Annotated in this window: 200 protein-coding genes, 3 pseudogenes and 1 riboswitch (2 of these 204 only partly in view); of the genes and pseudogenes, 77 read left to right on the top strand and 126 right to left on the bottom strand. The window is 35.9% G+C overall.

Annotated elements, in window-relative coordinates; translation table 11 throughout:
- The 3 genes in view from MG290_RS10745 to MG290_RS10735 are tightly spaced (at most 11 nt apart) and all read left to right on the top strand, a layout consistent with a single transcriptional unit that may run on beyond the window.
- Positions 1-35, top strand: partial view of a metal-dependent transcriptional regulator gene (locus tag MG290_RS10745; RefSeq protein WP_264561302.1) — the 3' end only. 622 nt of this gene lie to the left of the window's left edge; 35 of the gene's 657 nt are visible here — the last part of the coding sequence; its start codon lies beyond the left edge, outside the window; its stop codon occupies positions 33-35.
- A gap of 1 nt (position 36) precedes the next feature.
- Positions 37-867, top strand: coding sequence for a ZIP family metal transporter (locus MG290_RS10740; RefSeq protein WP_264561301.1), 831 nt, complete (start codon positions 37-39; stop codon positions 865-867).
- 11 nt (positions 868-878) lie between these two features.
- Entirely contained in the window at positions 879-1,601 is a 723-nt protein-coding gene (locus MG290_RS10735) for a phytanoyl-CoA dioxygenase family protein (RefSeq protein WP_264561300.1), read from the top strand.
- Positions 1,602-1,763: 162 nt separating this feature from the next.
- Here the strand turns inward: MG290_RS10735 and MG290_RS10730 are convergent, their stop codons facing one another.
- From MG290_RS10730 to MG290_RS10705, 5 genes are all read right to left on the bottom strand, one after another.
- Entirely contained in the window at positions 1,764-2,222 is a 459-nt protein-coding gene (locus MG290_RS10730) for a hypothetical protein (RefSeq protein ID WP_264561299.1), read from the bottom strand.
- On the bottom strand, positions 2,207-4,072 hold the full coding sequence (locus MG290_RS10725) for a type VI secretion system amidase effector protein Tae4 (RefSeq protein ID WP_264561298.1): 1,866 nt from the start codon (positions 4,070-4,072) through the stop codon (positions 2,207-2,209). The genes MG290_RS10730 and MG290_RS10725 overlap by 16 nt, the downstream gene beginning before the upstream one ends.
- A 235-nt stretch (positions 4,073-4,307) precedes the next feature.
- Positions 4,308-6,407, bottom strand: a complete 2,100-nt coding sequence (gene feoB / locus MG290_RS10715) for a ferrous iron transport protein B (RefSeq protein ID WP_264561297.1) — start codon at positions 6,405-6,407, stop codon at positions 4,308-4,310.
- A 6-nt stretch (positions 6,408-6,413) separates the two neighbouring features.
- The gene (locus MG290_RS10710; protein WP_257500069.1) at positions 6,414-6,638 is read right to left on the bottom strand and encodes a FeoA family protein; all 225 of its coding nucleotides are present in this window, start codon (positions 6,636-6,638) and stop codon (positions 6,414-6,416) included.
- A 171-nt stretch (positions 6,639-6,809) separates the two neighbouring features.
- On the bottom strand, positions 6,810-7,508 hold the full coding sequence (locus tag MG290_RS10705) for an SCO family protein (RefSeq protein WP_264561296.1): 699 nt from the start codon (positions 7,506-7,508) through the stop codon (positions 6,810-6,812).
- Positions 7,509-7,632: 124 nt separating this feature from the next.
- Here MG290_RS10705 and MG290_RS10700 point away from each other — a divergent pair, with 124 nt between their 5' ends.
- The 3 genes from MG290_RS10700 to MG290_RS10690 all read left to right on the top strand — a co-directional run bounded on the left by MG290_RS10700 (position 7,633) and on the right by MG290_RS10690 (position 11,208).
- Complete coding sequence (locus MG290_RS10700) at positions 7,633-9,687, top strand: M13 family metallopeptidase (RefSeq protein ID WP_413614607.1); 2,055 nt, start codon at positions 7,633-7,635, stop codon at positions 9,685-9,687.
- A gap of 163 nt (positions 9,688-9,850) precedes the next feature.
- Positions 9,851-10,447 (top strand): lipoprotein signal peptidase, encoded by a 597-nt coding sequence (locus tag MG290_RS10695; RefSeq protein ID WP_264561295.1) that lies wholly within the window; start codon positions 9,851-9,853, stop codon positions 10,445-10,447.
- 71 nt (positions 10,448-10,518) lie between these two features.
- The gene (locus tag MG290_RS10690) at positions 10,519-11,208 is read left to right on the top strand and encodes a Bax inhibitor-1/YccA family protein (protein ID WP_264561294.1); all 690 of its coding nucleotides are present in this window, start codon (positions 10,519-10,521) and stop codon (positions 11,206-11,208) included.
- A gap of 253 nt (positions 11,209-11,461) precedes the next feature.
- Here MG290_RS10690 and MG290_RS10685 read toward each other — a convergent pair whose 3' ends face one another.
- From MG290_RS10685 to MG290_RS10665, 5 genes are all read right to left on the bottom strand, one after another.
- Positions 11,462-12,868, bottom strand: coding sequence for a TolC family protein (locus tag MG290_RS10685; protein ID WP_264561293.1), 1,407 nt, complete (start codon positions 12,866-12,868; stop codon positions 11,462-11,464).
- Positions 12,852-14,168: an HlyD family secretion protein gene (locus MG290_RS10680; RefSeq protein ID WP_264561292.1), complete on the bottom strand. Its 1,317-nt coding sequence runs from the start codon at positions 14,166-14,168 to the stop codon at positions 12,852-12,854. The genes MG290_RS10685 and MG290_RS10680 overlap by 17 nt, the downstream gene beginning before the upstream one ends.
- A gap of 33 nt (positions 14,169-14,201) precedes the next feature.
- A complete protein-coding gene (locus MG290_RS10675; RefSeq protein WP_264561291.1) occupies positions 14,202-15,872 on the bottom strand; it encodes a peptidase domain-containing ABC transporter in 1,671 nt (556 codons plus the stop codon).
- Between the two features lie 202 nt (positions 15,873-16,074).
- Positions 16,075-16,476: a hypothetical protein gene (locus MG290_RS10670; protein WP_264561290.1), complete on the bottom strand. Its 402-nt coding sequence runs from the start codon at positions 16,474-16,476 to the stop codon at positions 16,075-16,077.
- 90 nt (positions 16,477-16,566) lie between these two features.
- On the bottom strand, positions 16,567-17,511 hold the full coding sequence (locus MG290_RS10665) for an NAD-dependent epimerase/dehydratase family protein (RefSeq protein ID WP_264561289.1): 945 nt from the start codon (positions 17,509-17,511) through the stop codon (positions 16,567-16,569).
- A gap of 152 nt (positions 17,512-17,663) precedes the next feature.
- Here MG290_RS10665 and MG290_RS10660 point away from each other — a divergent pair, with 152 nt between their 5' ends.
- The 4 genes from MG290_RS10660 (at position 17,664) to MG290_RS10645 (ending at position 23,229) form a co-directional block, all read left to right on the top strand.
- On the top strand, positions 17,664-18,242 hold the full coding sequence (locus tag MG290_RS10660; RefSeq protein ID WP_272585376.1) for a hypothetical protein: 579 nt from the start codon (positions 17,664-17,666) through the stop codon (positions 18,240-18,242).
- Complete coding sequence (gene mfd, locus MG290_RS10655; RefSeq protein ID WP_264561286.1) at positions 18,242-21,592, top strand: transcription-repair coupling factor; 3,351 nt, start codon at positions 18,242-18,244, stop codon at positions 21,590-21,592. Before MG290_RS10660 ends, mfd begins: the two co-directional genes overlap by 1 nt.
- Positions 21,589-22,005: a hypothetical protein gene (locus MG290_RS10650; RefSeq protein ID WP_264561285.1), complete on the top strand. Its 417-nt coding sequence runs from the start codon at positions 21,589-21,591 to the stop codon at positions 22,003-22,005. Before mfd ends, MG290_RS10650 begins: the two co-directional genes overlap by 4 nt.
- 75 nt (positions 22,006-22,080) lie before the next feature.
- The gene (locus MG290_RS10645) at positions 22,081-23,229 is read left to right on the top strand and encodes a DNA polymerase III subunit (protein WP_264561284.1); all 1,149 of its coding nucleotides are present in this window, start codon (positions 22,081-22,083) and stop codon (positions 23,227-23,229) included.
- A 13-nt stretch (positions 23,230-23,242) separates the two neighbouring features.
- Here MG290_RS10645 and MG290_RS10640 read toward each other — a convergent pair whose 3' ends face one another.
- The 8 genes from MG290_RS10640 to MG290_RS10605 form a co-directional block, all read right to left on the bottom strand.
- Complete coding sequence (locus MG290_RS10640; RefSeq protein WP_264561283.1) at positions 23,243-26,038, bottom strand: COG1470 family protein; 2,796 nt, start codon at positions 26,036-26,038, stop codon at positions 23,243-23,245.
- Positions 26,039-26,050: 12 nt separating this feature from the next.
- Positions 26,051-27,004, bottom strand: coding sequence for a hypothetical protein (locus MG290_RS10635; protein WP_264561282.1), 954 nt, complete (start codon positions 27,002-27,004; stop codon positions 26,051-26,053).
- Positions 27,005-27,065: 61 nt separating this feature from the next.
- Positions 27,066-27,863 carry a fimbrial biogenesis chaperone gene (locus MG290_RS10630; protein WP_264561281.1) on the bottom strand — a complete coding sequence of 266 codons (798 nt, stop codon included), beginning with the start codon at positions 27,861-27,863 and terminating at the stop codon, positions 27,066-27,068.
- 77 nt (positions 27,864-27,940) lie between these two features.
- Positions 27,941-28,504, bottom strand: coding sequence for a hypothetical protein (locus tag MG290_RS10625; protein ID WP_264561280.1), 564 nt, complete (start codon positions 28,502-28,504; stop codon positions 27,941-27,943).
- Positions 28,505-28,716: 212 nt separating this feature from the next.
- Positions 28,717-29,235 carry a hypothetical protein gene (locus tag MG290_RS10620; RefSeq protein WP_264561279.1) on the bottom strand — a complete coding sequence of 173 codons (519 nt, stop codon included), beginning with the start codon at positions 29,233-29,235 and terminating at the stop codon, positions 28,717-28,719.
- A 128-nt stretch (positions 29,236-29,363) separates the two neighbouring features.
- The gene (locus MG290_RS10615) at positions 29,364-30,239 is read right to left on the bottom strand and encodes a helix-turn-helix domain-containing protein (protein WP_264561278.1); all 876 of its coding nucleotides are present in this window, start codon (positions 30,237-30,239) and stop codon (positions 29,364-29,366) included.
- A 160-nt stretch (positions 30,240-30,399) separates the two neighbouring features.
- Positions 30,400-30,903, bottom strand: a complete 504-nt coding sequence (locus MG290_RS10610; RefSeq protein ID WP_264561277.1) for a GNAT family N-acetyltransferase — start codon at positions 30,901-30,903, stop codon at positions 30,400-30,402.
- The gene (locus tag MG290_RS10605; protein WP_264561276.1) at positions 30,904-31,449 is read right to left on the bottom strand and encodes a CvpA family protein; all 546 of its coding nucleotides are present in this window, start codon (positions 31,447-31,449) and stop codon (positions 30,904-30,906) included. It abuts the gene before it with no gap.
- A gap of 73 nt (positions 31,450-31,522) precedes the next feature.
- Here MG290_RS10605 and MG290_RS10600 point away from each other — a divergent pair, with 73 nt between their 5' ends.
- From MG290_RS10600 to MG290_RS10590, 3 genes are all read left to right on the top strand, one after another.
- A complete protein-coding gene (locus MG290_RS10600; protein WP_257500089.1) occupies positions 31,523-31,879 on the top strand; it encodes a hypothetical protein in 357 nt (118 codons plus the stop codon).
- A 72-nt stretch (positions 31,880-31,951) separates the two neighbouring features.
- On the top strand, positions 31,952-32,971 hold the full coding sequence (pheS, locus tag MG290_RS10595) for a phenylalanine--tRNA ligase subunit alpha (RefSeq protein WP_264561275.1): 1,020 nt from the start codon (positions 31,952-31,954) through the stop codon (positions 32,969-32,971).
- Between the two features lie 74 nt (positions 32,972-33,045).
- The gene (locus MG290_RS10590; RefSeq protein ID WP_264561274.1) at positions 33,046-33,528 is read left to right on the top strand and encodes an RDD family protein; all 483 of its coding nucleotides are present in this window, start codon (positions 33,046-33,048) and stop codon (positions 33,526-33,528) included.
- 8 nt (positions 33,529-33,536) lie between these two features.
- On the opposite strand, the gene MG290_RS10585 is transcribed toward MG290_RS10590, so the two are convergent.
- The 4 genes from MG290_RS10585 to MG290_RS10570 are packed head-to-tail and all read right to left on the bottom strand — an operon-like array spanning position 33,537 to position 35,596.
- Positions 33,537-33,872: a hypothetical protein gene (locus MG290_RS10585; protein ID WP_264561273.1), complete on the bottom strand. Its 336-nt coding sequence runs from the start codon at positions 33,870-33,872 to the stop codon at positions 33,537-33,539.
- A 19-nt stretch (positions 33,873-33,891) separates the two neighbouring features.
- Positions 33,892-34,575, bottom strand: a complete 684-nt coding sequence (locus MG290_RS10580; protein ID WP_264561272.1) for a hypothetical protein — start codon at positions 34,573-34,575, stop codon at positions 33,892-33,894.
- Positions 34,560-35,252 carry a hypothetical protein gene (locus MG290_RS10575; protein WP_264561271.1) on the bottom strand — a complete coding sequence of 231 codons (693 nt, stop codon included), beginning with the start codon at positions 35,250-35,252 and terminating at the stop codon, positions 34,560-34,562. Before MG290_RS10575 ends, MG290_RS10580 begins: the two co-directional genes overlap by 16 nt.
- Complete coding sequence (locus tag MG290_RS10570) at positions 35,252-35,596, bottom strand: PadR family transcriptional regulator (protein ID WP_264561270.1); 345 nt, start codon at positions 35,594-35,596, stop codon at positions 35,252-35,254. Before MG290_RS10570 ends, MG290_RS10575 begins: the two co-directional genes overlap by 1 nt.
- A 138-nt stretch (positions 35,597-35,734) precedes the next feature.
- On the opposite strand from MG290_RS10570, the gene MG290_RS10565 reads away from it, so the two are divergent.
- Positions 35,735-36,781, top strand: a complete 1,047-nt coding sequence (locus MG290_RS10565) for a ferredoxin--NADP reductase (RefSeq protein WP_264561269.1) — start codon at positions 35,735-35,737, stop codon at positions 36,779-36,781.
- A gap of 81 nt (positions 36,782-36,862) precedes the next feature.
- On the top strand, positions 36,863-37,600 hold the full coding sequence (locus tag MG290_RS10560; RefSeq protein WP_264561268.1) for a hypothetical protein: 738 nt from the start codon (positions 36,863-36,865) through the stop codon (positions 37,598-37,600).
- 99 nt (positions 37,601-37,699) lie between these two features.
- On the opposite strand, the gene purD is transcribed toward MG290_RS10560, so the two are convergent.
- From purD to MG290_RS10525, 7 genes are all read right to left on the bottom strand, one after another.
- Entirely contained in the window at positions 37,700-38,971 is a 1,272-nt protein-coding gene (gene purD / locus MG290_RS10555; protein WP_264561267.1) for a phosphoribosylamine--glycine ligase, read from the bottom strand.
- Between the two features lie 53 nt (positions 38,972-39,024).
- On the bottom strand, positions 39,025-40,368 hold the full coding sequence (locus tag MG290_RS10550) for an exopolysaccharide biosynthesis polyprenyl glycosylphosphotransferase (protein WP_264561266.1): 1,344 nt from the start codon (positions 40,366-40,368) through the stop codon (positions 39,025-39,027).
- Positions 40,368-41,351 (bottom strand): UDP-glucuronic acid decarboxylase family protein, encoded by a 984-nt coding sequence (locus tag MG290_RS10545; protein WP_264561265.1) that lies wholly within the window; start codon positions 41,349-41,351, stop codon positions 40,368-40,370. Before MG290_RS10545 ends, MG290_RS10550 begins: the two co-directional genes overlap by 1 nt.
- 409 nt (positions 41,352-41,760) lie before the next feature.
- Positions 41,761-44,103 carry a penicillin-binding protein 1A gene (locus MG290_RS10540; protein WP_264561264.1) on the bottom strand — a complete coding sequence of 781 codons (2,343 nt, stop codon included), beginning with the start codon at positions 44,101-44,103 and terminating at the stop codon, positions 41,761-41,763.
- 15 nt (positions 44,104-44,118) lie between these two features.
- Positions 44,119-44,610 carry a gliding motility lipoprotein GldH gene (locus MG290_RS10535; protein WP_264561263.1) on the bottom strand — a complete coding sequence of 164 codons (492 nt, stop codon included), beginning with the start codon at positions 44,608-44,610 and terminating at the stop codon, positions 44,119-44,121.
- Entirely contained in the window at positions 44,594-46,072 is a 1,479-nt protein-coding gene (locus MG290_RS10530) for a PSP1 domain-containing protein (protein WP_264561262.1), read from the bottom strand. Before MG290_RS10530 ends, MG290_RS10535 begins: the two co-directional genes overlap by 17 nt.
- A gap of 189 nt (positions 46,073-46,261) precedes the next feature.
- A complete protein-coding gene (locus MG290_RS10525) occupies positions 46,262-47,335 on the bottom strand; it encodes an endonuclease/exonuclease/phosphatase family protein (RefSeq protein ID WP_264561261.1) in 1,074 nt (357 codons plus the stop codon).
- A 133-nt stretch (positions 47,336-47,468) separates the two neighbouring features.
- Between MG290_RS10525 and MG290_RS10520 the strand changes: the two genes are divergently transcribed.
- The 5 genes from MG290_RS10520 (at position 47,469) to MG290_RS10500 (ending at position 53,608) form a co-directional block, all read left to right on the top strand.
- Positions 47,469-50,255 carry a TonB-dependent receptor gene (locus MG290_RS10520; RefSeq protein ID WP_264561260.1) on the top strand — a complete coding sequence of 929 codons (2,787 nt, stop codon included), beginning with the start codon at positions 47,469-47,471 and terminating at the stop codon, positions 50,253-50,255.
- Positions 50,256-50,266: 11 nt separating this feature from the next.
- On the top strand, positions 50,267-50,872 hold the full coding sequence (locus MG290_RS10515; protein ID WP_264561259.1) for a DUF5017 domain-containing protein: 606 nt from the start codon (positions 50,267-50,269) through the stop codon (positions 50,870-50,872).
- Positions 50,873-50,881: 9 nt separating this feature from the next.
- Positions 50,882-52,237: a DUF5689 domain-containing protein gene (locus MG290_RS10510; protein WP_264561258.1), complete on the top strand. Its 1,356-nt coding sequence runs from the start codon at positions 50,882-50,884 to the stop codon at positions 52,235-52,237.
- A gap of 103 nt (positions 52,238-52,340) precedes the next feature.
- Complete coding sequence (locus MG290_RS10505; protein WP_264561257.1) at positions 52,341-52,832, top strand: GNAT family N-acetyltransferase; 492 nt, start codon at positions 52,341-52,343, stop codon at positions 52,830-52,832.
- 74 nt (positions 52,833-52,906) lie between these two features.
- On the top strand, positions 52,907-53,608 hold the full coding sequence (locus tag MG290_RS10500) for a hypothetical protein (protein ID WP_264561256.1): 702 nt from the start codon (positions 52,907-52,909) through the stop codon (positions 53,606-53,608).
- Between the two features lie 97 nt (positions 53,609-53,705).
- Here MG290_RS10500 and MG290_RS10495 read toward each other — a convergent pair whose 3' ends face one another.
- The 16 genes from MG290_RS10495 to porW form a co-directional block, all read right to left on the bottom strand.
- Positions 53,706-54,554: a mechanosensitive ion channel family protein gene (locus MG290_RS10495; RefSeq protein WP_264561255.1), complete on the bottom strand. Its 849-nt coding sequence runs from the start codon at positions 54,552-54,554 to the stop codon at positions 53,706-53,708.
- Between the two features lie 164 nt (positions 54,555-54,718).
- The gene (locus MG290_RS10490; protein ID WP_264561254.1) at positions 54,719-55,216 is read right to left on the bottom strand and encodes a hypothetical protein; all 498 of its coding nucleotides are present in this window, start codon (positions 55,214-55,216) and stop codon (positions 54,719-54,721) included.
- Between the two features lie 183 nt (positions 55,217-55,399).
- A complete protein-coding gene (locus MG290_RS10485; protein ID WP_264560924.1) occupies positions 55,400-56,281 on the bottom strand; it encodes an IS982 family transposase in 882 nt (293 codons plus the stop codon).
- A gap of 168 nt (positions 56,282-56,449) precedes the next feature.
- Entirely contained in the window at positions 56,450-57,133 is a 684-nt protein-coding gene (locus tag MG290_RS10480; RefSeq protein ID WP_264561253.1) for a carboxypeptidase-like regulatory domain-containing protein, read from the bottom strand.
- Positions 57,134-57,145: 12 nt separating this feature from the next.
- Positions 57,146-57,616: a hypothetical protein gene (locus MG290_RS10475; protein ID WP_264561252.1), complete on the bottom strand. Its 471-nt coding sequence runs from the start codon at positions 57,614-57,616 to the stop codon at positions 57,146-57,148.
- A gap of 58 nt (positions 57,617-57,674) precedes the next feature.
- The gene (gene atpG / locus MG290_RS10470; protein ID WP_264561251.1) at positions 57,675-58,535 is read right to left on the bottom strand and encodes an ATP synthase F1 subunit gamma; all 861 of its coding nucleotides are present in this window, start codon (positions 58,533-58,535) and stop codon (positions 57,675-57,677) included.
- Positions 58,536-58,623: 88 nt separating this feature from the next.
- Positions 58,624-60,198, bottom strand: a complete 1,575-nt coding sequence (gene atpA / locus MG290_RS10465; protein WP_264561250.1) for a F0F1 ATP synthase subunit alpha — start codon at positions 60,196-60,198, stop codon at positions 58,624-58,626.
- Between the two features lie 37 nt (positions 60,199-60,235).
- Positions 60,236-60,769 (bottom strand): ATP synthase F1 subunit delta, encoded by a 534-nt coding sequence (atpH, locus tag MG290_RS10460; protein WP_257500426.1) that lies wholly within the window; start codon positions 60,767-60,769, stop codon positions 60,236-60,238.
- 9 nt (positions 60,770-60,778) lie between these two features.
- Positions 60,779-61,279, bottom strand: coding sequence for a F0F1 ATP synthase subunit B (locus MG290_RS10455; RefSeq protein ID WP_257500425.1), 501 nt, complete (start codon positions 61,277-61,279; stop codon positions 60,779-60,781).
- 92 nt (positions 61,280-61,371) lie between these two features.
- Positions 61,372-61,566 (bottom strand): ATP synthase F0 subunit C, encoded by a 195-nt coding sequence (locus MG290_RS10450; protein ID WP_091520805.1) that lies wholly within the window; start codon positions 61,564-61,566, stop codon positions 61,372-61,374.
- Between the two features lie 55 nt (positions 61,567-61,621).
- On the bottom strand, positions 61,622-62,788 hold the full coding sequence (atpB, locus tag MG290_RS10445) for a F0F1 ATP synthase subunit A (RefSeq protein ID WP_264561249.1): 1,167 nt from the start codon (positions 62,786-62,788) through the stop codon (positions 61,622-61,624).
- An 86-nt stretch (positions 62,789-62,874) separates the two neighbouring features.
- On the bottom strand, positions 62,875-63,285 hold the full coding sequence (locus tag MG290_RS10440) for a hypothetical protein (protein ID WP_257500422.1): 411 nt from the start codon (positions 63,283-63,285) through the stop codon (positions 62,875-62,877).
- Positions 63,278-63,496: an AtpZ/AtpI family protein gene (locus MG290_RS10435; protein ID WP_264561248.1), complete on the bottom strand. Its 219-nt coding sequence runs from the start codon at positions 63,494-63,496 to the stop codon at positions 63,278-63,280. Before MG290_RS10435 ends, MG290_RS10440 begins: the two co-directional genes overlap by 8 nt.
- Before the next feature lie 112 nt (positions 63,497-63,608).
- Positions 63,609-64,250: an HNH endonuclease gene (locus MG290_RS10430; protein WP_264561247.1), complete on the bottom strand. Its 642-nt coding sequence runs from the start codon at positions 64,248-64,250 to the stop codon at positions 63,609-63,611.
- 27 nt (positions 64,251-64,277) lie between these two features.
- Positions 64,278-64,535, bottom strand: coding sequence for a hypothetical protein (locus MG290_RS10425; protein WP_264561246.1), 258 nt, complete (start codon positions 64,533-64,535; stop codon positions 64,278-64,280).
- Positions 64,536-64,585: 50 nt separating this feature from the next.
- On the bottom strand, positions 64,586-67,147 hold the full coding sequence (gene porW, locus MG290_RS10420; RefSeq protein ID WP_264561245.1) for a type IX secretion system periplasmic lipoprotein PorW/SprE: 2,562 nt from the start codon (positions 67,145-67,147) through the stop codon (positions 64,586-64,588).
- A gap of 382 nt (positions 67,148-67,529) precedes the next feature.
- Here porW and MG290_RS10415 point away from each other — a divergent pair, with 382 nt between their 5' ends.
- The gene (locus MG290_RS10415; protein WP_264561244.1) at positions 67,530-67,937 is read left to right on the top strand and encodes a hypothetical protein; all 408 of its coding nucleotides are present in this window, start codon (positions 67,530-67,532) and stop codon (positions 67,935-67,937) included.
- A 139-nt stretch (positions 67,938-68,076) separates the two neighbouring features.
- Here the strand turns inward: MG290_RS10415 and MG290_RS10410 are convergent, their stop codons facing one another.
- From MG290_RS10410 to MG290_RS10370, 9 genes are all read right to left on the bottom strand, one after another.
- On the bottom strand, positions 68,077-68,484 hold the full coding sequence (locus MG290_RS10410; protein ID WP_264561243.1) for a DUF2059 domain-containing protein: 408 nt from the start codon (positions 68,482-68,484) through the stop codon (positions 68,077-68,079).
- Positions 68,485-68,495: 11 nt separating this feature from the next.
- The gene (gene amaB, locus MG290_RS10405; RefSeq protein ID WP_264561242.1) at positions 68,496-70,016 is read right to left on the bottom strand and encodes an L-piperidine-6-carboxylate dehydrogenase; all 1,521 of its coding nucleotides are present in this window, start codon (positions 70,014-70,016) and stop codon (positions 68,496-68,498) included.
- 58 nt (positions 70,017-70,074) lie between these two features.
- Positions 70,075-70,602, bottom strand: a complete 528-nt coding sequence (locus tag MG290_RS10400) for a 3-hydroxyanthranilate 3,4-dioxygenase (RefSeq protein ID WP_264561241.1) — start codon at positions 70,600-70,602, stop codon at positions 70,075-70,077.
- Positions 70,603-70,610: 8 nt separating this feature from the next.
- Positions 70,611-71,906 (bottom strand): murein hydrolase activator EnvC family protein, encoded by a 1,296-nt coding sequence (locus MG290_RS10395; protein WP_264561240.1) that lies wholly within the window; start codon positions 71,904-71,906, stop codon positions 70,611-70,613.
- 25 nt (positions 71,907-71,931) lie between these two features.
- Positions 71,932-72,747: a DUF4292 domain-containing protein gene (locus MG290_RS10390; RefSeq protein WP_264561239.1), complete on the bottom strand. Its 816-nt coding sequence runs from the start codon at positions 72,745-72,747 to the stop codon at positions 71,932-71,934.
- Between the two features lie 58 nt (positions 72,748-72,805).
- Positions 72,806-73,816, bottom strand: coding sequence for a sugar nucleotidyltransferase (locus tag MG290_RS10385; protein WP_264561238.1), 1,011 nt, complete (start codon positions 73,814-73,816; stop codon positions 72,806-72,808).
- 114 nt (positions 73,817-73,930) lie between these two features.
- Entirely contained in the window at positions 73,931-74,365 is a 435-nt protein-coding gene (gene dut, locus MG290_RS10380) for a dUTP diphosphatase (protein ID WP_264561237.1), read from the bottom strand.
- The gene (locus tag MG290_RS10375; protein ID WP_264561236.1) at positions 74,362-75,831 is read right to left on the bottom strand and encodes an oligosaccharide flippase family protein; all 1,470 of its coding nucleotides are present in this window, start codon (positions 75,829-75,831) and stop codon (positions 74,362-74,364) included. The genes dut and MG290_RS10375 overlap by 4 nt, the downstream gene beginning before the upstream one ends.
- A gap of 5 nt (positions 75,832-75,836) precedes the next feature.
- On the bottom strand, positions 75,837-76,592 hold the full coding sequence (locus tag MG290_RS10370) for an RsiV family protein (RefSeq protein ID WP_264561235.1): 756 nt from the start codon (positions 76,590-76,592) through the stop codon (positions 75,837-75,839).
- Between the two features lie 91 nt (positions 76,593-76,683).
- Between MG290_RS10370 and MG290_RS10365 the strand changes: the two genes are divergently transcribed.
- Positions 76,684-77,826 (top strand): cystathionine gamma-synthase, encoded by a 1,143-nt coding sequence (locus MG290_RS10365; RefSeq protein ID WP_264561234.1) that lies wholly within the window; start codon positions 76,684-76,686, stop codon positions 77,824-77,826.
- A gap of 39 nt (positions 77,827-77,865) precedes the next feature.
- Here MG290_RS10365 and MG290_RS10360 read toward each other — a convergent pair whose 3' ends face one another.
- Positions 77,866-78,291: a hypothetical protein gene (locus tag MG290_RS10360; RefSeq protein ID WP_264561233.1), complete on the bottom strand. Its 426-nt coding sequence runs from the start codon at positions 78,289-78,291 to the stop codon at positions 77,866-77,868.
- Between the two features lie 249 nt (positions 78,292-78,540).
- On the opposite strand from MG290_RS10360, the gene porZ reads away from it, so the two are divergent.
- The 3 genes from porZ (at position 78,541) to MG290_RS10345 (ending at position 83,145) form a co-directional block, all read left to right on the top strand.
- Positions 78,541-80,814, top strand: a complete 2,274-nt coding sequence (gene porZ / locus MG290_RS10355; RefSeq protein ID WP_264561232.1) for a type IX secretion system anionic LPS delivery protein PorZ — start codon at positions 78,541-78,543, stop codon at positions 80,812-80,814.
- Positions 80,814-81,524, top strand: a complete 711-nt coding sequence (gene recO, locus MG290_RS10350) for a DNA repair protein RecO (RefSeq protein WP_264561231.1) — start codon at positions 80,814-80,816, stop codon at positions 81,522-81,524. Before porZ ends, recO begins: the two co-directional genes overlap by 1 nt.
- A 218-nt stretch (positions 81,525-81,742) precedes the next feature.
- Positions 81,743-81,809: riboswitch (Fluoride riboswitch) on the top strand.
- Positions 81,810-81,837: 28 nt separating this feature from the next.
- Positions 81,838-83,145, top strand: a complete 1,308-nt coding sequence (locus MG290_RS10345; protein ID WP_264561230.1) for a voltage-gated chloride channel family protein — start codon at positions 81,838-81,840, stop codon at positions 83,143-83,145.
- 250 nt (positions 83,146-83,395) lie between these two features.
- Here MG290_RS10345 and MG290_RS10340 read toward each other — a convergent pair whose 3' ends face one another.
- The 9 genes from MG290_RS10340 to MG290_RS10300 form a co-directional block, all read right to left on the bottom strand.
- Complete coding sequence (locus MG290_RS10340) at positions 83,396-84,694, bottom strand: NAD-dependent succinate-semialdehyde dehydrogenase (RefSeq protein WP_264561229.1); 1,299 nt, start codon at positions 84,692-84,694, stop codon at positions 83,396-83,398.
- Between the two features lie 177 nt (positions 84,695-84,871).
- Positions 84,872-85,630: a tetratricopeptide repeat protein gene (locus tag MG290_RS10335; RefSeq protein WP_264561228.1), complete on the bottom strand. Its 759-nt coding sequence runs from the start codon at positions 85,628-85,630 to the stop codon at positions 84,872-84,874.
- Position 85,631: 1 nt separating this feature from the next.
- On the bottom strand, positions 85,632-87,467 hold the full coding sequence (locus tag MG290_RS10330; RefSeq protein ID WP_264561227.1) for a BatD family protein: 1,836 nt from the start codon (positions 87,465-87,467) through the stop codon (positions 85,632-85,634).
- Between the two features lie 5 nt (positions 87,468-87,472).
- Entirely contained in the window at positions 87,473-88,255 is a 783-nt protein-coding gene (locus tag MG290_RS10325; protein ID WP_264561226.1) for a tetratricopeptide repeat protein, read from the bottom strand.
- Position 88,256: 1 nt separating this feature from the next.
- A complete protein-coding gene (locus MG290_RS10320; protein WP_264561225.1) occupies positions 88,257-89,291 on the bottom strand; it encodes a vWA domain-containing protein in 1,035 nt (344 codons plus the stop codon).
- 1 nt (position 89,292) lies between these two features.
- A complete protein-coding gene (locus MG290_RS10315; RefSeq protein ID WP_264561224.1) occupies positions 89,293-90,294 on the bottom strand; it encodes a vWA domain-containing protein in 1,002 nt (333 codons plus the stop codon).
- A complete protein-coding gene (locus MG290_RS10310; RefSeq protein WP_264561223.1) occupies positions 90,287-91,888 on the bottom strand; it encodes a BatD family protein in 1,602 nt (533 codons plus the stop codon). Before MG290_RS10310 ends, MG290_RS10315 begins: the two co-directional genes overlap by 8 nt.
- A gap of 1 nt (position 91,889) precedes the next feature.
- Positions 91,890-92,753, bottom strand: a complete 864-nt coding sequence (locus MG290_RS10305) for a DUF58 domain-containing protein (RefSeq protein WP_264561222.1) — start codon at positions 92,751-92,753, stop codon at positions 91,890-91,892.
- 74 nt (positions 92,754-92,827) lie between these two features.
- Positions 92,828-93,832: an AAA family ATPase gene (locus MG290_RS10300; protein ID WP_264561221.1), complete on the bottom strand. Its 1,005-nt coding sequence runs from the start codon at positions 93,830-93,832 to the stop codon at positions 92,828-92,830.
- A 154-nt stretch (positions 93,833-93,986) separates the two neighbouring features.
- Between MG290_RS10300 and MG290_RS10295 the strand changes: the two genes are divergently transcribed.
- Genes MG290_RS10295 through MG290_RS10285 form a run of 3 tightly spaced genes read left to right on the top strand, consistent with a single transcriptional unit; the run spans position 93,987 to position 96,451 of the window.
- Positions 93,987-95,132 (top strand): DUF5929 domain-containing protein, encoded by a 1,146-nt coding sequence (locus tag MG290_RS10295; RefSeq protein WP_264561220.1) that lies wholly within the window; start codon positions 93,987-93,989, stop codon positions 95,130-95,132.
- The gene (locus MG290_RS10290) at positions 95,125-95,853 is read left to right on the top strand and encodes a metallophosphoesterase family protein (protein ID WP_264561219.1); all 729 of its coding nucleotides are present in this window, start codon (positions 95,125-95,127) and stop codon (positions 95,851-95,853) included. The genes MG290_RS10295 and MG290_RS10290 overlap by 8 nt, the downstream gene beginning before the upstream one ends.
- Before the next feature lie 37 nt (positions 95,854-95,890).
- Complete coding sequence (locus MG290_RS10285; RefSeq protein WP_257500400.1) at positions 95,891-96,451, top strand: autotransporter outer membrane beta-barrel domain-containing protein; 561 nt, start codon at positions 95,891-95,893, stop codon at positions 96,449-96,451.
- Between the two features lie 120 nt (positions 96,452-96,571).
- Here the strand turns inward: MG290_RS10285 and MG290_RS10280 are convergent, their stop codons facing one another.
- The 3 genes from MG290_RS10280 to MG290_RS10270 all read right to left on the bottom strand — a co-directional run bounded on the left by MG290_RS10280 (position 96,572) and on the right by MG290_RS10270 (position 101,574).
- A complete protein-coding gene (locus MG290_RS10280) occupies positions 96,572-96,958 on the bottom strand; it encodes a TraR/DksA family transcriptional regulator (protein WP_257500401.1) in 387 nt (128 codons plus the stop codon).
- Positions 96,959-96,969: 11 nt separating this feature from the next.
- Positions 96,970-100,386 carry an isoleucine--tRNA ligase gene (ileS, locus tag MG290_RS10275; RefSeq protein ID WP_264561218.1) on the bottom strand — a complete coding sequence of 1,139 codons (3,417 nt, stop codon included), beginning with the start codon at positions 100,384-100,386 and terminating at the stop codon, positions 96,970-96,972.
- A 225-nt stretch (positions 100,387-100,611) separates the two neighbouring features.
- On the bottom strand, positions 100,612-101,574 hold the full coding sequence (locus MG290_RS10270; RefSeq protein ID WP_264561217.1) for a T9SS type A sorting domain-containing protein: 963 nt from the start codon (positions 101,572-101,574) through the stop codon (positions 100,612-100,614).
- A 324-nt stretch (positions 101,575-101,898) separates the two neighbouring features.
- Here MG290_RS10270 and MG290_RS10265 point away from each other — a divergent pair, with 324 nt between their 5' ends.
- From MG290_RS10265 to MG290_RS10255, 3 genes are all read left to right on the top strand, one after another.
- Positions 101,899-102,084, top strand: a complete 186-nt coding sequence (locus tag MG290_RS10265; RefSeq protein ID WP_264561216.1) for a hypothetical protein — start codon at positions 101,899-101,901, stop codon at positions 102,082-102,084.
- 68 nt (positions 102,085-102,152) lie between these two features.
- Positions 102,153-102,632 (top strand): hypothetical protein, encoded by a 480-nt coding sequence (locus tag MG290_RS10260; RefSeq protein ID WP_264561215.1) that lies wholly within the window; start codon positions 102,153-102,155, stop codon positions 102,630-102,632.
- A 173-nt stretch (positions 102,633-102,805) separates the two neighbouring features.
- A complete protein-coding gene (locus MG290_RS10255; RefSeq protein ID WP_264561214.1) occupies positions 102,806-103,357 on the top strand; it encodes a hypothetical protein in 552 nt (183 codons plus the stop codon).
- 106 nt (positions 103,358-103,463) lie between these two features.
- Here MG290_RS10255 and MG290_RS10250 read toward each other — a convergent pair whose 3' ends face one another.
- The 4 genes from MG290_RS10250 to MG290_RS10235 form a co-directional block, all read right to left on the bottom strand.
- Positions 103,464-104,213 (bottom strand): DUF3575 domain-containing protein, encoded by a 750-nt coding sequence (locus MG290_RS10250; RefSeq protein ID WP_264561213.1) that lies wholly within the window; start codon positions 104,211-104,213, stop codon positions 103,464-103,466.
- Positions 104,214-104,377: 164 nt separating this feature from the next.
- On the bottom strand, positions 104,378-105,412 hold the full coding sequence (locus MG290_RS10245; RefSeq protein WP_264561212.1) for an asparaginase: 1,035 nt from the start codon (positions 105,410-105,412) through the stop codon (positions 104,378-104,380).
- Positions 105,405-106,538, bottom strand: coding sequence for a 1-acyl-sn-glycerol-3-phosphate acyltransferase (locus tag MG290_RS10240; RefSeq protein WP_264561211.1), 1,134 nt, complete (start codon positions 106,536-106,538; stop codon positions 105,405-105,407). Before MG290_RS10240 ends, MG290_RS10245 begins: the two co-directional genes overlap by 8 nt.
- Positions 106,539-106,581: 43 nt before the next feature.
- Positions 106,582-107,352, bottom strand: coding sequence for a TatD family hydrolase (locus MG290_RS10235; RefSeq protein ID WP_264561210.1), 771 nt, complete (start codon positions 107,350-107,352; stop codon positions 106,582-106,584).
- A 134-nt stretch (positions 107,353-107,486) separates the two neighbouring features.
- Here MG290_RS10235 and MG290_RS10230 point away from each other — a divergent pair, with 134 nt between their 5' ends.
- Positions 107,487-107,924: a retropepsin-like aspartic protease gene (locus MG290_RS10230; protein WP_264561209.1), complete on the top strand. Its 438-nt coding sequence runs from the start codon at positions 107,487-107,489 to the stop codon at positions 107,922-107,924.
- Here MG290_RS10230 and MG290_RS10225 read toward each other — a convergent pair.
- A complete protein-coding gene (locus tag MG290_RS10225; RefSeq protein WP_264561208.1) occupies positions 107,907-108,491 on the bottom strand; it encodes a DUF3109 family protein in 585 nt (194 codons plus the stop codon). The two genes, MG290_RS10230 and MG290_RS10225, sit on opposite strands and share 18 nt — an antisense overlap.
- Before the next feature lie 137 nt (positions 108,492-108,628).
- Here MG290_RS10225 and MG290_RS10220 point away from each other — a divergent pair, with 137 nt between their 5' ends.
- From MG290_RS10220 to MG290_RS10185, 8 genes are all read left to right on the top strand, one after another.
- Positions 108,629-109,204 carry a MarC family protein gene (locus tag MG290_RS10220; protein WP_264561207.1) on the top strand — a complete coding sequence of 192 codons (576 nt, stop codon included), beginning with the start codon at positions 108,629-108,631 and terminating at the stop codon, positions 109,202-109,204.
- 47 nt (positions 109,205-109,251) lie between these two features.
- Entirely contained in the window at positions 109,252-109,446 is a 195-nt protein-coding gene (locus MG290_RS10215) for a hypothetical protein (RefSeq protein ID WP_091520752.1), read from the top strand.
- 1 nt (position 109,447) lies between these two features.
- Positions 109,448-110,062, top strand: a complete 615-nt coding sequence (locus MG290_RS10210) for an NAD(P)/FAD-dependent oxidoreductase (RefSeq protein ID WP_264561206.1) — start codon at positions 109,448-109,450, stop codon at positions 110,060-110,062.
- A 119-nt stretch (positions 110,063-110,181) separates the two neighbouring features.
- A complete protein-coding gene (locus MG290_RS10205; protein WP_264563199.1) occupies positions 110,182-111,030 on the top strand; it encodes a YicC/YloC family endoribonuclease in 849 nt (282 codons plus the stop codon).
- A 10-nt stretch (positions 111,031-111,040) separates the two neighbouring features.
- Positions 111,041-111,619, top strand: a complete 579-nt coding sequence (gene gmk, locus MG290_RS10200) for a guanylate kinase (protein ID WP_257500415.1) — start codon at positions 111,041-111,043, stop codon at positions 111,617-111,619.
- A 3-nt stretch (positions 111,620-111,622) separates the two neighbouring features.
- A complete protein-coding gene (gene nadD, locus MG290_RS10195; protein WP_257500416.1) occupies positions 111,623-112,204 on the top strand; it encodes a nicotinate (nicotinamide) nucleotide adenylyltransferase in 582 nt (193 codons plus the stop codon).
- 202 nt (positions 112,205-112,406) lie between these two features.
- Entirely contained in the window at positions 112,407-113,402 is a 996-nt protein-coding gene (locus MG290_RS10190) for an NAD(P)H-dependent glycerol-3-phosphate dehydrogenase (protein WP_264561205.1), read from the top strand.
- 6 nt (positions 113,403-113,408) lie between these two features.
- Positions 113,409-114,446 (top strand): TerC family protein, encoded by a 1,038-nt coding sequence (locus MG290_RS10185; RefSeq protein ID WP_264561204.1) that lies wholly within the window; start codon positions 113,409-113,411, stop codon positions 114,444-114,446.
- Between the two features lie 108 nt (positions 114,447-114,554).
- On the opposite strand, the gene MG290_RS10180 is transcribed toward MG290_RS10185, so the two are convergent.
- The 4 genes from MG290_RS10180 to MG290_RS10165 all read right to left on the bottom strand — a co-directional run bounded on the left by MG290_RS10180 (position 114,555) and on the right by MG290_RS10165 (position 117,091).
- A complete protein-coding gene (locus MG290_RS10180; protein WP_264561203.1) occupies positions 114,555-114,977 on the bottom strand; it encodes an OsmC family protein in 423 nt (140 codons plus the stop codon).
- Complete coding sequence (gene rsmI / locus MG290_RS10175; protein ID WP_264561202.1) at positions 114,970-115,665, bottom strand: 16S rRNA (cytidine(1402)-2'-O)-methyltransferase; 696 nt, start codon at positions 115,663-115,665, stop codon at positions 114,970-114,972. Before rsmI ends, MG290_RS10180 begins: the two co-directional genes overlap by 8 nt.
- A 101-nt stretch (positions 115,666-115,766) precedes the next feature.
- A complete protein-coding gene (locus MG290_RS10170) occupies positions 115,767-116,099 on the bottom strand; it encodes a hypothetical protein (RefSeq protein ID WP_264561201.1) in 333 nt (110 codons plus the stop codon).
- 59 nt (positions 116,100-116,158) lie between these two features.
- Positions 116,159-117,091, bottom strand: a complete 933-nt coding sequence (locus MG290_RS10165) for a hypothetical protein (RefSeq protein ID WP_264561200.1) — start codon at positions 117,089-117,091, stop codon at positions 116,159-116,161.
- Between the two features lie 91 nt (positions 117,092-117,182).
- Here MG290_RS10165 and MG290_RS10160 point away from each other — a divergent pair, with 91 nt between their 5' ends.
- Positions 117,183-117,767 carry a thymidine kinase gene (locus tag MG290_RS10160; protein WP_264561199.1) on the top strand — a complete coding sequence of 195 codons (585 nt, stop codon included), beginning with the start codon at positions 117,183-117,185 and terminating at the stop codon, positions 117,765-117,767.
- 129 nt (positions 117,768-117,896) lie between these two features.
- Here the strand turns inward: MG290_RS10160 and MG290_RS10155 are convergent, their stop codons facing one another.
- From MG290_RS10155 to MG290_RS10110, 10 genes and pseudogenes are all read right to left on the bottom strand, one after another.
- Positions 117,897-119,087, bottom strand: a complete 1,191-nt coding sequence (locus tag MG290_RS10155) for a phosphoglycerate kinase (protein WP_264561198.1) — start codon at positions 119,085-119,087, stop codon at positions 117,897-117,899.
- A gap of 169 nt (positions 119,088-119,256) precedes the next feature.
- A complete protein-coding gene (locus MG290_RS10150; RefSeq protein WP_264561117.1) occupies positions 119,257-121,218 on the bottom strand; it encodes an OmpA family protein in 1,962 nt (653 codons plus the stop codon).
- Positions 121,219-121,230: 12 nt separating this feature from the next.
- Complete coding sequence (locus tag MG290_RS10145) at positions 121,231-122,151, bottom strand: PorP/SprF family type IX secretion system membrane protein (protein ID WP_264561195.1); 921 nt, start codon at positions 122,149-122,151, stop codon at positions 121,231-121,233.
- Between the two features lie 12 nt (positions 122,152-122,163).
- On the bottom strand, positions 122,164-123,411 hold the full coding sequence (locus tag MG290_RS10140; RefSeq protein WP_264561194.1) for a gliding motility-associated C-terminal domain-containing protein: 1,248 nt from the start codon (positions 123,409-123,411) through the stop codon (positions 122,164-122,166).
- A gap of 2 nt (positions 123,412-123,413) precedes the next feature.
- Complete coding sequence (locus MG290_RS10135; protein WP_264561193.1) at positions 123,414-125,480, bottom strand: choice-of-anchor L domain-containing protein; 2,067 nt, start codon at positions 125,478-125,480, stop codon at positions 123,414-123,416.
- 7 nt (positions 125,481-125,487) lie between these two features.
- Positions 125,488-125,895 carry a hypothetical protein gene (locus MG290_RS10130; protein ID WP_264561192.1) on the bottom strand — a complete coding sequence of 136 codons (408 nt, stop codon included), beginning with the start codon at positions 125,893-125,895 and terminating at the stop codon, positions 125,488-125,490.
- A 226-nt stretch (positions 125,896-126,121) separates the two neighbouring features.
- Positions 126,122-132,958: a hypothetical protein gene (locus tag MG290_RS10125; RefSeq protein WP_264561191.1), complete on the bottom strand. Its 6,837-nt coding sequence runs from the start codon at positions 132,956-132,958 to the stop codon at positions 126,122-126,124.
- A gap of 157 nt (positions 132,959-133,115) precedes the next feature.
- On the bottom strand, positions 133,116-133,859 hold the full coding sequence (locus MG290_RS10120; RefSeq protein ID WP_264561190.1) for a sensor histidine kinase: 744 nt from the start codon (positions 133,857-133,859) through the stop codon (positions 133,116-133,118).
- Between the two features lie 24 nt (positions 133,860-133,883).
- On the bottom strand, positions 133,884-134,522 hold the full coding sequence (locus tag MG290_RS10115) for a helix-turn-helix transcriptional regulator (protein WP_264561189.1): 639 nt from the start codon (positions 134,520-134,522) through the stop codon (positions 133,884-133,886).
- A 510-nt stretch (positions 134,523-135,032) separates the two neighbouring features.
- Positions 135,033-135,464: pseudogene (locus MG290_RS10110) on the bottom strand (RNA polymerase sigma factor); the annotation flags it as partial.
- A 711-nt stretch (positions 135,465-136,175) separates the two neighbouring features.
- Between MG290_RS10110 and MG290_RS10105 the strand changes: the two are divergent.
- The 4 genes from MG290_RS10105 (at position 136,176) to MG290_RS10090 (ending at position 139,198) form a co-directional block, all read left to right on the top strand.
- A complete protein-coding gene (locus tag MG290_RS10105; protein ID WP_264561188.1) occupies positions 136,176-136,493 on the top strand; it encodes a hypothetical protein in 318 nt (105 codons plus the stop codon).
- Positions 136,494-137,114: 621 nt separating this feature from the next.
- Positions 137,115-137,903, top strand: coding sequence for a sensor histidine kinase (locus MG290_RS10100; RefSeq protein WP_264561186.1), 789 nt, complete (start codon positions 137,115-137,117; stop codon positions 137,901-137,903).
- A complete protein-coding gene (locus MG290_RS10095; protein ID WP_264561185.1) occupies positions 137,881-138,534 on the top strand; it encodes a response regulator transcription factor in 654 nt (217 codons plus the stop codon). The genes MG290_RS10100 and MG290_RS10095 overlap by 23 nt, the downstream gene beginning before the upstream one ends.
- Positions 138,535-138,751: 217 nt before the next feature.
- Positions 138,752-139,198: a hypothetical protein gene (locus tag MG290_RS10090; protein ID WP_264561184.1), complete on the top strand. Its 447-nt coding sequence runs from the start codon at positions 138,752-138,754 to the stop codon at positions 139,196-139,198.
- Between the two features lie 147 nt (positions 139,199-139,345).
- On the opposite strand, the gene MG290_RS10085 is transcribed toward MG290_RS10090, so the two are convergent.
- The 5 genes from MG290_RS10085 to MG290_RS10065 form a co-directional block, all read right to left on the bottom strand.
- On the bottom strand, positions 139,346-141,313 hold the full coding sequence (locus MG290_RS10085) for an OmpA family protein (protein ID WP_264561183.1): 1,968 nt from the start codon (positions 141,311-141,313) through the stop codon (positions 139,346-139,348).
- Positions 141,314-141,324: 11 nt separating this feature from the next.
- Positions 141,325-142,245, bottom strand: coding sequence for a PorP/SprF family type IX secretion system membrane protein (locus MG290_RS10080; protein WP_264561182.1), 921 nt, complete (start codon positions 142,243-142,245; stop codon positions 141,325-141,327).
- Between the two features lie 11 nt (positions 142,246-142,256).
- Positions 142,257-143,519 (bottom strand): gliding motility-associated C-terminal domain-containing protein, encoded by a 1,263-nt coding sequence (locus MG290_RS10075; RefSeq protein WP_264561181.1) that lies wholly within the window; start codon positions 143,517-143,519, stop codon positions 142,257-142,259.
- Positions 143,520-143,600: 81 nt separating this feature from the next.
- On the bottom strand, positions 143,601-144,599 hold the full coding sequence (locus tag MG290_RS10070) for a hypothetical protein (protein ID WP_264561180.1): 999 nt from the start codon (positions 144,597-144,599) through the stop codon (positions 143,601-143,603).
- Positions 144,600-144,664: 65 nt separating this feature from the next.
- Positions 144,665-146,110 carry a hypothetical protein gene (locus tag MG290_RS10065; protein WP_264561179.1) on the bottom strand — a complete coding sequence of 482 codons (1,446 nt, stop codon included), beginning with the start codon at positions 146,108-146,110 and terminating at the stop codon, positions 144,665-144,667.
- An 86-nt stretch (positions 146,111-146,196) separates the two neighbouring features.
- On the opposite strand from MG290_RS10065, the gene MG290_RS10060 reads away from it, so the two are divergent.
- The gene (locus MG290_RS10060; RefSeq protein WP_264560924.1) at positions 146,197-147,078 is read left to right on the top strand and encodes an IS982 family transposase; all 882 of its coding nucleotides are present in this window, start codon (positions 146,197-146,199) and stop codon (positions 147,076-147,078) included.
- On the opposite strand, the gene MG290_RS10055 is transcribed toward MG290_RS10060, so the two are convergent.
- Positions 147,075-147,647 (bottom strand): hypothetical protein, encoded by a 573-nt coding sequence (locus MG290_RS10055; protein ID WP_264561178.1) that lies wholly within the window; start codon positions 147,645-147,647, stop codon positions 147,075-147,077. The two genes, MG290_RS10060 and MG290_RS10055, sit on opposite strands and share 4 nt — an antisense overlap.
- A 252-nt stretch (positions 147,648-147,899) precedes the next feature.
- Here MG290_RS10055 and MG290_RS10050 point away from each other — a divergent pair, with 252 nt between their 5' ends.
- Positions 147,900-148,229 (top strand): helix-turn-helix domain-containing protein, encoded by a 330-nt coding sequence (locus MG290_RS10050; protein WP_264561177.1) that lies wholly within the window; start codon positions 147,900-147,902, stop codon positions 148,227-148,229.
- Between the two features lie 51 nt (positions 148,230-148,280).
- Here the strand turns inward: MG290_RS10050 and MG290_RS10045 are convergent, their stop codons facing one another.
- Positions 148,281-148,724 (bottom strand): GNAT family N-acetyltransferase, encoded by a 444-nt coding sequence (locus MG290_RS10045; RefSeq protein ID WP_264561176.1) that lies wholly within the window; start codon positions 148,722-148,724, stop codon positions 148,281-148,283.
- Positions 148,708-149,706, bottom strand: coding sequence for a DUF4837 family protein (locus MG290_RS10040; RefSeq protein WP_264561175.1), 999 nt, complete (start codon positions 149,704-149,706; stop codon positions 148,708-148,710). Before MG290_RS10040 ends, MG290_RS10045 begins: the two co-directional genes overlap by 17 nt.
- 152 nt (positions 149,707-149,858) lie before the next feature.
- Here MG290_RS10040 and MG290_RS10035 point away from each other — a divergent pair, with 152 nt between their 5' ends.
- The 7 genes from MG290_RS10035 (at position 149,859) to MG290_RS10005 (ending at position 159,782) form a co-directional block, all read left to right on the top strand.
- Positions 149,859-150,536 carry a response regulator transcription factor gene (locus tag MG290_RS10035; RefSeq protein ID WP_264561174.1) on the top strand — a complete coding sequence of 226 codons (678 nt, stop codon included), beginning with the start codon at positions 149,859-149,861 and terminating at the stop codon, positions 150,534-150,536.
- A 3-nt stretch (positions 150,537-150,539) separates the two neighbouring features.
- Positions 150,540-151,877, top strand: coding sequence for a sensor histidine kinase (locus tag MG290_RS10030; protein WP_264561173.1), 1,338 nt, complete (start codon positions 150,540-150,542; stop codon positions 151,875-151,877).
- A gap of 85 nt (positions 151,878-151,962) precedes the next feature.
- On the top strand, positions 151,963-153,213 hold the full coding sequence (locus MG290_RS10025) for a TolC family protein (protein ID WP_264561172.1): 1,251 nt from the start codon (positions 151,963-151,965) through the stop codon (positions 153,211-153,213).
- A gap of 4 nt (positions 153,214-153,217) precedes the next feature.
- On the top strand, positions 153,218-154,312 hold the full coding sequence (locus MG290_RS10020; protein WP_264561171.1) for an efflux RND transporter periplasmic adaptor subunit: 1,095 nt from the start codon (positions 153,218-153,220) through the stop codon (positions 154,310-154,312).
- A gap of 3 nt (positions 154,313-154,315) precedes the next feature.
- Positions 154,316-157,408, top strand: coding sequence for an efflux RND transporter permease subunit (locus MG290_RS10015; RefSeq protein ID WP_264561170.1), 3,093 nt, complete (start codon positions 154,316-154,318; stop codon positions 157,406-157,408).
- A gap of 220 nt (positions 157,409-157,628) precedes the next feature.
- Positions 157,629-159,113 carry a hypothetical protein gene (locus tag MG290_RS10010; protein WP_264561169.1) on the top strand — a complete coding sequence of 495 codons (1,485 nt, stop codon included), beginning with the start codon at positions 157,629-157,631 and terminating at the stop codon, positions 159,111-159,113.
- 57 nt (positions 159,114-159,170) lie between these two features.
- Positions 159,171-159,782 (top strand): porin family protein, encoded by a 612-nt coding sequence (locus MG290_RS10005; protein ID WP_264561168.1) that lies wholly within the window; start codon positions 159,171-159,173, stop codon positions 159,780-159,782.
- A gap of 40 nt (positions 159,783-159,822) precedes the next feature.
- On the opposite strand, the gene MG290_RS10000 is transcribed toward MG290_RS10005, so the two are convergent.
- Positions 159,823-160,056: a DUF6341 family protein gene (locus tag MG290_RS10000; RefSeq protein WP_264561167.1), complete on the bottom strand. Its 234-nt coding sequence runs from the start codon at positions 160,054-160,056 to the stop codon at positions 159,823-159,825.
- 108 nt (positions 160,057-160,164) lie between these two features.
- Here MG290_RS10000 and MG290_RS09995 point away from each other — a divergent pair, with 108 nt between their 5' ends.
- Positions 160,165-161,094 carry a DUF6427 family protein gene (locus tag MG290_RS09995; RefSeq protein WP_264561166.1) on the top strand — a complete coding sequence of 310 codons (930 nt, stop codon included), beginning with the start codon at positions 160,165-160,167 and terminating at the stop codon, positions 161,092-161,094.
- Positions 161,095-161,189: 95 nt separating this feature from the next.
- Here the strand turns inward: MG290_RS09995 and upp are convergent, their stop codons facing one another.
- Complete coding sequence (upp, locus tag MG290_RS09990; protein WP_264561165.1) at positions 161,190-161,831, bottom strand: uracil phosphoribosyltransferase; 642 nt, start codon at positions 161,829-161,831, stop codon at positions 161,190-161,192.
- Between the two features lie 67 nt (positions 161,832-161,898).
- Between upp and MG290_RS09985 the strand changes: the two genes are divergently transcribed.
- The 4 genes from MG290_RS09985 to MG290_RS09970 are packed head-to-tail and all read left to right on the top strand — an operon-like array spanning position 161,899 to position 164,937.
- On the top strand, positions 161,899-162,504 hold the full coding sequence (locus MG290_RS09985; RefSeq protein ID WP_264561164.1) for a DUF4254 domain-containing protein: 606 nt from the start codon (positions 161,899-161,901) through the stop codon (positions 162,502-162,504).
- A 45-nt stretch (positions 162,505-162,549) separates the two neighbouring features.
- Positions 162,550-162,849, top strand: coding sequence for a hypothetical protein (locus MG290_RS09980; RefSeq protein ID WP_264561163.1), 300 nt, complete (start codon positions 162,550-162,552; stop codon positions 162,847-162,849).
- A gap of 1 nt (position 162,850) precedes the next feature.
- Positions 162,851-163,882 (top strand): glycosyltransferase family 9 protein, encoded by a 1,032-nt coding sequence (locus MG290_RS09975; protein WP_264561162.1) that lies wholly within the window; start codon positions 162,851-162,853, stop codon positions 163,880-163,882.
- Positions 163,879-164,937: a M20 family metallo-hydrolase gene (locus MG290_RS09970; RefSeq protein ID WP_264561161.1), complete on the top strand. Its 1,059-nt coding sequence runs from the start codon at positions 163,879-163,881 to the stop codon at positions 164,935-164,937. The genes MG290_RS09975 and MG290_RS09970 overlap by 4 nt, the downstream gene beginning before the upstream one ends.
- Positions 164,938-164,939: 2 nt before the next feature.
- Here the strand turns inward: MG290_RS09970 and MG290_RS09965 are convergent, their stop codons facing one another.
- Positions 164,940-166,517 carry a hypothetical protein gene (locus MG290_RS09965; protein WP_264561160.1) on the bottom strand — a complete coding sequence of 526 codons (1,578 nt, stop codon included), beginning with the start codon at positions 166,515-166,517 and terminating at the stop codon, positions 164,940-164,942.
- A gap of 99 nt (positions 166,518-166,616) precedes the next feature.
- On the opposite strand from MG290_RS09965, the gene MG290_RS09960 reads away from it, so the two are divergent.
- From MG290_RS09960 to MG290_RS09945, 4 genes and pseudogenes are all read left to right on the top strand, one after another.
- On the top strand, positions 166,617-167,378 hold the full coding sequence (locus tag MG290_RS09960; RefSeq protein WP_264561159.1) for an enoyl-CoA hydratase/isomerase family protein: 762 nt from the start codon (positions 166,617-166,619) through the stop codon (positions 167,376-167,378).
- A gap of 88 nt (positions 167,379-167,466) precedes the next feature.
- A pseudogene (locus MG290_RS09955) lies at positions 167,467-168,978 on the top strand (IS1182 family transposase); the annotation flags it as partial.
- 733 nt (positions 168,979-169,711) lie between these two features.
- Positions 169,712-170,164: a 6-pyruvoyl trahydropterin synthase family protein gene (locus MG290_RS09950; RefSeq protein ID WP_264561158.1), complete on the top strand. Its 453-nt coding sequence runs from the start codon at positions 169,712-169,714 to the stop codon at positions 170,162-170,164.
- A gap of 2 nt (positions 170,165-170,166) precedes the next feature.
- A complete protein-coding gene (locus MG290_RS09945; RefSeq protein ID WP_264561157.1) occupies positions 170,167-170,985 on the top strand; it encodes a UDP-2,3-diacylglucosamine diphosphatase in 819 nt (272 codons plus the stop codon).
- Here MG290_RS09945 and MG290_RS09940 read toward each other — a convergent pair.
- Both MG290_RS09940 and MG290_RS09935 read right to left on the bottom strand, forming a co-directional pair.
- Positions 170,885-172,261 carry an HTTM domain-containing protein gene (locus tag MG290_RS09940; RefSeq protein ID WP_264561156.1) on the bottom strand — a complete coding sequence of 459 codons (1,377 nt, stop codon included), beginning with the start codon at positions 172,259-172,261 and terminating at the stop codon, positions 170,885-170,887. The genes MG290_RS09945 and MG290_RS09940 overlap by 101 nt on opposite strands.
- Before the next feature lie 2 nt (positions 172,262-172,263).
- The gene (locus tag MG290_RS09935; RefSeq protein ID WP_319800341.1) at positions 172,264-173,235 is read right to left on the bottom strand and encodes a bifunctional riboflavin kinase/FAD synthetase; all 972 of its coding nucleotides are present in this window, start codon (positions 173,233-173,235) and stop codon (positions 172,264-172,266) included.
- Positions 173,236-173,325: 90 nt separating this feature from the next.
- Here MG290_RS09935 and MG290_RS09930 point away from each other — a divergent pair, with 90 nt between their 5' ends.
- Complete coding sequence (locus tag MG290_RS09930) at positions 173,326-175,623, top strand: zinc-dependent metalloprotease (protein ID WP_264561155.1); 2,298 nt, start codon at positions 173,326-173,328, stop codon at positions 175,621-175,623.
- 117 nt (positions 175,624-175,740) lie between these two features.
- On the opposite strand, the gene MG290_RS09925 is transcribed toward MG290_RS09930, so the two are convergent.
- Positions 175,741-176,295, bottom strand: a complete 555-nt coding sequence (locus MG290_RS09925) for a hypothetical protein (protein WP_264561154.1) — start codon at positions 176,293-176,295, stop codon at positions 175,741-175,743.
- A 415-nt stretch (positions 176,296-176,710) separates the two neighbouring features.
- Here MG290_RS09925 and lepA point away from each other — a divergent pair, with 415 nt between their 5' ends.
- Positions 176,711-178,507 carry a translation elongation factor 4 gene (lepA, locus tag MG290_RS09920; protein WP_264561153.1) on the top strand — a complete coding sequence of 599 codons (1,797 nt, stop codon included), beginning with the start codon at positions 176,711-176,713 and terminating at the stop codon, positions 178,505-178,507.
- 136 nt (positions 178,508-178,643) lie between these two features.
- On the opposite strand, the gene MG290_RS09915 is transcribed toward lepA, so the two are convergent.
- The 13 genes from MG290_RS09915 to MG290_RS09855 form a co-directional block, all read right to left on the bottom strand.
- Positions 178,644-178,949 carry a hypothetical protein gene (locus tag MG290_RS09915; RefSeq protein ID WP_264561152.1) on the bottom strand — a complete coding sequence of 102 codons (306 nt, stop codon included), beginning with the start codon at positions 178,947-178,949 and terminating at the stop codon, positions 178,644-178,646.
- Between the two features lie 89 nt (positions 178,950-179,038).
- Positions 179,039-179,953, bottom strand: a complete 915-nt coding sequence (locus MG290_RS09910; RefSeq protein WP_264561151.1) for a hypothetical protein — start codon at positions 179,951-179,953, stop codon at positions 179,039-179,041.
- Between the two features lie 5 nt (positions 179,954-179,958).
- Positions 179,959-180,843, bottom strand: a complete 885-nt coding sequence (locus tag MG290_RS09905; protein ID WP_264561150.1) for a hypothetical protein — start codon at positions 180,841-180,843, stop codon at positions 179,959-179,961.
- 48 nt (positions 180,844-180,891) lie between these two features.
- Entirely contained in the window at positions 180,892-182,229 is a 1,338-nt protein-coding gene (locus MG290_RS09900; protein WP_264561149.1) for an ankyrin repeat domain-containing protein, read from the bottom strand.
- A gap of 247 nt (positions 182,230-182,476) precedes the next feature.
- A complete protein-coding gene (locus tag MG290_RS09895; protein WP_264561148.1) occupies positions 182,477-182,833 on the bottom strand; it encodes a four helix bundle protein in 357 nt (118 codons plus the stop codon).
- A gap of 57 nt (positions 182,834-182,890) precedes the next feature.
- Entirely contained in the window at positions 182,891-184,096 is a 1,206-nt protein-coding gene (locus MG290_RS09890) for an ankyrin repeat domain-containing protein (RefSeq protein ID WP_264561147.1), read from the bottom strand.
- 6 nt (positions 184,097-184,102) lie between these two features.
- Positions 184,103-184,474 (bottom strand): hypothetical protein, encoded by a 372-nt coding sequence (locus MG290_RS09885; protein ID WP_264561146.1) that lies wholly within the window; start codon positions 184,472-184,474, stop codon positions 184,103-184,105.
- Between the two features lie 101 nt (positions 184,475-184,575).
- Positions 184,576-184,881, bottom strand: a complete 306-nt coding sequence (locus MG290_RS09880) for a hypothetical protein (RefSeq protein WP_264561145.1) — start codon at positions 184,879-184,881, stop codon at positions 184,576-184,578.
- Positions 184,882-184,944: 63 nt separating this feature from the next.
- A complete protein-coding gene (locus MG290_RS09875; RefSeq protein ID WP_264561144.1) occupies positions 184,945-185,937 on the bottom strand; it encodes an SPFH domain-containing protein in 993 nt (330 codons plus the stop codon).
- A gap of 11 nt (positions 185,938-185,948) precedes the next feature.
- Entirely contained in the window at positions 185,949-186,773 is an 825-nt protein-coding gene (locus tag MG290_RS09870) for a DUF6620 family protein (protein ID WP_264561143.1), read from the bottom strand.
- On the bottom strand, positions 186,760-187,581 hold the full coding sequence (locus tag MG290_RS09865) for a hypothetical protein (protein WP_264561142.1): 822 nt from the start codon (positions 187,579-187,581) through the stop codon (positions 186,760-186,762). Before MG290_RS09865 ends, MG290_RS09870 begins: the two co-directional genes overlap by 14 nt.
- Positions 187,574-187,777 (bottom strand): hypothetical protein, encoded by a 204-nt coding sequence (locus MG290_RS09860; RefSeq protein ID WP_264561141.1) that lies wholly within the window; start codon positions 187,775-187,777, stop codon positions 187,574-187,576. Before MG290_RS09860 ends, MG290_RS09865 begins: the two co-directional genes overlap by 8 nt.
- 132 nt (positions 187,778-187,909) lie before the next feature.
- The gene (locus MG290_RS09855; RefSeq protein ID WP_264561140.1) at positions 187,910-188,305 is read right to left on the bottom strand and encodes a hypothetical protein; all 396 of its coding nucleotides are present in this window, start codon (positions 188,303-188,305) and stop codon (positions 187,910-187,912) included.
- A gap of 171 nt (positions 188,306-188,476) precedes the next feature.
- Here MG290_RS09855 and MG290_RS09850 point away from each other — a divergent pair, with 171 nt between their 5' ends.
- The 3 genes from MG290_RS09850 to MG290_RS09840 all read left to right on the top strand — a co-directional run bounded on the left by MG290_RS09850 (position 188,477) and on the right by MG290_RS09840 (position 191,981).
- On the top strand, positions 188,477-189,256 hold the full coding sequence (locus MG290_RS09850; RefSeq protein WP_264561139.1) for a hypothetical protein: 780 nt from the start codon (positions 188,477-188,479) through the stop codon (positions 189,254-189,256).
- 170 nt (positions 189,257-189,426) lie between these two features.
- Positions 189,427-191,262, top strand: a complete 1,836-nt coding sequence (locus MG290_RS09845) for a tetratricopeptide repeat-containing sensor histidine kinase (protein ID WP_264561138.1) — start codon at positions 189,427-189,429, stop codon at positions 191,260-191,262.
- A 5-nt stretch (positions 191,263-191,267) separates the two neighbouring features.
- Positions 191,268-191,981: a LytR/AlgR family response regulator transcription factor gene (locus tag MG290_RS09840; RefSeq protein ID WP_264561137.1), complete on the top strand. Its 714-nt coding sequence runs from the start codon at positions 191,268-191,270 to the stop codon at positions 191,979-191,981.
- Positions 191,982-192,059: 78 nt separating this feature from the next.
- On the opposite strand, the gene MG290_RS09835 is transcribed toward MG290_RS09840, so the two are convergent.
- The 6 genes from MG290_RS09835 to MG290_RS09810 all read right to left on the bottom strand — a co-directional run bounded on the left by MG290_RS09835 (position 192,060) and on the right by MG290_RS09810 (position 209,301).
- Positions 192,060-194,021 carry an OmpA family protein gene (locus MG290_RS09835; RefSeq protein WP_264561136.1) on the bottom strand — a complete coding sequence of 654 codons (1,962 nt, stop codon included), beginning with the start codon at positions 194,019-194,021 and terminating at the stop codon, positions 192,060-192,062.
- A 12-nt stretch (positions 194,022-194,033) separates the two neighbouring features.
- Complete coding sequence (locus tag MG290_RS09830) at positions 194,034-194,966, bottom strand: PorP/SprF family type IX secretion system membrane protein (protein ID WP_257500267.1); 933 nt, start codon at positions 194,964-194,966, stop codon at positions 194,034-194,036.
- A 9-nt stretch (positions 194,967-194,975) separates the two neighbouring features.
- Positions 194,976-203,747: a gliding motility-associated C-terminal domain-containing protein gene (locus tag MG290_RS09825; protein ID WP_264561135.1), complete on the bottom strand. Its 8,772-nt coding sequence runs from the start codon at positions 203,745-203,747 to the stop codon at positions 194,976-194,978.
- A gap of 215 nt (positions 203,748-203,962) precedes the next feature.
- Positions 203,963-204,610: a response regulator transcription factor gene (locus MG290_RS09820; protein ID WP_264561134.1), complete on the bottom strand. Its 648-nt coding sequence runs from the start codon at positions 204,608-204,610 to the stop codon at positions 203,963-203,965.
- 29 nt (positions 204,611-204,639) lie between these two features.
- Positions 204,640-206,415, bottom strand: a complete 1,776-nt coding sequence (locus tag MG290_RS09815) for a sensor histidine kinase (protein ID WP_264561133.1) — start codon at positions 206,413-206,415, stop codon at positions 204,640-204,642.
- Positions 206,416-207,048: 633 nt separating this feature from the next.
- On the bottom strand, positions 207,049-209,301 hold the full coding sequence (locus MG290_RS09810; protein WP_264561132.1) for a helix-turn-helix domain-containing protein: 2,253 nt from the start codon (positions 209,299-209,301) through the stop codon (positions 207,049-207,051).
- Between the two features lie 79 nt (positions 209,302-209,380).
- Between MG290_RS09810 and MG290_RS09805 the strand changes: the two genes are divergently transcribed.
- On the top strand, positions 209,381-209,593 hold the full coding sequence (locus MG290_RS09805) for a DUF2683 family protein (RefSeq protein WP_264561131.1): 213 nt from the start codon (positions 209,381-209,383) through the stop codon (positions 209,591-209,593).
- A gap of 62 nt (positions 209,594-209,655) precedes the next feature.
- Positions 209,656-209,784, top strand: a pseudogene (locus MG290_RS14870) (type II toxin-antitoxin system YoeB family toxin); the annotation flags it as partial.
- Positions 209,785-209,902: 118 nt separating this feature from the next.
- Here the strand turns inward: MG290_RS14870 and MG290_RS09800 are convergent.
- The 7 genes from MG290_RS09800 to MG290_RS09770 all read right to left on the bottom strand — a co-directional run bounded on the left by MG290_RS09800 (position 209,903) and on the right by MG290_RS09770 (position 219,451).
- Positions 209,903-210,616: a hypothetical protein gene (locus MG290_RS09800; RefSeq protein WP_264561130.1), complete on the bottom strand. Its 714-nt coding sequence runs from the start codon at positions 210,614-210,616 to the stop codon at positions 209,903-209,905.
- Between the two features lie 58 nt (positions 210,617-210,674).
- On the bottom strand, positions 210,675-211,715 hold the full coding sequence (locus MG290_RS09795; protein WP_264561129.1) for a hypothetical protein: 1,041 nt from the start codon (positions 211,713-211,715) through the stop codon (positions 210,675-210,677).
- Between the two features lie 64 nt (positions 211,716-211,779).
- The gene (locus MG290_RS09790; protein ID WP_264561128.1) at positions 211,780-212,427 is read right to left on the bottom strand and encodes an OmpH family outer membrane protein; all 648 of its coding nucleotides are present in this window, start codon (positions 212,425-212,427) and stop codon (positions 211,780-211,782) included.
- 223 nt (positions 212,428-212,650) lie between these two features.
- The gene (locus MG290_RS09785; protein WP_264561127.1) at positions 212,651-213,481 is read right to left on the bottom strand and encodes a class I SAM-dependent methyltransferase; all 831 of its coding nucleotides are present in this window, start codon (positions 213,479-213,481) and stop codon (positions 212,651-212,653) included.
- A 64-nt stretch (positions 213,482-213,545) separates the two neighbouring features.
- The gene (mnmG, locus tag MG290_RS09780; RefSeq protein WP_264561126.1) at positions 213,546-215,423 is read right to left on the bottom strand and encodes a tRNA uridine-5-carboxymethylaminomethyl(34) synthesis enzyme MnmG; all 1,878 of its coding nucleotides are present in this window, start codon (positions 215,421-215,423) and stop codon (positions 213,546-213,548) included.
- Between the two features lie 37 nt (positions 215,424-215,460).
- A complete protein-coding gene (gene ybeY / locus MG290_RS09775; protein ID WP_264561125.1) occupies positions 215,461-215,880 on the bottom strand; it encodes an rRNA maturation RNase YbeY in 420 nt (139 codons plus the stop codon).
- Positions 215,881-216,499: 619 nt separating this feature from the next.
- Positions 216,500-219,451, bottom strand: a complete 2,952-nt coding sequence (locus MG290_RS09770; protein ID WP_264561124.1) for a sensor histidine kinase — start codon at positions 219,449-219,451, stop codon at positions 216,500-216,502.
- A gap of 26 nt (positions 219,452-219,477) precedes the next feature.
- On the opposite strand from MG290_RS09770, the gene MG290_RS09765 reads away from it, so the two are divergent.
- From MG290_RS09765 to MG290_RS09735, 7 genes are all read left to right on the top strand, one after another.
- Entirely contained in the window at positions 219,478-220,236 is a 759-nt protein-coding gene (locus MG290_RS09765) for a LytR/AlgR family response regulator transcription factor (RefSeq protein ID WP_264561123.1), read from the top strand.
- Between the two features lie 510 nt (positions 220,237-220,746).
- Positions 220,747-221,088, top strand: coding sequence for a helix-turn-helix domain-containing protein (locus MG290_RS09760; RefSeq protein WP_336297984.1), 342 nt, complete (start codon positions 220,747-220,749; stop codon positions 221,086-221,088).
- Positions 221,058-221,411 (top strand): helix-turn-helix domain-containing protein, encoded by a 354-nt coding sequence (locus tag MG290_RS09755; protein WP_264561121.1) that lies wholly within the window; start codon positions 221,058-221,060, stop codon positions 221,409-221,411. The genes MG290_RS09760 and MG290_RS09755 overlap by 31 nt, the downstream gene beginning before the upstream one ends.
- 119 nt (positions 221,412-221,530) lie before the next feature.
- Positions 221,531-221,812, top strand: coding sequence for a hypothetical protein (locus tag MG290_RS09750; protein WP_264561120.1), 282 nt, complete (start codon positions 221,531-221,533; stop codon positions 221,810-221,812).
- On the top strand, positions 221,809-228,303 hold the full coding sequence (locus MG290_RS09745; protein WP_272585301.1) for a gliding motility-associated C-terminal domain-containing protein: 6,495 nt from the start codon (positions 221,809-221,811) through the stop codon (positions 228,301-228,303). The genes MG290_RS09750 and MG290_RS09745 overlap by 4 nt, the downstream gene beginning before the upstream one ends.
- Before the next feature lie 9 nt (positions 228,304-228,312).
- Complete coding sequence (locus tag MG290_RS09740) at positions 228,313-229,245, top strand: PorP/SprF family type IX secretion system membrane protein (protein ID WP_272585299.1); 933 nt, start codon at positions 228,313-228,315, stop codon at positions 229,243-229,245.
- 12 nt (positions 229,246-229,257) lie between these two features.
- On the top strand, positions 229,258-230,686 hold the 5' portion of the coding sequence (locus MG290_RS09735; RefSeq protein ID WP_264561117.1) for an OmpA family protein. The gene runs 533 nt beyond the window's last position; only the first 1,429 of its 1,962 coding nucleotides appear in the window; its start codon is at positions 229,258-229,260; the stop codon falls past the right edge of the window.

Genomic DNA, 230,686 nt, shown 5'->3' with positions numbered 1-230,686 from the left:
TTGTGGCTCAAAACTTATTTGTAAAGAAAATTTAATATGTTCGATCAACTCATCGCTTTTTTTGAATCGGTAGATCCGGTTTGGGCAGCACTTTTCGCCGGATTATTCACTTGGTCGTTAACCGCAATTGGCGCGGCATTGGTTTTTGTTTTTCGCAATCCGAACAAAAAATTATTAGACGGCATGCTTGGTTTCACAGGCGGCGTGATGATTGCAGCCAGCTTTTGGAGTTTGTTGGCACCTGCCATAAACATGAGTCAGGGCGAAGGTTTTACCAAAGTAATACCTGCTGCCATTGGCTTTGCGTTAGGCGCATTGTTCTTGTTTGGCTTGGATAAAGTGTTGCCGCATTTGCATTTGAATCATCCCGAATCCAAAACCGAAGGCGTTAAAACCAAAACGCCTTGGCAAAAAACAACTTTATTAGTTTTAGCAATTACGCTGCACAACATTCCAGAAGGTTTGGCGGTTGGCGTTTTGTTTGGTGGTGTGGCTGCTGGAATTCCCGAAGCTACCATTGCCGGGGCATTAACTTTGGCGATTGGCATTGGTTTGCAAAATTTACCCGAAGGTTTGGCGGTTTCGTTTCCGTTGCGCCGGGCGGGAATGAGCAAAGGCAAAAGTTTTATGTACGGACAAAGCTCCGCATTGGTGGAACCCGTTGCGGCTGTGATTGGGGCATTGGCTGTTGGCTTTTTTACGCCGATTTTGCCTTACGCATTAGCCTTTGCAGCCGGAGCCATGATTTTTGTGGTGATTGAAGAAGTTGTTCCAGAAACCCAGCAAGGCGATAACGGCGATATTGCCACCCTTGGCTTTATTGGCGGTTTTATTGTAATGATGATGCTGGATGTGGCTTTGGGGTAATTAAGAGAAATATGGTGAACCTTTTTAATACTGCGAAAGATAGCTTAAACAACAAAGGATTTTCTATTGTTGAGGGAATTTATACTGATACCGAAATAGAATCTATCATATCTTGTATTGACAAAGCCGATCAAACCAATACTACTTTTAGAAAATCGGCTGATTTATTTGCGATAAGACAAGTTGTGAAAGAAATCCCAGAGATAATTCCATTTGTTTTTAATGATAACCTTCGCAAATTGATTGCAGATATTGCAGGAAATGATTATTTCATTGTGAAAAGCATCTATTTTGATAAACCGGAAAAATCTAATTGGTATGTTGCTTATCATCAAGATTTAACCATTTCGGTAGATAAAAAAGCGACTCTTGAAAACTTTATGAATTGGACAAAAAAACAAAATCAGTTTGCTGTTCAACCTCCAATTTCGATTTTAGAGAATATTACAACCTTACGAATTCACCTCGATGAAACAAATTCTGAAAATGGTGCATTGAAAGTAATTGAAAATTCTCATTCAAAAGGAATCTTCAGACCCGAAAACATTGATTGGAAAAATGAAAAAGAAACTACTTGCGATGTTCCTAAAGGCGGCGTAATGCTTATGAAACCATTGTTGCTACACAGTTCGAACAAAACAACAAACAATGAGAAACGAAGAGTGCTTCATATAGAATTATCCAATATCAATCTCCCAAAAGAATTAAATTGGGCTGAAAAGCAAGAATTTTAGTGTTGAAAACAATTTATACAGCAATACCATTTACAATAACAAAAAAATCACCCACAACCGCAATTGCCGTCGCCACAGTTGCCTTTCTTCTTTTTCTTGAAAATAAACTTTTTTAAAAATAAAGCCCTGAAAATTTCAGGGCTTTTGTATTGGGATTAATTTTTAATAACTTAAGAATTTACCTAATCCTTTTTCATTTTTATAAAAATGTTTATGTGATTCAAAGTATGCTTCATTTAAATATTCTAAATTATTACATTGTCTATAGTTATTTATTTCTTTGTGAAAATTTTCAATTATTTGTATATCCTTGTTGGTTAGATTATCAGAATTTAAATTTTCAATTCCTAATAAGTAAACGTCTGTAAATCCTTGCTTTTTTTCGTACTCTATTTTTATTTGAGGATAAATATTAAGAAAATCATCTGTATTTAAAATTATTAATGTGTAAGGACGAGATGAACTATAACTTGATTGAACAAAATGATATGTTGCATATTTTGCTTGACTGAAATATTTAGGATATTCTAAAACTTCCATTTTTACATGTTGTGAATAACTTGAAAAAGTTATTAAAGAAAATAATATATAAAAACTTTTCATTTCTAATCCAACTGCCATATATCTATAAATTGAATATCACCGTCATAAAAATGACAGTTATTAACACAGGTTTGATCTGGTTTTAGACAATCAGCATGTCCTGTAGCCCAGTTACTTCCAGCAGGTGATACTATTGAAAATATACCTTTCTTATTTTCAGTTTGAAACAAATTTGGAAACAATATACCATTTAAACCACCTTGTGCTTTTGTATAACGTTTGTGTTTAGGATTATGAGGGGTGGTAGGATCTCCATCATTAGTCCCAAATGTTTTACGCATCCACTGATTTATGTCGTTTGCAAATGTAAAATAATAATCATAAGTACCATCAGATTTAATTGCACCTTTTCTTGTTTTACCAGGTATATTAGGTATTTTAATTCCACATTCATTCAAAGCATATGACATTCTAATTGCGCAAGTATTCATTTCTCTTCCTATAGCTATTATACCATTATAAAGTGTTGCAATTTCACCTCCAGTGAGCAAATGACATAAGTCATAAGCACTTACAGTCTGATCTGGATAGTTGCTAAAAAAATCATCATAGGTAGGTAGACTTTTCTGCTGAAAATTTAAATTAGGATTAGTCCAATAAGAGCCATCATAAACATCTAAACTTTCTACTCCTTCAACTTTCCCCATAAACCAGTTTTCAAATTGCTCAACAGTTACCGTTGGGTTATCTATTAAATAGTTAAAAGCCCAACTTAAAAAAGCTTCTGCTTCAGGTTTTAATCTTATAGTTCCATTTAAATATTGCTTATTTGTATTTGCATACTGCTGAAAGATATTTTTTTGTGATGCCGCTAAATTACTCCAAAAATTAATAAATTCTGTGGTATTAAACTTATTTCCATTTAAGGCTTCTTTTATAACAAATTCGGTTAAAGGGTTAAAATTTGTTTTTAAATAATCATCATTAGCTAAAAATTCGATAAGATTCTCGGCAATATTCTCATGATAAGTTGAATTTCTGTGACGCAACAGATACGCTAATAAATGATTCTTTGCATTAGGTTGCGTTTTTAACCAATTTTGAAAAGTAGGAGAAAGTTGCTGATAAAACTGTTCGTAAACTATATTACTACCATCACCTCCACCTCCACTCCCTGGGTTCGGTTCTAATATTTTAGTAGAAAAAACAGGAGCTTGCTTTCCACTATCAAATGTAAAGTTACATAAAATAGTACTTGTTACATACAAATAAGCATCATTTACTGCTCCGGGGCCTGTACAAGCTACGCCATATGGATGAAGCCCACCATTACTACATCTTGACGACTTTATGCTAATTACTGAATAACAATCTATACTTGAACTAGTTGTTTGATAATTGTTAGATTGTTGTGTAATTGTAATACCATTTTCAATATACGATTCTCCAACATATGATCTGTCTAACGTTGAAACTTCAATTTTCCCAGAAAAAAGCGGAGCAGAAAAATCAGTTGTAGGATAATACCTTAACAAAGCTACCTTTTCTTCTCCTTCTTCAACGGTTAATACAAATTTTTCCAAATAATCTCCTTCCCCAGTAAATTCATGCGTTATAAAAGAATACGTTTCGTTATCATGAATAGGGTCAAAGAAATAATCAATTAAAATTTCACTATCTTCTTCATCAGTATTAGTAATTTTAATCAAATTTTTTGTTGAAGAAATATAATTTTCTTGGAAAGAATGTTTTAAACTTTTATCAAAATCAAGTTTTTCATCCATCCTTTTAGAAACCTGTTTGTAGGTTAACTTCTCGTGGATAATTTCATTTGCAGTAGATTCTGCCTGTGGTTCAATTAAATTGTCATTGGTACATGAGCTAATAGTAAAAATGCCCATAAACAAATAAATAAAGTAGTTTTTCATAATAATTAATTCTAAATTTTGTTAAATATAATTATTTTTTAAATAAATCAGAAAATATATATAAAAATCTACATAATTTTAGTTTACTACAATTTACAATCAACAAAAAATCACCCACAACCGCAATTGCCGTCGCCACAGTTGCCTTTCTTCTTTTTCTTGAAAACAAACTTTTTTAAAAGAAAGGCAACTGCCATACACAGGGCGATATAAACAATTACATTTTGCATGGATGTTATTTTAAAAGTTGATAAGCTATAAATGCGGCTATGTATGCAACTGTGGTCATAAAGGCCATTTGAACAAAGGTCCATTTCCACGAATTGGTTTCTTTTTTGGTAACCGCTACGGTTGATAAACACTGCATGGCAAACGCATAAAACAAAAGCAGCGAAAAACCGGTTGCAAGGGTGTAAACAGCTGTTCCGTCAGGGCGTTTTTCATTGGCCATTCGGTTGATGATTTTGGCTTCGTCTTCTGTGGCATCTTCCCCTAAATTGTATAACGTAGCTAAGTTTCCTACAAAAACTTCACGGGCTGCAAACGATGTTAAAACCGCAATGCTTATTTTCCAATCGTATCCCAACGGACGAAAAACGGGTTCGATTGTTCTGCCTATAATTCCAATATACGAATGTTCTAATTGATAGCCCGAAATTTCGCTTTGCAATTCTTCTTCCGACAAATTTTCATTGATATGTTTTCCGCTTACTATTTGTGAGGCTTTTCCAAAAGTATCGCTTGGTCCGTGTGAACCTAAAAACCACAAAATTACCGATAATGCTAAAATGATTTTTCCGGCACCAACGATATACGAAATAACTTTTTCATACATATTTAAAAACACATTCTTTAAAATAGGTACTTTATAGGTGGGCATTTCAATCAAAAAAAAGGAATCTTTATATCTTTTGATGATTTTGCTTAGCACCCAACCTGCTACTAATGCTGCTAAAAATCCTATTACATACATCATGGTCATTACAAAAGCTTGCAAGGGAATGATACCAAAAATGTAACTGCGCGGAATGATGAGTGATATAATAATGATATATACCGGAATGCGTGCCGAACAAGTGGTAAATGGTGTAACCAACATAGTGATTAACCGTTCTTTGGGGTTTTCAATGGTTCGGGCGCTCATAATTGCGGGAATGGCACAAGCAGTTCCCGACACTAATGGAACGACCGATTTACCGCTTAATCCAAAGGGTTTCATGATGCGATCCATTAAAAAAACCACCCGACTCATGTAGCCGGTTTCTTCTAAAATAGATATTAAGAAAAACAAAATCGCAATTTGCGGCACGAACATCAACACACCGCCCAATCCGGGAATAATTCCGTTGGCAATTAAATCAGTAAGTTTTCCTTCGGGAAATGTAGCGGCAGCCCAAGTAGATAAATCGGCAAACAAACCATCTACAAAATCCATTGGAAAAGCTGCCAATTCAAATATAGAACCATAGATTAACAACAATACAAAGAAAAAAATCACATATCCGCCGATTTTATGGGTTAAAACCCGATCAAAACGCATACGAATATCGGTTGCTTTGGTGGTATCAATGGTATAAGTATCCTTTAAAATAGTATTGATGAACTGATAGCGTTTAATGGTTTCGCGCTGTTGCAGTTTTTTAATTTCAACTGCAGATTTGGTAAAATCGGTGGTGCTTGAAACAAGCGGACTTATATTTTCAAAAGAATACACGCCTGTTTGCGTAAGCCACACTTTATAAGGATTTTCATTGGGATACAACTGTTCTAAAGTCGAAAAATAGACTTCGTCTATGGTTTTTAAGTCAAAAACAGAATCGGTTGTATATGTTTCATAGTCTAAAACAGCTTCTTTTAACGCGTTTACTCCTTCTTTTTTTCTTGCCGAAAGGAGCACAATTTTGGTATCCAACGCTTTTTCCAACGCAGGTATATCAATAGAAATACCTTTTTTTTCCATTTGATCTGCCATGTTCAAAGCTAAAATCACCGGAAAACCTAAATCCTTCATTTGTGTAAAAAGCAACAAATTGCGTTTTAGGTTTTCAACTTCGGCAACCACCACCACCACATCCGGAAAATCTTTGTTCGATGCATCGAAAATAGCATTCAAAGCAATTTCTTCATCTTTTGAGGTGGGATTAATGGAATAAACACCCGGCAAATCAACAATACTCGCCTTTGTATCTTTTGATAAATGAAACGATCCTGATTTGCGTTCCACAGTAACGCCCGGATAGTTGCCCACATGCTGGTTTAAACCTGTTAACGCATTAAAAACCGAGGTTTTTCCTACATTTGGGTTTCCAATTAAAGCTATTTTTAGTTGTTTCATGCGTTGTTAGATCATTTTCACTTCAATTTCTTTTGCCAAATCTTTGCGAATGCTTAAAAAAGAATCGTTTACTTTTATATATATAGGGTCAGACAATGGTGCAATTTGCAACACTTCTACAATATTACCCGGCAAACAACCCATTTCAATTAGTTTCAAGGGCACCTTAAAAGTGTTTATTGAAAGGATTTCTGCTTTTTGACCCTTTTTCACAAAATCCAGCGTCATCATCTTATTTAGATTTATTTTAGATTGCAAATCTACTTATTAAAAAAGGGAAATCCCAATGTTTGGAAAATTCCCCTTTACAATTACTTAACATTTATAAATATTTTAACTTTTGAAATATGCTTTTCAGCGTTTTAAAAATGTTTTAAACATCTATTAAAAGCACATCAAAAATCAGTTTTTATTTCGAAGCCATTTAATATCCTCTAGAAGTTGCATCATATTTTTGGTGCCATCGCCTTTGTCTTGATCTAAGTTCGTTCCGTCATAAAAACCACGAATGCGTTTGTTTTTATCTACCAAAATAAAATTTTCGGTGTGTACCATATCATACAACTCTCCGGTAGTTTCGGTCTTCACCGCCAAAAATGATTGTCGTGCCAAATAATAAATCGCTTTTTTATCGCCGGTGAGCAAGTTCCATTTGGCATCGTTCACCCCTTTTTCATCGGCATAATTTCTCAATACTTCAGGCGTATCAATATCAGGAGTAACCGAAAAAGAAAGCAGTTTCACATCGGGCATATCTTTGATTTGATTTTGCAACCACACCATATTATCGGTCATTTTAGGACAAATTGTGGGGCAAGTTGTAAAAAAGAAATCGGCAACATAAATTACGTTTTCATACTCTTTTTGCGTAATGGTTTCATTGTTTTGGTTTTGAAACGAAAAATCGGCAATTTGATGCTTTAGTTTATTGTTTTCGTGCTGCACCAAACTATCCACCAACTCCGGATTTACCATTGCAGGTGTATAAATAGGTAAATGTTTCTCGGGTTTCAAGGCATTGTAAAACAAAAACAGAATCACAACCGACAATACGCCAATGGTTAGAAACAAATATCTGTATCGATAAAAAATATCCTTCATTACTTCAATTTTGTGCGAAATTACAAAACGTTTCCACTAAAAACGGTTAAATAAGTTATAAAACCGTCTTTTAATTCGGCAATATTTTTATTTTTGTAAGGATATATACCTAATCAATTGTAAAATGAATAAAAAATTTATGTTCTTGCCTGCAACCTTATTAATGATTGCAACTGCAACAGTTCAGGCGCAAGATCAATCAAACGAAAACCACGGAATCAACTTGGAATACATGGATAAAAACGTGAAACCGGGCGATGATTTCTTTAGATATGTAAACGGGGAATGGTTTGACAAAACCGAAATTCCTGCCGATAGAACGCGTTGGGGAAGTTTTGATGAATTGCGTCAGAATACCGATATCGATGCGTTGACTATTTTGAAAGAAGCGGTTAACAATAAAAAATTAGATCCAAAATCGGATCAAATGAAAGCGGTGAATGTTTTTAAAACCTATTTAGATTTAGAAACCCGCAACAAATTAGGCATTCAACCTATTCAATCTACATTAGATCAAATCAATAAAGTACAAAACGCAAAAGATGTGGTGGCGTTGCTTACCGATAAAATGCCCGAAGGCGGCTTAGGATTTTTTGGTATGTATGTGTATGCCGATGCCATGGATTCTAACAAAAATGTAGTAAATATTTCACCAGGAAGCATCGGTTTGCCCGACCGTGATTATTATGTTTCAAAAGATGCCGATTCGCAAGACAAAAAACAAAAATACGAAGTACACGTTGCCCGTATGTTGCAGTTTTTAGGAATTGATGAAGCATCGGCTAAAAAACAAGCGGCACAAGTTGTGGCTTTAGAAACCAAAATGGCTGAAGCACGTTTAGACCGTGTGGAGCGTCGCGATCGTAGAAAAACCTACAATCCAATGTCGGTTGCCGAATTGCAAAAACTAACACCTTCTGTAAATTGGAATAATTATTTCAATGCAGCCGGATTAAAAAATGTGGATCAAGTAGTGGTTTCTATGCCAAAATACATGGAAACATTAGAAAATATCTTTAAAACAGCTAGTGCCGATGAATTGAAAGCGTATTTGCGTTGGACGCTGATCAACAAAAACACAGGAGTTTTAACCACAGCGATTGATGAAGCGAACTTTGATTTTTACAGCAAAACCTTAACCGGAGCCATTGCGCAACGCCCGATTGAAGAACGAGCATTGCAGGTTGTGAACGGAACGGTTGGCGAAGCTTTAGGTAAACTATATGTGGAGAAGAAATTTCCGCCAGAAGCAAAAGCAAAGGCTAAAGAGATGATCGATTATGTGTTTTTGGCGTTTGAAAACCGTATCAACAACTTACCATGGATGACTCCAGCAACTCGTCAGGGAGCTATTGAAAAATTGCGTAAATCAACCGTGAAAATTGGATATCCAGATAAATGGGAAGATTATTCTAAACTAGAGATAAAAGCACCAGAAAATGGCGGAACCTATTACGAAAACATGAAAAACGTAGCGCGTTGGCGTTTTGCAAAAAACATGGCAGAATACGGCAAACCGGTAGATAAAACCAAATGGGGCATGTCGCCACAAACGGTAAACGCATATTTTAACCCAACCAACAACGAAATTGTGTTTCCGGCCGCTATTTTACAACCGCCATTTTACGATTACAAGGCCGATATGGCTGTGAATTTTGGTGGAATTGGAGCGGTAATTGGTCACGAAATTTCGCATGGTTTTGATGACTCTGGTTCTCGATACAATGCCGATGGTAACTTGGTGAACTGGTGGACAGAAGATGATTTAAAGCAGTTCACAGGATTAGGCGGAGCTTTGGCAGATCAATACTCGGCTTTAGAACCACTTCCAAATACATTTGTAGATGGTAAATTTACTTTAGGAGAAAATATTGGCGATTTAGGTGGAGTAAATGCTGCGTATGATGGATTACAGTTATATTTACAAGATAAAGGCCGTCCGGGATTGATTGATGGATACACGCCTGAACAACGTTTCTTTATTTCGTGGGGAACCATCTGGAGAACAAAAATGCGCGATGAAGCCATTAAAAATCAGGTAAAAACCGATCCACACGCTCCGGGAATGTATCGTTCGTATGTGCCGCTACAAAACGTAGATTCTTGGTACAAGGCATTCGACATTCAACCAGGAGATAAATTATACGTTTCGCCCAAAAATCGAGTGAAGATTTGGTAGGTTTTAACTTGGCAGGGTTGTGTTTTATATACAAGAACAAGCATCTTTACCGATTAGAATAAACAATACCTATCAAACAATATTTAAAAAATGATAAAACGCTCTTAATTAAGAGCGTTTTTTGTTTTAAATAACTTACATTTGTGCAAAATTTTTGCATATTATGTCGTTTAACAAGGCTTTATTCTTAGCGATTGTAGTAATTATCATTGATCAAATTTCAAAAATATATATCAAAACTACTTATGCCATTGATGGTGGATTTGAGGTGTTGGGCTTAGACTGGTTCCGTATTCATTTTATAGAAAACGAGGGAATGGCTTGGGGTGTAGAACTGCCCGGAAATTACGGAAAACTGTTGCTTACCGTTTTTAGAATCATCGCAGTAGCTGGTATTATATATTGGTTGAATGATTCCGTGAAAAAGAAAGGATCAAAAATTTTGATTGTTGCCATTTCCTTGATTTTGGCAGGCGCAGTTGGTAATATTATCGATTCGGTTTTTTACGGAGTGCTTTTTAACGACAGTCATGGGCAAATTGCCACTTTATTTAGTGATGCCCCTTATGGAACTTGGTTTCACGGAAAAGTGGTAGATATGTTTTATTTCCCCATTTGGAGAGGAAATTTACCTAATTGGTTGCCTTTTTGGGGCGGCGAACAATTTACGTTCTTTAACGCTATTTTCAACGTTGCCGACGTAGCCATATCTGTTGGAGTAGGTCTTTTAATTCTTTTCAATAAAAAAGTTTTTAAATAAGATTTTTCTTTTCAACAAAAAACTTGTTTATATTTATACATTAAAATAGTAAAAACTAAAATACATTTCTTATGAATACTTATCAATTAGCCGCAGAAGCAACCAAACAAGAACAAGCAACTTTTTACAAAAAAACCTACTTAAACTTAGCGTTGGGCATTGTAGCGTTTGTGATTTTAGAAACCGCTTTTTTGCGCATAGAGCCTTTAGTAACATTTATGCTTAGTCTAACTCAAGGATATTTGTGGTTGTTGCTTTTAGGAGGCTTTATGGGAGTGACGTATATTGCTCAAAACATAACATACAAAAGCGCTAGCTTACCTCAACAATATTTAGGGTATTTTTTGTATATTATTGCTGAAGCATTAATATTTGTGCCGATACTTTATATTGCCATCTTTCATACAGGTAGTACTGATTTATTAACCCAAGCAGCCATTATTACAGGGAGTTTGTTTTTAGGATTAACCTTTGTTGTATTTAGTACAAAAGCTGATTTTTCATTTCTACGAAGCATTTTAGCCATCGGATTTTTTGTGGCAATAGGTGCAATCATTGCCGGTATGCTTTTTAATTTCGATTTAGGTTTATGGTTTTCAGTAGGAATGATTGTTTTAGCATCAGGATCTATTTTATACAACACCCACCAAATTAAAAACAACTTTGGAACCAACCAATATATTGCAGCGGCTTTATCATTGTTTGCTTCGTTAATGTTATTGTTCTGGTACGTTTTGCGTTTGTTAATGAGTAGAAACTAAGTCTTTTAAAGCATATAACATATCAACATTTAACCGATTAAAAAAAGTTGCAATTGCAACTTTTTTTAATGCTTCATTTTAGCAAGTTTTGTTCAGATTAAACTAATTACTTTCGTATTTACCACTTAAAAAGCTTACTTCTTTTTATCTGTGAGACACGAATAGTTGTATGAAAATCAGCAAACATGTTTTCGTGTTTTTTTAACCTACAATAGAATAAATAAAGCTTTTTAATTATCAACTATCTGACAAATTATCCGTCAAAATTTTCATTAAACCATTTTAATTGATTGTAGCTGTTGATGAACTTTAAACGCAAATCCAAAAGTTTTTGTTCGGCTTCTAGCAATTTATTTTCACGCGAATTGATTAAAAAAAGTGAACTTTCTCCATTGCTGAAACGTATTTCTTCGGCATATAACAAACGTTTGTAGTTTTCAATATTGTTTTCCATTACCTTTATTTGTGATTGGTAACTTAGAACTTCGTTCTTATAAGCCGTAATTTTCGCTTGTAATTCTTGCTGTTTATAATCAACATCTAATTGGTTTTGTTCTATTTTATACTTTGCAATTTTATAATCTGCTCGGGCTTGTCTTAAAAAAAGCGGTATTTCTAACTTTAAACCATATTGATAATTATTTTGAAAAAAAGGAATCAACTCTGTTCGGTAATTCTCTTTATTAAAAAAGTTATAGGTAAAATCTAATTTGGGTAATAAACTTTGTCTTTTCAATCGGCGCTCGCTTTCTAAAATGTTGTTCTTTTGCTGATAATACTGCAAAGCGGCATGTTGGTTCATGCTTCTTTGATCAATCAAAGCCAACAAAACTCCATAATTATCATACGATTCTGCTTGTGTAATACGTTGTGAAGGAACGATTAACTGCTCTATATGATAAGGTTGCTGGTTTTCGGTCCATAAAAACAATGAAAGTTCTTGAGTAGCTTTTAAAAAGCTAAGATATGCGTTTTCTTTTTCCACCACGAAACTTTGTAATTGCGAAGCCACTTCGGTGGTATCAATCGCAGCTCTTTCGCCGTATTCGTATGTTTTTTTGGTAAGAATAAACCGCTGTTCATTTACAGCAACCGTTTGGCTTTGCAGTAAATAGTTTTCATACAACCGCACCCAGTTCCAATACGCATTATCGGCATTCAACAACAATTCGTTGGTAAGCAGTCTTTGTTCTGCCTGAGTCATTTCTAAAGCAAATTTTGCTTGGTCTAACATTGCGCGGCGTTTATCGTACAAAAGATTTTTAGCCAATGGCAAAGTCACTCCAAATTGATACAAACCTCCTTTTGTATCGCTGTTGTTCAATTTTTCTCCATTGATGTAATTGTAACTTCCGTTTAATTCGATACCATACCAAGTTGGAATATCAAGTCCCACATTGGTTTCTTTGTAATATTGTGTGCCATCAATTGTTTTTGAACCATTTTTTCCATCGAGCATCGGATCAAAATTGCCTCGAGCCTTTTGGATTTCTGCTTCGGCTATTTGGTTTTGCAAACGATACGAATAGGCCAGCGGATGATAGCTTTTTACAATGGAAATAAATTCTTTATGACTCATGCGCAACGTATCTTGCCCAAAAACAAAAAAGGTGCAGAAAAACATGAAGAAGGTAACAACCGATTTATTTCTTTTTTTCATCTTTCTTTTCAGATTTATCAGGTTGTACGGTATAGTAATCGGCTGGGAATCCATTAATATTTCGCCACAATTCATACCACACAGGTACATCGTTTAAAATAGCAATTCCTTGAACACCGGCACCAATTTTTATTTGCGGAGGCCAAGGTTTTTTGCCTTTTTCTTCAACTACCAAAGCCTTAAAAAGTCCGTTTGCATTAATGTTGCTTTCTACGGCGATTACTTTTCCGGCAAAGGTTCCGTAGCTTGTATTAGGCCAACCTGAGAAAACAATGGCAGGAAAACCATCGAAAATACACATGACCCGCTGTCCGGGTTTTACCAAAGGCAAATCGACAGGTTTTATATAGATTTCAACTGCATAATCCACGTTTAAAGGCACAATGGAACCGATGCTTTCGCCGTCTTTTAAAATTTCCCCGATTCCCGATTTGTGAAGTTGCACAATTTGACCATCTTGTGATGCCAACACATGATACAACCCTTGACGGATTTTGTAATTCGACATTTGATTTTCAAGCTTTGCAATTTCGCCAGAGCTGCTTTCAATTTGTCCCATACTTTGAAAACGATCTCCCTGAATTTTACTTAGCTTTTCAGTATAATCTTGTATAGTGGCGTTTTGCTCAATGGTTGTTGCAATAACTTCTTGATGGGTTTGTGCCAGTTTGTTTTCGGCTGCTGTTTTTTTCGCGAGCGCATTTTGGTAGGATACGCTTCGTTGTTGAAACTGTGTAAGCGAAACCAAACCTTCGTTATACATTTTTTGCTGGCGTTCGTATTGATCGGCCGATAAAGTTAGTGCATTTTCCGCCGCTTTTAATTCGGCTTCTTCTGCAGCTAATTTATTATTTAACTGCTGAATTTTTACCTTTAATTGTTGTAATTTCAATTCACGTGAACTGTTCAGTGCTTCAAGTTGGGCGTTTGTTGTACCTACTTTTGCTTCATAAAAATCACGAACCCCTTTTTTGGCCGCTACTTGTTCTTCAGTTCTATCGATAAGCATGGGATCCATATAATCTTCTTTCACCTCAGAAAGCTTCAGAATTGTATCTCCTTTTTTTACAAAATCACCATTTTTAACATACCATTTAACGATACGTCCGGGAATGGGAGAATTGAGCTGCTGTGGCCGTTGCTCTTGGTAAAGCGTTGTAACGGTTCCAGCGGTTTTAATATTTTGGGTCCAAGGCAAAAAAAGAGTAATGATAGCCAATGCCATAAAAATGTAGAACCACCTTTTTACTCTTGAATTTCGATGTACGTGGTATATATTTTCAAAAGATTTTGGTTTCATTGGTGCTGTTGCTTTTTAATTTTTAAAATAGGTTTATTTTACTTGGAATACGCTGCCATTTTGAACAGAAAAAATATGATCAGCAATGCTTTCTAATTCTTTGCTTTCGGATACAATAACGATTGTTGTTTCTGATTTTATCTTTATTAGATAGTTCCTCATTTTTTCTATGAACTCTTGGTTCATTCCATCCACAGGATCTTCTAACAACAATAAACGTTTATTGCCTAACATGGCACGCAAGAGCAGTATTTTTTTTCGTGAACTAAATGATAATTCGGTATCGGTTTCGCTTAAGGGTGTTAACAAACCTTGTGTAAATTGACTTGAAAAATCTTCCACGCCCCATTCTTCCGCTAGATTTAGCACATCTTGCGTTTGAAATTCTTCTTTATTTAGAGTGATATTTTCTAAAAGAGAGGCTTTAATAATGTGCATATCTTCCATATAAATACCGGTTTGTTCTCTAAAAGCGGCTTTGTCTATATTATTAAATGGTACTTTGTCAAACATAATGGTTCCGTTGGTTGGGTCATAAAAACCTGCCATCATATTTAGCAATAAAGATTTCCCCGATCCTAAGTATCCTTTGATAACATTTATGGTATTTTTTTGTATTTCAAAATTTAAGTTGGAAATAATTGGCTTTTGGTCGTAAAAATGGATACTTACATCTTTAAACGCCATTTCAATACCTTTCTTTTTGTTTTTAATTTCAATGTCTGAATTATGCTCTTCGGGCAGTTCGGTTATTTTGCTTAATTTGGTTAACGAAGTTATCACGTCGTAATAACTTTCTAGACTTTTAATAAGCTTTTCAACCGCTGTAAGTATGGTTAAAACAACTATTTCAGCCGCAACGAATGCCCCAATGTTTAACTCTTGATTGATCAATAAGTAGGTTCCTATGGAAAGCATTAACAGGGTAATTATAACTTTAAAAAGAACAATGGTCCAATATTGAAAAAGCAATACTTTAAAATGACTTGTTCTATGATTTAGATAAGAAACAATGCGATTGTCTGTACCCCGCAAATGAGTGTGGCTTTTTGAATTGATTTTAAAAGTCTTAACCGATCCGGCAATGTCTTCTAGCCATGATGCTACCTCGTATTTTTTATCACTTTCTTTTAAACTTGATTCAATACCAGAGCTTGATGTAAATCTAAAGATTAAAAGTACCAAAATACAAACCAAAGCTCCAAATACTAGAAACCATGGATGGTAGAACGATAAAAGTAAAATTCCAAAAACAATTTGTATTAAAGCTGTTGGAATTTCGAGCAAAATTTTCGATATCCCTTTTTGCAGATTAGGTACATCAAAAAAACGGTTCACCAATTCAGGTAAATAATATTTTTTGGTAGATGCTAAATTGATTTTAGGCAATTTATCTGCGATGGCTAATGAATACTCTACAAATAATTTTTGTTGAATTTTTTCGATAATTTGCATCACCCTTATACGGAAAAATCCGGCTAAAAAAGTTCCAAAAACCACGAAGCCTATTAAAATATAAAGCGAAGTGACCATGGTTGCACCCATCACAAAACTCACAATTGCTTGTATGCCCAAAGGTATGCTTAGTTGCACCAAACCACTAAGAATGGCATATATGTATATACTTGCCACATCTTTTTTTTCTTTTGTTACATAAGTAAACAGCTTTTTACTGTTGAATTCTGTTTGTATATTTTTTGCCATAAAAACGCTCCTAACAATATTTTACTAAATTGGTCTATTTTTATACTATTTAAGTCGTATTTAGTTTGTAAAAATATAAATACTTCTCTAAAAAACGAATGCCCTTCGATGTTAATTACATCTTAAAAAAAGAGTAGTGTTTAAAAGAAAAAGGTGATGTAAACATAAATTTACATCACCTTTTTTATTTTATTTCATTTGATTATTTTCCTGCAACCCATGTGCCGGTTATATTTCCTGCTGAAGTATTTATCCAAGTTCCAGATCCTGATGTTTCAGTTATCGTTCCTACGAACCCACCCCAATCAATTTCATTTAAATAAAGGATTCTTATATTAATTTCGCCCTCAATCGTCACTTTACCTTTTAAACTCATATCAGATTCAGGAAAATTATCAGATTCTATTGTTCCAATAATTGATCCATCATCTTTCACGCTAAATTCTATAATCCCTGAGTCTCCCCCTGAATAAGTTCCAGACCAAGGACCTTTATACTTTGAATATGGCGTAGTTTTAACAATCGGATCTTCTTCTTCGTGACATGAAACCGCTAAGAATGTTAATGGTAAACATATTAATAAAAGTGAAAATACTTTTTTCATAGTTAATTATTTATAGTTTAGGTATTTTTATGCTAATGTACTATTTTTTTGTAATTTACAATGATAAAAAAATTTTTTTTTTAAACCAAACTATTCCGATAAATTTTCTAACATCTCTTTGGTCATGCGTTCTAAATCGTAGTGGTGTTGCCAGTTCCAATCTTTTCGGGCTTCGGCATCGTTAATACTGCTTGGCCAAGAATCGGCAATTTCCTGACGGAAATCGGGTGCATAAGAAATCTCGAAACCAGTTTTTTCTTTTGCAATAGCTGCTGCAATTTGTTTAGGGGTAAAGCTTATCGCAGATAGATTATACGACGATCGAATCTTTATTTGTTCCTTATCAGCTTGCATAATTCCAATGGTTGCACGAATGGCATCATCCATATACATCATTGGCAATTCGGTGTTTTCACTTAAAAAACAAGTGTATTTATTTTCTGCTACTGCTTTGTAATAAATATCCACCGCATAATCTGTTGTGCCACCACCCGGAGGCGTTTTCCACGAAATTAATCCCGGATAACGGATAGAGCGTACATCAACACCATATTTGTTAAAGTAATATTCACACCAGCGTTCGCCTGCCTGTTTGGAAATTCCGTAAACGGTCGATGGTTCCATAACGGTGTATTGTGGTGTATCTTGTTTTGGAGTTGTTGGACCAAAAACGGCAATACTCGATGGCCAAAAAATCTTTTTTATCTTGCCTTCTTTGGCTAAATTCAATACGTGAAAAAGCGAATTCATATTCAAATCCCAAGCAAAAGCCGGATTTTTCTCAGCAGTCGCAGAAAGCAATGCCGCCATTAAATAAACCTCATCAACCTTATATTTGTCTATCAAAGATTCAACTTGTTCGTAATTCATAGCATCTACTAGTTCAAAAGGTCCTGTTTTAAAAACATCTTGTTCGCCTTTCCGAATGTCTGATGCTATAACGTTGTCTGTTCCGTATATTTCGCGTAATTTTAAGGTAAGTTCAGAGCCAATTTGGCCGCAGGCTCCAATGATTAGTATTTTGGTATCGTTCATGTTGTTTAATTTCTTTTACAAAGATAGCCTTTGTAACTATTTTTTTTTAATCTTTTGCAAAAATTCCTCAAAAGCACCCTAATATTTGTTTTTTAAACGAATTCGTTCCGCCAATATTAGTAATTTTGTAGTTTGATTTACAGAACATTTTTATGAAATATATATTTGTTTTAATACTGCTTGCAACGGCTACCATTAGTTGTAAAAAAGAGGTTGTTGTAGCACCAAATACAACCAGCAAGATTTCGCAAGATTCTATGGTTAAAAATATACACCAAAAATGGAAATTTACCGTCGCGGCTACAAACCCTGCGGTTAATTCTAAATTAAATAGTTGGGAAGATTGGCGTAACTATGTGAATGAACTCACCATTACGCCCAATGCCAGTTTGGCAAATTTAACACGAAAAGCCAACGCTTTGGTTGAAAAATCGGCTGTTTTGAAAAAAAACATACCCGAAATTTACAACAGACCGGAAACGAAAGCACGTATGGCATTGCTTGAAACCAATATTCAAAATTTGGATATGTTACTAGAATTGGAACCTTTAAACAGTAAAGAAATCATTCATTTACTTGCTAATATTCAAAAAAACACCAATTCTATTTTGTATCAATTCAATGAATTTGAAATAAAAGCAAAAATTCCAAAAGAATCGGGCGAAGAGCAACTTATTCAACCATTAGACACTATTAAACGTGCCACTTTAAATGCCTTACCACAAGAATAATGAGTATTAAAAAAGTATTTGAACAAGCAACCAAAACGCAACAACTGCAACAGCAGTTTAACAAATTAGGTAATAAAATTCATGCAAAAGGGTTTATTGGCTCGGCATTGTCGTTTCAAATTCAGGCATTGTTTAAAGAATCTGATCAGCACTTTTTATTGATTTTTAATGATAAAGAAGAAGCGGCTTATTATTTGAATGATTTGGAAAATTTAATTTCAAAAGATTATGTGCTGTTTTATCCGGGATCGTACCGCAGACCATATCAAATCGAAGAAACTGATAATGCCAATGTGTTGTTGCGTGCCGAGGTTTTAAACCGATTAAATGCACGAAAAAAACCGGTTGTAATTGTTTCTTACACCGATGCTTTGTTTGAAAAAGTGGTTACGCGCAAACAATTGGATAAAAACACTTTGAAAATCGCTGTTAACGATAAAATGACGATCGATTTTGTGAACGAGGTTTTGTTTGAATACAATTTTAAACGTGTTGATTTTGTTTCGGAACCGGGCGAATTTTCAGTTCGTGGCGGAATCATCGATGTATTTTCTTTTTCGAACGAAAACCCTTATCGAATTGAATTTTTCGGAAATGAAATTGACAGTATCCGTACTTTTGATGTGGAAACGCAGCTTTCCATCGAAACCAATAAAAAAATTACGATTATCCCGAATGTAGAAAATAAATTTTTACAGGAAAACCGGGAAAGCTTCTTGAATTACATCAGTCCTAATACGGTTTTGTTTCTTCAAAACACCATTTTGGTAAAAGAACAACTTACCAAAATGTTTCAGAAAGCAACCGAAGCTTTTGATAAATTAAGTAAAGATGTTCAACATCTTTCGCCTGAACAAATGTTTTTGCCAGCGACAGAATTCCTTCAAAAGGCCGATGATTTTTCAGTAGTTGAACTGGCGCAGCAAACCTTTTTTACACCCAATTTTTCGGTCGATTTTCATTTCAATCCGCAACCTTCGTTCAATAAACAGTTCGATTTATTGATTGAAAACCTAAATCAAAACACTGAAAACGGATACACCAATTACCTGTATTGTTCCAGTGAATCGCAAAGCAAACGTTTCGAGGAGATTTTTTCGAGCTTAAAAGATCAAAACAAAAGCATTCAGCAATACAAAACTGTTGTAATGCCGTTGTTCCAAGGTTTTATCGATAAAGAAAACCAGATTGCGTGTTATACCGATCATCAAATTTTTGAACGCTACCATAAATTCAGCATAAAAAACGGTTACACCAAAAAGCAAACCATTACGCTGAAAGAGCTTACCACGCTTTCTGTGGGCGATTATGTAACGCATATTGACCACGGAATTGGAAAGTTTGGCGGTTTGCAGAAAATTGATGTGGAAGGCAAGAAACAGGAAGCCATAAAATTGGTTTATGCCGATAACGATATTGTGTATGTTTCGATACACTCGTTGCATAAAATATCAAAATACAACGGCAAAGAAGGCGCGCCGCCAAAGATCTACAAAATTGGATCGGGTGCTTGGAAAGCCTTAAAACAAAAAACAAAAGCGCGTGTAAAACACATTGCGTTTAACCTTATAAAACTGTACGCAAAACGCCGATTAGAGAAAGGATTTGCGTGTGCACCCGACAGTTATTTGCAGGCAGAATTAGAAAGTTCGTTTATTTACGAAGACACGCCCGATCAGTTAAAATCAACCATTGAAGTGAAGGCGGATATGGAGAACAGCCGCCCAATGGATCGTTTGGTTTGTGGCGATGTGGGCTTTGGTAAAACCGAAGTTGCCATTCGCGCTGCCTTTAAAATGGTCGATAATGGCAAGCAGGTCGCAGTTTTGGTGCCGACAACCATATTGGCATTTCAGCATTATAAAACGTTTACCGAGCGTTTAAAGGATATGCCGGTTAAAGTTGCGTATTTAAATCGATTTAAAACGGCTAAGCAAAAAGCCGAAACCTTGAAAGAATTGGCAGAAGGCAAAATTGATATTTTAATAGGAACGCATCAGTTAGTCAATAAAAACGTGGTTTTTAAAGATTTGGGATTATTGGTGATTGATGAAGAACAAAAATTCGGAGTTGCCGTAAAAGACAAGCTAAAGACCATAGGTGAGAATATCGATACTTTAACGCTTACCGCAACACCTATCCCGAGAACCTTACAGTTTTCGTTAATGGCAGCGCGCGATTTATCGGTAATTACCACGCCGCCTCCAAACCGTTATCCAATCGAAACAAATGTGATTGGGTTCAACGAGGAGGTTATTCGTGATGCCATTGCGTACGAAATTGAACGAGGCGGGCAGGTTTATTTTATCAATAATAGAATTGAAAATATTAAGGAAGTCGCAGGAATGATTCAACGTTTGGTTCCAAATGCAAAAGTGGGAATCGGTCACGGACAAATGGAAGGGAAAAAGTTAGAAGATCTGCTTTTATCGTTCATGGAAGGCGAATTTGATGTTTTGGTTGCAACAACGATTATTGAAAGTGGATTGGATGTTCCTAATGCAAACACCATTTTCATTAACAACGCCAACAATTTCGGATTGAGCGATTTACACCAAATGCGCGGTAGAGTTGGGCGAAGCAATAAAAAGGCGTTTTGCTATTTTATCACGCCGCCTTACAGTGTAATGACCGAAGAAGCACGTAAACGAATTTCGGCATTGGAACAATTCAGCGATTTAGGCAGCGGATTTAATATCGCCATGAAAGATTTAGAAATTCGTGGTGCAGGTGATATTTTGGGTGGCGAACAAAGCGGTTTTATTAATGAAATTGGTTTTGAAACCTATCAGAAAATCATGAACGAAGCCATTGATGAGCTGAAAGAAAACGAGTTTAAAGATTTATATGAAGAAGAACAAAATATCGATACTAAAGAATTTGTAAAAGATATTGTGATAGAATCTGATTTCGAGATTTTGTTTCCCGATGAATACATCAACAATGTTTCCGAACGATTAACGTTGTATAATGAATTGGCAACGTTGAAAACCGAAGACGAATTAATCGCTTTTCAAAACAAATTGATCGACCGTTTTGGGGCGTTGCCCAAACAAGTAGTAAACTTGTTAGATTCGGTTCGTATCAAATGGATCGCATCAAAAGCCGGAATTGAGAAATTGGTATTAAAACAAGGCAAAATGATTGGTTATTTTGTAAGCGACCAACAGTCCATGTATTATCAATCGGCACAATTCCGCAAAGTGTTACAGTTTATTCAGTTGTATCCAAAATTGGCAACGTTAAAAGAAAAACAAACCAAAAACGGCTTGCGATTGCTATTAACGTTCGATCATATAAAATCAATCAGTAAAGCGTTAGAGAACCTTCAAAAACTACAGCAGTTATGAGAAATTTAAGCATTTTATTATTTTTAGTTTTTAGTAATTTATCGGCATTTGCTCAAGACACCTTGGTTTTTCCTATCAAACCGGTTGTTAAAGATGCCAATTATGCCGGCGGAAATACCGAAGATCTGTACTATTACGTAAACAATAATTTTAACTACAACAACGTAAAAAAGGAAGATATACCCAATGCGGCAAAAAAGAAGCCTTACTTTGTGTTTTATGTTGTTTTTGCAGTGAGCGAAGACGGAAAAGCATTTGAATTTTCATCTAAAGAAATTTCGGCAGAAAACAGTTTTTATAAAGAAGCGGTTCGTGTAATTGCATCAACCCGTTGGAATGTTGCCACAGAAGACAATGCGTATAAAAAGCAGTTTTTAGTGATTCCGATAAAAGCAAATATTGGGGATTTTTAGTAGCACTTGATTGAAGAAAACAATGAAAAAATAAAATTATTCCTCCAATATATTTAATAATCCTATTTTTGCGGTATGAAATTTTCTGAAATCGTTGGTCAAAACCATTTAAAAAACCATTTAACGAATAGTGTACAAAAAGGCAGAATTCCTCATGCCCAACTTTTTATTGGTCCCGAAGGAAGCGGCACTTTGGCAATGGCAATTGCTTATGCCCAATACATTATTTGCAATAATCAAGGAAATGAAAACGAAGGAGGAGCAACTGCTTGCAATTTAAAGTTTGACCATTTGCAACATCCCGATTTGCACTTTGTGTATCCTGTTGCAACAACCGATAGCGTAAAATCTACACCTGTGAGTAGCGATTTTTTAACTGTGTGGAATGATTTTATCAAACAAAACCTATATGGTTCGGTAAATGATTGGTATGAAGCTATTGGTATTCAGAAAAAACAAGGAAACATTTCGGTACACGAAGCGGCAAGTATTCTAAAAAAATTAGCTTTAAAACCTTTTGAAGGTGGTTATAAAGTAATGATTGTGTGGATGGCAGAAAAAATGAATACTGAAACCGCAAACAAACTGCTAAAAATATTAGAAGAGCCAACCGAAAAAACTATTTTTCTATTAATCGCAGAAGATGAAAAAGCGTTGTTGCAAACCATTGTGTCTCGTTGCCAGGTTCTGCATTTTACTGCTTTGAACGAACAAGAAATTTTTCAAGCACTTATTGATAGAGAAAATTGCGATGAAGCAGATGCTTACGGAATTGCTAAAGAAGCACAAGGCAATTATAACAAAGCACTAAAATTGCGGTACAATATCACTAGCGAATATCCTTTTGATGAATGGTTTGTCACTTGGGTACGAGCAGCTTTTAGAGCAAACAAAAACGCACGTGTTGTAAACGATTTAATAAAATGGAGCGATGAAATTTCGGCTATTGGCAGAGAAAAACAAAAACAGTTTTTAAACCATTGTATGGAACTTTTTCGTCAGGCGTTATTACTGAATTACAGCACACCGAAACTAGTGTATATGCAGCCCAAGGTGGAGGGATTTAACTTGCAGAATTTTGCCCCTTTTGTAAACGAAAATAATATTTTAGACATCTACAAAGAAATCGAAGATGCTATTTACCATATTGAACGCAACGGAAACGCTAAAATTATTCTTACTGATTTATCCATTAAATTAACCCGATTGATTCATAAAAAGTAAAATTACAAAGTATTTACCCGCCAAACTTTTTCACTTTTACTTGTTTTTGTTGTACTTGTATCACAAAATCGGGTATGGTTGTTATCGCACCAGACTGAATTTGAACACTTTGAGTTACTTCCTTGCAAAAAGTATGTTCCGGTAAAGTGTGGGTATCTATGGTAACTTCATAATTTCCTGTAGGCAAAAATGCTACAAAATCTGCTTCGTCATTGGTAACAACTCTTTGTATAAACTGACCATTTTTGGTGATGATGCATATAATTCCTCCGTTTTTTAAATCGAAATTTTTAACCAATTTTTCATCGTATTGATACTTGATTTTTCCTTTTAAGGTGCCGTTTTGTTGCAAGGGTATAGCCACTTCATTGCTGTAATTATTGATGACACAATTGGTGCTTTCGGCAAACCATCCGTTCTGAAAAACAGCTTGCAAATTATAGGTTCCAAAAGGAATACTTTTGTATTGAATGATTCCATTGGCATTGGTTTTAAAAGTTGTTTTGTTAATAGTAACTAAAAAATCAGGTGCCGACTCATCATCTTCATCAAATATATTATTACTGTTTTTATCGTAAAAAACATGTGCGGTAAGTGTTCCTTTTCTACCTGCCGAAGCTGCTTTTCCACCTAAATTCATACTAAACCCAGCTTCTACAATAAATTGGGTGTTGGTTTGAAAAAAAGTGTTTTTGCTGTAACGGAACCATGACGAATTTAAAAAGAACCGATACAAATCCGTTGGAGCATAATTCATGTTTAGGAAAGCTGAAGGTGTTTCGCCCGAAACGAAATCATTCAAATAAGCCATGCCACTTCTCAGCAGCAATTTGTTGGAAAAGAATTTATGATCGGTTGCAACCGCAATGGACAATCGTTTGAAATCGTTTTGATTTTTGTTTAATGCTAGTAATGAGGTGTATTCAGACAGAAAAAAGCTGCCTTGCTGATAAGTTGCGCTGGCATTAAAACCTTTGAAACTGTAAATACTATTCAGCTTAAACTGCGGATACATCTTTGCTTTCTCAGACATTTTTAGCAAACCTTCTTCAATCCCCAAAATAATGGAGTGTTTTTGATTGGGACTCAACCAATTAAAATGCTGCGTAAGGCGAAAAGCATCCATCGCCAAAAAACCATTAGGCACAAGCCAGGCAAACGCATCGCTTGTTTCTTTATAATATTGAAAACCAAAGCTTTTCCCGATTGATTTTGCGCGCGGAAGGGTAAGGCCCGTATCCAAACGAAAAGTGGTTGTTTGCATATTGAATTGATACGTGAAAGATTCCGGAGCAAAATTGGCATAAAAAATATTGGCAAAAACAGTGCGTTCGCGCTTTAGGTTTTTCATGAAATTTTGTTGTACTTGCACCACTCCTCTCCTATTTCCCGGAAAATAATCACTACTAACATAGTAATTTCCAGACAAGCGGATATTGTTTATGGAACCACTATACTGCGTTTCAAACGCAAACGAAGGTTGCTTTTTATTGATGCGGTTGTAACTACTAAAACCTCCGTGGGCTTTCAACCGAAGACTCCAATTATTGTTGATAAACTGCGCTTTTTCCACACCAAACACCTGATGGGTTGCAGCCTCTATTTTATCTTCCTTAAAAACATAATTAAAACTTTTTTGATTGGATGGATTGTTGGCTCCAAACGTTCCCAAGGCAAACACACCAAAACCTCGCTTTAAAAAGGCATCTTGCTCGATTAAATTAAAATTTTCATCGATAAATCCTGCCACAAAACGGTTGTTTAAATTTTTATTGGCTGTTTCTAATTGAATTCCTCGTCCAAACAAAGGCATCTCTATGGGCTGACTTAAATTGCCTATTTTTAATTGATGCTGCTCTAAATGATACGCCAAATAAGTGTTGCTTATTAATGGTTGGTTTTGACTATCGGTTTTGTAAATATTTCCGTTTACCGATAAATAACCCGCAGGCAGATCCACATCGCCTGAACCCATTAATTGATACACATTGCTGTTCGATCCACTGGTTCGATAGCTGGTTGTAAGTGTGTTTTTTTGATAATAACGCGAATAGGCTGCACTTTGAGTGTCTTCATAGCGTTTTACCGACGACACATTTTGCACATTTATAGCTAGGTTTCCAAACAATATTTTTTCTGAACTGCGCATCGCTGCAACGTTTACCGTAAATTGTGATTTTTCTAAAAGTGATTTTTCTACCCAAAATTTAAAATCAAATACCGAATCTTTTCGAACATCTATCACAGCAGTTTGCTCGAAAAAATTATTTTCACTTGTTAATTGCGGAATACTAAAAACCACAAAAACCTGTTGGGGTTTGTTGCCCAAATTGCTTACCTGAACTTTTACCGATAGTGAATCGTTGGCATTGGTTAGAAAAATAGTGGGCGAAACAGCTTGCAAACTCATTGTGTTATTCTCTTCCACGTGTTCTTCCACGCTGTTCGTTGCAATTAATTGGTTGTTATTATCTAAAAGTGTTACTACAATTTCTGCTGTTCCGGCTGTTGCAGCTTTTCCTTTGATTATTTTTAAGGGGATATAAACTTGTTCATTGGGTTGCAGTTGCACCGCTATTTCTGATCCTGAAATGCTTTTAAAACCTTGCGGCGTGGTAATTTGTATAAATCCGCTAAACGGATTTTCAGAACTGTTTTTTAAAGCAATGGTACTGTCAATTATATTGGCTCTTCCCTTTGCAGCTGTTGTTTCAACATGCATTTCCACAATTTGCTGTGCTTGCAATTCGCAGCAAGCAGCAACCATGCACAGCAAAAGCCAAAGCCTTTTTAGGAAGAAATGAAACATGAATTTTGTTTTTTACTGAGGAACAATCTCGTATTGCAAAGTAGTGGTATATTGTTCTGGTTTTGCGTTGATTAAATTGATATCGTTTGGTTTGGTGGCATACATCATATCAAAATATACTTGAGCCCCTTGAGTTGATGCTCCTGTCGCAATTTTTTGCGAAGTTGCACTTAACGAAACTGGAAAAACCAAGGCTTGATTGCCTAAAGTGGGAACCAATGACAAGTTTATCGTATTTAAAGGCAATGTATTATTTGATACCGACAAAAAATGCGGCTGCAAAGAAGCTACTTTTAATTGATAGTTGGTATTTGTAGTCACCATTAGTCCATTTGCATAAATAGCATTTGCGCCTTGCAAATAATCTTGCTTTGTTTTTAATTCTACCAAACCATTTACCGCATTCGAAGCTATTTTGATAGCCAATTGATTGGTTGGTGTTGGTGGTGTGCCGCTCAAAGTAGCGATTTGCAATCGGTAATACCGCTCTTGTATGCCCTTAACTTGATTTTTATGATCGTAAAATCTAAATTCTAAAACCATTACAAACTCAGACCAAGTAGTGAATTGCGAAAGATAAGCCCCGCCTTCTACCTTTAAATCAAAAGGAATGTGCAAATTATAATACGGATTTCCGCCTGCCGCCACATTGTACAAACCTGCTTGTGATTGAGGTACTAAGAAAACTTCCTGACCTTGTTGCAAAAAAGTTTGCAAAGGCATGCCAATTTGTGTAATTGTAGGCACAGTTCCTCCGTTGAATTGTCCGTAGGTGGTGGTGGGCAACAAACTGATTTTATCTGCAGGAAAAATCTGGCTTCCGTTGCTAATTGGTTGTTTCACGCGCACAGAAACCCTCCATGTGGGTAAGTTTAAATTGCCGTTACCATCGAGCCAAACTTTATAGGCATTTGTTTTTACAATACCATTGTAAGAGTTAATACTGGCATAGTTGTTACTATCCACATTCAAATTTTGTGCATGGATTAATGAACTAAAGCATACTAAAACAATAAAAAAATTCTTGCTATTCATTGGTAAAAGTTAATTCGCCCATTTCTATGGTGTTTTCATCGCCGTAATCAATAAGTATAGTCGCTGTATATTTTCCTTTTTCAATAGCTTCGGGCAATGCAATAATCATTTTGCGATTGTCTGCCGGCATGGTGTAAAAGATTATATGATCAATAATTGTTTTCTTACCCGTTTGCGTGTTTAACAGTTCCGGATACACAATTCCATCTGCCCAAATGTTTCCTGTATTTTTAAAGTACAATTCTATTTGATTGCTTTTTTTATCGAACAGAATATTCTCTATTTCTAATTTTCGATTTTTAATTGCTTGGGTTCTATGGAACAATTTAATGCCCGAACGAACACTTACTTTTATATTGGCGCCACGGCTGTCCACATCATCAATAGGATTCATTTGGGTTACATACAACATAGCCGTATGCACGGGAATATCGTCTTTAAAAGTGTTTGGCACCGTAATGTTTACTTCGATTTCTTTTTGCTCGCCAGGTTTTAGTGAAAAATAACTATCTTTTTTACTAATGCTTACCCAACCCGCACAAGATGTTGCCAAACTATCTGCCGCATACATCATATTTTCGCCCAAGTCATTGTATTGCCAATCGCCTAAACTCACTGCAAGATCCATTACATGCGCGGCACTTACATTGGTAACAACTACTTTTTGCCGACTGCTTTGCCCGGCATCTGATTCATAATATAGGCGGGGAGGCGAAACCGAAACACCGGTTTGGGCAAAAACGCCAAAACACCAGCAAAAGGTTACTAAAAGAAAGGCTATTATTTTCATAAAAAAAACGAAAAAAAATTATTTAAAAAAAGTGCTACAAATCATGCAGCACTTTTATATGTAATTTGTTTAGGCTATTATTTAGCGTAAATGGTATAAGTTACTGTAGTTGTAAACGTTGTTGGGGTTTGGTTTGCCACATATTTGTCAAGATATGCATCGTTCCCAGCTGATTTGTATTCAATGTCGATATTTTTATCTCTTGCTCCTTTTGTAGATGATGCAATAACACCTTCTGTAGCAGACAATTCAATGTTTTGGCTGTATTGTGCATCTGCCAACGCATCCTGTGTACCCGCTAAAGCAGTAAGTTTAATTGTTGCTGCAGCAATACTTCCATTAGGACCTGCTGTTCCGGTATTTGTTAATTCAGAGCCACTTGCTTTCACTTTCACTTCAAAACCACCTGTACTGAAAATATTCAAATGGTTTTCTTGTCTTGAAGATACCCCATCGTTGTAGTGTTGCTTCGTTGTGTAATCTAAATTAACTGTTTTCTGTTGTGGATTCACTACTAATGTTTGAATAGGATTTAGTCGCACATTTAAAGTTACGTTGTCAGAATTTCCAACAGATCCAGGTTGTGCTTGAGTTGTGATTCCACATAAAACTACTAAAGATGTAATTACTAATTTTTTCATTTTTTTCTTATTTTTTATTTTGTTGCTTAATTCTTTTTATTATATTTGATAGTTATAAATACTTACTTCTAAATTCGGATACAAAAGTACCGCATAGCATGTTTATGCTACTTATTAAAATATGCATAAAACTTGTAGTTTTTTACTTGTTTGAATTCCCTACATAAATTTTGAAGAAAAAAATGATACACAGCTGACTGATAAACAGTAGTTTATTGGGAAATAATCGTGTAAACAATTGTGTAGCTTTTGTTGGTAATCGAGTTACTGTTCGCAAAATCAGCAAAAGTGTCATTGGCAGCACCTTTATAGCTAATGTTTACATTTTTATTGATGGCTCCTTTGGTTGCAGATATAATGGGCTGTGCTGTTTCGGAAATGTTTTTTTGAGTGTACACCACATGCGAGCTGCTTAAAGGTTGAGAACCTGATGTGGGCAAAACAGCGATGTTTTCAAAAGTTTTATCGGTTGCAGATGCAGCAATTGCATTTACTTTTACCTGAAAGCCACCTGTGCTGTATATGGTTAAATGGTCTTTTTGTTCAGAAACCACACCGTTTTTGTAGTCTTCGCGGGTGTAGTATGATAAATCTACACTTTTTTGTTCTGCGTTAACAACTAATGTTTGTATCGGATATAAGTTCACGTTCAGCGTTACACTACTTTGTGCCTGAACCGCAAAACTAAAAAAATGTAGTGCAATGACCGCTATTCCGTTTTTTATAAACATACGTCCGATAATTGATCGGTTTAACAATTAATATGTTAAATATAACGAAATAATTCTGATCAAAAACAGACAATTATCATTTATTTACAAAAAAATAATCATTAAAAAACCTTACATATTGATACTCTTTAGGTTCGTAACACAGTGTTTACTTCCTCCCGAATCATGCGCGGATTTTTGTGGGTGTATTTTTTTATGAATGTACTAAAGTTTGCTTCGTCATTAAACCCTAACTGGTAAGCTATTTCTGAAACGGTATAGTTGGAGTGTTTTAACATTCGAATGCCTTGACCCACTATTTTATCAATAATCACTTGTTTGGCACTTTTCCCTAAAACAGATTCTGTCATTTCGCTTAATCGGCGCGGCGTGATATGCAGCAAATCGGCATAAAAACTCACCTGCTTTTCTGTTTGATAATTTCGTTGCAACAACACCCGAAAACGGTTTACGATGTCTAGAAAAGTGAACTTACGCGTATCGTTGATTTCGCATACTTTTTCATCTACATAAAACAACCCGTCTAGCAGCAGCGCTTCTACGCAATTGTGTGCAACAGAAATATACAAGCCATTGTTCTGTTTGGTTTTATAGAGCGCCAAACGGTTTATAATCAATTTCAAAACTTCATCAATAGGGATAGAAGCTTGCGTGGTAATAAAAGGCAAAGCGGTATTAAAAAACAAATCAGAATGCAGCAACATGGTGTCTTTTGCAGATCGTTCGAAAAAAGAAGAAGAAAATGTTAAGGCATATACATTCCCTTCTGCATTACAATTGGGACAAAACACAATATCTTTTGCCGGACCTAAAAAAGTAAGGCTACCCTTTTTCACCTTGTAATCAATTCCTTGTATGGTAAATATAGCTTCGCTAACAGCAATTAAGATTACAAAATAATCTAAGGTATTAAAGGCACGACTGCCATTATTCCTTTTAATTAAAACATCTACCGAATTTACGCTGAAACCGTTTTCATTGAGTTCATCTGTAATTTTATACATAATACTTTTATTGGGTCTGTTGAAACAACACTTTAAAATCACTAAAATTTTCTGTTGAAATGTACTGATTTTCTACTTTACTACCAATAACATATAGCATTTTTATGCTATATTTACAATAAAATCACATAAGTTTCGGAAAAACGAACAGATGAAGGGCTTAAGCGATGCGTTTTCCTAGAATTTTCAACCCAAACTCTTGCCCATCAAGCATTGCAATATTTGGCAAAGTTGCCCAATCGTTAAATCCTAAATCTTTGAAAAGTTTTAAACTGGGGTGATTGTGCGCAAAAATAAATCCCAATAAGGTTTTTATGCCCAACTCGGGAGCCGTTTCCATACAATGTTGTAAAATTTGCTTGCCATACCCCTTTTTTCGTTGTGCTTCCTGCAAATAAATACTTATTTCGGCAGTGGCGTTGTATGCCGGCCGACCATAAAACGATTGAAAACTCACCCACCCCACTAATTCGTTGCGGTTGTTTTCCACCATCCACAAGGGCCGTGTGGAAGCATTGTGTTCGTAAAACCATTTTTGTTTGCTCTCCACAGAAACCATTTCTGTATCGGCAGTAACCATTCGTGAAGCGATGGTAGAATTGTATATGGCAACAATTTCAGAAAGATCTTCTATGTTTGCATTTCGGTAGGATAATGAGCTCATTTAGTTTTTTTGTTGTATGTCGATATTCTTTATTTGATCCATTGTTTCGGTTAACGCCAATTGATACCACTGTTCCATTAAAGGAAAAATGTATTGCGCCACTTTTTCGATAGGTTTGTAAAAAACCGATGTATCTAATTTTTCTTCTGGCACAATAAGGTTGTTATAATTGATCTTTTGGAATACATTCAAAAAAACCGATATAATCAACAGCATTTTCAATCCTTCAAAAACAGCACCGAACAACTTATTCACAAAACCCAATGCCAAACTTTCAGCTATCTTGGTTAATGCTCTTCCCAAGAAAAAAAGCGATACCAACACAATAACAAAAGTGAGCATAAAAGCCACCACTGTTAACGTTTCAGGGTTCCATTGTGTGTGTATTGTTAAAAAACCACGAACATAAAACGAAAAACGCAACGAAAGATAAATTCCGGCGATTAGTGCCACAAACGAAACTACCGAAACCACTAAACCGTTTTTCACGCCTTTAAACAAAGCATAGCCCAATAAAACGGCAATTATTAAATCTACAACAATCATAACTATAAAATAAAATACAAATATAAAGCAGTTTCGGTATTAAGAAATATCTTTGTAGCTCAATAAAAAATTTATGACACGAGACGAACAACTAAAAGAGCGATGGAGCGTTTTGGTAGAAAAACTATCCAAACAATTTGCAGACGGCGATGCTTTAGACGTTGATGGAATCACCTATTTAATTGGCATACAAGAACTTGGTAAGTTCAATAAAAAATTTAAGAAAGACGAGAAAGTAAACATTATGCACATAGCCATTTGCCGTTTGCTGGAACCTTTTGGCTACTATGAATTTTCGCACTACGATGCAGACGGTTGGCCACACTATACCGTAAAAGATCAGTTGCCCCACCTAAAAGCAGGCGAACAAACTATATTAATGAAAGATGCCATTGTGCAGTATTTTTTAGAGAATGGCTATATTGACTAATTTTTAACCTTTCTAATTTTCAGCATCGCCCAAAAAGCGTAAATTTGCAACAATTACCTGTTTTATAAAACAATGATAGATAAAATTAAAGAACTGATTGGCGAAGCAGAAGCTTTTACCACTACTGATAAAGATGCTTTAGAAGCTTTTAGAATTAAGTTTATTTCTAAAAAAGGCTTGATTAATGAGATTTTTGCCGAGTTTAAAAATGTTCCAAACGAGCAAAAGAAAGCATTTGGGCAGGCAATAAACACCTTAAAAAATGCCGTAGAAAACAAAATTAAAACCATACAAGATGCATTGGAATCAAAAGAAGATGCAATTGGGATTTATGGCGATTTAACTCGTCCGGGAACACCCGTGCAAATTGGTGCGCGCCACCCTATATCGTTAGTAAAAAATCAGGTGATTGATGTGTTTTCGAACATTGGTTTTAACGTTTCCGAAGGTCCAGAAATAGAAGACGATTGGCACAACTTTGAAGCCTTGAATTTTCCTGAACACCACCCTGCCCGCGACATGCAAGATACCTTTTTCGTGCAAATGAATCCTGATTATTTGTTGCGCACGCACACTTCATCGGTTCAAGTGCGCTATATGGAAAACAACCAACCGCCTATTAGAACCATTTCGCCTGGGCGCGTTTTTCGTAACGAAGCCATTTCGTCGCGTTCGCACTGTATTTTTCATCAGGTAGAAGGTTTGTATATTGATAAAGATGTATCGTTTGCCGATTTAAAGCAGACTTTATTATATTTCACAAAAGAAATGTTTGGCAAATCGAAAATTCGTTTGCGCCCTTCGTATTTTCCATTTACAGAACCAAGCGCCGAAGTAGATGTTTATTGGGGCTTGAAAACCGAAACCGATTACCGCATTACCAAAGGAACAGGTTGGTTGGAAATTATGGGTTGCGGAATGGTTGATCCTAACGTTTTAAAGGCATCCAACATTAACCCTGACGAATATTCTGGTTTTGCTTTTGGTATGGGATTAGAGCGTATGGCTATGCTTTTGTATCAAATTGGCGATATCCGTATGTATTTTGAAAACGATGTGCGCTTTTTAGAACAGTTTAAATCGAATTTCTAAAATACTTACATAATTATATTAAAGCTCTTGTTTATTCAAGTGCTTTTTTTATTTTTGAAAAAAAAAACATTTTTATGGATTTAACAGATATCGTTCAGAAAAACAAGGCAAGCAAAGGGTTGCGATTTGCCAATTATTTAATTGATTTTATTGCAGTAATTATTGTAAGTTTTATTGTAGGCGCCCTCATTGGGATATTGTCAGTATTATTTAATTTTGACATCTCCTTTTTGGACAATGAACTAATAAGTAGGCTGTTTGGTATAATTATTTTTCTGTTTTATTATGCTTGTATTGAAACATTAACCAAAGGCAGATCCATAGGAAAATATATTACAGGAACCAAAGTAGTTACCGTAGAAGGAGAACAACCCGCAAACAGTGTTTTTTTAAAAAGAAGTTTTTGCAGACTTATTCCTTTTGAAGCATTTAGTTTTTTGGGCGAAAATGGTTGGCACGATAGCATTCCTAAGAGTGCTGTTGTTGTAAAAAAAGATTTTGAACAAGATTTGTACCTGCATCAATCGGTGAATGCTATTGGAACACCTGTTGATTAACTGTTATCCTAGATATTGCCTTTATTGCTGAAAAACAAACGTTTGGGACCAACAAAAAAGAATACCAAAGCAGTTGCAAACGATATAAAACCAACGTTTACAATAAACCCTAAAGCGAAGCAAATTACCCAGATTAATTTTTCGCCAGCAGGCATTTTTTGGGATTTAAAAATCATAAAATACGCCAACGCAATATAAAAAACAGATGAAAGTAAACCAGCGGTAATTAAATTGTTTCCGTTTAAAAAGCCAAGCTCCATGTGGGTTACTTTAAATACCGACCCCGCCATTAAGATGATAAAACTCAACACAAACGCTATTCTGTAATAGGTAAAAAGATTCATACTTTACATTTTTACAAATTTACGCAAATTGAAATCTTTTTTCGGTTTGTATAATTTCGTTTTTCACCATCGGAATAATTTTAGAATAAAGCACTATTAAAAATAAAATATAAAGCGTTGAAATTGTTGTACTAAATAAAACTTTAAACAACGAAGGGGTTAGTGTTGATGTTGTAAAACCAAACCTAAAATAAATTAATAACGATATAGGTAAAGTGTATAAATAATTAGCCGTATTTTGAATTAGCCATTTTTTGGGTGTTTTAAAACTTACTCTCTGATAAACAAAAACCGCAACTGTTATTGCAACAATACCTATTAAAATAACATAATCGTTTGCCACCATCCATTCATTTGGATTTGAAAAAATTTGAAAAAGAATATAAAACAATGCTGCTGAAAAGATAATTTTAGGAACGGAGAAAAAAGCAATTAGTTCCTTTTTAATTAATCGCGAGTAATGATTTTGCAACGCAGCCTGTTTCTGTTCAACCAAACTTGTAAAGCCAAAAATGCTAAATTTTTTAAACTCGGTTTGCAAAGCGTCTTCAAACAAAATGTTTGGGTTTTCTTTCCATTGATCTTCAATTGCATTTGCTAAATGATCAACTAATTCTACCTGTACATCGTAATGCTCTACAAAGTGTTTTTTAGTAAAAGTGAATAATTGTTCTATTTGCTGATTGTTTAAACGTTTTTCCATTTTTTGATATTTTTAATCATTTTTAAATGGCGAAAATAGTTGCAGTATTTTATAATAAACATAAAGTAAAATGCATTAAAAAATACCAAAACACCCAACCACAATTCGATATTGTCAATATATTTTATTCCTTGCTGCATAAAAATCATTGAAATTGCCATTAAGCACATTGCTGCTAAAGTTTTCTTATTTGCAAAAGCCGCAATTTGTCCGTAAACAGTTGTATAATTTCCTTCTTTGTATTTTTTTAAAACATATTGGTTCAATAGAATTGCAATTGCAAAGACAATTATTTTATAAATAAAAACAATAGAATTAATCGTTTCTATTTCCATTGAATCTTTAAAAAGATAAATTAATACCGGAGCTAAAAGAGAAATAAAAATCAAGATAATTAAATCATTTTTAAAAGTTGCCATTAATTGTTCTTTATAAAACAAGGGCATTTTAATTTTTCCATACAAATGCATTCCGCTCCATTCAACCTCTCGCAAGCGGTTGTGCCAGTTTTCAAAAACTCTATCAAACGATGCTTCAAAAGAATCGGTTTTCATCTTTTCTTCAATTTCCGAAGCTATATGATCTATTACTTCGTGCTTGACATCGTCATAGTAAAAATCATAATCAACATAAAGTTTTTCCTCTATTTGCTGAATTTGTTCTGTTGATAGCTTCATTAGTAACCTAATTTCAAGTTCGGTTTTACAATATTTTGCATATTACGCACAAAATTTTCCAACTCCTCTATACGCGAAACCGTTTCTTTCACGCCACTTTCTGTCAGCTTGTAATATTTGCGAACACGTCCATCCACACGATCCATTTCCACATCTAAAAAGCCATCTGCCTCCATCTTGTGCAATGCTGGATATAAAGCACCTTCTGTAATATTCATTTCGCCTTGCGTAATTTCTTTCACCTTTTGGGTGATTTCGTAACCATACATCTTTCCATTTTGCTCTAGAAGTTTCATAATAATGGTGTTTAAACTTCCTTTGTACAATTGTTGTTGCTTTTTCATATACTTATGAATTTTAGGTATGACAAATATACATCATTTTTTTATGCATCCAAATATTAGGTATAATTTTATTTTGAAAATGATAAATATCATTAGTAAGCCATTGTAATTTTGTATTTTTGCAGAAATTCAATCAAAATGTCAAAATTCAATCCTTTAAAGGTTAAAGAAATACGAAGAGAAACACCATTGGCTGTTTCGATTGTTTTTGATGTTCCCGATCATTTAAAAGCTGATTACACATTCAAATCGGGGCAATATGTAAACATCAAAACCCTTATAAACGGTGAAGAAGTTCGCAGGTCATACTCTATTAGTTCATCGCCAAAAAGCAACGAATTGCGAGTAGTGGTGAAAGCGGTAGCAAACGGTGTTTTTTCTACCTATGTTACCACCCAATTGCAAGTGGGCGCTGTTTTAGAGGTGGCACAACCAGAAGGCAAGTTTGTATTAGAAAACCCAAATGCTAAAATAATTGCAGGAATTGCTGCCGGAAGCGGTATCACACCTATTATTTCGCTGGCCAAAGATGTATTAGAAAATGCTGCCGATACTACTTTTATATTGGTTTATGGCAACAAAACAGTAGAAGACACCATCTATTACAACGAAATCGAGGCTTTAAAGAATCACTATTTAGGGCGTTTTTTTGTACATTACACCTTTACAAAAACGCATCCAGAAGGTGCTTTATATGGAAGAATTGAACGATCTACCATTAATTTTGTCTTTAAAAATAAGCACAATGAAAAGCATATAGATGAATATTTTTTGTGCGGTCCTGAAGATATGATCCAAAAGGTAACAAATGTGCTAACCGAAAACGGCGCGCGCGATGAGCAAATTCACTACGAATTATTTACAACCAGTTCTACAAATGGCGAAATACCTGTTTCGGGCGAAGGTATGGTAAAAGTCACTGTTATGGTTGACGATGTTGAAACAACATTCAACATGCCGCGTACCGAAAATATTTTAAACGCTGCTCTCAAACACGGAATCGACGCTCCTTATTCGTGCCAAGGCGGAATTTGCAGTTCATGTATGTGTCGCACAGTGAAAGGATCGGCAGAGATGAAAACCAATCATATTTTAATGGATGATGAAGTGGAAGAAGGTTTGCTTTTAGCGTGCCAAGCTTATGTAACGTCAGACGAAATTTATGTTGATTTTGACGATGTTTAAAACATATTTCAATTAGACAAACCAAAAGCAGGATTAAAAAATCCTGCTTTTTTTGTAAATTTATGTTATCTTTATAATAAAATGCTTAAAAAAATCATTCTTTATACGCTTGGACTAATCGCATTTATAGTTCTTGGAATTTTTATCTATCAGAATCTTCCGATTGAAATCACTCGTAAAAGTGAGATGACGCTGGGCAATAAAATCATTAAGAATATTGAAGCATACCAATCAATCCATAATGAATTACCAAAAGAAAATGATTGGGAAACACTTGGGAAATTGGGCTTTCAGATTCACGAAATGGGCACACAGCCCAATTATACCTATAACAATCAAGATGCGTATGAAATTGTTTTTTTAGAAGGATTTAACGGTCCTTATTTGCTTTGGAATTCTATTGAAAGAAAGTGGAAGATTGGGTTTCCTACTGTTTTTATTACAGCTAAAGAAGACTCTATCACCTTTTTTAGAGGAAATCAGGTATTATTTATTAGACCAAGTGATGAAAAATTTAAATCTTTAGAAGGGGAACAAGGTATTTATGAAGTGGATTCCGATTTTGGATTTGGCATTCAAAGAACAATTGATAGTTTGCGTTTGCAATCTAAATATAAAGATCTAAAGTTTGAAGTTGTTACTGAGAGATTTATCGAAATCAAAGATTGTAAAAATTGTCCTATCAAAATAGACACTGACACACTATTGTACACAACACTATTGATTTCACCCGGAAAAGAAATTAAAATTATAGAAATCATTCATTCTATGGGATATTTGTCTGCAATTGATGATTTTTTTGATGTGAAATCATTTTAAAAGATGTTTCTGCAAATAATAACCCCGACAGAGTTTAAAACTCTGTCGGGGTTAAAATTTACTAAGAAATCTTTTTTTAAACCTGTGAGGTCTGTTTTCTTACAAATCAAAACCTAAATCGGTGCGATAGTATTTTTTATCAAAGTTTATTTTTTCAACATTTTGGTATGATTGTGCCAAAGCTTCTTTAAAACTATTTCCGTAAGAAGTGATAGCAAGCACACGCCCGCCGTTTGTAACGATATTTCCGTCTTTTTCAGCTGTACCGGCATGAAATACAATTGAATTTTCTACCTGATCCAAACCTGTAATTAGTTTACCTTTTTCATAATCTTCAGGATATCCGCCCGAAACCATCATCACGGTTGTTGCCGTGCGCTCATCGATTTCCAAAACAGCTTGGTCTAAAGTTTGAGAGGCTACAGCCTGAAATAATTCCACCAAATCAGATTTTATTCGGGGTATCACCACTTCCGTTTCCGGATCGCCCATACGTACATTGTATTCAATTACAAAAGGATCGTTGCCTACTTTTATCAAACCAATAAAAATAAATCCTTTGTATTCTATATTATCATTTTTTAAACCGTTAATTGTTGGTTTTACAATGCGTTCTTCTACCTTCTGCATAAAAGCATCATCGGCAAATGGAACCGGAGAAATAGCACCCATTCCACCTGTGTTTAAGCCGGTATCACCTTCGCCTATTCGTTTATAATCTTTTGCTGTGGGTAATATTTTATACGACTTTCCATCGGTTAATACAAAACAAGAGAGTTCTATTCCGTCTAAAAATTCTTCAATAACCACTTTCGATGATGCGTCGCCAAACTTGGCATCTACCAACATATTGCTTAATTCCTGTTGAGCTTCGGTTAAATCGTTTATAATCAAAACACCTTTTCCGGCAGCTAAACCATCAGCCTTCAAGACGTAAGGAGGTTTTAATGTAGTTAAAAAATCATGTCCCGCATTAACCGTATCTTTAGTAAAAGACCGGTATCTAGCTGTGGGAATATTGTTTTTTACCAAAAACTGTTTGGCAAACTCTTTACTTCCTTCTAATTGTGCGCCGTGTTGAGATGGACCAATTACAGGAATAGTTGTTAAATCTGAATCGTTTTTAAAGAAGTCATAAATACCCTTTACCAACGGGTCTTCAGGCCCAACAACTACCATTTCTATAGTATTTGACAACACAAATTGCTTAACCGCATTAAAATCTGTGAGGTTTATTGCTGCGTTTGTTGCAATTTTACCAATTCCAGCGTTTCCAGGTGTCACAAATAGTTTGCTACATTTTGCACTTTGAGTTATTTTCCAAGCCAAAGCGTGCTCTCTTCCGCCCGACCCTAATAGTAAGATATTCATAATAATAAGGATGTTTTGTTTTTTGAATTACAAAAATAAGATTTAAAATAGAACTAATACGCCTTTTTCTCGCCTTTCAACGCATTTTTAATGGTGAGATAAATTATTTTAAGGTCCAAAAGCAACGACCAACTTTCCATATAAAAAATATCATATTTTATACGGTTGATGATATCGGTATCGTTTTCAATTTCACCTCGATAACCATGAGTTTGTGCCATGCCTGTTATTCCAGGCTTTATAAAATGGCGCGCTTTGAATTTATTTACTTTTACAGCATATTTTTCGGTAAAGTTTAACATGTGCGGACGAGGTCCTACTACCGACATATTCCCAATAAATACATTAAAAAACTGAGGCATTTCGTCTAAACTGGTACGGCGAAGAAATGCTCCAACTTTTGTAATTCTGGGGTCATTTTTTATAGCTTCTGCAATATCTGCATGGTCATTAACAAACATCGACCTAAATTTATAGCAGTTAAATTCTTCATAATCTAAACCGTGTCTTTTTTGCTTGAAGAAAATAGGTCCTTTGGATTCTAATCGTATTAAAATAGCGATTAAAGGTGTTAACCACGACATGATTCCTATAATTACTAATGAAGAAAAAACAATATCAAAACCACGTTTTATAAAATAATTCAACGGATCATTTAGCGGAGTGGTTCGTGAGGGCATCACCGGAATTACTCCGTAATAATCTACTTTTAGATTGGCTGATAGCAAGTCCTTTTTTGAAGGCAAGAACTTTAAAAGTTTTAAATTATTATCCACATAATCAATAAAATAGCCTACTTGTTTGGTTGTTGTTTTTTCTAAACTTAAATAAATTTCGTCTATTTTATTTTCTTCGCAATAATTTATTATTTCTGACGGATGCGACTGAATCAGTGAAAATTGGCTGATTAAGGCATATCCGTAATCGGGATTTGTGGTAACAAATTTCACAAAATTTCTTGTTAAATCATCATGACCAACAATTACAATTTTACGGAGATTTCCTTTATAATATTTTCGAAATAATTTCAACAACCAAAAAACCAAGTACTTAGCCGCAACAATAATAAAGCCCGAAAAAAGCAAATAGTATCCTAAAACGCTGTAAGTTTCTGTTAAAGTAAACAAACCGTTGAGTGCGAATACGTTGAGCGCAAATAAAAAATATTGTTTAATTATCTTCTGTGCGATTTGTATAAGTTTTGTAAAGCGATAAACTTGATAGAATTTAGTGATAACAGCCGTTACAATCCAAGAAAAAGAAAGGTATAGATAGAAAAATACCGTTTGGAAAGAGATTGGCAACAGTAGCAATGCCAATGCAACCAAAACAAACAAATCGAATGTGATGGTAATGGGTCTTAAATACTTAGAATATCTACCTATTTTTCGTTGCACTAATAAATGTATTTAGAAAAATCTTTATGTTCTTCTTTTTTTAATTCTTCTGCCGAAAGCGTTCTAAAATAATCAAAAGTTCTTTGTAATCCTGTTTTTCGGTCTATTTTTGGTTGCCAATTTAATATTTTTTTGGCTAATGAGATATCGGGCTGGCGCTGTAACGGATCATTTTCCGGCAGCGGCTTATAAGAAATTTGCTGCTTTGTACCAGTTAATTGTATGATTTCCTGCGCAAATTCATTGATAGTTATTTCATGGGGATTTCCAATATTAACGGGCAAATGGTAATCGCTGAGCAACAAGCGATAAATTCCTTCAATTTGATCATCTACATAACAAAAAGAACGGGTTTGGTTGCCATCACCAAAAATAGTTAAATCTTCTCCGCGCAACGCTTGCCCCATAAAAGCAGGTATCACTCTACCATCGTTCAAACGCATTCGGGGTCCATAGGTGTTAAAAATACGCACGATTCGGGTTTCTAAACCATGAAAATTATGGTATGCCATGGTGAGCGATTCTTGAAACCTCTTCGCTTCGTCATACACGCCACGCGGGCCAATTGTATTCACATTTCCATAATAATCTTCGGTTTGCGGATGAATCAATGGGTCGCCATAAACTTCAGAAGTAGATGCGATTAATATACGGGCGTTTTTGGCTTTTGCAAGGCCTAATAAGTTGTGTGTGCCTAACGAACCTACTTTTAGGGTTTGAATTGGAATTTTTAAATAATCAATTGGACTGGCAGGCGATGCAAAATGCAGAATATAGTCTAAATTTCCGGGTATATGCACAAATTTTGTTACATCGTGATGATAAAACTCAAAATGTTCCTCTTTGAACAAATGCGCAATGTTTTTTAAATCGCCGGTAATTAAGTTATCCATCGCAATAACATGCATGCCTTCATTTAAAAAACGATCGCACAAATGCGAACCCAAAAAACCAGCGGCTCCTGTAATTAATACCCTTTTCATAGTTCAACTATTTTGTGTAAAATTAAACTATTATGTATGAAAAAAAAATGGTTACTCTTTATATATTAAATAGAGCACGAAATCCTTCAACAATTTGTATTCCAAAAAGAAACCGGTTTCGATTAATATTCTAAAAAGCAAATAGTTATCCTAAAAGAACTTGTTTTTAGAACATTTTGAATACATTATTATTATTTTTTTTACTATAAAAATCAATATCTGTTTCTAACTAAATACATTGATTTAAAAACCATGATTAATCTACAAATACGTTAAAAATATTCAATAATGAAAAAGAAAATAAGGCAGATAAACTGCTACTGATAAAGGGATACTATTAAAAAAATGTATAAGTATGGTATAAAATTTAAAAAAAAACGACTTCAAAATAAGGAAGTCGTTTTAATTATTAAAAGTCAAATTCTTCAGGTACACTTTGCGTTGGTGGTGCAAGGCTGTCTCGTTTACTGCTTCCGCCAATAACAGAGTCGGTAGCAGCGCGTTTCCAGCAATCAACCAATACACTTATGTTTGATGGTCGTTCAAACTCTTCATCTGAAACATAAAGCTCTTTATCGGCATAACATTTCTTCATAAAAATACCCCAAATAGGCAGCGCCATAGTGGCACCTTGCCCGTAAACTGTAGATTTAAAATGTGCGGCACGGTCTTCATTGCCCACCCATACACCTGTAACTAAGTTGGGCACCATACCAATAAACCATCCGTCAGAATTGTTTTGTGTGGTACCGGTTTTTCCAGCAATTGGATTTTTAAATGCATACGGATATCCGGTCATGGTGTGGTATCCGGCACCTCCTGATCCTGTATAACGCAATCTACCTCCTGATCCACCTTCCGTAACGCCTTCTAATAATTTTATGATGGCATAAGCGATGTCTTTGTTCATTACATCGCGGGTTTCTGCTCTTGATTCGAACAGAACAACGCCGTTTTTATCGGTAATTTTATTCACAAATCGCGGTTTCACATACACGCCTTGGTTGGCAAATGTGCTGTATGCAGCTACCATATCGCTCACGGTAATTTCTACCGCACCCAAAGCAATTGCCGGAGAGGCAGGAATATCTGATTTTACACCTAAATCTCGGCATAAATCAATGACCGCTTTTGGACCCACGCGATCCATTAAGCGAGCTGTTACTGTATTGAGCGATTGTGCTAAAGCATATTTCATAGTCACTGAACCGTAGTATTTACCACCTGAATTTTTAGGCGACCACGGACGCTGAATTCCATAACGACCTTTTGCCATTGTGAAAGGACCGTCGTAAATGTAATCACAAGGGCTCATTCCCAGCTGGTCAATAGCTGTTGCATATACAAACGGCTTAAAGGTGGAACCTACTTGGCGGGCTCCTTGTGCCACGTGGTCATATTGAAAATGCTTATAATCAATTCCGCCCACCCATGCTTTTACGTTTCCGGTTATTGGATCCATTGACATCATTCCCGATTGTAGAAAATGTTTATAATAAACAATTGAATCACGAGGTGTCATGAGTGTGTCTTTTTCACCTTTCCAAGTAAAGATGGCCATTTTGGTTTTCACATCAAACGATTTAATGATATCGGCTTCATCTTTGCCTTGTGCGCTCATTTGTCTCCATCGCTCAGAATTGCGCATGGCACGGTCTATAATTCTTTTGGTTTCTGATTGATTAATTTGAATAAACGGAGCGTTTTTGTTACCCTTTTGTTGTTTAAAGAATTCTTTTTGAAGATTTGAAAGATGCATTTCCACCGCCTCTTCAGCATATTCTTGCATACGGGAATCGATAGTTGTATAGATTCGCAAACCATCACGGTAAATATCGTAGGTGGAACCGTCTTTTTTAGGGTTTTCTTTCACCCATTTTCGCATATAATCGCGCAAATATTCTCTGAAATAGGTAGCATAACCTTTTGTATGGGTTTCAGGTGTGTACTTAATTTTTAAAGGTTTTGCTTGATATTTTTGCTTTTCGGCTTCGGTTAATTTACCATTTTTTGCCATTTGTGCCAATACAATATTTCTACGTTTTTCTGCACGTTCGGGATTAAAACGAGGGTTGTATCGAGAAGGCGCTTGAAGCATGCCTACTAAAACCGCAGCTTCTTCAACTGTTAGGTTTTTAGGTTCTTTGTTGAAATAAATGTTTGCAGCAGACCGAATTCCATAAGCATTACTTACAAAATCTACGGTATTTAGATAATAGGCGATGATTTCGTTTTTGGTGTATTGACGTTCTAATTTCACGGCAATTATCCATTCTTTCACTTTTTGAATGACACGAAAAAGTTTATTGCTTGATCCAGAGCTGCCATGAAACAAGTTTTTTGCAAGCTGTTGAGTAATAGTACTTGCTCCACCGCTTGATCCTGCAGTGAAAACAGCACGCATGGTTCCCTTGGCATCTATACCCGAATGTGACCGAAAACGCTCATCTTCGGTAGAAATTAATGCATCTACCAAATGTTCGGGTAATTCTTCGTATTTTACAGGCACACGGTTTTCTAAATAGAACTTACCTAAGGTTTTTCCATCTGCAGAAATGATTTCGGTTGCAACGCTTGATTCCGGATTTTCTAACTCATCGAAACTAGGCATTGCCCCAAAAATCCCCCAATTTGCAAAAGCAAAAATTAGCACAATAAAGGCAATTCCTGCTCCAAATAATTTCCAAAATAATCGAAAGTATCTTTTATTGGTTGATACTTCTTTCTTTTTAGGGTCATCTATTTTTTCCATAATATCTTATGCAAATTATTGTAATTGTAAACCAATATCGGTGATTCCGTTTAACACAGCATCTCCTTTCACTTCATTTACTTTTCTAATTGCGTGTTGAATTTCCACTTTATACACGCCTTGTTTTTTAAACGATGTTTTTTCGCGCCAAATTAATCGATGTTCTTTCACATCGGTAAAACCTCTTCCTAGCATGCTGCCATCTGCATTTGCCATTTGGTATTGCAAGGTATCAACAATTGCATTGCCTTCGGGAGGTGTGGTTTTTATAATCACATACAAATTGCTGTATGGATATTCGCTGGTGGTGCGAACATTAATATACGCATTTCTCTTGGCCACTGTATCTAATGATTCAAAACTAAATACCACCGGCTCACTTTTTTCCCAACCATTTGGCAACGACCTGTATTCGTTGAAAAAATCTGCATTATTGCAACTGGTTACCACCAAAAAAGCTGATAAAGCAACAAATTTAAAGAGGTTTCTTTTATTGTTTATTATCATTGGAATTTCGGTTTTGTTTAGGCGCGTTGTTTTTATTGGGTTTTCTATAATTCTTTTTCCGCGGCTGATTTTGATTATTTTTTACGCTTGTTTGATGAGCTGGTTGCTGATCGTTTTTAGGTTTTTCAGCCTGATTGTTTTGTGACGATCGATTAGGCGCTTTAGAACCACTCGCGTTGTTATTGCTATTTCTATTGCTTTTGTTATTGTTATTGCTATTGTTATTGCTATTGTTATTGTTATTGCTATTGCTATTGCTATTGCTATTGTTATTGTTATTGTTATTGCTACGAGTTGGTCTTTTTTGAGGTGCGTTTGAAGCAACTTTGTTATCTGTTTTCTTCTTGTTTCGCTGCGGTCTTTTTTTGCGTTTTGGCTCGTCGAAACGTGATAAACTATCTTCTGCAACAACGCTTTGTAAAGATGCTGTAACAGCTTCTTCAAACACGTACTCTTCGATACTTTCAACCGTTTTTCCTTGCTTGTTTAAGGCTATGATTTCTTTTACTTGCTCTACTTCAATTTTGTACCAATTGGCACTGTTTGATGGGTATGCAAACCACATGACTTCCTTAAAAATATCAATTTTCTGACAAATAAGTTCACCGGTTTTAGTTTGAAGACGTGTTTCAGCATCGGGCATCCCTTTTAAAGCATCTAAATATGTGTCTAATTCATAATTTAAACAACATTTTAGTTTACCACATTGTCCTGCCAACTTTTGCGGGTTAAGCGAAAGTTGTTGGTAACGTGCTGCTGCTGTGTTTACACTTCTAAAATCGGTTAGCCATGTAGAACAACACAATTCGCGCCCACAAGAACCAATTCCTCCTAAACGAGCAGCTTCTTGGCGGAAACCAACTTGCTTCATTTCGATTCGAATACTGAATTCGCGCGCAAATTCTTTGATGAGTTGACGAAAATCAACCCGATCGTTTGCTGTGTAGTAAAAAGTAGCTTTTGAAGCATCGCCTTGAAATTCGATATCAGAAATTTTCATTTCTAATTTTAATTCAATCGCTATTTCGCGTGCACGAACTTTCATAGGTTCTTCGCGTTTGCGGGCATCGCTCCAAATATCAATGTCTTTTTGACTGGCTTTGCGGTATATTTTTAAAGTATCTCCATAGGGATCTACTTTTTTCTTTTTCATTTGCACCTTAACTAGTTCACCTGTTAAAGTTACCACACCGATATCGTGTCCTGGGCTGGCTTCTGTTGCTACAATATCGCCAATTTGTAAGGGTAATTTATCCGTGTTTTTATAAAAATCTTTTCTACCATTTTTAAAACGGACTTCTACTACATCAAAAGGTTCAAAACCTGACGGGTAATGCATATTCGACAACCAATCGAACACGCTTAGTTTATTACAACTATCGGTTCCACAAGAACCATTACTACCACAACCTTTTGGAATGCCTGAATCGTTTGTTTTAGTAGAACAATTTGTACATGCCATATATATTGAGCAACTTTTGTTGCTGATTTTAATTAATAAAAATTTGTGTAAAGATACTAATTTTCGCTGTGTATTATATACTCTTAACGTTTTATAAACGAAACAGCAATCTAAGATATAAAAAAAATGTGATGACGAATGCATACAGAATAAAAAAAAGCTGCCTTAAAAAGACAGCCTATTTGTTTGCTACATTTCTTTTATAATATAAACATATACCGGAAAGTGATCGCTAAAACCTGGTTCTCCACTTAGTTGGTTTCGCAATGGATAACCTTTATACTGCCCCGACTTTTGTACGAGAAAAGGTTTGTTAAAAATTCCTGCTTTCCAATATTGATAGGTTGTATAATCTTTTCTTAGTAATGGTTCGGTAAATATAATTTGGTCAAAAATATCCCATGCATCGCGATAAGCAATCGTTCCCTGCCCATCTTTATACATTTGATACATAGGGTTAAAAACCTCGCCTTTTTTCACATCTTCTTTCTTTCCTTTGGCATTTAAAACCTCTTTTACCGATTTGTTATAAGGTCCGTCGTTTAAATCGCCCATTGTAAACACTTTTGCATTTGGATTGATTTTGTATAACGAGTCGATGATTTTTTTGTTCAATGCAGCCGCAGCTTCGCGATTAGGGCTGCTTTTCTTTTCACCTCCTGAACGCGATGGCCAGTGGTTTACGATAAAGTGCATTTCTTCGCCATCAAACAAGCCCGAAACCAACAATTGATCGCGCGTGTAAATACGCTTACCTTTGCCATTGTTGCTGTCTTTGTATTTAGAATCGGTGCTGTCATAAATATATAATGGTATATTCTTTGAGCTTGTGGGTTTAAAATGTTTGGTTTGATACAGAAGTGCTACATCAATACCTCGGCGATCTGGTGAATCGTAATGAATAATACCATAAGAAGCACTCTTTAGTTTTGGCATATTTACCAAATCTTCTAAAACCTTGCGGTTTTCTAACTCACTTACGCCCAAAATAGTAGGCATATTTGGGTTTTCATCAGTCCCGATTTCAGAAATAGCTCTGCTTAGGTTTTCCAGTTTTTCTTGGTATTTTTTAGAACCCCAATTGCGTGTACCGGTTGGTGTCCATTCTTCGTCGTAAATTTTTTCATCGCGTATGGTATCAAACAAGTTTTCTAAATTGTAGAAAGCTACCGTATGTACCATGTATGATTTTTGCTGAGCATTCATAAACCCTGAAGTTCCCAGCAATGTTAATAAAAGTAAAAATCTAAATGTAGTGCCCATATTAAGTTTATATAAAGTTTTCAACAAACGTGCATGCAAAATTAGTTAATATTTATAAAATAACTACATTTGCAGCGTGTTAAGTTTAGTTTAAACTTACAATTTTTTTAAATAGTTTATTTTTAGTTTTTTTATGAAAAAATTACTCTTTAGCACTTTTTTAGTGCTAATTACCCTTACAACTTGGGCACAAAGTACAGCGTTACGCGGGGTGGTGGTTGATGCAAAAACACAGCAACCTTTATTCAAAGTAACAGCAAGTTTATTCAACACCAATTTATCTGCCACAACCAATGAGCAAGGTGAATTTGTAATTGCCAACCCAATTCAGGGCAATCAGGTGCTCTACATTGAGTTTACTGGTTATGTTCAAAAACGATTTATTTTGGATATAACAAACGAATCAGACATTGATTTAGGCACCATTTATTTAGAAGAGGATGTAACTTCTGAACAACAACTAAGTTTAATTACCCTAACAGAAAATGATTTGGGCGATGACAACTCGGGTTCAGAAACCACATCGGGTCTTTTGCAAGCTTCGCGCGATCCATTTCAACAAGCAGCCGCTTTCAACTGGGGGCAAGCACGTTTCAGAATCAGAGGTTTAGACAATGAATACGGTAATATCTTTATCAATGGTATTACCATGAACAAGCTTTTTGATGGCCGTCCGCAATTCTCTAACTGGGGCGGATTAAATGATGCTACTCGTAACCAAGAGTTTATCAATGGATCAATGCCAAATGATTACACTTTCGGAGGAATTTTGGGTGTACAAGCAATCAATACCCGTGCGTCGTTTATGCGTCCAGGAACACGTGTGTCTCTTTCTGGTGCTAATACCAACTATAGCGGCCGCGGAATGATTACCTATGGTTCAGGAATGAATAGAAATGGCTGGGCTTATGCAGCATCGGCATCTTACCGTATGGCTAAAGAAGGCTTTTTTGAAGGAACAGATTATGATGCAAAATCATTTTTCTTAGCCATTGAAAAGAAAATTAACAGCAACCATAGTTTAAATTTATCGGCTATTTATGCACAAAACAGCCGTGGTAAAAACGGGCCTAACACACAAGAGGTGGTTGATTTAAAAGGATTCCAATACAATTCTTATTGGGGATGGCAAAACGGAAAAAAACGCAACTCACGCGATAAAGATGTGGAAGAGCCCATTTTTATTTTAAGCCATTACTGGGACATCAACGAAAAAACAAGTTTAAACACCAATGTGTCGTATCAATTTGGAAAGATTTCAAACAGCCGATTAGAAAATAATGGGGCAAACAATCCAGATCCTACCTACTACAAAAACTTACCAAGTTATTATTTAAACTTTCACAATACCGACGGAAGCAGTCCAATTTGGACACCCGATTTTGCAAATGCAGAACGCAACAGAGTTGATTTCTTAAACAATTCACAAATAAACTGGGATCGTTTATACCTTCAAAATGCTTCAAAAGGATACGCAGTAAATGCTTTGTATGCCGATGTGATGCAAGACAACCAATTTACAGCAAACACCTTGTTCAACACACAAATTTCAAATGCAATAGGGTTCAACGCTGGTTTAACATACCGTAACTTGCGTTCAGAAGGATACCAAGAAATGCTTGATTTGCTAGGTGGTGCTTATTTAATTGATAACGATTTGTTTTTAAAAGAAGAATTTTCGGCTTCTGATTTAAACAATCCAAACCGTAAAGTTTACGAAGGCGATAAATACGGTTACAACTTTATCATGCATGCAAATGTGGTTGATTTATTCACACAATTTAGATTCAACTATGGTAAATTAGGTTTTTATCTAAGTCAAAACGCATCATACACAGAATACCAACGTGAAGGATTGTACAGAAACGGTTTATATGCAGATTCATCATTTGGAAAAGGTCAAAAAATTTCATTTGAAAACTATGGTTTCAAAGGGGGAGCAACGTATAAATTAACCGGTCAGCATATTTTTAATATCAACGCTAGTTATTACACACAAGCTCCGTCAATTCGCAACAGCTATTCAAATATTCGTATCAGCGATGCAACTGTAAATGGATTAACCAATGAAAAAGTATTTGGATCGGATATTAACTATATTATCCGTACACCAAAATTAAAAGGACGTGTTGGAGCATATTTCAACGAAATTAAAGATGCAACAAGAACGTCTTTCTTCTATGCAGATGGTATCGATTTAGAACTAGACGATGAAACAAGTAGCGATTTCGTTGCAGAAATCACGCGTGGCATCAGCAGACAAAGTATGGGTATGGAATTGGGAGCAGAATACCAAGCTACAAAAACCATTAAAGTATTAGCAGCTGCAAACTTTAGCCAATCGATCTATTCAGACAATGCGAACGTTTACTTAAATGTAGATGGTCGTCGTGAAAATGGTTTAAGTCCAATTGTGAACTACGGTACAAGTTATATTAAAAACTACCGCGTTGCAGGTACGCCACAGCAAGCTTATTCATTGGGAATTGAGTACCGCGATCCAAAATATTGGTGGATTGGTGCAAACGCAAACTTCCTAACAGATATTTATTTAGATATTTCGCCTTTGCTACGCACAAACAACTTTTTTAACGAACCCGGTCAAGGAGGTGCTGCCTTTAATGATGTAGATACCAACGTAGCAAAACGTTTGTTAAAACAAGAAAAATTAGACGATGTTTTCTTGGTAAACCTTCAAGGAGGAAAATCATGGAGAATCGGTGGTAAAACAATTGGTTTCTTTGCAACCATCAACAACGTGTTAGGTTTAGAATACAAAACAGGTGGTTTTGAACAAGCACGTAATGCCAACTACCGCGAATTATTAATGGACCACGCAAGCGGAACACGCACATTTGGACCTAAATATTTTTATGGTTTCGGCAGAACTTATTTCTTAAATTTATACATGAACTTTTAATGAAAAGTGATATGAAAAAAATAAAATTTTTATTCCCAGTAGCTGTAATTGCCTTGGTAAGTGTTTTTGCAGCTTGTTCCCCAGAAGACGAACAGGAATTACCAACATACAGCCCAACAATTTATATGGAAGATTTTCAAAAAGTAATCGATGGTACTTTTGATGAATCTAAATTTACAAATATTGCAGAAACTGGCACAAAAAAATGGTTTTCAACCTCGTACCAAGGCAATGCGTATTACGAATTTTCACCTTTTAACAGTAACGAAACATTAAACGTTGCATGGTTTGTAACACCCGCAATTAATGTAGATACAGCAGTTAAAAAGCGTTTAACCTTTCAATCTGCTCAACACCACGTAGTAAATGTAGAAAACAACTTTTTAGAAGTACTAATTTCTACAGATTTTACAGGCGATGTAACTACAGCAACTTGGAAAAGTGTTACTTTTAACGGACCAAAAATAGGCAGCGGTTTTAATTACGATTTTTTTAATTCAGGTGTCATAAATCTACAAGAATACACCGGAAATATTTATATTGCTTTTAAAGCAACAGGCGGAACAGCAAGTGCAAATGCAGGAGCTTATATGATAGATAATATTAAAGTATTTTAATTTTTAGATATGAAAGCATTAAAATATACGTTTGCAGCCTTGACATTGGTTGCAACATTAGGAATAACAAGCTGTGCAAACAGCGACGATGTTTCTTCACCAGAAATAGAATACCACAAAGCCACAGCTACAATTACTTTAGAAGAGTTGTATGCCAAAGCCAACACAACTGTGCAACAATACACCGAAGAAGATATTTTAGAAGCCTACGTATCATCTAGCGATGAAGGCGGAACATTCTACAAATCGGTATCATTGCAAAATTTAGAAGGCACAAAAGGTTTTTCTATTTCGGTGGATATGTACAACATTAGCAACGATATCGCTCCGGGTAGAAAAGTGTATATCTATTTAAAGGATTTATACTTTTCAATAGTACACGGATCATTAGTTTTAGGCGATTTGTATGAAGAAACAAGCGTAGGCAGAATGCGCCCACAAGATTTCTACAAAAAAGTTTTTCCTTCGGCAGATGTTGTTTCAGAAACAACATTAATGAAAACCATTACGTTGGCTGACCTTAAAAATGACAACTACATTAACACGTTGGTTGAAATTGATCAAGTACAGTTCGACGATAGTGCCGTTGGCAAAACCTTTTACGATCCTAATAATGTTTTAGGTGGGGCAACAAACCACAATATTGTTGATGCTACCGGTACAATGATTTTTAGAACCAGTGAGTTCGCAAAATTTGCAAGCAAAGTGGTTCCAGAAAACAATGGAAAAATTCGTGGAGTGCTTACAAAATTCAATAGCGATTACCAATTTATGGCGCGTACATTTAATGATATTCAGTTAAACAATCCACGTGTAAGACCTGTAACAGCAATTGGAGGTACCAGCATGGTATTTACACCAACGGTTAACGAAACCTTTGAAAGTTTTGAAGTAGCTGCAACTGCCAGCACATTCCCACAATATGGTAATGATTATGCTTTAGGCGGAAGATATTGGGCGGTAAAATCGTTCCAAAATAATAAATACATTCAGTTAACCGCTTTTGGAAACAGCGCTTCCACAACAAAAAGTTATTTTATTGTGCCTGTACAATTCAATGGCAACAATAGTTTATCGTTTGATACCAAAGACGGTTACTACAATGGCGATGTTTTAAATGTATATTATGTACCGGCATCAAACTATACGTATGGCGACTATATAAACACAACAAACTTCACAAACATTACCACGCAGTTCACCTATTCAAGTGGAACAACAAACGGCTATGCAGCGAATTTCACACCAAGTGGCAGCTACCAATTCCCAAGTTCTGTAACAGGTAATGGTTTCATAGTGTTTGAATATTCAGGTAACACATCAGTAACATCTACTATTCAAATAGATAATATTTTGTTTCAATAAGAAATCTATTCAATTTTTTTAAAACGCCTTCTTTATTGGAAGGTGTTTTTTTTTATATCATCCACAATTTTTCATAGCTTTACAACAACACATACATATAGAAATGACCATACAACTTGCACAACCCAAAGATTTAAGCAGCATTATGCAAGTGATTGATGATGCCCGGAACAATATGCGCGCAAACGGAAACCATACCCAATGGATCAATGGATATCCGTCAGCAGCAGTTATTCTGAATGATATCAATCAAAACACAGGATACATTTGTTTGAATGACACCGAAATTGTGGGTTATTTCTCGTTTTTAATGGGCAATCATCCGGAACCGACTTACAACGTCATCGACAACGGAAAATGGCTGAATAATGCACCTTACGGCGTAATTCACAGACTGGCATCAAACGGAATGGCTAAAGGTGTTGCCAAAGCTTGTTTTGATTATTGTTTTAAGCAGATTAACAACATTCGGGTTGACACGAACAATAATAACCTACCGATGCAAAATTTCTTAAAAAAATATGGTTTTGTGTATTGTGGCGTTATTTATGTGGCAGATGGTTCGCCAAGAGATGCTTTTCAGATGAAGGTTTAATTTGTTGCAGTAAAGTTTATAAATACTGGCAAACGATTACTATGGCTTTTCAAATGGTTTTAAAATAAAACAAAATGTATAAATATATTCTTTTCATACTGTTTGCGTACAATGCTTATTCTCAAGAAAAAGCAAGCATTCGCTTTTTTCCAAGCGATTGTAGAGACAAATCTTCTCCTGAAGCAAAATATTACAGATATGCATGGTGGACAAAAGAAGTAAAAATTAAAAATAGTTCAGGGCATAGCGAAACAATAGGGAAGAAACCTGGAGAAAATCTTGAAGTAAAAAATCTTGAAAAAGGAACTTACACGATAATCTTCGAAAATATGTTTTCTCAACTTATTGAAATTCCCTTTAAAGTTGAAGAATATAAAAAATATGAAGTTGATTTATGTACAAATATAATCGACTATTCCAAAGAACAATTTCAAACAAGAATAAATCAGTTAAAAAAAGGCGAGCATTTTACAATCAATTTTACATCTCAAGGATGTTTTCATTCCGATAAAAAAGAACTTATCATTTCGCGAAAACGCAAAAAATATTTTCTTGAATATGAAGGAAAATCAAAACGCCTTTCAAAAAAAGAAATAAAATTAATAGAACATTTTGAAATTGAATTATTGTTTGTAAAAGATGATTTTTGCACAACAAGCGAAAGTTATAATATTCAATTTAAAGATAAAAATGATTTTTTTAACGATGGTTCATGTAAATGGAAGGGATTATACTATTTACTGAAGAATTTGGGGATTTCTGAAAATTTAGATTAATAACAAAAGTGCTGGCGCGAGCATCTTGCTCGTGTCTTTTTTGGTACGAGCGTGACGCTCGCACCAGCATAAGATGCTTTTCAGATGATGGTTTAAATCACTTACTATTCCGCACTTCAAGCGACCTAATTGGGAATGGAATATTGATGTGATGTTCTTTGAATTTTTTATGAATCAATTTAATGGCCAAACCTTTGAATTGTGCAATTTCGATAGCTCGTCCTGATTTTGATTGAAACCGCACTTCAAAATTTATAGACGAATCGGCAAATTCATAATAAAAAAAGGGCACTTTTGTTCCCGGTACATAACAAGGTAATTCGCTTTTAATAGTGTTTACCACCAAATCTTCCACAAATTGTAAATCTGAGTTGTAATCAATACCACACTGTAAACTAATAATACTGTTTTCGGTAAGCGAATAGTTTTTCAATGTGTTTTCTATTAAAAGTTTATTGGGAATTGTTAATATATTGCCATCGGCCAGCAACAAAGTTGTTACGCGAAGGTTAATTTCTTGTACCTCACCGGCATATCCGTTTGTTTCAATCCAGTCGCCTATTTTAATAGTTTTGATAAAGGATAAAACAATGCCTGCAAATGTATTGCTTAAAGTGCTTTGTAAAGCCAAACTGACTGCCAAACCTATTAAACCTGCGGCTCCTAATAACGCTTTAATGAAATCGCTTAAATTCATTATAGACAGCATAAGATACAAACCGCCTAAAATAGTTACAAACGAGGTCATGTTTGCAATCACGTTTCGGGCAGAATGCTTAATATTGCGCTTTAGCAAGATTTTTTCTGTAGCTTTTTTTACTCGGTTTGAAAGATAAAACGACAGCAAACAAACCAATAATGCCAGAATAATATTTGGAGTATATTCAATAATATCCTTTACTAAATCTTCTATGGCAACAGTTGCTCTATTCAAATATTCGTTCACTTCTAAAATTGGTTTTTATAGTTTTATATAGTTTTTGCAAGTTGCTTTTTCTGATTGTGCACAGCCATTTGATATGCCACAATGACTTTATGCTCTTTTAATAATTCAAATATAAAATATCTTAGGGTAATTTTCCTAACTTTTTGTTTATTGGTTTTTTAAAATTATTTATCCACTTCATAGTAGCCAACAAAGATTAATTCCATTGGCTCAATTGGTAACACTTTATTAACAGGTAATTCTGATTTCAGGACTTCAATCTCTTCAAAATATTCTTTAGTGTAATTACCATTTATTGAAATTTGTAATGTGTCTTTTACAAAATATTCTGGAATATTAAGTTTAAACCTACCAAACTCATCACTCCAAACTCCATATCCGTTAAAATTTAACTTAACAAAGCACTGAGTGGCAGGCATTTTGGTTTCACTATCAATGATAATACCGCGAATCACATACTGCAAGGTATCACTAAAAAAAGGATCGGTTTGAAACAATTGTTCATATTCAGCAATTGATTTTTGAGTTGGTTTTTGTACCGAACACGAAACCACTAAGCCAGCAACCAACAATCCGTAAAAAGCATTTGAAATCTGTTTGTAATTATACTGATTTGAAGAAGCTACTAAAGGTCGGTTTAATTGTGACTGCTTGAATTTCATACATTTGGGTCGCTCTTTTTGATTCACCAAATTATATAATTCATTGTCTGAAAGATTTGTTGCATCAAAAACCTTTTCACTGCAAAGCAAACACAATTGTTCTCTGTTCGAAATAAATTCTGAACTCCAATCCTGCTTCTCACAAGGTTTAGGAACGGTTACTTTAATACCCCTGGTGCATTATTAAACGAGATTAATTTTTAGGTTGTTAATATTTCTATTAAACACAAATTTATTCAAATATTGAATAGTTGTCAGTGTTGTAATTTTAGCCAGAATTCTTGTTTTAAATCCTTCAAAGGTCTTTGCGTAATTTCTTCTAATCATAAATTGGTCACACAATTGTGAGAACAGAGTTTCAATTCTTTTTCTATATTTTTTGAAATGATAAAATTGAGGTTTATAACCTTTTTGATTTTTTCTTTTCGGAGTTTCTAATTGGATATTGACCTGGTTAAATAAATCAAGTTGAATGGTTTGTGAAAGATAACCTTTATCTCCAAATAAAACACAATCAGACATTTGCTTTCTTATATCCTGCAAATAATGAATATCGTGGACAGAGGCAGGAGATAAATCAAAACTTTGAAAAACACCAGAAATTGAGCAAACAGCGTGTAATTTATAGCCATAAAAATGTAAATTTTGTGAAGCACAAAATCCCTTGTTGGGAATGGCATAATCGACCTCCTTACATATTTTACTTCTGGAAGAACGTGCTATTTTACACACTTCCAAGGGCATACTATCGACCACAAAATAGTTTTCAAACTCATTAAATTTTTTTACCATTTTCATTCTGATTTCTTCGATAAATGGAAATAATTTTCTTTTTCTTCTGTTGTAAACACTTCGCTCAATTTTAGATTCAATTTCAAAACCCTTAATTTCTCTAAATAGCTGATGTTCAGAATCAATCGATTTAAATTCTGACAAGATTATTAAACTAATTAATTCAATATCAGATAGTTTAGGCTTTATTGGTTTAAAATATAAATTCTCTTTTTCCGAAATTTTCCGCAATTCCTTCAAAATTAATTTGTAACTTGCTTCTAAGTTGCTCATGATTGTATTTGATTGTCAGTCAATACAATATACTACTTTTTTGTATCTTGAGCAACTTTTTATATAATGCACTACGGGTTACTTTAATTGATTTTTTCATATAAAACATCTTTCTAGATTATGATAAAAATAACGATTAATTCTATTGGCTCAATTAACAACACTTCATTAATATGTTATATAACTTCCAATAATGACTTGTTCTGTTTGTTGCACAAAAATTAATTGATTGAAAGGTAATTGCGATTTAAGAACAGTTATTTCCTCATAATAATCCGTTTCATAATCTCTACCAATTATAGAAATAGTAATAGTGTCTTTGATTGAATATTTTGGAATATTAAGCTTGAATCGTCCTTCACCATCACTTAAAACACCATAACCGCCATCAAAAATTAAACTTACTGAATAATTCTTCACAGGCTTCATGCTGGTTTTATCAACCACAATACCGCGAATCACATACTGCAAGGTATCACTAAAAAAAGGATCGGTTTGAAACAATTGTTCATATTCAGCAATTGATTTTTGAGTTGGTTTTTGTACTGAACACGAAACCACTAAGCCAGCAACCAATAATCCGTAAAAAGCATTTGAAATCTGTTTGTAATTAAAATGATTAGTGGTAGCCACCAATAAAGGTCGGTTTAATTGTGATTGTTTGAATTTCATGCATTTTGGTCGCTCTTTTTGATTCACCAAATTATATAATTCGTTGTCTGAAAGATTTGTTGCATCAAAAACCTTTTCACTGCAAAGCAAACACAATTGTTCTCTGTTTGAAATAAATTCTGAACTCCACTCCTGCTTTTCACAAGGTTTAGGAACGGTTACTTTAATTGATTTTTTCATAAGCAAATTATTTTAATCTCCAATTCCAAAATACGCGTAATGAATAGCGTAAAGTATTAAATATAGCTCTATTTCTTCATCCGTTATAAAATTCAGAAAAGAAAAACTGATTTCATCTAAATACGATTTCCAGAAAGAGTTTTTTAAAGATCTTCCGATTAACTCATTATCTCTATAAAACTCGATTTTGTAAGAAAATGAAAAAGGCTGCTTTATATAATATTTATGTTCATTATACATCCAATAAAAACTGTTCTTATTTTGAACAAATTCTTGACAACTTGAAAGGTTGTTTTCTATAAAGACAATTTTACTAAATCCAAAACCATGCTTTAGATAGAAAATCAGTTGAGTTTTTCCTAATGCATCAATCAAATGGTAGCTTTCTTTACCCAAAATCCATTTACGAGTTATATGGATTTTAAAAACTAATTGATTGGCAATATAAAACTTGTTGCTCTTGTTTACAGCGATTTTTTCCATAAAAAAAACCTTTATCAACTAAGATAAAGGTTTTTAAAATATGTTTTAAAAAAACGTATTAATTGTTCAATGCTTCGGCACCACCAACGATTTCCAAGATTTCGTTTGTAATAGCAGCCTGACGTGCTTTGTTATACGTTAATTTTAACTGATCGCGTAAATCTTTCGCATTATCGGTTGCTTTGTGCATAGCTGTCATACGTGCGCCGTGTTCCGCTGCGTTTGAATCTAAAACTGCTTTGTACAATTGCGTTTTTAACGATGTAGGAATTAAATTTAAAATGATTTCTTCCTTAGAAGGCTCATAAATATAATCTACAGTAGCGTTTGATTCTGCTTCAATTGGTTTTAAAGGCAAAAATTGTTCGGTTTGTACAATTTGTGTTGCTGCATTTTTAAATTGGTTATACACCAATTCTACTTTATCATAAGATCCTTCAATAAAGGCATCCATAATTTGTTGGGCAACTGCTTCTACATTTACAAACGTTAACGCATCGAACAAATCACTGCGGTTTGCAAAAACGGTTTCGGTTTTTCCAACCAAATCATAACCTTTTTTACCAATTGTTAATACATCTACTTTTTTACCTGCATAGGTGGTATCAATTAACGTGCGCGTAGCTTTAATCACATTGGCATTAAATGCACCACACAATCCGCGGTTTGATGTAATTACAACTAATAACACATTATTCACCTCGCGCTGCTCTGCATAAACGCCCGCAGCATCGCCTTCTAATGTAGAACTGATGTTTTGAATTAACTCGGTTAACTTTTCTGCATACGGACGCATAGCGGTAATCGCATCTTGCGCCTTTTTTAATTTTGCTGCAGAAACCATCTTCATCGCAGAGGTAATCTGCATGGTTGATGACACCGAATTGATTCTGTTACGTATTTCTTTTAAGTTTGCCATTTTTTAAAATGTATATTGTAAAATTGTATATTGTAAAGGCATCTAAATTAGCTTGATACATTTTACAATATACAATATACTTTTAAAATTAGTATTTAGACGATACTTCTTTTGCTACTTTTTCTAATGTAGCTGTAGCTTCGTCAGACAAGTTACCTGCTTTTAACGCATTCAACGTATCGCGGTGCGATAAGTTTAATACTTGTAAGAATTCTTTTTCGAACTCTTTTACTTTTTCTACAGGAACATTGCGTAATAAGTTTTTAGAACCTGCATAGATGATCGCAATTTGATCTTCTACTGTATAAGGATCGTTAACTGTTTGTTTTAAGATTTCAACGTTGCGTTTACCTTTCTCGATTACGTTCATGGTAGCAGCATCTAAATCTGAACCAAATTTCGCGAAAGCTTCTAATTCACGGAATTGTGCTTGGTCTAATTTTAATGTACCAGCTACTTTTTTCATTGATTTAATTTGTGCATTACCACCCACACGCGATACCGAAATACCTACGTTAATTGCCGGACGTACACCCGAGTTGAATAAATCAGACTCTAAGAAGATTTGTCCGTCTGTAATCGAAATTACGTTGGTTGGGATGTATGCAGAAACGTCACCAGCTTGTGTTTCGATAATTGGTAAAGCAGTTAATGACCCACCACCTTTAACGATTGGTTTTAACGATTCTGGTAAATCGTTCATGTTTTTAGCGATTTCATCGTCACCGATTACTTTTGCAGCACGCTCTAATAAACGAGAGTGAAGATAGAAAACGTCTCCAGGATATGCCTCACGACCTGGTGGACGACGCAAGATTAATGACATTTCACGGTAAGCTACCGCTTGTTTAGATAAATCATCATAAACAATTAATGCCGGACGACCTGTATCACGGAAATACTCACCAATTGCCGCACCTGCCATTGGAGCATATACCTGCATTGGAGCAGGATCTGATGCGTTTGCAGCTACAATGATTGAATAAGCCATTGCGCCTTTTTCTTCTAATGTTTTTGCAATGTTTGCTACTGTAGAAGCTTTTTGTCCAACAGCAACATATATACAGAATACTGGTTTACCAGCATCGTAAAATTCTTTTTGATTTAAAATGGTATCGATACAAACAGTAGTTTTACCTGTTTGACGGTCACCAATAACCAACTCACGTTGCCCACGACCTACTGGAATCATTGCATCGATAGCTTTGATACCTGTTTGCATTGGTTCGGTTACCGGCTGACGGAAAACTACACCAGGAGCTTTACGCTCGATTGGCATTTCGTATAAATCACCTGAAATAGGTCCTTTACCATCAATTGGATTTCCTAAAGTGTCCACCACACGTCCTAACATACCTTCACCTACTTTGATAGATGCGATACGACCTGTTCTTTTTACAGTAGATCCTTCGCTTACACCAGTAGATGGACCAAATAAAACAACCCCAACGTTATCTTCTTCTAAGTTTTGAACCATTGCTTCTAAACCGTTCTCAAACTGAACCAACTCACCATATTGTGCGTTTGCCAATCCGTGAACACGTGCAATACCATCACCTATTGTTAAAACGGTACCAACTTCTTCTACAGATCCTTCTGCTGTAAAACCAGATAATTGTTTCTTTAATATTGCTGAAATCTCAGCAGGATTAATTGCTGCCATGCGTTTGATTATTTTATCACGTTAAACGTGTGTGATTTTAATTATTAAATTCTCTTTTTAATTGACTTAATTTGTTGGCAATAGATGCGTTGTATTGCATATCGCCCAAACGAATGATAAAGCCGCCAATAATATCTTTATTTACTTCGTTTACAATGCTTACTTCTTTGGTAGAAAGCTCTTTTACTTTTGCCAATACTTGTGCTTCTAATGCTGGTGTTAAAGGGGTAGCTGTTGTTACATAAGCCACTTCGGTTCCTTTTAACTCATCAAATAATGTAGCATATTGTGCTGTAATTGCTTCTAAAATATCTAAACGCTTGTTTTGTGATAAAACCGAAAATAAGTTTTTAGTATCTGCGTTAGTCGAAGCAAAAATTTCGTTTAAGGCAGCTAATTTAGATGCTCCTTTAATTACCGGATTCTCTAAAAATAACTTTAACTCACTGCTTTGTGCAATAGCATCGGCTATGGTTTTCATATCGGCGCTAACCACTTCGGCATTTCCTTTTGCGTTAGACACGTCAAGAATTGCTTTAGCGTATCTTAAGGCTGCTCTTGTTCCCGTCATAACGTGTTATTAATTTAATTTAATATCGTTTAATAATGATCCAACCAATTGCTCTTGCGCTTGCTTGTCTGCTAATTGCCCTTTTAATAACTTTTCTGCGATATCGATTGATAAAGATGAAACCTGATTTTTAATATCAGCCATCGCAGCATTTTTCTCGCTTTGGATAGATGCCTGTGCTTGTGCAATCATTTGTGCACCTGCAGTTTGAGCTTCTTCTTTAGCTTCAGCAATCATTTTGTCTTTCATTTCACGTGCTTCTTTTAACATTGCATCGCGCTCTAAACGTGCTTCAGCCAATAATTTTTCGTTATCTGCTTTCAAGTTTGTTAACTCTCTTTTTGCGTTTTCTGCTGCTGCCAAAGCATCTGCAATTCCTTCTTCGCGAGCTTCTAAAGCATTAACGATGGGTTTCCAAGCAAATTTCCCTAATAAGAAAATTATTACTAACAATATAATTGCTTGCCAAAAGAATAAACCTAAACTAAAATCGTTGATTAACTTTTCCATTATATCTTAAATGTAACTTTTAATTTTTACTGTAATTTTTGTTTAATTAAACAATATCTGCAACCAACCGTTACAGATATTGTTTATTGTAATTAAGCTCCTAAGATTAAAGCACCGAATGCTAAACCTTCTAATAATGCACCAATGATGATCATTGCAGTTTGGATTTTCCCAGCAGCTTCTGGCTGACGAGCGATAGCGTCCATTGCAGAACCACCAATTTTACCTAAACCGATACCTGCTCCGATAACGATTAAACCAGCACCTACTAAATTTGGAATTGTCATGATAAATGATTTATATATAATTAAACAAAATTTTAATACTACTCTTTATTTTCTATTAATGATGATCGTGTTCTTCAACAGCCGAACCTATAAACAATGACGATAACATTGTAAAGATAAATGCCTGTAAAAATGCTACCAACAATTCTAACACTGTTAAAAATGTAGTTAACAAGAACGATACACCTACTGCACCCGGCGTTGTTAAAGTTTGTTTCATTACAAACGCCACTGCAATTAATCCCATTACCACCGAGTGACCTGCTGTGATATTTGCAAACAAACGAATCAATAACGAGAAAGGTTTTGTGAACATACCTAACACCTCAATTGGTGCTAAAATAATTTTCATTGGCAACGGCACACCCGGCATCCAGAAAATGTGTTTCCAATAATCTGCATTTCCACTAAGGTTTACATATAAAAAGGTAAACAATGCCAAACATACGGTGATAGAAATGTTTCCTGTAACGTTTAAACCTAGCGGCGTTAATCCCAATAAGTTCAACAAGAAGATTAAAAAGAAAACCGATAATAAATACGGCATGTATTTTTTGTATTTTTTGTCGCCAATATTAGGGCGAGCCATTTCATCGCGTACATAAATTACCAATGGTTCTAGCACGCGTGCAAATCCTTTTGGCAAATTGTTTGGCGATGATTTGTATGTTTTTGCTAATGCGGTAAATCCTAAAAACAATAATACGGTAGCTAACAATAAACCTACAACGTTTTTAGTGATAGAAATATCGAAAGGTTTTTCTACTGTTGGATGGTCGTGTGCATCTAATTTTAAATCACCTGAAGCATCTGTTTTATAAATTTTACCGTGGTAGTATTTGTAATATTGCCCCCCGTTTTCTACAACTGCACCTTTGTAAACAAAATCTTCGGTTGACATAAAAACTTTCAAACCATTATCAATTAAGATAACAGGCAACCCAAAACCATAATGTTTGTGCGCTTCTGCATTTCCAAAAAACGAATAATAATGATCATCCATTAAGTGATGCGCTGTGTATGCATCTATAAATTCTTTTGAACTTGGATCCACCGCAGCATGTGTATCATGAGCATCATGCGTTGCATGCGACGTTTCTGTAGCAGCAGCGTGCAAAGAATCGTTTGTAGTAAACACTGGTTTTTCGGCATTTGAAACCAATGGCATCAAAGCAAATAAAGCAGCTGTTAGTAAATGAAGTGATTTTTTAAGAGTCACCATACCGGAATTAAATTTTTTATGTTTCAAAAATTTTGTGCAAAAATACAATAATTATCTTTTCGGCACAGAAGTATTTCAACTTTTTTTTATTTATTATTTTTCGACGGATAAATTTGATTTAAAACGCGATATGTTACATATACATCAAAGAATACAAAGAGAAAAAATACAGCTAAATAATTGTATTTAAAAAAGTTAGAAGTGTCGCCCGATTGCAACGCCGGATTCAACACTAAATAGTTCACTAAAATTTTCAGGGTTAAAAATCCTAAAAAAACAAAGCCCAAATTGTTTGGCATTGCGTTCCCTATACCAACTACACCCAAAACAATGATTGCCGAAAGCAAAAATTGCAACGCGTATATTTGCCAAAGGTGCATGTGGGCGGTATCCCAAAAAGGTAAATCTTTTGAAATGGAATTTATTAAAAAATGAAGACCCAACGCGATTAATGCCAAAACTAAAAGCTGGCCAAGATACGGAAATGCTTTACCCATTTTTATTTAATTTGTTAACCTGACGAATCACTTGATACATTGCCAGAAAAATTCCAAGCAAAGTTACACTTTTTGTTCCCCAATCGTTATATATTAAGTACTTTTTATCTAACCAATCCCCAATTCTGTAAAACACATAAATGGTTGCACCCATTTGAAAGGGTATCGTTGTAAAAATCATCCATTTACTTGCTACACTTGGTTTTTCCATTTGGGCGTTACTTACCTGTATCCTTAATATATTCTTCCCAATTTTTTTTGATAAGCACCACGCCATAATCATCGGTACTTATTAAAACAGGGTTTTGTTTGATTTTTTGCGATTACTCTTTTAATGAAACAAAAATATTTTCTCTATGAAATTCTAAATAATTAATTCTGTTTTCAATTGGTAATTTAAAATATTTTTTACCAGGAATAATACCAATACTTCCAATATTAACTTCAGATAAAGTTGGCGAAATAATTAGTTCTTTATTATTTTCAAATGTTATGAGTCCTTTGTCAAAAAGTTTATCTATAGTTGGACTAAAAATAAATCCATTGTAAATATCTAATCGTTCTTCATTTGTTGAAACAGACCAAGGTTTAATATGACTTGCTAATAAAATTCTTTTTTCATCAATACCGGTAATTGGGCATTCTTTTAGATGTTTTATTAAATTTTTTCGAAATTTTTCTTGTCCAATTCTTATTTTTGCTTGAATTGATTTTGAAGTATCTCCAATATCTTCTATTAAAACTAAATTATTTTCATCGTATTTGATTAATGCAACAACTCCCTCTTCAAGCATTTTAAAACTCTTTCCTAAATCTCTATACAAAACACCTCTTATACCTGCTTTCCAATCTTTTTGTCGTTTAATTTCTGGATAGTATTTTTCTATTTGATTATAAATAATACTCCAAATAGCAACTCCTCCGTTATCTTCAAGAACTTTCTTTATTGCCTCAACTTTAGTCATTCACAAATAATATTTCAAAATAGTTAATTAAGGGGAAGTTATCTCGGTCTTAAAAAAGTCTAAATGTAATTTAAACTTTTTATCTTTCAGTTTAAATAATTTCGTAGCAATTTCATCATAGCTTTCATCTTCATTATGTAAACATAAATCAGAATTATTTCCAACTAATGTTAAGACGAAATCCTCTGTCATACTACAATATGCAAGGATAATAATTTCATCAAAGATAAGCTCCCCTTCAGAAGTATCAATAAATAAGTCTTTTTTTAAATTATATACCAGCATAGTCTGTATTAATTTGTTTTTAGATAATTATAATGATATTCGATCAGATATTATTTTCCTGCATCCTTAATATATTCTTCCCAATTTTTCTTGATAAGCACCACGCCGTAATCATCGGTACTTATTAAAACAGGGTTTTGTTTGATGCCATAATCCGATTCTAATTCCAAATACATTTGTGCCGATTTGGCAATATTTCCAGATTTCACCCCATGCAATACAAAGAAAATAGTGTTGTCGTTATACATATCGGCACTAAAAACCAAACCGGTATGGCGGCGGTCATTGGCATATTTTTCCAATTTATCTTTTAACATTTTCCCTTCTTCGGTGAGCGGATAGGTGGCGGTATAAATCATTTTTATGTTTTTAGACAAATCGCGTTTAAACTGCAATCCTTGTAATTTTGGAAGATCTTTTGCAATAATGCGTTCTGCTTCTTTTCCTTCTTTTGTGGTTGGATATGTTAAATCCACAAATTCTAATGCATCGCGGTAGTTGTTTAATCCGCGCAGTTTACCAATGGTCATCGCTTTTAGCAATTCATATTTACTAACGATGTTATCGCCAATCACTGCTGGAATTTTTGCATCTAATTCTTGCAAGGTTTCATAATAAGCACCATTGGCATATAGTCGGTAAATCTTATTATATTCTTCTACCGGCGATCCATCGGCAGTAATTACTGCATTAGGATTCAATGCCACTTGGGTGTAACGGGAATTTGGATGATTGTTTTTTAAATCTTCCAGCATTGCCTGTGCTTTTGCAGGATCAATTTTCAAATAAATTTTATATAAATGGTATTTTGCTGGCTCAATTAAACCTACTTCCGGATTTATAGAAAGCAAATGTTCTAATTTACCGGCTGCCACTTCATATTCTTCTAATCGGTCGCTGTACAAGAGTCCTAATTGATAATAGGCATTGTCGCGTTCGGTTTTAAGGCTGCTTAATTCCTTTTGATCGGTTGGGATTTGTTTTAGATAGAAATCAACGTTGTATCGAGCCACCGTAGGATCAAACACACTTTCCTCATCGGGTGTTGCTCCGTTTTGGTTGGGTTGCTGTGTTTGCTGATTGTTTGATACCACACTAGGTCCACTACTCGATGCCACAGACGACCAGCGCCAATTATCGGTCAAAGCACGGTTGCCCCATTTTTGGGTAAAATTGCTTTTTCCTTGTTGCACAGTATTGGTATTATAAAAATAAAAATTTGATGCAGTTCCGGTGCTTGGAGCCATTCCAGGTGTTTGCGGAGTATTTTGCGAAGCCACTTGCTGGGCTTTGGCATCATCGGCTTTTAGTTTTTCGATTAATTTTTCGATTTCTTGGCGGCGTTGTGCATCGTCTTTTCCAACTAAATTCAAGATACTATCGTTTGTTCTTGCGATTTTTTCATATCGAACAATATCAACCAAATTGTTTCGTTTGCGTTTTACTTGTACATATTCGCGCGACATGGGATTCATATAAACCATTGTGGAATCATAATACATACCGGCGGTTTCGAACTGCTTTTTTTGATAGTAGATATTTGCCAGTTTATTGTAGTTGGCCACTTTGACGTATTCATTGTTTTTGTTTACTTTCAAAGACATGTTATAGTCTTTTATTGCACGGTCGCTTTTGTCAAAGGCTTCATGCATCACTCCTAATTGATGAAAAATAATATCGGCATACGCCCTATTTTCCCGATCGTTCAATAAAGATAAATATTGACGAACAAAAGCAGTGGTATCAATAGTAGCAATATCTTGGTTGGCAAACTTCTCTGCATGAGCGTTTATTACCAATGCACGCGAAATTCTTCGGTTGTAATCAATTACATCCTGAAAATTTTTAACAGCATCTGTTTTTTGACCGGTTTTGCTGTTCAATTGTCCTAATATATAAGTATATCGTGCTTTTTCATCGGTGTCATTGGTTAGTTCAATGGCTTTTTGCAAAGGAATTTTAGCAGAATCTAAGTGTTCTAAATGCATGTAACCTTGGGCTAAGGTGGCATAGGCATCTGCTTTGGTTTGCTTACTGAGTGCCTCTTCGCTGTCGCGGAAAATCTTTTTTAAATTTTCGATTGCCAAACCGTAGTATTCCAATTTTAAATTGGTTTTTTCTTTCCAAACCAATGCATCATAAAACAAATCACTATCCGGATATTTTAAGATGATGTAATTAAAAGCTTCCACTGCAGGCACAAAGCGCAAATCTTGGTATCGTGCTTTTCCCAAAAGCATATAAACCTCATCCATCTGTGGATTGTGTTCTTTGCCCGCCACATTTATAGCGTGTTTTTGTGCTGCTTTTACGGCTTTGTCTTCTGCGCGTTGAAAATGCGGATTTTTTTCTGCCGCACCTGTAATAATTAATGCTTTTTCGTCTTTCTGAGCAGGTTCTACGGTTATGATATTTGAAAAATCATCTACATATTTCTTTTTCAGCTCCATAACTCCACGGTCATATGCAACCGTTCCGTTATACAATACATTATATTTGGTGGTGGTGGCATGAAAGCGCTTGTTTGCAAAACCTGCTTTTTCGGTAGAACACGCAATGGCTACCAAAATAAGCAACAAAACAGGTACATATTTAAAGAAAATACTTTTCAATGGATCGATTTTTTTACAATAACTATAAAAACACAGCTTTTCGTATAAACAAACTGAATTTTGTGGTTATTTATATAGAAATTAAACTTAATGTTCTGTAATTTAATGTGTAAAAATACTAAAAACAGAATATATTTTTCGCAATAATGAAAATTTAAAAAAAATCGCCCCATTTGAAGGGGCGATTCTTCTTCATAGCAAATTTTTTGCTAATGACTTTAATCTAACCAAAAACCAATTTATTGCTAAATTTTATGAAAAAATTCTATCAAATATATTAATTAAAAATACATTCAACAAATTTTGACAGATCTTTTTAAAATAATATCCCTTATTCGGTTTCAAAAGATTTCGTTTACCTTTGTCCTTTTAATTTTACAAAATGAAAAAAGATATTGATTTTCCTAAATCCGAAAATGTTTTTTTGGCTGCTATACCTGAATGGAACGAAGATTTTCAAGAAAAAAGTTGGTATGTTTATCTGGTAAACAACACCAACAAAGCGTTAGAAATGGTTTTAGCTGTGTCGCGTGCGTATGGCACTATAAACAATGAGCTGCGAAAAACCGGAACGTTTCGTCATGCTTTTAAAGAAGTTGCCCCCCACACTTTAGTTAAAATTGAATTACTGGAAAACAATGTGCTACAGTTAAACAACGAGTTTGCCGTTACCTATTTCTTAGACGATAAAATGTTTGATAAAACGTTTGTTTTTAAAACCAACACCATAAACGAGAAAGCTTTAAGCGACATTCCCGGAACGGATTTACGAGGGGTTTTGTTGAAGTAAAGAGCCCGATTTTAAAAATCGGGCTTTTATATTTAACATACTTAATCAGCTTTTTGCAAGTATTTTAATGAGATATTTATACTCTGCATTCATAGTAGTTAACCTACAATTCTCTCTTGAGTTACCTCCTTAGTACTTTCTATTGCATGTACTTCATTATAATTGGCTGTAATTCAGACATTCCCCATGATTGACCAACCTGCATTAATTCTCGGGTGATTTTAGGAGTAGTTTCTTGAATTTTCTTTCCAACAGGTGAATTGTAAAATTCATTTATCTTTTTGATATCTTCATGCGTGTAGAATTTCATCAATGATTCTGCCATCTTATCATATAAACTTGGCAATTTTTCTTGAAGTTCTTTGTTAAATGCCGTACGATCTTCAGCAGACATTTGATCTAAAAGAGGTTCTAAAACAGCCGTCATTTGTGATGCCGAACCTGATAATTTAATATAATCAATTACATCTTTCTTAAAATCTGCTGATTGAGCCGATACAAACTGTACCGATAACAACATTGTTGCACCTATAAATAAATTTTTCATGTGCTGTATTTTTATAAATTAAAGTTAATTCCTTGTGCCAATGGCAATTCTGTACCGTAATTAATGGTGTTTGTTTGTCGGCGCATATACACTTTCCAAGCATCAGAACCCGATTCGCGTCCGCCGCCTGTTTCTTTTTCGCCACCGAAAGCGCCACCAATTTCTGCACCCGATGTTCCAATATTTACGTTTGCAATTCCACAATCTGATCCTGCGTGTGACAAGAATAATTCTGCTTCGCGTAAGTTGTTGGTGAAAATTGCTGATGACAATCCTTGAGGAACATTGTTTTGCATTGCAATCGCTTCTTCAATAGTGCTGTATTTCATTACATATAAAATTGGCGCAAACGTTTCTTCCTGAACAATTTCAAAATCATTCTTCGCTTCAATGATACATGGTTTTACATAGCAACCGCTTTCATAACCACTGCCTTCTAACACACCACCATCTACAACTATTTTACCGCCTTCTGTTTTTGCTTTTTCAATCGCTTTTAAATAATCCTCAACAGCTTTTGTATCGATAAGCGGTCCCACGTGATTGGCAGCATCTAACGGATCGCCAATTCTCAATTGTCCATACGCATTTTTCAATGTTTCAATGGTTTTATCGTACACACTTTCATGAACGATTAATCTGCGAGTTGATGTACAACGTTGACCGGCAGTTCCAACTGCTCCGAAAACAGCTCCTACCAATACCATGTTTAAATCGGAATGTTCTGATACAATAATGGCATTGTTTCCACCCAATTCTAAAATAGTTTTACCAAAACGTTCTGCAACTGTTTTTGATACGTGACGACCAATGCGTGTTGATCCTGTAAAAGATACCAACGGTACGCGTTTGTCGTTATTCATTAAATCGCCCGAAGCATTTCCTGTAACTAAACAGCTAACGCCTTCTGGTACGTTATTTTTTTCGAATACTTTAGTAATGATATTTTGACATGCAATAGCACATAATGGTGTTTTTGAACTTGGTTTCCAAACACAAACATCGCCACAAACCCAAGCCAAAGCAGCATTCCAAGCCCAAACGGCTACCGGAAAGTTGAATGCAGAAATAATCCCTACAATTCCTAGCGGGTGATATTGTTCATACATGCGGTGCATTGGTCGTTCTGAATGCATGGTTAAACCGTATAACTGACGAGATAAACCTACCGCAAAATCGCAAATATCAATCATTTCTTGAACTTCACCTAAACCTTCTTGTAAGCTTTTACCCATTTCATAAGATACCAATTTGCCCAAAGCGTCTTTGTTTTCGCGCAAAGCATCTCCCACTTGGCGTACAATTTCGCCACGCTTTGGTGCAGGTACTAATCGCCATTCTTTAAAAGCTTTTTCGGCAGTGCTCAGTACTTTTTCGTAATCGTCTGCAGAAGATGTTTTCACTTCCCCAATCAATGAGCCATTTACGGGGGTATGTGAAGCAATTATAGCGCCATTTGCAAACCATTGAGAACCTGTTGACGACCCTAAGTTGGTGTTGTTTAAACCTAATTGTGATAAAATTGTATTCATTGTTTTTTATGATGATATTCTATTTATAAACTTTTGTAAGATACTAAAATTATGCGGATTAACCAATAAAACGCTGGTCTGTTTCCATTACCGTTCCACATTTTTTGCAGGTACGCAGATCTTCCGAAGAATAGAAATGTTTAAAATGCGGCAGAAAATCGGTTTCGATATTTTCTAGCGGAAAATAAACTTCGTATAGCTTTTGGTTGCAATTGTCGCAAAACCAAAGCAATCCGTCTTTCGCATCTGGATCAACCCGCTTCATTTCAACTACTAACCCAACCGATCCTTCTGTTCTAATAGGCGAATGAGGTGTTTTAGCAGGAAGCAGAAACACATCGCCGGCATTCAATTGCATTACTTCTTTTCCGTTTTCGGTTTGAACTGCAATGGATATACTTCCTTCTAACTGAAAAAAGAATTCGTCGGATTCGTTGTAATGATAATCTTTACGGGCATTTGGTCCGCCCACCACCATCACAATGAAATCACCCGATTCTGTATAAATATTCTTATTGCCAACCGGTGGTTTCAGTAAGCCACGGTTTTCATTGATCCAATTTTGCAGATTAAAAGGTTTTTTCATTTTATTCACTATTTTCCACTTAACCACGATTGTGGATTGTTATAATCGCTGTTTTTTGTAACTAAGAATTTTAATACCGCAACACCTTCAAAATTTGTTCCAACGGTTCCAATTTTTTGTTTGGTGGATACTTTTTGTCCTTTAGAAACACTTACAGATGCTAAATTTTGATATACTGTTATGTATTCCCCATGACGGATAAATACGGTGCGAGAATTACCAATTACTTGAACCTGTGACACTTCTCCTTCAAAAACACTACGAACAGCTGCACCTTTTTCGGTTGTGATTTCAATTCCGTGGTTTTCATATTCAATATCGTATTCCGGATGTTTAACTGTTCCGTAGCGCGATGAAATGTATCCTTTTTCAACCGGCCAAGGCAAACGTCCGCGGTTATTGCTAAAACTTGTTGCCAATGCTTTTTCTTCCGGCGTCATATCAAACTTACCGGCAGCACTTGTTGTGGTAACCGTTGGTTTTGAGGTGGTCTTAGTGCCCGATTTTGCGTTTCGTGCTTCCTCTTCGCGTTTTCTTCGTGCTTCTTCTTCTCGGCGTTTACGGTTTTCTTCCTCAATAATCTTTTTAACAGTCGCTTGAATCTCTCTATCGATTTTCTTGGTTTCCTGTTGTTTTTTGCGAATTTGATCAGAGTATTTTTTACTGTCTTTCTTCACCAAATTCATTAATTCGGTTTGTTTGCCTTTTTCAACCTCTAATTCTTTGCGTTGCCCTTCTTGTTCAGCGACCACCTTTTGCTGTTTGTTTTTTTGTAATTCTAAATGAGCAGAAATACGCTCTAATTCTTCAAATTTTTCACGAATTTCATCGCCTTGTGATTTGCGGTATTTCGCATATTGTTTAATGTATTGCATGCGTTTGTATGCCTGCAAAAAGTTATTGCTCGATAAAATAAACATGATGCGGTTTTGCTCGGAACGTGCTTTGTATGATTTTACGATGGTTTTTGCGTAATCTTTCTTTAAAACAGCTAATTCTCGTTTTAATTTGTTTGCTGCCAGCGTGTTTACGTAAATATCATTCGCTAAAGTTTTAATTTGTCTTTGCGAATTGTTAATTAATTCGGTTTGAAGTTTTATTTTCTTATTTTGCTCGTTCAATTCTGCCAAAATATTGCGCTCTTGCTTTTTATTGGTGTTAAGCAAGGTTTGAAATTCTTTAATTTCCTTTAAAATTGCAGCTTTCTTTTCTTCCAGCTGGCGTTGTTGCGCTTCGTAGTCTTGTTGCGCGAATGAATTAAACGATAAAAACAGTAATAGTATGATAGATAAAATGCGACGCATTAGCTTGAATTTTGTTCAAAAATAATTAAATTTTTATAGCTTTTGAATTACTTGGTATTTTATATTTAAAATCAATCGATGGATTTACCGATACTTTCTTGTAATCAATTGTTATCTGCACATCGTCTTTGCGCATGGCATGAATTTTTATTTCCTTTGGAAGATAGATGTTTTCGCTTGATTGATACGATGGATATTGAATTACCAATTTATCGGCACTTTTGTTTTGTTGCACCTCGGTTGATGCAATTTGGTTTTTTGAACCCAACACCAATCGCATTAAAAATTGATTCAACTTTAATTCTAACTCATTGCTCTTCGTTTGGGAATAATCATAGGTATTTAAATTGTAAAAAGCTTTGCCCAATAACATATTTTCTACATTTTCGTAGGTTACATCGGTTCCTAAAAACTTTGAAATAAACTGAAAATCGCCATCGTAATGTGTGCCGTTTACAATTTCGTAAAAACTGGCACGCTCTGGTGTTAAATATACTTTCGCACCTGTGATTCCAAACATTTTAATAGCAATAAGAATTTGTTTGTTTTTTTCAATTCTGATATCCGCTCTTGGCGACTGATCCATGTTTTTATCCTTATAATCTACATCGGCAGTAATGCTTAACGTATTAAAATCGTTAAACAGCGCATAATGTTCGGTAGCAATTTCAGAAATCGCTTTTTTGTTTGCTTTTTTTGATGTGTTTTCGGGTACCGGAGTAACAATGATGTTTTCCGAGGTATTTTCGGTTTGATTTTCCGGTGCATGCGTATTTTTCTTTGACGATTTACAAGAAACCGCAAAAAAGGCAATACTTAATATGATAAAAATTTGTTTCATTCTTGAAATTAAAACTATAAAGAAACAAAAAAATCCGCGAACACGGATTTTTTTATGATTATTCTAACACACTGTAATCGCCTATACTTATGTTGGTAAACTTACCGTTAAAGCTTGCAAAATTACCAATCATTGCGTTGTCTAAATCGGCATTTTTTATGGTGGCGTTGGTTTGTATCAAACTGTTTTTAATAGTAGCATTTTCCACTTTTGAATTGTCGCCCAAAGAAACATTCGGACCTACTGTTGCGTTTTTAAGCACTACGTTTTCGCCAATATAACACGGTGGAATAATGGTTGAATTTTCTATAACGGCTGTTGATGCTACTAAATTTTCATTATCGGTATGCAAAAAGTTCAACATACGGTTGTTGGTATCAACCGTTACGTTTTTGTTGCCGCAATCCATCCATTCATCAACTTTACCCGGAACAAAACGCAAACCTTTTTGTTTCATGTTTTCCAACGCATCGGTTAACTGATATTCGCCGCCTTTTTCAATGTTATTATCTAAAAGATATTCCAATTCGCTTCGTAAATTTTCTGCAGATTTAAAGAAGTATATTCCGATAATCGCTAAATCAGAAACAAATTCTTTAGGTTTTTCAACAAAATCTACAATTTCATTTTTATCATTTAATTGAACTACTCCGAACGCTGATGGATCTTCCACAGCCTTTACCCAAATAACAGAATCGGCAGAAGCATCTAATGTAAAATCGGCACGGAACAAGGTATCAGCATAAGCAACCACGATCGGCCCTTGCATACTTTCTTTGGCACACAAAATGGCATGAGCCGTTCCCAATGCTTCGTTTTGATAATAAATGGTTCCTTTTGACCCTAATTTTTCTGCAATGGCAACTAAATCCTTTTCTACGTTTTTACCAAAACTTTCGTGAATAATGAACGCAATTTCTTCGATTGGTTGATTGATTACTTTGGCAATATCTTCTACCAAACGGTGAACGATTGGTTTGCCCGCAATTGGAATTAATGGTTTTGGCGTTGTTAAGGTATGTGGGCGCAAGCGTGAACCACGACCTGCCATTGGTACGATTATTTTCATTTCTAATATTTATTTTTTTAACTCCGTCAGAGTTTTAAACTCTAACGGAGTTTTGTATGTATATAAGTTCTTAAAAATTCTACAAGGTTTAAAAACCTTGCAGGATAAATGTTTTTATTTTACACCAGTGCTGCCAAATCCGCCTGCACCGCGTGCTGTTGTTGATAATTCTTCTACTGCTACCCATTCGGCACGTTCGTGCTTTGCAATCACCATTTGTGCGATGCGTTCGCCGTTTTCAACCACAAAATTTTCATTTGATAAATTGGCTAAAATAACACCTACTTCGCCTCGGTAATCAGCATCGATTGTTCCTGGTGTATTTAAACAGGTAATTCCTTTTTTTAATGCCAAACCACTGCGCGGGCGAACCTGTGCTTCGTAACCAATTGGCAATTCCATAAACAAACCGGTTGGTATTAATGCACGTTCCATTGGTTCGATAACGATAGGCTTTGTAAGGTTTGCACGCAGATCCATACCTGCCGAAGCAATGGTTTCATAGCTTGGCAAAGCGTGTTGCGATTTGTTGATAATATTTATTTTCATTTTTTTAAAACAGATTTTAATATACGTTGAATCATCACTTTTTCGTTGTAATAAATCAATCCTACGAATATAAGAATGAATGTGATTCCTATAAAATAATTTTCTCTGAAATTGTAAAAATATCCAAAAGAAAACAAAATTGCGGTTCCTAAATAAAGTGCGATTGCTTTTTTATCATAAGGAATGGGATATGATTTTTGCCCTAACACAAACGAAATAATCATCATGATAGCGTAAGCGGCTAAAGTTGTGATGGCAGATCCAATTAAGCCGATTTTTGGGATTAAAATAAAATTAAAAAGAATAGTTACAATTGCGCCAAAAACCGAAATGTATGCTCCAATTTTAGTTTTATCCTGAATTTTGTACCAAACAGATAAATTGGTGTAAATACCCAACAGCAGGTTTGCCAGAATAATATATGGAACAATTTCCATTGCAAACCAATATTCTTTTTTGGGTATATAAAACAGCTTGATTAAATCGGCAAAAACAACAATAACAAGCATAGCGAAGCTTCCAAAAATAATGAAATATTTGGTGATGGTTGCATATTTTACAGGTGCATCATCGTTTTTGGCATAACTGAAAAAGAACGGTTCAATACCCAACGAATAAGCCATACGAAACAACACCATGAAAACACCAATTTTATAGATGGCACCGTAACTCGCCAATCCTAAATCCACAAAACTTTCGGGCAGTAATTCTTCTAAAAAAACTTTGTCAAATGTTTCATTTACAACAAAAGCCAAACCGCCAATCATCACAGGAAAACTGTACATAACCATTTCTTTCCAAAGCTGTTTGTTGAATTTTAACTGCAACTTAAAATAATAATTAGAAAGCAACAAAAGGGTAACCAAACTAGCAATGATATTGGCTAAAAATAAATACCCAACCTGAAAATCTGTTTGGTAATAATCTTTGATCCACAGTGCTTGATTATTTTCTAATGATTTGGGAATGATGTATAAAAATAGTACGGTTAAGGCAGTATTCACTAAAACGTTGACGATTTTTATAAAGCTGTATTTTATAGGGCGTTGCTGTGCGCGTAAAATTGCAAACGGAATTACCGCCAAGCTGTCTAAAACCAAAATCCAGATTAAATAGCTGACCACAATTGGAGAAATTCCAAAATAAGTATCGATATAACTTTTAAAGCTATAAACACCCATTAAGAATACAGCGCAAACCGCCATTAGAAAAAGTATGGTGTTGTTGATAACCTCTTGTTTGTTCTCTTGCTTGTTGTAAAATCGGAAAAAAGCTGTTTCCATTCCAAAAGAAAGCACCACATTAAAAAACATCATCCACGAAAAAATCAAAGTATAATCGGCATAGGCATCTTTAGGCAACCAATCAATATGCAGTGGTGCCATAAAAAAACCAATCATTTTAGGAACAACCGTTGCTATTCCGTAGATTAAAGTGGTTTTAAAAAGGTTTTTATAAACACTCAAAATAATTAATTTTTAAAGTAAATAGGGTTTAAAAAGCGCTTCACTTTTTCTTTCGGGAGTTTTATCACAGTTGCTCCTTGCACATACGGTGCAATTTCATAAGGATTGTAGTGTAAAATCCATTCTTTTTGGGTTTGATAAAAATTATTGGGTAAATGAAATTGATTGTTTTCAAACGTGAAACCCGCATCGTTCAAATTTCCAGTAATATTCATTTGCTTTTTAAACTCGGTTTCGGCAAATTTTTTAAATCCTGCCAAATTAACAAATAATTCTTTTTGAGGCACTATTTTTCCGGTGTTGGTATCAAACACAAATACTTTAGTTTGTTGCAATCCGTGTGCACCACCTTTAAACATATAATAATCATAGACCACTTGGTACAGTTTATGAGAAACGGCTTGGTGGCTTGCTTTAAAACTTGCTTCCCATGCCAAGGCATTTTCGGGATAGGTTCTAAAAATTTCATTGTAATGATTGATAAAATTAAGAACCAAAGTGTCATAAGACGCGGTTGTTTTATCGTCTTGAAAACGTATTTCTTCTTGAACAAATTTAAAAATACTATCGTTTATTGGTTTTGCCACCACATTGTTTCCCCAAAAAAAAGGCACTTCTATATGGGCATAGGTGCAATTGTTGGGCACACAATTCAAAGCCGATTGTAAACTATATGTTTTTTGGGTTACTTTTAAAGAGTTTGCCTTTTTGCAAGCCACAAAAGCTATTGATAAACAAATGAATAGTATAATTTTTTTCATTCTGAACAATTCTTCTTTTTTTAAGACAAATCTATAAATTTTAGTCGGTTTTAAATGGTATCTTTACGCTTATTTTTAAAAGTACAAAATTATGAAGTTTAACACAAAAGTTATACACGGCGGGCAGCACCACGATCCAAGTACAGGAGCCGTAATGCCGCCTGTTTATCACACATCAACCTTTGCTCAAACTAGTCCGGGTGTTCACACTGGTTACGAATACAGCCGTGCCGATAACCCAACGCGTACTGCTTTGGAACATGCCCTAGAAAGAATTGAAAATGGCGCGCGTGGTTTGGCATTTTCATCGGGCTTGGCGGCGATAGACTGTGTAATGCGTTTGTTGAAACCCAATGATGAGGTAATTGCGATGGACGATTTATACGGCGGAACGTATCGTTTGTTTACGCGATTTTATCAAGATTTAGGCATAAAGTTCCATTTTATAAATATGAATGATTTAGAGTTGTTTCAATCAAAAATCAACGATAAAACCAAATTAGTTTGGATTGAAACACCTACAAATCCGTTAATGAAGTTGGCTGATATCGAAGCAATTGCCAAAATCACCAAGCAACATCAATTGCTTTTTGCGGTTGACAATACATTTGCAACACCTTATTTGCAAAAACCTTTGAATTTGGGTGCTGATATTGTGATGCACTCTGCTACGAAATATTTAGGCGGACATTCCGATGTGATTGCCGGTGCTTTGGTTATCAAAGATGAAGAATTAGGAAAACAATTGCATTTTACGCAGTTTGCAACCGGAGCCACTTTAGGGCCGCAAGAATGTTTTTTGGTTTTGCGTGGAATTAAAACCTTGCATTTGCGCGTGGAACGTCATTGTTTTAACGGACAAAAAGTAGCCGAGTTTTTAGAGCAACATCCATTAATTGATAAAGTGTTGTATCCTGGTTTGGCATCGCATCCGCAACATGATTTAGCTAAAAAACAAATGCAGAAAGGCTTTGGCGGAATGGTTTCGTTTACGTTTAAATCGGGCGCAAAAGCCGATGCTATTTCGTTTTTAGAGAAGCTAAAAGTGTTTACTTTGGCAGAATCTTTGGGTGGCGTAGAATCATTAGCCAATCATCCGGCGTTAATGACACATGCTTCGATCCCAGCAGAAAAACGTGTAGAAATAGGCGTTACCGATGATATGGTGCGTTTAAGCGTTGGCGTGGAAGATATAGATGATTTACTTGCCGATATAGAACAGGCATTGAAGTAATAGAAAAACTCCTGATTCATTGAATCGGGAGTTTTTTTATTATTGTATTTTTTCAAACCTTATTACTTTACCATCGTATTCATACAAACGTAAAGTATTTTCTTCTTTACAAAAACCATAAGTTCCTAATTGATAGCCATTAGACTGATTTCCCAATCTTACTACTTTTTCCATTAAAAATTCATTATCTTGATGAAAAGAATAAGGAATGGTTGTGGGACTTGTAAATTGGAAAGATAAATCTTCTACTGGTAGATTAACATTACTTTCTATAATTAAATTATTAGTATTTGTAAAAGTATAATGAACATATTCATCATTTTTTGGCATATATTCATTGCTATCAAAATAACCGATTTTTGAAAGTTTCCATTTTCCAACAAGTACATTATCTTCTTTTGTATCATCATCAGAACAACTGATTGTTAATGATGATAAGAATAGAAATAAAATTAGTTTTTTCATGTGTTTATTATTTTTTTACATGTAAATATAACTAATTAAATACATAATATTTTGATTTTAAAGATTTTTTCAAAACGTATTTTCATTTATTCTATATAAAATCTATCAATAATAAGTAGTTTTTAATAGAATACTAATTAAATTACAACATCTTTAACAAAACAAGCTTTTTCTATTTCGTTGCAATACATATACTAAATTATACTATTTTTATAAAAAAAACGTTTCAATCTTTGAAATCACATGTATATGAAATTTTATTATCAACTTTTTTTCTTTTTAGTGTCGTTTGTTTCAGTTGCACAAACCAATCAATTGTGGAAAGGTTATTACTCTTATCAAGAAACCACAGCTGTTGAAAAAGACAACCAAAATATATACATTGCTACAGACAATGCGGTCTTTGCATATAATGAAAGCACAAAGGAAACCGATATTTATAATACCATTAATGGATTAAAAATCGATGGCATTAACACCTTGGGATACGCAAAAGATTACAAAAAACTTATCGTGGGTAGCAAAAACGGTAAAGTAGCCATTATTGATTTGGCTGCCGACAAAATTTATCAATTAAACGATATCTTTTCTAAAACCAATATTCCCGACAATCAAAAAATCATCAATAAAATTATATTCCACGGCGGTTTTGCATATTTGGCAACAGGTTATGGCATCACTGCGGTGCGGTTAAGCGACAATCATTTTGGCGACACTTATTATGTGGCAGTTGGTGGTGAAATGGCAAACGTGAAAGGCATTGCTATTTTCAACAATCAAATGTATGCAACTGTTGAAAACGAAGGATTAAAAAAGGCATCGATGAATACCAATTTAATCGATTATAATAATTGGCAAGTAATCGATTTTGATAATTGGGTGGAACTTACTACTTACGGCAATCAGCTGATAGGTGTGAAAGAAGATTTGTCGTTAAACACCATTTCTGCGGCAAATGTCATAACAAGCGTTGATGAGGTTTGGGGCGGATTTAAAAAGTTTTCTGTTTCGGGCGATGTTTTAATTGAAGTTACACAAGAAGCAGCACGTTTAAGAACCACCAATTTGGCTGTTTATAATGAATTTACCTATTCGTTGTCTGAAAAAGGCGGTGTGGCAGATGCTACCTTTTCAAACGGCGATTATTTTGTGGCAACTAACCAAAACGGATGTTTAAAAGTAGCATCAGATACAAAAGAAAGCGAAAATATTTCACCAAGTGGTCCGTTGAGCAACAATGTATCGTCGGCTGTGGTGAATAACAAAGATTTGTGGATTACTTTTGGCGGATATGGGGTTGATATGGATCCATACAGACCCAATGGTTTAACGAAATATGGCATCAGTACCTTTAAAAATATGCAAACATGGCAGCATATTACCAACGAACAATTAAACGGTTTAAGAGCAACAATCAATATAAGTTTTAATCCCCAAAAACCTAATTTAGCATACATTAGTACGTTTCACGATGGTTTGGGTGTTTGGAACATAAACCAAGAACAATTAACGGTTTACAACAATCAAAACACCGATGCTTTGCAATCATTAATCGACAATGATGTGCGGGTGTTTGGTGTGGCTTTTGACAGAAATGGCACAGGATGGATGACCAATACCATACCCGATTTTGCAACATTGGTTACTATTGATAAAAACAATCAATTAGATGTATATGCATCCAATGTGTTAAGAGGAAGCCCCATTGGAAGTAGCTTCTTAATGCCTGTTATTGATAATAACAACACCAAATGGTTTGGAAGTAGGCTAGGAGGTTTATACGCTTTTAACGAAACCCGAAACAACAAAGCCATGCAAATCACCACCACGCACAATTTGCCTGATAGCAACGTGCAAGCAGTGGCATTAGATTATAAAAATGAATTGTGGATAGGTACTTTAAGAGGACTCAGAGTTATTAAAAACGTGGACCAATTTTTAACCAGTCCACAACTTTCGCCCACTAATATTGTAATTGAACAAGAAGGACAAGCAGAAGAATTGTTTTATGAGCAAAACATTTTGCATATCACCGTAGATGGCTCTAATAACAAATGGGTTTCGATTGCAGAATCGGGGGTGTTTTTAATTTCAGATACCTACGAAACCATTTATAATTTCACGCCGGAAAATTCTCCTTTACCAAGCAATGATATCACAAGCATTAGTATTGATGGGGCAACCGGTGAAGTGTTTTTTGTTTCGCGCAAAGGTATTGTGTCTTTAAAGAATTTTGCCACCACACCAGCCGATGATTTAGACGATATTAAAGTGTATCCAAACCCCGTGAAACCGGGCTTTACAGGCGATGTAAAAATAAGTGGATTGGTAAGCGACGCAAATGTAAAAATTACCGACGTTGCAGGAAATTTAGTCTATGAAACCAAATCGTTAGGAGGAACCGTTACTTGGAACACACTTAGTTTTTCAGGTGCCAAAGTGCCTTCGGGTGTGTATATGATTTTTATTTCATCGCAAGACGGAAGTTTAGACGCTGTTAAAAAAGTAATGATTATTCGTTAATGCTTGTAAAAACCGAAGCTATTGTTTTAAATGCGTTGCGGTATCAAGAAAAAAGCTTGGTGGTAAAATGTTTTACCCAGTTTTTTGGACTTAAAACCTACTTTATCCGCAATGCTTTTTCTGCAAAAAGTAAAAATTTAAACAGTGCCTATTTTCAGCCACTCAATCAGTTGCATATTGATGCGGTGCACAAAAACAAGGCTTCGTTGGAATACATTAAAGAATTAAAATTAATGTATCCCTACCAAACCATCTCGGTAGAGTTTTATAAAAACAGCGTTAGTATTTTTTTGGCAGAAGTTTTAAGCCATAGCATAAAAGACGATCAGCCCAATAACGAACTTTTTCTATTTTTAAAAACCGCTTTAATTTGGTTTGATGAACATCCGTTTACTGCTGATTTTCATCTGTGGTTTCTGTTGAATATCACCAAATATTTAGGTTTTTTTCCTGATGATTCAGACAAACGTTCCATTTACTTTAACCCCCATGAAGGCAGTTTCACAATGCATTATACCCCCAATTGTTTCAATGAAACCGAAACGGCTTTGTTTAGAAATTTGTTGCAAATGACGCTTTCTCATAATAAAAGTAGTTTTACAAATGACCAACGAAGAACGGCTTTGAAACTGTTAATTACCTATTACGAAATTCATATTGCAGGTTTTAAACAAGTAAAATCGGTTGAGATTCTCTCGGAACTTTTTTAGTCCTTTAGGTATTATTAATATAAAGAAAAGCTACAAAATTCAACACCTTGCAGCATTCCAATCAATATATTAAAATAAAGTAATTAAATAGAAATAAAACTAATAATCCCCTGCAAGCTACTATTTTTATCAGAATATCCAATGTGATTTTGATCGAACTCGGGTAGTTTACAAAACCGAAATTGCATAATTAAAAAGGAAAGTATATATTTGCTACATAAAAAAAAGGAAATGGTGCTCTTCCTTACCCAACCGCTTTCAGAAGCTGATGACGCCTGATTAATTAAATACAAAACATTTAATCAGGAAAAATATGTCTAGAAATAAGCAAAAGTCAATTGGCCAAAAGTGGGTTTTTCAATCCAAAATTTTTTTCAGAAAAAAGCCATCCGTTTTTTATATTTTAAAATGGATGTTGATTTGTGCGGTAATTGGTGTTTTTATAGGCTCGGCTTCGGCAGGATTTTTGCAATCGCTGCATTGGGCCACCCATTTTCGGGAAACCCATATATGGCTTATTGCTTTATTGCCTTTGGGCGGTTTGCTCATTGGCATGCTCTATCATTATTATGGCAAAAATGTAGAAGCAGGAAACAATTTATTGATTGACACCATACATCAACCCCAAGAAAAAATACCGTTTAAAACGGCCGTTTTTGTGTATTTGGGAACCATTGCTACACACTTTTTTGGAGGTTCGGCCGGGCGTGAAGGCACTGCTTTGCAAATGGCTGGTGCCATCGCCGACCAGTTCAGCAAACCTTTTCAATTAACCCCATCTGACCGAAAAATACTGATTATAGCAGCAGTTGCTGGCGGATTTGGTTCGGTATTCGGCACGCCGCTTGCCGGTGCTTTATTTGCCATGGAGTTTTATTTGATTGGCCGTATTCGATACCATGCACTTTTTCCAGCTTTCCTCACGGCTATTTTGGCTGATTTAGTTACAAAACTATGGCAAACACCACACACACATTACCACATTTCTTCTATTCCCGCAATTTCTTTTTTAAATGTGTGCTATGCCATTCTTGCCGGAATTGCCTTTGGTATATGTGCTTGGATATTTAGCAAATCCATTCATAAAGTAAGTGGGGTTTTTAAGCAACAAATTGCCTACCCACCTTTACGACCGTTTGTGGGCGGTATCGTTGTGGCGCTATTAGTAGCCGCATTGGGAACCACAAAATACATTGGTTTAGGTATTCCCACCATTGTGGAGGCTTTCGAAACACAAGTACCTGCTTATGATTTTGTCTTAAAAATGCTATTAACCGTCATCACGCTTTCAGCCGGATTTAAAGGCGGAGAAGTTACACCGCTTTTTTTCATAGGAGCTACGCTGGGAAATGCATTAAGCCTTTTTATTCCCATGCCCTCAGAGCTTTTAACCGGAATGGGATTTGTGGCTGTTTTTGCCGGTGCCACAAACACCCCCATTGCATGCAGTATCATGGCGATGGAGCTTTTTGGTGCCGAATGCGGTGTATATGTTGCGATAGCTTGCGTGGTTTCGTATCTGCTTTCAGGACACAACAGCATTTATAGCCGACAAATTATTGGCGAAGCCAAACATCCACGCTATGCACAGGATGAGGGAAAACGATTGAATGAACTTTAGCCCAAAAAAAATTAATTAACGCGTAATGCATTATAGAATTCCCACCGATGCACAGATTATTAACTATTACTTCAAGCAAATTAAAAAGTTATACCTCTTTTTTGAATGCAAAGCATTCAAAATCTGTGAAAATAAATGGAATTAGTAGCATTAATTTGTAAAATTATATCTGTCCATCTGTGGTAATAAAAAAATCTTTGAATGGTTAGGTTTTGAAATTTATTTAGATAATGCAGTACAGATTAAATTATTATTTTACAACCACTGTTTGAATATTTGCAAATTCATACAAAGCAAAATGCGATAATTCACGTCCGTAACCTGAATTTTTAATGCCTCCAAACGGCAAATGCGGATCAGAAATTACCATTTCATTGATAAACAAAGCCCCTTCATCAAACAAATGCAAATAATGATTTAATTGCTCCGGATTATCTGTGAAAATACTTGCTCCTAATCCAAAGTTTGAATTATTGCTTAGCTCAATAGCTTCGTCAATGGTTTTAAAAGGCATGAGCGCTGCCACCGGACCAAAGGTTTCTTCTGCAAATATGGGCATATCAACCGTTACATTGGTAACTAAAGTAGGTTCAAAAAACGCACCTTTTCGGTTGCCGCCTGCAATGATTGTTGCACCTTTTGCTACACTTTTTTGCAACTGCTTCTCCAATTCTGCTGCCAAATCTTCTCGGGCCATTGCTCCGAATGTTACCATTTCATCGTATTTATCACCTGTGATTAAAGTGCTTAATTTCTTTTGAAATAAATCAACAAACTGTTCGTAAACGGTTTCTTGCACTAAAAAGCGTTTGGATGCAATACAACTTTGTCCGGCATTTTGCATACGTGCGTTTACTGCCTTTTCAGCAGCATATTCCAAATCGGCATCGTTCAAAACAATAAAAGCATTGCTTCCGCCTAATTCCAACACACATTTTTTAAGGTGTTTACCGGCTGTTTCTGCAACCGATCTTCCTGCATGTTCGCTACCGGTTAACGAAACCGCTTTTACAATTGGATGTGAAATTACAGCGGCGACTTCACTGCTTTTAATAGGAAGATTTTTATAAACAGGGATATCAATCGCATCCACATTAAAAACATCTTCCAAAGCTTTGGCACTTAAAGGCACATTGCTGGCGTGTTTTACAACGAATACATTTCCGATAAGCAAACTAGGAACCACAAACCGAAAAACTTGCCAAAAAGGAAAATTCCACGGCATTACACCCAACAACACGCCCAACGGACGAAACGTGATATAACTTTTGCTCCAATTGGTTTTTACTTCTTGGTCTTTTAGAAAAGCAGCTGCGTTTTCTATGTAATAATCGCATAAATACGCACATTTTTCCACTTCAGCAAGCGCCAATTTTATGGGTTTGTTCATATCGGTGGTAATGGCATGTGCATATTCGTGTTTGTTTTGCAGCAACTTTTCTTTGATGCTTTTTAAAACCGAAATACGATCGTTTAAAGAAAATTCGCGCCATTTTAAAAAGCTAGATTGTAAAGTATGTAGAAGTGCGGTGGTGGTGTTTGCTGTCATAGGAATTTGTTTTTTATAAAGTTATAAAATAAAAATGGTAAGCCGAAGCTTACCACATTTTAATATTCAAGGACTTGTTTTTTTTGCCACAGATACACAGATATAATTTTACAGATTAGCGTTACAAATAATAGATAAAATCTGTGCATCTTTAGGAATTCTATAGTGCAGTGCAGGTTAATACTGCAACACTTTATTTTTATCAACCCAGCCAATGGTATCGTTTGGTAGCTGAATTTTAATCCATTGATTGGTGGCTTCTTGTATAAATCCTTTTTCGCCTTCGATTAATGTAGCTGATACCTTGGCAACTGTTCGGGGTTCATTCATCAATACGGCATCGGCATCTTTTACAATCACGTAATGGTGCATCAACAAATAATCCGATTGGTTTTTGGATATAAAATAACTTCCGATACTAATTGCTAAAGTAAAAATACTCAATGTAAAAAGTGCTTTTTTAGCGGTTGCATTAGCGTTTAATCGATAAACAACAAGCAGAATAACCGTTAAAAACATACTGGCAATTGCCAGGTAAGCCCACGCATTGGGTTTTAAAAAATTAAAAACGCTGTACAGCATTTGTTGCTGCGGTATGGGCAAATTGCCTTTTGTGACTTTGGTTTTAAGCTTTTCGGCAAAGTTCAAATTAATGCGTGCGGCTTCGTAATCGGGTTGCAATTTCAACGCTTTTTCTAAATGATAAATGCTTAATGCAGTATTTTGCATCCGCAGATAAGATGTTCCTAAATTGTAATGCAACGCAGCATTTAAAGAATCTATTTTTACCAGTTTCTCAAAAATTTGTGCCGAAGCAGCATACTCTTTTTCATTAAAAGCATTGAGTGCTTGTTTCAAAAGCGCATCGTTGTTTTCTTGAGCGTGAATACCCAATGAAAAGCAAAAACTAAAAAAAAGCATCATTAACTGTTTCATATCACTTTTTTATTTGTTTATCGATTGAATTGATCAATTGCACTGCCACTTCGTAATCGTTCTGCATGGTTTGAATGTCCATTTGTGCGTATCGAGCCATTTCGCAAGTGGTTTTTATCGATAAAAAGGTCGATATATCTTGCGCATTGATTTGATGATTTTGCAACAATTCAGTAATGGTGTCGTTGCTCATTTCGGTGGTTTCAATTTTCAATCTGGCTTTTAAATAATTGTGCAGGCATCGTTCCAAAGCTTCATAAAATGCTTCTTTATTTCCGATTTGGGTTTTAGCTTCCGACAGGTATTTTTTAGCCAATTTATTATTTGCTTTTAGTTTGTTTCCACTCACATCACCTGCTTTTTTGTCGGATACATTTTTAGCTAAAAACACAATGGGCAAAAGCAATAAAGGCGCTAACCACCAGGCATAAAACGATTTGTTTTGAGTAATAAAATGCCCGTTAAACCATTCAATATTTTTGTTCAAAGGTTGTATTTCTGTTTTGTTGCTCACCACTTCTGCTTTGTTGTTCAATGAAGCGTTTGTAGGCAGTTCGGGTCCTTCTGTTACTTCAATGGTGATGGGTTGCGATGTGCTGGTTTTATAGGTTTTTGAAGCGGTATCAAAATACGAAAAAGTAATTGGTTCAATGGTGTATGTACCTTTATATTGCGGTACAATTACATATTTTTCAGCTTTTGAACCTTCCATTCCTGCCGATATACTTTTGTTTACACGGTTGATTTGTTCAGGATCATATAATTCCAACGCATTGGGCGCCATCGGTTTTGGCAAGGTTAATAAATCTAAATTTCCTTTTCCTTGCACGCTTACTGTAAGCTCTAAAGGTTCATTTGCTTTTACAGCCGTTTTATTGGCTGTCACCGAAAAGTTATAAGCGCCTACTGCACCTGTAAAGCCTGCTGGTTGGCTGTCTAAAGGCAAAGGTTTCACTTGGATGGTTTTTGTGCCAGAAGAATAGGTTTTTTTTCTTAGACCAATTTCGGGCGTGCCAAACACATCAACGCGTCCGGTTAAATATTGTTCGTCTAGTTCCACAACTAATGGATCGATTTTTAAGGTGCCGTCTTTTTGGGGCAGTAAAACCGCTTTTTGCAAAGGCATATAGCGATAGCTTTTTCCGTTTAATTCTGCACGAGTTATTGCCTGCTGTTTTTGCTCAATCATGTGGTTCCAGAAATTTTGATACATTGGCATTTCTTTTACCAACATGGTATTAAATCCGGCTTGATCGCTTACATATAAACCGTATTCCACCGTGATAGGTTCGTTTACATAGGCACTATTTTTAGACAGTTTTGCAACTAAATGAATACCTTGCCCCATGTTTTTAGGAAGCTGGGGTTGTCTTTGTCGTTGTCTGCCAAAAAGTTCTTCTTCCATTTCATCGAACATGGCAAACGGATCGCGACGGCGTTGTTGTTGGCGTGGCTGTTCTTGCACGGCATCGCCCACTTTTATAGTTACAGGCTGCGATTTATATAATTTTCCCTCAAATACAATCGAGGCAGCACCAATTGTTAAGGTTCCTTTTTTTTGAGGTTGCACGTAAAACGAAAAGCTTTTCTCCATACTGCTTTTTCCGTTTACCCACGTATGGCTTACAGACTGCATGGGACCGCCCACCACATCGAAATTTTCAAACGATGGGCGTTTAAAATCATCTGCATCACCGTTCATCACAAAACGCACCTCGATCACTTGATTAATACCAATAGACTGACTGCTCACTTGGGTTTTCAACTGAAATTGTGCCCAAGTAGCGATGCTTGTGAATAAAGCTAAAAACGTATATAAGAAGTGTTTTGCGTACATAGTTTTTACCAATCTTTTTGAGTGGATGTTGTAACCGGTTTGCCTTTTTGTTCACGACCTTGAATGCGTTCGCGAACGCCTTTTTCATGTTCGTCTAAAGCCTTTAAAATGTTTTCCATTTGCTGTTTAGACTGGTTTTGCTTTTGTTGTTGTGGATTTGGTTTAGGTTGCTCTTTGTCTTGATCGCCTTTTTCATCTTTATTCTGTTCGTCTTTTTTATCTTGATCGTCTTTATCGTCTTTTTTATCCTTGTTTTGATCGTCGTTTTTATCCTGCTTGTTTTTATCCTGATCTTTTTTGTCTTTATTTTGATCCTGATTTTGTTTGTTGTCTTTATTGTTCTTGTTCTGATTAGGATTTTCTTTCTGCATTTTCTTCGCTAACGCATAATTGTAACGTGTTTTTTCATCATTCGGATTGTTCCGCAAGGCATTTTTATAAGCTTCAACCGCACTTCCGTAATCTTTCAACTTCATAAAAGCATTGCCCATGTTATGAAAAATCTGATGTTTTTCTTCTTTGGTTTTTGCCGATTTCAATGCGGTTTGATACGATGCCACTGCTTCGTTCATTGATTGCATGCGGTAAATGCTATTTGCTTTATTGTACAAAGCTGCGGTGTTTTGTTTTTCTTTTGCCGATGCTTTACGGTAGGTTTGCTCTGCTTTGGTATAATTTTTCACACCAAAACTTTGATTGCCTGCTGCCAATTGCGACTTATAGGATTGTGCTTGAACAACATTCAGCATAACAAGCTGTATCATGATGATATACCAAAAGTGTTTCATATTATTTTTCATTGAATAAATTAATTTTCTTTGCCCATGCAGTTCGGCGTTCCAACACCAAACTATCTATAATCAACAGCAATAAAGCCAAACCAACAAACCATTGAAACTGAGATTGAAAATCGGCAATTTGCTGTGATTCAAAATCGGTTTTTTCTATTTTTTGCAAGGTTTGATCTACCAAATCCACCACCTCATCTGTTTTGGTTCCATAAATAAAAACGCCGCCAGTGCTTTGAGCAATTTCTTTTAAAGTGGCATCGTTTAATTTTGTAACCACGGTAGATCCATCCACATCTTTTTTATAGTCAATGATTTTTCCGTTTTGTTTAATCGGAATTTGTCCGCCATCGGGTGTTCCAACTCCGATTGTAATAATCTTAATACCTCTATCTTTTGCCATTGCAACAGCATCACTGATTCCTTCGCCGTGGTCTTCCCCATCAGAAATCAAAATCATTACCTTGCTGGTTTTTGGGTCGTCAAAATAATTGCTTCCCACTTCAATAGCTTCGCGCAAGGCAGTTCCCATACTTGAAACCATTTCGGTGTTCATATCTTGTATGTACATTTTTGCCATGCTGTAATCGGTAGTGATGGGTAACATTGGAAAAGCCGATCCGGCATAACCTACAATTCCGATACGGTCTGATGCTAAATTGTTTATTATTTGCGATGCCAATTGTTTCGATTTCCCTAGACGCGATGGTGCAAGATCTTCTGCCAACATGCTTTTTGAAACATCCATTGCAAAAACAATATCAACACCTTGGCGTTTCACGGTTTCTATTTTTGTTCCAAATTTTGGGTTTACCAAAGCAATAATCAATGCAAATACCGTCACGGCAAGCAAGACCATTTTTATCAGCGGTTTGCTGGTGGTTGATGCTTCGGGTACCAAACGTTTTAAATAGTTACCAGAACCAAATTCGGCAATCTTCTTTTTCTTCCAAATGGTATTCCATACATATACGGCTATCAATACGGGTATTAATAGCAGTAAATAGAAATAAAAAGGTGTATCTAATCCCCACATTTTACACGAATCCTTTAAATATTGTTTTTCTTGATAAATATTCTATTACTAATAATCCCAACGCTAAAAGCACCAACGAACGAAACAATTCGGTGCGCTGTACAAACTTTTGCTCATCGATTTTTGTTTTTTCTAATTGATTAATTTCGTCGTAAATATTTTCTAATCGTTTGGTATCTGTTGCCCGGAAATATTTTCCACCGGTTTTTTGAGCGATGCTTTTCATTAAAGCTTCATCAATTTCCACCTTTACACGGTCGTATTTTAAATCGCCATTTGGCAATATTGCCACGGGTGTTTCTGCCATACCGTTGGTTCCAATACCAATTGTATAAACTTTAATTTTGTATTCTTTGGCAATATCGGCAGCCATTTGCGGATCAATCAAGCCCGAATTGTTCACACCATCGGTCATTAAAATAACTACTTTGCTCTTTGCTTTGCTTTCTTTTAACCTGTTTACGGCTGTTGCCAAACCAACGCCAATACCTGTTCCGTCTTGAATAATGCGGTCGTACTTAATATCAGCCAATTGATTCAACAACCTATTTTTATCGCTGGTGACAGGCGCTTTGGTGTATGCTTCGGCGGCGTAAACCACAATTCCCAAACGGTCGTCTATACGGTCTTTAATAAAATCGGCAGCTACTGTTTTTAGGGCTTCTAAACGATTGGGTTTTAAATCGCGCGAAAGCATCGACCCTGAAACATCGGTTGCCAACACAATATCCACACCGTTTGTAATTTTAGATTTGGTGCTTTTGTCAATGGTTTGCGGTCGGGCCAAAGCCACTATAAGCGCTGCAAAAGCCACTGCCCGCAATACAAAAAGCAACGGATAAAGCTTGGTGAGCAGTGTTTTTTGGTTTTTAAAACCTTGAATACTGCTGATTTTTACAGGAACTTTCTCGTTTTTTCTGTTGATGAACCAATACCAGCCCAATGGCAGTAAAAGTAATAACAACCAGAAAAAGTGCGGATTTAAAAAGGTTATATTACTCATTTGGATTTGCTACATTTAGTTGAATGGATTCAATAACTCGTTGATCTATTTTTGCACCGTATTCATCACCTTCTCTATATAAAATACCCACTTCTTGAATGCCATTTGGTTGTACAAAAACATACATATCGTATTGCATTTTAATGGCTTCGCCCGACACAAAGTTTTGAGCAACTAATGTTCCCGTACCTCTAATTCCACGAACCCCTTTTTCTGTAAATTCCTCGGCATTGTACGTGATATCTTTTGCGCCGTATTGTTTGCCAACAATTTCTAATTTGTATTTTAACAATTGTTCCAAACTTAATGAATCATTGGTTTGAACAGCTGTTGTTCCTACAGCAATTATGAGTTGCGTGTTTAGGTTTGAATACGAAAATACGCTGCTTTGTGATTGCTGTTTTTCTTTATCGGACTGCGGCATTTGTACGCGGGTCAATGCTTCGGGCGTACTTATGATAACTGTTGGAAAACCATAGTCTGAGGTGACCCATTCGCGGTTGTACAAACTTTTGTTGGATGCCAAAACACTCCATTCTACACCTGAACGAATTGCTTGCACCACATACACAATTCCCGTAACTAAAAGCAACAACACAGTAACACCAATTGGAATTAGCGTACGCATTTGTTTGCGTTTTTTGAAACGGCGTTCGCGCAGTTTTACACGCTGTGATTGCTCTTCAGAAAAGCGTGGAATGGCTTTATCAATAGAAACAGAAATCACTTCGGAAGTTTTGCGGTCTTGTTCAATTTCGCTCATCATAGGTTCCGATTTTGCAAATTTCACCAAATCGGCAGTTTGCAACACGCGTTTTAAATCGTGAACCGTTTCTTTGCTCAATTGTATTTTTTTGGAATTAATGATTTGAAAAAGCATTTGAATAACTTCGGATGTGGTTGATTCTTTTGCAGGAATTTCAAAAACTTCCTCGATATAATCCCTAATCACATCGGTCATTTCTGAATAATACGATTTCACATCACCATTTAGCACCAAGCGTTTCGAATCTAACAATTGCAATTTTTTGCTTACTTTTTCAAGCGGTGTTCGGTACAGATCTTCTTCGGTTAAATTTTTGTTTTGTAAATATTTAATCAGAAAATAGGTGGCAACGCCGGCAAGCACACACGCCAGCAACGCAATAAGGTATTTCCACAATTTATCGGTATCGGTTTCGCCACCAACTTGGGCTTTAATGTCGTACATTGGTTGCTTTAAGGTGTCAACCTGCACATTGTTCACTTTAATGTTGAACAAATCGGTTTGATGGTTCTTTTCATCAATATAAACCGATAAACGAGGCACCACATATTCGCCAGCATCAAATTGTGTTAAGGTGTATTTTTTAGTAAGTTCGATGGTATTTCCGTTGGATACCGTGTCGGTTTTCGATTGTTCCAACACTTCAAACGGACCAATATTTTGCTGGTTTGGAAAAACCACTTTGCTGCTTTCGCTGGCAGTTGCCTTAATGGTTAGATGAAACGCCGAACCTATCTTTATTTGGGTAGAATCTACGTTAGCCGTTACTTGTGCAAATCCTGCAAAAGCAAAAAAACCAAACAATAACGTAACTACTATTTTGTTCATACTAGCGTGCTTTAAAATAAGCCAATAATTTTTTAACATAACTTTCGTGTGTACCTGTTTTAATGATCCCGGCACCACTGCGTGTGAATGTTTTTGTGAAATAATCTTCTAAATCTTGGTAATGGTCGCGGTATGCTTTGCGCACCTGGGCATCGCCGGTGTTTACATATAAACTTTCGCCTGTTTCGGCATCTTGCATTAAAACATATCCCACATTGTTTAAATCGTTTTCGCGCTGGTCTGCTACTTTAATACCTGTAATATCGTGGCGTTTTGCAGCAATGCGTAAAATTTTTTCGTAATCTTTCGTCATAAAGTCAGACAAAACAAATACAATTGCTTTTTTCTTTAATACTTTAGAAAGATATTCAAACGCTTGTGAAATATTGGTTTTGTTGCTTTTGGGTTGGAATTGAATCAGCTCGCGAATGATTCTTAAAATGTGCGATTTTCCTTTTTTTGGTGGAATGAATAGTTCAATTTGATCCGAAAACAAAATCAAACCAATTTTATCGTTGTTTGTAGTTGCCGAAAAAGCCAATGTTGCTGCAATTTCGGTAACGATATCGCGTTTAAAATCATCGGTTGAACCAAAGTCTTGCGAACCGCTGATATCCACCATCAACATTAGTGTTAACTCGCGTTCTTCTTCAAAAACCTTCACAAAAGGTTCATTGTAGCGTGCAGTAACATTCCAATCAATCGCACGGATATCGTCGCCATATTGGTATTGGCGCACTTCTGCAAACGACATTCCTTTGCCTTTGAAAGACGTGTGGTATTCGCCCGAAAAAATATGGTCGCTTAACCTTCGGGTTTTTATTTCAATGCGTCGAACCTTTTTTAATATTTCTTTTGTTTCCATTTCTTTGTTTAAGATTTAAAGTCTTCATTGTTTCAGGTTGCTTTAACTTGAAACATTAAACTTGGAACAAAATATTAAGGCACTTCGATTTCGTTTACAATTTTGTTGATGATGTCCACACTTGTAATGTTGTCTGCTTCGGCTTCGTAAGTAATTCCAATTCTGTGGCGCAGTACATCTAAAACAACCGCACGAACATCTTCTGGGATTACATAACCGCGGCGGCGGATAAATGCATAACATTTTGCTGCGGTTGCCAAATTGATAGATCCGCGAGGCGATGCACCGTAGCTTATATAAGGTTTTAAACTTTCTAATTTGAATTGTTCTGGATAGCGGGTTGCAAATATGATGTCTAGAATATACTTTTCTATTTTTTCATCCATATAAACCTCTTTCACCGTTTCTTGTGCACGAATGATTTGTTCTAAACCAACCACCGGATTAATCGTTGGAACGGTTCCTGCTAAATTTTGACGGATTACCAAACGTTCTTCTTCTAATTTTGGATAATCAATCACGGTTTTCAACATAAAACGGTCCATTTGCGCTTCTGGCAACGGATAGGTTCCTTCTTGTTCCACTGGGTTTTGCGTAGCCATTACCAAAAATGGTTTTTGCAGTTTATGGGTGGTATCGCCAATGGTAACTTGTTTTTCTTGCATGGCTTCTAACAAAGCAGATTGCACTTTTGCAGGCGCACGGTTGATTTCATCGGCCAAAATAAAATTAGCGAAAACCGGTCCTTTTTTTATACTAAAGTCATTAACTTTTACGTTGTAAATCATAGTACCTACCACATCGGCAGGCAACAAATCTGGGGTAAACTGTATGCGGCTAAACGATCCGTGAACCGCTTTGGCAAGCGTGTTAATTGCTAATGTTTTAGCTAATCCGGGAACACCTTCCAATAAAATATGTCCTTGCCCTAATAAACCAATTAGTAAGCGATCAATCATGTGTTTTTGCCCCACAATTGTTTTGTTCATTTCGGCAATAAGCAAGTCAATAAACGCACTTTCACGTTCTATTTTGTCGTTTATCGAGCGAATGTCAGTAGTGGCTGTTGTTGCTTCCATTATTTAGTTTTGTGTATATTATTTTTTCAGTTACAAATTGATTAAAATTTATTTGCTTAACTTGTTAACAAATGGTTAAAATACATTATGTGGTATTTGTTTTAAGTATCAATTACCATTTTCTTTTTATAATTTTAAGATAAAACTACCAATTGTGATAAATAAACGGCTTTTAATTAAAAACTTGTTAGCGCATCATGCCGAGAATAGCTTCTTTGATAAGAAGCAACAGCTAAACTTACACACTTTAGAAGGAAAAGCCAAATTTTTGAAGCATGTTTGTTCACTTTCTAATTCAAATCCGTTCAATTTATCATTTATTTTGGTTGGAATTGAAGATGAAAAAAGCCTTATTGTGGGAACCGACTTTTACGATGACAGCCATATTCAGAATTTAATTAATGCTTATTTAGAAAATCCGCCGCAAATTCAATATGAAAATGTAATTTTTCCACATTTAGAAAACGGTATGGTGGTGGGCTTGGTGACAATCTATCCAAAAAAAGGAAAATGTTTTTTTAAAAAGCGCATTTATACGATCTACGAAGGAGCGTCTTTTTCACGCATTGGCAGTATATCGCATCCGGAATATCTTCCGCCTAAAATAAACAACAGTGAAATTGTTGATAGTATCTTGAAAGTTTCGGTCACCAATTTAAAAAATACTATTGATAGCGTGTTGTATTTTATGACTCAAACACATCCGGATATGAAACCAAAGTACCAAGTTTTTAAAGAATATTTCACGGTGTGCTGGGCGGGAATTGAAAAAGTTAAGAAAGGCGAAACCTATTTGTCTAGAGTTGATATTGAATTGATTAATGAACAGGTTAAGATTTTTTATTCGGCATTGGATGAAGTTTCCATTAGCTATACTGAAAATGAATTTGTGATAACAGAATATGTGAAAATTGGATTCCGTAAAAACAACCGCTACATTCCTTTTAGCGTGCAGAAAATTATTTTTAGCGATTCAATGACATATCAAATTACATCGGAAATCATCTTTAAAACGCCCGAAATTGATAAACGCCATTTGTATCATCTATACAATTATTACACATCCATCTTAAATAAATTAAAAAACAACAAACGCTTACATACAATTGAGCAAAACGATTTGCAAAATCTTTGTTATTCGTTTATGTTGTGTTATCTTCACGGTTTTAATAATGCCAAAGAGGTGCTTATCACTCACAAAAGCGTATTTAAAAACAGTAAATACTCTTTTTTGTATGCCTCTTTTAAAGAAGTAATGCGCATTTTGCGTAAGCTAAAATACGAAACCCAAAATGAGTAACACATTTGTAATTGGCGATATACACGGTGGCTTAAAAGCATTGCAACAGGTTTTAAACCGTTCAAATGTTACTACCAATGATCAATTGATTTTTTTAGGCGATTATGTGGATGGATGGAGCGAAACACCCGCTGTTTTAGATTTTTTGATGGAGTTATCGGCAACGTATTCGTGTGTTTTTATGCAAGGAAATCACGAGGAAATGCTGCTGAAATGGTTAAAAAAAGAAGACGACAACGAATTGTGGCGTTTTCATGGGGGCGAAGCTACCGTACAGGCCTATCAAAATATTTCGTTGCGGGTTATTGAAAAACACATCGCTTTTTTGCAACAATTAAAGGAATATTATATCGATGACCAAAACAGGCTGTTTGTACACGCCGGTTTTACCCATTTGAAAGGCGTTACATTTGAATACTTTAGAGGAATGTTTTGGTGGGATCGCACGCTTTGGGAAACAGCCATGGCAGTTGATGGCAATTTAAGTCCGAACAATCTGCGCTATCCACAACGTTTAAGGTTATACAAAGAAATATTTGTGGGGCACACACCCGTGATTCGCTTTGGGGCATCGGCTCCCATGAATTTTGCAAATGTGTGGAACGTGGATACAGGCGCAGCATTTACCGGAAAACTGTCTATTTTGAATGTGGATACCAAAGCATATTGGCAAAGCGATGCCCTGCCCGATTTATATCCCAATGAAAAAGGAAGAAATTAATGCCGAATTTGTTATATTTGCCAGAAATATTATGATTATGAAAAGATTAGCATTAGCAGTTTGTGCTTTGGGTAGTACGCTAGGCGTGCAAGCACAAGCTTTAAACGAAGTAGAATTAAACATTTTTAATACCATTGTAAATCAATCGGTTGAAATTGGATACGAACATTTTATTGACCAAGATCAGTCAATCGGTGCCGATTTATTGATTAACGATCGTTTTTCGTACTACGGACAAAACAAAAAAGAAGGAAAGTTTAAACAGTTCAACACCAATGCGATTGCAGTAAATTATAGTTTTTATTTTGGTGGAAAAGAAGGCGAGCACGCATCGGGCTTTTATGCACAACCGTTTTTAAAATACCGTTTTGGTGATTACGAACACGATGTGGAAATTGCACAAGGAGTTTATCAAAGACAAACCGTTGACATGAATTCGTTGATTATTGGTGTAGGTGGCGGATACAAATTGGTTAAAAACGATGCCTTTACAGTAGCACCATTTGTAAACATTGGTAGAAACTTTAAGCAAGAAGTTGCCGATGAGTTTATGGGCGTTGAATTGAACGCTGGTATTAATATTGGTTACAGATTTTAGTAGTTAAAATAGATAACAAAAAAGCTGTTTTTCATTGGAAAAACAGCTTTTTGTTTTTTGATTTGTAAAGCTTAAAAAATAGAAACGTTGCAAAAGTTTAAAACTTTTGCAACGTTTTTTCTATCGCTGCTGCAACTTAGCTTCCATGCTCATTGTGGCATGTGGAACCAATTTAAGACGCTCTTTTTCGATTAATTTACCAGTTACACGGCAAATTCCGTAAGTTTTGTTTTCAATGCGCACCAAAGCATTTCGCAAATCGCGTAAAAACTTTTCTTGGCGGGTAGCCAATTGCGAATTTGCTTCTTTAGACAAGGTTTCGCTGCCTTCTTCAAACGCTTTAAATGTAGGCGATGTATCATCGGTACCATTGTTTAAATCGTTCATATAAGCACTTTTAATTAAATCTAAATCGGCTTGTGCTTTTTCTATCTTTTTAAGGATGATTTCTTTGAACTCTGCTAATTCAGCATCTGAGTATCGAACTTGTACGTTTTCCTTTTCCATAACTAATTCATTTATTTTGAAACACTAATTTTGGTTACTATATCATCAAACTCAATTTCTATACCATTTATCAAATCATCAGTAAATTCAAGCGTTTCGGTTAAGGTTTCTGCTTTAATATACGCTATATTTGCATGAACGGCTTCTTGTACTGCTGCGTTGGGCAGCATTTTTATTGTTACTTTATCGGTTACTTCAAACCCAGAATCTTTACGGATATTCTGAATTCTGTTTACCAATTCGCGGGCAATTCCTTCTTTCTTTAAATCGTCTGTTAGTGTAATATCCAGCGCAACGGTGATTCCGTTTGCATTTGCTACCAACCAACCTTCGATATCTTGTGAAGAAATCTCTACGTCTTCGTTTGTTAATTTAACAACATTTCCTGATATTTCCAAAGAAATTTCGTTGTTTTTCTCTATGTCATTAATTTGCTCTTGCGTAAAATTCTGAATCGCTTTTGCTACATTTCCCATTTCTTTTCCAAATCGTGGTCCCAATGCCTTGAAGTTTGGTTTGATTTGTTTCACCAAAATCCCTGATGCATCGTTGAGCAATTCTATCTCTTTTACGTTTACTTCTGCCATGATTAAATCGGCAACTGCTTCTATTTCTGCCTTTTGATTTTCATCTAAAACAGGAATCATTACTTTTTGCAACGGCTGGCGCACTTTTATCATTTCTTTCTTTCGCAATGATAATACTAAAGATGATACAATTTGTGCCTTTTCCATTTTACTTTCTAACGATTTATCAACAACTTTTTCATCGTAAATTGGGAAATCGGCCAAATGTACAGATTCAAATGGTTCTTTTGCAGTTGCTTGTATTAAATCTTTGTAAAGCTTGTCCATAAAAAATGGTGCAATGGGTGCTGATAGTTTTGCAACTGTGGTTAAACACGTATATAATGTTTGATAAGCGGCAATTTTATCTTGTGCATATTCGCCTTTCCAGAAACGGCGGCGGCATAAACGCACGTACCAGTTGCTCAAGTTTTCTTGAACAAAATCGGATATGGCGCGTGCTGCTTTGGTTGGTTCGTAATCTGCATAAGCTTCGTCAACGGTTTTTATCAAGCTGTTTAGTTCCGATAAAATCCAACGGTCAATTTCCGGGCGATCTTCCATAGGAACTTCATCTTCGCTGTAGGTAAATCCATCGATATTTGCATACAAAGCAAAGAACGAATAGGTGTTGTACAACGTTCCGAAGAATTTACGGCGCACTTCGGTAATTCCGTCTAAATCAAATTTTAAATTATCCCAAGGATTGGCATTCATGATCATGTACCAACGCGTAGCATCTGGTCCGTGGTCTTCAATAGTTTGGAAAGGATCAATAGTGTTGCCTTTACTTTTAGACATTTTTATACCATTTTTATCTAAAACCAAACCGTTCGACACGACATTTTTATACGCTTTTTCGCCAAAAACCAAGGTACCAATTGCGTGTAAGGTGTAAAACCAACCGCGCGTTTGATCAACCCCTTCTGCGATAAAATCGGCAGGGAAATTTTGGTGATTGTCGATGTATTCTTTATTTTCAAACGGATAATGCCATTGTGCATACGGCATAGAACCAGAATCGAACCAAACGTCAATTAAATCGGTTTCGCGTTTCATTGGTTTACCTGATGGAGAAATTAGTGTGATGCCATCGACCACATTTTTATGTAAGTCGATTTTATCATAGTTTTCCTCACTCATATCGCCCACCACAAAACCATCGAACGGATTTTCTGTTTGAACGCCCGCTGCGACTGCCTTTTCTATCTCGGCAATCAATTCTTCTACCGAACCTATGATTAACTCTTCCACTTGCCCTGAGCCTGTCGAAGGGTCGGTTCTCCAAATTGGCAACGGAATGCCCCAATAACGTGAGCGCGATAAATTCCAGTCGTTGGCATTTTTCAGCCAGTTTCCAAAACGACCTTCGCCTGTTGCTTTAGGTTTCCAGTTGATTTCTTCGTTTAAATCGAACATTTTATCTTTCACTTCGGTTACCTTAATAAACCAAGAATCTAATGGATAATATAATATTGGTTTATCGGTTCGCCAACAATGTGGATAACTGTGTACGTATTTTTCTACCTTAAAGGCCTTGTTTTCTTCTTTTAAACGGATTGCAATTTCAACATCGACCGATTTCTCAGGTGCTTCGCCGTCGTTGTAATATTCGTTTTTCACATATTTACCCGCCATTTCGCCCATTTGTGGAACAAAACGTCCTTGCAAATCTACCAACGGCACCGGGTTTCCAGCATCGTCTAAAACCAGCATTGGCGGTACTTCTGGTGTTGCTTCTTTGGCAACCTTGGCATCGTCTGCTCCAAAAGTAGGCGCGGTGTGCACAATCCCCGTTCCGTCTTCAGTGGTTACGAAATCGCCTGCAATAACTCGGAAGGCATTTTCAGGATTTTGATACGGCAACGTGTATGGCAACAACTGCTCATAACGAATACCCACCAAATCAATTCCTTTAAATTCTTTTACAATGAAATACGGAATTTTTTTATCGTTTTCTTTGTAATCTGCAAGTTCAGCTTCGGTTTCAACAGCCACATATTTCCCTGCAAACTGCTTTGCAACTAAAAGTTTTCCTAAAATTACATTTATGGGCTGGTTGGTGTATTGGTTGAATGTTTTTACCAACACATAATCGATTTTTGGCCCCACAGTTAATGCGGTATTACTTGGCAATGTCCACGGAGTTGTGGTCCAAGCCATGATATCAATTGGTCCGAAACCTTTTAAGAAATCGGGCAATGAATTTTCGATGGTTTTGAATTGCGCAACAATGGTAGTATCGGTCACATCGCGGTATGATCCCGGCTGATTCACTTCATGCGACGACAAGCCTGTACCTGCTTTTGGCGAATAGGGCTGAATGGTGTAACCTTTGTACAGCAAATCTTTGTTGTAAATTTGCTTCAACAACCACCAAACGCTTTCCATATATTTGGGTTTGTAGGTAATGTACGGATCGTTCATATCTACCCAGTAACCCATTTTTTCGGTAAGATCGTTCCATAAATCGGTGTAGCGCATCACGGTACGTTTACACGCCTCGTTATACTCTTCTACCGTTATTTTTGTTCCGATATCTTCTTTGGTAATACCCAGTTCTTTTTCGGTACCTAATTCAACAGGCAAACCATGTGTATCCCAACCGGCTTTACGCTTTACCTGAAAACCTTTCTGGGTTTTGTATCGGCAAAAAATATCTTTAATAGCACGAGCCATCACGTGGTGAATACCAGGTTTTCCGTTTGCAGAAGGCGGACCTTCGAAAAACACAAAAGGCTGGTTGCCTTCGCGAGAAGTAACCGATTTATCAAAGATGGATTGATCTTTCCAATACTGCAACATTTCGCTTGCTACGGTAGGTAAATCTAATCCTTTATACTCTGTGAATTTGGTGCTCATGATACTGTTTTTAAATTCAATGTGCGAATTTAAGGAATTTAGGTTAAATAGTAGTATTTAATTTAGTTACGATTTATTTTACTGTAGTAACTTACAGATTTCCCACGGATTCAAAGATTACTATGCTTTAAACTTTGGCAAAGGTTTGTTGAAAACTTAGCTAAAAAAACAAATAAAAAAGCAATCCAGTTATTGAATTGCTTTTAAAAGATATGTTTTGTTTGTTTAGTTTTTTACGAATTTCTTTGTACTGCCCGCAATGCGTAAAATGTATGAACCTTTTTGCAATGTACCCACATTAATTTGTGCTTGTGTGGTGTTGTTTAAAGATCCTTTTAAAACTTCGCGCCCCATTAAATCGTAAACAGAATAAGGTTTGTTCACTGTTTCTGGAAACGTTAGGTTTAACACATCGTTTGTTGGGTTTGGAAACATTGAAAACTCAATTTTTTCTTGGTCTTTCAGTGCTAAAGGATTTAATGCAAAACGATATACTGTGTTTGGTGCTGGCACAGCATCTAACCCAACAGGTTCATCATCTGGATTATTTGATTCTGTGTAAGTTGGATTTGCAATAGTACCGTCTATGTAACCACCTTGAAAATTAGTATCAGACATATGTGCCAAAATTACTGTTGAATAAGCCTCATCATTTAACATACTTAAGTCGGTAATATTATGATTTCCGTAATGGTATTCAATACTATTATCTACTTCGTAAAACCAAATTTGGTAATTCAGATATAACGTAGATATTGTGCTAGACATTTCTTCCATTTCCATTCCTGCATTCTTGATTTCCAACTTTAAAATACGGTTTCCAGCAGTTCCTTCTACTTTATAAGAAATTGGAGATTGAGAGGCACCTGAAAAAGAGAAATTTCTATCCATTATAAAAGTGGTTACTGGATAAAGAAAAATACCATCAAAATTATTCCACACATCACCTAAATAGAAATAATCATCATCAAATCCAAAATCATTATACGTATTTCCAAATACAGATATTGGGAAGGGTGATGTTACCGGTCCAAAATCGTCCCAATCCCAAACTATTCCATTGTTCATACTAGTAGCTCCTATAAGGTCTGTATAAGTAGCCGTACTTTTTGTGAAATTGTAATAGTTTTGTGCACTTACTGTTACTGTAGCTAACAATAAGCCTGCTAATAAAGTAATTTTTTTCATTTCTATAAATATTTTTATTAATTATTGGGTACAAATATATACAATGTTTTCACAATTAAAACAACTTGTTAATACTTAAAAAATTGTAAGCGAGTGTGATAAGTTGATTTATTCTCGCCCTATTATGAATAAACAGCAATACAATATGCGTTACAAATTCAAAAAATATAAATCAATAAAAAAAATGTAACAGAGACATTGTTGATTTTATAGCGTTTTACTATAGTATATAAGATATTTTTATATTTTTAAAATAAAAAAGCCAGTATATTGTTTTTTTTTGTTTATTTGTACGAAAATTTATAAAAAAATAGTTGGAATTTTATGTTATTAGTGCTAACAACAGCATTTCCTAACAGAGCTGTTGATAATGTTTCTGGGTATATTCCAAAGCAGTTAGAGCAATGTTTATCTGGCGTAACGACTTGGAGTGCTTGGAAAGACAAGATTAGAACTGTACATGTTAATTCTACAGAAAATTCTTTAGATGAATTATTTAATAACTGGTAGATATTATGAAAAAAAGTTTATTATTTATACTTTTCTATATCGTAGGGTGTGGTTGTAATAATGAAGAATTGAGCAAATTAATTATAGATAATAATGATAAAGATTACTTAAAAGGTAGTTCTGAAGACATATCTTTTGTTAATCAAGATGAAAATAATAGTATTGCTAAATTCGACGCGGTTAATTATTACACTAAACAACATAACGTGGGACGAGATACTTGTGAGTATAATACCTACGAATTTGGCAAGAGAATATTTATGATAGGAAATTATTCTGGAAAAATTTCAATTGACTATAATTCAAATTTATCAATACAATTTAATAATAATGTTGATTATAACAATTTGGTACTAAAGAACCCTCAAGAAGTGAATTTTGACACTTTATTAAGTGATATTGAAATTTCGGGTTTTTCGTTTAGCGATGTTTTAGTATTAGAAAAAGTTTCGGAAGGTGGTACTATCAATAAAGTTATCTACAGCAAAACCAATGGTATTGAATTTATATTGTTTGAAGACGGTACTTGGTACAAACGGGTAGAGTAAAAGCTTAAACAACTCTGTCAAAGTTTAAAACTTTGACAGAGTTTAAAAATACAATTAGAATCATCGTTATATGTTGCAAGCAATTGGAATGCTTGGCGTGATAATATTAAAAACCAACACACTAACGCTACATCTGGTAATTTAGATGAATTATTTAATAACTGGTAAATATTATGAGAAAGGGATTATTTTTACTATTACTAACCGTGATTGCAGTTGGTTGCAAATGCGAAGAAACATTAACTGTTTATTCTTTAACTGAAGACGAAAAAGCTTTAGTACCTTACCAATTAAACCAAACTGTAAAGTGGATAGATCATAACAATAATATCCACAATGGATTATTATCAAAAATTACTGAAAATTTCGATGAAGGAGGCGGCAGAGGCGAGGATTGTAGCAGAGTCCAGTATAACCGATTAATTTCTTATATACAGTTTAATAATTTTAAGTATGAAATTTTATTTGAAAAGAGAAACCCAACAGATATTAACTTAGTTATACAAGAATATATTGATAATACAATAACAAGGTCTTTTATACGTGGTATAAAATTAGATAGTTTTACTACCATAGAATTTAATGGAGTAACATATGAAAATGCTGCATTGCTAAGGCAAAGTGTTTTAGATGGTGAAGCTTTCGGTCATTTAGTTTACTCCAAAACCAACGGTATCGAATTTATATTGTTTGAAGACGGCACCTGGTACAAACGGGTAGAGTAAAAGCTTAAACAACTCTAATAGAGTTCCAAACTCTGTTAGAGTTAAATTACAAACCAAAATCCCGAGCATTGCCCGGGATTTTTGGTTTTATATAGTATTTATTCGGTTAAAAACGATAACCTATACCGATTGATGCGCGGATGCCAGCCCAAGGACCGTCTAGTTTTGCTTTAGCACCAGAATCGTTTACTTCGTAATCAAAATCAACCACCGGAATATCTAAATCGCTTAACGATTTGCGAATAGCATCTTGCTCACTTTGATTTAACGGCCTTTTACCCTCTAATGTTCCTTTTGCCGAACCAAAGTGTGGTCCCATGATCATCCAATCTAAATAAAAATCTTTGTACACGCGCCATTGTGCGCCAATAGCAAATCCGCCCGAAAAAGCTTTTACTGTTCCATCAACCATAATATTTTCTTCTTTTCCTTCGTAATCATAGTTTACGGGTAAATCTACATTATATTTTCCGTAGCGTACAAAAGGTGCAATGTAAAAACCTTTGTAACCTTCTTTGCCTAAATAAAAACGAATTTCCGGAGTAACAGAAAAACTAGAGATGCTTATTTGTTTTAATTGCGCACTTGTTGTTTGGTCATCTACAAACGATTCCACAGAGCTTGAAAAAGGCAATCCTTTAGAAGGCATCATGTTTACTGTTGCACCTACTGTGGTTTTTGGAGTAATTAAACGTTCGTATTGTAAGGAAATATTTCCGGCAGTAAGTGCTAAAAGATTCAGCTTTACCATGTTTTTGTTTTCAATTTCTGGCTTTTGCTCTTCTACAGGCTGTTCTTGTGCCATGCCCAACTGCGCTGCAAAAAGAAACACAGCTGCTAAGATTGTTTTTTTCATGTTTTCTAAAATTTTGGCAAAAGTACTTTTATTTTTTAAATATAGAAATATTTTTATTCCTATACCTATTGATTTAAAGCGATTTACTATGTTTGTGCTATAAAAAAGATTCTTGTTTACAGAAAAAACACAGCTGCTTTTGTTGCATAATTTGTTTGCGAAAGTTATTCTTCTAAGCTTAATTCGCCACAGATCGGTGTTTGAAAAGCTTTTGAAAATGCTGATGCTGATAAATTTTGTGGCAGTAACACCATGAGTTTGGTAATAGCAGCTTCGGTAGTGATATCGTATCCCGAAATGACACCAATTTGTTTTAAAGCCGTTCCTGTTTCGTATTTGCCCATATCTACGCTACCGCCCCAACATTGCGTTACATTTACAATTTTAATGCCGCGCTGAATGGCTTTTTGCAAGCAATTAATAAACCAAAACGGTGTGGGTGCATTTCCAGAACCAAAGGTTTCTAACACAATTGCTTTTAAATGGGGAATGTTTAAAACAGCTTCTAACACACTTTGGGTGATGCCCGGAAAAATTTTAAGGATAAAAACATCGTCATTTAATTCTTTTTGAATCGTTAATTGGCTCGATTCGTAAAAATCGTCTAACAAATGTTCATTGACTTTTAAATGAACCCCACTTTCTGCCAAATGCGGTAAATTGGGCGATGTAAAGGCATTGAAATGTTCGGCTGAAATTTTGGTGGTTCTGTTTCCGCGATACAATTTGTATTCAAAATACAAGCCCACTTCTTTTATAACAGGAATTTTATCTTGATGAAGCGAAGCAATTTGTATGGCGGTAATTAAATTTTCTTTGGCATCGGTACGCAAATCGCCAATGGGCAGTTGCGAACCAGTTAAGATTACAGGTTTTGAAAGATTCTGCAACATAAAACTCAATGCCGATGCAGTGTACGACATAGTATCTGATCCATGCAAAACCACAAAACCATCAAAATCTTGGTAGTTTTTTTCAATCACCTCAGCAATGGTGATCCAATGCTCGGGGTTCATGTCTGAAGAATCAATCGGATCTTCAAACGAATAGGTATCAATGGTGCAATCTAATAACTGTAATTCGGGAATGCGTTCTAAAAGCTGATTAAAATTAAAAGCTTTTAAAGCACCGGTTTCAAAATCTTTTACCATACCAATGGTTCCGCCCGTATAAATTAAAAGAATGGCTTGTTTATGCATGGCTTAGTTTTAATTTGTTTACAACAGGATTGGCATACATTTCTAAAAAAGTATCTACCATTGGTTCGTTGCATTTATCAACTTTAAGCTCTAGGCGACGCAAAAAAAGTTGCTTTTCTTTTTCGGTATATTCGTTTGCAAAACGGTTGGTATCGTTCAATAAATCATAAGCAATATAATTAGTGGGCCACAATTTATAGTTGGCAATAATTTGCTCGTCGATTACTTTCGATAACATTTGGATTTGCTTGTTCACGTTGGTTGTTTCGTTTTTAATAACATCTAAATCCGTATCTAACACATCGCCAATATGCAGATGGATACGTTTTTTTTGCCCCACAACGCCACTCATTAAATTTAAAAAATCTTCGTTTTTGTCTTTAATATACAATTCGTCTGCCATTTTTGCCATTAGTTGCGGCATTTTTAGCTTATCGGTGGGGTCGTATTCATAGGAAATAGAAACGGGAACAATGCGTAAATTCTTGAAATAATCCATCATCGATTCTTCGTTACACGCCATTCCAATCATTTTTAAAACGCCTTGGTGGGTGGCATCGTTGCCGTCTTTGGTGCGGCCTTCGCGCTGTGCAATCCAAACCGAGCGGTTGTCTTCTTTGAGCAAATGATACATATATTCCGACAACAACTTGCTGCTTTCTAACAGTTCTCGAGGCGAAAGTCCGCGTTTTACGATAAAATTGCGGTTTAGTTTTGCTAAATCCATAAACAACTGCTTCTGAACCAAATTATCGCCAACTGCCGAACCTGTCATGATTTTTCCGTGTTCCATTAACAAAATATTTAAGAAACTGGTATCAAGCAAAATGTCGCGGTGGTTGGATATAAAAAGATACGATGTGTGGTCGTCTAGCTTATCAAACCCCGAACTTGAAAGTCCTTCAGAGGTGTTTTTTAAAACTTGCTGTAAGGTATGATAAATGATTTTCGACTGAAAATCGCGAATGCTGTGTATGTTGTTTAACAGGTTTTGAACCTGTTCTTCTGAATATTCTGGAAATGTATAATCTATCAACGATTTTAGCATCGGATGATGGGCGATATTTTGAAGCACTTTTTGCACTTCCTCATCGTGATAAAAACGTATCGAATCGAATTTAGACATAGTTTGAATTTATTTTCGTAACTGAAACAAATATACTTCCAATTTACAATTTAAAAATGTTTAATGCGTTTTTTGTTGTTTGATTTGCAATTTCTTCTACTGATAGATTGTAAATAGCTGCTAATTTTTGGGCAACCAATGCCACATAGCTGCTTTCGTTGCGCTTGCCGCGATAGGGTGCCGGTGCTAAATAGGGTGAATCGGTTTCTAAAACGATATGTTCTAGCGGAATTTGATTTAAATATTGATCTATTTTTCCGTTTTTAAAAGTTGCAACGCCACCAATTCCCAATTTCATGTTTAAATTTAAGGCGCGTTCTGCTTGTTTAAAATCGCCCGTAAAGCAATGGAAAATTCCAAATAAATCGTTGCTTTTTTCTTGATCTAATACTTCAAAAACCGCATCAAACGCATCACGACAATGAATATTTATTGGCAAACCTAATTTTTTCGCCCATTGAATTTGGGTTTGAAAAGCCTGTTGCTGAATTTTTAGGGTAGATTGATCCCAATATAAATCCACACCAATTTCGCCCACGGCTACATAGGTTCCTTTTGCTAATTCTTGTTCAACAAAAGCCAATTCTTCTTCAAAAGTTTCAGGTTTTACATAGCACGGATGCAAGCCCATCATTAAATGAACGTTTTGCGGATATTGCTGTTGTATTTGCTGCATACCATTAAAATAAGAAGCATCGATCGCCGGAACAAAAAAATGTTTTACACCAGCTGCAAGTGCGCGTTCCATCATTTCGGTGCGGTCGTTTTCAAATTCTTCACTATACAAATGGGTATGTGTATCAATTAAAATCATTTTGTATTTTTTAATTTTCTTTCTTACCACAAAGAATGCCTAGATTTTTCTAACTAAACTATCACTGTTTTAGATAAATTTTATGTGGTTAAATTATATCTACCTATTTTTGCTTTTCAACAGATATTAAATTAATGAACGATCTTGTAACTGTATTAGAACAGCAAAATTATTTTAGCATTCCGTTTCGCATTCGCAAATCCAATCACTTGTATGTTCAAGCAAAAATAAACCGCATTAAAGGCTTGTTTTTGATTGATACGGGTGCATCGAACACATGTATCGATTCCAACGAAAAAGATTTTTTTAAGTTGTTGTCAAAAGCACATAAAGCCAAGGCATCGGGCGCGGGTTCAAACGATATGCATGCCGAAATTTCTACCAAAAACGCCATACAATTAGGCAAATGGAAAAAAACCGGCATCGACTTAATTTTGCTGGATCTTACGCACGTAAATTTTGCTTTAACCCAATACAAATTGCCCAAAGTGCACGGAATTATTGGCAGCGATTTGCTTAAAAGCAACGGAGCCATTATTCATTATCCCGAACAATTACTTTTTATTAAGTGATTGTTTTTGCCATTCGGTAGCAACGGTTTCTAATTCAGCATACCAGCTTTCGCCATATTTACGGATTAGGGGTTCTTTTAAAAATTTATAAACAGGCACCTCTAATTCTTTACCCAATGTACAAGCATCGTCGCAAATATGCCAGCGGTTGTAATTTACGGCCGAAAACTGTGAATATTCTTTAATACGAATAGGGTATAAATGACACGAAATGGGTTTTTTCCATGTAATCAATCCTTCGTTATAAGCCTGTTCAATACCACACAAAGCGGTTTTTCCATCAAAAATCACATAAGCACACTCTTTATTGTCAATGAGCGGGGTTTCCAAATCGCTATCCTCGCCTACAACCCATGCACCTTTTTCCTCTATTACTGCAATACCTTTTGCACGCAGATAAGGTTTAATAACAGGGTATATTTCCTCTAAAATAGCTGTTTCGTCTTTATCTAAAGGGGCACCTGCATCGCCATCCACACAACATTGTCCTTTACAAGCTGTTAGGTTACAAACAAATTCTTTTTCAAGAACATCGTCTGATACTATTGTTTTTCCAATCTGAAACATAAATCAATTCATTTGCAAGTGCAAAGTTACAATTATTTAATAGTTTCTAGATGTTACCAAAAAGGTAAAAATTATCATTTGAAACATTCGTTGTTTTTGGTTGATAATAAATACCTTTGCAAAAAATTGAAAAGGCTATGGAAATTAATTTTAAAGAGATTTTTACTGCAGGTATGATTATTTTTGCAGTGATTGATATTTTGGGGTCTATCCCGATTATTGTGGATCTGCGTTCGCGTGTGGGAAAAATTCAATCCGAAAAAGCATCTATTGTGGCTGCTTGTATCATGATTGCCTTTTTGTTTGTGGGAGAAAGCATTTTAACATTAATAGGAATTGATGTAAATTCGTTTGCTGTTGCCGGTGCTTTTGTTTTGTTTTTTCTTGCTTTAGAAATGATTTTGGGTATACGATTATACCGCGATGAAGAGCCTAAAACGGCATCTATCGTTCCATTGGCATTTCCATTAATTGCCGGCCCAGGAATCATGACCACTATTTTGGCGTTGCGTGCTGAATATCAAACAATAAACATTGTATTTGCGGTGGTTTTAAACATCATTGTGGTCTATGTTGTTTTGAAGCTTTCCGGACAAATAGAGCGGTTGATTGGCGCAAATGGTTTAGGAGTAATTCGCAAAGTATTTGGGGTGGTTTTATTGGCAATTGCTGTTAAATTATTCGCTACTAATGTTAAAGGCTTGTTTATCTAATTAATTATTTTGTACTTTCGTTTTCTATTCAACAAAATAAATCAATAATGAAATACGTTACATACATAGTTATAGCTATTGCTATTGCTTTGATTGTATTAAACATTACAAAATTAGATTTTAACAACTTGTTTCAAGGCGAAAGTGTTGTTGCATTAATTTGTATTATTGCCATTTTGTGTGCGGTGATTTTGCTGCTTATTTTTAATACTTCGAAGGCAATCGACAACAAAAACAAATAAAATGTTTGACTGTTTAATAATTGGCGGCGGCGTTTCGGGGGTTTCGTGTGCCTTGGTTTTAGGCTCTGCCCGCAAGAAAACGTTTGTGGCCGATAAAAAAATAGGCATTATTGCACATCAAAAATCATCAATGTTGCAAGATGCTTTGTTCAACAATGCCTATGGACTTGCCCCAGGAACTTTAGGGAGTGATTTACTACACCAAACTTTAAACAACTTAAGCTTTTTGTACCCCGAAATTGTGCAAATTGGCAATGAAAAAGTGGTTTCAATTATAAAACAAGGTGCTCATTTTTTGGTTACTACCAATGAAAATATCTATGAAACCAAACTTATAGTGGTAGCAATTAACTCTAGCAATCCTTTCACAATTGATGGATTTCTGCAAAGTTATGTGATTTCTCATCAAAAATCCTTACCACATAAAAACCGTTTACAATTGCAAAATACCGACCATTTAGTAGTGGAAAATGTATATGTTGCTGGCACCTTGGCAGGTCACCGCAGTCAACTAGCAATTGCTGCCGGAAGTGGTGCCGCAGTTGCAACCGATATTCTAACCCTCTGGAACAACGGCGTTGAAACACATGCGCATGATAGTGTGAAAAAAGCATAACTGATACAAAGCAAAAGCTGTCTTTTTAAAGGCAGCTTTTTGTTTTACAATAAATTAACCAATGTATGATACAATTTACTAAATTTGCACCTTTATTATAATTCGGTATGATTTATTCAATGACAGGTTTTGGTAAAGCATCGGTGCAATTGCCATTAAAGAAAATTACGGTGGAAATTAAATCATTAAATTCCAAGAATTTAGATTTAAACGTGCGTTTGCCTCAACTTTATAGAGAAAAAGAGTTAGAAATTCGCAATCAAATAGCACAACAATTAGAACGTGGCAAGGTAGAATGTTCGGTTTATATCGAAGTTACCGGTGAAGAAACATCGTCCACTATAAATGCGCCTATTGTAAAAGCATATATTGCCCAAATGAAAAGCATTATTCCTGATGCAGATGCAACCGAATTAATGAAAATGGCCGTTCGTATGCCCGATGCCTTAAAAGTAGAACGCTGCGAATTGGATGAACAAGAGTGGAAAGAAATTGAAAAAGTGTTGCACCAAGCCATTAAAAACATCAATGAATTTCGCCAACAAGAAGGAGAAAAGTTAGGAAACGATTTTGTGCAACGAATAGAAAATATTAGAACTGCGATGCATGAGGTGGCATCGTATGAAGAAGAGCGCATCACCAACGTAAAAGAACGTTTGCAACAAAATTTAAAAGAGTTAGAAGTAGCTGTTGATGAAAGCCGTTACGCACAAGAAATCATCTATTATATTGAAAAGTTAGATATTAACGAAGAAAAAGTGCGTTTAACCAATCATTTAGATTATTTTGTAGAAACCATGAATACCAAAGAGCATGCCGGACGAAAATTAGGTTTTATTGCTCAAGAAATGGGGCGCGAAATCAATACCATGGGATCCAAATCAAATCATGCCGAAATGCAAAAATTGGTAGTGAAAATGAAAGACGAATTAGAAAAAATCAAAGAACAGGTTTTAAACATTCTTTAAAAACGTATAAATGACTGCACAACAAGGAAAATTGATTGTTTTTTCGGCACCATCTGGTTCTGGTAAAACAACCATTGTAAAACATTTGCTTACACAACCTCAATTGCATTTAGATTTTTCTATATCGGCAACTTCTCGTTATATGCGCAATGGCGAGATAAACGGTAAAGATTATTACTTTATTTCGGCCGAAGATTTTCAACAAAAAATCAAAGAGAATGCTTTTGTTGAATTTGAAGAAGTATATAAAGATAACTATTACGGCACGCTAAAAACCGAAATTGAACGTATTTGGGCAGAAGGCAAACACGTTATTTTTGATATTGATGTGGTGGGTGGTTTAAACATTAAACAGCAATATCCAAACCAAACATTAGCAGTTTTTGTAAGTCCGCCATCAGTCGAAGAGTTGGAACGCCGTTTGCGTTTTCGCCAAACCGAAACCGATGAAAAAATTGCCATGCGATTAGAAAAAGCCGAAAGAGAAATTTCTCGTGCGCCCGAATTCGACGTTATTTTAAAAAATCACGACCTAGAAACAGCAAAAAAAGAAGCTTGCCAGTTGGTTTTAAACTTCATAAATAAGTAAAAAATGAAAGTAGGTTTGTATTTCGGCACATTCAACCCTATCCATGTGGGGCATTTAATCATTGCCAATCATCTGGCCGAAAACAGCGATTTAGATCAGGTGTGGATGGTTGTAACGCCGCACAATCCATTAAAGAAAAAAGCCGGATTATTGCCTGATTACCATCGACTGCAAATGGTGCATTTGGCTACGGAAGGATACGATAAAATAGTTCCAAGCGATATAGAATTTAAGCTGCCACAGCCTAATTACACCGTAAACACGCTGGCACATTTGCATGAAAAATTTCCCAACCATGTTTTTTCATTGATAATGGGTGAGGATAATTTGAAGTCGCTTAAAAAATGGAAAAATTTTGAATTGATTTTAAACGATTATGAGTTGTATGTATATCCAAGGATTTCAGCTGATAAGGTGCCCGATGAATGGATGAATTTGGAGAATATCCACAAGATAGATGCTCCTATAATCGAGTTGTCGTCCACATTTATTCGTCAAAGCATCAAAGAACAAAAAAATATCAAACCAATGATTGATCATAAAGTTTGGGAATATATTGACCATAATTTATTTTACAAGAAATAATTAAAAAGTGTATCTTTAAAAAGATAAAAAAGCGACTATCAAACCCGACGTCGCTTTTTAAGTTATTAAAATCAAATTAAAAATCAATAGTAAAACGCAGAAAAACGTTCTATTATTGTATCCAACCAAAAAAATACTTAACAAAATATTAAATCAACAAAAAGGGCAAAAAAGGTTATTTTTGCAAATCAAACAAATAAAAATGATTAACGATCCTAAGTTTGCAGTAATTGGTGGCGGAAGCTGGGCAACAGCCATTGCTAAAATGTTGTGTCATAACCTAAGCGAAATCGCTTGGTATATGCGCAATGAAGCTGCAATTGAAGAACTAAAAGTTAATAAGCACAATCCTAATTATCTAAGTTCGGTTGAATTTGATACCGACCAATTAATTTTAACAACCGATATCAACAAAGCAATCAGTTATGCAGATTATATAGTTTTCGCAATTCCGTCGGCTTTTTTGGGTAGCGAGTTGGAAAAATTAACCGTTTCTTTAGAAGGTAAAATCATTGTATCTGCCATTAAAGGAATCATTCCCGAAACCGGTTTAATTGTTGGTCAGCATTTTATGGAAACCTACAATATTCCTATCGAAAACATTGCGGTTTTGGCAGGTCCATGTCATGCAGAAGAAGTGGCTTTAGAGCGTTTATCTTACCTTACCATTGCTGGAGGCGATTTGCAAAAAGCCGAAGTGATAGCCAAAAGTTTGCGCAGCCACTACATTAAAGCCAAAACCACAGACGATGTAATGGGAACCGAATATGCAGCTATGCTTAAAAACATTTACGCAATTGCGGCAGGTATGGCACATGGCTTGGGTTATGGCGATAATTTTCAAGCATTGTTGATGAGCAACGCCATTCGCGAAATGAAAAAATTCATTAAAAAAGTTCATAAATTAAAACGCAATATTAACGATTCTGCTTATTTGGGTGATTTATTGGTTACTGGTTATTCGCTTTTTTCACGAAACCGTATGTTTGGGAATATGATTGGAAAAGGATATACCGTAATTTCCACAAAAATGGAAATGAATATGGTTGCCGAAGGGTATTATGCTACAAAAAGTGCCTATTTGATGAATGCAGTACTAAAGGCAAAAACACCAATTATTGATGCCGTTTATGAAGTGTTATACAACAATAAAGAACCCAAAAAAGTGTTTAAAAAACTGACTGATAAATTAGATTAATCCTCTATGAAAAATATTCCCGAAGATCATTTAATCAACCATCCGTGGTTAATAGGCGGTTTTGCAATTGCTGTGGTAATTATGCTTTTGCTAGACTTAGGTGTTTTTAACAAAAAAAGTCATACCATTTCCAACAAAGAAGCCCTTTCATGGACCATTGTTTGGATAGCTCTTTCCATGGTTTTTAGCGGCGTTGTTTATTGGGTGTTAGACAAACCTTATGGCATCACCGATAATTTTGCCAAATACCAAGCAGCATATTGGATTGAAAAAGCACTTTCGGTAGATAACTTATTCGTGTTTATTTTAGTATTCAAATTCTTTAAAATACCTAAAGATTATCAACATAAAGTATTATTTTGGGGCATTTTAGGCGCTTTGTTTTTTAGAGCTATATTTATCTTTGCAGGAGTTGAATTGATAAAATTAACCTATGTAACCTTACCATTTTTAGGAATAGATTCCGAAACGGGTGAACCGCGCCAGTTAAACGTGATCTTATTTGTTTTTGGTATTTTCTTGATTATTGCAGGTATTAAATCGTGGGCTTCAGATAATCATGATGGCGAGGAAGAAGGAGCAGATATGTCAAGAAACATCGGTGTGCGTATTGTGCACAAGTTTTTTAAAGTAACGAAAGATTTTCACGGCGATAAATTTTTTACGGTAGAAAATGGCGTAAAAATGGTTACGCCACTGTTTGTAGCTTTAGCTGTAATAGAAATCACCGATTTGGTATTTGCAGTAGATAGCATTCCTGCTATATTTGCCATCGCACCAGACGATCCATTTATACTTTATACATCGAACATTTTTGCAATTTTAGGATTGCGTTCTATGTATTTCCTATTAGCCAATTCCATGGATATGTTTTCTAAACTGCATTATGGTTTGGCAATTATTTTGGCATTCATCGGAGTAAAAATGATTATAATGCCTTATTATCATTTCGATTCTTCTGTATCATTAACCATCATTGGTTCGGTATTGGCTATCTCGGTTATATGGTCTTTAATATCAAACAGAAAACAGAAAGAAGCATAGAGGAACGTCCGATTTTTATTGAATTCATAATATTCACAGACGAAGGATGATGGCGGATGTTTTTTATATTGATCAGGCTGTCCAAAAATTGATGAAACCTTTGTATTTTTAAATTTTATGAAAAACCGTTTCAATTTTTACATCGGCAAAACTGCGAAACATGTGCATCACACCGCAATATTTTTCCACTGAAAGCTGAACAGCGCGGTTTAATTTTTCTTCGTTTAAATTACTTCCGTAAAAATGGTAGCTAACCGTAACTTTGTCGTAAACCTGTGGTTCGGTATCGGTTAAGAAACCTTGTGTTTCAATGTTGAAATCGGTTACTTCCAAGCGCATTTTTTTAATCAGCGACGCAACATCCAAGCCCGAACAGCCTGCTAAAGCCGATAACATTAGCGCTTTTGGACGCAATCCGTTGTTTGTTCCGCCCACTTCTTCGGCAGCATCAATAATTAACGAACCGCCCGGATTGGTCGATTCAAATTGCATATTTCCCTTCCAAGTGGTGGTGATTTTGTGACTACTCATTTTTATTCTTTTTTTCTTTTTGTTTTCCTGCTACAATCACAACTATTTCGCCTTTTGGTGGCTTGGCTTCAAAATGTTGCAACACTTCTTCTACCGATCCGCGTATGGTTTCTTCGTGCAGTTTTGATAATTCGCGCGATACCGAAACTTGTCGTTCTTTACCAAAATAGGTTTCGAATTCTGTTAATGTTTTTACCAGTTTATGTGGCGATACATACAAAATTATGGTTCGGGTTTCTTCTGCCAATGCCAAAAAACGTGTTTGTCGTCCTTTTTTATCAGGCAAAAAACCTTCAAAAACAAATTTATCGTTTGGCAAGCCGCTGTTTACCAATGCCGGAACGAAAGCTGTTGCGCCCGGTAAACATTCCACAGGTATATCGTTTTCTACACAAGCACGCGTTAATAAAAATCCGGGGTCTGAAATAGCAGGTGTTCCCGCATCTGAAATCAACGCAATGGTATGTCCGTTTTTTAATTTTTGCACCGTATGTTCCACCGTTTGGTGTTCGTTGTGCATGTGGTGGCTGTGCATTTGGGTACCAATTTCAAAATGCTTTAACAATTTGCTGCTGGTGCGCGTGTCTTCTGCCAAAATTAAATCGACTTCCTTTAAAACCTTAATGGCTCTAAAAGTCATGTCTTCTAAATTGCCAATGGGCGTTGGCACAATGTATAATTTACTCATTTGTTGAGTTTTTTTTTTATGTTTTTACACTGATGCACAGATATTTATTATTTTTTTTAGGATATATCCGCAGTTTTGTAAAGATTTGAAATTTTACAAAATTAGTTTTCTTCTTCTAACTTGTCAAGTCGCTTATTTTCTTTATCTGTTTTATCTTTAATAATGTAAAGTAAAAATATTAAAAATAAAGGGGTATATGTTAAATAATCAATATTAGAATCTATATCTTCTTGAATAGGGTAGATTTTATATTTAATTTTGAAATCATCTATTTCATTATTATTTTCTTCTTGAGTTTTTATTTTTATAATATCGTCTATCTTTTCGTCTATTTCACTTCGAAAATAATAATTAGAAAATCCAAAAGCTATAATTAACAATATCTTAATTATAAATAACAAACTAAGTTTTGGATATTTTTGAAAACTATTCATCTATAATTTTATTTATTTAAATTTCAAAAAATCTGTGCATCTGTGGTATATCAAACTTGTTACAAAAATCTTTTTTCAACCAACTGCATGAAACGGTTTTCGTAATCTTCTTTTCCGTTCCAGTTGTTAAATTCGGGCTTTACTAGATCGTCAATAAAATCTTTGGCTTCCTCGTAACTTTCAATGGTGTTTAATTGCGAAATCACTCGGTTTAAATCGTCGCTGCTTCCGTTAAACAAGTTTTTTTCAAAGGCGATCCTGTCATTCAAACCAATCGAAATTTTATTGGCAAACGCATCGTTTATCGACTTATTTAAAGGAATTTGACGGTAATTTTCTGTAGATTTATCTGTTGCCTGATTGGTGACAAAATGTTGTGATCCTTTAAACGTATCTTCCTCTTTTTCGCTGGAATCATTCGTATTAAAAAGTTCGTTGTGCGGAATAGAAAAAACAGGATCGATCTCTAACGTAGCACGTTCAACCGCTTCTTTTGCATCTTCCAAAGGATCTAATTGTTCCACGTTTTTTATTTCTTCCTCGATAGCATCAATAGTTTTTATAGTTTCATGAAGCGATGGCGTAAACTCCACCACATCATCTTCTTGAATTTCTGGATCTTCTTCGCTTTCCAATTCGTGTATCTTCAAAACCGAATCTTCAACTGGAGGTGCGGCATCAATAGCAGCTGCGTTTGTAACGCTTAATTCAATCGGCGTAATTAATTCTTCTTCAAAAGAAACCACATCATCTTTCCTATCTTCGCTCAAAAAAATACTGCTTGATGGTTCTTCAGTGACCTCTTCTAACAATTTTTCAGGAGTGATCGATGGATCCAATCGAAACTTATTATCTTCATAAAACTGCAACAAAATCAATTTATTATGCAACAATTCCGTTTCTTTCAATAGCGAAGAAATTTCGGATTTATCTTTTAACTTTAAGATTCTGTGTGCAATACTGATTAAATCTGATTCAATGATTTTCTTCATAACTTTTAAATTTTTACCAATTATTTTTTGATAAATTTGCAGGATACAAAGTAACAGAAAAAACTGTTTTAAACAACTTATATTTGCTAAAATGTTTCTTGAAAATCCTGTAAATCATAAAGAACAATTTGGATGGATCGAAGTGATCTGTGGGTCGATGTTTTCGGGAAAAACCGAAGAATTGATTCGTAGATTACGCCGAGCACAGTTTGCCAAACAGCGTGTAGAAATCTTTAAACCTGCTGTTGACACGCGCTATGACGACGAATTGGTGGTTTCGCACCAAGGAAACGAAATTAGATCTACTCCCGTTCCTGCTGCTGCAAACATCCGTATTTTGGCCGATGGTTGTGATGTGGTTGGAATTGATGAAGCGCAGTTTTTCGACGATGAAATCGTAACGGTTTGCAATGATTTAGCAAATGCGGGAATTCGAGTGATTGTTGCCGGATTGGATATGGATTTTAAAGGGCAACCTTTTGGCCCCATGCCTGCTTTAATGGCAACTGCCGAGTATGTGACTAAGGTTCACGCAGTTTGCACACGCACCGGAAATTTAGCAAATTATAGTTTTAGAAAAGCAGCCAACGATAATTTGGTTATGCTGGGCGAAACCAATGAATACGAGCCCTTAAGTCGTGCCGCTTATTATAAGGCGATGCGAGAAAATCAGTAGGTGTTAGTTTTTAAATTAAAGAAGATATTTTACATAATTAATAGAAACCAAATACGATTTTTTGTAAAACTATTAAATAAAATAAAAAAATCAGGTGTAAAAAACCTGATTTTTTTGTTAAAACATAACTTATCCTTGTATAGCTGCAATTCCGGGAAGTGTTTGTCCTTCAAGCATTTCCAACATAGCACCACCGCCGGTTGACACATAACTCATTTTTTCTTCTAAACCAAATTGTTTTACTGCTGCCACAGAATCGCCACCACCTACTAATGAAAATGTTCCTGCTTGGGTGGCATCAGCAATAAAATTACCTAATGTAATGGTACCTGACGCAAACTTTTTCATTTCGAAAACACCTAGTGGTCCATTCCATAAAATAATTTTAGAATCCATAATAACCTTGTTAAATTGCTCTAAGGTTTTTGGCCCCACATCTAAACCTTGCCAGCCATCTGGAATATGGTTTGCGTCAACAATTTGTGTGTGCGCATCGTTTGAAAATGCGTCTGCTGCAACCACGTCAACAGGAATGTGAATTTGAACATTTTTGGCTTTTGCTTTTTCCAAAATTTCTAATGCAAGTTGCATTTTATCGTCTTCAACAATAGAATTTCCAACCATCCCTCCTTTTGCTTTTATAAAAGTAAACATCATTCCACCGCCAATAATCATGTGATCCACTTTGTCTAAAATGTTTTCGATAATAGTGATTTTTGAAGACACTTTTGATCCTCCCAAAACAGCAGTCACAGGTTTGTCATTTGAATTTAAAACTTTATCAATACTTTCAATTTCCTTTGCCAATAAAAAACCAAAACATTTATCGTTAGGGAAAAATTGTGCAACAATAGTTGTGGAGGCGTGTGCGCGATGTGCGGTTCCAAAAGCATCGTTCACGTACACATCACCCAAATGGGCTAATTGTTTTGCAAAATCTTCATCTCCAGCCTCCTCTTCTTTATAAAAACGCAAATTTTCTAATAAAATAATAGCTCCCGGCTGTGCATTTGCAACGACCTTTTCTACTTCACTTCCCACCGAATCGTTTACAAAAGTTACTTTTCTGCCTAAAACTGCTTCTATTTTTGAAACGATATGTTTTAAAGAAAATTTATCTTCCGGACCATTTTTTGGACGACCTAAATGCGACATTAAAACCGCCACACCTCCATCGTTCACAATTTTTTCGATAGTGGGTTTTGCTGCTACAATACGATTGTCATCGGTTACCTGAAACTGATCGTTTAAAGGCACATTGAAATCTACACGAACAATGGCTTTTTTATTATTAAAATCAAAATCGTTAATTGTTTTCATTTATTTTAAGTTGAATTGTTTTAAGTGACAAATATACAATTTTGTGAATTGATTTTATTTTGATTTATTAAGGAAGATTACCCAACCCCCACAAAAAACCACCCCCAAACGGTATCTTTTACCATTTGGGGGGGGTGTTTAATAAGCTTTAATCCTTTGTGTGGGTGGTTTACATCTCCACAATAATAAACTCGGATCTACGGTTGGCTTGGTGTGCTTCTTCGCTACACTTCACACCGTCGGCACATTCGTTGACTAATTGGCGCTCGCCATAGCCTTTCGAGGTTAATCGTGACGAACTGATGCCTTGGTCAATCAACCATTCTCTGGTCGATTTTGCGCGGTTCTCAGACAATCTGTCGTTGTACTTGTGCGATGCACGGCTGTCGGTATGCGAACGAATATCGATTTTCATCGTTGGATATTCTTCCAATACCGCCAATACTTTTGCCAACTCTGCTGCTGCATCCGGACGGATGTTGTATTTGTCTAAATCAAAATAAATAGGATTCAGTTTTAATACTTTAAACAAGTCGTCGCCTACTTTTACAGGGGTTTTCGCCGGTTCCAATACAATGGTGTGCTCGGTTACACCGCTTTCATTGGGCAAAAGCACCACGTCTTCTTGGGTCGTATAGCCTTCTTTTTCCGCTTTTAAGCGGTAGGTTTCCCCACATTTGAACGTGTTGTTGAACACATAACCGTCGTTTTGGTAGCGGTTGCTGCTTTCTAATTCGCCGTACAAATTGTTGTAAAGCGTTACGTTGGCATCAGTGATAATGTCGCGGGTTTTGCCGTCTATTACTTTTAAAAGCAGTTTTTGGATACACTCTAACTGCAACGGTTTGGTTTCATGGAAACTGTAAATATCGTCGTTGCCGTTGCCGCCCTCACGGTTGCTTGAAAAGAAACCTTGTTTGGTGTTTGGGTCGATATAATACGCAAAATCATCTGCATTGCTGTTGATTGGTGCTCCTACGTTGTGGATTTCCCCGGGTTGGCTGTTTCTGTCTAATTTCGTGGCATATACATCTAACCCGCCTAGTCCTACTCTACCGTCGCTTGAAAAATACAATTCCCCACTTTCGGTTACAAACGGAAAGGTTTCTCTGCCTTCGGTGTTGATCCCCTCACCCATGTTTACAGGGCCGCCAAAAGCGCCTGAGGGATGAATCGCCACCTGCCACAAATCCGATCCGCCGAAACCTTCCGGACGGTCGCTCGCAAAATACATCGTGGCTTCGTCTTGGCTTAAGGTGGGGTGTGCCGTGTTGTAGCCGTCCATATTGAACGATAGTTCCGTTACATTTTCCCATTTGCCATCCACGTTTTCTGCACGGTAGATTTTAAGCTTCGTGTTTTTGTCGGCATCGTATTTACGGGTATGGTTGATGTAGTTGTTGCGTGTGAAATACATCGTGTTGCCGTCTTTGGTAATCACCGCTGTTGATTCATTAAGTGGTGATTTTACCTTGCCTTTCAATCGGGTTACTTTGTCGTCTTTTGTTGCCGTTTCGGCTACGCTGTACAAGCTGGTAAAGGCATCACCTGTCCAGGTGTGTTCGCGTTTGTGCAAGCTGCCTGTGTCGCGCGCGCTGGTAAAGTACAATTGGTTGTTGTGTACATAACTCCCGTAATCGGAATAAGGCGTGTTGATCTCTAAGTTCTTAATCTGGTCGTAGCGACCTGAATTGGCTTGTATCTGCTTTTTAAGCGCGGCTTCGTTCTGGCGGATTTTTGACCGCTGGGTGTGGCTGCCGGCTTTGCTTACAAACTGGTCGTAATACTTTTTTGATTCGCTTTCTTTGCCCACGTGTTGCAAGGTTTGGGCGTAGCGGTAATAGTACTCACTGCCTATGTTTTCGTTGCCAAATTCTTTGAACAAGCGTTCGTAGTGCTTTTGGGCTTCGCCATAGCGCGCATTGAAATAGTAGGCGTTGCCTAACTTTTCTAGTACATCCTTCCCCGCATAACCGCGGTTGGCTACTTTCTCGTAAATGCCAATCGCATCTACATAAGCCCATTGGTTGTAGTCTTTATCGGCTGTATTTAATCCCGCTTGTGCTTGTGCCCCCGTGTTCCCCAACATAAAGGCCGTGAACAAAGCGGCTGTGTATATCCCTTTTTTCATTTTTCTTTATTTTTAGAAGAAACGCGGCGAGTTCACGCGGCGGTATCTGTTAAACAATTCAAAGCGCATAAAAATCTCGTGTGAGCCGTTGTTGTAATTTCGCAAGGCTTTAATATCGCTGTCGTAGCTATAGCCTATGAATAATCCGTCGGTTACTTGGAAGCCTGCCAAGGCACTCCATGCGGCATCCCAGCGATATGCGGCTCCTAAAGTAAACTTCTCGTTGATTAAGAAGTTCCCTGTGATATCGGCTTGTAATGGTGCGCCTTCTACTGCTTTTAACAAAAATGCCGGTTTGAATTTCAACATTGGGTTCAACTCAAATACGTGACCTCCCATTAAAAAATAGTGCATCTTTTGCTGCATCGTGCTTTGTACGTTGTCGTCGTAGCGCGTAGTTTCTAAAAAATGGGGTACCGATAATCCTACATACGTTTGCTCGTTATGCCAATAAACACCTGCTCCTATGTTTGGAGTGAATTGGTTGTTGATGTCTGTAAGAATCTGCGGATCGTTCGGGTTGTATTTGTTCAGCCTGGAATAGGCTACATTCAGCATATTGGCTGATCCTTTTAAACCGAAGCTTAATTTGCTACCGCGGTTGTTTAAATCTAAGGTGTACGAGAAATCTACACTTAACGTGTTTTCATCGGTCACTCCTAACCTGTCGTTTACAAAGCTTACTCCCAAACCTACTTTACTCTCGGCTATAGGGGTGTTTATGGAAAACGAATTGGTCGTTGGTGCGCCTTCTAATCCTACCCATTGGCTGCGGTGCAAGCCAAAGATGCTTAACGCGCCTCTGCTACCTGCATAAGCCGGGTTGATGTTGATGGTGTTGTACATGTAATTCGTGTACTGGGGGTCTTGTTGGGCGTTTGCCGAAATGCTTACCAAAGCTAACAAAGCCATTATCTTTTTTAATTGTTTCATTGCTTTTTAGTTTTAGTCGTTGTTTTCTAAGTGTAAATACCCTACTTTTTTAACCCATTGGCTTTCTCCATCGCGGTCGAATAAATATTCCACTACATAATAGTAGGTTCCGCTTGGGAGTTTTTCGCCTTCGTTTACAATGGCATTGCCTTGGGCATAGCCGCGGAATACGTTGCCGTTGCTGTCGTAGCTATGGGTTTCATATACTTTTCTTCCCCAACGGTTGTAAATGGTTACGTGGTTGTTTGGAAATTGGTTGATGTTGTCGATAATGAAATAATCGTTCATGCCGTCGCCATCGGGTGTTACCCCGTTGTAGATTACTACTTCACCCGGATTTATAAGATTTTCTTTAATCGTTCCAAGGGTAAATATTCCAAAGCCATCTACATTTACAGGTGTGCTTACGGTTTGCTCGCCATAGTTTACTGCACCGCCTTCATCTACCCACAATTTTTGGGTTTCGTCCCAACGAACTATGTGTAGCAAATCAGGGTTTGCTGTTAACCATGCCGGTGTCGTGCGCGTATCCCATGAGAGGGTTACAACCACCGAATTGTCGGTGTTTACGCTTTGGTTGATGATCCAATATTCTTGGTCGTCAATGGCTTTTATGACACCGGTGCGGCTGGCATGCGGGTATTTGCTGTTGGAATTTTCCAATAAGTATTCCCCCGTGTAGATTTCTGCTTCTTGAACGGGTGCTGATATGCCTGCAAAACGGTAATAACCTCCGTCGCCAATAGGGTATTTAAACCCTTCGTTGCCTTCTTTGGTAACTTCACCGTTTACGTGGCTGCGGTCTGAAGTATTGATGTGGTTGGCGCCTTTTAAGAAGACAAATGCACCGCCATTGGCTTTGTCCATCAACACCACTCCGTTCAGTAAATTAACTGTGCCGGCATTGGCAATGTCGTTGGTTAAATGAAAGCTGTGTTCTGCGCCGCTTTTGTTGAACAATACATCGTAAAAACTACTGGGTGAACTTCCTGAAATCTGTTGCATGCCCGGCATTAAGCCTTCAAATACCACATAGCCCGTGCGGCTGTTGGTTGTGTAACTAAACAAACCTTCGTTTTGGTAATCGCCGTAGAAATAAAAATCGCCGTCGTTTAATACATCGCCCGTTGATTCGTTCTTGAAATTAAAGTAGGAAGATACTTCCGTGCCCGGCTCTACTTTTAGTAAGCCTTGGTTTATTGTTTGGGCACTGCCTATAAAGGGAAGTAATCCTATCGTATATATAATCTCTCTTCTCATAATTATTTGTTTTTTGTTCCTCTCGAACGAAGCATTGGATTGGTAACAACTATTGGAGGTTTCGGACACTCTATTACCAATGGCGTTGCTGGCATCGGGCACAACGAACCTAACCTTGTCAAAGTAATATTATCAATATAATAATCATTACCAAAGCTAGCATCTAAATCGTTACGAAATTCCAATACCAAATCACCAATACCACATGGAGCTTCAGCTACGGTAGGCACGCTAAAATACAACTCTACATTAATCCATTTGCCTTTAGTACTACCCCAATCTTCGAATGTTTCCGTTGTATAAATTCCCATGATTTTTCCAGTATCTTTTTCTTTAATATCTATGGCTATTCTTGCCGGTCCTTTTACAAGATACATCCACATAGAAGCTCTATATGTTTCTCCCTGTACAACATTAATATCTCTTGCATAGAATGCATCTAAGGTTTCTCCACCATTTATAACCATTACTGCGCCTTCTTCTGTACCAGAAATATCGGTAACTGCTCCGGCCTCTGGACCATTCTCGCCGTAAAAAGCAGGTGTCCAGAAGTACCAACTAAGATTAGCAGGATTCCATCCGTTTTTTATGTATCCGGGTGATACCACTGCGTAGTGGTTATTGTCGATTGCTGTTTGTCCGTCGTTGGTAGATGTTGGGTAAGCATTCGCAAAAGTAAAGCTATTTGCAGGCATGTAGGCAGATGTTGTTCTTCCACCATTAATACTGCTATTACTCTGTCCAAAATCATCATAAAAAACCAACTCTTCATAGCAAAGCGGGTTGGGCGTCATCACTGCTGTGTTGTTGCTATAATCTGGGTCAGGCTCGTCTGACACTATAGTTGCCACATTGGTATAGTTACCTGTATTGTTGACTGTTGCTCTGATTTTAAGCTCGGCCTCTTCAAAAATTGCTTGGATATCACCGATAGACCATTCACCTGTTGCAGTGTTGTACGTACCCTTGTCGGCAATATGGCTCACATAAGTATAGCCATTAGGCAACACATCTTGCACGACCGCTCCTTTTGCATCATAAGGACCAAGGTTTGAAGCTGTAAGTGTAAACTCTATTTCGTCTCCGTACGCTGGATCCATCATATCGATTACTTTCTCGATTTTTACATCGGCACCCGTTGTCCCTTGTACTTTTTTAAGCAAAACTCCAGAATCATACTGAGTATCGCCTGCATCAGCAATAGCTATTTTAAACTCGTAGGTACCTCCTGGCGTGAGATTTTTGAGGTCGTAAGTAATCAACTTAGTCAATCCATTATATTCAATAAAGACAGGAAAAGGACCAGGATTAGTATTTGAGTTTAGTCTTCCGTTTGAATTTACTGTTGTTGTATGCCCATTGACCATGTAATGTTCTGATTGAGTCAAATCTAAACCCGAATAAGTAGCTGATCCTGAGCTACCTGCATAACCATAGTTTACTGTATTGATAGAAATAGGGTTATTACTATGTGGCAAACGTGCCATATTGATGACCGATGCGCCACCTGGCAAAGTAGCTCCGCCACTAATTGGGCGAACAAAAAAACCAAAAGCATCGTTAAACTGTGAACCTACAAAATCAGGATACTCTTCTGAACCAAACTGAAAAACAGCACGAATAGCCGTGGTATGGCTTGCTAAAGTAACTTTGAACTTATAAATAACAACATCGCGCGTTGCTTGATTGAAAATACCTGTCAAATCACTGTCTGTATAAGTATTGCTCTGTGCTTGATAGGATTTGTTTGTAGTATTATTTCTGCTAGCTAAATCTTCTGAAGCTCTACCTGTTGTAAGAAGTATACCTTCGTCCATACCAAAGCCTGCATTTAACCCGTTACTAAACGTAGCTATTTGACGATTACGCACCCCGCGAACAAGACCATCACCTGTACCCAAATACATGGTCATACCTCCTCCATTCAAAGCTGATAGGATTTGGGCGTCAGTTGGGTTTGTATTTTCGATAGTTGCTTGCACAGGTGTTTGAGCATACATATCAGTTGTGGTAAAGACTAACAGAAATACCAACAAACATCTATTAATATTATTTATTATTTGATTCATAACTAAACTATTCTTCTGTTATTATTAAATTTAACTCTTGAAGCAAAGCTGAGTTATTCAAAATTTTTTGATTGAATATCTCGAGACTTATTACTTCAGTTAATTCATTAATATTCTCTTCTCCCGGATGGCGGTTGACAGGCTGACCATATCTGATGACATCTTCTAAATCACCAAGAACAATTTTTCTTTTATGGTTGATTCTTACTCCGTCTTCAATGTCAGCATTTTTCTGCAACAAAATGTCTCTCAGGTACTCTTTTTGTGTTGGCGAAATAGGAATCTCGTTTTCAATCAATGTCAATTCATTGTTTACGACTGTAATTTCTGCTGTAGTCCAGGAAGAGTTTTGGGCATACGTATTCCCGAAGCAAAAAATGCTTAACAGAAAAACTATATTAAATATTTTTTTCATAATCAATTGATTTTATTTTTAATGAAACGTTATGTAAGCAAGTAACTTATTTACATTTTTTATAATGAAGAAGCAAAATTCATATATTTCTGCTTACATCTGCAGTACTAAATCTTAAAAAAAGCCTCATTCGTTCTTTCTTTAATGACAAAGAACGAATGAATGAGGCCATAGTTATATTATAATTTTATGTTAATTATCGAAAATATAAAGAAAGAAGTGATGACTATTTTACTTCAAAAACTATGTTCATAAACGACCCTACAGTAATGTCTGCACCACTTGCGATGGTATAGGTCATGATTCCGCTTGCATTAATCGTTACATTTTCGAATACAGTATCATCATACCATACAATATGGTAGTGCAACTCATTGGCTGGCAATGTAGGTATACTTGCGCTAGTCTCGCTAGAAGCCATCGGAGTACTAAACTGATTAGTGTAGTTGGTATGTAAATTGATGGTATATACACCTCCGCTTTCGCTAGCGCCTGCCATACCTGGTACCTGATCTGGTGCCGTTGGCATAATCACTGATGGCATGTAGAAGAACTTAGGCATCGCTGCTTTGACTGCTCTTAATACACCTGTAGTTTCGTCGGCAACGACAATTTGATCATCATCTTCGCCTACTTCTAACCCTTCTATAGCTAACGTTTGTGTAGCATCAGTTACAATTGATGTAGGCTTGATTAATGTACCTCCTAATTGAATGTTATCATTCGTCTTAGTTAAACCGTTATCTGCGGTAGTGTTCGCATCGAAAGTTACTACTGTACCGTCTACCGCTGTGTGGGTAAAGGTACCGTCGCCGTTGTCTACAAATATATCGCTCTCTTGCTCTAAGATGTTGATGATCTCACTATAGATATCGCCTTGGTTTTGGATGTTGGTTACCACATCGCCTACTACGTCTACCGTAATGGTATCGCCGTTGGCGTTGGTGAAGGTATAAGTACCGTCATTGTTGTTAACCATATCCAAGGTGTTTGCATCAAAGGTTACTACTGTACCGTCTACCGCTGTGTGGGTAAAGGTTCCGTCGCCGTTGTCTACAAATATATCGCTCTCTTGCTCTAAGATGTTGATGATCTCACTATAGATATCGCCTTGGTTTTGGATGTTGGTTACCACATCGCCTACTACGTCTACCGTAATGGTATCGCCGTTGGCGTTGGTGAAGGTATAAGTACCGTCATTGTTGTTAACCATATCCAAGGTGTTTGCATCAAAGGTTACTACTGTACCGTCTACTGCTGTGTGGGTAAAGGTTCCGTCGCCGTTGTCTACAAATATATCGCTCTCTTGTTCTAAGATGTTGATGATCTCACTATAGATATCGCCTTGGTTTTGGATGTTGGTTACTACATCACCTACTACGTCTACCGTTAAGGTATCACCATTCGCATTGGTGAAGGTATAGGTACCGTCGTTGTTGTTAACCATATCCAAAGTATTCGCGTCAAAGGTCATTACCGTTCCGTCTACTGCTGTGTGCGTAAAGGTACCGTCGCCGTTGTCTACAAATATATCGCTCTCTTGCTCTAAGATGTTGATGATCTCACTATAGATGTCTCCTTGGTTTTGGATATTGGTTACCACATCGCCTACTACGTCTACCGTAATGGTATCGCCGTTGGCGTTGGTGAAGGTATAGGTACCGTCGTTGTTGTTCACCATATCCAAGGTGTTTGCATCAAAGGTTACTACTGTACCGTCTACCGCTGTGTGGGTAAAGGTTCCGTCGCCGTTGTCTACAAATATATCGCTCTCTTGCTCTAAGATGTTGATGATCTCACTATAGATATCGCCTTGGTTTTGGATGTTGGTTACCACATCGCCTACTACGTCTACCGTAATGGTATCACCGTTGGCGTTGGTGAAGGTATAGGTACCGTCGCCGTTGTCAACCATTGCTGTGGTGTTTGCATCAAAGGTTACTACTGTACCGTCTACTGCTGTGTGGGTAAAGGTTCCGTCGCCGTTGTCTACAAATATATCGCTCTCTTGTTCTAAGATGTTGATGATCTCACTATAGATATCGCCTTGGTTTTGGATGTTGGTTACTACATCACCTACTACGTCTACCGTTAAGGTATCACCATTCGCATTGGTGAAGGTATAGGTACCGTCGTTGTTGTTAACCATATCCAAAGTATTCGCGTCAAAGGTCATTACCGTTCCGTCTACTGCTGTGTGCGTAAAGGTACCGTCGCCGTTGTCTACAAATATATCGCTCTCTTGCTCTAAGATGTTGATGATCTCACTATAGATGTCTCCTTGGTTTTGGATATTGGTTACCACATCGCCTACTACGTCTACCGTAATGGTATCGCCGTTGGCGTTGGTGAAGGTATAGGTACCGTCGTTGTTGTTCACCATATCCAAGGTGTTTGCATCAAAGGTTACTACTGTACCGTCTACCGCTGTGTGGGTAAAGGTTCCGTCGCCGTTGTCTACAAATATATCGCTCTCTTGCTCTAAGATGTTGATGATCTCACTATAGATATCGCCTTGGTTTTGGATGTTGGTTACCACATCGCCTACTACGTCTACCGTAATGGTATCGCCGTTGGCGTTGGTGAAGGTATAAGTACCGTCATTGTTGTTAACCATATCCAAGGTGTTTGCATCAAAGGTTACTACTGTACCGTCTACTGCTGTGTGGGTAAAGGTTCCGTCGCCGTTGTCTACAAATATATCGCTCTCTTGTTCTAAGATGTTGATGATCTCACTATAGATATCGCCTTGGTTTTGGATGTTGGTTACTACATCACCTACTACGTCTACCGTTAAGGTATCACCATTCGCATTGGTGAAGGTATAGGTACCGTCGTTGTTGTTAACCATATCCAAAGTATTCGCGTCAAAGGTCATTACCGTTCCGTCTACTGCTGTGTGCGTAAAGGTACCGTCGCCGTTGTCTACAAATATATCGCTCTCTTGCTCTAAGATGTTGATGATCTCACTATAGATGTCTCCTTGGTTTTGGATATTGGTTACCACATCGCCTACTACGTCTACCGTAATGGTATCGCCGTTGGCGTTGGTGAAGGTATAGGTACCGTCGTTGTTGTTCACCATATCCAAGGTGTTTGCATCAAAGGTTACTACTGTACCGTCTACTGCTGTGTGGGTAAAGGTTCCGTCGCCGTTGTCTACAAATATATCGCTCTCTTGCTCTAAGATGTTGATGATCTCACTATAGATATCGCCTTGGTTTTGGATGTTGGTTACCACATCGCCTACTACGTCTACCGTAATGGTATCGCCGTTGGCGTTGGTGAAGGTATAAGTACCGTCATTGTTGTTAACCATATCCAAGGTGTTTGCATCAAAGGTTACTACTGTACCGTCTACTGCTGTGTGGGTAAAGGTTCCGTCGCCGTTGTCTACAAATATATCGCTCTCTTGTTCTAAGATGTTGATGATCTCACTATAGATATCGCCTTGGTTTTGGATGTTGGTTACTACATCACCTACTACGTCTACCGTTAAGGTATCACCATTCGCATTGGTGAAGGTATAGGTACCGTCGTTGTTGTTAACCATATCCAAAGTATTCGCGTCAAAGGTCATTACCGTTCCGTCTACTGCTGTGTGCGTAAAGGTACCGTCGCCGTTGTCTACAAATATATCGCTCTCTTGCTCTAAGATGTTGATGATCTCACTATAGATATCGCCTTGGTTTTGGATGTTGGTTACCACATCGCCTACTACGTCTACCGTAATGGTATCACCATTTGCATTGGTGAAGGTATAGGTACCGTTGCCGTTGTCAACCATTGCTGTAGTGTTTGCATCGAACGTTACTACTGTACCGTCTACCGCTGTGTGCGTGAAGGTGCCGTCGCCGTTGTCTACAAATATATCGCTCTCTTGCTCTAAGATGTTGATGATCTCACTATAGATATCGCCTTGGTTTTGGATGTTGGTTACCACATCGCCTACTACGTCTACCGTTAAGGTATCACCATTTGCGTTAGTGAAGGTATAAGTACCGTCGTTGTTGTCAACCATTGCTGTGGTGTTTGCATCGAACGTTACTACTGTACCGTCTACTGCTGTGTGCGTAAAGGTGCCGTCGCCGTTGTCTACAAAGATATCGCTCTCTTGCTCTAAGATGTTGATGATTTCACTATAGATATCGCCTTGGTTTTGGATGTTGGTTACCACATCGCCTACTACGTCTACCGTAATGGTATCACCGTTGGCGTTGGTGAAGGTATAAGTACCGTCGTTGTTGTTTACCATATCCAAAGTGTTCGCGTCAAAGGTCATTACTGTACCATCTACTGCTGTGTGCGTAAAGGTGCCGTCGCCGTTGTCTACAAAGATATCGCTCTCTTGCTCTAAGATGTTGATGATTTCACTATAGATATCGCCTTGGTTTTGGATGTTGGTTACCACATCGCCTACTACATCTACCGTAATGGTATCACCGTTGGCGTTGGTGAAGGTATACGTACCGTCGCCGTTGTCAACCATTGCTGTGGTGTTTGCATCGAACGTTACTACTGTACCGTCTACTGCTGTGTGCGTAAAGGTGCCGTCGCCGTTGTCTACAAAGATATCGCTCTCTTGCTCTAAGATGTTGATGATTTCACTATAGATATCGCCTTGGTTTTGGATGTTGGTTACCACATCGCCTACTACGTCTACCGTAATGGTATCACCGTTGGCGTTGGTGAAGGTATAAGTACCGTCGCCGTTTTCAACCATTGCTGTGGTGTTTGCATCGAAGGTTACCACCGTGCCGTCTACCGCTGTGTGCGTGAAGGTGCCGTCGCCGTTGTCTACAAATATATCGCTCTCTTGCTCTAAGATATTGATGATCTCACTATAGATATCGCCTTGGTTTTGGATGTTGGTTACCACATCGCCTACTACGTCTACCGTTAAGGTATCACCATTTGCGTTAGTGAAGGTATAAGTACCGTCGTTGTTGTCAACCATTGCTGTGGTGTTTGCATCGAACGTTACTACTGTACCGTCTACTGCTGTGTGCGTAAAGGTGCCGTCGCCGTTGTCTACAAAGATATCGCTCTCTTGCTCTAAGATGTTGATGATTTCACTATAGATATCGCCTTGGTTTTGGATGTTGGTTACCACATCGCCTACTACGTCTACCGTAATGGTATCACCGTTGGCATTGGTGAAGGTATAAGTACCGTCGCCGTTGTCAACCATTGCTGTGGTGTTTGCATCGAACGTTACTACTGTACCGTCTACTGCTGTGTGCGTAAAGGTACCGTCGCCGTTGTCTACAAATATATCGCTCTCTTGCTCTAAGATGTTGATGATCTCACTATAGATATCGCCTTGGTTTTGGATGTTGGTTACCACATCGCCTACTACGTCTACCGTTAAGGTATCACCATTTGCGTTAGTGAAGGTATAAGTACCGTTGCCGTTGTCAACCATTGCTGTGGTGTTCGCGTCAAAGGTCATTACTGTACCGTCTACTGCTGTGTGCGTAAAGGTTCCGTCGCCGTTGTCTGTGAAAATATCGCTCTCTTGTTCTAAGATGTTGATGATCTCACTATAGATATCGCCTTGGTTTTGGATGTTGGTTACCACATCGCCTACTACGTCTACCGTTAAGGTATCACCATTTGCGTTAGTGAAGGTATAAGTACCGTTGCCGTTGTCAACCATTGCTGTGGTGTTTGCATCGAACGTTACTACTGTTCCGTCTACTGCTGTGTGCGTGAAGGTGCCGTCGCCGTTGTCTACAAATATATCGCTCTCTTGCTCTAAGATGTTGATGATCTCACTATAGATATCGCCTTGGTTTTGGATGTTGGTTACCACATCGCCTACTACGTCTACCGTTAAGGTATCACCATTTGCGTTAGTGAAGGTATAAGTACCGTTGCCGTTGTCAACCATTGCTGTGGTGTTTGCATCGAACGTTACTACTGTACCGTCTACCGCTGTGTGCGTAAAGGTACCGTCGCCGTTGTCTACAAATATATCGCTCTCTTGCTCTAAGATGTTGATGATCTCACTATAGATATCGCCTTGGTTTTGGATGTTGGTTACCACATCGCCTACTACGTCTACCGTTAAGGTATCACCATTTGCGTTAGTGAAGGTATACGTACCGTCGTTATTGTTTACCATTGCTGTGGTGTTTGCATCGAACGTTACTACTGTACCGTCTACTGCTGTGTGCGTGAAGGTGCCGTCGCCGTTGTCTGTGAAAATATCGCTCTCTTGTTCTAAGATGTTGATGATCTCACTATAGATATCGCCTTGGTTCTGGATGTTGGTTACTACATCGCCTACTACGTCTACCGTTAAGGTATCACCATTCGCATTGGTGAAGGTATAGGTACTGTCGTTGTTGTTAACCATATCCAAAGTGTTCGCATCAAAGGTCATTACCGTTCCGTCTACCGCTGTGTGCGTAAAGGTACCGTCGCCGTTGTCTACAAATATATCGCTCTCTTGCTCTAAGATGTTGATGATCTCACTATAGATATCGCCTTGGTTCTGGATGTTGGTTACTACATTTCCAACTACATCTAATAAAACAGCTCCCGCTGGCACACTTGTCCATGTAGAAACATCTACTGAACCACCATTTAAAATATATTCTTCAGAAAGGTAATATTGATTACCTTGATAAGTAACTATATTAGTTGAAATATTAATTGCTTCCAAAGGGACAGAAACTGTATTCCCATCACTATCTGTAAGTACTAAATCTCCGCTTATAACAGTTAAGGTAGTGTTTGTTGTATTTTTATCTAATGCAATGACATCAGACTCATTTACAATACGCATCCATTTATCAATATACCAATAGTAATAACCAGGTTGTATATCGTTTTCGTTATTGGTATTAAATACCAACAAACTATTCACATTGCCATTTTGAATGGTAGTTGCATCTGTTGTTGAAGATAACGCTACCCTTGGCATGAGAACCCCTTTTTTATCTGATGTTACATCTAATTGTGAAGAGGAATTTGGATTTAATGTTCCAATACCTACCTGACTATAAGCGTTGATACCAAATAACAATAATGATACTGAAAGTAATTTTCTATTCATAACATTAACTAATTATTTTCTAAAATTATTCTAATTATTTTTTAATCAAAGGCAAAGGTACTAATAAAATAAAATGAAATTCAATTTTTTTTTTACTTATAGCATGAATATGCTATAAACAATCCTAAAACAATAAATTTTAATTCGATTTTTATACCTAATTAACATAAATTTGCACTTCTAACTCCGCACCCAATAAGGGTTTGTTCAGATTTAGTGTTCCTTTTATAGCCTTTACTCTTTTTTCTATTGATTTTAATCCGTAACCATTTCTTAATATGTGCGTTGGTAATCCAACACCATTATCTGCAATTACAAGATATACTTTTTGTGATTCTTTATACAATGTTACTGATACATTGGTTGCTTTTGAATGCTTTAAAATATTTGTAAACGCTTCTTTTATAATAAGGAGCAATTCGTTTTGTTGATGTGTATTTATGCTAGTAATGGCCTCTTCCTCTATCTCAACTGCTGTTTTGTATGCGCTTGATGCAAAAAATGTATCGGTTAACTTTAATAGTTCATTGGTAAATGTTAAATTGGCAACTGGCTTTTGTTCTAACAGTTCATGACTTTTATTTCGAACATGATGATACACCGCAGCTACCATTTCATTGACATGTTTTAACTGGGTAGTATTATTTGTTTGTAGGGCTATATCGATATTGTTTTTTATTGCTGCCAAAGTTCCTGCTAAATCGTCATGAAGATTTTGAGCCATTGCTGTGCGCTCTGCCTTTACATGCTTTGCAATTTGAATTTCAATATGAGTTGCTAATCTCTTTTTTGCTTTTTTTAAATCATTCAACCTTTTTTTTTGTTTGAAACATAGTACTGATAGCACACAACTTGTAACTAAAAGCACACCAATTACACCTATAATAACCACCCACTGCATAGAACAAAAATTTATAGGACGGTTTTAATCTAAAATTAAGCCCGATTTACGCACATACGACAGCAATTCGGTAATGGAATTGGTGTTGGTTTTTTTCATCATTTTTCTGCGATGCGCCACCACTGTATGACGGCTTAAACAAAACTTTTCTGCGGTTGCGTTTACGGAATAGCCTTTGGCAAAAAATTCTAAAATCTCAATTTCGCGCGAACTTAAAAGTACTTCTTGCACTTTGCTAGCTTCTTCTAAAATATTAGCAATGATCGGACAGAAAAACGATGTTCCTTTTTTTAACCTATTTAAGCAGTCAATAACTACATCAAAACTTGCTATTTTGGATATAACCGCTTCTGGTCGTGCGGAAATTATGGTACGAATGGCCACTATTTGTGTTACACTACTTATAATAATTATTTTAACTTTTCTATTTATACGACGGATTTCATTAACGATTTCAATACCCAATTGATCGCCCAAATAATAGTCTAAAAACAAGTAAACTTCTTTTCGCGGATTTTTTAAAAAATAATCCATTCGCATTTTTGCATCGTTCAATACATGAATTTCATCAAAAATCCCTACTTTTTCTAATAACAACGTAAATGAATCGGTGAATAACGCATGATCATCAACTACAACTGCAACTTTTTCTATATTTTCCATCTTTTCACACTTTAAAATTGAACAATCGTTTCAACTTAAAAAATCGAAGTATGAATAAGTGTTTAATTATCAATTGTTCTTATAAACATTTAGGTACAAAAAAATTACCTTTATCTGTACGTTAAAGCTGTTTACTTTTAATTAATCATTATCCATACATAAGTATTTTTTATGACAAGCTTTGTGAATGATTCCGTTCATATTCGCAAAAACTTCTGTAAAATGGATACAATTTTATTATTTAGTGTTTTTCTTATGTTTGTAACCATTCAATACTTTAAGCAAATGTAGGAAGAGTCTTTAAAAGTCTTTGTAGTACCATAAACGTGTTAGTTGTAGAACTTGTTCTACAAGCGAATCATATAAATAACTACTTTATAGATAACTTAAATATGTTATTCGGATAAAATATAGTATGTATTTGCATTCTGGTAAGAAAGTAAGCATTGCTTGATAACTGCTTTATTGAGACATATGGGGCAACTTTCTTCATATAATAGGGTAGAAAATTTATTTATGCAGATCTAAAACTTTTTGTTTTGCACGTGATAAACGCATTTTTACTGCACTTAGTTTCACATTTAAAATTTCTGAGATTTCTTTAATTGACAAATCTTCTTGATACTTCATGATAAGAATCATTTTATCTGTAGGCGGAATGGTATTTAAAATTTGTTGCAATTGCGTATAAGAAATCTCAAAAAGATCATATTGATTAAGCTCTTCATTGGTAGTGTCTTCCTCGCTTTCTTCTACTAAATAGTCATCAGAGAAATAAAATTTCTGTTTTTTATTTTTATTGACATAATTAACACAGGAATTAAAAGTGATAGCATACAACCAAGTAGAAAACTTTGATTTCCCCTTAAAATCAGTTAGTTTAAGAAATATCTTAATAAATATATCATGTGTGAGATCTTTTGCTTCCTCTTCATTTTCAACAAAAGCATAACATTTATTTTATACAAATTGGGCATACCTATCGTATAAAATTCCAAAATAGGAATAGTGATTATATTTTGTTATCAATTCTACTATTTCTTGATTGGACAATGTTACTTTACTATCTATTCTTTTCTTCATCAACACATATTAGGGGTTCAAATTTAGTGTTTTACAGATAACAACCAAATAATGTACAACTAAATAGTACATCCCAATTATTTTTTTAACCTCCGTATCCTGTTTTATAAAAACTTTATCAGAATACTACACAACTTTTTTTCATCATTTCCTTTTTATTGAATCAACTTTTCATGTGTATTTTTTTCAAAGTACAACATTTTTAGATTCTTGGATGAAAATTAATAAATGATTAACTATGATTCAATGACAAATTTTTGCTCATTTTTTATTTCAAGCTAAAAAAACAACAATTTTAAACTATTGACATTCAATATTTTAAATATCATCTTGTATCAACCAATAATTTTATTTGTTTTTTTTTTGTAAAAAAACCCATAAAAGTTTTGCGGTATTAAATTTATTCGTAAATTTGGATTTCATAAGTGTTTTTTTTGGTTATTAAGAGGTTGCTAGTGTTCGCACTACAACCTCTTTTTTTATACATTCTGACGCATATTGAAATGCTTGGAATGTTTGGTAAATTGGATTAATTACTGAAATTTGTAATGCAACAAAACAATATGTACTATGGAGATTAATTCAAATGCATCAAAGGTAATTACTTTAGAAGAAGCCATTGCTTTTACACATGCTTACCAAACCCTTTACCCTAACGAAATTAAAGCTTATTTTGCCGGAAGCAACAAAATTGAGAGTATTCTATCGCAAGAAAATTGCATAGGAATCCGAATTTACAATGGCTACAACACCGCTAAAAACACTACCAACTTGGTTTTGGTTGGAGTGAATGCGTTAGGAGAAGATATGACAAACGGTATTATTTTAGAAAATCTTGTGTCGTGTCCTCAACATTGTTCATCAACAAGTGTGCTACTTAAACCTTAATTTGTGATTGCATTATTATACATCACACTTTTTAGTGGAATACTACCAGCAACCGTTTTGATTATAAAAAAAAACCAAAAGAACTTTTGCTTTTACAAATGCAATTGTTCCTTTTGCTGTTTTAACTGCTTTTGCCAGCTTATATGAGTTTCTATTTTCACTTTTTTTAAAGATAGATACATCTTACTGGTTTCAGGCATACGCTTTATTGGAAATGGGCTGTATTGTATATTTCTTTACAAAAGTTTTCAAGGGGCGTTATAAAATACTATCGCTTCTGATGCTGTTTTTATTTATAGGGTTTTACCTTATTTCTTTTAAAATAGCTCATGAGAATGGTAAACTTGTGGCAAATGCCTTAAACAAAACCATTGTGACTTTTTACACGGTTACTTTTACCCTGCTTTGGTTAACGCAGTTCATTAAAAGCGATAAAAAAATTCCTTTAAAAACAAATCCTATTTTCTACTTTGTTTCTGGTTTTGTCATTTATTACTGCACTACCCTGCTTTTATTTTTAGCAAGCAATTATTTATATACTAATAATATTTTCTTTTACGAATATTGGGTAATTAACATTATTGCTACATTCGTATTACGAATTCTTTTAACGGTAGGAATATGCAAGATACAACAGAAGTAGAGCTTTTTTTATGGATTGGCACTTCGGTGATGGCTTTTTTAGCAATTGGCGTACTATTATTAGCTGTTCTTCATCAGGCAAAAGTGGAACGCTTGAAACGAAAAGAGTCTGAAAATTTATTGAAAGCATCTTTATTATCAGAAAAAAAGGAACGCCAACGTATTGCCTCGGATCTTCACGATGGTATTAGTGGGGATTTAAGTGCTTTACAGAATTATATCAATCTATTAAGAAAACAAGAAAAAGATTTGTCTAAAATAGATTTGTTTGATGACATTTTGGTTCTCATAAAACAGTCCACAATGAATCTTCAAAATATAAGTTACAGCCTTATGCCTCCTACGATAGAAAGTCATGGTATTGTTATTACTTTGCAAAACCATTTTAAACGAATGGGAAAATTGCATAATATTACGTTTACAGAAACCTATACTATTGATTCCCAAAACATACCCTCGGCGGTGAGTTATGAATTATACCGGATTATTCAGGAATTGACCAACAATGCTTTGAAACACGGAAAAGCAAATAACATTGAGATACAGATGTTTTTAAAAAACGAGGAAGTGAATGTTGTAATTAATGATAACGGAAGTCCTTTTGATTTTTACAGTCATGTAAAGCATTCTAAAGGAATGGGGCTTAAAAATATTCTTTTACGCGTACAGCAGATAAACGCACAGCTAGAATGCACACCTAAACAGATGGGCAACACTACTCAAATAAAATTTAATACAAATAACTATGTTGAAGATAGCTATAACTGATGACCATACTTTATTTAGAAAAAGTTTGTCTATGCTTATAAATAGTTTTGAGGGGATGCAAGTTGTTTTTGATGCAGCAAACGGCATAGAGTTATTTGATACCATTAAAAATCATGAGGTAGATATTCTATTGTTAGATTTACAAATGCCTAAAATGGATGGTTTTGAAACTTGTAAAATTTTAAAAGCACAATATCCTTCGATAAAAATTATGATATTAAGCCACTTAAATCATGAAACGGCAATTGAACGGGTTTTAGATTTAGGAATAGCAGGATATTTCACAAAAAATATTTCATCTTTAGAACTTGAAGATGCCCTGTGGGATTTAACACACGATGGATTTTATTTTGAAAACAACTTACGTTTAGTAATCAATAAATTATTAGCCCACGATCGAAAACAGAAACCAAACCATACGAATCAACTTTTTAGTGATAGAGAGATTGAAATTATAAAATTGACCGCCGAAGGATTTAAAGCGAAGGAAATTGCCGATAGATTATATATAAGCCCAAAAACCGTGAATAACCACAAGCAAAATATTCAAAATAAATATAATTTTGACAGTATGATGAGTGCGATACTTTATTGCATAAAAAATAAAATCATCACAATCAACACTTTATAGCACTTTATGGTTTAAGAACTTTTATAGCGTACATAAAACGAAACTTACAATAGAATAAAAATAGGTATTTTACCTATTGTTGTAACTAGTTCTTCTTTATAATTTAGCATGTATGAAATGTCAGCAAAAAAACTAAAATTCGTATAAAGAAAAACACCAATGATTTTAATGGGCTGTCAATTTATTTGACAGCTTTTTTATTTTAAAAAAATATGCTATGAAGCCAATACCTCACACGCGCTATGAATTTATTGGGAATCACTTAAATTTTTTTTATAATAAAACCCAAGAATACGTTAAAGATTTAATTCCCTCTACTAAAAGTTATACGGTAGACTTGCAGCTACTGATAAAAAAATTTGATGCACATACCCTTCATAAAATAAGATTAATTGGAATAATAAGCAATTCAGAAAAAAGAAATACGCAATTAATTGCTTTAAAAAACCAGTTGGAACAACTACTCAAAACCTTACAGTTCATACAGCTATCGTACCTGCAACTTGCCGAAAACAGATTTTCTAGAAAAAATATGCCATTACATTTTCAACATCCTTCCCAAGAAAAACAAAACCACCCCTTTGAGAATTGGGATTATCTTCTACAAGTTGTTAATTGCTATTACGCCGAACTTCTTTCAAAAAAGCTATCAAATCTATCATAAAAAAAGCCCTTTATTCAGGACTTTTTTTAATTTTATGATTTTGTTTCATCAGTGCTATTTTTTTTATCACTTTCTTTTTAAATGCACGGAGGAAGATCTTTTTGCGAATAAAAATTTATTTTTCTTAAATGACTCATAAATAGTTCGTTATAATTCTAAAACAATAAACTCTGATCTTCGGTTTTCTTCGTGTTCCGTATCTGAACATTTTGCACCATTGATACATGTATTGATTAACTGCGTTTCGCCGAAGCCTTTGTAGGTGATTCTTGTTACGTCTATCCCTTGCGCAGCAATCCATTCTGCGGTTGATTTTGCTCTGCGTTGGGATAGTTTCAAATTATACTCATCAGATCCACGGCTATCTGTGTGTGAGCGTATATCAATTTTCATACGCGGATAATCTTTTAAGACCTCAACGACCTTGGCTAATTCTAAAGCAGCATCTGGTCTAATATTGTCTTTATCATAATCGAAATAAATAGGATTCAGTTTCAACACCTTAAACAAGTCGTCGTTCTTTTTCACTTCCACTTTTTTCTGTTCCAATGCAATTGTTCGTTCACTTACTCCAGATCCAGAATCTAAAATCACCGTTTCTTCTTTTGTAATGTATCCTTCTTTGGAAATTTTTAAATGATATGTAGCACCGCATTCATATTCGGTATTAAAACGGTAACCATTTTTGATGTATTTGTTTGCTGATCCTAGCTCTTTATAAATTTTATCGTAAAGAGTGAGCGATGCATCAGGAATAATATTATTTGTTTTAGGATCTAAAACCGTAACGAGCAATTCTTGATCACAACCCAACTTTAATGCTCTGGTTTCAACAAAACCGTAAATATCGTCGTTTCCTTTACCGCCCGGTCTGTTTGATGAGAAAAAACCTTTTTTGCTTTTATAATCGATATAATAAGCAAAATCATCGGTATTAGAGTTTATAGGCTCTCCAATGTTCTGCACTTCGTAAAAACCTCCATCTTCTTTAACTTTTACTGCATACACATCCAAACCACCTAAGCCAATTCTGCCGTCGCTTGAAAAATACAATTCATCGTTGCTGTTTATGTAAGGAAATGTTTCTCTTGCTTCTGTATTAATTTCGGGTCCAAGATTTTGAGGCACGCCATATCCATTGCCATTGATGGTTACTTTCCACAAATCAGAATTTCCGAAACCACCCGGGCGATCGCTGGCAAAATAAAGTATGCTTTCATCCTTATTCAAGGTAGGATGTGCCGTGTTGAAATCATTGCCGTTAAAAGGCAGTTCTTGAATATTGTTCCAACTACCGTTTACTAATTCGGCACGGTAAATTTTCTGTTTGGTATTTTTATCTGCATCGTAACCCCTAACACCGTTAAGCATATTGTTTCTGCTAAAGTACATGGTTTGACCATTTGTTGTTAAAACCGCCGAAGATTCGTTGAACTTGCTTTTAACATCGCCTTTTAACATTTTAGGTTTCAATTGTTTTTCGATGCTATCGTTTGGTAGTTTATAACCGTATAAACTAGTAAAAGCTTCGCCTGTCCAGGTATGTATCTTTTTAGAGAAACTTCCCGTATCGCGTGCACTTGTAAAATACAGCTGCTGATCGTGTACATAACTTCCAAAATCTGCAAACTGCGTGTTGATTGGAAGATTTTCTACATTGCGGTAACGACCTGAATTTTCCGTGATCTGTTTTTTAAGTTCTTTTTCGTTTTTACGAACTGCTGCGATCTGTGACAGAGATCCTGTTTTAGCTGCAAATTGATCGTAATAATACTTGGCCTCGCTATTTTTTCCTACATGCTGCAATGTTTGTGCATAACGGTAATAAAATTCTGATGCGATATCATCTGATCCGAATTCTGTAAACAAGCGTTCGTAGAAAGGCTGTGCTTCGGCATATCGAGCATTGAAGTAATAAGTATTACCCAATTTCTCTAAAATATCTTTGCTTACATATCCTTTTTTTACGATTTTTTCGTAAATATGCATAGCGTCTGCGTAAGCCCAGTTTTCATATTCTTTGTTAGATTGCTTTAAACCTGCTTGTGCTTTTGCTGTGGTATTCCCAAAAAACAACAATGATGCTAGGGCTAATAGTGATAATCCTTTTTTCATGTCTGTAAATTTTAGAAGAAGCGCGACGTGTTGATACGGCGGTACTTGTTAAACAATTCAAATCTTACGAAAACCTCATGCGATCCGTTGTTGTAATTCGCTAACTTAGTAGTTTCACCATCATAGCTGTAACCTATAAACAAACCGTCGGTTGCTTGGAAACCAATTAAACCGCTCCAAGCCGCATCCCACCGATAGGCTCCACCAATTGTAAATTTGTTACTAATTAAGAAGTTGGCTGTGATATCTGCTTGTAATGGTGCTCCGTTTGTTGCTTTAACCAAAAATGCTGGTTTAAATTTAAGCATGGGATTCAACTCAAAAACGTGTCCGCCAATGAAATAGTACGTCATTTTGGTCCGCATCGTACTTTGCATATTATCGTCGTAACGAGTTGTTTCTAAAAAATTGGGTACAGAAAGCCCTAAATAGCTTTTATCGTTATGCCAATAAACGCCGGCACCGATATTGGGTGTAAATTGTCCGCTGATATCGTTTTGAAAATTAGGATCGTTCGGATTGTATGTCAATAACTTGGAATAAGCTACATTGAGCATATTACCCGATCCTTTAATACCGAATGAAAATTTACTACCACGGCTGTTTAAATCAATCGTATATGATAAATCTACACTTACCGTATTTTCGTCCATAATTCCTAATCCATCATTAATAAAACCTATTCCTAACCCCAACTTACTATCTCCTAAGGGCGTATTTACAGAAAAGGCGTTTGTTTTTGGTGCTCCTTCTAAACCCACCCATTGTGTGCGGTGCAAACCAAAAATACTTAACGAACCACGGCTGCCGGCATAAGCAGGATTTATGTTTACCGTGTTATACATATATTGGGTAAATTGTGGATCTTGTTGTGCGTTGGCAGAGAAGCTTACTAAAGCTAACAAAGCCCCTATGATTTTTAATCTTTTCATTGCTTTTTAGTTTAGTTTTGATTTTCGAGGTGAATATATCCCACTTTCTTAATCCATTGGTTTTCTCCATTGCGATTGTACAAGTATTCCACCACATAATAATAGGTTCCGATAGGTAGTTTTTCCCCACTTCCCACAATTCCATTGCCTTCGGCTATACCAACAAACACATTGTTTTTACTGTTATAGTTTTTGGTTTCGTACACTTTACGCCCCCAACGGTTATAAAGAACCACACTGTTTTCAGGAAAATGCTCGATATTATCTATAATTAAATAATCATTCATACCGTCTCCATCAGGCGAAACACCATTATATACAACTACATCTCCCGGGTTTAAGAACTTCTCTTTGATTTTTCCCAGCGTAAAGATTCCGAAGCCATCTACCTGAACAGGAGTGGTCACTGTTTTTGCAGTTTCATCAACAATTCCACCTTCATCTACCCAAAGGTTTTGAGTTGGATCCCAACGAACTATATGCAAGTCTTGTACTCCACGGAATTCTGCTGGCGTGGTTTGATCGTGCCAAGAGAGCGTAACCATTACAGAACCGGTTGTTCCGGCAGATTGATTGATTGTCCAATATTCTTGATTGTTTACAGCAGAAATAATTCCTGTTCGGTCTTTGTGAGGATATGTTTGATTGGTGTCCTCTTTAAAATACTCGCTTAAATAAGTATGAGCAACATCTGAAGGAGCTGAAATTCCCGCCAAACGGTAATATCCCAACTTACCAATGGGAAAAGTAAAGGCATCTTTACCTTGCTTTTCAACCATTCCTTCGGCATAACTTCTGTCGGTTGCATTCATTTGCGAAGCTCCGTTTCCGAAAAGTAATTTACCGCCATTATTTTTATTGATACGAACGATTCCTTCTCTAAAATTCCCGACACCATTGATAATCATATCGCTGTTTAGGTTGAAAGGATATTGGGATGAAGTATTGTTGAAAAGTACATCGAAGTGTTTTGACGGTTGCGAGCCGCTTATTGTTTGCTGCTGAGTTCCTTGAAAAACCGTATAACCAGTATTTTGATTGGTTGAATGTGTAAACAATCCATCGTTATTGTAATTTTTATAGAACTGAAATTCCCCATCGTTAAAAATTACTCCAGAAGCTTTATTATCAAAATTGAACTGTGTTGAGATAATTGTATTGGGCAATACGTATAATTCACCGTGATTCACCGCAATATTCTCTGAAACTTGAGCGTAAACACCAGAAGTTAACGAAATGTAAAGCAAACCTATGTTTATAAAAATATTTCTCATAGTTTATGATTTTTAGGTTAAATCCGTAAAACATATATTGTTTAAAAAATGATATCGTTTTTTAACGATGTAAATCATAAACTATAAATCAGATATTTTATGAACGTATAAAGATATTTTACCATCTGTCAACAAGCCTAAATTAATTCCTCCTGAATCTACTCCGAATGTAATAGTTTCATTTGTGTTTAATTGAACCATTGTATCCATAGTTGTTGAAGTTACAGGAACTTGAACTAAACCAATTCCTAATAAACTTACTCGTACACCATCAAAAAGCTTTTCTTCAAGTAATTGATTTGTATTTTTTATTATAACCAATTTCTTGTCACCTAAAAGTCCTAAATCAACACCTGCTTTTAATTGAAATTCATATTTAATGATATAAACTCCTGCAGATGGAGCTGTATATACACCATTAGTAAATAATGCATTATTACCAACTTTAGTGTCTGTTCCTGTTAAACTAATTTTTTGCCAGTTTTGTCCAGCAATGTTCAAATTTAAAAGACTCCAAGCACCATCTTTAGACGCCGAATAAACCGTATTATTAACTGATTTAGCAAAATCACTTGCATTTGCTGTTTTTAAAGCCCCCGTAGCATCTTGAACAATAATTTTATCGGTAGCTAATTGCGCTGTAGTTGTTGCGGGAAGCCCTGTTATATTTAGGGTATTGGCAGGGGTTGTGGTTATTGTTGTTGGCGCAGTTAAAGATCCGCCTAAAGCAATATTGTTGCCGGTTTTGGTTAAACCATTATTTGCTGTTATTACTGCGGAAATATCCGTACTATTTGCAATTCTGTTCCATTTTGTTCCGTCGTTATAATATTGCCCGGGCACTACATCGCCTGTTGTAACAGTATTGTAAACAGTCATACCTTGTACATGCCCTGTTAATGGTGCAGGTAAAGTTGTTGATGATAGTTCTACGCGTGGCAGCAAAATACCCTTATTTGTTGCTTCTACCTCTAACATAGCATTGGGGTTTGGAATGCCATCTGTTCCTCCAATTTTTACTTGCGCCGATGCTAAAGCGCTAAATAATATAGCTGATAAAAAGATAATTTTATTATTCATAGTTCATTTGTTTTAAGGAGAACCATCTGTTTTTCCTTAAACAGATGGTTAGGGTTTAAAAAAAATTATTGGGCAGAGAATTCTACAATTACTTTTACATCAAAGTTTGTCGCGCTTAAAACACTATACATGTTACCTGTACCAATTTTAAATGACAAATTGTTTCCGGTTAATGTAATATCTGTAGTAGATGTGTGTATATTACTATTTGTTGTGGCATTTAATAATTTAATGCTTAAAATTTTACCTATAGTTGTACCTGCAGCCGGTATAATAGTAATTGTTGAAACATTGGCAGTGCCACCGGTAACGGTTGCCGAATAAACGCCTGTATATATTTTACCACCATCAATCCATGTATCGCCCGTATTTACAACAGTTGATTCACTATAAACATTCCCTAATTGATTTTTAATTTCTTGTTTTTGAATTGGGTTAGCGTTGGTAATTGCGTTTACAATTGTTTGGGCTATATCAACCAATTCTTTCACACCCGTAGTACTGTTTATTGTATAAAAGGAAAATGCAGGAATAGTCAATTGACCTGCGGGAGTTCCTGCTGCAATCTCTGTTCTCGTAAAATAAACGTTTCCACCTTGATTTAATAAGTTGTTTACAATATCTTCAATTACATTTTGCACATCTGTATTATTCTCAATTGACCATTCTACATCAGCGGTCACATCCATATAATTTTTGATAGTTGCATTCTCAGTTAGGTATTCATAAACCACCTTTTGAGCTGCCTTTGGATCTGAAGTAACCTGCACATATGCTGAATTATTAGTACTTTTTGCAAGCGTTGTTAAACTTTCATTAGCTTTTACAATATCTGAGAAAGCTGTTGCTGGAACTGCTATTGGTGTACCCGAAGCATCGATGATATTAAACATGATATTTCCTCCTGTGATTGATGCTGTAACAATTCCTTCTGGCAGATCGGTATTGTCAATCATTTCTTGGATATATTGCACTAATGTTGTGGATGTGGAGCCACTAAAGCTGGTGGAGGCATTAATAATGGTATCTAAATTTTCTACAACAGCTGTTGGTATATTGATTGTAACATCTACACCCGCCTCATTCTTGTAGGTATAAGTACCATTAGCACCGGCAGTTAAGGTAGTAATTGTTTCATTTGATTTTACGATTGCACTAAAAGCTGTATTGGGAACAGTTACCCAAGTGGTTCCATCCCATTGTTCAAAAGAGGCTTGATTTGGTGTAACACTTGTATCGATTACAATTCGGGTTTCAGCGGTTTTTGTAACATTTTCAGATATATACTCGATATATTCTTCAACAGTAGAATAATTTGTTCCACCGCCAACAACAGTGCTATTTATAAATTCATTAAAGTTGTTTACAACACCACCAATAACATCAATTTGATAAACACCAGGTTCGGTTCCAGTAACGGGATCGGCAGTTCCTGTGTAACTTTCAGAAACATAATACTGTTTATTGCTAATTGTAACAATTTTTGTCTTAGACTCATTACCCTTAATCATATCAATAACCCGTAGTGCATTATATAAAAAGTTGCTCAAGATACAAAAAAGTAGTATATTGTATTGACTGACAATCAAATACAATCATGAGCAACTTAGAAGCAAGTTACAAATTAATTTTGAAGGAATTGCGGAAAATTTCGGAAAAAGAGAATTTATATTTTAAACCAATAAAGCCTAAACTATCTGATATTGAATTAATTAGTTTAATAATCTTGTCAGAATTTAAATCGATTGATTCTGAACATCAGCTATTTAGAGAAATTAAGGGTTTTGAAATTGAATCTAAAATTGAGCGAAGTGTTTACAACAGAAGAAAAAGAAAATTATTTCCATTTATCGAAGAAATCAGAATGAAAATGGTAAAAAAATTTAATGAGTTTGAAAACTATTTTGTGGTCGATAGTATGCCCTTGGAAGTGTGTAAAATAGCACGTTCTTCCAGAAGTAAAATATGTAAGGAGGTCGATTATGCCATTCCCAACAAGGGATTTTGTGCTTCACAAAATTTACATTTTTATGGCTATAAATTACACGCTGTTTGCTCAATTTCTGGTGTTTTTCAAAGTTTTGATTTATCTCCTGCCTCTGTCCACGATATTCATTATTTGCAGGATATAAGAAAGCAAATGTCTGATTGTGTTTTATTTGGAGATAAAGGTTATCTTTCACAAACCATTCAACTTGATTTATTTAACCAGGTCAATATCCAATTAGAAACTCCGAAAAGAAAAAATCAAAAAGGTTATAAACCTCAATTTTATCATTTCAAAAAATATAGAAAAAGAATTGAAACTCTGTTCTCACAATTGTGTGACCAATTTATGATTAGAAGAAATTACGCAAAGACCTTTGAAGGATTTAAAACAAGAATTCTGGCTAAAATTACAACACTGACAACTATTCAATATTTGAATAAATTTGTGTTTAATAGAAATATTAACAACCTAAAAATTAATCTCGTTTAATAATGCACCAGGGGTATATCAATAATGTCGGTGGTAATATCCTTTTTGGTATAATTTGTTCCATCAAAGTAAACATATTCAATAGTAGGGTTTGTTCCAGGAGTAAAAACCATGCCTCCTCCAAACGTATCACCTGTTACAGCAGGATCAACCAAATTATTTGCTGGAAAAGCTACTTTTAAAAGATTGATGATTTTATTCAGATCGGCTTGCACATCAGTAATATTTGAAATAGCTTCGTCTAACTGTGATTGGTTAACTATTCGTTCCCAATGTGCAGCTGTAGTACCATTTTGAATAGTCCAATAGTAAAACCCGGGTGAAACAGCAGTACTTCCCGTACCCGCATTGGCTGTATTGTAAACCAAAAGACTTTCGATTTCGGTTCCTGTGATTCCACTAAAAGAATCGGTTTCCATTAATGAAATTCTCGGTATTAAAACTCCTTTATCTGAAGATTTAATTTCTAACATGGTTGATGAAGCAGGTTCAGAAGTTCCTATACCTACCTGAGCATTTGCGAAATAAGCAGACCCACACAAGGCCGCCAACATAGTAATTTTTCTCATAGTTAATAAAATTTTAATTAGTTGATCTTTTTATATAATTTTCTCGTATATATTTCTTTAAAAAGGTAAAATGTGCATTTTCTAAAAAAACGGTATAATATTTGAGCTTAAAAACATAAGAAAGCTTAGACTATATAATATGAACACACACTTTTAATTCGTGTTTTTTTGTAAATATATGAATTAATAATTCTTATTTAAAACAATTTTAACAAAAAAAGGAACCATTTGTTCCTGCAACACTATTTTATAATGAAGGAAGCAAATGAACGATTGAAACAACTGCGTAAACAAAAACGATACACTCAGGAAGATTTAGCAAAAAAATTAGGCATTTCTTTAAGAGCCTATTCTAAGATTGAAAGCAGGGAAACACAACTAACTTTAGAACGCTTAAATGAAATTTTAGAAATTTTAGGAGTTTCAGCACTTGAGTTTTTTAGCAATGAATCAGCGCAAAATAAAAGTTTATCAACAACAAAGAGCAATGCATCAATACCGCTTATTCAGCATTACCAAGAAACGATCTCAATGCTTAAAGAACATATCGAAACTTTGAAAAATTTAATCGAAAAAAAATAGCAAACGAAAAACCGTTTACCATTGAGAAATTAAAACCTTTTATAGTTATTTTTAGGTACGAACCATTTGCACATGCGGAATATTGTCTTCTAAATACACTTCAGAAGAAGTCACAAAACCATGCTGGTTGTAAAACTTTTGCAAATGGGCTTGGGCAGAAATGGTTATATGACCGGTTTTATACAAATCAAAAACAGTTTGCACTGCGGTTTTCATTAGTAAATGCCCGATATTTTTTGCCCGATACGATGCATGTACCACCACACGCCCAATACTACTGCTTTTGTATTTTACATCCGGAGCAATTACGCGCGCATAAGCCACCAGCACCTCATCATTGTTCCAAATTAATACATGTGTAGCTGCTTGATCGCAACCATCGGTATCCAAATAGGCACAATTTTGTTCTACCACAAAAACTTGGTTTCGCAAATCTAAAATGTGGTACAAGTCGGTAGCAGAAAGTTCTTGGAACGATTTAATTTCCGTTTTCATTAAAATTTATGGTTTTTATAATTGCTTCTACTTCTAAAATTTGATCTCGTTTGTTTTTTAAAGGATTATTAACGTATCCTTCTACAAACAAATAGCGTTGGTAATATTCATCGCGAATGGCATACGAAATAAAAGGTCCTTTGAGGTAGTCGTTTACCGTTTCCCAACTGCCCACAATTCTGTAAGCGGGCATTTGCAACATATTTTCTTTTGAAACAAATTGATATTCTTTTGTGTTTGTAGTGATATAAGCAGTATCTTTTGCGGTTTTAATAAATTTTTTTCCAATAAAATTGCGTGCTTGCAAAAGATGCTCTTCAACAGAACCTTTGTTGTTTTCAATTTCGGCTATGGGAAATTCATACAATACCAAATTCACACTACCCGAAGATAAATCTTTTTGATACCACAAAAACGGAAATTCGCTTTTTACTTGCAAATGATAATCATCCGGAATTTTTAAGGTGCATCCAAAAAACTCTTTCAATTCTCTTAATTCTTTGGTAGAAGTGCGTACCACTTCGTGCGTTTCTTCATTTAATTCAGACGCCTTAAAAACCGAAATAACAGAATCGGCTCGTTTTTTAAACATCGCCAATAAATCGCTTTTTGTTTTTGCTCTTAAAAAAAAGAAGTTTTGCGGTGTGGCGTGCACGCTTTTCTGCAACAAAAATTCATGTTGGGTATGTATCGAAAAAAGCACAATATTTCGTGCTGTTTTGGCTCTCGTAGTAAAAATACTTGGATCTAATTGCACCAAATCAAAAATGGGTTCTGTGGTGGTGCTTTCTGCTGTGGTTTGCGCAAGATGTGCACGTATGCTATCGCCCAAACTGCCCACCCACAAGCTGTCGTCAATTACCAAAACCACTTCGTTGCGATTTCCAAACGAGGGCTTAAAGCTGGCTGTTGGCGTTTGTTCTTTTTTACTGCAACCAAAAAGCAATCCGAAAAATAGTATCAAACAGAAAAAATACTTCATAACGTCAGATCTTCATTTTTGTAAAATTACACAAACACACGGAAATTCCACTTCAGAATAGAATTAATTACAAATTAAAAACAGGTTAGAATAAAACCCTACCGTATTTTATTTTTACATTTATAGCATACATTTGATAAATTTTTCTTGAAATGCAAGTTTTAGTAGTTGAAGATGATAAAAGAATAAGCGACTTTTTAATAAAAGGGTTGGAAGAAAACGGCTATGTGGTAACGCTCTGTAAAAATGCCGAAGAAGTGTTGAACCATTTCATAAACATTGAATTTGCATTGATTATTTGCGATGTGATGCTTCCTGGAATGGATGGTATCCAATTGGTGCAAACACTGCGCTATAAAAATAACAACACCCCTATTTTAATGCTTAGTGCTTTAAACACTGTGCAAGATAAAGTTTCGGCATTAGACTTTGGTGCAGATGATTACCTCACCAAACCTTTTCATTTTGATGAATTGCTTTCGCGTATCAAAGCACTAACAAGGCGCAATCCGGCACTTACAAAAGAGAAAGTGGAAAACAACAAAGAATACGGAGCATTGCTAATTGATCTTGATCAGTACAAGGTTTTTGTAAACGGAATAGAAGCTGAACTTTCACCGCGCGAATTTAAGCTATTGAACTACCTAATTGCCAACGAAGGTAAAGCCGTAACACGTGTTCAAATTTTAAATGCCGTTTGGGGCATCACTTTTAACAATCACACCAATGTGGTTGACGTGTATATATCGTACCTGCGCAATAAAATAGAGAAAAAAGACAACAAATATATTCACACAGTAAAAGGGGTTGGATATATGTTTAAAAGCTGATACATGAAATTAAAACACCGCCTTGCCTTATATGCTATTGTGATCTTTAGTGTCATTATCCTTATTGTTTCTGCAGTGGTCTATTTTTCATTTTATACCCAAATGGAAAAAAAGGAAATGCAATCGCTTGAAAACAAAACCCTTCTATCTGCTTTATACTATTTAGAACAAGATGAACTGCCTACTTTTGAACACGAAAACGTGAAAAGCATGTTGCTAAAAAGCATCTCCCGGAAAAACATCATCATCTATGATTCTATAAATAAAAAATTCAACGGTGAAATGCGGTTCGATAAAAACATCACCAATGATTTTATAGAAATGGTTCGAACATACAACAACCATTCTTTTACAGATGAACACTTTTTTTATAACGGTATTTTTTACCATGACAATCAAGGCGATTTTGTGGTGATTACCCGCGAACCAAAAGATGAATTTAACGAGCAAATGCTTTCCTTGTTGCATATTTTGGCAATTGTATCGGTAATTGGGCTTGCTTTTATTTATTTCTTTTCTCTTTTTTTAGGACATATTGCTTATGAACCTATTCTAAAAATCATTGCACAAATTAAAGAACGCGACACCCGTAATTTTAATCAACCGCTTGAATTGAAGAAAACATACGCCGAAATTGATGATTTAATGGAAACTTATAATCATTTTATCCATAAAATTTCGCAAACATTCACTATTCAAAAAAACTTTATCGATTATGTTTCGCACGAACTTCGAACACCAATAACTGCCTTATTGGGAACTTTGGAAGTTGCTCACAACAAAAAACGCACCCTAGAAGAACACGAACAAATTATCAATCAATTAAAACAATATACCAACGATTTGCAAGAAACATTAGACCAAATGATGCTGCTTTCGGGTGTAAAAACCAGTTTTGAGTTTAAAGCGTTGCGTATTGACGAAATTGTTTGGCACGTAATTGAAAATGCTGTTTTGTACCACAATGCACAAATCGATGTTGATTTACAAGTAACCAACGAAGCTTTGCTTACCCTGCAAGGAAACGAACAAATGCTAGAACTTGCCCTGAACAACTTGGTGGGCAATGCCATAAAATATTCAGGCAACAAATTGGTTAACATTCGGTTCTACGAAAAAAACAACCGCTTAATTTTGGCAATTATTGATCAAGGTATTGGTATTCCAGCAAGCGATTTAAAACAAATTAAACAGAACTTTTACCGCGGCAATAACACCGGCGAATTTCAAGGCAAAGGAATTGGACTTTCTATGGCAGATATTATTTTGCAAATGCACAATGCCACGCTTACTTTGAGCACAAATCACCCAGTGGGAACTATTGTTGAATTAGCCTTTTAAAAACCAATTCTAATCTACTTTTAATTTTACCTAAAACCCTTTTTAATGTTCCAACGATACTTTTGCTTTCTAAAAGTATCATACAGTGAGCAGAATTTATTTAACCATCCTTTTCATAGGGTTCACGTCTTTGGTAAAGGCGCAAACCTATCAATTAACTGATTTAGAAAGACAGTTTTTACAGAACAACTATGCATTAATAGCAAGCAAGTACAATATAGAACGCGCCGAAGCCGAAATTGTGCAAGAAAAACTATGGTCAAATCCCAATCTTACTGTTTCTGAAGTGAATCTTTGGAAAACCTATCAAATCGAAGAGCAACCGCCCCTATTCGGAACATACGGTATCAACCAACAAGTTACAGTAGAATTGGAACAACTTATTGAAACGGCCGGAAAACGCAAAAAGCGTGTGGCTTTAAAACAGTTAGAAAAAAACAATGCCATTTTTGAATTTGAAGAGTTAATGCGTTTTCTAAAGAAAGAATTGCGCCAATCTTATTATACGCTGCATAAAGTACAAACCGAAGAGTTGCTTTTAAAAAATATGGTTGCATTGTTCCAGCAAATGAGTGACCAATACGAACGCCAAACCGAACTAAAAAACGTTCCAAAAGCCGAATATTTTCGTATGCAAACCGAATTAATTGCTTTGCAAAAAGAACAAGTAGTATTAGAAAATGAAAAAACAGAAAATATTCATAAACTAAGAGTGCTTACGCAGAATAGCACGCTTGAAATAAATCAAATAAGTTTTCCAAAACAGGCATTCGCTCCTAAAAATTTATCAATAGACTTGCAACAAGCTGCAATGCAGAACAATATAGAGCTGAAACAGCAACAAAACGAAACCCAAATGGCACGCCAACAATTGCTTTTGGAGCAAGCACAGCGCATACCCGATCTTAACATTCAAATTGGTTATGACCGTGGCGGAAACATTATGCGCGATTTTATGGGCGTAGGTGTAAGTGTTGATTTACCAATTTTTAACAAAAACAAAGGCGCTATTAAAGCAGCCAAACACACAATAGATCAACAAGAAAAACAGCAGCGAGCATTAGAAACAGCATTAGATCAATCTGTGCAACAACTGCAAAGCCAATTAGGCATTATCAATCAATCATTACAAAAATGGTCGGGTATGCAAACAAAAGAACACGAACAAATGATTGAGAATTATAAAAAACACCTACAAACCAAACAAATTACGCTTTTAGAGTTTTTAGATTTTACGCAAGCATACCGCGAAGCTCAACAAGCTTATAACGAATTAGTAGAAAATTACCAGCACACCCTAGAAGAACTAAACTATTTAACAGGAAAAGAATTATAAGATCATGAAAAAATACAGTTTATTACTCCTTTTTTGGGGCGTTTTGTTTACGGCTTGTAAAAAAGAAAACGATACTCAAGAAACCACTACAGAGAAAAAAGCATTTTGTTTAAGCAACGAATTGCACGCCACTACGCAAACCACGGTAATTAGCAAACAACCCATTCAAGAGCAATTGGCGTTATCGGGCAAAATAGAATACAATGAAAACGATTTGGTTGCCTTTAAAAGTTTGCTGCAAGGAATTGTTGAAAAAGTGTATTTTGAATTGGGCGATTATGTAAAACAAGGTCAAGTTTTGGGAGTGGTACGATCGAACGAAATCCAAGATTTAATGCAGGAAAAACGCGCTCACGAAAACCAAATAGCCCTTTTACGAAAACAATTGCAAAGCAAAAAAGAATTATTAAACGACGGTATGGCATCGCAACCCGAAGTTTCTGAAATCGAATACGCATTAAAAGCAGAGCAAATCGAAGCGGAAAAAATCAATGCTTCCTTAAAAATGTTTCGCGGTACAGCCAATGGTTTTTTTCAAATTTTGGCGCCTAAAAACGGATACATCGTTCAAAAAAATATGAGTTCGGGTATGGCAATCACTGCCGATGACCAAGAGCCGCTTTTCTCTATATCAAACCTGAAAGAAGTTTGGGTAATGGTGAATATCTATGCCAACCATTTAAAATATATTCACAAAAACGATCCTGTAAAGGTTCGAACGGTTGCCTATCCCGATAAAATTTATTCCGGAAAAATAGACAAAATTTACAATGTATTCGACGACAACGAACATGTTTTAAAAGCACGGGTAATACTTGAAAACCAAGAATTGAACTTAATGCCTGGTTTGAGTGCCGATATTATTATCGATAAAAAAAACACCCAAGGCGAAGCTTTTGCCGTGCCAAATAAAGCAATTGTATTTAGCTATAACAAAGAGTATGTGGTGGTTTACAAAAACAAATGTTCGTTGGCTACAAAGCAAATCAACAGAATCGCTAGCAATGAAGAATACACCTTCGTGCGTGAGACATTTGCTGCCGATGAAAAAATTGTAACCACCAACGCTTTAATCATTTTTGAAGAATTAAACCAATAAGTTATGCAGAAATTTGTACAGAACATCGTAACCTTTTCCTTAAAAAACACCTCTTTTGTGCTTTTTGGGGTACTGGCTTTGCTTTTTGGAGGAATCTTCGCACTGAAACAAACGCCCATTGAGGCGTTTCCTGATGTAACCAACACCAGAGCCCGAATCATTACCCAATGGCCAGGCCGCAGTGCCGAGGAAATGGAAAAACTAGTTACGCTTCCCGTTTCTAAGGTAATGAACAGTATTCCGCATAAATCAAACATTCGCTCTATTTCGCTTTTTGGACTTTCGGTGGTTACCGTGCAGTTTGAAGACGGTGTAGATGACTTTTATGCACAGCAATATGTATCAAACAAACTGGCAGGCGTGGATTTGCCTGAAGGCGCCGATGCTGAAATTGAACCACCTTCAGGAGCCACAGGTGAAATATTTCGCTATATCATAAAAAGTAAACTTCCGCTGAAAGAAGTAACTGCTATTCAAGATTGGGTTATTGAACGCGAACTGCTTTCTGTTCCCGGCGTTGCAGACGTGGTGAGTTTTGGTGGGGAAAAAAAATCGTTTGAAATAAAAATAAATCCTACGGAGTTGAAGAATTTCGATTTGTCGCCGTTAGATGTTTACGAAGCCGTTTCAAAATCAAACGTAAATGTAGGTGGTGATGTTATTGAACAAGGAAATCAAGCGTATGTGGTTCGTGGTGTGGGTTTATTGGATAAAATTGAGGATATAGAAAATATCACCATAAAACTCAATGGATCTACCCCTATTCTTATAAAAAATGTGGCAGATGTGGTAGTATCACACAAACCACGCTTAGGACAAGTAGGATACAATGAGCAAGATGATGTGGTGCAAGGTATTGTGATTATGCTTCGTGGCGAAAATCCGTCGGAAGTTATTGAAAATCTAAAAGAAAAAATTACCGAATTAAACGAACGTACCTTACCAGACGATGTAACAATCGAAACCGTAGTAGATCGCACCAAATTGGTTGATAATACCGTAAAAACCGTATCAAAAAACTTGGTTGAAGGCGTGCTTTTGGTATCGTTAATCGTTTTTGTGTTTCTTTACAACTGGAAATCTACTGTAATTGTAGCATCGGTTATTCCGCTATCGTTTCTGTTCGCGATCATCATGCTGAAAATACAAGGCTTGCCCGCCAACCTCATCTCCATGGGTTCGCTCGATTTTGGTCTGTTGCTCGAAGGAACGCTCGTAATTGTTGAAACCGTATTCGTTGCCCTCGCCACGCTGTCGCACAAAGTGGGCCCAGAACGTTTCGCAAAAATGAGCAAAATGGGCGTTATTAAGAAAAGTGCTGGTAGTGTAGCATCTTATATCTTTTTTGCATTAATCATTTTAATTGTGGCATTGCTGCCTATCTTTTCATTCCAAAAGGTAGAGGGTAAAATGTTCTCGCCGTTGGCGTTTACATTGGGTTATGCTTTGTTGGGTTCGTTAATTTTGAGTTTAACCTACGTGCCGGCAATGTGCAAACTGTTATTCACTAAAAACATAGAAGAAAAAGAGAATTTCATTACCCGTTTTTTTCAGAAAACAGTTTTTGGTTTATACAGTACTGCTTTTAAATATAAAAAAGCCACTTTAGGAATTTTCTTGACAATTTTAGGCGTTTGTGTGTTCAAATTCATGAACTATGGTTCTGAATTTTTACCGAAATTAAACGAGGGTGCAATCTATATTCGTGCTACCCTTCCGAATAGCGTGAATTTGAAAGAATCGACTCGCATCACCAAAGAAATGAAACAATTGATGCAGAAAGATTGTGAGGAAATCGATTTTATTCTAACACAAACCGGACGACCGAACGATGGAACCGATCCTACGGGATTTTTCAACATTGAATTCAATATTCAGCTAAAAGACGCAGCCGATTGGACACGAAAGGTTTCTAAAGAAGACATTATTCAGGAGCTTCGAACCAAATTGAACCGATACCCAGGGATTACCTTTGGATTTAGTCAACCCATTCAAGACAATGTGGAAGAATATGTTGCCGGCGTGAAAAGTTCGCTAGTCATAAAGATTTTTGGTGATGATTTATACGATCTCGAAAAATATGCTAATAAAGTGGCAGCTTCTATTGCAAAAGTGAGCGGTATCACAGATATCAACGTGTATAAAAACATTGGTTTGCCGGAATTGCGCATTCAACTCCACGATTCCAAAATGGCTCGATACGGCATTCAAACCGCCGATGTTCAGGCTGTAGTTGAAATGACGATTGGCGGACAAGCTGCTACCCAATTTTACGAAGGCGACCGCAAGTTTGATGTAATTTTACGTTTTCAGGAAGCTTATAGAGATTCTCCTGAAAAAATTGCAAATATCTTAATACCAACAAGCAACGGACACAACGTTCCTTTACAAGAAATTGCTACGATTGGCTATAAAACCGGACCCGCATTTATTTATCGCGAAGGAAACAGCCGCTATATTGGTGTAGGATTTAGCATTGAAGGACGAGATTTAGGCAGCACTATTGATGAGGCCAAAAAAATAGTTGCGAAAGAAGTGAAACTTCCGAAAGAAAACTATACCGAATGGGCAGGTGAATTTGAAAGTAAAGAACGTGCAACAAAGCAGTTAGCATTGGTTGTTCCGGTTTCGCTGGTATTGATTTTATTATTGCTGTACACCAATTTTGGTAATTTAAAAGATACTGCCATAGCATCGTTAACATTGCCATTTGCTTTTATCGGTGGCTTTATATCACTTTGGCTTACAGGAACGGTTTTCGGCATATCGGCAGGTATTGGTTTCATCATTCTGTTTGGAGTGGCAACGATTGACGGTATTGTTTTGATAGGCGTTATAAGCGAAAATTTAAAACAGAGAATGAAACTAAAAGAAGCCATTGCAAGCGGAGTGAAAAACAGAATACGCCCCGTAGTGATGATTGCTTTAATGGGTTCAATGGGATTATTACCTGCGGCATTGTCAACCGGAATGGGATCTGAAATACAAAAACCATTGGCAATTATGATTGTAGGCGGATTGATTGTGTGTTTAATTTTATCCTTTTCCATACTTCCAATAGTTTTTTATTACGCATATAGAAAACAAAAAGAATAAAAAACCTTAAAATAATATACAGATAACTTACACATAACCGTTCGTTTACCCTACTGCAGTAATTTAGCAGCATCATTCAAAATAGTTAATTATTCATTAACGAACGAGTGTTTTTTATCTATTAAAGCAAGTTGCCTTGTTGCAACTTGCTTTTTTTGTTTCACATAATATTTTATTGACCGATAAATAGTGTTATTTTTACTTTTTAAATAGCAATCTAATGAAAAAAGCAATTCTATTATTACTCTTAATTAACTTTACATACGGCTATGGTCAATTACCCTACAAAAGAACATGGGGAAGCATGATACCACTCTTTGATAAGCCTGAAAGACCTTTCTCTGCAGTAAGAAAAATTTTAAGCATCCCTTTTGTATCAGAAGTAAATCCAAACAATGGAAACTTATACGTTGTAAGTGAAAATTTTGATGAAGTAATAGCATACGATCGCGAAAGTTCAAAATCAAAGTTAATATATAAAATCCCAGGCTCGGAAAAAGGAACAATTATCACACAAATAAAGTTTGATTCTAAAAACAACTTAATAATTACGGGTAGAACTATTATCACTGGATTATCTACACCAAAAGCATTTAGCAAAGAAATAAGTAACGATTTTAGTAGTGGATACACATTTATTACTAAGGTTCATCCGGATGGTTCGCAGGCGTGGTTTACCTATTTTTATGATATTCCTCAAAATGCAAGGCCTTTAGCTGTTGATAAGAATGATGATATTTATATCGTAAATAAACGATCTAAAAAAGACACTTTATCTCTTTCATTTTTTCAAGATACTGCTGACGTTAAATCTTCTATGCAATATCAAGATGTTATTACCAAGCTTAATACTAATGGAGAACATGTATGGAGTACCTTTTACGCAAAAGATGATTCAAGAATAAATGCAATAATCACATCAGAAAAAGGATTGTATATTTATGGAATGCACTTAGCACAAACATCAGGGAGTACCTATTTTGGAACAGCAGGAAGTTATCAACCTGTTACCAATAGCGAGATATATTCTACTGCAAGTGTGTTTTTATCGAAATTTAGCTTTGATGGAAAACGCTTATGGAGCACCTATTTTGGAAATGAAAAATCATTTGTACCCTATCCACTAACAAATATAAACAAAAACCCAAGCAATATAACAGTTATTAATGATGAGGTGTATTTTATGACTTTACATTATACAGACAAGATTTCTGTTGCTAAAAATTTAATAACAGCTAACACGTTGTTTAATAAGCCCGTATCTAATAATGAAAATCATACGCTCTCAAAATTCAATGGTAATGGCGAACAAGTATGGTCTACTTTTATTCCTGCATCTGGCGATTTGTACAAAACATTCGATGATGATGCATTAGTAATAAGCTCTGTTTTAGACCAAAAAAATCAAATTTTTGAAACCACCAAAAAAGCATATCAACCTAAAAATGCTGGAATGCGCGACGTTTATACTTATATGCTTTCTCTAGATGGTAAAAAACTATTATACGGCTCGTACTATGGATATGAAGCAGATGACACTGGTTTCAGTATTCCTACAATAAACGGATTTTTCACAATTGGTCATTCTAGCATGAACACAAAAGAAAAATCTTTTTTTGCAGACAGAAATGCGGAATTAGATAAATTTACATTAAACAACCAAGGGGTTTATATAGGAAACTTTTTAGCCTATTTTTCGTTATAAATTAATAAGCCTTTTACTTTTTGCGAGAAATTGATACTTTTGCAAAAATAATTTAAAATGAAAAAATTAACACTTATTGCTTTATTGGCTTTTGCAGGAACTACAAATGCCCAAACCGAAAAAGGAAATTGGCTGTTTGGAGGTGCTACAACTTTTAACTTCAACTCTTTAAGCCCATCTGTTAAACAAGACGGTGTAACAATTGATGGAAACAAATCCAGTACTTTTACTGCTACACCCTCTTTTGGATATTTTGTAACAAATAATCTTGCTGTTGGAATGGACTTGGAACTTTCTGCACAAAAAACAAAAGAGTATGATTATTTTACCAGCTCTACTACTGATGTTAAAACAAATATTTTTAGCGTTATTCCTTCGGCAACTTATTATTTTAAAAATGAATCAAAGGCTTTTCCTTATATTGGGGCAGGTGCTGGATATGCAGTAGCTAAGGCAAAAGTAGATGGTAATTCTATTGATCCTACAAACTTTTTTGTATGGAAAGTAAAAGGCGGAGTTGCGTATATGATTACTAATGATATTTCGGTTGATTTTGGTTTGAATTACAATCAGTTTTCAACCAAATATACCTATCCAAGTGGTGAATATTATAAATCGTTCAATAAAAATTTTGGAGCTAATATCGGATTTACTCTCTTCTTAAATTAGAAGCTGTAAAACAAAAAAATCAGGTTTAAAACCTGATTTTTTATTTTAAGAACGAGTGTGCTGTTGTATCTTGTTCATCTTCGTTGTTTGAAGCAAAAATGCGCAATTGTTTTAACCAGTAAACAAAGGCAACTGTACAAATAATGATAAAAATCCAGTTAATAATGTTTGCAATCCACCAATTGGTTAATTCTAATTTTGCAAACCAATCCATTGGTACAAACAACACATCAACGAATAAAAATTCAATACCTTTAAAGAATGATGTCCACATAATATTGTTATTAATTATTTATGTTTAATTTCAGTTTAATTCTAACTTTGCAACAAAAGTAAAAAAAATTATCAACAACTTATTTACAAAAATTAAATAATATCGTTAATGCTTGCAAATCTTTTTTCAAAAAGTAAACCAATTGGTTATGTAGTAATAGGTTTTATGCTTTTAGCTACTTATTTTCTACATTTAATAAGCGATTTGAAATGGTTGCAATCGCCCACAGCTATTATAGAAAAAAGCTTTTTGTTTGTAGCAGTAGTGCTTTCGGTTTTGTTGATTCAATTCATCACTTTAAAAAACTATTTAGCGGTAAACAATTTATATTCGTTGTTTTTATATGCTTGCTTTTTAATACTTTTTCCCACCTTTTATGATGATTCCCAGTTAATCATTGCCAATTTATTGGTGTTGTTGGCCTTGCGCAGAATTATTTCTTTGCAAACATTAAATGAACCCAAATTAAAAATTTTTGATGCCAGCTTGTGGATTTTTATGGCAACTTTGTTTGAATCGTGGACTATTCTTTATTTCTTGATGATTTATCTAACCATTATTTGGTATGTGGGGCAAGATTACCGCCATTGGATCATTCCGTTTATTGCATTGCTCACTGTTACGATTCTTTTTTATATCTATAGTTTGTTTTACGATATCAATCTAGTAGCATTTTGGACTGATAAATATGATATGAGTATCGATTTTAGCTATTTTGAAAATATTTATCAAAACATTGCATTGGCTTTTTTGGCAACTGTATCTGTATTGTTCACATTCTATCAGGTTACTAATTTAAAAACCATAGCAACTAACCAAATCACTCTTTACAAAAACATTGTGTTTTGCTTTGTCATCGGAGCTGCTATTTATGTGATATCGCCCGAAAAATCAAACGGTTTATTGGTGTTTACCTTTTTTCCATTATCAATTATCGGTGGAAACTTTGTGGCAAGTACAAAGGTTTATTGGGTGAAAGAAGCGGTTTTGGCTACAATTTTATGTGTAAGTTTATTGTTGTTTTTATTGAAATTATAATTATATTTGTAGACCCTAAATTCAAAATTCTAAACGTGTTTTAGAATTTTAATGTTTTCTGATAACCCATGCACCCGGCATGGGTTATTTTTTATTTATAACTTTTCACCGTAAGCCAAATCGCCTGCATCGCCAATTCCGGGGATAATATATTTGTTTTCATTTAAACAATCGTCTAAACTTGCCACCCACAAATGAATCTTTTCAGGCAGATACTTTTTTAAATATTCGATGCCTTCCGGTGCGGCAATAACTATACAGATATGAATTTCTTTTGGTTGTTCTTTTTTCATTAATTGGTTTATCACTGCAACCATCGAATGCCCCGTTGCCAACATGGGATCCAACAAAAGCAAACATTTTCCATCAAACGAAGGTGCTGCCTGATATTCTACCAAAATTTCTTCGGCTCCGTGAGTGCGTGCTGCCGATACAAATCCGTTTTCGGCTTCATCAAAAAAACTCATAAAACCGGTGTGCAAAGCCAATCCGGCACGAAGTATCGAACACAAAACCACCTCATCTTTAATCAGCATGGTATCTTTTGTGCCAAGTGGTGTTTTAATCGAAGCTTCTTTATACAACAATTTCTTGCTTAATTCATAAGCCATAATCTCGCCTATTCGTTCCATGTTTTTACGAAAACGCATGGAATCTATCTGTACATGAACATCGCGCAATTGTGCCAAAAAATGATTTAAAATACTGTTCTGCTCTGATATATAGTGAATATGCATAAGTTTACTAATGAATTTTGTTGTTGTAAAAGTATTAAAACTATATTTGTAAATAAAAATTATAACAATGTTTGCAGAATTAGCTTTTCCTGTTTTTGAAAAAAGTATCGAAGATTACCATAAGTTCGACGATGTTAACCAACCAATAGCAAACCCATACGAAAAAGGTTCTATTGAACATTTGCTGTATGCGAAAAACTGGGTTGATACCGTGCAATGGCATTATGAAGACATTATTCGCGATCCGCAGATTGATCCGGTGGCTGCTTTGGTTTTAAAACGTAAAATCGATGCATCGAACCAAGTGCGAACCGATATGGTGGAATATATCGACAGCTATTTTTTGGATAAATACAAAAACGTTCCCGTAAAACCAAACGCAAAAATCAATACCGAAAGTCCGGCTTGGGCAATGGATCGTTTGTCTATTTTGGCATTGAAAATTTACCACATGGAAGAGGAAGCTACGCGCTCAGACGCATCAGAAGAGCATCGTGCAAAATGTCAAGCAAAATTGGATGTGCTTTTAGAACAAAAACAAGATATGTTTACATCGATCAGCCAATTGATTGAAGATATTGAAAACGGCGACAAATTCATGAAAGTGTACAAACAAATGAAAATGTATAACGACGAAGAATTGAATCCGGTATTGTATCAAAATAAAAAATAAGTACTTTTGAAAGACTTTCTTAAAAACAGAAAGTCTTTTTTTACTATGAACAAACTTTTAAAAATAGCGCAGGTATTTATTTTCTCCATTTTGATACTTTTAATTGGCGTATTCATTTGGCAATTTTTCGATGCTTATGCGCAATTGCTTTTTATTCCGTTGGGCATTTTAAGTGTTTATTACCTTTTAATATATCTTTTTGCAAAATTGTTGCAGCAAAATCAATCAAAAATATGGTTTTATATAGGTATTTTCTTTATGATTATTCCGCTGTTGGCTTTTTCAATGGCTTACAAACCTGTTTTAGAATTTTCGTATAATATTTTGCAGACTTTAGGCAATTAAAATGAAGCATATTTTAGTCATACGATTATCGGCAATGGGCGATGTTGCCATGACAGTTCCTGTAATTCGGGCGTTGGTTCAGCAGCATGCAAATGTGAAAGTCACCGTGGTTTCTCGACCTTTTTTCAAACCTTTTTTTGATGATATGGATCGGGTTGCTTTTTTTGGAGTTGATCTGGAAAACCGTCACAAAGGATTTTTTGGAATTTACCGATTATTTAAAGTGCTGAAACAACTAAAAATTGATATGGTTGCCGATTTTCATAATGTATTGCGCTCAAAAATTCTTCGGACCTTTTTTGCATTACCCAGAACAAAAACAGCTTTTACCGATAAAGGCAGAAAAGAGAAAAAAGAATTAACCCGATTAGAAAAAAAAGTATTAAAACCTGTAAAACCAATGGTTGACCGTCATGTTGATACTTTGGCACAATTAGGTTTTAAGGTTAATCTATCTAAAATTTCTTTCCCAGAAAAAACGGTTTTGTCTGATGAAATTCTAAAAGTAACTACCGAAAAATTAAACAACAAATGGATTGGGATTGCCCCTTTTGCTCAATATCAAACAAAAGTGTATCCAACTGAATTAATGCAAAAGGTTATTTTAAATCTTGCCGAAAATCCAAATCACAAAATATTCTTGTTTGGTGGAAAAAATGAATTAAATGCGTTAAAAAACCTGCAACAAAATCTAGAAAACGTTATAATAATTGCCAATAAACTCACTTTTAAACAAGAATTGCAGTTTATTCCGCATTTAGATGTAATGCTTTCAATGGATTCGGGCAACGCACATATTGCTGCAATGTACGGCATAAAAGTGGTTACGTTGTGGGGAAACACGCATCCTTTTGCAGGTTTTGTACCGTTTAACCAGCCGTTAGCAAACAGTTTGATTCCCAATTTAGAAAACTATCCGTTTTTGCCTACATCGGTTTACGGAAACAAAATAGTAGCTGGTTATGAAGATGTAATGCAAAGCATAGCACCTGAAGAAGTTGTTGCAAAAATTAGCACGAATTTATACGAATGAAAAATTTAAAAGAAAAAAGCATTGGGCTGCTGATTGATTTAATAAAAACACCATCGTTCAGTAAAGAAGAAGATAAAACGGCCGAAATTATTGACACATTCATAAAGAATTTTGGCGTGGAAACACACCGCGAACTGAACAATGTTTGGGCTTTTAACAAATATTACGATCCGCTTAAACCTACTATTTTATTAAACTCGCACCACGATACCGTTCGCCCGAATATCGATTATACCCGTGATCCTTTTTTAGCAGAAATAATCGATGGAAAATTGTATGGATTGGGATCAAATGATGCCGGCGGATGCTTGGTTTCGTTGATTGCTACCTTTCTGCATTATTACGAAAAGCCGAATTTAAAATACAATTTAGTGATTGCTGCCACTGCCGAAGAAGAAATTTTAGGCAGACACGGTTTGGAATTTGTAGTACCAAAATTAGGCGCATTAGATTTTGCAATAGTTGGCGAACCCACGCAGATGCATTTGGCGGTTGCTGAAAAAGGTTTGATGGTTTTGGAATGCACTTCACTTGGAAAATCGGGACACGCAGCACGCAACGAAGGCGAAAATGCTATTTACAATGCTATTGAAGATATATTATGGTTTAATACTTTTGAGTTTCCTAAACAGTCTGAAATGTTCGGACCGATAAAAATGTCGGTCACCATGATAAATGCGGGAACACAGCACAATGTAGTGCCATCGAGCTGCGATTTTGTGGTTGATGTTCGCATTACCGATGCTTACACCAATGAAGAGGTTTTAGATATTATTAAAGCACATACCAAATGCGAAATTAAACCCCGATCTACTCGTTTGCGTCCGTCGTTTATTTCGTTAGATCACCCAATTGTAAAAGCCGGAAAACATTTAGGCAGAACAACGTACGGTTCACCAACTACAAGCGATCAGGCAGTTTTAAAAATTCCGTCGTTGAAATTAGGACCGGGAAATTCGGCTCGTTCACACACCGCAGATGAATTTGTGTATGTTCACGAAATTGAAGAAGGTGTAGAATTGTATATTAAAATTTTGGATCAGTTGGTGGGGTGATATTACTTCAAAACATACCGCACATTTAGTTTGGTATTGGTATCCAAAACACCTTCTAACGGTTGGTATTTTAAAACACCTTCTTTGGTTAGTTCTATAATTTTTACTTTATCTTTTTCAAACCACGTAATTTGATATTCCAAATCTGTAGGTTTTATTTCTAAAGCATTGTTGTTTTCACCGGCACTACTAACCATTGGCGCGCCATAAAACTGATTGTAGTAATCGTATAAATCAAAAGTTAGCGGCTCATTTGCTGTTGCTTGCAATGGCATTAATACATTTGGTGCCACAAACATTTGTGTTTTAGACAATTGCTCTTTTCGCAATACTTCTTGATTGGATTGGTTCAATTGTTTTTGAATCCATTCTTTATATGTTCCTTCAAACCCTTTTTCTTTTGCGTGTTCGTATGCTTTTTCGCCATCGGTTCCTATTACTGATTCTACCCATTCAGTAAATGTTCCATAAAAACCGTGTTTTAAGGCCATTTCGTAAGGCGAGCTTCCTTTCGATGTTTTCAATGACTGAATCCATTCGGTTACAATTGCTGTGGTTTTATCGCGTTTGGCAATTTCCACATCCACTTCTCGTCCCCAAAGCATTTTCATCCACTCTTCTTCTGTGCCTTTATATCCTTTGTCAACCGCTTGTTGGTATGCCGTTTTTCCTCCTTTGGCATCGATCATTTCAACCCATTCGGTTACCGTTCCGTCAAAACCTTCGTTAACGGCAATTTCGTAATCGTTGCTTGGATTTGGGATAATCAATGTGTTTTTTGCTGCAATTTTCACAGGAACTTCTTCTGTTATCTGCTCTTCAACTTTTGGTTTTTCTGCTACTATTTCAGGCTGATTATCAACAACCGTATTTTGTGTTGGATCAAAAGGTATTTCTTCACGTTTTACTACTTCAACCACATCCATCACATCTAACAAAACCGATTGTGGGTTTTCGCTGGTAATCAAAACCTGTTCGTTGGTATTTAGCTTTGTTAATTCTGTTGTAACAGTTGTTTCTTCTTTTGTAGAAACTAAAGTATTACCTTCTTTTTCAATTACAGTTTGAGCCTCTTTTTTTGGTACTTCCACCACATCGATCACATCTAAAACAACTGGTTTTTTTTCTGCAACAACCTCCGCAGGTTTTGTGTAGGTAATTAAATCTTGTTTTTGAATGGTTTGCGAAAGTGTTACAAAATCAGACGGTGAAACAATGTAACTATCAAGTGCTTCAATCGGAAAAAGGTAAACCACATCGTTTACGTCTTTTATTTTTAAAGGATTTTTGTTATCTTTCGATATGGTAAAAAGTGTTTTAAAATCTTGATAAGGTATAAAAAGATCCTTACTGTTTAAAATTTCGTACCATTGATCATCTACCCACATAAAAAAACCTTCTTTCACAAAGTGTTCTTTTGGGTGAACTAAAATGTTGTATCCAAAATCATTGGCATCAGCAACTGCTTTTTTCTGTACATCTTCAATCTGCAAATAAGGCGCTGCATAATAAACCGTATTTGTTTGTTGTGCCGATACCGCAAAAGAAAAACTAAATAAGGTTATGAAATATTTAAACATGTTTGTGCTTTTAAAACGGTGCAAATGTACATATTTATCAAAAATAAATCACAAATTGCCAACATGGTTTATCTTTGTATTATCAAACTAAATTTTTAAATGGAAACAACATCATACGTTACAACTACTTTTAAGGATACTATTGCTTTTGTAGAATTTTTTCATCCGGCAAGTAATTCATTCCCAAGTTCGCAACTGGCAGAATTAACAAATGCCATTAATGCTTTAAATACGAATAACGAAGTTCGAGTTATTGTGTTGAAAAGTGCGGGCGAAAAAGCTTTTTGCGCAGGTGCTTCGTTTGATGAATTGTTGCAGGTAAGCAATTTAGAGCAAGGCGGACAGTTTTTCAGCGGATTTGCCAATGTTATAAATGCCATGAGAAAATCGAACAAAATAATTATTGGTCGTATTCAAGGGAAAACTGTGGGTGGTGGCGTTGGTTTGGCAGCAGCCTGCGATTATACGTTTGCTACCAAAAATGCTTCGATTAAATTATCAGAACTGGCAATTGGTATTGGTCCGTTTGTGATTGAACCTGCCGTGAGCCGCAAAATTGGAAAACCTGCTTTAGCCGAAATGACGTTAGACGCCGAAAATTGGAAAACTGCTAATTGGGCTTTTGACAATAAATTATTCACAGAATTGTTTGACGATGCCGCACAAATGGATAAAGCCTTGGAACAATTCACCACCCGTTTAAGCAGTTACAATCCGGAAGCTTTATATGAAATGAAAAAAGTTTTATGGGAAGGCACCGAAAATTGGTATACACTTTTAAAAGAACGCGCTGCGATTTCGGGCAAATTGGTTTTGTCTGATTTTACTGTGAATGCATTGAATGCTTTTAAGGGGAAATAAAAAGAAGCTGTCCGAAAAGTCGGACAGCTTTTTTTTGTTGTATTTTTTCTCCAAAATAATTATCTTAGAGTTGCACAAAAAACCAACAATGGCTAAGGTAGTTTTTAAAAATCAAACAGGCAATAGTCCTGAACTTTTTCCGATTAATATTTTTGATAAAATCCCTAATAATCACCCTGTTCGATTAATCGAAGAGGTCGTTAACTCGTTGGATATTAGCAATATAATTAAGTTGTACAAAGGAGGTGGTACCTCTGCATATCATCCAAGAATGATGATTAAAGTGTTGTTTTACAGCTATTTGTCAAACGTTTATTCTTGCCGGAAAATAGCTAAAGCACTCACCGAAAACATCTATTTCATGTACATTTCGGGCAACTCTACGCCTGATTTCCGAACCATTAACGACTTTCGAGGGAAAATATTAAAAAATCATATTCAACAACTATTTGCCGAAGTAGTGAAAATGCTGGTTGAAATGGGCTATGTAAGTCTTGATATTCAGTACATTGATGGAACAAAAATCGAAGCCAAATCGAATCGTTATACTTTTGTTTGGAGAGGTTCGATTGAAAAATACAAGGAAAAATTAGAAGTTAAAATCAACACGATTCTTTCAGATATCGAAAGTGCTATTCAGTCTGATAATCAAGAAATTAACAAAGAAGAATTACCTAAAAGCATCAATTCGGAAGAACTTCGGGAGAAGCTATCGATCTTGAATAAAAAGCTGAAAGAACCCACTAAAAAACAGGCAAAAGAGCTACAAAAACTTCAGGATGAGCATCTTCCAAAATTAGAAAAATACGAAAAAGACCTAGAAACTTTAGGCAATAGGAATTCTTACAGCAAAACCGACCCCGACGCTACTTTTATGCGGATGAAGGAAGATCACATGAAAAACGGACAGCTTAAACCGGCTTATAATACGCAGATTTCAACTGAAAATCAGTTTATTACCCACGTGTCCATCCATCAAAAACCGGGGGATACCACGACTTTGGAATCGCATCTTGATGGTTTTGAAAATCTCTATGGAAAACAAAGCAAAGAAGTGGTTGCCGATGCAGGTTATGGGAGCGAAGAAAATTATGAAATGCTTGAAAATAAAAGCATTAAAGCCTACGTGAAGTACAATTATTTTCACAAAGAAACGAAACGGACGATGAAAAATAATCCGTTTTTGGTTCAGAATTTATTCTACAACAAAGAACAAGATTTTTACGTTTGTCCGATGGGTCAACGAATGGAAAATGTTGGCAAAGGAAAACGAATTTCGAGCAACGGACACGAATCGCAAGTGTCTTATTATCAGGCAAAAAACTGTAATAATTGTCCGCTTCGAGAGGAATGTTTCAATGCAAAAGGTAATCGCAGAATAGAAGTCAATCACCGTTTGAATGAGCTTAAAGAAAGAGCGAGAAATTTATTAACGAGCGAGAAAGGGCTGGAACATCGCAGTAAACGCCCTATAGAAGTAGAGGCTGTTTTTGGGCAACTCAAGTACAATAATGATTTTAATAGATTTACATTCAAAGGCTTAGAGAAAGTAGAATTAGAATTTCTACTGATGGCTCTTGGACATAATTTTAGAAAAATGGTGGCTGTAGCAGTTGCGGGAAGAAAAACGGTATTCAAACGCCGTATTTTTGGTTCTAAACTTGTCATTTTTGTCGAATTTAGATGCTATCAGCGGTCTTTATTTCAAAAAAAGCAAGAAATTAACTTTAGTGATGATGTTGAAAAGTTAGTAGTATAACAAAGAGGCTATCCTTTTTGGACAGCCTCTTATTCAATTAATTAATAACAAAATTCTTATGACAAAATTTTATTATACCAAATGTAGATATATTTCTTAATTTTCAAAAAAAAGCCTGCAAAAAAAAGCAGGCTTTAACTTATTAATTTTAAATTTATAAATTTATGAAAAAAATTATACTGTAAATATAGTATGATTTCTTTAATTTCCAAAAAAAGTCTGCAAAAAAAATTCACAGACTTTTAATTATTAACTTTTAAAAAACATAATTGAGAAAAAAACTCCATTATTTTATCCAAATATAAAACATTTTTTTTTAGAATAAAAAATGTTTCGAAAAATTCACCACCTGTTTAAGTGGTTACAATCTAGAAGCTTTGTAGGAAGTGAAGAATCTTCCATTTGAGGTTCATACTTCTTCGGAATGATAGGTTTCGCCAAGTTGCACTCGATTCAGTTTCTCATAATGCATACTTCAATTAATTCTGTGATAATCTGTGCATCTGTGGTTTTTAGCCAAGCTGTATCAGCTATTAAATTTTAAATCACTAATTTTGCTAAAAATTTTCGCATCATGAGTTTTATCAGAATCACCAAACAATTTACTTTTGAAACCGGTCATGCACTTTATGGTTACGACGGGAAATGCAGAAATGTTCACGGACACAGCTACAAACTGTCGGTTACCGTTATTGGGCAACCTATTACCGATAAAAATCATGTGAAATACGGAATGGTGATCGATTTTACTGATTTAAAAACCATTGTTAAAGAAGAAGTGGTAGATCAGTTTGATCATGCAACGGTTTTTAATCAAAACACGCCGCATGTTGAATTGGCTAAAGAATTGGAACAACGCGGTCATCATGTGATTTTGGTTGATTACCAGCCCACTAGCGAAAATTTAGTAATTGATTTTGCCGAACGTATCAAAAACCGTTTGCCCGAAAATATTAAGTTGTTCTCTTTGCGTTTACAAGAAACCGAAAGTTCGTATGCCGAATGGTTTGCTTCTGACAATTCGTAAACATGATTACACTCGAAATTCCTAAAGATAAAAAAGTTTATTTTACGTCTGATCATCATTTCGGAGCGCCTACTCGTGAAAAAAGTCTTCCGCGCGAAGCCTTGTTTTTAAAGTGGTTAAATGCTATCGAGAAAGATGCAGGTGCATTGTTTATCGTGGGCGATTTGTTCGATTTTTGGTTTGAATATAAAAAGGTAGTTCCCAAAGGATTTGTACGTATTTTAGGAAAATTGGCACAGATGCGCGACAGCGGTTTGCCTATTTATTTTTTTGTAGGAAATCATGATTTATGGATGGAGGATTATTTTGAGGAAGAATTGGATATTCCTGTTTTTCATGAACCTAAAGTGTTTAAAATATTCAACAAAACCCTTTTTATTGGTCATGGCGATGGTTTGGGTCCGGGTGATAAAGGTTACAAACGCATGAAAAAAGTGTTTACCAACCGGTTTTCAAAATGGTTGTTTCGTTGGTTGCATCCTGATATTGGTGTGCGTTTGGCGGAATATCTATCGGTGAAAAACAAACTGATTTCAGGCGATGACGATGCTAAATATTTAGGCGAAGATAACGAATGGCTCATTTTATACGCCAACAAAAAGGTGAACGAACAATTTGCTGATTACTTTGTTTTTGGTCACCGCCATTTACCCATGACACTTCCCTTGAAAAACAATGCAAATGCCTTATACATCAATTTAGGCGATTGGATTCAGTACTTTACTTTTGGTGTTTTAACCGCTTCAGGTTTTGAACTGCGTGCCTTTTCGAAGGAGGATCTTTCGAAAGTTTTCGTTCCAAAATCCAGTCATGATGTTTAAAATGGCTCCATTTTACGGTTGTTAAATCAACAGTAGGATCAATCAATCGGCTACTTGGGTGCATATTGATACTTACATTGCTTCGTTCGGCATACACGGCCACATCTTTTCCTTGTTCTTTAAAATGCTCTTTAATTTTCTGTGCCATTTGCCAGATCACATCGGGTGCATTTAAACGCGAACGCTGTTTTTGGTTCAATAATTCTGTGTTGCTAAATGCTAAGCGTTCATTGGTATTTTTATCGATCACTTTAAAGTATGTTTCTCCTGTTCGCGATCTTAACATCATGCGCCAGCTTAATCGATGTGCTTCTTCGGTCCACAATACATCGTCTTTAAAAAACCAGTGTCGAATGGGCAATAAAATCTGAATGATTAAATACGGAACAAAAAAGTATTTAAAAATAGTACTGTAATTCGCAGTTGTTTCTTCGTTGTAGTCTTCTTTTGGTCTTTTTCTAAAAAAGAAATTCCGAATTTGATGAGGTGGAAAAAAGAACACACAAAAGCTCAATGCAAAGTACGGAAACACGCCAATTTGCAAGGTAATTGAATTAAATATATGAAAAATTAACGAAGCAATAATTGCAAACCAACGGGTACGTTTCCACAACAGCGCCGGAACAATTAATCCGTCAAAAGCAATTCCCATATAGGCGATAAAAAGCTGAAATTCGGTTTTTTTGAATAAAATTTGCACGATTTCGGGCACATTGTTCATTCCAGAAAACATATTGCGCGTTACCGTTCCATCTAACCAATCTGGGTAAAACTTAGCAATGGTGGCATAGAAATACACACAACTTACTTGGATGATAAAAACCAATCGAACCCATTGCGGCATGTAGTTCTTTTTTATCGACGGATTTTGTTTCGCATCGATAGAAGCATTGGCGTTTGCAGGTAAAAAACACATGATCAGTCCAATAAGCCACATTAAATAGTAATGGTTGTTGTACGATGTCTTTTGTCCGAAATAAGACAAACTCCATAAAACCGTTAACGCAATAACAGAAAATCGGTATTTATAGCCCAACATCACTCCTACTGAGGCCACTGCCATTAAACCAAAAACTACATACATGGTTTCGTTTTGAAGATACAGCAGCCATTCAAACCCTATGAAGGTAAAATTGGTAGTAGTATCAACAAAATTTCGATCAACCCATTTTAATGCTAATGCACCAACCGCTTCGGCAAGAAAAATGATTCCGAAAAAAATCCGGAAAACTACCAGCGATGAGTTATCTATTTTTTGAAATGCTTTTTTCCACATAATTATTCCATTGTTGAAAGGAAGTTTCTAGAAAAAATCTCGTCACTTTTTAATGCTTCTATCAATACATCCACCGAAGAAAAATGGATTTCTTCTCGAATTTTAGTTAAAAAACGTACGGTTATTTCCTCTTCATAAATCATATCATTAAAATCAAAAATATACACTTCTACCGTTTTTTCGGTTCCTCCAACCGTTGGGTTTGTGCCTATGCTCAACATTCCGTAATACTCTTTGCCTTTAACCGTAACGCCCACCACATAAACGCCAATTGCAGGAATGAGTTTGTAATCTTCAGCAATGTGTATATTAGCGGTGGGATATCCAATGGTTCTTCCCAACTGTTTGCCCGAAACCACTTTGCCCGAAAGCATATACGGATAGCCCAAATAGTTTTTTGCCAAAGCAACATCGCCCACTTTTAGTGCATTGCGAATTTTAGTGGAACTTATAGAAACATCGTTTAATTCTTCGGCAGAAATTTGTTCCACATCAAAATGGTATTTTTTTCCAAATTCTATTAAATCGTGAATATTGGCAGAACGGTTTTTTCCAAAACGGTGGTCGTATCCAATTATGATCTTCCCGATATTAAACTGATCTACCAAAATGGTTTTTACAAATTCTTCGGCAGATAAATTGGCAAAATCTTGGGTAAATTCTTGTACCACCAAATAATCAATTCCAAAATGATCAATCAGTTTGATGCGTTCCTCAATGGTATTCAACAACGATATTTGATGATCTGTTTTTAAAACCATTCGCGGATGTGGAAAAAATGTAAGCACCAAAGTTTGGTAACCATTTGCTTTTTTTTGCAATTTTAATTTGTTCAAAATAGCCTGATGCCCAATGTGCATACCATCAAAAGTACCAAGCGTTACAATGGTTTTTTGGGAAGATTTAAAAGATTGTGCCGAATGAAAAACATTCATTTTATCGAATTTTTCTTCAAAGTTATTAATAAAATACATAAAGTAGCGAATTATGGTTCTTAATGTAGGTTAATAATTTTGAAAATTGAACAGCCTCGAATATGTTTGCTACAGATAAAGTTATTACTTTTGAAAAGATTATATTTCTACCGCATGAAATTTTACAACAAAATGATTTGTTTCGTGGTGCTTTTATGTACCGCAAACCTATTTGCCCAGTTTAATGCATTTTCGAATGCTTCAGAGCGCAAATTTTCGGAAAAAGAAAAATTTGTGAGAAAACACATTCCACATACTTTTGAAATTTATCAAGTGGATGTAAAAAATTTGTTGGAACGCGTGAAAGATGCGCCATCCTTGTCTAATGAACCTTCTCCTTTAGTATTGGCATTTCCCGACGGCAATGGGAATTTTTCTAATTATTGGGTTTACGACAATCCAGCAATGGAATCAGAATTGGCATCAACCGTGAAAAACATTCGAAGTTTAAAAGCAGTTGATATAAAAAACCCCGGAAATAGTATCAGTATTAGTATTTCGGACATATTTGGATTACATGGTATGGGAATGAAAACCGATGGATCTGTTTTTTATATTGATAATTATACCAACGATTTAAACAACGTTATTGCTTATCAAAGAAACAACTTAGAATTACCAAAAAGCAATTTTTCATGCTTGGTGACCGGAGATCATTTTGATGATGCCATTACTTCGTTAGAAAATCCTATTCAATCTTTCAGCTTAGATAACAAACGAAGAACCTACCGATTGGCTTTGGCATGCACGATAGAATATGCTGCTTTTCACATTAACAATGCTCCTTCTGGCACACCTAACACAACGGTAGATCAAAAGAAAAACATCGTGTTGGCAGCCATGAATGTTACATTAACCCGTTTAAATCAAATTTTTGAGAGAGAGCTTAACGTTCACCTAAATCTTATTGCTAACAATAAAGATATTATTTTTATCACATCTGATAATTTCACAAATAATGATGCCGATTTTTTAATTGATGAAAGCCAAACGGTTATAGATAATGTAATTGGTTCATCAAATTACGATATAGGACACACTTTTAGTACAGGTCAAGGTGGATTGGCAGCACTAGGTTCGGTTTGTAGTTCATGGAGCAAAGCATCCGGAATCACAGGATCTTCCGCACCAGTGGGCGATGCCTATGATGTAGATTATGTTGCCCATGAAATGGGACATCAATTTGGTGCAAACCATACCTTTAATAATTCTTGCCAATTTAACAGAAACAACTCTACAGCCGTAGAAACAGGGAGCGGAAGCACCATTATGTCGTATGCAGGTATTTGCCCACCCGACATGCAAAGCAACGTTGATGCTTATTATCATTATGTAAGTATTCGCGAAATGCAAACTTTTTTACTTTCTGCTACTTGTGCGCAACAAATCACTGTTGCAAATGTAGCGCCGGTTGTAACGGCATTAACCCCCAAAACCATTCCTTATGGAACACCTTTTATATTGAGTGTAACAGCTACCGATGCCGACGGCGATGCTTTAAGCTATGCGTTTGAACAAGTTAACACACAAATAGCTTCTCAACCACCTGTTGCAACCACTACCACCGGTCCCGCATTTAGGTCTGTAGCGCCTACTGCGAATAATTACCGTTCGTTTCCTAATTTAGAAACTGTTTTAGCTGGTACTACCAATTCAAACGGTGTGGTAAGCAATACATGGGAACGTTTATCAATGGTAGCAAGAACATACAATTTCGTGGCAACCGTTCGCGATAACAATGCAAACGGTGCACGAGTGGTTTACACCCAACCTGCAACAATCACGGTTGCCAATACCGGACCATTTGTAATAACAGCACCAAACAACAACCCAAACACTACCGAACCTGTATGGTTTATGGGTTCTACCAAAACAATTACTTGGAATGTGGCAGGTACCACTGCAAATAATATAAATACAGCTAATGTAAACATTTTAGTGTCAACAGATGCAGGATTAACGTTTACACCTATTGCTTCCAACGTACCAAATAACGGGTCTGCAACAGTTACGATACCAACCAATTTAACCAGCACGTATGAGGCGCGTATAAAAATTGAAGCAGTTGGAAACATTTTCTATACTGTTTCTAAAAAGTTCACTTTGTGGGATCCAAATTTAAGCACTGAAGAATTGGCTTTAAACGATTTAAAAATCTATCCTAATCCTACTACAAGTGTTTTAAATGTTGGCTTTTCTACGAAAGATACCGGAACCGTTACATTTAATATTTTTGATTTAAACGGAAGATTCATTAAAACGGTTTCTCACCAAAATTCTAGTCTAATTGACCAGCAGATAAATGTTGCTGATTTAACCACAGGCACATACATTTTGGTTATTAAAACGGATAAACACACTACTACACATAAATTCATTAAGAAGTAGCTATAATATCATTTGAATTAGAAAAGGCTTGGTTTTTAATATCCAAGCCTTTTCTAATTTATCTCATCTGAAAGGTAATTTCACCATTCTATTTTTTTTCCTACTATTATGCTTCTTTTAAAGAATCGAATTCAAATAATTTTGAACCAAAATTAGATCATCAGAATTAAAATCGATGTTTTTTTGTTTAATAAATTTTTTGATTTCTTTGGCATGAGCAGGAAACATTTTTTCTATGTCTTTACTCTTCTGATCAGCAGTTATAGTATTTTCATGTTCTATAAAATACAAAGGTTTTTGCAATTTATATTCTGGTAATTTTTGTTCTTGATAACTATTTAAAGCTTCTTGATAAGCAATATAGGTTACAATTTCTTGTTTAAATAATTTTAAAGCACTGCTAGAATTGCCTACAGCCAGCAAATAGGTTGGTTTTTGTTCTTTTTTTTCTACAATATTCTTCAAAACATATTTTCTACCATCTTTAAACTGTATTTCTTTATTTTTTTCCTTTGCTATAATAATTGTTTCTATTGCAGATTTTTTATATTCAAAATAGCCGGTATAATTATTATATCTTAAATCAAAAAATTGAGAGCCATTGTTAACAGTTGCTTCACTGAACGATTCGTTTACATATTCAGAGCCTGTAGTTTTGATTTTTTCAGGCATAGACATATTCAATAGATTCGATGGCAAACCAGATGCGTCTTGAAAGGAATAATCCGTTTCGGCGAATACATTTTACTCTACTGCTTGCGAGTTTGCATTTTCTGTAAGTGAAAACAGCAATATCATAAAAAAAGTTGCTTTAAATTTCATAACAAGGTTAATTTATTGATTAGTAATGAAATAAACATACGCTTTTTTATTAATTTTTCATATTAAAAATTGTTTTATTAAAAAATGAAACCGTAAAAATGTACCAAAAAAATAAACTATATTTGCACATTATAGCCTTTGGAAGCTGCGTGAGGGATAGAAGCGGAAAGCCCGCAAGAATGAGGACTTGAAGCATATAGCCCGACGAAGGAGGAACGACGAACGGCACGCCCAAAGAAAAATTATTTTTAGACATTTTACACCAATGAAAAATATTAGAAACTTTTGTATTATCGCCCATATTGACCACGGTAAAAGTACCTTGGCAGACCGCTTGTTAGGTGCCACTCAAACCGTGACGGCTCGTGAAGAAAAAGCGCAATTGCTTGATAATATGGACCTTGAAAGAGAACGTGGAATTACCATTAAAAGTCATGCCATTCAAATGGAATATAAATACAAAGGCGAGGATTATATCTTGAATTTGATTGATACTCCGGGACACGTAGATTTTTCATACGAGGTTTCTCGATCAATTGCTGCCTGCGAAGGTGCATTGTTGATTGTTGATGCAGCGCAAAGTATTCAGGCACAGACTATTTCAAATCTTTATTTGGCATTAGAGAACGATTTAGAGATTATTCCTGTGTTGAATAAAGTTGATTTACCATCTGCAAACCCTGAAGAAGTAAGTGATGATATTATTGATTTATTGGGTTGTAAATTAGAAGATATTATTCATGCATCGGGTAAAACTGGTTTTGGTGTCGAAAATATTTTGGCAGCTATTATCGAGAAAATTCCGGCGCCAAAAGGAAATCCAGATGAACCTTTACAAGCGTTGATTTTTGATTCACATTACAATCCGTTCCGTGGAATTGAAGTTATTTTCCGTGTTTTGAATGGAGAAATTAAAAAGAATCAAAAAATCAAATTCATGGCTACGGGCAATGAATATTATGCCGATGAAGTGGGTACGTTGAAATTAAACCAAGTGCCTAAACAAAAAATTTCTGCGGGCGATGTTGGTTATTTGATTTCGGGAATTAAAGAAGCAAAAGAAGTAAAAGTAGGAGACACCATTACTGATGCGGTAAATCCTACCAAAAATATGATTACTGGTTTTGAAGACGTGAAACCGATGGTTTTTGCTGGAATTTATCCTGTTGATACAGAAGATTACGAAGATTTGCGTGCTTCGATGGAAAAATTGCAATTAAATGATGCTTCGTTGGTTTTTCAGGCAGAAAGTTCGGCGGCTTTAGGTTTTGGGTTCCGTTGTGGATTCTTGGGAATGTTGCACATGGAAATTATCCAGGAACGTTTAGAACGTGAGTTCAACATGACGGTGATTACAACCGTTCCCAATGTTTCGTATTTTGCATACACCAAAAAAGAACCTGATACACCGTTTGTAGTAAATAACCCCTCTGATTTACCAGAACCATCGAAACTAGACCGAGTTGAAGAGCCTTTTATTAAAGCCACAATCATCACCAAATCTGATTTTGTGGGACAAGTAATGAGTTTGTGTATTGAAAAACGCGGATTAATAACCAACCAAACCTATTTAACTGAAAGTCGTGTTGAATTGAATTTTGATATGCCTTTGGCAGAAATTGTATTTGATTTTTACGATCGATTAAAAACGGTTTCAAAAGGATATGCTTCGTTTGATTACCATCCAATTGGTATGCGCTCTTCTAAATTAGTGCGTTTGGATGTATTGTTGAATGCACAAAATGTGGATGCGCTTTCAGCCTTAATTCACGAAGACAATGCGTATCATATCGGGAAAAAAATGTGCGAAAAGTTACGCGAATTAATCCCTCGTCAACAGTTCGACATTCCTATTCAGGCTGCAATCGGTGCAAAAATTATTGCACGTGAAACCATTAAAGCGTTGCGAAAAGACGTTACCGCAAAATGTTATGGTGGTGATATTTCTCGTAAGCGAAAATTGTTAGAAAAACAAAAAGCAGGTAAAAAACGTATGCGCCAAGTGGGTAACGTAGAAATACCGCAATCGGCATTTATGGCTGTTTTAAAATTGAATGATTAATTAGTTTTCAGTTTATAGTTGATAGCTTTTAGATAATAGAAAGACACTTCATTATTGGAGTGTTTTTTTATTTTTAAGATAAATTTCTCTAATCGATGAATGCTAATTTATTGAAAAGGTTTATAATACTCCGAATTCACAACTTACACGGCAACTGTTCTTCCTTTATTTTCTGCCAGAAATAGCGACTTGTTTCATCATCATACGTTTTAAAATAGGCAAACAATGGTGGAATGGTGTATTTATTTAAATCAGCTAAAGAATCATATTTTTTAGCCATCGTTTTAATCCGAAGTTTGTCTTTTTTTAAATCGCTAATGAATTGGTCAAAATCTTCTTCAGACCAATTTTGTGGCCGGTGCTTGGTATAGGAATCAATGGCAATATCAAATACTTTACTAACCCGCTTTACTTCTTCTTTGTATGCTTGTGTTGTATCCAAATTTATGATTTATCTAATTGATGATTTGTGATTTTTGAATGATGATTTATTCCGCATTCCACAATCATAAATCCACACTCTGCCTTCTTTTAATCTTCCGAAAGAAAATAGCCGAACAAGAGCTGTTTGTTATTCAGAAATACAATGCCTAAATCGAAGGTCACCCAATCAAATAAACAAACGCCAGAATACCCCTTTCTGTCAAACGGACTGCGGTCATAATTTGTATAAGCATACGTGTTATCTGGTGAAAAATCGACTAATAAATTCTCTACGTGCTTCTGGGCTTCTTGCTCGGACATTAAACGGGAACTGGTGTATGCTAAATCAAATTGCAAGGCATTAGAAAACAATGTTTTTGCATCGTTAAAGTCAACGTTATACCATTTGTTATGTAGCAAGTTGATGGCATCGTCAGGCACATCATCGTTATTTGGTAAATATCTGGATTCGTTTAAGCACGCGAAATCTAAAGCGGTGAAGCGTTGGTTTTCTGTTGAAATTTCGAGCTGTGAAGTGTCTAAATAAAACAGTTTTAACCAGGGTTCTCCGTTTTCATTAGCTATGTTGTAAACTTGTTGATCTTGCTGAATAATGCTCTGTGCAATATGCGTAAATGCTGCATATTTGTTATGATTGGCATTATAATCATCTTGCAGAAACCAAAGTATTCTCACCATATCGATACTTTGGTTGGCAAACCGATCGCCAAGCAAAGTCATGCTTTGGTTACTTTGTTGGCTGAACCATTGTATAAATTCTTTTTCATTCCAACTTTGTAAATCTGTTCTCGGATAACCATCATAATAAAGTGCGAGAATGTAGCGATTGTTTTCATAACGGAGGCCTTGCCCACAATAATCGCGATGAAAATTATAAAACTCTTTCGTTTTTAGTTTATTAGCAACGGCCAATGCCAGTGCTGGACCAAATGTTTGAGGTGATCGTGTATGATAGTGCTCTTGTTCTTTTTTACTGAGCGATTGTATGGAAATCTCGTTCATCTGTATTAGCAAACTGCCATCCAAATTGGGCTTTGTTGAACAAATTCTAGAAAACTGAATTGTTTGGGTTGTGGTCCTTTTTCTTTTAGATAAAATGATGCCTCAGAGGCATTCCAGCCCAAAAGAATCCACTGATGTTGGACTTGAGTTTGTAGTGCATAGCGTTCACTAAACAGATGTAAAGTGGCTTGCAGCTGTTGGAGAGAAGTAAAGGCTTTTGTTTCGTCGCCAACATAACTTTGAATGACCTGTAGATGCTTCTCTGGGATGGAGGAAAAGCTTCCCTCTTCTATACAGGAAAGGCTGTAAGCGTCATTTAACTCGCGCGCTAAGTATTGTATTTGTTGAAGTTGGTCTGTGTTTTCTAGTCGATCTTCTTCAGAATAATTAAAGGTGAAAACAGACTCGCTATCGGTCTGAATGCCCAATGGAATTGCTTTGGCAAACACCTTTGTATCTGTACCATTTTGTGGAATTTCTACACGTAAATGAAAGCTTGCTTTGGAGGTAGAATCCGTAAATTGAGGAGAGAAAAATCCATCCTGTATAAAATCGAATGGAAACAAATCGTTCATATTCTTTGTAGCGGTGAACTGCTCATTCCAACTGCAGTTCCAGGTTTGCGTGCTTAAAAACACATAGGTTTCTTGGTCAGTTTTGTAGGCGCCAACTGTCGATTCACAGGAGCAGCCGCAGGTTGGATAACTACCCGAAATTTTTAAATAACCATTCTCTGCGTCATCAATAAGCACGTCATAGTCAGCTTCACCTTCTTCATTGATTAAAAGACTATTACAAGCACGTACATTATCCCAGAGTTGGTCGCTCAAGTTTTGTGCGAATAGATTACTCATAAACAGAGTGCTAAAAAGGAAAAAGATTGTCTTCATTTCTGGTTTTTATCTGATTAATTTCAATTTAAAGTTTAACACTTACGACTAAAGTAACTTTCTTTTCGCACTTTTATATTCCTCTTCATCGATTAAGCCATCGTCAAATAAGGCTTTGAGTTCTTTTAATTTAGTACGGACGTCTTTTGCTTCAGCTGTGTGATCTGTAACTTTATTATTTGCCAACGGATTCTGTTTTGGCATGGCATCGTTATTCGAATCTTCGCCTAAAAGCAGTGCTGCAATTTCGTTAAAACCTCTGTGACTTGCATAATCCAAGGCTTTTTGTTCTCTTGCATTGGTGAGGTTTACATCTGCACCATTCGCAATTAATAGGGCTACAATATCCTTCTTTCCTCTAGCTGCGGCATAGTGTAAGGCTGTGTTTTCCGATTCGTCTTGAATATTAACATCGGCGCCATTGTTTAGGAGTAAATCAACCATATACAAATGCCCATTTTTTGTTGCTAAATGCAGCAAACTCTCACCTCCTGCGGTGTAACTGCTACTTAAATTGTACAAACTATCTGAAGATAAATTTTGTGCTGTTTCTACAAAATCTAGGTAGCTGCCTAGTGTTACAGCGCCTTGCGATGGTGTCTGGAAATTGACATCCACTCCTTTTTCAATAAATAGCTTCACCAACTGCTTCTGGTTATAAGCGCAGGCATAAAAAATAGGCGAAATCCCTTCCTGATTGGTTTGAAACACATCTGCTCCATATTCAAGAAATAGCTTAATCAGCATAATATTATTCGCGGCACAAGCCTTAAATAATGGCGTGTTTCCAGCTTCATCGCTTTCATCTACAGCTAATCCATTTTCAAGCAATAATTTAATGATTGGCAGGTTGGCTTTTTGCATCGCTAAATGCAGTAAATTGTTTCCTTTTTTCGTGTTGACAGAAAGGTCGGCATCGTGTGCAATCAGTAATTCCACCACAGGTTTTTTATTATAAATTACAGACAGCATCAGCGGTGTTTGCCCCTCATTATTTACACGTTCTATAGCGAAATCTTGCTGCAACAAGTAGTCACAAATCGGTTTTTGTCCATTTCTCGCAGCGATATGTAAAAGCGTGTTCCCTTGGTAGTCTGTAATTTCAGTATTTGCTCCGTGTTTAATCAGTAATTCAATAATCCGCAATTGATTTTGAAGTGTAGCGAAAAACAAGGGCGTTTCTCCATTTTGGTCTTCATAATCAACATCTGCACCTTTACTGATAAGATGTTCACAAATTTCTACATACCCACGATGCGCTGCGTAGTGCAAGGCTGTTCGCCCCTTTTCGTCGGTGTAGTTTACGTCGGTGACTTCCTGCTCTAGAAGAAGTTCTGCTATTTTTCGTTTGCCATTTTCACAGGCTTTAATAAATGATATGCTCACTTTTTATGATTTATGATTTATGATTGCGGATTTATGATTCATCTGATTGATGATTTTTGATTGCTGAATTATGATTTGTTGCTCTTTTTGAATTTATGATTTTTGATTGCTCACTTTTTATGATTTATGATTTATGATTGCGGATTTATGATTCATCTGATTGATGATTTTTGATTGCTCACTTTTTGATTTTAATACGAAATCTGAATTCATCATTCCGCATTCCGCAATAATCAATCCGCAATTCTTAATTGTTAAGTCGTTTTTTTACCGTTTTAACAGAGGAAACGAAAATTGAAATTAATTCATTTCCCTCTTTCATTAACTGTTCAATTTCTTCTGCAGGAATTAATGCCAAATCAAGAATCAACTCTAACCAAAATATAGTTTCGTCAGCTTCCTCAATAACGGTTTCCATTTTCGAAATAAAATCCTTATCGCTTTTAGCTCTACAAACTGCGCGATAATTTGCAGCTACCGATGTTCCTGAACGCACAATCTGATTGGTAATTGTCCACCCAATTTGCTTATTAGGTAGACCATCAGTCATTCTCACAATTTGAATTGCAAATGATTTTGTTCTCCTTTTAAGTGCTTCTTTCATCTTATTAATTTATAATTTATTCCTCAATCCGCATTCACCAATCCGCAATCCTCAATCCTAATTCATCAATAATATAACAATTTTCTCCTTCAAGTTATCGTCTGTCGCGAGGTCTAGCGGCAATTGATCTTGGTTGTTTCTGATGGCTTTATCGGCTCCATTTTTTAAGACTAATTTCACTTTTCGGTAAAGGTCTTTGGCTTTATTCGCTTCAAAATTGAGGTTGACGCCACATAGTTTGTGAAGAATGGTATCGCCATTATCGTCTTGATCGTTGATATCTATTGGTAACTGATTAAAAAAGATTTCAAATACAGATTGTGGTTTGGTAATGGCAATATCCAATGGTGATTTTGATTCGTTGTAGATGGTACAAGGTTGCAGCATATCCGCTCCTTGTTCGAGTATTTTAGAAAGATAGCTTATCGCTTGTTTGCTCGAATAGGCATCCATTCGGTTCACAAAATCAAACAATAAAGTTCTTCCAAATTGATTTTTCTCTTCAAAGTTTGGCGTATCGAATTCGCACAAGACATCATAAATTTCAAAGTTGAGTTTATCGTATAGAGCGACGTAAAACAGTGAATTTCCATCTTTGTCTTTATGCTGAGGATTCGCACCATTGTCGAGTAAGAGTCGCACCACCTCTACATTTCCATTATCGATGGCTTTTTGTAGCGGCGTTACATTTCCTTTATTTTTCATATCGACTTCCAGACCAGAATTCAGTAGAAATTCGGCATACTTTGCGGGCAAATTGAGATGGAGTAAGCTGTTTTCTACGTTATCATATTGATTGATATCGCATCCGGCGTTAATTAAAATTTCGATTGCTGGAAGCGGTAACTGCTTTGTTAAAGCCCACAGTAATAGTGTTTCTCGTCCCATCCATTCGTCGATATTTTCGATTTGGGCGACAAATTTTTCTAAAAATGCTAAGGCTTCTGCATCTGGTGTTTCTTGTGAAAGTTGCGCAGAATTATAAATGGTCAAAGGCTGTGCATAGAAAGGGAGATTGCTCATCACTGTTTCTATAAAACTTCCTGAAAAAGTATCGAGCTCGAACACATCGGTTATCACCAATTCTTCCTCTATAAGCGTGTTAATCACAGTATATGCCTTTTGCCGCATACATTCAGCGATAATGAAATTCTGGTTCCATTTATTCATTTCTGAAAAACATTCCGGATGTTCTTTTAACATAGCAATCGCTTGGTCAAATTGTTTGCTGGTAACGGTTGTTCTTAAGTCTTGGTCCACCATTGTTATTTATGATTTTTGATTGATGTTTTTTAGACTATTCAGATGATTTTTTAATACGGTTTCCAATTCTTCAAATCCATTATCATACACATCTACAAGAAATACCATATCGTCTTCTAGCTTTAAGGTTATGGTGTTTATTTTCTCCTCTTTTACACGAATGATGAGTTCGGTGTATTCGTTTTCTTTTTGGGTTTGCTCCAAATTTTGTTTGAAAGTGCCCAAGTAAAGATCAATAGTATCCAATTTGTAATGTGGATTGTCATTATCAAAATTTCGGAAAGACATCCGATCTCCATTTTTTAAGACAAACGCTCTGAGTTGTGTAAACTCTTTTGCCGAAAATTGAGTTGAAATGTCCTTTTCTTTTTTGTTCATCGTTGTTTTTATGGCAGTTTTTGAATTCCCACAGGAAATGAATATTCCGAATACAAAAATGACAAGTAGCAATGGCTTCATATTATATTTACATTGAAAACTCATAACTGATACGGCAACTGGTGTTCCTTTATTTGCTGCCAGAAATAACGAACTGTTTCATCATCATACCTTCTAAAAAAGGCAAACAATGCTGGAATGGTGTATTTTTTTAAACCAGCTACAGAACTAGACTTTTTATCCATCGTTTCAATCCGAAGTTTGTCTTTTTTCAAATCGCTAATGATTTGTTTAAACTCTTCTTCAGACCAATCTTGTGGCGGAAAACGGTTAAAGGCATCCATAGCAATATCAAAAACCTTTAGCATGTTCTGTTCTTCTTTTTTATACGCTTCTGTTGTAACCAAATGTTTTTAAGTTTTAAGTGTTGAGTTGTGAGTTTTAAGTGACTTAAAATTTAAAACTCATAACTATAAAAGTTTCGCCTTCGCAGCTTTAAACTCGTCTTCATCAATTAAACCTTCATCAAAGAGTTCTTTGAGTTCTTTTAATTTCGATTTTAAGTCAGATTTTGGCGCTTCTGGTGTGGCGTTTGGTTGGGGATTACTGATGCTTTTTCCCATTTCCATTCCGGCAAACAATCCCATTCCGGCGCCTGCTGTTCCTTCGTTATTGGCAGCATCGCGCATTGCACGTAATTTTTGCAATTCAGCAAAATCAATGCCTGCTAGTTTTGCAGCTTGTACATCGGCTTGCATATCGCTAATACCGGCAATCCGTTTGTTGGTTTCATCGTCAAACGAGGTGCCTTCTATTCTAAAATCGAGTAATTCAAAACCTAAATCTGAGAAGATGTCAACTGTCTTTTCTTGCGCATCTTTTGCAATCTGCTCGATATTACTATCGATTTCGGCATAGGAAAACTTTGCATTTGCCAAGAAATTAGAAATGGGCTGTGTAATTCTCGACAAGAAGATTTCTTGTAAATGATGAACACAGTAAAACTCCTGTCCGCCCACCATTTGCTCAAAAAACTGACGCGTTTTGGTGATTTTTACCGAGTAGTTTCCGAATGCACGCAAGTTCACTGGAAAGCCATAAACCGGGTCGTTGTAGGTAATCGGAATACGTGTTCCCCAACGAATGTTGACCATATCGGCTTTACGGAAAAACCAAAGACCTACCTTGTGATTACTTTCAAAATTGTATAAAATCTTTTTTAGGGAAGTAAGAAATGGTTTGTTTCCTGTTTCAAGGTTGTACATCCCTTCTTCTTCAAAAACATCTACAATCTTACCTTCATACGTAAAAATGCAGCCCTGTCCAGGCTGCAAAATTAATTTGGATGCATTTTTCAATTCGTCTCCACGCTCCGTAAAGCGATAAAACAGCTCGTTGGGATGTGGTTTTTCCCACTGTACTACCGAACGAAATTGATTGTTTAATTTTTCTTTAATGCCCATAGATTTTTTCCTTAAAATTCGATGTCGTCTGTTAAGCTATCTTTCTTGTTTTCTAGTTCAATAACATTTGGTACCGAAACATTTCCAGCGCGAACATTATCTATAATTCCGTTACGGTAAGTGTTGAAAGCGTCTTCGCCTTGCTTTTCCAATTGTTCTTGTTCCCAGGCATTGTAATGCTCCACCATATAGCTGTACAAGTTTTGGTCAACGCCGAGTTCTGTTAATTTATCCCGACGCGCGTGAAGTGCCGTAGATTGCAGCTTAAAACGGTCTTGCTCCATTGCTTGGTGTTCTGCTACATCAAGTGCAAATAACAAGGCGATGTATTGGTCGTACTCCGGAAAGTATTTCTCCATCAATTCCTTTTGGTCTAAATCAGAGCTATTTTCCTTGTAAGCTTTATAGACATCTTCAGAATCCATTTCGTTTTGCATTTGCATAAATGCCATACTCGCCTGCGAATATTGCCCAACGTTTAAGCCTTTTTCTTCTAAAAATTGAGCCGCATCCACACCATTTTGCGTTGCAATACCCATTTCGCGTTGCAAACGGATAAACGCACCGTGGTCTGGAATTACTTTTCGCCATTCTTCTTCCCCCGTAGCACCGCCAGCATTGGCAAACGGACCCACATTTGGGTTGCTGAAAATTTCGGTGTATTTCATAATCAAATCTGGGTCAGACAATTTTTCGGTGAATTTCTCCATCGTATCTTGCCACACAGGAAGTTCAACACCTAATGTTTTTATGACATCTTCTTCTGGCATTCCGTGGGTTAACTGTCCGCAACCTGCTGCCCAATCTTCAAATGATATTCCGTTAATTTTCTCCATATTTATTATGTTTTTGAATGTTTATATATTCGGTTAATTCTGCTTTTATTTTTTCTTTTTTCGCCTCCATTTCTTCCGTCGTCATTTCTTTCAGCTTTGCTATTTCATCCAATTTTTGATGATGGTAGGCATAGTAGGTCGTTTCATAATCTTGCCAAAGCGCATCAGGTGCAGGTGGTCTGCAATCTTGAATTTTTGTAAGTGCATTTTGCATCGTTTTATAGGCATCGATAGAACGATAGGCCGCAATGTCATCTAAATTGTGCAATAGGAATACAAACTTGGTTTCCAAATCGATCGTGTTCGTGGTGTTACAAGCATTGCAGGTGATGTATTGTGCCCGAAAAATGGTTGTTTTAATGCGAATGGGCGCACCACATTGCGTGCAGAAATAGTCCTTGTCTACCAAAGGCAACAGATGATTATAAGTTAGTTCTGCCAGTTGCCCCTGTATGCTCAAATGATAGACTTCGAGCTCATTGTGCAACCTGTTTTCAATGCTTGATACCGAATCACGAACATTTACCCAAGCATCGCCTTCTTTTTTCATTAAAGGTTCTACTTTGTGCTTCCACGTAGTGCCTATGGTGTCTATGAGAGCGAAAATTTTATCCTTTACGGCTTGCCACGTTCTAAAGGTGGTGTTGTAGTCGTAATCGGTTTCTTGTAATTGCTGCACCAACATTTCGGTACTTTGTTGCAAACTTTCCTGAAAGCGCGTTTCGGTTTTTTGCACAAAGCTTTCCCAGCGTGTAATTAGCGCTTGTTCGGCAGTATTAGGGCTCGTATTTTGCACAGGATTACTCATCCGCTTTTATATTTACATCGATGTTCATAAATGGTGTACCGCAATAATCACAAATCACCAAATTGGTATCTTTTGGTCGTGCTGCACCACAGGTTTCACAACGCTTGGTATCGGTCTTGGATTCTTTTTTTTCCGTGCCGTATTCCTTTTTGCTGTCCTTTGCCGTATTGGCGATTTTAGAGAATAGGTTTTTCATTTTTTACAAACTAAAGGTTTAGGATTGATGATTGCGGATTGATGATTTCGGAATTAATTCATAATTCAAAAATCACAAATCATAAATTCAAAAGGTCATCATTCATAAATCCTCAATACTTAATCGCATCAGTTAAAGTACAAGAGATAAAACAGCTAAAACTATCAAAATAAATCCAGTAGGAATTTGATACTTCATAAGTTTTAATCTTAATTGTTGCCCTTTTTGTTTCGCAGTTTCATTTTTGTTTAAAAGATATTGGGAAATCAAACCATAGCCTAATAAAAATCCTACCACAAATTGCACAACAGATGATGCTAAACCAATCAACCAAACCAAGCTAAATGCGCTAAGATGCAAAATCATTTGAATGATTCCTATTAGTCCCAAAACAGCAAGTAACACACCTATCCAACCTTGGTAAGGTGTAATTTTATCAATGAGTTCTTTGGCATTTGGTTTTTTAGCAATAATTACTGGCGATGCAGCAATGATACCCCCTAAAAGTGCAATAATAGATAAAATCATAATTTAATTTTTTTTAAATGTTTTTAAATCTAAGGCAATTTACAAATTACGAGTATCTGTTTGTACACCAAACAGTATTCGTTGTTATTGAATTTGTATTTGGTAAAAAAACCTGACAAAATATTTATATATTTGAAAAAGAACAAGTTAACTTATTAAAATAACCTATTTATGGTATTTAACAGAATTATTCAAATTATTGAATTTCTATTGAGTTTTGGAAAATCTAAAAATATAACCCCTAAAAAATTAAAAGATATGAACAGTAAAGTAGCACCTATTGAAGAATTTGCATCATGTTTAAAAGCCTTTAGTGATTTGGCTATAGACGTGATTTTAGAAGACATTGACGAGGACGTTTTGTACATTAAGGGCGATGTAACTGTAAACGATTGGAAAACGTGGGAACAAAATGCCTTTAATGAAGCCGACGAAATTATGGCTATTGTAATTGATGGCAATTTAACTGTGAATGGCGATATGCATTTGCATAACCTTATCTTGGTAACAGGAAATGTTTCGGTAGAAAAATTTGTAGTAGAAGATCAGTCGTTTGCCACAGGAGGTAATCTTACAGCAAGCAAATATGTAGGCATTATGGGAACAAATGGTCCGCACATTGACATTAAAGGAATTACAGATGCTCCGTACATCATGGTTCAAAACCAAGTATCTGTTAGCCTTACACCAAGTAACGAGAGTCTTATGTTTAAAGTAGGCGAAATTACAGAAGAATTTGCCAATTGTTTTATTGAGGGTATTAGACAAGAAAGTGGCGAAGGCAGTATGAAATATTTCTATACTGAAATGAGACCGCTAATGAGTAAAGTAGACCAAGAGGTGTATCCGTTTACCAAACCTAAAGACGAAATACTAGCAATTTTGAAAGCACATCCAAGTTATCAATCGGGTTTGTTAAGCGATTCCCATGAAAGTTTTTATAAAGAATAAAATACAATTTCATTTAGTACATAAAATGGCAGTTATCATAAGATGCTGCCAATTTTTATTTAAAACACAGCTAAATAGCTCGTGAAATTTTCAGGAAAGTTAATTTATCTATATAACAATTCACAATTAGTTATTACTTTTGAAATGCAAAACCAACACCAAAATATTTTATGAAATCATTTTTCTACCTTGTTTTTATACTGATTTCACCTAGTTTACTATTTGCACAAGACACCACTTTTTCAAAAGCAGATTCCTTATTACAAACGGGCAACTTTTTGGGTTATAAAAATCAATTGGTTAAAATTCAGAAACAGCATCAAAACTCTAATCAGAAAAATAAAGAAAAGTTACTTAAAACATACGTAAAGTTGGTAGAATTTTACGCAAACATCCAAGAAAATTCAGATTCTTTGATATATTATTATCAACAAGGAATTGCCAAAGCCACAATATTAAATAACAAAGAATATATTGCCAATTTTAGATTTCAGTACGCCAATTACCTTACAACCAAAGGAAAATATGTAGAAGCTATGCAATTGTTTCAGTCTTTAGAAGACAAAATAACACGTTCAGATTATTCTTTTCTACCTCATTATTACGATGCGTATGCCAGATTACATTACTATTTAAAAGATTATGAAAATGCACTTGCTTACCTAAAAAGAGAAGCTACTTTATTTGAAAAAAGGAACTTGCCCCAAAACAACGCGAGTGTATACAATAATTTGGGCATTTTATACAATGCGCAAAGCAAATTAGATTCTGCCTTGTACTATCATGAAAAAGCACAAAACATTAATATCCAAATAAAGGATACCACAGGAATTGTAAAATCGTTGAATAATATTGGGCAAACTTATTTTAAGCATCGATTAATAGAAAAAGCCAAATTACATTACGAAAAAGCATTAGAATTTCCTGATAAATACATTACAGAAAGCCTGCTGAACAATTATGCAGAACTTTTAATTAATAATGACGAACACGCAAAAGCAGCATCATTTTTAGTGCATTTAACCCAAAGTGAACACAAAAAAATAGCCCAAAGCGCTTTAAGTCAGTTGGTAACACTTTATAAAGCCCAACAACAATTTGAAAAAGCTTTAACATACCAAGAGCAACTAAACCAACTATCACAAGAACTTTTAGACGAAACCAAACTAAAAGAAATTGAACGGTTAAAAATTGAATACAATACCGCCCAAAAAGAAAAAGAAATAGAGAGCCTAAAACTCATCAGCCAAAGTCAACAACAAGTTATTGCCCGTAATAGATTACTTGTTTTTATCAGTGTATTATTGTTTCTCATTTCTATTGTAGTGTTTATTTTATGGAAAGTAAATCAAGACAAAAGAGCTAAAATTTATGAATTGGAAATGAACAGTAAAGTGCTTCGGCTACAGATGAATCCGCACTTTATCTTCAATGCATTAGCAGCTATACAAAGCAATATTTTAAGTAAAGAACACCTAAAAGCTTCAAATTATTTAGTAAAGTTTTCAAAATTGCTTCGCCATCATATTGAGCAAACCCGAAGCAGTACTGTTTTGCTACAAGACGAAATACAAAGCTTAATCGATTACCTTGAACTACAAAAAATGAGGATGGATCATCAACTAAATTTTTATTTTAATGTAGATAAAACAATTAACATTTCAGAATGTTATATTCCGGCAATGCTTATTCAGCCATTGGTAGAAAACGCCATAGAGCATGGTTTAGAGAATAATGCATCACCAAAGATTAGCATTCATTTTTTAAATTTCACAACTTATCTTGAATGTCAGGTAATTGACAACGGTGTAGGTTTTTCATGCACATTTAATCAAGAAAAACAAAAAAAGAAATCTTATGCTACAACAATTATCAATGAACGATTAGCTTTACTCAGCATCAAACAAAAAAAACCATTAACTTTAACCATTAAAGACCACATCGTTAATGAACAACTAACGGGAACAATAGCGATTATTCAAATACCCAACTTAACACCATCTTAAAAATAATGCTAAAAACATTAATAATAGACGACGAAAGCTTGATACGAAATAGCTTAAAAATATTACTAGCTGAACGAAATGATATAGAAATTGTAGGTGAAGCCAGTTCAAAAGATCAAGCGATACAGCTTATTGAAGAATTAAAGCCTGACTTGGTATTTTTGGATATCCAACTAAAAAAACACACTGCTTTTGAATTATTAGATGAGTTACTAGACATTACATTTAAACTCATTTTTGTAACAGCATATAGTGAATATGCTATAAAAGCCTTTAAATATAGTGCATTTGATTATTTACTAAAACCTATTGATTTAGAAGTTTTAAACCAAACTATTGACCGATTAAAAACTGAAATTACCACTACCAGCGAACAATTCCAAGCAATGAAATTAAATCGTGAATTTCAGAAAATCACGCTAAAAACTACTGAACATATTTATCATCTTGATTTTAATGAGATTATATTTTGCAAAGCAGATGGTAGTTATACGCGTTTTCATTTAACCGAAAACCGAAATTTAATTATCTCAAAACCCTTAAAAAGTTACCAAAACTTGCTCCCTGAAAATCAATTCTTCAGATCGCATCAATCGTATTTAGTTAATTTAGATTTTGTAAAAAAGTATGATAAGAAAATAAATTCTTTGGTGATGCAAGACCAAACCGAAATTCCTGTATCGGTGCGTAACCGCTCTAAAATAAAAGATGTGTTTTAACCTGCCTTTAACAAAATAACAACCCCATTATTTTAAAATAACGGGGTTGTTTTTATAAATAATAGTTCCTTATGAGTTCTACATCTCCACAATAATAAACTCTGATCTACGGTTGGCTTGGTGTGCTTCTTCGCTACACTTCACGCCGTCGGCACATTCGTTGACTAATTGGCGTTCGCCATAGCCTTTCGAGGTTAATCGTGACGAACTGATGCCTTGGTCAATCAACCATTCTCTGGTCGATTTTGCGCGGTTCTCAGACAATCTGTCGTTGTACTTGTGTGATGCACGGCTGTCGGTATGCGAACGAATGTCGATTTTCATCGTTGGATATTCTTCTAATACCGCCAATACTTTTGCCAACTCTGCTGCTGCATCCGGACGGATGTTGTATTTGTCTAAATCAAAATAAATAGGATTCAGTTTTAATACTTTAAACAAGTCGTCGCCTACTTTTACAGGGGTTTTCGCCGGTTCCAATACAATGGTGTGCTCGGTTACACCGCTTTCATTGGGCAAAAGCACCACGTCTTCTTGGGTCGTATTGCCTTCTTTTTCCGCTTTTAAGCGGTAGGTTTCCCCACATTTGAACGTGTTGTTGAACACATAACCGTCGTTTTGGTAGCGGTTACTGCTTTCTAATTCGCCGTACAAATTGTTGTAAAGCGTTACGTTGGCATCAGTGATAATGTTGTGGGTTTTGCCGTCTATTACTTTTAAAAGTAGTTTTTGGATACATTCTAGTTGCAACGGTTTGGTTTCATGGAAACTGTAAATATCGTCGTTGCCGTTTCCACCCTCACGGTTGCTTGAAAAGAAACCTTGTTTGGTGTTTGGGTCGATATAATACGCAAAATCATCTGCATTTCCGTTGATTGGTGTTCCTACGTTGTGGATTTCCCCGGGGTTGCTGTTTCTGTCTAATTTCGTGGCATATACATCTAACCCACCTAGTCCTACTCTACCGTCGCTTGAAAAATACAATTCCCCGCTTTCGGTTACAAACGGAAAGGTTTCTCTGCCTTCGGTGTTGATTCCTTCGCCCATGTTTACAGGTCCGCCAAAAGCGCCTGAGGGATGAATCGCCACCTGCCACAAATCCGATCCGCCGAAGCCTCCCGGACGGTCGCTCGCAAAATACATCGTGGCTTCGTCTTGGCTTAAGGTGGGGTGTGCCGTGTTGTAGCCATCCATATTGAACGATAGTTCCGTTACATTTTCCCATTTGCCCTCCACGTTTTCTGCACGGTAGATTTTAAGCTTCGTGTTTTTGTCGGCATCGTATTTACGGGTATGGTTGATGTAGTTGTTGCGTGTGAAATACATCGTGTTGCCGTCTTTGGTAATCACCGCTGTTGATTCATTAAGTGGTGATTTTACCTTGCCTTTTAATCGGGTTACTTTGTCGTCTTTTGTTGCTGTTTCGGCTACGCTGTACAAGCTGGTAAAGGCATCACCTGTCCAGGTGTGTTCGCGTTTGTGCAAGCTGCCTGTGTCGCGTGCGCTGGTAAAGTACAACTGGTTGTTGTGTACATAGCTCCCGTAATCGGAATAAGGCGTGTTGATCTCCAAATTCTTAATCTGGTCGTAGCGACCTGAATTGGCTTGTATCTGCTTTTTAAGCGCGGCTTCGTTCTGGCGGATTTTTGACCGCTGGGTGTGGCTGCCGGCTTTGCTTACAAACTGGTCGTAGTAGCGCTTCGATTCGCTTTCTTTGCCCACGTGTTGCAAGGTTTGAGCGTAGCGGTAATAGTACTCGCTGCCTATGTTTTCGTTGCCAAATTCTTTGAACAAGCGTTCGTAGTGCTTTTGGGCTTCGCCATAGCGCGCATTGAAATAGTAGGCGTTGCCTAACTTTTCTAGTACATCCTTCCCCGCATAACCGCGGTTGGCTACTTTCTCGTAAATGCCAATCGCATCTACATAAGCCCATTGGTTGTAGTCTTTATCGGCTGTATTTAATCCCGCTTGTGCTTGTGCCCCCGTGTTCCCCAACATAAAGGCCGTGAACAAAGCGGCTGTGTATATCCCTTTTTTCATTTTTCTTTATTTTTAGAAGAAACGCGGCGAGTTCACGCGGCGGTATTTGTTAAACAATTCAAAGCGCATAAAAATCTCGTGTGAGCCGTTGTTGTAATTTCGCAAGGCTTTAATATCGCTGTCGTAGCTATAGCCTATGAATAATCCGTCGGTTACTTGGAAGCCTGCCAAGGCACTCCATGCGGCATCCCAGCGGTAAGCGGCTCCTAAAGTAAACTTCTCGTTGATTAAGAAGTTCCCTGTGATATCGGCTTGTAATGGTGCGCCTTCTACTGCTTTTAACAAAAATGCCGGTTTGAATTTCAACATTGGGTTCAACTCAAATACGTGACCTCCCATTAAATAATAGTGCATCTTTTGCTGCATCGTGCTTTGTACGTTGTCGTCGTAGCGCGTGGTTTCTAAAAAATGGGGTACCGATAATCCTACATACGTTTGCTCGTTATGCCAATAAACACCTGCTCCTATGTTTGGAGTGAATTGGTTGTTGATGTCTGTAAGAATCTGCGGATCGTTCGGGTTGTATTTGTTCAGCCTGGAATAGGCTACATTCAGCATATTGGCCGATCCTTTTAAACCGAAGCTTAATTTGCTGCCGCGGTTGTTTAAATCTAAGGTGTACGAGAAATCTACACTTAACGTGTTTTCATCGGTCACTCCTAACCTGTCGTTTACAAAGCTTACTCCCAAACCTACTTTACTCTCGGCTATAGGGGTGTTTATGGAAAACGAATTGGTCGTTGGTGCGCCTTCTAATCCTACCCATTGGCTGCGGTGCAAGCCAAAGATGCTTAACGCGCCTCTGCTACCTGCATAAGCCGGGTTGATGTTGATGGTGTTGTACATGTAGTTCGTGTACTGGGGGTCTTGTTGGGAATGTGCTTTTGCACATCCCAACAATAATACTCCCAACAATAATCTGTTTATGTTTTTTGAAATATTCATATCCATTTATTATTCGTTATTCTCCAAATGTAAGTAGCCGGCTTGTTCGGTTGGATATTGGATTCCATTGCCTAAATCAAACGTGTACTTAACTACGTAATAATATGTTCCTGATGGTAATTTTGATTGCTTACTAACTGTGACTCTTCCTTCGGAATGTCCTTTAAAGGTGTTGCCTTGGGAATTGTAATCCTTCGTTTCGTAAACCAATACACCCCAACGGTTGTATACTTCTACAACGTTGCCCGGGTAACAATTGATTCCTTTCAAAATTAACTCATCATTCATGCCGTCACCGTTTGGAGTTACTGCATTAAATATTTCTACTGGACACGATAAATGAATTGTTTGCGTATAACTGGTCTCATTTCCACATGCGTCTGTTGCAACCCATGTTCTTAAAATGTCATACTTCGCTTCACAATCGCCTTCTATCTTCTCATCGTATGAGCGAACACTTGCTGTTCCACAATTGTCAACGGCTGTTAAGATTTCTGCCGGTTCGAAGTCTTCGCATCGCATGAATACTTCTCTATTTGGCATAGGGCCTACAAATTCAGGAGCGGTGGTGTCTTCCACTGTTATCACTTGTGTGTGTGTAGTGGTGTTGCCGCACGCGTCGGTTGCTGTCCATGTTCTTTCTAATGTATAACTATTAGGGCATGAACCTTCTGTACGCTCTTCGTTAAAGCTTACTGTTGCTGCTCCACAGTTGTCAACGGCTGTGAGTTCTGCTACCGCTGGTAACGAATCGCTGCATTCCAAGGTGATATCCATTGGTAAAACTTCTACAAATTCCGGACCGGTGCTGTCTTCTACCGTGATGGTTTGTACCAAATCGGTTTGGTTGCCTGCACAATCTGTTAACGTATAGGTTCTGGTGATGATATAAGCATTGCCTAAACATCCACTGCCTCCATTATCTATGTCGGATACCGTTACGGTAACACTTCCGTTGCAGTTGTCGGCTTCGTCTAAGATAGCTGCTGCATCTGCCGCTGGTATAGCACTCATACATTCTAATACTAAATCGGATGGTGCTGTTCCTGTTGGCGCAACCGTATCTTCAATGGTGTAGGTGTACACCCAATTGTGGCTATTGCCTTGGCAATCGGTAAACGTGTAGGTATAAGTTACATCGCCTTCACAACTTGGAAGAGCTGAAACTACCGGGGCACTTGCCGTTAATACATTCCCGCAATTATCGGTTACCGTTGGTACAGTTGGTGCTACAATCTCTGAAGCACATGCTACCGTTGATGATCCGTTGGCTGGCAAAGTGAAGTCTTCTGCTTCAATGATATAGGTATATACCCACGTTTGTGTATGGTTAGCACAATCTTTATATTCATAATTAAAGGTTCTTGTGCCTTCACATCCGTCGTAGGTTCCTCCTTCGAAACTGAAAACAGGTGTTAATACATTGCCACAGTTATCGGTTACCGTTGGTAATACCGGTGCCACTGCTGCGCTTATACATGATACCGTTTCTGAACCATTGGCAGGTAAGATGAAATCTTCTCTTTCAATGGTGAAGGTATGCGTCCAAGGGTGCGTATTTCCTTCACAATCTGTAAACGTGTACGTATAAGTTACATCTCCTTCACACGCTGGTTCTTGTGAAATTACAGGACCACTTGGTGGTAATACGTTTCCGCAATTGTCTGTTACCGTTGGCACTGTTGGTGCCGTAATAGCAGATGCACATGCTACTGTTGATGCAGTATTAGCTGGTACGGAGAAATCTTCTCTTTCAATGGTGAACGTGTGTGTCCAATCGTGCGTAGTTCCTTCACAATCTGTAAACGTGTAGGTATAAGTTATATCTCCTTCACACGTTGGTTCTTGTGAAATTACAGCTGCGCTTGGTGTTAAAACGTTTCCACAGTTGTTTGTTACCGTTGGTACAGTTGGTGCTACTACATCGGACGGACATGCTACCGTTGATAATCCGTTGGCTGGCATAGTAACCATTGGTGCACTTATTGTATAAGTATATGTCCATGTGTATGGTGTTCCTGTACAATCTGTATAGGTATAGGTGTATGCTTTTGTGCCTGAACATGCAGGGTCTGCATCTGTATTTGTTAATACTGCTGTTAGTGCTCGGCCACAGTTGTCAACTACTGTTGGTGCAGTTGGGGCTACCGCTTCAGCAACACAAGCTACTGTTGACGATCCCGCAGCAGGCATGGTAACTACCGGATTACTAATTGTATAGGTGTATTCCCAAGTGTATGGCGTTCCGGTACAATCTACATAGGTATAGGTATATACTTTGGTGCCTGCACATGATGGTGTTGCCGATACATTGGCTAAAAATCCTATTAGGAATCTTCCACAGTTGTCGGTTACCATTGGGGCTACTGGTACTACTAGTGCTTCTGATGCACATGATACGGTAGATGATCCATTTACTGGTAGGGTCACTACCGGTGCATTTATCGTATATTCGTAAGTCCAGATATGATTATAGCCTTCACAATCTTGGTATTGGTAGTTGTAGGTACGCGTACCTGAACATCCGTCATAAGTGCCCCCTATAAACGAGCTAATTGGTGTTAATACATTTCCGCAGTTATCGGTAACTGTTGGTAAACTAGTTGGTGCTACTGCTTCTGATATACATGCTACCGTTGATGAGCCATTTGCTGGTACACTAAAGTCTTTACGCTCTACTATATACGTATAAACCCAATCGTGGCTGTTGCCTTCACAATCTGTGTAGGTATAGGTATAACTGATTACTCCTTCACATATTGGGCTTGGTAACTCGGTTACTACCGGAGCACTCGGTGTTAATACATTGCCACAGTTGTCCGTTACTAAAGGTAATACAGGTGCTATTGCGTCTGCAGGACATGCTACCGCTGACATTCCATTGGCTGGCATCTTGAAATCTGCACGCTCAATGGTGTAGGTGTACACCCAATCATGGCTGTTCCCTTGACAATCGGTATAAGTGTAGGTGTAGCTTAAATCTCCTTCACAAACCGGCGCTGTAGAAATTACCGGCGCACTTGGTGTTAAGATATTTCCACAACTGTCTGTAACTTCTGGTAATACTGGTGCTACTGCATCAGCAATACATGCTACTGTTGACGATTCGTTTGATGGTAATGTGAAATCTTCTACAGTTACAAAAATGTTTTGTGTATGGCTTTGTGTGTTTCCACAGCTATCAGTTAATGTCCATATTCTTTCTAAGGTATAGTCTTCAGGACATGTACCGTCAATTCTGTTTTCTTCAAAATCTGCTTCCATTAAAGGATTAAATAGATACAAGAAGAAAGTACTTCCGTTACCTTGACCAATATTTTCTATTTCAAACTCAGTAATATCTGCTCCTGAGAATATTTGATAGATAGAGTTGATATTGGCAGTACCTCTGTTTTCGATTTCATAACCGGTTGTTGTTGGTTTTATATAAAAATCAGGGTGTGGATAATCGGTACTATAGGTGCTATCGAAAAATAGATTCGCATTTGGATTATTTGACTTAAAGTTCACTTTTTCGCCTGCAGCCATTTGCACGTTTCCTTCAGTTGATGCAAATTGCGGGCTTGACAATTTTATTCTGTATCCTGAATTTTCAAACCTAATACCTTTATTTGGAGTAGTTGTTACGCTACTAGGTAAAGAAGAATCTAATACATAGGTTTCTAAGCTAAAGGTAACACCTGTAAAATAGGTTTGATCTAAATCTGTTGGATTATCGATATAGTCTAACACAGGAAGGTCTTGGAAAACAACTCCGAATGGAGATCCGTTGTTGGTATCGTATCCTGCCATTGCGTCTCCTAAGTTGATAAACTTAGCCAATGGATTACTTAAAAATGCTGCATCTGTGTTAAATACACAACTTTCTGTACCTGTTAATGTAACTGCTGCCGGAATGGTGTCTTCACATGTTAGTGTGGCATCTTGAGGAAGGGTTTCATTAAACGTTGGTGCTGTTGTATCTTCAACGGTAATTGTTCTTGGTGCAGATTCTGTTGTATTGCCACAAGCATCTATTGCTATGTATGTACGTTCAATTACATAGTTTCCTGGGCAACTGCCTGGGGTTTCTATATCACGAATAAATACTTCGGCTTCGCCACAATTGTCTGATGCAGTAACAACCAAATCATTTGGCATATCGCTGCTACAGCTTATGGTAAGTGGTGGTGTTGGCGGAGCTACGTCAAATGTTGGCGCCGTAGTATCTTGTACCGTGATGGTTTGTACGTGCTCTGTGATGTTGTTACAAGCATCAGTAGCAGTCCATGTTCTTACGATTTCGTAATTACCTGGGCAGTCTCCTTCAACAATTTCTTCATTAAATTCTACTAAATCTTGTTGAGGGAAGAGTTGTATTTCATATATTCTAAAGTCATGCTGCCCTGTTGGATGCGTATGATCTAAAGTGAACTGTGTGCCAACACCGCCCCAAATAGTTCTAGGTGTAGGAGTTCGTATCGCATTTTCTTCTATATTACTTGGGTTAAAAGGGCTTTGGTTGAACAATACGTAAGGCCCTGTTACAGATGAGATCAAATTTGGATGATCATGAGTAGCCCCATTATTTGGATATGGAACCGACATAGATATATCACCAGAAGCCTCGACATATGCTTGAGCTCTTAAGAAATTGGCACCATTAGCAGTGAAAAACACATCGTCAGAAAAAGTAATTTCGATTCTTGCGTTTATCAAATCAACACCGTTACCAAAACTGTTTGGTCTAATTCTGCTAGGTTCTGTACCTGTAGCTAAGCTTGTTGTAGTAATGGTAAAGGTAATTCCGTCGTATTCAGGGAGAGGAGTTAGAACTCCAGGGTTTCCTTCGTATAAGTAGTCATTTACGAGCCAAGTACCTACTACTCCAAATGGGGCTCCGTTATTGGTGTCGTACCCATTCATAGCTTCTTGTATTTTAAGTACTAAACTGCCGTCTAAACGGAAGTTAACATCTTCATCGTTGTCAATATCAATTGTACAGTCTGTTGCGGTTAACGCTTTTGCATCAGGGATTGTGTCTTCACAGCTTAATGTAATGTCTACTGGTAAGACTTCACCTTCATTAAATATTGGGCCTTCTTGGTCATTAACTGTGATGATTTGTGGTTCTGAAGTTACTACGTTGCCACAAGCATCTATAGCTACCCAACGACGCTCGATAGTGAACTGCCCAAAACAAGCTCCATCAGTACGTAATTCATCTACATAAACGGTTGCATCGCCACAGTTATCTGTAGCAGTGATGATTGCTGCAGCTGGAATATCTTCTGCGCAAGCTACCTCGATAGCATTAGTTGGTGGTGTAGTGTCAAAGGTTGGTGGCGTTGCATTAATAGTAAATACTTGTGTTACTTCAACAGCAGTGTTTCCGCAGGCATCTGCAACATTCCAAGTTCTTGTAATGGTTCCACCACAAGCACCACCTACTAAAGGTCCGTCTACGCTAGTTACCATTCCGCCAGCATCACAGTTGTCTGTCCATGCTAAATCCATAGCCGCTGGTAAATCATCAATACACGCTATAGTTTCGTTTGCTGGTCCTGCTGCGATTACTGGTACTGTAGTATCTTTAATAGTGAATACTTGTGTTACTTCTACGGCATTGTTTCCGCTAGCATCTGCAACATTCCAAGTTCTGGTGATGGTTCCGCCACAAGCGCCACCTACTAAAGATCCGTCTACGCTAGTTACCATGCCTCCTGCATCACAGTTGTCTGTCCACGCTAAATCCATAGCGGCTGGTAAGTCGTCAATACACGCTATGGTTTCGTTTGCTGGTGCTGCTGCGATTACTGGCTTAATATCATCTACTATAATAGTAACAGTTAACATACCAATAGCAAAGTTGTTTACATTAGAATTTTCTGTAATTCTGTATTCTAATGTATAAGTAGTGCCTGGTTGAGCATCTTCTGCTACATCTACAGAACCGTCTGGGTTTACAGAAATTATGCCTTCTGTGTCAGGGGTTTCTTCTGAAATGGTATAATCTGATGGTACAACTGGTGTGCCGCTCACATTATCATTATCCATTACATTGGCAATGTTTGTTTGCGCAATAAACGGACAAATATCTACCACATCGTCTTGTACCCCGCTTAGGCCAGATGAAATAATGTTAATGGTGACAATAGTGCTGTCTAAATCAGTACATTGTCCTTCAACGTCATATTGGAATTGGTATGAACCAACTGTCAACATGCTTGCATCTAAAACTTCATTGTTTAAGGCACCTGTGCTTGACAAGTCTGTCCAATCTCCCCAATTATCGTAAGGGCCTGTTACATAGTCAAACAGATTTGTGATGCCTGCATCGGCTTGAACAATATCAACCGTTTGTCCTGTACCTGCTTCTGGTGGTGGTGCAGGAGATTGTATTTCAAAACTTAATGTTTGAGAAATACATGCGTTTGGATTAGGGTTGTAGGATAATGTTGCATAGTAAGTTCCTGCATCTGCTGCTTCATTAAAAGGAGCAAAATTGAGGGTGTTACCTGTACCGATAACTGTTGGGTCGCCATCTTTGGTCCATTCAATATCAAGAAAAGACAAACCTGTAACATACAAAGATCCGTTTTCGCCATCACATAAATTGCTTGGTCTGATTACAGGCATTTTTACTACGTCTGTTCTGAATTGGAAAACTGCAACGTTGCCACAACCGTCTTCTACTTCTACGGTGTATTCTCCTGCAGCTAATTCAGAAAAAATAGGGTCTGTGCCGTTATCAATAACCATAGGTGTGCCATTAAACGATGTAATGGTATAATTAAGAGGAGCAACCCCGCTTGCGTCAATAATTAACTCTGTATTGCCGCTTACGCAGTTGGCTACATAATAATTGTGTAGGTTAATTCCTGTTGCAGATACATTAAAAGTGTCTATAACTTCGTGACAAAATGGGTTGCTACCACTTGCAGTCGCTATAATTACGTTTTGTAAAATAACTCTGTATTCGCCGCTACCTCCTGCAACATTATTAACGGTACCTGTTACTGTTTCAAAGCCAACAGGAGTGTTGCTAAAGAAGATCTCTATACCTGTTGCGTTCCCTAATGGGTCTCCTTCAGTATATAATGTGCCAGTTGTAGGGTGTCCCCATTGTCCAGAGGCTGGGTAGAATTTTTGCAAATGTGCTTTTTCCCCTCCTAAATACGAAGATGTAGTAGCTTCTACGTTAAAGCTGCCACCACAATTAAAGGTGGGAGTTACTGAGGATGTTAAGTTTTTGCCTAAAACCGTTACGCTTGTAGTAAAAGGTGCGCAGCTACCTGTAATCTCAAAGGTGTAATTACCAGCTGGTAAAGAGTTTATTCTAAATCCGCCATCAGGAGAGATGCCAAACGACACATCTGTAGGCCCAGTATAAGCTGCGGGTGCACTAAGTATGTTGATAGCAGTAATATCGTCTGTTTGCGCAGCTGTACCTCCTATTGTTTTTATATATAACCAAAGTGAGCCTTCATCATCGGCGCAACCAGGCCAGTTTCTTACAATTCGAATGTCTTGTGTTGGTTCGTTACTAACGGTAATGGTTTTTATTTCTGTTCTACCACAAGTAGATAGTTCTACCTGGTAGGTACCTAAAGGGACTCCAGGAGAAGAAGCGTCACCAAAGGCTATAGGGCCATTATGAGGGTCGATAGTGCCCGTATATGCTCCTGGGGCAAAGTTAGTGTTATAATCTGCTGGGTCAAACCCTGCTGGATAACTTAAAAAAGTAACATCTATCGGAGCTTCATAAAAATAGAAATTATCAAAGCGTATATACTTAGATCCACAATCTGCTGCTAGAGCCAAAACTCTAGAAGATGGTATAGCTGTAATTTCATCTACTTTAGTAAATACCTCACCACAAGCATCGGTAAAGGTAATGGTGTAGTTGTAGGTTTCGCCATAATAAAAAGGTACGTCGTAATGGCGGTTGTTTTGGTTTAGAGTCCACGTATCATTAATTACGGTATCAGCGCCACCTGTAGGGTTTTCTATAGTTACGACTACATCTATTGGGTATCTGTAATTTGGTACTGTTGTATTGCCGTTATAGTATAATCGTTCTACATGGTCTATGGTGTTACAATCAATCATAGATCTAAAGCTACCTACACTACTTGATCTTAGCACAGTATATTGTTCAAAATCATCTATAACGCTTACACCGATAGAGGTTGCATTACCACATACATCAACGACTACTGCATTGTATTCACCATATGGTGCTGAAAGCACGTTTGAAGTTTGTGCTGGTACTACTACATTGTTAGAAGTATCGCGAAGTTCATACGTAGCTGGGTTACCAGCAGTTACATTAACGGTAACTTCACCACCATCACAAATTAGCGCTACATCGGTATCAAAAGCAATGTCTTCAATGCTATCTGTAATGGTTACATCGGCAGTTTGTTGGTTGTTTTCTGCACCTACTACCTGTGTGGCAATTATTCGATAATCACCGCTTCCGAGTGAGGTTTCGGTATGGGTTAATGTGCTACCTGTTGCTACAATTCCGGTTGTGGTTTGAATAGGTATAGATGTATTGGGTAACAGAAATACCTGAAATTCAAATACTGCACCAGCTTCGGTATTGTCAATATCAATGACAATCTGTCCATTACCAGTACAGGTTTCGTCTACGGGCGTTAATGTCATGTTAAAGACATTGATGGCCGATTCGTTCTTTAATTCTGTATTATCCATTGCAGTATTTTCACTTGTAAGCGGTACTGCATGGGCAATTGTGAATAATAAAGAAAAATAAGAAAGTAAAAAATACGTCATTCTTTATTTCATAATATTAGGTTCATTTAATTACTATGGCATAAATGTTGCTGTGAAAAGAGTATTTATACCTATTTTATCGTGAACAAAAGTAAGGACTTCACATGCAATTCTTTATAGAACTTGTTCTTGTCGATGAGTAGAATATGTTCGATAAATTTTGTAGAATAAGTTCTACAAAAAATCCGCTTTTAAAAGCGGATTTTGAGATTTTTTTAAACTTCTTTATAAAGGCTGAAGAGTTGTATGAGGTCGGATAGGTTTTCTACTTCTAACTTTTCAAAGATGCGGGTTTTGTAGGTGCTTACTGTTGATTTTTGCAAATCTAAAGCTGCACAAATTTCAATATTCCCGTATCCTTCTACCATTAAACGGGCTATTTCCAACTCGCGGTTTGAGAGTTGATCCATAGGGTTTATGGGCTTTCTGAAAAGATAGCTGTCGGTAATTTTTTCTTGAATGTATTTACTAAAATATTTTCCTGAATTCATCACGGTATGAATGGCGTTTTGAATTTCGGCTTCGTTGCTTAATTTGTTCAAATACCCACTTGCGCCAGCTTGCACATAACGAATGGCATAGATGTCTTCGTCGTGCCCTGAAAATATTAAAATTTTTAAATGTGGTTGCAATTTTCGCAAAGTTGGAATTAAGTTTAAAGAATTTCCGTCGGGGAAAGAAACGTCTAATATCAACAAATCTATGCTTGTTGATTCTATCTTTTTCATTACCTCGCTAAGATTGTCTAACTCATAAACCTCTGCATTGCTGAACATATCTTTCAATATAAAACCAAGCGATTTTGTAACCACACTGTGATCATCAGCTGTTATGATTTTATAATTCTTTTCATTTTTTTTCATTTCTTTCTAAATGTTTTCTCTGATTAGCCCTATTGTTTTGATTCCTTATTTTGTGTATCTAGAATTAAATTGAATGTTACTACAGTTTCGGTGTTGGGTTTACTAGTAACGGAAATTTTTCCTTGGAATAATTCCACTATTTCCTTACACAAATTCAATCCCAAACCTGCTCCTAAATTCTGAACATCTGCAGCTATTTTGCCTTGATGGTAACTTTCAAATATATGTTTTAAATCTTTTTCGCTGATACCTGCTCCATTGTCTTTAATGGATACTTTTAAATTTTGTGTGTGTTCGTCTATTTTTTCTATAGCTATGTTTGCAACTATTTCGCCCTTTTTGGTGAATTTATTAGCGTTTCCTATTATGTTGTAGAACAACTGATGTATTTTCACACTATCGGAGTGCAGCATCACATCGTGGGTAATGGTATTGTTAATTACTAATTTATTACCATTATTGTTCACAAAATGCGCTAACGATTTTAATATTTCATCTAATTCTGTTTTCAGATTGAATGTGGTTTTGTTTAATATTAGCTTTTTGTTTTCATTTTTTGAAAATTCTAAAATTTGATTCGCCATTAACGAGAGTGATTGTGTGGTGGCTTCGATTGATTTTAATGAATCTTTTACTTCTTCATCTTGCACCTGTCGGCTAATTCCGCGCGTGTAAATAGAAATAATGTTTAATGGGGAACGTATTTCATGACTGATCATTCCCACGATACGGTTTTTAAAATTCAAGTTTTGCTGAATTTTTTGTTTTGCTTGTTCTAATCTTTTTTCATAAACAAATGCCAATCGGGTTAAAAATGCCAACAAAATAGATATAAGCACCATTAAAAATATCAATCCAATAACAGCGTAATTTCTAATTTTTTTATTGGCGTGGTATTGCTCTTGAAACTTTTTGCGGGCGTCGTTGGTAAACGATACCAATGCATCATTGTATTTGGTGAGCAACATATTGCTGTATGAGAGCAACTCGGTATTGGCATTAAAAAAGTCAGAATTGTTTTTAGAATTTTTACGGTTTACAGCGGCTAATTTTCGCTTATAATTTTCAAATGCTTTTTGATAATATTCATTGGTTGATTGGAACAAATTCTCTATTTGTTCTTCAATGCTTCCTGAACTTACTTTTTTTCCTTGACGAAGGGTTAATACCACGTTCGATTTTTCTTTTTGAACATCCACATTTCCAGATATAGCATTTCCTAACCGAGTTAAAAGTCCTTTCCGTTGCACACTGTCAACAGAAACACTGGTTTCAACATTTAAACTATCAATTACATCTTTAAGTTGAATACTACTTAACTTAAAAACTTCTTCCTTAAAATCAATATTTGGAGGAATCTCAATATTTCGAAGGGAATCAATCTTTGAATTGATGTTTTCTACTGATAATTTTGGGTTTTTATCTTTGCGCAAATACATGGAAAAACCCGCACTTTTATCGGTTGTTTTTACTAAATTTTGAATGTTTTTATTTAAGCTGTCTAATGCATCATTATACTTCACCAAATATTGTTCATCTTTGGTTTGAAGATATTGTTGTAAATTAAACTGCGCAGCAATATAATCGCTTTTTGTGCGGTCACTGAATTGCTTGGCTTGTTCAGAAATATGAATTTCGGCTTCTAACTCTTCCAGTTTTGGTTCATTAAAAATTTCATTGTAAACAATTACAAGCAATAGTATCTGAAAAAAAATCACACTTACAACCAACGTGTAATGAACCGCTTTTCTGTATTTGAAACTACCGGTTGTAAAGTTTAATTCATCAACTTTTTTTTCTTTCAAAATAATCTTTTATTTACATTTATTCTTAAAAAAAACTCCTAAATATTTAATACCTAAAATATACGACTATTTTTATAACAAATACATTCTATTATCGCTATTTTTTTAATAATTTTTCCAAAATATACATTTGGTGAGTTGATCTAAAATTATCGTGTATACCATGTGGTTTCTAATGCACAAATATATAAATTAATAATAATTCACCAGCGACTTAATTATTTATTCCTTTTTATGATATTGATTATGAGATTGTTTGTAACATATTTTTATATTTTAACATAAACGTATTAAATATGATATAAATAACATAAATATAGTATATAATTTTCTATTTCGTTGCATCTATTATCATAAATTTTTAATAGATTTTTATGCATATTTCAATAGAAAAATTAACAATAAAGCTTAATAAAAATTTTAATATACTACTATTCAATCATTTGTGTCATTTCATGAAAATATAAAACTTTAAATGAGTTAAAAAATTTAACATAATTAATTCATTTTTTTAACATTTGATAACTTCGTAGAAATCATTCTGTTTTAAAAGATGCTTAAAAATAGTTCGATGTTTTAGGACTTTCAATGTATAAATCTCTGCTTCTTTGGAACATCATATTCTACTGACTATCAGTTATTCACTTGAAGAGAAGCTTTATAAATACGCAAATCCTCCCAAGTAATTGATTCAGGAGCATCGGCTTTAATTTCGGTTAAGGTTTTATCTTCACTCCCACTGAATAATTTTTGCAATTCTGCTATTTTCTTTTTTGACAATACTTCGCTGATTGCTATTTTATTCGCTGCTATTAATTTGCCCATATGTTGATAAATGGTTGCAACAGAAAGTTTGCGTTTATCGGCAATTTCGCTCACGGTTAATCTTTGTTGAAAAAGCTCAAACGTTTTGTCTATTGTAGTGGTTTTAGTAGGTTTTTCAATTTGTTTTAAATCTGTATCTATTGCATCTTCCTCTGCAACATCTAACATTTGGGAGCGCAAAATTTCTTTAATCGCCGTTAAATGATTCAATCGGAAAGAAACGGCATCGGTTTGCTTTAGATTATCGGTTGAGAAATCCATTTGCTTGCCAAACAATTCAATCATTTTGTTCGTTTTAAGCAACTTTAAAACCATTTTTATATGTTGCTCCTCAAATACACGTAATTGTTCCACAAAAAGCACAAAACCTTTCTTTTTCTTTGCTTGTTCCAACACAAAAAGTGTGTCGTATCCCAATTCATCTAATTTTGGATAAAAATAGTTGTATGCTTTGGAAAAACGCTGCACCAAATGATCGGTTCTAAAATTGGTATCGGTAAAAATAGCGTGTAGTTCTTGTAAAAATTGTAATCCCACTTTTTTGAGATGCAACAGCAAACGTTCTTGTTTTTCTGCCCAAGCACGATAAATTTTTCGGGTCGATTTTTTTTCGGGAACCCAAGTAGCAATCCATTTATAAAAGTCATCATGTGCTTGCTGCCAATTGAATGTTTCGGATACTTGTTGCCATAAATCTTCTAATTTAGCTTGCAATAATTGATCTTGCTGCCGAATAGTTGCATTCTTTTGGGTGAAAGACAGAATGTTTTCATCGGCCAAAATTTGGCGGATTGCTACTGGTTTTGATAAAACCAAACCATCTAAACTGCGCAAACGCGACAATGCCACATAGGCTTGCCCACTCATAAACACATCGTTGATATCCAGCACTGCTTTATCAAATGTTAATCCTTGCGATTTATGCACCGTTATGGCCCAAGCCAGTTTCAAAGGATATTGCACAAATGTTCCTAAAACTTCTTCTTCGATTTCTTTGGTTTGTTCATTGAGCACATAACGCACATTTTGCCATTCGTATTTTTCAACCGTAATTTTGACATTATCTTCGGGCAAAAAAACTTCTATTTCGTTTTCAGACACAAAAAAAACCGTTCCGATTTTTCCGTTGTAATAGCGTTTTTCAAAACTTAAATCGTTTTTTACAAACATCACTTGTGCGCCTTTTTTTAAAACCAATTCAGGTTCTAACGGAAATAGTTTTTCGGGAAAATCGCCAATAATTTCAGGCAAGAAAACAAATTCTTGTGTTTTAATATGGCGCAGTTGTTGCTCATTTATTTCGTCGGCTTTTCGGTTGTGTGTGGTAAGTGTGATATAGCCTTTGTTTTTGTTGGTATCGAAATATTCATCAACTTGCTTTGCCAAAACTTCATAATCGGCAGGAGTGATGTTGTTTGTTCTAAAATTATTCAGCAACCGAATAAAATCGGCATCGTCTTGGCGGTAAATCTTTTTAAGTTCCACATAAACAGGAGGTTCTGTTTGCATGGCCCAGGCGTTGAAAAAATAAATGCCTTGGTAAAAATGCCTTAGAGTTTCCCATTCGTTTGGCTTCACAACAGGAGGCAATTGCCACAAATCGCCTATAAACAACACCTGAACGCCACCAAAAGGCAACGATGACCTGCGAACAAACTGCAATAATTCGTTCATGGCATCTAACACATCAGCTCGCAACATGGATACTTCATCAATCACCAGCAACTCTAAACTTTTGATAATAGATTGCTTTGATTGTTGCATTTTAAAATGGCGGGTAATGGTTTGTTTGGTTTCAAAATACAACCCATTGTTGTTATTTTTAAAATCGGTAGTAGGAATATAGGATGAAAAAGGCAACTGAAAAAACGAGTGAATGGTTACCCCGCCCGCATTTAAAGCCGCGATGCCCGTTGGTGCCACTACAACTGTGTTTTTGTGTGTGGTGGTAAGAATTTTTTTGAGCAAAGTGGTTTTACCAGTTCCTGCTTTTCCGGTTAAAAAAACATTTCGGTTGGTATGCTGTATGTATTGTAAAACTAATTCTGCTTCAGGTGTCATAAGTACTAATTTAACTAAAATGCTGATATATTGGAACGTGCGAAATTTTTTTAATTTTGTTTACTAAAATACAAAACTAATGACAACTATAACCATAAAAATAAACGAACCTACCAAAGTTGGCAAAGCCTTCAAAAATTTAATTGAATTTTTTTCTAAAGAACACAAAGGTATTGAAATTGTTTCGGATACAAAAAGCGAATACAATCCTGCATTTGTTGAAAAAATTAAAGAAGCAGAAAATGATATTAAAAATGGTAAAACTACCCGTTTAGATGCTGAAAATATATAGGAAAGTATTTTGTAGAAATAACCGATAAAGCTAGAAAAGAATAAAAAAATCATTTCAAATCTGGGAATAAATCTGTTATTAAAAAGATAGAAAAAATATTATTGGAATTAACTGAAACGCCTTTTTCAGGTGAAGGAAAACCTGAACAACTAAAACATAATTATTCTGGATATTGGTCAAGAAAGAATTAATCAAAAAGACCGAATTTTTTAACGCGTAGAAGAAGAAATTGTAATGGTTTATGTGGTTTCTGCCATGGGACTCTACAATGATTAATAAAAAAACCACCAAAATTGGTGGTTTTAATTGTTATTTTGATAGAAATAATTGTAAAGATATTCCTAAATAATCTCCTGATCTTTTATTTTCTATAAGGGTTTTTCCATTAGGTTTCAAATTATCAAAATACATAAAGCCTTCATAATGAGAAATTAAAGTTTTTTGATAGACTAAATTCGTTTGAATCATAAAACTTTCAAACATAAAGTAAAAACCTGGTGAAACAACAGCATTTTGATACAATCCTATATCGCTTTTACTATAACTTTCATAATAAAAACGTGGAATCTCATTGTTATTAATATCATTTATAATCAGTGTTCTATCAGCACCACCAGATTGCATGTAAAGCAAATCAATGCCAGTTTGTACATTAAAAAAAACTTTTCTTGATATTGGAGTTTTATATTGCACTAAAAATGGTATGGAAAAATTCATCCTTTTATCCATTGGTGTATAAGTAGCTTTAAAATCTTCTGTAAATACTGTCGAATTTATATCTTCTTGAGGTAATTCAACCGAAAACTTATAAACAGTATTAAAATTTAAGGTAATACCTGTAATATATGAAAACCTACCTGCTTTATTAAAGGTTTTTCTTACCGAGAAAGCAAAGCCGTTCATAGGCTTTTCATCATAATCATAATCGCCGTAAATAGCAGTTTTTTTGTCTTTTTGCTGGAAATAATATGATCCTCCAAAAGACCATGAACCATAATTATTAAACTCTGGATAATACTTCATATTTTGTGAAAAGCTATTATAAGAAATCAAGAGTGCAATAATTGCACTCTTGATAAAACTATTGTAACTTGTAGTATGTTGAAGTACCCGCATAATAATGATTTCCTACTAAAAAACCCTTTCTTGTTTTTACAGTTCTAGATGTTATATATTCATGATGTTTCATATCTCTTCTTTTTTTATCTTTAAATGTATTTCGACCATAATGATTTGCATCTCCTGGCGAATTATCTTCACTACATTTTTCCCATAACCAAACACTTAAGTCTAATGCCATCCTAGTTCGCTTTTCCTTCCATCTTCTGCCTTTCTCATAATTAATTGTCATTTTCTCGGACTTAGTCCATCCAGGGACAGCTCTAATCTTAGCCACTCTTCTTGCATTTTTACCATTCGCATAATGATGATCTGATTCAGTTGCTCTCCAACCAACACATTCTGCTGCTGCAGGTGTATTAGGACTAAAAATATTACTAGTACTAGTGAATTTTAATCCAGAAGCAGTACGTGCCGCACTTAAATTATTTTCATAATCACCATAAATTCTACCAATACTTTCCTTATTGAAGACATAAATTGTATCTGCTACCATTACTTCTTGATTTAAATTTACTAATGATAACTCTCCATTTGAAAACGCTAAATTAATATTTGGATCTAAATTTGGATCTAAATTTTCAGTTTCTAACATTTTACTATTTTCAGCATTAAAACGTTTACGTAAAGCTTGATTGAATGAGATAGAATTTTCAAAATTTATCAATGGAATTTGATCAGTATAGTTAATTTCATCTTCAAAATTACTTAATGACTCATCCGACAAATGTTCATGGTCTCTGAGAAAATTATCATCGTAAATTTCTACTTGATCACTTAAATTGTCAGCTAATTCTTGAAAATCTTTCCAACTAGAAAATGATAAAATTTGAACATTTTCACCATTACTTAATTCAAATGTTCTTAATTCTGGCAAATAGCTTAAAGAACGAGCTGATTTTACATAATTTTCATTTGAAGAATTTTCATTAGTAACAACTTCATCAGAGTTACAAGATAAAACAGATGCACTCAGCATCAGTAATACTAATTTGTTTTTCATAAATATGTTAAATTAAAATTTTTACATTTGTAAAAATTTTAATTTAACATCCTATTTTTCAGAGTTATTTTTTAGCTTCAGTTTTCTTATCCGCTTCTTTTTTAGTTTCAGTGGTAGTAATTTCTTCTTTAGCTTCTACTTTTTTACCGGTTTTTTCTTCGTATTGTTTGTGCAACAATGCTAATATTTCTTTGGTTAAATCATATTCTTCTTTTGCATAAAGAACCGAAGCCGCATCGCCTGTTCCGTAAATATAATCGTAACCTTTTTCTTTGCCGTATTCTTTAATGAATTTTTTCATTTTAGAAACCATTGAATCGCGTTCCACAGCACTTTCTTCTTGGAACTTTTTCATATAGTTTTGTTCTTTCTCTGTTAAAGTTTGTTGACGGCGTTCTAATTCAGCTTGGCGTTTTTGTGCCCATTCCATACCCTTTGATTGGGCATTTTTCTGAAGATCCAACACATCGTTTTGAAATTTACGTGCATCACTGTCTAATTCATTCTTCATTTTTTCGGACATGGTTTTAAACTTTACCTCGAAATCTTTGAATTCTTGATAATCTTTCATTAAAACTTCCGTATCGATATAAGCTGTTTTTAAAGCCACTTTATCAGCACCTGCTTTTTCTATTTTCGCTGTTTCTGTCGTTTCTTTGTTACAAGCCACCACACTAAGTGCTACAACAGCCAACATCATTATTTTTTTCATATTACTTAATTATTTTTTAATTTCTATTGAAAATGAAATTTCAACAAAAGTATTTAAAATTATCGAAATTGTTGAATTATAGAAAATTTATATGCAAATTAAAAAATCAATTACTTTTAATTATAAAAAATGTATTTAAAATATTCGATTTAAGCCTCTTTTACAAAATTTGAATATAAAGCCACATTTCACATAAACATCTTTTAAAATAACCTATTTAAAATTATTTTTTAAGAATATAAATGTGTGAAGAATACTCTTTAGAGAAAAATCCCTTTAAATTGGATAGCAAACCGATATAAAATGCTTTTAAAATATTTTTTGATCCTGTTTTATATTCTTCCGATAATAATGAAACATAAAAACTATCAAAATACATAGGTTTTATATGTATTAATTTGAATTGATGCTCTTCGGCTAATTTTTTTATAGATATTTTACTAAAATGCCAAAGATGTCTGGGTACGTCCCAAGCTGCCCAATGTTGTTTATAATGTTTTGCATCGAATGATTTAAAATTAGGAACTGCAATTACGAGTGTTCCATTTTCGGTTAGACGTTCACTAAAAAATTGAAAATAAATATTCAAATCGGTTACATGTTCCAACACATGCCATAATGTAATTACATCAAATTTTTCTGCAGGTATTTCATCAATAGAATTAAAAACATCCATTTTTTTTGATTGTGCAATACCACGCGCTGTTTCGTTGGGTTCTACTCCTACTCCATTAACTGCTAATTCTTGAATACCATATTTTAAAAAATCACCCGTACCGCATCCAATATCTAATACATTTAGGTATGACCGATTGGTAACATTACTTATCAAGTTCCATTTACTTTTTATGGTATGATTTTTTACCAACTGATACATTTTTTCAAACCAATTTCTTTTACCGTCGGTGTGTGAAATATAATTCTCACTTTTATAATAAGCTCCCAACTGGTCAAATGCCGAAAACTTTGTTTGATACATATCATATTTTTCATGATAGACCAGCTCAAAATCTTCTTTGGTAATACTAAAATCTTTAATGGTTTTATTTTTCATAGTGCGAATATATAAAACACAAAACACCTTTGCAAAGGTGTTTTGTTTCACGTGGAACGTAAAACTATCTACCCATGTGAATTAGTAAAATAGAAATATCAGACGGTGCTACACCACTTATTCTTGATGCTTGCGAAATAGTTACTGGACGAATCTTTTTCAATTTTTCTTTGGCCTCATAAGACATAGATTTGATTTTATCATAATCGAAATGTTCTGGAATACGCACATCTTCTAATCTATTCAATTTGTCAGCATTGTTTTTTTCCTTTTCGATATACCCGGAATATTTCACTTGAATAATTGCTTGATCAACAATCTCTTTATCTATATTATTTTCGGAGATGTATTGTTTTACTTTTTCAAAGCGTAAAATATCGTCATCTTTTAATTGCGGACGTGAAAAAACCTTAAACATTTTATCGGGTTGCTTCATTGGTTCGCTTCCTTTTTCTCCTAAAATAGGATTTGCTTCTTTCGGCTGCACAGATGTTTCTTTAAAAAACTGAACAAAATGATCGGATGATTCTTTTTTGTATTCCATTCTTTTTATTCGATCTTCACCTGCTAAACCAATTTCAAAAGCTTTGGGAGTTAACCTAAAATCTGCATTATCTTGTCGCAGCAAGGTTCTGTATTCTGCACGTGATGTAAACATTCGGTATGGTTCTTCTGTACCTTTTGTAATTAAATCATCAATTAAAACACCAATATATGCTTCGTTTCTTTTTAAGATTAATGGTGTTTTTTCTTGCACTTTTAAAGCAGCATTTATACCCGCCATTAAACCTTGCGCTGCTGCTTCTTCATAACCTGTAGTTCCGTTAATTTGACCTGCAAAAAACAAACCTTCCACTAACTTTGTTTCTAAGGTATGTTTCAATTGTGTTGGTGGAAAATAATCGTATTCAATCGCATAACCCGGACGGAAAAACTTTACCTTTTCAAAACCTACCACAGAACGTAATGCATTAAACTGCACATCTTCTGGTAACGAAGTAGAAAAGCCATTTACATACACTTCTACTGTGTTCCAACCCTCAGGTTCCACAAATAATTGATGGCGGTCTTTATCTGCAAAACGATTGATTTTATCTTCAATAGAAGGACAATAACGCGGTCCTAAACTTTTTATTCTACCGTTAAACATAGGCGAACGATCAAAACCTTCTCGTAACAAATTATGTACTTCTGGCGAAGTATAAGTCATATAACAAGAGCGCTGTTTTGTAAGTGGTTTTGTTTTATCAGAATACGAAAACTTTTGTGGATTTACATCACCTGGCTGTTCTTCCATTTTAGAATAATCTAACGAACGTCCATCTACGCGAGGCGGTGTTCCGGTTTTCATTCTTCCAGCTTCAAAACCTACTTTTATCAAATCTTCCGTAATTCCAAAAGAAGCACTCTCTCCTGCCCTACCACCGCCGAATTGTTTATCGCCAATATGAATCAAACCGTTTAAAAAAGTACCATTTGTAAGGATAACCGTTTTTGATTTTATTTCAATTCCAAGACTGGTTTTTACACCTACTATTTTATGATTTTCTATTAAAATTCCAGAAACCATTTCCTGATAAAAATCTAAATTCGGAGTACCTTCTAACATCAAGCGCCAGGTTTCTGCAAACAACATACGATCGCTTTGACATCTTGGCGACCACATAGCAGGTCCTTTGGAAACGTTCAACATTTTAAATTGAATAGCAGATTGGTCAGATACAATTCCAGAGTAACCACCCATTGCATCGATTTCACGAACAATTTGTCCTTTTGCAATACCACCCATTGCAGGATTACAACTCATTTGTGCAATATTCTGAAGACTCATAGTTATTAAAAGCGTCTTCATTCCCATGTTTGCAGCAGCAGCAGCAGCTTCTGAACCCGCATGTCCGGCTCCTACCACAATCACATCATATTTATCTTGAAATATACTCATTGTTCCACGTGAAACATTTAATTAATAAATAAAAAAATTATTGTTCCACGTGGAACATATTAATTTTTTCTTGTTCTTTTATACGCATTAATTCGGCTTCTTTTTCGGTTTTATCTTTGTATCCGCAGTAATGCAAAACTCCATGAGCCATCACTCGAAGTAGTTCGTTTTGGAGAGATACCTCGTATTCTTTTGCATTCTCCTCTACTCGTTCCATCGATATAAAAATATCACCAGAAATTAAGTCGCCTATACAGTAATCGAAACTAATAATATCGGTTAAAGTATCATGATTTAGATACTGCATATTGATGTTGTGCAAATATTCATCATCGCAAAAAATATAATTAATTTCACCAGCTTCTTTACCTTCCGATTCAATTATGGCATCAATCCAAACTTCGTATTGTTGCTCGTTTTCTAACTGAAAATCGGTTTCGTAATTAAATATAACCATTATTAATGTTTAAAATACTTACAAAGGTACAACGAAACTAAAAAAAGAGTATACAATATTGTATTAAAATATTTAAAACATTGATAATTAATATATTAAATAAGAATTAATCAAATTATTGCTTATAAATCAGCTATACTCATTTTGGTTGTCAACAACATTATATTATAAAAGAAATTAATTTTAAAAATTTTAAAAAAAGCTTTCTTCTTTATAATGCTTGTTAATATATAGCATAAGTTTTTAGTGAAACAATAGTAAATGTGAATTATAAAAAGTTGTTAACACTGCCCTACCCTTCTAATGGCTTATAAATCAAATAAATTTGTATTTTTTGTTGATATAGAATAGCTCTTGTTAACTAAAAATATTAATAATTTTTATGGTTAATAAGTGTTGATAACTGTGTTTCATTTGTCAATGAAGCGTGTACTATTTTCAATAATTTTTTTGGTATTGTTGATAAAAATAATGCCTTAGTATTTTTTATGAAATTGTAAACAAATAGTTATCTAAAGTTATTCACAGTTATCAACACAAGTTATGAATATACAAATAGCGGTTATGAACACTTATTAATCTTGAAATATATCATACTATTTAAAATACTATAAATCAGTTATTTAAAAATATTATGTACATTAAATGAATCAATAATAGCAATATTAAGAATTACTTTTGTACCTAATGGTTGGTTGTTAGCATCAACCAAATCAACAATTTCGCATGAGAATGATTTTTTAAAGAGGTCTTTATATAGTTGCAACCTATTTTGAACGATTTTTGTTGCATAGGAGGTGTGTAAGGTGGAATGATCTATGTTTTTATTTACGTTCCTCCCTACTCCATTGTCTGTAATCGCAATGATGATTGCATCTGTTTGTTTTTTTATAGTGATTTTTAATTGTTTGTCATCGTTTATATCCGACAAGCCATGAATTACCGCATTTTCTACAAATGGCTGTAACAACATCACAGGTACTTTTGTTGTGGTTGTATCAATGGATTCATCAATTGTATAAGTGAGATTTATTGGCTGGTTGGTTTTCATATTTTCAATAGCAATATACGAATTGATATAAGCCATTTCATCGGCTAAAGTTATGTGTTCTTTATTTACAATATCAAGCGTTGAGCGCAGTAATTTTGCAAATTTTGCAAAATAATTATTTACTTTAATTTCATCATCAAGCAATACACTACTTTGCATATTATTTAAAGTATTAAAAATGAAATGAGGGTTCATTTGTGCGCGTAAGGCTTTCATTTCTAAATTTATAAGTTTTAAACGAAGGTTAAATTTTTTTGCACGTTTTGATCGAATGATATACAACCCCAAAATGGTTAGTAAAATAACTGCGATAAATACAAGTATTTTAAAGAAAGTTGTTTCCCAAAAATATGGTTTTATTGTAAATTGAAAGCTCTTACTATTTTTAGTTTTATCATTGTAAGATTGACTATATGTTTTAAAAGTGTATGTACCCGGAGCTAATTCTTTAAAATATAATTCATTTTCGGTAAATATTTTCCAATCTTCAAGTTGATTATTTCTTGATAAGGAATAATACTTCACAAAATCAGCCGTATTATTCATTGTTTTCAAAGAAGTTTGAATGCTTATATTATTTTGATCTCTTTTTAAGAATAAGAATTCTAAATTATTGATTTTATGGTCATTAACAATGATATGATTAATTTCTATTTCACCCGAAATTTTTATATTGATGAAATCTTTTGCTATTGTTGTAATTCCTTGCTGCGTAATAATATAAAGGTTTTTGCTATCGGAAAGAATATCATTAATTTTACCTTTTATAATGCCACTATCCAATGGTATTATCCTCGTTAAATGTAATTTTTTATTGTTGTAATTATAAACATATAATCCGGCATTGGTTACCACAAATAGCTGGTTTGATACAGAATCTTTGATAATTTTATAGATGTTGTCATTAGGAAGCAAATTTTGTAAAATTTTAAAATTTTGCGTTACCAAAAGCAAACCATTTGAATGTGTACCTACCAAAATTAAATCGTTGATATGATTAATAGTATTGGTAAATTTTATGGAATACGATGCTACAAATTGTTTACTATTTAGATGATAAATACCCAATTGTTCTTCGTTTGAAACAACCACCGATTGATTATCGGTCACCAAAATGTTATTAAAGCGCAAATCGGCCTTTATTTCGTACAAATTTTTCGAAGTATTGTTTTGTATAATATTTTTCTGAATTGTATAAATATTATCCTTTTTAAAATAACTATTTCTAATACCTCCTGTTCTTTTATGGGGTATTAATCGGTCTTGAAAGCTCAAAAATTCCAGTAAATTATCTTGAATTTTATAAGATGCAATTTTGTTTGTATGCACTGCAATCAATTGGTTACCAGAACGATAGATAGCAGATGTATTATCATTAAACGTATGCAATTTTTTAGATTTATTTTTAAAATTAATTTGGAACACCTCATTTGTACTTGTTAATGCAATTAGCGAATGCTCATACAAAAACGCCGATTTAATATGGTAATTATGATCTCCTAACAGCTGATTATAACTGTAATGCTTGATTTTAAAAAATGATTTTGGAATGAATTGAACGGTATTTCCTTTAAAAATAATCCAAAAATTCTCATATTTATCAATGCTGATACTTTCAATAGTTTCAAAATTGTAGGGTAAAGAAGAAATTTTTTGCGATAAAACTTCGTTATAAATACCTTTTTCAAAAACGATACATTTACCTTTGGAATTGCTGTAAATTTTATAAACATCATCGTTTTTTGCAGAAAGCAATTGCACCCGTTTGGAATTGAAGCCAGCTATACCTGCAAAGATTGGTTGTGATTTTTGAAACGTAAATTTATGTATTTCAAAGGGAAATTTTTTTGTTACCGAATAATTTTCCTGTTTGTTTTTGGGTATATTTACAAAATTAATCGAAAATGGATTAGAAAGTAGCGAATAATACTGTTCATTGGATGCAAACTTCTTTAACACCTTTTTTTGATCATTTAGCAGGTAGTATTCATTAGTAGCCGCATTTTTAAATACATAAGCCTTCAATGCATGGTGGTAATTCACCAAAACAAGGTTTTCTTTATCTGGGTATCTTTTGATTTTAAAATGTTGATTGGTTAAAAAGTAGCGGCCATTTTTCAGATGTTCTGAAAAAAATAATGTATCTTGTTTGGTAAATTCATAATATGCACTTTGTATATTTGCATTTTCCACTTTAAAAATTTGGTCATTTTTAATATAATATAAACCCTTGAAATAGCCGGTAAGCCAAATGCGATCTTCAGAATCAATTTTAATATAGAAGATATCATTGGTGGGCAAACCGTCTTTCATAGAAAAATGTTTGTAGTATGTACCATTAAATTTATAAATTCCATTGTCGGTAGCCAGCCAGGTATAACCATTGCGGTCAAAAGCCATGGTATATGTTAACACAGATTCCAGTTCTTGCACCGAGTGTATATTTTTTGTAGCATACTGCTGTTGTGCCCATAGTTGGTTAAAAGCGCACAAAAAAACAAGCAGTTTTATAAACTTCATTTGTTCAAAATTTAATAATTATATTCATGCAAACGTATTCAGCAGTAATTGTAGATGACGAAAAAACAAGTATCAATCTAATAAAATACTTTATAAACAAATACATTCCAACCATTCATATTGCAGGTTTAGCTGATTCAGTTGAAAATGGAAAAAAAATCATAAATAACTATAAACCAGATATTTGTATATTAGATATTCAGTTAAAAAATAAAAATGTTTTTGAATTACTAGATCAGATTGATTACAGCGAAACCGAAATAATATTCATTACCGCATTTAGCGAATATGCAATTAAAGCTTTCAAATATAATGCAATAGATTATATAATGAAACCGATTTCTATCGATGATTTAAAAACAGCATGTGAAAAATGTATGCAAAGAATTGAAGAACGCAAACTTTTTGAACAAAACACATACAATACAAAAGACCATAACAGCAATCAAAAAAAAGATACGATTACAATTGTATCAACCGATAAAGTTGATACAATTAAGAAAGCAGATATCCTTTTTTGCAAATCAGATGGCCGATACACTACTTTTTATTTAAAGAATGACCGGCAAATTGTTGCCAGTAAAAATTTAGGCGAATACGAGCAATTATTCGCAAATGATTATTTTTTTAGAATACATCACTCCTACATTGTAAATCTTGATAATTTAATGCTTATCAGTAAAAAAGAGAACAATTATTTTTGTGATATGATCAACAATTACAGTTTACCAATAGCTAAAAGAAGAATTGAAAGCCTTCGGGTTTTTATGAAAATGAATAAATAAGTGGTCTTAAAACAGAAGCAATAGCTAGCAGTTACCTCTTTTCTTTTGTATAAACAGTTCAATTTAAAGTAAAATCCTTTACTATTTTGATATACTAACGCTGTTTGCAAACAGCATTCCTCCTCTCATTTCTAAATGTTACTGTAACCAAAACCACTTCGCAAGCACTATTTATTTTGAAGCACCAATGCCTTTGATAACACATTTTTTAACAAAGCTGTTAAAGTATCAGAAAAGCATTTTTTTCTGAGTGTCTTCTACATACCATTAGAACAAATTCTACATTTTATTACCACTAGTTACTTTGTTGACCACCTATTACATATACTTTGTAAAAGTGGTTTTTATTTTAAAATATTTGTTAAGTTTTTACATGTAAAATATAGTATTAATTGATCAAGAATAAGCGCATATAAATAAATTTTGAATGTTAAAAATATACATATAGGCACATATATAAAAAAACTGTATGAGGAACGTAATATTCCAATAGATCGTGTGTGCAATTTTATGAAATGTGAAGAAGAAGATATTTTGGAAATGTTTCAATACAAGACGCTTGATACTGATAGATTACTAAGGTGGTGCAAGCTTTTAGAATATGATTTTTTCAGGCTTTATTCGCAACATTTAATATTATATACATCAAAAAAACACTTTGTAAATAAAAGTACATCGAAAAACAACCAAGTACCACAATTTAAAAAAAATATATACACCAAAGAAATCATAGACTATTTATTAGAGCTTATACGCACTAACCAAAAAACAGTAACTGAAATAATAAAAGAATATAAAATACCAAAAACAACTATATACAGATGGATACAAAAATACCCAACCAACAGTTAAAAACAGGGCCTGATTTTGGAAAAATTTTCAGAGACATGGCAGCCAAAAAAAAAATAGAAACTCCTTTAGATTTTGCCGAAAAACAAAATTGGAGTAGTCTAGATGTAATCAAAATAAACGATATGTTTTTTGCTTCCAAACAAAATGATAGTCAAATGTTTAATCAAAGTCACCGCGCCTATGATGCAGCCTCTGTGAAACAGATTCTTAATTATCAAGAAAAGCATGGATTAAATAATTCTGAAATATCCAAAATGTTCAAACTAAGTAGAAATACATTAGCAAAATGGAAAAAAATGGATTTATACAGAAACAACAATTAGTGCATTGCACATTAAAAACCACAGGTATGTTGTTATTAAAAATCCTAGCAGATTTCTTTTTAAAACATACCAATTTAATTTGAATAACAAACAAACCTTTAAATATTGATTAAAATTCTATGAAAAAAAGTACCATGTTTTTTTTATGCTTCTTTTTTTCTTTACTGTTTCCAATGGCTTATGCAGCACCTCCAAAGCACTCTTTTGGTGTGCCAAACCACACAGTAGATGAAAAAAAACAAGCGTTGAATATAGTTGAAACAAAGACAACTACTTTTAACAACTATATGTTTTTGAAAAAAGCGTATTTGCACCACCATATGGCTTTTATGGTTGATACAAATGGAGCAACTACCCTTAATTTATTCGATAGCTTTAATAGTAAAAATACAAGCTTATGAAAAATATATATTTAATGAAATGGCTGTTTGCTTTATGCTTCACAGCCTTTATAAGCACTATTGGTATTGCGCAATGTAACATCAATAGTTTTACCGCAACTCCCGTAAATGGTATTTGCTCCCAAGATGGGCAAGTGCAAATTGCCATTCCGGGAGCAGCAACCTGCTCTGGTGGCAATGCTGTTACAGCAACTATTCGAGTAGCAGGCACAACCACCGACCTCGACTTTCAGGTTTTATCACCCACAGGTACTGCTTCCTTTAGCAACTTGGCACCTGGTAATTATGAAGTGCGTTTAACGCAAAGTGGCACTACAGTAGGACCACAAACCGTAACAGTTACTTCTAGCTACGTGCCTTTTACCGTAAATTTTGATGAAATACTTGGCGAAACCTGCCGGGCAACCGATCAGTTCTACGGACCCGATGGTTCGGTTACTGCAAGTGTAAGTCGCCCAACAACAGGTACCTATACCTACGAAATTCAATCATTAGGCTTAAACTCTGGACCTATTACGGCTCAAACTTATACTTTTGATAATTTAGCTGCAGGCAATTATGTATTAACCATTACGGAAAACGTAGTAGGTTGTTCTGCTGGAATTGGTTCTGGTTTTACTATTGACCCTTATACAGGCACTACATTACCATCTGTACCATATACTGGACCAGCAGGATTTGAAATAGTTCAGAATGCAGATTGTTCGGGATGGAATATTGGTGTGTCTGGCACTCCAAATCGATTTTTAGGAGGGGCTCAAAACAGAGAAAGAATTCTGGGGTCAAATGGATCTTTAACAATATCTTATGGTGGAAATACTTATAATGCCGTAGCAGGATTCGACCATGGTTTAGGAACAGGTACATATGCACATTTTGAAAATGTTCCTCCTAACACAGCTGTGGTTATCGAAGCTAATGATGGTTGTAATGTTCGCACACAAACCTTTACTACACCCGCAATTAATTCAGATTTCCTATATCTTTCTCAACGTTCGATATATAGTTCCGAACTTTGCGGACCAGTAAACTATATTGTTACGAATGAAAGAAGCAATACTGGAACTTATTACACCTATCAATCAAGCTATCCAGTAACTTATAACATCTATCATGAGCAACCCTTAGGAAGTGGCAATTGGATACAAATAAACACACCAGAACAATTCAATACTCGCCCTAGTGATAGCGGTCGTGAACATCCAAACAATTCTTCTTTTCCTTTAGCATATAATTTTGTTAACGGAGAAAGTTATCGATTAGAGCAAGTAAATTCTTGTAGAACACTTACTCGTGATTTTGTTTTTAATGCATCTACACCATCTCACCCGCTAGATGATGCTAATTTGGTTGAAGCACATTCAATATTAGAAGGTACTTCTGGTTTTGTATTGACTAAAAATAATAACTATACTGGATTTGATGGTCTTTTAAAAGAGATAACCTACACCATTAATCGTGTTGATGGTTTAACCTCATATACTTTTCCAGACTCTGAACCATATAGCTATGGTGATGATAGACAGACTACAATAAACTTTCCAATCGTTTTAAATACAGATTACGATTTAGGCGCTGTACGTCAACGATTCATAAACTTACCGTTAGGCGAATATGAAGTTGCGATAACAGATGAGGAATGTAACTACACCGTAGTTCGTACAGTAAATTTAACTACACCAGCAACTTACGACCCAATTATCAATGTAGTACCAACTTCGTGTGGTGCTTTTAATATAGAGTATGCGTTAAACCGTGGAAATGCTTCATTTGACATTGGGAATAGAACACAGCTTATAGACGCTAACACAAATGCAGTAATTGCACAAAGTGGTTTGTCAACTGCTGAAAACTTAGCAGGTACATTTAGTAACATACCTAGTGGTACCTATATAATAGTTTACAACAACATAAGAATTTCAGGTAATTATGCAACTTATGACGTAACAAATGTACCGCATAGCGATAGAAACAATGGGAACGTACCATCTGATGTAGAAACAGAAGAAATTGTTATAACTCCATTACCAGCCTTAACATTTTCAACCACAAATTTATTCTGTAATCCTTCAGATAACAACTCTGGTTTTATTGCGATACAAACTGCGGGTACACCAGTTGGTTCTATTACTTATAGTTTGTGGAATGGCTCTTCAAACCCTGATGCCGATGCGCCTTTACAAACATACAACACCACAGATTTAACAGAAACATCTTATGTTTTTCAAAACCTTGCTTCAGGTTCATATATTATCCGCGTATTCACAGATTGTGGTTTTACCGAGCAAACAGTCAATTTAATCAATGGTAATACAGTGTTCCCATCACCATCTGCGAATCCGCCAGTTGTTTGTGAAAGCGATAATCAAACCACGCTAAGTATTGGATTACCAACTAGCACGTTTGATATAGAATGGTTTGAAGGAGCAACTTCTATAGGAACAGGAAATTCAGTTACTGTAAATCCTACCACGACTACTACTTATACGGTGAATTATGAACTTTCTGGCTCGTTGGGTTGTACAAACCCTCTCCAAGCTTCTGAAGATGTAACTGTAACAGTAACGCCTAATATAACTTTGGTTAGCTCAGAAACAACCACTTGTGCCGCAGACGGACTAAGCTATACGATTACAGCAACAGTAAGCGGTACTGCACCATTTACAGCTACCGGAACCGGAGCACCAGGCACATGGGTAGATAACGGAGATAACACCTCTACATGGACATCAGACGCTATTGCTGCAGGAACAGATTACAATGTTTCTATTTCTGACAGTGGCGTGTGTGACCCGTTAGCCGTTGCAGGTACATCACCAATTTGTTGTGTATTTGAAGTAACATGTCCAACGTTTGACACAGAAACAGTAGAATGCTATGATGAAATACCAACAGCAACTACACTAACCGAAGCAGAATTTGAAGCTTTAGGAAATGCTGATGGATTAATTGGAGATATTCCATGTGGCGTAATCGAAATCACTGCTAGCAATAGCGCAGCGCCAGCTTGTGGAGGAACTGTAACGCGTACTTATACTGTAACTGAATATGAAGACCCTAATAACAACGATATTAGAGATGCAGGAGAAGATACAGTATTAAACACTGTAGATTGTATACAAACCTACACCATCAGTGCGCCTGTAGTTACTATGCCTGCAGATGGTGCTTCCATAGTAGCATGTGCTGCTGATGCAGTAACACCAACTACTCCAACAGTTATTGATAACTGCGGACGAACACTAACAGCAGTATTAACAAATACAGATGCAGACCCTTCATGTGAAGGAACTAAAGCATATACCTACACTTATACAGATTGTGCTGGTGTTGATTACACTTGGACATATACGTATACCATCAGTGCGCCTGTAATTACTATGCCTGCAGATGGTGCTTCCACAGTAGCATGTGCTGCTGATGCAGTAACACCAACTACTCCAACAGTAGTTGATAACTGCGGACGAACACTAACAGCAGTATTAACAAATACAGATGCAGACCCTTCATGTGAAGGAACTAAAGCATATACCTACACTTATACCGATTGTCAAGGGAACAGCCATGATTGGGTTTACACCTACACCATTGAGCGTGCAGATTTCAAGATGCCAGCCAATGGAATGTCAGCGGTAGCATGTCCTGCAGACGCAATAGCACCTGTATTACCTTTAGTAACGGACAACTGTGGCAATGTATTAACACCGAGTGCTCCGGTAGTAACCGAGTTACCAAGCCCAATATGTGAAGGAATAATCAGTTATACCTATACCTACACAGATTGTGCAGGCAACAGCCACGATTGGGTTCACACGTATATAGTAGAGCGTAAAGACTTTAGTGTACCAGCAAATGGCTCATCAACGGTAGCATGTATATCAGAAGCAGTAGCACCAACTAGTTTACCAACAGTTACCGATAACTGCGGAAATGTATTAACACCAATTAGCTCGTTTATAGGGGGCACTTATGACGGATGTTCAGGTACGCGTACCTACAACTACCAATACCAAGATTGTGAAGGCTATAATCATATCTGGACTTACGAATATACGATAAATGCACCGGTAGTGACCCTACCAGTAAATGGATCATCTACCGTATCATGTGCATCAGAAGCACTAGTAGTACCAGTAGCCCCAATGGTAACCGACAACTGTGGAAGATTCCTAATAGGATTTTTAACCAATGTATCGGCAACACCATCATGTGCAGGCACCAAAGTATATACCTATACCTATGTAGATTGTACCGGAACGCCATACACTTGGGAATACACCTATACAATTAGTAATCCGGTAGTTACCATGCCTGCTGCGGGATCGTCAACAGTAGCTTGTGTTGCTGAAGCGGTAGCCCCAACTGCACCAACAGTAGTTGACAACTGTGGCCGAGCACTAACAGCAGTATTAACAAATACAGATGCAGACCCTGCATGTTCAGGCACAAAAGCATACACCTATACCTATACAGATTGTACAGGAACACCATACACATGGACATATACTTATACAATAAGTGCACCAATGGTTACTATGCCAGCCAACGGATTATCAACGGTAGCATGTCCGTCCGATGTAGTAGCACCAACTGTACCAACGGTAACAAACAACTGTGGAAACGTTTTAACACCAAGCGCAGCTGTAATTTCACAAGAACCAACGTGTGAAGGAGATATAACTTATACCTACACGTTTACAGATTGTGAAGGAACTACGCACGATTGGACACACACGTTCACCATTGAAAGAGAAGATTTCTCCGTACCAGCTAATACTGCATCAACAGTAGCATGTGCATCTGCTATTACGGCACCAACAGTGCCAACGGTAACAGACAATTGCGGAAACGTATTACCACCAAGTGGTCCTGTAATTTCACAAGAACCAGCGTGTGAAGGAGATGTAACTTATACGTACACGTTTACAGATTGTGAAGGAAATACGCACCCTTGGACGCATACCTTCACCATTGAAAGAGAAGATTTCATCTTACCTGCCAATGGTTCAGAAACGGTATCATGTATAAGCGCAGCAGTGGCACCGGTATTACCAACGGTAACCGATAACTGTGGCAATGTATTAACACCTGTTTTCAGTTTCGAAGGAGGAACCTACGACGGATGTGAAGGCACAAGAACCTTTAATTATGAATATAAAGATTGTGCTAACCATACACAAACGTGGGTATATACCTATATCATTGAAGCAGAAGACTTCACTTTGCCAGCCAACGGATCATCAACGGTAGCATGTGCTTCAGAGATTGTAGCACCAACTGTACCAACGGTAACCGATAATTGCGGGAATGTATTAACGGCAAGTGCCCCGGTAGTTTCAGCTCTTCCAAGTTGTGAAGGCGATGTAACTTATACCTACACGTTTACCGATTGCCAAGGCAATAGCCACAATTGGGTGTACACCTACACCATTGAAGATACGGTTGCGCCAACAGGAACAGCACCATCCGATTTAGTATTAGAATGTATGAGTGCTATACCAGCGGCAGATGCAGCAGCTATCTTAGACGAAGCCGACAACTGCAACGGAAGTGTTACCGTAACGGTATCCGACATAGATAATGGAGGCAGTGGATGTTTAGGCAATGCTTATATCATCACCAGAACCTATACGTTAACAGATTGTGCAGGCAACCAAACCGATTTGGTACAAACCATCACGGTAGAAGACAGCACCGGTCCGGAATTTGTAGAAGTTTTACCAATGGATATCACCTTGGAATGCAGCGATTCGTTACCAGCGGTAGCAGAACTCACAGCCGTTGACAACTGTGGAGCAGCAACAGTAAGCTTTAACGAAGAGCGTACAGAAGGTTCATGCCCTAATAGTTATACATTAGAAAGAACATGGACAGCAACCGACGCGTGCGGCAACACCACTACACACACACAAGTGATAACAGTGGAAGACACCACCGCTCCTGAATTTGTAGGCCCTATGCCAAATAGAGAAGTATTCATGCGATGCGAAGACTTCGAACCGGCAGAAATCTTAACAGCCGTTGACAATTGTGGAACAGCAAGTGTTCGCTCATACGATGAGAAGATAGAAGGCGATTGTGAAGCGAAGTATGACATTTTAAGAACATGGGTTGCAACAGACGCATGTGGAAATGAGACCAGTTATACGCAAACAATTCATTTATCGTGTCCAGTAGAAATATTTAATGCAGTAACTCCAAACGGTGACGGCATGAATGATGAGTTAATTTTGAAAGGAATCAATTGTTACCCGGGCAACGTTGTAGAAGTATACAACCGTTGGGGTGTATTGGTTTACGAAACGAAGGATTACAATTCCCAAGGCAACACCTTTAAAGGATATTCCGAAGGAAGAGTCACAGTTAGTAAGCAATCAAAATTACCATCAGGGACATATTATTACGTAGTTAAGTACACGTTTGATTTAGGCAATGGAATCCAATATCCAACCGAACAAGCCGGCTACTTACATTTGGAGAATAACGAATAATAAATGGATATGAATATTTCAAAAAACATAAACAGATTATTGTTGGGAGTATTATTGTTGGGATGTGCAAAAGCACATTCCCAACAAGACCCCCAGTACACGAATTACATGTACAACACCATCAACATCAACCCGGCTTATGCAGGTAGCAGAGGCGCGTTAAGCATCTTTGGCTTGCACCGCAGCCAATGGGTAGGATTAGAAGGCGCACCAACGACCAATTCGTTTTCCATAAACACCCCTATAGCCGAGAGTAAAGTAGGTTTGGGAGTAAGCTTTGTAAACGACAGGTTAGGAGTGACCGATGAAAACACGTTAAGTGTAGATTTCTCGTACACCTTAGATTTAAACAACCGCGGCAGCAAATTAAGCTTCGGTTTAAAAGGATCAGCCAATATGCTGAATGTAGCCTATTCCAGGCTGAACAAATACAACCCGAACGATCCGCAGATTCTTACAGACATCAACAACCAATTCACTCCAAACATAGGAGCAGGTGTTTATTGGCATAACGAGCAAACGTATGTAGGATTATCGGTACCCCATTTTTTAGAAACTACGCGCTACGACGACAACGTACAAAGCACGATGCAGCAAAAGATGCACTATTTTTTAATGGGAGGTCACGTATTTGAGTTGAACCCAATGTTGAAATTCAAACCGGCATTTTTGTTAAAAGCAGTAGAAGGCGCACCATTACAAGCCGATATCACAGGGAACTTCTTAATCAACGAGAAGTTTACTTTAGGAGCCGCATATCGCTGGGATGCCGCATGGAGTGCCTTGGCAGGCTTCCAAGTAACCGACGGATTATTCATAGGCTATAGCTACGACAGCGATATTAAAGCCTTGCGAAATTACAACAACGGCTCACACGAGATTTTTATGCGCTTTGAATTGTTTAACAGATACCGCCGCGTGAACTCGCCGCGTTTCTTCTAAAAATAAAGAAAAATGAAAAAAGGGATATACACAGCCGCTTTGTTCACGGCCTTTATGTTGGGGAACACGGGGGCACAAGCACAAGCGGGATTAAATACAGCCGATAAAGACTACAACCAATGGGCTTATGTAGATGCGATTGGCATTTACGAGAAAGTAGCCAACCGCGGTTATGCGGGGAAGGATGTACTAGAAAAGTTAGGCAACGCCTACTATTTCAATGCGCGCTATGGCGAAGCCCAAAAGCACTACGAACGCTTGTTCAAAGAATTTGGCAACGAAAACATAGGCAGTGAGTACTATTACCGCTACGCCCAAACCTTGCAACACGTGGGCAAAGAAAGCGAATCAAAAAAGTATTACGACCAGTTTGTAAGCAAAGCCGGCAGCCACACCCAGCGGTCAAAAATCCGCCAGAACGAAGCCGCGCTTAAAAAGCAGATACAAGCCAATTCAGGTCGCTACGACCAGATTAAGAACTTAGAGATCAACACGCCTTATTCCGATTACGGGAGTTATGTACACAACAACCAATTGTACTTTACCAGCGCGCGCGACACAGGCAGCTTGCACAAACGCGAACACACCTGGACAGGTGATGCCTTTACCAGCTTGTACAGCGTAGCCGAAACGGCAACAAAAGACGACAAAGTAACCCGATTGAAAGGCAAGGTAAAATCACCACTTAATGAATCAACAGCGGTGATTACCAAAGACGGCAACACGATGTATTTCACACGCAACAACTACATCAACCATACCCGTAAATACGATGCCGACAAAAACACGAAGCTTAAAATCTACCGTGCAGAAAACGTGGATGGCAAATGGGAAAATGTAACGGAACTATCGTTCAATATGGACGGCTACAACACGGCACACCCCACCTTAAGCCAAGACGAAGCCACGATGTATTTTGCGAGCGACCGTCCGGAAGGTTTCGGCGGATCGGATTTGTGGCAGGTGGCGATTCATCCCTCAGGCGCTTTTGGCGGCCCTGTAAACATGGGTGAGGGGATCAACACCGAAGGCAGAGAAACCTTTCCGTTTGTAACCGAAAGTGGGGAATTGTATTTTTCAAGCGACGGTAGAGTAGGACTAGGCGGGTTAGATGTATATGCCACGAAATTAGACAGAAACAGCCAACCCGGGGAAATCCACAACGTAGGAGCACCAATCAACAGCAATGCAGATGATTTTGCGTATTATATCGACCCAAACACCAAACAAGGTTTCTTTTCAAGCAACCGTGAGGGCGGCAACGGCAACGACGATATTTACAGTTTCCATGAAACCAAACCGTTGCAGTTAGAGTGTATCCAAAAACTGCTTTTAAAAGTAATAGACGGCAAAACCCGCGACATTATCACTGATGCCAACGTAACGCTTTACAACAATTTGTACGGCGAATTAGAAAGCAGCAACCGCTACCAAAACGACG

This window comes from Flavobacterium sp. CBA20B-1 (assembly GCF_028473145.1).
Taxonomy (GTDB): Bacteria; Bacteroidota; Bacteroidia; order Flavobacteriales; family Flavobacteriaceae; genus Flavobacterium.
The sequence above is the reverse complement of the archived record's forward strand: the minus strand, read 5'-3'. Positions and strand labels throughout refer to the sequence as shown.

What these genes read in the sequence shown, in the direction of transcription:
- MG290_RS10740 (WP_264561301.1), top strand. Translation starts at nt 37, where the DNA reads ATGTTCGATCAACTCATCGCTTTTTTTGAATCGGTAGATCCGGTTTGG.
- MG290_RS10735 (WP_264561300.1), top strand. Translation starts at nt 879, where the DNA reads ATGGTGAACCTTTTTAATACTGCGAAAGATAGCTTAAACAACAAAGGA.
- MG290_RS10730 (WP_264561299.1), bottom strand. Translation starts at nt 2,222, where the DNA reads ATGGCAGTTGGATTAGAAATGAAAAGTTTTTATATATTATTTTCTTTA.
- MG290_RS10725 (WP_264561298.1), bottom strand. Translation starts at nt 4,072, where the DNA reads ATGAAAAACTACTTTATTTATTTGTTTATGGGCATTTTTACTATTAGC.
- feoB (WP_264561297.1), bottom strand. Translation starts at nt 6,407, where the DNA reads ATGAAACAACTAAAAATAGCTTTAATTGGAAACCCAAATGTAGGAAAA.
- MG290_RS10710 (WP_257500069.1), bottom strand. Translation starts at nt 6,638, where the DNA reads ATGATGACGCTGGATTTTGTGAAAAAGGGTCAAAAAGCAGAAATCCTT.
- MG290_RS10705 (WP_264561296.1), bottom strand. Translation starts at nt 7,508, where the DNA reads ATGAAGGATATTTTTTATCGATACAGATATTTGTTTCTAACCATTGGC.
- MG290_RS10700 (WP_413614607.1), top strand. Translation starts at nt 7,633, where the DNA reads ATGAATAAAAAATTTATGTTCTTGCCTGCAACCTTATTAATGATTGCA.
- MG290_RS10695 (WP_264561295.1), top strand. Translation starts at nt 9,851, where the DNA reads ATGTCGTTTAACAAGGCTTTATTCTTAGCGATTGTAGTAATTATCATT.
- MG290_RS10690 (WP_264561294.1), top strand. Translation starts at nt 10,519, where the DNA reads ATGAATACTTATCAATTAGCCGCAGAAGCAACCAAACAAGAACAAGCA.
- MG290_RS10685 (WP_264561293.1), bottom strand. Translation starts at nt 12,868, where the DNA reads ATGAAAAAAAGAAATAAATCGGTTGTTACCTTCTTCATGTTTTTCTGC.
- MG290_RS10680 (WP_264561292.1), bottom strand. Translation starts at nt 14,168, where the DNA reads ATGAAACCAAAATCTTTTGAAAATATATACCACGTACATCGAAATTCA.
- MG290_RS10675 (WP_264561291.1), bottom strand. Translation starts at nt 15,872, where the DNA reads ATGGCAAAAAATATACAAACAGAATTCAACAGTAAAAAGCTGTTTACT.
- MG290_RS10670 (WP_264561290.1), bottom strand. Translation starts at nt 16,476, where the DNA reads ATGAAAAAAGTATTTTCACTTTTATTAATATGTTTACCATTAACATTC.
- MG290_RS10665 (WP_264561289.1), bottom strand. Translation starts at nt 17,511, where the DNA reads ATGAACGATACCAAAATACTAATCATTGGAGCCTGCGGCCAAATTGGC.
- MG290_RS10660 (WP_272585376.1), top strand. Translation starts at nt 17,664, where the DNA reads ATGAAATATATATTTGTTTTAATACTGCTTGCAACGGCTACCATTAGT.
- mfd (WP_264561286.1), top strand. Translation starts at nt 18,242, where the DNA reads ATGAGTATTAAAAAAGTATTTGAACAAGCAACCAAAACGCAACAACTG.
- MG290_RS10650 (WP_264561285.1), top strand. Translation starts at nt 21,589, where the DNA reads ATGAGAAATTTAAGCATTTTATTATTTTTAGTTTTTAGTAATTTATCG.
- MG290_RS10645 (WP_264561284.1), top strand. Translation starts at nt 22,081, where the DNA reads ATGAAATTTTCTGAAATCGTTGGTCAAAACCATTTAAAAAACCATTTA.
- MG290_RS10640 (WP_264561283.1), bottom strand. Translation starts at nt 26,038, where the DNA reads ATGTTTCATTTCTTCCTAAAAAGGCTTTGGCTTTTGCTGTGCATGGTT.
- MG290_RS10630 (WP_264561281.1), bottom strand. Translation starts at nt 27,863, where the DNA reads ATGAAAATAATAGCCTTTCTTTTAGTAACCTTTTGCTGGTGTTTTGGC.
- MG290_RS10625 (WP_264561280.1), bottom strand. Translation starts at nt 28,504, where the DNA reads ATGAAAAAATTAGTAATTACATCTTTAGTAGTTTTATGTGGAATCACA.
- MG290_RS10620 (WP_264561279.1), bottom strand. Translation starts at nt 29,235, where the DNA reads ATGTTTATAAAAAACGGAATAGCGGTCATTGCACTACATTTTTTTAGT.
- MG290_RS10615 (WP_264561278.1), bottom strand. Translation starts at nt 30,239, where the DNA reads ATGTATAAAATTACAGATGAACTCAATGAAAACGGTTTCAGCGTAAAT.
- MG290_RS10610 (WP_264561277.1), bottom strand. Translation starts at nt 30,903, where the DNA reads ATGAGCTCATTATCCTACCGAAATGCAAACATAGAAGATCTTTCTGAA.
- MG290_RS10605 (WP_264561276.1), bottom strand. Translation starts at nt 31,449, where the DNA reads ATGATTGTTGTAGATTTAATAATTGCCGTTTTATTGGGCTATGCTTTG.
- MG290_RS10600 (WP_257500089.1), top strand. Translation starts at nt 31,523, where the DNA reads ATGACACGAGACGAACAACTAAAAGAGCGATGGAGCGTTTTGGTAGAA.
- pheS (WP_264561275.1), top strand. Translation starts at nt 31,952, where the DNA reads ATGATAGATAAAATTAAAGAACTGATTGGCGAAGCAGAAGCTTTTACC.
- MG290_RS10590 (WP_264561274.1), top strand. Translation starts at nt 33,046, where the DNA reads ATGGATTTAACAGATATCGTTCAGAAAAACAAGGCAAGCAAAGGGTTG.
- MG290_RS10585 (WP_264561273.1), bottom strand. Translation starts at nt 33,872, where the DNA reads ATGAATCTTTTTACCTATTACAGAATAGCGTTTGTGTTGAGTTTTATC.
- MG290_RS10580 (WP_264561272.1), bottom strand. Translation starts at nt 34,575, where the DNA reads ATGGAAAAACGTTTAAACAATCAGCAAATAGAACAATTATTCACTTTT.
- MG290_RS10575 (WP_264561271.1), bottom strand. Translation starts at nt 35,252, where the DNA reads ATGAAGCTATCAACAGAACAAATTCAGCAAATAGAGGAAAAACTTTAT.
- MG290_RS10570 (WP_264561270.1), bottom strand. Translation starts at nt 35,596, where the DNA reads ATGAAAAAGCAACAACAATTGTACAAAGGAAGTTTAAACACCATTATT.
- MG290_RS10565 (WP_264561269.1), top strand. Translation starts at nt 35,735, where the DNA reads ATGTCAAAATTCAATCCTTTAAAGGTTAAAGAAATACGAAGAGAAACA.
- MG290_RS10560 (WP_264561268.1), top strand. Translation starts at nt 36,863, where the DNA reads ATGCTTAAAAAAATCATTCTTTATACGCTTGGACTAATCGCATTTATA.
- purD (WP_264561267.1), bottom strand. Translation starts at nt 38,971, where the DNA reads ATGAATATCTTACTATTAGGGTCGGGCGGAAGAGAGCACGCTTTGGCT.
- MG290_RS10545 (WP_264561265.1), bottom strand. Translation starts at nt 41,351, where the DNA reads ATGAAAAGGGTATTAATTACAGGAGCCGCTGGTTTTTTGGGTTCGCAT.
- MG290_RS10540 (WP_264561264.1), bottom strand. Translation starts at nt 44,103, where the DNA reads ATGGAAAAAATAGATGACCCTAAAAAGAAAGAAGTATCAACCAATAAA.
- MG290_RS10535 (WP_264561263.1), bottom strand. Translation starts at nt 44,610, where the DNA reads ATGATAATAAACAATAAAAGAAACCTCTTTAAATTTGTTGCTTTATCA.
- MG290_RS10530 (WP_264561262.1), bottom strand. Translation starts at nt 46,072, where the DNA reads ATGGCATGTACAAATTGTTCTACTAAAACAAACGATTCAGGCATTCCA.
- MG290_RS10525 (WP_264561261.1), bottom strand. Translation starts at nt 47,335, where the DNA reads ATGGGCACTACATTTAGATTTTTACTTTTATTAACATTGCTGGGAACT.
- MG290_RS10520 (WP_264561260.1), top strand. Translation starts at nt 47,469, where the DNA reads ATGAAAAAATTACTCTTTAGCACTTTTTTAGTGCTAATTACCCTTACA.
- MG290_RS10515 (WP_264561259.1), top strand. Translation starts at nt 50,267, where the DNA reads ATGAAAAAAATAAAATTTTTATTCCCAGTAGCTGTAATTGCCTTGGTA.
- MG290_RS10510 (WP_264561258.1), top strand. Translation starts at nt 50,882, where the DNA reads ATGAAAGCATTAAAATATACGTTTGCAGCCTTGACATTGGTTGCAACA.
- MG290_RS10505 (WP_264561257.1), top strand. Translation starts at nt 52,341, where the DNA reads ATGACCATACAACTTGCACAACCCAAAGATTTAAGCAGCATTATGCAA.
- MG290_RS10500 (WP_264561256.1), top strand. Translation starts at nt 52,907, where the DNA reads ATGTATAAATATATTCTTTTCATACTGTTTGCGTACAATGCTTATTCT.
- MG290_RS10490 (WP_264561254.1), bottom strand. Translation starts at nt 55,216, where the DNA reads ATGAAATTCAAGCAGTCACAATTAAACCGACCTTTAGTAGCTTCTTCA.
- MG290_RS10485 (WP_264560924.1), bottom strand. Translation starts at nt 56,281, where the DNA reads ATGAGCAACTTAGAAGCAAGTTACAAATTAATTTTGAAGGAATTGCGG.
- MG290_RS10480 (WP_264561253.1), bottom strand. Translation starts at nt 57,133, where the DNA reads ATGAAAAAATCAATTAAAGTAACCGTTCCTAAACCTTGTGAAAAGCAG.
- MG290_RS10475 (WP_264561252.1), bottom strand. Translation starts at nt 57,616, where the DNA reads ATGGAAAAAATCGCTGTAAACAAGAGCAACAAGTTTTATATTGCCAAT.
- atpG (WP_264561251.1), bottom strand. Translation starts at nt 58,535, where the DNA reads ATGGCAAACTTAAAAGAAATACGTAACAGAATCAATTCGGTGTCATCA.
- atpA (WP_264561250.1), bottom strand. Translation starts at nt 60,198, where the DNA reads ATGGCAGCAATTAATCCTGCTGAGATTTCAGCAATATTAAAGAAACAA.
- atpH (WP_257500426.1), bottom strand. Translation starts at nt 60,769, where the DNA reads ATGACGGGAACAAGAGCAGCCTTAAGATACGCTAAAGCAATTCTTGAC.
- MG290_RS10455 (WP_257500425.1), bottom strand. Translation starts at nt 61,279, where the DNA reads ATGGAAAAGTTAATCAACGATTTTAGTTTAGGTTTATTCTTTTGGCAA.
- MG290_RS10450 (WP_091520805.1), bottom strand. Translation starts at nt 61,566, where the DNA reads ATGACAATTCCAAATTTAGTAGGTGCTGGTTTAATCGTTATCGGAGCA.
- atpB (WP_264561249.1), bottom strand. Translation starts at nt 62,788, where the DNA reads ATGGTGACTCTTAAAAAATCACTTCATTTACTAACAGCTGCTTTATTT.
- MG290_RS10440 (WP_257500422.1), bottom strand. Translation starts at nt 63,285, where the DNA reads ATGGGTAAAGCATTTCCGTATCTTGGCCAGCTTTTAGTTTTGGCATTA.
- MG290_RS10435 (WP_264561248.1), bottom strand. Translation starts at nt 63,496, where the DNA reads ATGGAAAAACCAAGTGTAGCAAGTAAATGGATGATTTTTACAACGATA.
- MG290_RS10430 (WP_264561247.1), bottom strand. Translation starts at nt 64,250, where the DNA reads ATGACTAAAGTTGAGGCAATAAAGAAAGTTCTTGAAGATAACGGAGGA.
- MG290_RS10425 (WP_264561246.1), bottom strand. Translation starts at nt 64,535, where the DNA reads ATGCTGGTATATAATTTAAAAAAAGACTTATTTATTGATACTTCTGAA.
- MG290_RS10415 (WP_264561244.1), top strand. Translation starts at nt 67,530, where the DNA reads ATGAAAAAAGATATTGATTTTCCTAAATCCGAAAATGTTTTTTTGGCT.
- MG290_RS10410 (WP_264561243.1), bottom strand. Translation starts at nt 68,484, where the DNA reads ATGAAAAATTTATTTATAGGTGCAACAATGTTGTTATCGGTACAGTTT.
- amaB (WP_264561242.1), bottom strand. Translation starts at nt 70,016, where the DNA reads ATGAATACAATTTTATCACAATTAGGTTTAAACAACACCAACTTAGGG.
- MG290_RS10400 (WP_264561241.1), bottom strand. Translation starts at nt 70,602, where the DNA reads ATGAAAAAACCTTTTAATCTGCAAAATTGGATCAATGAAAACCGTGGC.
- MG290_RS10395 (WP_264561240.1), bottom strand. Translation starts at nt 71,906, where the DNA reads ATGCGTCGCATTTTATCTATCATACTATTACTGTTTTTATCGTTTAAT.
- MG290_RS10390 (WP_264561239.1), bottom strand. Translation starts at nt 72,747, where the DNA reads ATGAAACAAATTTTTATCATATTAAGTATTGCCTTTTTTGCGGTTTCT.
- MG290_RS10385 (WP_264561238.1), bottom strand. Translation starts at nt 73,816, where the DNA reads ATGAAAATAATCGTACCAATGGCAGGTCGTGGTTCACGCTTGCGCCCA.
- dut (WP_264561237.1), bottom strand. Translation starts at nt 74,365, where the DNA reads ATGAAAATAAATATTATCAACAAATCGCAACACGCTTTGCCAAGCTAT.
- MG290_RS10370 (WP_264561235.1), bottom strand. Translation starts at nt 76,592, where the DNA reads ATGAAAAAAATTATACTATTCATTTGTTTATCAATAGCTTTTGTGGCT.
- MG290_RS10365 (WP_264561234.1), top strand. Translation starts at nt 76,684, where the DNA reads ATGAAGTTTAACACAAAAGTTATACACGGCGGGCAGCACCACGATCCA.
- MG290_RS10360 (WP_264561233.1), bottom strand. Translation starts at nt 78,291, where the DNA reads ATGAAAAAACTAATTTTATTTCTATTCTTATCATCATTAACAATCAGT.
- porZ (WP_264561232.1), top strand. Translation starts at nt 78,541, where the DNA reads ATGAAATTTTATTATCAACTTTTTTTCTTTTTAGTGTCGTTTGTTTCA.
- recO (WP_264561231.1), top strand. Translation starts at nt 80,814, where the DNA reads ATGCTTGTAAAAACCGAAGCTATTGTTTTAAATGCGTTGCGGTATCAA.
- MG290_RS10345 (WP_264561230.1), top strand. Translation starts at nt 81,838, where the DNA reads ATGTCTAGAAATAAGCAAAAGTCAATTGGCCAAAAGTGGGTTTTTCAA.
- MG290_RS10340 (WP_264561229.1), bottom strand. Translation starts at nt 84,694, where the DNA reads ATGACAGCAAACACCACCACCGCACTTCTACATACTTTACAATCTAGC.
- MG290_RS10335 (WP_264561228.1), bottom strand. Translation starts at nt 85,630, where the DNA reads ATGAAACAGTTAATGATGCTTTTTTTTAGTTTTTGCTTTTCATTGGGT.
- MG290_RS10330 (WP_264561227.1), bottom strand. Translation starts at nt 87,467, where the DNA reads ATGTACGCAAAACACTTCTTATATACGTTTTTAGCTTTATTCACAAGC.
- MG290_RS10325 (WP_264561226.1), bottom strand. Translation starts at nt 88,255, where the DNA reads ATGAAACACTTTTGGTATATCATCATGATACAGCTTGTTATGCTGAAT.
- MG290_RS10320 (WP_264561225.1), bottom strand. Translation starts at nt 89,291, where the DNA reads ATGTGGGGATTAGATACACCTTTTTATTTCTATTTACTGCTATTAATA.
- MG290_RS10315 (WP_264561224.1), bottom strand. Translation starts at nt 90,294, where the DNA reads ATGAGTAATATAACCTTTTTAAATCCGCACTTTTTCTGGTTGTTATTA.
- MG290_RS10310 (WP_264561223.1), bottom strand. Translation starts at nt 91,888, where the DNA reads ATGAACAAAATAGTAGTTACGTTATTGTTTGGTTTTTTTGCTTTTGCA.
- MG290_RS10305 (WP_264561222.1), bottom strand. Translation starts at nt 92,753, where the DNA reads ATGGAAACAAAAGAAATATTAAAAAAGGTTCGACGCATTGAAATAAAA.
- MG290_RS10300 (WP_264561221.1), bottom strand. Translation starts at nt 93,832, where the DNA reads ATGGAAGCAACAACAGCCACTACTGACATTCGCTCGATAAACGACAAA.
- MG290_RS10290 (WP_264561219.1), top strand. Translation starts at nt 95,125, where the DNA reads ATGAGTAACACATTTGTAATTGGCGATATACACGGTGGCTTAAAAGCA.
- MG290_RS10285 (WP_257500400.1), top strand. Translation starts at nt 95,891, where the DNA reads ATGAAAAGATTAGCATTAGCAGTTTGTGCTTTGGGTAGTACGCTAGGC.
- MG290_RS10280 (WP_257500401.1), bottom strand. Translation starts at nt 96,958, where the DNA reads ATGGAAAAGGAAAACGTACAAGTTCGATACTCAGATGCTGAATTAGCA.
- ileS (WP_264561218.1), bottom strand. Translation starts at nt 100,386, where the DNA reads ATGAGCACCAAATTCACAGAGTATAAAGGATTAGATTTACCTACCGTA.
- MG290_RS10270 (WP_264561217.1), bottom strand. Translation starts at nt 101,574, where the DNA reads ATGAAAAAAATTACTTTATTAGCAGGCTTATTGTTAGCTACAGTAACA.
- MG290_RS10265 (WP_264561216.1), top strand. Translation starts at nt 101,899, where the DNA reads ATGTTATTAGTGCTAACAACAGCATTTCCTAACAGAGCTGTTGATAAT.
- MG290_RS10255 (WP_264561214.1), top strand. Translation starts at nt 102,806, where the DNA reads ATGAGAAAGGGATTATTTTTACTATTACTAACCGTGATTGCAGTTGGT.
- MG290_RS10250 (WP_264561213.1), bottom strand. Translation starts at nt 104,213, where the DNA reads ATGAAAAAAACAATCTTAGCAGCTGTGTTTCTTTTTGCAGCGCAGTTG.
- MG290_RS10245 (WP_264561212.1), bottom strand. Translation starts at nt 105,412, where the DNA reads ATGCATAAACAAGCCATTCTTTTAATTTATACGGGCGGAACCATTGGT.
- MG290_RS10240 (WP_264561211.1), bottom strand. Translation starts at nt 106,538, where the DNA reads ATGTCTAAATTCGATTCGATACGTTTTTATCACGATGAGGAAGTGCAA.
- MG290_RS10235 (WP_264561210.1), bottom strand. Translation starts at nt 107,352, where the DNA reads ATGATTTTAATTGATACACATACCCATTTGTATAGTGAAGAATTTGAA.
- MG290_RS10230 (WP_264561209.1), top strand. Translation starts at nt 107,487, where the DNA reads ATGAACGATCTTGTAACTGTATTAGAACAGCAAAATTATTTTAGCATT.
- MG290_RS10225 (WP_264561208.1), bottom strand. Translation starts at nt 108,491, where the DNA reads ATGTTTCAGATTGGAAAAACAATAGTATCAGACGATGTTCTTGAAAAA.
- MG290_RS10220 (WP_264561207.1), top strand. Translation starts at nt 108,629, where the DNA reads ATGGAAATTAATTTTAAAGAGATTTTTACTGCAGGTATGATTATTTTT.
- MG290_RS10215 (WP_091520752.1), top strand. Translation starts at nt 109,252, where the DNA reads ATGAAATACGTTACATACATAGTTATAGCTATTGCTATTGCTTTGATT.
- MG290_RS10210 (WP_264561206.1), top strand. Translation starts at nt 109,448, where the DNA reads ATGTTTGACTGTTTAATAATTGGCGGCGGCGTTTCGGGGGTTTCGTGT.
- MG290_RS10205 (WP_264563199.1), top strand. Translation starts at nt 110,182, where the DNA reads ATGACAGGTTTTGGTAAAGCATCGGTGCAATTGCCATTAAAGAAAATT.
- gmk (WP_257500415.1), top strand. Translation starts at nt 111,041, where the DNA reads ATGACTGCACAACAAGGAAAATTGATTGTTTTTTCGGCACCATCTGGT.
- nadD (WP_257500416.1), top strand. Translation starts at nt 111,623, where the DNA reads ATGAAAGTAGGTTTGTATTTCGGCACATTCAACCCTATCCATGTGGGG.
- MG290_RS10190 (WP_264561205.1), top strand. Translation starts at nt 112,407, where the DNA reads ATGATTAACGATCCTAAGTTTGCAGTAATTGGTGGCGGAAGCTGGGCA.
- MG290_RS10185 (WP_264561204.1), top strand. Translation starts at nt 113,409, where the DNA reads ATGAAAAATATTCCCGAAGATCATTTAATCAACCATCCGTGGTTAATA.
- MG290_RS10180 (WP_264561203.1), bottom strand. Translation starts at nt 114,977, where the DNA reads ATGAGTAGTCACAAAATCACCACCACTTGGAAGGGAAATATGCAATTT.
- rsmI (WP_264561202.1), bottom strand. Translation starts at nt 115,665, where the DNA reads ATGAGTAAATTATACATTGTGCCAACGCCCATTGGCAATTTAGAAGAC.
- MG290_RS10170 (WP_264561201.1), bottom strand. Translation starts at nt 116,099, where the DNA reads ATGAATAGTTTTCAAAAATATCCAAAACTTAGTTTGTTATTTATAATT.
- MG290_RS10165 (WP_264561200.1), bottom strand. Translation starts at nt 117,091, where the DNA reads ATGAAGAAAATCATTGAATCAGATTTAATCAGTATTGCACACAGAATC.
- MG290_RS10160 (WP_264561199.1), top strand. Translation starts at nt 117,183, where the DNA reads ATGTTTCTTGAAAATCCTGTAAATCATAAAGAACAATTTGGATGGATC.
- MG290_RS10155 (WP_264561198.1), bottom strand. Translation starts at nt 119,087, where the DNA reads ATGAAAACAATTAACGATTTTGATTTTAATAATAAAAAAGCCATTGTT.
- MG290_RS10150 (WP_264561117.1), bottom strand. Translation starts at nt 121,218, where the DNA reads ATGAAAAAAGGGATATACACAGCCGCTTTGTTCACGGCCTTTATGTTG.
- MG290_RS10145 (WP_264561195.1), bottom strand. Translation starts at nt 122,151, where the DNA reads ATGAAACAATTAAAAAAGATAATGGCTTTGTTAGCTTTGGTAAGCATT.
- MG290_RS10140 (WP_264561194.1), bottom strand. Translation starts at nt 123,411, where the DNA reads ATGAGAAGAGAGATTATATATACGATAGGATTACTTCCCTTTATAGGC.
- MG290_RS10135 (WP_264561193.1), bottom strand. Translation starts at nt 125,480, where the DNA reads ATGAATCAAATAATAAATAATATTAATAGATGTTTGTTGGTATTTCTG.
- MG290_RS10130 (WP_264561192.1), bottom strand. Translation starts at nt 125,895, where the DNA reads ATGAAAAAAATATTTAATATAGTTTTTCTGTTAAGCATTTTTTGCTTC.
- MG290_RS10125 (WP_264561191.1), bottom strand. Translation starts at nt 132,958, where the DNA reads ATGAATAGAAAATTACTTTCAGTATCATTATTGTTATTTGGTATCAAC.
- MG290_RS10120 (WP_264561190.1), bottom strand. Translation starts at nt 133,859, where the DNA reads ATGCAGTGGGTGGTTATTATAGGTGTAATTGGTGTGCTTTTAGTTACA.
- MG290_RS10115 (WP_264561189.1), bottom strand. Translation starts at nt 134,522, where the DNA reads ATGGAAAATATAGAAAAAGTTGCAGTTGTAGTTGATGATCATGCGTTA.
- MG290_RS10105 (WP_264561188.1), top strand. Translation starts at nt 136,176, where the DNA reads ATGGAGATTAATTCAAATGCATCAAAGGTAATTACTTTAGAAGAAGCC.
- MG290_RS10100 (WP_264561186.1), top strand. Translation starts at nt 137,115, where the DNA reads ATGCAAGATACAACAGAAGTAGAGCTTTTTTTATGGATTGGCACTTCG.
- MG290_RS10095 (WP_264561185.1), top strand. Translation starts at nt 137,881, where the DNA reads ATGTTGAAGATAGCTATAACTGATGACCATACTTTATTTAGAAAAAGT.
- MG290_RS10090 (WP_264561184.1), top strand. Translation starts at nt 138,752, where the DNA reads ATGAAGCCAATACCTCACACGCGCTATGAATTTATTGGGAATCACTTA.
- MG290_RS10085 (WP_264561183.1), bottom strand. Translation starts at nt 141,313, where the DNA reads ATGAAAAAAGGATTATCACTATTAGCCCTAGCATCATTGTTGTTTTTT.
- MG290_RS10080 (WP_264561182.1), bottom strand. Translation starts at nt 142,245, where the DNA reads ATGAAAAGATTAAAAATCATAGGGGCTTTGTTAGCTTTAGTAAGCTTC.
- MG290_RS10075 (WP_264561181.1), bottom strand. Translation starts at nt 143,519, where the DNA reads ATGAGAAATATTTTTATAAACATAGGTTTGCTTTACATTTCGTTAACT.
- MG290_RS10070 (WP_264561180.1), bottom strand. Translation starts at nt 144,599, where the DNA reads ATGAATAATAAAATTATCTTTTTATCAGCTATATTATTTAGCGCTTTA.
- MG290_RS10065 (WP_264561179.1), bottom strand. Translation starts at nt 146,110, where the DNA reads ATGATTAAGGGTAATGAGTCTAAGACAAAAATTGTTACAATTAGCAAT.
- MG290_RS10060 (WP_264560924.1), top strand. Translation starts at nt 146,197, where the DNA reads ATGAGCAACTTAGAAGCAAGTTACAAATTAATTTTGAAGGAATTGCGG.
- MG290_RS10055 (WP_264561178.1), bottom strand. Translation starts at nt 147,647, where the DNA reads ATGAGAAAAATTACTATGTTGGCGGCCTTGTGTGGGTCTGCTTATTTC.
- MG290_RS10050 (WP_264561177.1), top strand. Translation starts at nt 147,900, where the DNA reads ATGAAGGAAGCAAATGAACGATTGAAACAACTGCGTAAACAAAAACGA.
- MG290_RS10045 (WP_264561176.1), bottom strand. Translation starts at nt 148,724, where the DNA reads ATGAAAACGGAAATTAAATCGTTCCAAGAACTTTCTGCTACCGACTTG.
- MG290_RS10040 (WP_264561175.1), bottom strand. Translation starts at nt 149,706, where the DNA reads ATGAAGTATTTTTTCTGTTTGATACTATTTTTCGGATTGCTTTTTGGT.
- MG290_RS10035 (WP_264561174.1), top strand. Translation starts at nt 149,859, where the DNA reads ATGCAAGTTTTAGTAGTTGAAGATGATAAAAGAATAAGCGACTTTTTA.
- MG290_RS10030 (WP_264561173.1), top strand. Translation starts at nt 150,540, where the DNA reads ATGAAATTAAAACACCGCCTTGCCTTATATGCTATTGTGATCTTTAGT.
- MG290_RS10020 (WP_264561171.1), top strand. Translation starts at nt 153,218, where the DNA reads ATGAAAAAATACAGTTTATTACTCCTTTTTTGGGGCGTTTTGTTTACG.
- MG290_RS10015 (WP_264561170.1), top strand. Translation starts at nt 154,316, where the DNA reads ATGCAGAAATTTGTACAGAACATCGTAACCTTTTCCTTAAAAAACACC.
- MG290_RS10010 (WP_264561169.1), top strand. Translation starts at nt 157,629, where the DNA reads ATGAAAAAAGCAATTCTATTATTACTCTTAATTAACTTTACATACGGC.
- MG290_RS10005 (WP_264561168.1), top strand. Translation starts at nt 159,171, where the DNA reads ATGAAAAAATTAACACTTATTGCTTTATTGGCTTTTGCAGGAACTACA.
- MG290_RS10000 (WP_264561167.1), bottom strand. Translation starts at nt 160,056, where the DNA reads ATGTGGACATCATTCTTTAAAGGTATTGAATTTTTATTCGTTGATGTG.
- MG290_RS09995 (WP_264561166.1), top strand. Translation starts at nt 160,165, where the DNA reads ATGCTTGCAAATCTTTTTTCAAAAAGTAAACCAATTGGTTATGTAGTA.
- upp (WP_264561165.1), bottom strand. Translation starts at nt 161,831, where the DNA reads ATGCATATTCACTATATATCAGAGCAGAACAGTATTTTAAATCATTTT.
- MG290_RS09985 (WP_264561164.1), top strand. Translation starts at nt 161,899, where the DNA reads ATGTTTGCAGAATTAGCTTTTCCTGTTTTTGAAAAAAGTATCGAAGAT.
- MG290_RS09980 (WP_264561163.1), top strand. Translation starts at nt 162,550, where the DNA reads ATGAACAAACTTTTAAAAATAGCGCAGGTATTTATTTTCTCCATTTTG.
- MG290_RS09975 (WP_264561162.1), top strand. Translation starts at nt 162,851, where the DNA reads ATGAAGCATATTTTAGTCATACGATTATCGGCAATGGGCGATGTTGCC.
- MG290_RS09970 (WP_264561161.1), top strand. Translation starts at nt 163,879, where the DNA reads ATGAAAAATTTAAAAGAAAAAAGCATTGGGCTGCTGATTGATTTAATA.
- MG290_RS09965 (WP_264561160.1), bottom strand. Translation starts at nt 166,517, where the DNA reads ATGTTTAAATATTTCATAACCTTATTTAGTTTTTCTTTTGCGGTATCG.
- MG290_RS09960 (WP_264561159.1), top strand. Translation starts at nt 166,617, where the DNA reads ATGGAAACAACATCATACGTTACAACTACTTTTAAGGATACTATTGCT.
- MG290_RS09950 (WP_264561158.1), top strand. Translation starts at nt 169,712, where the DNA reads ATGAGTTTTATCAGAATCACCAAACAATTTACTTTTGAAACCGGTCAT.
- MG290_RS09945 (WP_264561157.1), top strand. Translation starts at nt 170,167, where the DNA reads ATGATTACACTCGAAATTCCTAAAGATAAAAAAGTTTATTTTACGTCT.
- MG290_RS09940 (WP_264561156.1), bottom strand. Translation starts at nt 172,261, where the DNA reads ATGTGGAAAAAAGCATTTCAAAAAATAGATAACTCATCGCTGGTAGTT.
- MG290_RS09935 (WP_319800341.1), bottom strand. Translation starts at nt 173,235, where the DNA reads ATGTATTTTATTAATAACTTTGAAGAAAAATTCGATAAAATGAATGTT.
- MG290_RS09925 (WP_264561154.1), bottom strand. Translation starts at nt 176,295, where the DNA reads ATGCCTGAAAAAATCAAAACTACAGGCTCTGAATATGTAAACGAATCG.
- lepA (WP_264561153.1), top strand. Translation starts at nt 176,711, where the DNA reads ATGAAAAATATTAGAAACTTTTGTATTATCGCCCATATTGACCACGGT.
- MG290_RS09910 (WP_264561151.1), bottom strand. Translation starts at nt 179,953, where the DNA reads ATGAACGAGATTTCCATACAATCGCTCAGTAAAAAAGAACAAGAGCAC.
- MG290_RS09905 (WP_264561150.1), bottom strand. Translation starts at nt 180,843, where the DNA reads ATGAAGACAATCTTTTTCCTTTTTAGCACTCTGTTTATGAGTAATCTA.
- MG290_RS09895 (WP_264561148.1), bottom strand. Translation starts at nt 182,833, where the DNA reads ATGAAAGAAGCACTTAAAAGGAGAACAAAATCATTTGCAATTCAAATT.
- MG290_RS09890 (WP_264561147.1), bottom strand. Translation starts at nt 184,096, where the DNA reads ATGGTGGACCAAGACTTAAGAACAACCGTTACCAGCAAACAATTTGAC.
- MG290_RS09885 (WP_264561146.1), bottom strand. Translation starts at nt 184,474, where the DNA reads ATGAACAAAAAAGAAAAGGACATTTCAACTCAATTTTCGGCAAAAGAG.
- MG290_RS09875 (WP_264561144.1), bottom strand. Translation starts at nt 185,937, where the DNA reads ATGGGCATTAAAGAAAAATTAAACAATCAATTTCGTTCGGTAGTACAG.
- MG290_RS09870 (WP_264561143.1), bottom strand. Translation starts at nt 186,773, where the DNA reads ATGGAGAAAATTAACGGAATATCATTTGAAGATTGGGCAGCAGGTTGC.
- MG290_RS09865 (WP_264561142.1), bottom strand. Translation starts at nt 187,581, where the DNA reads ATGAGTAATCCTGTGCAAAATACGAGCCCTAATACTGCCGAACAAGCG.
- MG290_RS09860 (WP_264561141.1), bottom strand. Translation starts at nt 187,777, where the DNA reads ATGAAAAACCTATTCTCTAAAATCGCCAATACGGCAAAGGACAGCAAA.
- MG290_RS09855 (WP_264561140.1), bottom strand. Translation starts at nt 188,305, where the DNA reads ATGATTTTATCTATTATTGCACTTTTAGGGGGTATCATTGCTGCATCG.
- MG290_RS09850 (WP_264561139.1), top strand. Translation starts at nt 188,477, where the DNA reads ATGGTATTTAACAGAATTATTCAAATTATTGAATTTCTATTGAGTTTT.
- MG290_RS09845 (WP_264561138.1), top strand. Translation starts at nt 189,427, where the DNA reads ATGAAATCATTTTTCTACCTTGTTTTTATACTGATTTCACCTAGTTTA.
- MG290_RS09840 (WP_264561137.1), top strand. Translation starts at nt 191,268, where the DNA reads ATGCTAAAAACATTAATAATAGACGACGAAAGCTTGATACGAAATAGC.
- MG290_RS09835 (WP_264561136.1), bottom strand. Translation starts at nt 194,021, where the DNA reads ATGAAAAAAGGGATATACACAGCCGCTTTGTTCACGGCCTTTATGTTG.
- MG290_RS09830 (WP_257500267.1), bottom strand. Translation starts at nt 194,966, where the DNA reads ATGAATATTTCAAAAAACATAAACAGATTATTGTTGGGAGTATTATTG.
- MG290_RS09825 (WP_264561135.1), bottom strand. Translation starts at nt 203,747, where the DNA reads ATGACGTATTTTTTACTTTCTTATTTTTCTTTATTATTCACAATTGCC.
- MG290_RS09820 (WP_264561134.1), bottom strand. Translation starts at nt 204,610, where the DNA reads ATGAAAAAAAATGAAAAGAATTATAAAATCATAACAGCTGATGATCAC.
- MG290_RS09810 (WP_264561132.1), bottom strand. Translation starts at nt 209,301, where the DNA reads ATGACACCTGAAGCAGAATTAGTTTTACAATACATACAGCATACCAAC.
- MG290_RS09805 (WP_264561131.1), top strand. Translation starts at nt 209,381, where the DNA reads ATGACAACTATAACCATAAAAATAAACGAACCTACCAAAGTTGGCAAA.
- MG290_RS09800 (WP_264561130.1), bottom strand. Translation starts at nt 210,616, where the DNA reads ATGAAGTATTATCCAGAGTTTAATAATTATGGTTCATGGTCTTTTGGA.
- MG290_RS09795 (WP_264561129.1), bottom strand. Translation starts at nt 211,715, where the DNA reads ATGAAAAACAAATTAGTATTACTGATGCTGAGTGCATCTGTTTTATCT.
- MG290_RS09790 (WP_264561128.1), bottom strand. Translation starts at nt 212,427, where the DNA reads ATGAAAAAAATAATGATGTTGGCTGTTGTAGCACTTAGTGTGGTGGCT.
- MG290_RS09785 (WP_264561127.1), bottom strand. Translation starts at nt 213,481, where the DNA reads ATGAAAAATAAAACCATTAAAGATTTTAGTATTACCAAAGAAGATTTT.
- mnmG (WP_264561126.1), bottom strand. Translation starts at nt 215,423, where the DNA reads ATGAGTATATTTCAAGATAAATATGATGTGATTGTGGTAGGAGCCGGA.
- ybeY (WP_264561125.1), bottom strand. Translation starts at nt 215,880, where the DNA reads ATGGTTATATTTAATTACGAAACCGATTTTCAGTTAGAAAACGAGCAA.
- MG290_RS09770 (WP_264561124.1), bottom strand. Translation starts at nt 219,451, where the DNA reads ATGAAGTTTATAAAACTGCTTGTTTTTTTGTGCGCTTTTAACCAACTA.
- MG290_RS09765 (WP_264561123.1), top strand. Translation starts at nt 219,478, where the DNA reads ATGCAAACGTATTCAGCAGTAATTGTAGATGACGAAAAAACAAGTATC.
- MG290_RS09760 (WP_336297984.1), top strand. Translation starts at nt 220,747, where the DNA reads ATGAAATGTGAAGAAGAAGATATTTTGGAAATGTTTCAATACAAGACG.
- MG290_RS09755 (WP_264561121.1), top strand. Translation starts at nt 221,058, where the DNA reads ATGGATACAAAAATACCCAACCAACAGTTAAAAACAGGGCCTGATTTT.
- MG290_RS09750 (WP_264561120.1), top strand. Translation starts at nt 221,531, where the DNA reads ATGAAAAAAAGTACCATGTTTTTTTTATGCTTCTTTTTTTCTTTACTG.
- MG290_RS09745 (WP_272585301.1), top strand. Translation starts at nt 221,809, where the DNA reads ATGAAAAATATATATTTAATGAAATGGCTGTTTGCTTTATGCTTCACA.
- MG290_RS09740 (WP_272585299.1), top strand. Translation starts at nt 228,313, where the DNA reads ATGAATATTTCAAAAAACATAAACAGATTATTGTTGGGAGTATTATTG.